The 230,686-nt window shown below is 33.9% G+C and carries 205 protein-coding genes, 5 tRNA genes, 1 rRNA gene, 1 pseudogene, 1 riboswitch and 3 other annotated features (1 of these 216 cut by a window edge); of the genes and pseudogenes, 26 read left to right on the top strand and 186 right to left on the bottom strand.

All coding sequences use genetic code 11. The annotated features are described in order from the left end of the window. The 7 genes from nspC to F7O84_RS01790 all read right to left on the bottom strand — a co-directional run. Positions 1-677, bottom strand: the 5' portion of a protein-coding gene (gene nspC, locus F7O84_RS01820; RefSeq protein ID WP_151141205.1) for a carboxynorspermidine decarboxylase. Its footprint begins 448 nt before the window's first position; only the first 677 of its 1,125 coding nucleotides appear in the window; the start codon lies at positions 675-677; the stop codon falls past the left edge of the window. A 13-nt stretch (positions 678-690) separates the two neighbouring features. Further along, on the bottom strand, positions 691-1,893 hold the full coding sequence (locus F7O84_RS01815) for a saccharopine dehydrogenase family protein (RefSeq protein ID WP_151141202.1): 1,203 nt from the start codon (positions 1,891-1,893) through the stop codon (positions 691-693). Positions 1,894-1,924: 31 nt separating this feature from the next. Beyond that, on the bottom strand, positions 1,925-2,776 hold the full coding sequence (speE, locus tag F7O84_RS01810) for a polyamine aminopropyltransferase (protein ID WP_151141199.1): 852 nt from the start codon (positions 2,774-2,776) through the stop codon (positions 1,925-1,927). A gap of 13 nt (positions 2,777-2,789) precedes the next feature. Beyond that, the gene (locus tag F7O84_RS01805; RefSeq protein WP_151141196.1) at positions 2,790-4,235 is read right to left on the bottom strand and encodes an aminotransferase class I/II-fold pyridoxal phosphate-dependent enzyme; all 1,446 of its coding nucleotides are present in this window, start codon (positions 4,233-4,235) and stop codon (positions 2,790-2,792) included. A 580-nt stretch (positions 4,236-4,815) separates the two neighbouring features. Continuing rightward, entirely contained in the window at positions 4,816-5,565 is a 750-nt protein-coding gene (gene truA, locus F7O84_RS01800; protein ID WP_151141193.1) for a tRNA pseudouridine(38-40) synthase TruA, read from the bottom strand. Between the two features lie 17 nt (positions 5,566-5,582). Continuing rightward, entirely contained in the window at positions 5,583-6,035 is a 453-nt protein-coding gene (nrdR, locus tag F7O84_RS01795; protein WP_151141190.1) for a transcriptional regulator NrdR, read from the bottom strand. A 124-nt stretch (positions 6,036-6,159) separates the two neighbouring features. Then, positions 6,160-7,860, bottom strand: a complete 1,701-nt coding sequence (locus F7O84_RS01790; protein ID WP_151141188.1) for a methyl-accepting chemotaxis protein — start codon at positions 7,858-7,860, stop codon at positions 6,160-6,162. 261 nt (positions 7,861-8,121) lie between these two features. Here F7O84_RS01790 and F7O84_RS01785 point away from each other — a divergent pair, with 261 nt between their 5' ends. The 3 genes from F7O84_RS01785 to F7O84_RS01775 are packed head-to-tail and all read left to right on the top strand — an operon-like array spanning position 8,122 to position 9,969. After that, complete coding sequence (locus F7O84_RS01785; protein WP_151141185.1) at positions 8,122-8,496, top strand: GntR family transcriptional regulator; 375 nt, start codon at positions 8,122-8,124, stop codon at positions 8,494-8,496. Next, positions 8,489-9,187, top strand: a complete 699-nt coding sequence (locus F7O84_RS01780) for an ABC transporter ATP-binding protein (RefSeq protein ID WP_151141183.1) — start codon at positions 8,489-8,491, stop codon at positions 9,185-9,187. The genes F7O84_RS01785 and F7O84_RS01780 overlap by 8 nt, the downstream gene beginning before the upstream one ends. Next, the gene (locus tag F7O84_RS01775) at positions 9,181-9,969 is read left to right on the top strand and encodes a hypothetical protein (protein WP_151141180.1); all 789 of its coding nucleotides are present in this window, start codon (positions 9,181-9,183) and stop codon (positions 9,967-9,969) included. Before F7O84_RS01780 ends, F7O84_RS01775 begins: the two co-directional genes overlap by 7 nt. 57 nt (positions 9,970-10,026) lie before the next feature. On the opposite strand, the gene purH is transcribed toward F7O84_RS01775, so the two are convergent. After that, on the bottom strand, positions 10,027-11,583 hold the full coding sequence (gene purH, locus F7O84_RS01770; RefSeq protein ID WP_151141179.1) for a bifunctional phosphoribosylaminoimidazolecarboxamide formyltransferase/IMP cyclohydrolase: 1,557 nt from the start codon (positions 11,581-11,583) through the stop codon (positions 10,027-10,029). Between the two features lie 117 nt (positions 11,584-11,700). Continuing rightward, positions 11,701-11,780, bottom strand: a riboswitch (ZMP/ZTP riboswitch). 219 nt (positions 11,781-11,999) lie between these two features. On the opposite strand from purH, the gene truA (F7O84_RS01765) reads away from it, so the two are divergent. Next, on the top strand, positions 12,000-12,743 hold the full coding sequence (gene truA, locus F7O84_RS01765; RefSeq protein WP_151141176.1) for a tRNA pseudouridine(38-40) synthase TruA: 744 nt from the start codon (positions 12,000-12,002) through the stop codon (positions 12,741-12,743). 164 nt (positions 12,744-12,907) lie between these two features. Then, positions 12,908-13,513, top strand: coding sequence for a hypothetical protein (locus tag F7O84_RS01760; protein WP_151141173.1), 606 nt, complete (start codon positions 12,908-12,910; stop codon positions 13,511-13,513). 40 nt (positions 13,514-13,553) lie between these two features. On the opposite strand, the gene F7O84_RS01755 is transcribed toward F7O84_RS01760, so the two are convergent. The 4 genes from F7O84_RS01755 to F7O84_RS01740 all read right to left on the bottom strand — a co-directional run bounded on the left by F7O84_RS01755 (position 13,554) and on the right by F7O84_RS01740 (position 17,555). Further along, the gene (locus tag F7O84_RS01755) at positions 13,554-14,273 is read right to left on the bottom strand and encodes a peptidoglycan recognition protein family protein (protein WP_151141170.1); all 720 of its coding nucleotides are present in this window, start codon (positions 14,271-14,273) and stop codon (positions 13,554-13,556) included. A gap of 19 nt (positions 14,274-14,292) precedes the next feature. Next, complete coding sequence (locus tag F7O84_RS01750) at positions 14,293-14,940, bottom strand: peptidoglycan recognition protein family protein (protein WP_151141167.1); 648 nt, start codon at positions 14,938-14,940, stop codon at positions 14,293-14,295. 467 nt (positions 14,941-15,407) lie between these two features. Then, positions 15,408-16,862, bottom strand: coding sequence for an IMP dehydrogenase (gene guaB / locus F7O84_RS01745; RefSeq protein ID WP_151141164.1), 1,455 nt, complete (start codon positions 16,860-16,862; stop codon positions 15,408-15,410). Between the two features lie 201 nt (positions 16,863-17,063). Then, positions 17,064-17,555 (bottom strand): DUF6106 family protein, encoded by a 492-nt coding sequence (locus F7O84_RS01740; RefSeq protein ID WP_151141161.1) that lies wholly within the window; start codon positions 17,553-17,555, stop codon positions 17,064-17,066. Between the two features lie 163 nt (positions 17,556-17,718). Here F7O84_RS01740 and F7O84_RS01735 point away from each other — a divergent pair, with 163 nt between their 5' ends. Next, entirely contained in the window at positions 17,719-18,390 is a 672-nt protein-coding gene (locus F7O84_RS01735) for a hypothetical protein (RefSeq protein ID WP_151141158.1), read from the top strand. A gap of 58 nt (positions 18,391-18,448) precedes the next feature. On the opposite strand, the gene F7O84_RS01730 is transcribed toward F7O84_RS01735, so the two are convergent. From F7O84_RS01730 to F7O84_RS01700, 7 genes are all read right to left on the bottom strand, one after another. Further along, positions 18,449-19,225 carry an ABC transporter permease gene (locus tag F7O84_RS01730; RefSeq protein WP_151141155.1) on the bottom strand — a complete coding sequence of 259 codons (777 nt, stop codon included), beginning with the start codon at positions 19,223-19,225 and terminating at the stop codon, positions 18,449-18,451. 12 nt (positions 19,226-19,237) lie between these two features. Then, entirely contained in the window at positions 19,238-20,041 is an 804-nt protein-coding gene (locus F7O84_RS01725) for an ABC transporter permease (protein ID WP_151141152.1), read from the bottom strand. Positions 20,042-20,053: 12 nt separating this feature from the next. Next, positions 20,054-20,854, bottom strand: coding sequence for an ABC transporter ATP-binding protein (locus tag F7O84_RS01720; RefSeq protein WP_151141149.1), 801 nt, complete (start codon positions 20,852-20,854; stop codon positions 20,054-20,056). A gap of 198 nt (positions 20,855-21,052) precedes the next feature. Next, positions 21,053-21,238: a hypothetical protein gene (locus F7O84_RS01715; RefSeq protein ID WP_151141147.1), complete on the bottom strand. Its 186-nt coding sequence runs from the start codon at positions 21,236-21,238 to the stop codon at positions 21,053-21,055. A 135-nt stretch (positions 21,239-21,373) separates the two neighbouring features. After that, entirely contained in the window at positions 21,374-22,996 is a 1,623-nt protein-coding gene (groL, locus tag F7O84_RS01710; protein ID WP_151141145.1) for a chaperonin GroEL, read from the bottom strand. A 56-nt stretch (positions 22,997-23,052) separates the two neighbouring features. Continuing rightward, on the bottom strand, positions 23,053-23,337 hold the full coding sequence (locus F7O84_RS01705; protein ID WP_151141143.1) for a co-chaperone GroES: 285 nt from the start codon (positions 23,335-23,337) through the stop codon (positions 23,053-23,055). A 264-nt stretch (positions 23,338-23,601) separates the two neighbouring features. Beyond that, positions 23,602-24,507, bottom strand: a complete 906-nt coding sequence (locus tag F7O84_RS01700) for a DNA-3-methyladenine glycosylase family protein (protein ID WP_151141141.1) — start codon at positions 24,505-24,507, stop codon at positions 23,602-23,604. A 371-nt stretch (positions 24,508-24,878) separates the two neighbouring features. Between F7O84_RS01700 and F7O84_RS19325 the strand changes: the two genes are divergently transcribed. Next, positions 24,879-25,013 carry a hypothetical protein gene (locus F7O84_RS19325; RefSeq protein ID WP_279237978.1) on the top strand — a complete coding sequence of 45 codons (135 nt, stop codon included), beginning with the start codon at positions 24,879-24,881 and terminating at the stop codon, positions 25,011-25,013. Between the two features lie 35 nt (positions 25,014-25,048). Here F7O84_RS19325 and F7O84_RS01695 read toward each other — a convergent pair whose 3' ends face one another. From F7O84_RS01695 to F7O84_RS01685, 3 genes are read right to left on the bottom strand one after another with little or no spacing between them, the layout of a single operon-like run. Continuing rightward, entirely contained in the window at positions 25,049-26,053 is a 1,005-nt protein-coding gene (locus F7O84_RS01695) for a DUF4349 domain-containing protein (protein WP_192451629.1), read from the bottom strand. Positions 26,054-26,067: 14 nt separating this feature from the next. Continuing rightward, positions 26,068-26,757, bottom strand: coding sequence for a hypothetical protein (locus F7O84_RS01690; RefSeq protein ID WP_151141137.1), 690 nt, complete (start codon positions 26,755-26,757; stop codon positions 26,068-26,070). After that, positions 26,744-27,295: an RNA polymerase sigma factor gene (locus F7O84_RS01685; protein WP_192451628.1), complete on the bottom strand. Its 552-nt coding sequence runs from the start codon at positions 27,293-27,295 to the stop codon at positions 26,744-26,746. Before F7O84_RS01685 ends, F7O84_RS01690 begins: the two co-directional genes overlap by 14 nt. A 252-nt stretch (positions 27,296-27,547) precedes the next feature. Next, positions 27,548-27,833 (top strand) — a binding site (T-box leader). Between the two features lie 88 nt (positions 27,834-27,921). Between F7O84_RS01685 and F7O84_RS01680 the strand changes: the two genes are divergently transcribed. Continuing rightward, a complete protein-coding gene (locus F7O84_RS01680; protein WP_151141133.1) occupies positions 27,922-29,910 on the top strand; it encodes a 2-isopropylmalate synthase in 1,989 nt (662 codons plus the stop codon). 53 nt (positions 29,911-29,963) lie between these two features. Here the strand turns inward: F7O84_RS01680 and F7O84_RS01675 are convergent, their stop codons facing one another. The 7 genes from F7O84_RS01675 to F7O84_RS01645 form a co-directional block, all read right to left on the bottom strand. Further along, positions 29,964-30,404: a DUF3021 family protein gene (locus F7O84_RS01675; protein WP_192451627.1), complete on the bottom strand. Its 441-nt coding sequence runs from the start codon at positions 30,402-30,404 to the stop codon at positions 29,964-29,966. Between the two features lie 20 nt (positions 30,405-30,424). Next, on the bottom strand, positions 30,425-30,862 hold the full coding sequence (locus F7O84_RS01670) for a LytTR family DNA-binding domain-containing protein (protein WP_151141129.1): 438 nt from the start codon (positions 30,860-30,862) through the stop codon (positions 30,425-30,427). Between the two features lie 53 nt (positions 30,863-30,915). Further along, complete coding sequence (locus tag F7O84_RS01665) at positions 30,916-31,830, bottom strand: ABC transporter permease (protein WP_151141127.1); 915 nt, start codon at positions 31,828-31,830, stop codon at positions 30,916-30,918. A gap of 13 nt (positions 31,831-31,843) precedes the next feature. Beyond that, the gene (locus F7O84_RS01660; RefSeq protein WP_243140782.1) at positions 31,844-32,782 is read right to left on the bottom strand and encodes an ABC transporter ATP-binding protein; all 939 of its coding nucleotides are present in this window, start codon (positions 32,780-32,782) and stop codon (positions 31,844-31,846) included. Positions 32,783-32,948: 166 nt separating this feature from the next. Continuing rightward, entirely contained in the window at positions 32,949-34,433 is a 1,485-nt protein-coding gene (locus tag F7O84_RS01655; RefSeq protein ID WP_151141125.1) for a glutamate synthase subunit beta, read from the bottom strand. Between the two features lie 12 nt (positions 34,434-34,445). Further along, positions 34,446-39,002 (bottom strand): glutamate synthase large subunit, encoded by a 4,557-nt coding sequence (gltB, locus tag F7O84_RS01650; RefSeq protein ID WP_151141123.1) that lies wholly within the window; start codon positions 39,000-39,002, stop codon positions 34,446-34,448. Between the two features lie 416 nt (positions 39,003-39,418). Next, positions 39,419-40,303, bottom strand: coding sequence for a CPBP family intramembrane glutamic endopeptidase (locus F7O84_RS01645; protein WP_151141121.1), 885 nt, complete (start codon positions 40,301-40,303; stop codon positions 39,419-39,421). Between the two features lie 215 nt (positions 40,304-40,518). Between F7O84_RS01645 and F7O84_RS01640 the strand changes: the two genes are divergently transcribed. After that, positions 40,519-41,424 carry a deoxyribonuclease IV gene (locus F7O84_RS01640; RefSeq protein ID WP_151141119.1) on the top strand — a complete coding sequence of 302 codons (906 nt, stop codon included), beginning with the start codon at positions 40,519-40,521 and terminating at the stop codon, positions 41,422-41,424. Between the two features lie 106 nt (positions 41,425-41,530). On the opposite strand, the gene carB is transcribed toward F7O84_RS01640, so the two are convergent. The 7 genes from carB to thyA all read right to left on the bottom strand — a co-directional run bounded on the left by carB (position 41,531) and on the right by thyA (position 50,434). Beyond that, positions 41,531-44,731 carry a carbamoyl-phosphate synthase large subunit gene (carB, locus tag F7O84_RS01635; RefSeq protein ID WP_151141117.1) on the bottom strand — a complete coding sequence of 1,067 codons (3,201 nt, stop codon included), beginning with the start codon at positions 44,729-44,731 and terminating at the stop codon, positions 41,531-41,533. Then, positions 44,724-45,803: a carbamoyl phosphate synthase small subunit gene (locus tag F7O84_RS01630; RefSeq protein WP_151141115.1), complete on the bottom strand. Its 1,080-nt coding sequence runs from the start codon at positions 45,801-45,803 to the stop codon at positions 44,724-44,726. The genes carB and F7O84_RS01630 overlap by 8 nt, the downstream gene beginning before the upstream one ends. A 434-nt stretch (positions 45,804-46,237) precedes the next feature. After that, entirely contained in the window at positions 46,238-47,503 is a 1,266-nt protein-coding gene (locus F7O84_RS01625) for a peptidoglycan-binding domain-containing protein (protein ID WP_151141113.1), read from the bottom strand. 34 nt (positions 47,504-47,537) lie between these two features. After that, positions 47,538-47,732, bottom strand: coding sequence for a hypothetical protein (locus F7O84_RS01620; protein WP_151141111.1), 195 nt, complete (start codon positions 47,730-47,732; stop codon positions 47,538-47,540). A 164-nt stretch (positions 47,733-47,896) separates the two neighbouring features. Next, entirely contained in the window at positions 47,897-48,967 is a 1,071-nt protein-coding gene (locus F7O84_RS01615) for a branched-chain amino acid aminotransferase (protein ID WP_151141109.1), read from the bottom strand. Positions 48,968-49,078: 111 nt separating this feature from the next. Beyond that, a complete protein-coding gene (locus F7O84_RS01610; protein WP_151141107.1) occupies positions 49,079-49,570 on the bottom strand; it encodes a dihydrofolate reductase in 492 nt (163 codons plus the stop codon). 15 nt (positions 49,571-49,585) lie between these two features. Then, positions 49,586-50,434: a thymidylate synthase gene (gene thyA, locus F7O84_RS01605; RefSeq protein WP_151141603.1), complete on the bottom strand. Its 849-nt coding sequence runs from the start codon at positions 50,432-50,434 to the stop codon at positions 49,586-49,588. A gap of 175 nt (positions 50,435-50,609) precedes the next feature. Between thyA and F7O84_RS01600 the strand changes: the two genes are divergently transcribed. Both F7O84_RS01600 and F7O84_RS01595 read left to right on the top strand, forming a co-directional pair. Then, positions 50,610-51,368: an Ig-like domain-containing protein gene (locus F7O84_RS01600; protein WP_151141105.1), complete on the top strand. Its 759-nt coding sequence runs from the start codon at positions 50,610-50,612 to the stop codon at positions 51,366-51,368. 211 nt (positions 51,369-51,579) lie between these two features. Next, on the top strand, positions 51,580-52,332 hold the full coding sequence (locus F7O84_RS01595) for an Ig-like domain-containing protein (protein ID WP_151141103.1): 753 nt from the start codon (positions 51,580-51,582) through the stop codon (positions 52,330-52,332). Positions 52,333-52,410: 78 nt separating this feature from the next. On the opposite strand, the gene F7O84_RS01590 is transcribed toward F7O84_RS01595, so the two are convergent. After that, on the bottom strand, positions 52,411-53,283 hold the full coding sequence (locus F7O84_RS01590; RefSeq protein ID WP_151141101.1) for an ROK family protein: 873 nt from the start codon (positions 53,281-53,283) through the stop codon (positions 52,411-52,413). Positions 53,284-53,498: 215 nt separating this feature from the next. Here F7O84_RS01590 and F7O84_RS01585 point away from each other — a divergent pair. Both F7O84_RS01585 and F7O84_RS01580 read left to right on the top strand, forming a co-directional pair. Then, positions 53,499-53,571: transfer RNA gene (locus tag F7O84_RS01585), tRNA-Gly, on the top strand. Between the two features lie 119 nt (positions 53,572-53,690). Next, positions 53,691-54,461 carry a prolipoprotein diacylglyceryl transferase gene (locus F7O84_RS01580; RefSeq protein ID WP_151141099.1) on the top strand — a complete coding sequence of 257 codons (771 nt, stop codon included), beginning with the start codon at positions 53,691-53,693 and terminating at the stop codon, positions 54,459-54,461. 46 nt (positions 54,462-54,507) lie between these two features. Here F7O84_RS01580 and F7O84_RS01575 read toward each other — a convergent pair whose 3' ends face one another. From F7O84_RS01575 to F7O84_RS01415, 35 genes are all read right to left on the bottom strand, one after another. Continuing rightward, positions 54,508-55,185 carry a TIGR00266 family protein gene (locus tag F7O84_RS01575; protein WP_151141097.1) on the bottom strand — a complete coding sequence of 226 codons (678 nt, stop codon included), beginning with the start codon at positions 55,183-55,185 and terminating at the stop codon, positions 54,508-54,510. Positions 55,186-55,250: 65 nt separating this feature from the next. Beyond that, positions 55,251-55,994, bottom strand: coding sequence for an Ig-like domain-containing protein (locus F7O84_RS01570; protein ID WP_151141095.1), 744 nt, complete (start codon positions 55,992-55,994; stop codon positions 55,251-55,253). Between the two features lie 11 nt (positions 55,995-56,005). Continuing rightward, a complete protein-coding gene (locus F7O84_RS01565) occupies positions 56,006-57,382 on the bottom strand; it encodes an ABC transporter permease (RefSeq protein ID WP_151141093.1) in 1,377 nt (458 codons plus the stop codon). Then, on the bottom strand, positions 57,369-59,015 hold the full coding sequence (locus F7O84_RS01560; protein ID WP_151141091.1) for a COG1361 S-layer family protein: 1,647 nt from the start codon (positions 59,013-59,015) through the stop codon (positions 57,369-57,371). Before F7O84_RS01560 ends, F7O84_RS01565 begins: the two co-directional genes overlap by 14 nt. Then, positions 59,012-59,770: an ABC transporter ATP-binding protein gene (locus F7O84_RS01555; protein ID WP_151141089.1), complete on the bottom strand. Its 759-nt coding sequence runs from the start codon at positions 59,768-59,770 to the stop codon at positions 59,012-59,014. Before F7O84_RS01555 ends, F7O84_RS01560 begins: the two co-directional genes overlap by 4 nt. Positions 59,771-59,810: 40 nt before the next feature. Further along, positions 59,811-60,845, bottom strand: coding sequence for a glycosyltransferase family 2 protein (locus tag F7O84_RS01550; protein WP_151141087.1), 1,035 nt, complete (start codon positions 60,843-60,845; stop codon positions 59,811-59,813). 172 nt (positions 60,846-61,017) lie between these two features. After that, entirely contained in the window at positions 61,018-62,256 is a 1,239-nt protein-coding gene (gene glyA, locus F7O84_RS01545) for a serine hydroxymethyltransferase (protein ID WP_151141085.1), read from the bottom strand. Between the two features lie 148 nt (positions 62,257-62,404). Then, positions 62,405-63,607 (bottom strand): MFS transporter, encoded by a 1,203-nt coding sequence (locus F7O84_RS01540; RefSeq protein ID WP_243140781.1) that lies wholly within the window; start codon positions 63,605-63,607, stop codon positions 62,405-62,407. Position 63,608: 1 nt separating this feature from the next. Beyond that, positions 63,609-64,487, bottom strand: coding sequence for a PRD domain-containing protein (locus F7O84_RS01535; RefSeq protein ID WP_151141081.1), 879 nt, complete (start codon positions 64,485-64,487; stop codon positions 63,609-63,611). A gap of 25 nt (positions 64,488-64,512) precedes the next feature. After that, positions 64,513-65,928 carry a glycoside hydrolase family 1 protein gene (locus tag F7O84_RS01530; RefSeq protein WP_151141079.1) on the bottom strand — a complete coding sequence of 472 codons (1,416 nt, stop codon included), beginning with the start codon at positions 65,926-65,928 and terminating at the stop codon, positions 64,513-64,515. Positions 65,929-65,949: 21 nt separating this feature from the next. Continuing rightward, positions 65,950-67,824: a beta-glucoside-specific PTS transporter subunit IIABC gene (locus F7O84_RS01525; RefSeq protein WP_151141077.1), complete on the bottom strand. Its 1,875-nt coding sequence runs from the start codon at positions 67,822-67,824 to the stop codon at positions 65,950-65,952. A 329-nt stretch (positions 67,825-68,153) separates the two neighbouring features. Further along, positions 68,154-69,608 (bottom strand): ISLre2 family transposase, encoded by a 1,455-nt coding sequence (locus tag F7O84_RS01520; protein WP_151141076.1) that lies wholly within the window; start codon positions 69,606-69,608, stop codon positions 68,154-68,156. Between the two features lie 235 nt (positions 69,609-69,843). Further along, complete coding sequence (spoVAD, locus tag F7O84_RS01515; RefSeq protein ID WP_151141073.1) at positions 69,844-70,860, bottom strand: stage V sporulation protein AD; 1,017 nt, start codon at positions 70,858-70,860, stop codon at positions 69,844-69,846. 45 nt (positions 70,861-70,905) lie between these two features. Continuing rightward, positions 70,906-71,361, bottom strand: a complete 456-nt coding sequence (gene spoVAC, locus F7O84_RS01510) for a stage V sporulation protein AC (RefSeq protein WP_151141071.1) — start codon at positions 71,359-71,361, stop codon at positions 70,906-70,908. Between the two features lie 12 nt (positions 71,362-71,373). After that, the gene (locus F7O84_RS01505; protein ID WP_151141069.1) at positions 71,374-71,790 is read right to left on the bottom strand and encodes a stage V sporulation protein AB; all 417 of its coding nucleotides are present in this window, start codon (positions 71,788-71,790) and stop codon (positions 71,374-71,376) included. After that, entirely contained in the window at positions 71,780-72,403 is a 624-nt protein-coding gene (locus F7O84_RS01500; RefSeq protein WP_151141067.1) for a stage V sporulation protein AA, read from the bottom strand. Before F7O84_RS01500 ends, F7O84_RS01505 begins: the two co-directional genes overlap by 11 nt. Then, complete coding sequence (locus F7O84_RS18910; protein ID WP_192451626.1) at positions 72,396-72,557, bottom strand: hypothetical protein; 162 nt, start codon at positions 72,555-72,557, stop codon at positions 72,396-72,398. Before F7O84_RS18910 ends, F7O84_RS01500 begins: the two co-directional genes overlap by 8 nt. Before the next feature lie 83 nt (positions 72,558-72,640). Then, a complete protein-coding gene (gene sigF / locus F7O84_RS01495) occupies positions 72,641-73,360 on the bottom strand; it encodes an RNA polymerase sporulation sigma factor SigF (RefSeq protein WP_151141065.1) in 720 nt (239 codons plus the stop codon). Further along, entirely contained in the window at positions 73,361-73,798 is a 438-nt protein-coding gene (gene spoIIAB / locus F7O84_RS01490; protein WP_151141063.1) for an anti-sigma F factor, read from the bottom strand. A gap of 12 nt (positions 73,799-73,810) precedes the next feature. Beyond that, complete coding sequence (locus F7O84_RS01485) at positions 73,811-74,146, bottom strand: STAS domain-containing protein (protein WP_151141061.1); 336 nt, start codon at positions 74,144-74,146, stop codon at positions 73,811-73,813. Between the two features lie 148 nt (positions 74,147-74,294). Beyond that, entirely contained in the window at positions 74,295-75,668 is a 1,374-nt protein-coding gene (locus F7O84_RS01480) for a tetratricopeptide repeat protein (protein WP_151141059.1), read from the bottom strand. 32 nt (positions 75,669-75,700) lie between these two features. Then, positions 75,701-75,847, bottom strand: a complete 147-nt coding sequence (locus F7O84_RS18905) for a hypothetical protein (RefSeq protein ID WP_192451625.1) — start codon at positions 75,845-75,847, stop codon at positions 75,701-75,703. Continuing rightward, entirely contained in the window at positions 75,834-77,177 is a 1,344-nt protein-coding gene (locus F7O84_RS01475) for a bifunctional folylpolyglutamate synthase/dihydrofolate synthase (RefSeq protein WP_243140780.1), read from the bottom strand. The genes F7O84_RS18905 and F7O84_RS01475 overlap by 14 nt, the downstream gene beginning before the upstream one ends. Positions 77,178-77,379: 202 nt before the next feature. Further along, positions 77,380-78,780 carry a DUF342 domain-containing protein gene (locus F7O84_RS01470; protein ID WP_151141057.1) on the bottom strand — a complete coding sequence of 467 codons (1,401 nt, stop codon included), beginning with the start codon at positions 78,778-78,780 and terminating at the stop codon, positions 77,380-77,382. 96 nt (positions 78,781-78,876) lie between these two features. Further along, positions 78,877-80,895, bottom strand: coding sequence for an LTA synthase family protein (locus tag F7O84_RS01465; RefSeq protein ID WP_151141055.1), 2,019 nt, complete (start codon positions 80,893-80,895; stop codon positions 78,877-78,879). A gap of 95 nt (positions 80,896-80,990) precedes the next feature. After that, positions 80,991-83,633: a valine--tRNA ligase gene (locus F7O84_RS01460; protein WP_151141053.1), complete on the bottom strand. Its 2,643-nt coding sequence runs from the start codon at positions 83,631-83,633 to the stop codon at positions 80,991-80,993. A 101-nt stretch (positions 83,634-83,734) separates the two neighbouring features. Continuing rightward, positions 83,735-83,961, bottom strand: a binding site (T-box leader). A gap of 76 nt (positions 83,962-84,037) precedes the next feature. After that, a complete protein-coding gene (locus F7O84_RS01455; protein WP_151141051.1) occupies positions 84,038-85,204 on the bottom strand; it encodes an ABC transporter permease in 1,167 nt (388 codons plus the stop codon). Beyond that, complete coding sequence (locus tag F7O84_RS01450; protein WP_151141049.1) at positions 85,191-86,330, bottom strand: ABC transporter permease; 1,140 nt, start codon at positions 86,328-86,330, stop codon at positions 85,191-85,193. Before F7O84_RS01450 ends, F7O84_RS01455 begins: the two co-directional genes overlap by 14 nt. A gap of 30 nt (positions 86,331-86,360) precedes the next feature. After that, positions 86,361-87,302 (bottom strand): ABC transporter ATP-binding protein, encoded by a 942-nt coding sequence (locus tag F7O84_RS01445; RefSeq protein ID WP_151141047.1) that lies wholly within the window; start codon positions 87,300-87,302, stop codon positions 86,361-86,363. A gap of 242 nt (positions 87,303-87,544) precedes the next feature. Then, a complete protein-coding gene (locus tag F7O84_RS01440) occupies positions 87,545-88,423 on the bottom strand; it encodes a glycine betaine ABC transporter substrate-binding protein (RefSeq protein WP_243140779.1) in 879 nt (292 codons plus the stop codon). Between the two features lies 1 nt (position 88,424). Beyond that, positions 88,425-89,327, bottom strand: a complete 903-nt coding sequence (locus tag F7O84_RS01435; RefSeq protein WP_192451624.1) for an ABC transporter permease — start codon at positions 89,325-89,327, stop codon at positions 88,425-88,427. Further along, positions 89,317-90,516 (bottom strand): quaternary amine ABC transporter ATP-binding protein, encoded by a 1,200-nt coding sequence (locus F7O84_RS01430; protein ID WP_151141045.1) that lies wholly within the window; start codon positions 90,514-90,516, stop codon positions 89,317-89,319. Before F7O84_RS01430 ends, F7O84_RS01435 begins: the two co-directional genes overlap by 11 nt. A gap of 177 nt (positions 90,517-90,693) precedes the next feature. Next, positions 90,694-91,323, bottom strand: coding sequence for a GntR family transcriptional regulator (locus tag F7O84_RS01425; protein ID WP_151141043.1), 630 nt, complete (start codon positions 91,321-91,323; stop codon positions 90,694-90,696). Positions 91,324-91,425: 102 nt separating this feature from the next. Next, positions 91,426-92,043: a response regulator transcription factor gene (locus F7O84_RS01420; RefSeq protein WP_151141041.1), complete on the bottom strand. Its 618-nt coding sequence runs from the start codon at positions 92,041-92,043 to the stop codon at positions 91,426-91,428. Continuing rightward, positions 92,024-93,124 carry a sensor histidine kinase gene (locus tag F7O84_RS01415; protein WP_192451623.1) on the bottom strand — a complete coding sequence of 367 codons (1,101 nt, stop codon included), beginning with the start codon at positions 93,122-93,124 and terminating at the stop codon, positions 92,024-92,026. Before F7O84_RS01415 ends, F7O84_RS01420 begins: the two co-directional genes overlap by 20 nt. 174 nt (positions 93,125-93,298) lie before the next feature. Between F7O84_RS01415 and F7O84_RS01410 the strand changes: the two genes are divergently transcribed. Next, positions 93,299-93,643 (top strand): hypothetical protein, encoded by a 345-nt coding sequence (locus F7O84_RS01410; RefSeq protein WP_151141037.1) that lies wholly within the window; start codon positions 93,299-93,301, stop codon positions 93,641-93,643. A gap of 75 nt (positions 93,644-93,718) precedes the next feature. On the opposite strand, the gene pdxR is transcribed toward F7O84_RS01410, so the two are convergent. From pdxR to F7O84_RS01385, 5 genes are all read right to left on the bottom strand, one after another. After that, on the bottom strand, positions 93,719-95,134 hold the full coding sequence (gene pdxR / locus F7O84_RS01405; protein ID WP_192451635.1) for a MocR-like pyridoxine biosynthesis transcription factor PdxR: 1,416 nt from the start codon (positions 95,132-95,134) through the stop codon (positions 93,719-93,721). A 103-nt stretch (positions 95,135-95,237) separates the two neighbouring features. Next, positions 95,238-96,077, bottom strand: a complete 840-nt coding sequence (locus tag F7O84_RS01400; protein ID WP_151141035.1) for a DUF2225 domain-containing protein — start codon at positions 96,075-96,077, stop codon at positions 95,238-95,240. Between the two features lie 15 nt (positions 96,078-96,092). Next, positions 96,093-97,754, bottom strand: coding sequence for a glutamine--tRNA ligase/YqeY domain fusion protein (locus F7O84_RS01395; RefSeq protein ID WP_151141033.1), 1,662 nt, complete (start codon positions 97,752-97,754; stop codon positions 96,093-96,095). Positions 97,755-97,893: 139 nt separating this feature from the next. Next, entirely contained in the window at positions 97,894-99,375 is a 1,482-nt protein-coding gene (locus F7O84_RS01390) for a methyltransferase domain-containing protein (RefSeq protein WP_151141031.1), read from the bottom strand. A gap of 121 nt (positions 99,376-99,496) precedes the next feature. Beyond that, the gene (locus F7O84_RS01385) at positions 99,497-100,948 is read right to left on the bottom strand and encodes a methyl-accepting chemotaxis protein (RefSeq protein ID WP_151141029.1); all 1,452 of its coding nucleotides are present in this window, start codon (positions 100,946-100,948) and stop codon (positions 99,497-99,499) included. Positions 100,949-101,149: 201 nt separating this feature from the next. Here F7O84_RS01385 and F7O84_RS01380 point away from each other — a divergent pair, with 201 nt between their 5' ends. After that, a complete protein-coding gene (locus F7O84_RS01380) occupies positions 101,150-101,335 on the top strand; it encodes a DUF6774 domain-containing protein (protein WP_151141027.1) in 186 nt (61 codons plus the stop codon). A 66-nt stretch (positions 101,336-101,401) separates the two neighbouring features. On the opposite strand, the gene F7O84_RS01375 is transcribed toward F7O84_RS01380, so the two are convergent. Next, the gene (locus F7O84_RS01375; protein ID WP_151141025.1) at positions 101,402-101,602 is read right to left on the bottom strand and encodes a hypothetical protein; all 201 of its coding nucleotides are present in this window, start codon (positions 101,600-101,602) and stop codon (positions 101,402-101,404) included. 259 nt (positions 101,603-101,861) lie between these two features. Between F7O84_RS01375 and F7O84_RS01370 the strand changes: the two genes are divergently transcribed. Then, complete coding sequence (locus tag F7O84_RS01370) at positions 101,862-102,278, top strand: helix-turn-helix domain-containing protein (protein ID WP_151141023.1); 417 nt, start codon at positions 101,862-101,864, stop codon at positions 102,276-102,278. Positions 102,279-102,304: 26 nt separating this feature from the next. Then, positions 102,305-103,000 (top strand): FadR/GntR family transcriptional regulator, encoded by a 696-nt coding sequence (locus tag F7O84_RS01365; protein ID WP_151141021.1) that lies wholly within the window; start codon positions 102,305-102,307, stop codon positions 102,998-103,000. Between the two features lie 58 nt (positions 103,001-103,058). Here the strand turns inward: F7O84_RS01365 and nhaC are convergent, their stop codons facing one another. From nhaC to F7O84_RS01125, 48 genes and pseudogenes are all read right to left on the bottom strand, one after another. Continuing rightward, positions 103,059-104,537 (bottom strand): Na+/H+ antiporter NhaC, encoded by a 1,479-nt coding sequence (gene nhaC / locus F7O84_RS01360; RefSeq protein ID WP_151141019.1) that lies wholly within the window; start codon positions 104,535-104,537, stop codon positions 103,059-103,061. A gap of 15 nt (positions 104,538-104,552) precedes the next feature. After that, a complete protein-coding gene (locus F7O84_RS01355; protein ID WP_151141017.1) occupies positions 104,553-105,719 on the bottom strand; it encodes a trans-sulfuration enzyme family protein in 1,167 nt (388 codons plus the stop codon). 335 nt (positions 105,720-106,054) lie between these two features. Further along, the gene (locus F7O84_RS01350; protein ID WP_243140778.1) at positions 106,055-107,119 is read right to left on the bottom strand and encodes a dienelactone hydrolase family protein; all 1,065 of its coding nucleotides are present in this window, start codon (positions 107,117-107,119) and stop codon (positions 106,055-106,057) included. Positions 107,120-107,280: 161 nt separating this feature from the next. Next, positions 107,281-108,891, bottom strand: a complete 1,611-nt coding sequence (locus F7O84_RS01345) for an extracellular solute-binding protein (protein WP_243140777.1) — start codon at positions 108,889-108,891, stop codon at positions 107,281-107,283. A 113-nt stretch (positions 108,892-109,004) separates the two neighbouring features. Next, positions 109,005-109,928 (bottom strand): carbohydrate ABC transporter permease, encoded by a 924-nt coding sequence (locus tag F7O84_RS01340; protein WP_151141015.1) that lies wholly within the window; start codon positions 109,926-109,928, stop codon positions 109,005-109,007. An 11-nt stretch (positions 109,929-109,939) separates the two neighbouring features. Continuing rightward, entirely contained in the window at positions 109,940-110,899 is a 960-nt protein-coding gene (locus F7O84_RS01335) for an ABC transporter permease (RefSeq protein ID WP_151141013.1), read from the bottom strand. Between the two features lie 240 nt (positions 110,900-111,139). Next, positions 111,140-113,320, bottom strand: a complete 2,181-nt coding sequence (locus F7O84_RS01330) for a helix-turn-helix domain-containing protein (RefSeq protein ID WP_192451622.1) — start codon at positions 113,318-113,320, stop codon at positions 111,140-111,142. An 11-nt stretch (positions 113,321-113,331) separates the two neighbouring features. Beyond that, positions 113,332-114,309 carry a pectinesterase family protein gene (locus tag F7O84_RS01325; RefSeq protein WP_151141009.1) on the bottom strand — a complete coding sequence of 326 codons (978 nt, stop codon included), beginning with the start codon at positions 114,307-114,309 and terminating at the stop codon, positions 113,332-113,334. Between the two features lie 2 nt (positions 114,310-114,311). Continuing rightward, positions 114,312-115,865 carry a glycoside hydrolase family 28 protein gene (locus F7O84_RS01320; protein WP_151141007.1) on the bottom strand — a complete coding sequence of 518 codons (1,554 nt, stop codon included), beginning with the start codon at positions 115,863-115,865 and terminating at the stop codon, positions 114,312-114,314. A 34-nt stretch (positions 115,866-115,899) separates the two neighbouring features. Further along, a complete protein-coding gene (locus F7O84_RS01315) occupies positions 115,900-117,000 on the bottom strand; it encodes a glycoside hydrolase family 88/105 protein (protein WP_151141005.1) in 1,101 nt (366 codons plus the stop codon). A gap of 387 nt (positions 117,001-117,387) precedes the next feature. After that, on the bottom strand, positions 117,388-117,771 hold the full coding sequence (locus tag F7O84_RS01310; RefSeq protein ID WP_151141003.1) for a beta-sandwich lipoprotein: 384 nt from the start codon (positions 117,769-117,771) through the stop codon (positions 117,388-117,390). Positions 117,772-117,881: 110 nt separating this feature from the next. Continuing rightward, a tRNA-Thr gene (locus F7O84_RS01305) sits at positions 117,882-117,954 on the bottom strand. Positions 117,955-118,135: 181 nt separating this feature from the next. Next, positions 118,136-118,753: an RNA polymerase sporulation sigma factor SigH gene (gene sigH / locus F7O84_RS01300; protein WP_151141001.1), complete on the bottom strand. Its 618-nt coding sequence runs from the start codon at positions 118,751-118,753 to the stop codon at positions 118,136-118,138. 23 nt (positions 118,754-118,776) lie between these two features. Beyond that, positions 118,777-119,520 carry a 23S rRNA (guanosine(2251)-2'-O)-methyltransferase RlmB gene (gene rlmB, locus F7O84_RS01295; protein WP_151140999.1) on the bottom strand — a complete coding sequence of 248 codons (744 nt, stop codon included), beginning with the start codon at positions 119,518-119,520 and terminating at the stop codon, positions 118,777-118,779. Between the two features lie 35 nt (positions 119,521-119,555). Further along, on the bottom strand, positions 119,556-120,002 hold the full coding sequence (locus F7O84_RS01290; protein ID WP_151140997.1) for a Mini-ribonuclease 3: 447 nt from the start codon (positions 120,000-120,002) through the stop codon (positions 119,556-119,558). After that, on the bottom strand, positions 119,987-121,384 hold the full coding sequence (gene cysS / locus F7O84_RS01285) for a cysteine--tRNA ligase (RefSeq protein ID WP_151140995.1): 1,398 nt from the start codon (positions 121,382-121,384) through the stop codon (positions 119,987-119,989). The genes F7O84_RS01290 and cysS overlap by 16 nt, the downstream gene beginning before the upstream one ends. A 15-nt stretch (positions 121,385-121,399) precedes the next feature. Continuing rightward, positions 121,400-122,068, bottom strand: a complete 669-nt coding sequence (epsC, locus tag F7O84_RS01280) for a serine O-acetyltransferase EpsC (protein ID WP_151140993.1) — start codon at positions 122,066-122,068, stop codon at positions 121,400-121,402. A 96-nt stretch (positions 122,069-122,164) separates the two neighbouring features. Beyond that, positions 122,165-122,383 (bottom strand) — a binding site (T-box leader). 65 nt (positions 122,384-122,448) lie between these two features. Beyond that, entirely contained in the window at positions 122,449-123,609 is a 1,161-nt protein-coding gene (locus F7O84_RS01275) for a GNAT family N-acetyltransferase (RefSeq protein WP_192451621.1), read from the bottom strand. A 42-nt stretch (positions 123,610-123,651) separates the two neighbouring features. Continuing rightward, complete coding sequence (gene ispF / locus F7O84_RS01270; RefSeq protein ID WP_151140989.1) at positions 123,652-124,218, bottom strand: 2-C-methyl-D-erythritol 2,4-cyclodiphosphate synthase; 567 nt, start codon at positions 124,216-124,218, stop codon at positions 123,652-123,654. Positions 124,219-124,405: 187 nt separating this feature from the next. Beyond that, a tRNA-Met gene (locus tag F7O84_RS01265) sits at positions 124,406-124,479 on the bottom strand. A gap of 25 nt (positions 124,480-124,504) precedes the next feature. After that, a tRNA-Val gene (locus tag F7O84_RS01260) sits at positions 124,505-124,577 on the bottom strand. Between the two features lie 127 nt (positions 124,578-124,704). Further along, positions 124,705-124,884, bottom strand: coding sequence for a hypothetical protein (locus F7O84_RS01255; protein WP_151140987.1), 180 nt, complete (start codon positions 124,882-124,884; stop codon positions 124,705-124,707). Between the two features lie 192 nt (positions 124,885-125,076). Continuing rightward, entirely contained in the window at positions 125,077-125,751 is a 675-nt protein-coding gene (locus F7O84_RS01250; protein WP_151140985.1) for a hypothetical protein, read from the bottom strand. A gap of 239 nt (positions 125,752-125,990) precedes the next feature. Further along, entirely contained in the window at positions 125,991-127,706 is a 1,716-nt protein-coding gene (locus F7O84_RS01245; RefSeq protein WP_192451620.1) for an FtsX-like permease family protein, read from the bottom strand. Between the two features lie 2 nt (positions 127,707-127,708). Continuing rightward, the gene (locus tag F7O84_RS01240; protein WP_151140981.1) at positions 127,709-128,413 is read right to left on the bottom strand and encodes an ABC transporter ATP-binding protein; all 705 of its coding nucleotides are present in this window, start codon (positions 128,411-128,413) and stop codon (positions 127,709-127,711) included. A gap of 528 nt (positions 128,414-128,941) precedes the next feature. After that, complete coding sequence (locus tag F7O84_RS01235) at positions 128,942-129,700, bottom strand: ChbG/HpnK family deacetylase (RefSeq protein ID WP_151140979.1); 759 nt, start codon at positions 129,698-129,700, stop codon at positions 128,942-128,944. A gap of 85 nt (positions 129,701-129,785) precedes the next feature. Then, a pseudogene (locus F7O84_RS01230) lies at positions 129,786-130,310 on the bottom strand (PTS transporter subunit EIIC); the annotation flags it as partial. A 167-nt stretch (positions 130,311-130,477) separates the two neighbouring features. After that, a complete protein-coding gene (locus tag F7O84_RS01225) occupies positions 130,478-130,672 on the bottom strand; it encodes a hypothetical protein (protein WP_151140975.1) in 195 nt (64 codons plus the stop codon). 44 nt (positions 130,673-130,716) lie between these two features. After that, positions 130,717-131,046, bottom strand: a complete 330-nt coding sequence (locus tag F7O84_RS01220; RefSeq protein ID WP_192451619.1) for a PTS sugar transporter subunit IIB — start codon at positions 131,044-131,046, stop codon at positions 130,717-130,719. A 143-nt stretch (positions 131,047-131,189) separates the two neighbouring features. Then, complete coding sequence (locus F7O84_RS01215; protein ID WP_279237977.1) at positions 131,190-132,020, bottom strand: PRD domain-containing protein; 831 nt, start codon at positions 132,018-132,020, stop codon at positions 131,190-131,192. A gap of 120 nt (positions 132,021-132,140) precedes the next feature. Continuing rightward, entirely contained in the window at positions 132,141-132,518 is a 378-nt protein-coding gene (locus tag F7O84_RS01210) for a PTS sugar transporter subunit IIA (protein WP_151140969.1), read from the bottom strand. A gap of 177 nt (positions 132,519-132,695) precedes the next feature. Further along, positions 132,696-136,445 carry a phosphoribosylformylglycinamidine synthase gene (locus tag F7O84_RS01205; protein ID WP_151140968.1) on the bottom strand — a complete coding sequence of 1,250 codons (3,750 nt, stop codon included), beginning with the start codon at positions 136,443-136,445 and terminating at the stop codon, positions 132,696-132,698. A gap of 136 nt (positions 136,446-136,581) precedes the next feature. Beyond that, a complete protein-coding gene (locus tag F7O84_RS01200; RefSeq protein ID WP_192451617.1) occupies positions 136,582-137,268 on the bottom strand; it encodes a TIGR01906 family membrane protein in 687 nt (228 codons plus the stop codon). Positions 137,269-137,293: 25 nt separating this feature from the next. Beyond that, complete coding sequence (locus tag F7O84_RS01195; protein ID WP_151140964.1) at positions 137,294-138,229, bottom strand: M14 family metallopeptidase; 936 nt, start codon at positions 138,227-138,229, stop codon at positions 137,294-137,296. Continuing rightward, positions 138,226-139,164 carry a M14 family metallopeptidase gene (locus tag F7O84_RS01190; protein ID WP_151140962.1) on the bottom strand — a complete coding sequence of 313 codons (939 nt, stop codon included), beginning with the start codon at positions 139,162-139,164 and terminating at the stop codon, positions 138,226-138,228. Before F7O84_RS01190 ends, F7O84_RS01195 begins: the two co-directional genes overlap by 4 nt. A 128-nt stretch (positions 139,165-139,292) precedes the next feature. Continuing rightward, entirely contained in the window at positions 139,293-140,087 is a 795-nt protein-coding gene (locus F7O84_RS01185) for an ABC transporter ATP-binding protein (protein ID WP_151140960.1), read from the bottom strand. Next, positions 140,074-141,036 carry an ABC transporter permease gene (locus tag F7O84_RS01180; protein ID WP_151140958.1) on the bottom strand — a complete coding sequence of 321 codons (963 nt, stop codon included), beginning with the start codon at positions 141,034-141,036 and terminating at the stop codon, positions 140,074-140,076. Before F7O84_RS01180 ends, F7O84_RS01185 begins: the two co-directional genes overlap by 14 nt. A 127-nt stretch (positions 141,037-141,163) precedes the next feature. Beyond that, positions 141,164-142,195 carry an ABC transporter substrate-binding protein gene (locus tag F7O84_RS01175; RefSeq protein WP_151140956.1) on the bottom strand — a complete coding sequence of 344 codons (1,032 nt, stop codon included), beginning with the start codon at positions 142,193-142,195 and terminating at the stop codon, positions 141,164-141,166. A 341-nt stretch (positions 142,196-142,536) separates the two neighbouring features. Next, positions 142,537-142,983, bottom strand: coding sequence for a hypothetical protein (locus F7O84_RS01170; RefSeq protein ID WP_151140954.1), 447 nt, complete (start codon positions 142,981-142,983; stop codon positions 142,537-142,539). Between the two features lie 9 nt (positions 142,984-142,992). Continuing rightward, on the bottom strand, positions 142,993-143,616 hold the full coding sequence (locus tag F7O84_RS01165) for a CPBP family intramembrane glutamic endopeptidase (protein WP_151140952.1): 624 nt from the start codon (positions 143,614-143,616) through the stop codon (positions 142,993-142,995). Further along, positions 143,617-144,405, bottom strand: a complete 789-nt coding sequence (locus tag F7O84_RS01160; protein WP_151140950.1) for an ABC transporter permease — start codon at positions 144,403-144,405, stop codon at positions 143,617-143,619. It lies immediately after the preceding gene. Then, positions 144,389-146,095, bottom strand: a complete 1,707-nt coding sequence (locus F7O84_RS01155; RefSeq protein ID WP_151140948.1) for an ABC transporter ATP-binding protein — start codon at positions 146,093-146,095, stop codon at positions 144,389-144,391. The genes F7O84_RS01160 and F7O84_RS01155 overlap by 17 nt, the downstream gene beginning before the upstream one ends. After that, a complete protein-coding gene (locus F7O84_RS01150; protein ID WP_151140946.1) occupies positions 146,085-147,347 on the bottom strand; it encodes a radical SAM/SPASM domain-containing protein in 1,263 nt (420 codons plus the stop codon). The genes F7O84_RS01155 and F7O84_RS01150 overlap by 11 nt, the downstream gene beginning before the upstream one ends. A 13-nt stretch (positions 147,348-147,360) precedes the next feature. Further along, positions 147,361-148,098 carry an ABC-2 transporter permease gene (locus tag F7O84_RS01145; RefSeq protein WP_151140944.1) on the bottom strand — a complete coding sequence of 246 codons (738 nt, stop codon included), beginning with the start codon at positions 148,096-148,098 and terminating at the stop codon, positions 147,361-147,363. 9 nt (positions 148,099-148,107) lie between these two features. Continuing rightward, complete coding sequence (locus tag F7O84_RS01140) at positions 148,108-148,953, bottom strand: ABC transporter ATP-binding protein (protein WP_151140942.1); 846 nt, start codon at positions 148,951-148,953, stop codon at positions 148,108-148,110. 309 nt (positions 148,954-149,262) lie between these two features. Further along, positions 149,263-149,856: a response regulator transcription factor gene (locus F7O84_RS19320; protein ID WP_151140940.1), complete on the bottom strand. Its 594-nt coding sequence runs from the start codon at positions 149,854-149,856 to the stop codon at positions 149,263-149,265. A 4-nt stretch (positions 149,857-149,860) separates the two neighbouring features. Next, positions 149,861-151,498 (bottom strand): sensor histidine kinase, encoded by a 1,638-nt coding sequence (locus F7O84_RS01130; protein ID WP_192451616.1) that lies wholly within the window; start codon positions 151,496-151,498, stop codon positions 149,861-149,863. A gap of 141 nt (positions 151,499-151,639) precedes the next feature. Further along, the gene (locus F7O84_RS01125) at positions 151,640-152,563 is read right to left on the bottom strand and encodes a DMT family transporter (RefSeq protein WP_151140936.1); all 924 of its coding nucleotides are present in this window, start codon (positions 152,561-152,563) and stop codon (positions 151,640-151,642) included. A gap of 85 nt (positions 152,564-152,648) precedes the next feature. Here F7O84_RS01125 and F7O84_RS01120 point away from each other — a divergent pair, with 85 nt between their 5' ends. Further along, positions 152,649-153,524 (top strand): LysR family transcriptional regulator, encoded by an 876-nt coding sequence (locus F7O84_RS01120; RefSeq protein WP_151140934.1) that lies wholly within the window; start codon positions 152,649-152,651, stop codon positions 153,522-153,524. Here the strand turns inward: F7O84_RS01120 and F7O84_RS01115 are convergent. The 39 genes from F7O84_RS01115 to F7O84_RS18900 form a co-directional block, all read right to left on the bottom strand. Then, positions 153,508-155,859, bottom strand: a complete 2,352-nt coding sequence (locus F7O84_RS01115) for an ATP-dependent DNA helicase (RefSeq protein ID WP_151140932.1) — start codon at positions 155,857-155,859, stop codon at positions 153,508-153,510. The two genes, F7O84_RS01120 and F7O84_RS01115, sit on opposite strands and share 17 nt — an antisense overlap. A gap of 136 nt (positions 155,860-155,995) precedes the next feature. Continuing rightward, positions 155,996-156,226 carry an HPr family phosphocarrier protein gene (locus tag F7O84_RS01110; RefSeq protein ID WP_151140930.1) on the bottom strand — a complete coding sequence of 77 codons (231 nt, stop codon included), beginning with the start codon at positions 156,224-156,226 and terminating at the stop codon, positions 155,996-155,998. Positions 156,227-156,614: 388 nt separating this feature from the next. Continuing rightward, positions 156,615-157,385 carry a TIGR03915 family putative DNA repair protein gene (locus F7O84_RS01105; RefSeq protein WP_192451615.1) on the bottom strand — a complete coding sequence of 257 codons (771 nt, stop codon included), beginning with the start codon at positions 157,383-157,385 and terminating at the stop codon, positions 156,615-156,617. 64 nt (positions 157,386-157,449) lie between these two features. Continuing rightward, entirely contained in the window at positions 157,450-158,793 is a 1,344-nt protein-coding gene (locus tag F7O84_RS01100; protein ID WP_151140926.1) for a putative DNA modification/repair radical SAM protein, read from the bottom strand. Positions 158,794-158,878: 85 nt separating this feature from the next. Further along, the gene (locus tag F7O84_RS01095) at positions 158,879-159,064 is read right to left on the bottom strand and encodes a PspC domain-containing protein (RefSeq protein WP_151140924.1); all 186 of its coding nucleotides are present in this window, start codon (positions 159,062-159,064) and stop codon (positions 158,879-158,881) included. Positions 159,065-159,080: 16 nt separating this feature from the next. Continuing rightward, positions 159,081-159,965, bottom strand: coding sequence for a DUF4097 family beta strand repeat-containing protein (locus F7O84_RS01090; RefSeq protein WP_151140922.1), 885 nt, complete (start codon positions 159,963-159,965; stop codon positions 159,081-159,083). Beyond that, entirely contained in the window at positions 159,965-160,681 is a 717-nt protein-coding gene (locus F7O84_RS01085; protein ID WP_151140920.1) for a DUF1700 domain-containing protein, read from the bottom strand. Before F7O84_RS01085 ends, F7O84_RS01090 begins: the two co-directional genes overlap by 1 nt. Next, positions 160,674-161,000, bottom strand: a complete 327-nt coding sequence (locus F7O84_RS01080) for a PadR family transcriptional regulator (protein ID WP_151140918.1) — start codon at positions 160,998-161,000, stop codon at positions 160,674-160,676. Before F7O84_RS01080 ends, F7O84_RS01085 begins: the two co-directional genes overlap by 8 nt. A gap of 359 nt (positions 161,001-161,359) precedes the next feature. Further along, positions 161,360-161,545, bottom strand: a complete 186-nt coding sequence (locus F7O84_RS01075) for a ferredoxin (RefSeq protein ID WP_151140916.1) — start codon at positions 161,543-161,545, stop codon at positions 161,360-161,362. A gap of 25 nt (positions 161,546-161,570) precedes the next feature. Further along, on the bottom strand, positions 161,571-162,920 hold the full coding sequence (locus F7O84_RS01070) for a sn-glycerol-1-phosphate dehydrogenase (protein ID WP_151140914.1): 1,350 nt from the start codon (positions 162,918-162,920) through the stop codon (positions 161,571-161,573). A 244-nt stretch (positions 162,921-163,164) separates the two neighbouring features. Further along, positions 163,165-163,767, bottom strand: a complete 603-nt coding sequence (locus F7O84_RS01065) for a GNAT family N-acetyltransferase (RefSeq protein WP_151140912.1) — start codon at positions 163,765-163,767, stop codon at positions 163,165-163,167. 15 nt (positions 163,768-163,782) lie between these two features. Further along, on the bottom strand, positions 163,783-164,277 hold the full coding sequence (locus F7O84_RS01060) for a EutP/PduV family microcompartment system protein (RefSeq protein ID WP_151140910.1): 495 nt from the start codon (positions 164,275-164,277) through the stop codon (positions 163,783-163,785). A gap of 15 nt (positions 164,278-164,292) precedes the next feature. Further along, complete coding sequence (locus F7O84_RS01055) at positions 164,293-164,673, bottom strand: BMC domain-containing protein (RefSeq protein WP_151140908.1); 381 nt, start codon at positions 164,671-164,673, stop codon at positions 164,293-164,295. A 103-nt stretch (positions 164,674-164,776) separates the two neighbouring features. After that, the gene (addA, locus tag F7O84_RS01050) at positions 164,777-168,478 is read right to left on the bottom strand and encodes a helicase-exonuclease AddAB subunit AddA (RefSeq protein ID WP_151140906.1); all 3,702 of its coding nucleotides are present in this window, start codon (positions 168,476-168,478) and stop codon (positions 164,777-164,779) included. Further along, complete coding sequence (addB, locus tag F7O84_RS01045) at positions 168,456-171,887, bottom strand: helicase-exonuclease AddAB subunit AddB (RefSeq protein WP_151140904.1); 3,432 nt, start codon at positions 171,885-171,887, stop codon at positions 168,456-168,458. Before addB ends, addA begins: the two co-directional genes overlap by 23 nt. Before the next feature lie 228 nt (positions 171,888-172,115). Further along, positions 172,116-173,546: an Asp-tRNA(Asn)/Glu-tRNA(Gln) amidotransferase subunit GatB gene (gatB, locus tag F7O84_RS01040; RefSeq protein ID WP_151140902.1), complete on the bottom strand. Its 1,431-nt coding sequence runs from the start codon at positions 173,544-173,546 to the stop codon at positions 172,116-172,118. Between the two features lies 1 nt (position 173,547). Continuing rightward, positions 173,548-175,020: an Asp-tRNA(Asn)/Glu-tRNA(Gln) amidotransferase subunit GatA gene (gene gatA, locus F7O84_RS01035; protein WP_151140900.1), complete on the bottom strand. Its 1,473-nt coding sequence runs from the start codon at positions 175,018-175,020 to the stop codon at positions 173,548-173,550. 10 nt (positions 175,021-175,030) lie between these two features. Beyond that, positions 175,031-175,324: an Asp-tRNA(Asn)/Glu-tRNA(Gln) amidotransferase subunit GatC gene (gene gatC, locus F7O84_RS01030; protein ID WP_151140898.1), complete on the bottom strand. Its 294-nt coding sequence runs from the start codon at positions 175,322-175,324 to the stop codon at positions 175,031-175,033. Between the two features lie 461 nt (positions 175,325-175,785). Beyond that, positions 175,786-175,980: a DUF4177 domain-containing protein gene (locus tag F7O84_RS01025; protein WP_151140896.1), complete on the bottom strand. Its 195-nt coding sequence runs from the start codon at positions 175,978-175,980 to the stop codon at positions 175,786-175,788. Positions 175,981-176,839: 859 nt separating this feature from the next. Continuing rightward, positions 176,840-178,597, bottom strand: coding sequence for a single-stranded-DNA-specific exonuclease RecJ (gene recJ / locus F7O84_RS01020; protein ID WP_151140894.1), 1,758 nt, complete (start codon positions 178,595-178,597; stop codon positions 176,840-176,842). A 270-nt stretch (positions 178,598-178,867) separates the two neighbouring features. After that, on the bottom strand, positions 178,868-179,752 hold the full coding sequence (locus tag F7O84_RS01015) for an aldose 1-epimerase family protein (protein ID WP_151140892.1): 885 nt from the start codon (positions 179,750-179,752) through the stop codon (positions 178,868-178,870). A gap of 94 nt (positions 179,753-179,846) precedes the next feature. After that, on the bottom strand, positions 179,847-182,024 hold the full coding sequence (locus F7O84_RS01010; RefSeq protein ID WP_151140890.1) for a DNA internalization-related competence protein ComEC/Rec2: 2,178 nt from the start codon (positions 182,022-182,024) through the stop codon (positions 179,847-179,849). Further along, the gene (locus tag F7O84_RS01005) at positions 182,017-182,970 is read right to left on the bottom strand and encodes a GerMN domain-containing protein (RefSeq protein ID WP_192451614.1); all 954 of its coding nucleotides are present in this window, start codon (positions 182,968-182,970) and stop codon (positions 182,017-182,019) included. The genes F7O84_RS01010 and F7O84_RS01005 overlap by 8 nt, the downstream gene beginning before the upstream one ends. Before the next feature lie 25 nt (positions 182,971-182,995). Then, positions 182,996-184,375, bottom strand: coding sequence for a sensor histidine kinase (locus tag F7O84_RS01000; protein ID WP_151140886.1), 1,380 nt, complete (start codon positions 184,373-184,375; stop codon positions 182,996-182,998). Between the two features lie 225 nt (positions 184,376-184,600). Next, complete coding sequence (locus tag F7O84_RS00995) at positions 184,601-185,158, bottom strand: ECF-type riboflavin transporter substrate-binding protein (protein ID WP_151140884.1); 558 nt, start codon at positions 185,156-185,158, stop codon at positions 184,601-184,603. A gap of 33 nt (positions 185,159-185,191) precedes the next feature. Continuing rightward, positions 185,192-186,034: an SAM hydrolase/SAM-dependent halogenase family protein gene (locus F7O84_RS00990; protein ID WP_151140882.1), complete on the bottom strand. Its 843-nt coding sequence runs from the start codon at positions 186,032-186,034 to the stop codon at positions 185,192-185,194. 30 nt (positions 186,035-186,064) lie between these two features. After that, entirely contained in the window at positions 186,065-186,898 is an 834-nt protein-coding gene (locus F7O84_RS00985; protein WP_151140880.1) for an energy-coupling factor transporter transmembrane component T family protein, read from the bottom strand. Then, the gene (locus F7O84_RS00980) at positions 186,888-188,603 is read right to left on the bottom strand and encodes an ABC transporter ATP-binding protein (RefSeq protein ID WP_151140877.1); all 1,716 of its coding nucleotides are present in this window, start codon (positions 188,601-188,603) and stop codon (positions 186,888-186,890) included. Before F7O84_RS00980 ends, F7O84_RS00985 begins: the two co-directional genes overlap by 11 nt. Positions 188,604-188,774: 171 nt before the next feature. Then, positions 188,775-189,659, bottom strand: coding sequence for an alpha/beta fold hydrolase (locus tag F7O84_RS00975; protein WP_151140874.1), 885 nt, complete (start codon positions 189,657-189,659; stop codon positions 188,775-188,777). Between the two features lie 229 nt (positions 189,660-189,888). Beyond that, on the bottom strand, positions 189,889-190,578 hold the full coding sequence (locus tag F7O84_RS00970) for a response regulator transcription factor (RefSeq protein ID WP_151140871.1): 690 nt from the start codon (positions 190,576-190,578) through the stop codon (positions 189,889-189,891). A gap of 10 nt (positions 190,579-190,588) precedes the next feature. After that, positions 190,589-191,194, bottom strand: a complete 606-nt coding sequence (locus tag F7O84_RS00965) for a helix-hairpin-helix domain-containing protein (protein ID WP_151140867.1) — start codon at positions 191,192-191,194, stop codon at positions 190,589-190,591. Between the two features lie 130 nt (positions 191,195-191,324). Next, positions 191,325-191,756: a DMT family transporter gene (locus F7O84_RS00960; protein ID WP_151140865.1), complete on the bottom strand. Its 432-nt coding sequence runs from the start codon at positions 191,754-191,756 to the stop codon at positions 191,325-191,327. A 129-nt stretch (positions 191,757-191,885) separates the two neighbouring features. Next, the gene (locus F7O84_RS00955) at positions 191,886-193,454 is read right to left on the bottom strand and encodes a sugar ABC transporter substrate-binding protein (RefSeq protein WP_151140862.1); all 1,569 of its coding nucleotides are present in this window, start codon (positions 193,452-193,454) and stop codon (positions 191,886-191,888) included. Positions 193,455-193,617: 163 nt separating this feature from the next. Then, positions 193,618-194,799 carry an aspartate aminotransferase family protein gene (locus tag F7O84_RS00950; protein WP_151141587.1) on the bottom strand — a complete coding sequence of 394 codons (1,182 nt, stop codon included), beginning with the start codon at positions 194,797-194,799 and terminating at the stop codon, positions 193,618-193,620. Then, a complete protein-coding gene (gene argB, locus F7O84_RS00945) occupies positions 194,786-195,682 on the bottom strand; it encodes an acetylglutamate kinase (RefSeq protein WP_151140858.1) in 897 nt (298 codons plus the stop codon). Before argB ends, F7O84_RS00950 begins: the two co-directional genes overlap by 14 nt. A 16-nt stretch (positions 195,683-195,698) precedes the next feature. Next, entirely contained in the window at positions 195,699-196,922 is a 1,224-nt protein-coding gene (argJ, locus tag F7O84_RS00940; protein WP_151140856.1) for a bifunctional glutamate N-acetyltransferase/amino-acid acetyltransferase ArgJ, read from the bottom strand. A gap of 15 nt (positions 196,923-196,937) precedes the next feature. Continuing rightward, entirely contained in the window at positions 196,938-197,378 is a 441-nt protein-coding gene (locus F7O84_RS00935; RefSeq protein WP_151140854.1) for a GNAT family N-acetyltransferase, read from the bottom strand. Between the two features lie 10 nt (positions 197,379-197,388). Further along, entirely contained in the window at positions 197,389-198,429 is a 1,041-nt protein-coding gene (argC, locus tag F7O84_RS00930; protein WP_151140850.1) for an N-acetyl-gamma-glutamyl-phosphate reductase, read from the bottom strand. An 87-nt stretch (positions 198,430-198,516) separates the two neighbouring features. Next, the gene (locus F7O84_RS18900; RefSeq protein ID WP_192451613.1) at positions 198,517-198,663 is read right to left on the bottom strand and encodes a hypothetical protein; all 147 of its coding nucleotides are present in this window, start codon (positions 198,661-198,663) and stop codon (positions 198,517-198,519) included. Positions 198,664-198,958: 295 nt separating this feature from the next. Between F7O84_RS18900 and F7O84_RS00925 the strand changes: the two genes are divergently transcribed. Together F7O84_RS00925 and F7O84_RS00920 are read left to right on the top strand one after the other, a co-directional pair. Then, on the top strand, positions 198,959-200,182 hold the full coding sequence (locus F7O84_RS00925) for an argininosuccinate synthase (RefSeq protein WP_151140847.1): 1,224 nt from the start codon (positions 198,959-198,961) through the stop codon (positions 200,180-200,182). 1 nt (position 200,183) lies between these two features. Further along, positions 200,184-200,774 (top strand): GNAT family N-acetyltransferase, encoded by a 591-nt coding sequence (locus F7O84_RS00920; RefSeq protein ID WP_151140844.1) that lies wholly within the window; start codon positions 200,184-200,186, stop codon positions 200,772-200,774. A 61-nt stretch (positions 200,775-200,835) separates the two neighbouring features. Here F7O84_RS00920 and F7O84_RS00915 read toward each other — a convergent pair whose 3' ends face one another. From F7O84_RS00915 to F7O84_RS00895, 5 genes are all read right to left on the bottom strand, one after another. Beyond that, positions 200,836-201,813 (bottom strand): DHH family phosphoesterase, encoded by a 978-nt coding sequence (locus F7O84_RS00915; protein ID WP_151140842.1) that lies wholly within the window; start codon positions 201,811-201,813, stop codon positions 200,836-200,838. A gap of 2 nt (positions 201,814-201,815) precedes the next feature. After that, positions 201,816-202,064, bottom strand: coding sequence for a hypothetical protein (locus F7O84_RS00910; protein WP_151140840.1), 249 nt, complete (start codon positions 202,062-202,064; stop codon positions 201,816-201,818). Positions 202,065-202,480: 416 nt separating this feature from the next. Next, positions 202,481-203,320: a DegV family protein gene (locus F7O84_RS00905; protein WP_151140837.1), complete on the bottom strand. Its 840-nt coding sequence runs from the start codon at positions 203,318-203,320 to the stop codon at positions 202,481-202,483. Positions 203,321-203,575: 255 nt separating this feature from the next. Continuing rightward, a complete protein-coding gene (locus F7O84_RS00900; protein WP_151140834.1) occupies positions 203,576-204,874 on the bottom strand; it encodes a M18 family aminopeptidase in 1,299 nt (432 codons plus the stop codon). A 49-nt stretch (positions 204,875-204,923) separates the two neighbouring features. Next, positions 204,924-205,223 (bottom strand): hypothetical protein, encoded by a 300-nt coding sequence (locus F7O84_RS00895; RefSeq protein ID WP_151140831.1) that lies wholly within the window; start codon positions 205,221-205,223, stop codon positions 204,924-204,926. A gap of 329 nt (positions 205,224-205,552) precedes the next feature. Between F7O84_RS00895 and F7O84_RS00890 the strand changes: the two genes are divergently transcribed. Both F7O84_RS00890 and htpG read left to right on the top strand, forming a co-directional pair. Further along, a complete protein-coding gene (locus F7O84_RS00890; protein WP_151140827.1) occupies positions 205,553-206,056 on the top strand; it encodes a DUF5721 family protein in 504 nt (167 codons plus the stop codon). Positions 206,057-206,167: 111 nt separating this feature from the next. Next, a complete protein-coding gene (gene htpG / locus F7O84_RS00885) occupies positions 206,168-208,231 on the top strand; it encodes a molecular chaperone HtpG (protein WP_151140824.1) in 2,064 nt (687 codons plus the stop codon). 189 nt (positions 208,232-208,420) lie between these two features. On the opposite strand, the gene F7O84_RS00880 is transcribed toward htpG, so the two are convergent. The 5 genes from F7O84_RS00880 to F7O84_RS00860 all read right to left on the bottom strand — a co-directional run bounded on the left by F7O84_RS00880 (position 208,421) and on the right by F7O84_RS00860 (position 214,603). Continuing rightward, positions 208,421-209,257, bottom strand: a complete 837-nt coding sequence (locus F7O84_RS00880; protein WP_243140775.1) for a non-reducing end alpha-L-arabinofuranosidase family hydrolase — start codon at positions 209,255-209,257, stop codon at positions 208,421-208,423. A gap of 122 nt (positions 209,258-209,379) precedes the next feature. Then, the gene (locus tag F7O84_RS00875) at positions 209,380-211,428 is read right to left on the bottom strand and encodes a methyl-accepting chemotaxis protein (RefSeq protein ID WP_151140819.1); all 2,049 of its coding nucleotides are present in this window, start codon (positions 211,426-211,428) and stop codon (positions 209,380-209,382) included. Between the two features lie 213 nt (positions 211,429-211,641). Continuing rightward, positions 211,642-212,022 (bottom strand): response regulator, encoded by a 381-nt coding sequence (locus F7O84_RS00870; protein ID WP_151140816.1) that lies wholly within the window; start codon positions 212,020-212,022, stop codon positions 211,642-211,644. Positions 212,023-212,126: 104 nt separating this feature from the next. Next, entirely contained in the window at positions 212,127-213,191 is a 1,065-nt protein-coding gene (locus F7O84_RS00865) for a peptidylprolyl isomerase (protein ID WP_151140813.1), read from the bottom strand. Then, positions 213,191-214,603, bottom strand: a complete 1,413-nt coding sequence (locus F7O84_RS00860) for an NAD(P)/FAD-dependent oxidoreductase (protein ID WP_151140810.1) — start codon at positions 214,601-214,603, stop codon at positions 213,191-213,193. The genes F7O84_RS00865 and F7O84_RS00860 overlap by 1 nt, the downstream gene beginning before the upstream one ends. A gap of 253 nt (positions 214,604-214,856) precedes the next feature. Between F7O84_RS00860 and udk the strand changes: the two genes are divergently transcribed. Then, complete coding sequence (udk, locus tag F7O84_RS00855; RefSeq protein ID WP_151140807.1) at positions 214,857-215,474, top strand: uridine kinase; 618 nt, start codon at positions 214,857-214,859, stop codon at positions 215,472-215,474. A 99-nt stretch (positions 215,475-215,573) separates the two neighbouring features. Here udk and F7O84_RS00850 read toward each other — a convergent pair whose 3' ends face one another. The 8 genes from F7O84_RS00850 to F7O84_RS00815 all read right to left on the bottom strand — a co-directional run bounded on the left by F7O84_RS00850 (position 215,574) and on the right by F7O84_RS00815 (position 224,709). Beyond that, entirely contained in the window at positions 215,574-216,314 is a 741-nt protein-coding gene (locus F7O84_RS00850) for a LiaF transmembrane domain-containing protein (RefSeq protein ID WP_151140805.1), read from the bottom strand. A gap of 74 nt (positions 216,315-216,388) precedes the next feature. Then, entirely contained in the window at positions 216,389-217,075 is a 687-nt protein-coding gene (locus F7O84_RS00845) for a YjjG family noncanonical pyrimidine nucleotidase (protein WP_151140803.1), read from the bottom strand. A gap of 130 nt (positions 217,076-217,205) precedes the next feature. Continuing rightward, positions 217,206-218,477, bottom strand: coding sequence for a uracil-xanthine permease family protein (locus tag F7O84_RS00840; protein WP_151140801.1), 1,272 nt, complete (start codon positions 218,475-218,477; stop codon positions 217,206-217,208). 174 nt (positions 218,478-218,651) lie between these two features. Further along, a complete protein-coding gene (locus tag F7O84_RS00835) occupies positions 218,652-219,488 on the bottom strand; it encodes an Mrp/NBP35 family ATP-binding protein (RefSeq protein ID WP_151140799.1) in 837 nt (278 codons plus the stop codon). An 11-nt stretch (positions 219,489-219,499) separates the two neighbouring features. After that, a complete protein-coding gene (locus tag F7O84_RS00830) occupies positions 219,500-220,843 on the bottom strand; it encodes an MATE family efflux transporter (RefSeq protein ID WP_151140796.1) in 1,344 nt (447 codons plus the stop codon). Positions 220,844-220,858: 15 nt separating this feature from the next. Beyond that, positions 220,859-221,824, bottom strand: a complete 966-nt coding sequence (locus F7O84_RS00825; RefSeq protein WP_151140794.1) for a L,D-transpeptidase family protein — start codon at positions 221,822-221,824, stop codon at positions 220,859-220,861. Positions 221,825-222,010: 186 nt separating this feature from the next. After that, positions 222,011-223,237, bottom strand: coding sequence for a cell wall hydrolase (locus F7O84_RS00820; protein WP_151140791.1), 1,227 nt, complete (start codon positions 223,235-223,237; stop codon positions 222,011-222,013). Positions 223,238-223,329: 92 nt separating this feature from the next. Next, positions 223,330-224,709: an RsmF rRNA methyltransferase first C-terminal domain-containing protein gene (locus F7O84_RS00815; RefSeq protein ID WP_151140788.1), complete on the bottom strand. Its 1,380-nt coding sequence runs from the start codon at positions 224,707-224,709 to the stop codon at positions 223,330-223,332. Between the two features lie 235 nt (positions 224,710-224,944). On the opposite strand from F7O84_RS00815, the gene F7O84_RS00810 reads away from it, so the two are divergent. The 3 genes from F7O84_RS00810 to F7O84_RS00800 all read left to right on the top strand — a co-directional run bounded on the left by F7O84_RS00810 (position 224,945) and on the right by F7O84_RS00800 (position 227,082). After that, complete coding sequence (locus F7O84_RS00810) at positions 224,945-226,483, top strand: DUF6056 family protein (protein ID WP_151140786.1); 1,539 nt, start codon at positions 224,945-224,947, stop codon at positions 226,481-226,483. Between the two features lie 155 nt (positions 226,484-226,638). Next, the gene (locus F7O84_RS00805) at positions 226,639-226,824 is read left to right on the top strand and encodes a hypothetical protein (protein WP_151140783.1); all 186 of its coding nucleotides are present in this window, start codon (positions 226,639-226,641) and stop codon (positions 226,822-226,824) included. Positions 226,825-226,839: 15 nt separating this feature from the next. After that, positions 226,840-227,082 (top strand): spore coat protein, encoded by a 243-nt coding sequence (locus F7O84_RS00800; RefSeq protein WP_151141584.1) that lies wholly within the window; start codon positions 226,840-226,842, stop codon positions 227,080-227,082. Positions 227,083-227,308: 226 nt separating this feature from the next. On the opposite strand, the gene F7O84_RS00795 is transcribed toward F7O84_RS00800, so the two are convergent. The 3 genes from F7O84_RS00795 to F7O84_RS00785 form a co-directional block, all read right to left on the bottom strand. Continuing rightward, positions 227,309-228,490: an iron-containing alcohol dehydrogenase gene (locus F7O84_RS00795; protein ID WP_151140780.1), complete on the bottom strand. Its 1,182-nt coding sequence runs from the start codon at positions 228,488-228,490 to the stop codon at positions 227,309-227,311. A 383-nt stretch (positions 228,491-228,873) separates the two neighbouring features. Beyond that, a tRNA-Trp gene (locus F7O84_RS00790) sits at positions 228,874-228,944 on the bottom strand. 126 nt (positions 228,945-229,070) lie between these two features. Next, positions 229,071-230,686: ribosomal RNA gene (locus F7O84_RS00785) — 23S ribosomal RNA — on the bottom strand; the annotation flags it as partial.

The raw sequence follows: 230,686 nt of genomic DNA, 5'->3' as shown, positions 1-230,686 counted from the left end.
TTCATATGCTTGATACAATAAATCAACGTCTCTATATCATAATCTTTTCTTGTTATATGATGTCCCCCACCAAAATTTAGCCATTTCATTTGATATAGATAAGAACCAAATTGTTCCTCTACTGCTTTTAATGTAGTGAGTAAATCATCTGAATTCTGCTCGCACAATGTGTGAAAATGTAATCCTGATATGCCTTCTAACAAATCATCTCTAAAATTATCTTTTGTCACTCCCATTCTAGAAAAAGGCGCACAAGGATCGTAAATCGCATGTCCCTCCTGTGTTGAGCAGGAAGGATTGATGCGAATACCACACTCTTTTTTATATTTAATCGCAAGTGGTTTGTATTTTTCCCATTGGGCAAAGGAATTAAATACCACATGGTCACAGATTGTGAAAATTTCTTCTATTTCATCTTCTCGATAAGCAGCTGCATAAATATGGTTTTCTCCATGCATATATTCATGAGCAAGCTTAGCTTCATACAAACCACTTGAAGTCGTTCCATTTAAATACTTGCGTATAAGTGGATACACTGAATACATGGAAAAACACTTCTGTGCAAGCAAGATATGACAGCCTGTTTTATCTATGACATCTTTTAATATTTCCAAGTTTTTTATTAGTTTATCTTCCTCCACTACATAGCAAGGCGTTTGTATATTCTCGTAATTCATGGATTCCTCTTTCTTAATCTACTAATACTGGGTTAAAATCCTCTTCCCATGGAAGCCCCCATTTATTTAATGCTTCCATAAATGGATCTGGATCAAATTCTTCTATATTAAATACACCTTTTCCACTCCATGTTCCATTCATCACAAGCATTGCTCCTATCATAGCTGGAACTCCTGTGGTATAACTAATTGCTTGAGAACCAACTTCTTTATAACATTCTTGATGGTCACAAATATTATATAAATAATATGTTTTGTCTTTACCATCCTTTTTTCCTCTAAAGATACAGCCGATATTGGTCTTACCAACTGTTCTCGGACCAAGACTAGCTGGATCTGGAAGAACTGCTTTTAAAAACTGTAATGGAACAATTTTCATTCCTTCGTATTCAATTGGCTCGATCGATGTCATTCCAACATTTTCAAGACATTTTAAATGTGTGAGGTAACTTTGTCCAAAAGTCATAAAGAATCGAATTCTTTTGATACCTGGAATATTGATTGCAAGAGACTCTAATTCCTCATGGTGGAGTAAATACATATCCTTTTTGCCTACTCCTTTAAAGTCATATTCTCTTTTAATTTCCATTGGCTTTGTCTCTACCCACTTACCATCTTGCCAATAGCTTCCATTGGCAGATACTTCTCGAATGTTAATTTCAGGATTAAAGTTTGTTGCAAATGGATAACCATGGTCTCCTCCATTGCAATCTAAAATATCAATATAGTTGATTTCATCAAACTCATGTTTTAGGGCATAAGCAGAAAATACCCCCGTTACACCAGGATCAAATCCGCTGCCAAGAAGTGCCATAATTCCTGCTTCTTTAAACTTCTCTTTGTATTCCCATTGCCATTTGTATTCAAATTTGGCTGTATCTAACGGTTCATAATTAGCCGTATCAATATAATGCGTCTTTGTCTCAAGACATGCATCCATAATGCTTAAATCTTGATATGGCAATGCTAAATTCAAAACAACGTCTGGTTGAAATAGCTTTATTAATTTAACGAGCTCCTCTACATTATCCGCATCTACTTGTGCGGTATGAATAATAGTTTTCGTCTTTTTTTCTAATTCCTCTTTTAGTTCGTCGCATTTGCTTTTTGTACGGCTCGCTATCATGATTTCCTCAAATACCTCACTGTTTTGACAACATTTATGAATTGCAACTTTTGCAACTCCTCCACAACCAATGATTAACGCTTTTCCCATTGTAATTCCTCCTAGTAATTGTTATTCTATCTTATTCTACATCACGTAGTAATTCTTCAATATAGTTTGGTAAGGCAAATGCCCCCACATGTAACTGTGTATTATAGTATTTTGTATGAAGGCCTCTTGCATTCCATCTGGTACTGCTAAAGTCTTTAATAGGGTGATACTTTTTCGATGCAAATCCAAAGAGCCAATAGCCCGAATGATACGTCGGAATATGTGCCTGATAGACTTTGCTAATTGGAAAACTTTCTACAATCCTTTTATGAATTCGTTGCATCATGATAGCATCATCGTTATAAAAGGCACTCTCATGCTGGTTTACCATAATTCCATCTTCTTTTAATGCCTTTTCACAGCTTCCATAGAATTCTTTTGTAAATAAACCTTCTGCTGGTCCGAAAGGATCTGTTGAATCGACTATAATCAAATCATATTCATTGTGACAATTCCTAACGAATTTAAGTTCATCCTGATAAATGATTTCAACACGTTTATCATCCAAACAACAGGCAGTCACAGGCAGATATTTTTTACAAACCTCTACCACCAACTCATCTTGTTCTACCATGTCTATATGTTCTATGGTTTCATATCTAGCTAATTCACGAATCACTCCGCCATCACCAGCGCCAATTACTAATACTTTCTTAACATTTGGATGAACCGCCATTGGAACATGCACGATCATTTCATGGTAAATAAATTCATCTTTTTCGGTTAACATCATATTTCCATCCATAGCAAGGAAGCGTCCAAAATCCTTGGATTCAAAAATATCAATGCGCTGTATTTCACTTTGAGCACTAAATAATTGCCTATCTACCTTGATTGAAAAATTAACCCCAGGGGTATGATGCTCGGTAAACCAAAATTCCATCTGCTTTCTCCTCCTATTTTAATACGTTTAAATTCTCTATTTTCATATCCTCTGGTCCAGTCATAAAGCAACCTTTTTCCTTCGCATATAAAATGTAATCCAAAATATCCTTTGTAATCCTCTCACCTGGTGCTAAAACGGGTATTCCAGGAGGATAACACATAACAAATTCACTACATACCTTACCAATACTTTCTCCAATCGGCACGGAATATTTCTCTCCATAAAATGCCTGCTGAGGCGTTACTGTAACAATTGGATTAATATATTCATGATCAAGCATACCTGCTCTATCTTTCTTATACCTTCTTCGGATTTCAGCTAATGCACTCACGAGCCTTTCAATGTCACGTTCTCTATCTCCTACTGAGATGTATGCTAATATATTTCCAATATCACCAAACTCAATTTGAATTCCATATTCATCTCTTAACAAATCATATACTTCGATTCCCGCTAATCCAATGTCTAAAGTGTTAATCGATAATTTTGTTACATCATAATCAAAAATGGTATCGTTATTCACAAGTTCTCTGGCATATGCATAGTAATCGCCAATCTGATTGATTTCTTGTCTTGCATAATGAGCCAAGCTTCTTACCTTCTCAAAAATATCTCTTCCATGTAACGCTAGATTTTTTCTTGAAATGTCAAGGCTTGACATGAGCAAGTAGGAACCACTTGTAGTTTGTGTTAAATTAATAATCTGTCTTACATAGCCTTCATTTACATTAGGACCAAGTAATAATAAGGAGCTTTGTGTTAAACTTCCACCTGACTTATGCATACTAATAGCCGCCATGTCTGCACCAGCCTCCATGGCTGAAATAGGCAGGTTTTCATCAAAATAAAAATGTGTTCCGTGTGCTTCATCTGCAAGAACTAGCATACCATGCTTATGCGCAAGCTCTGTAATCCCTTTAATATCAGAGCAAATTCCATAATAAGTAGGATTATTGACAAGAATAGCCTTTGCATCTGGATTCTCTTTTATTACTTTCTCCAATTCTTTTAAAGACATACCAAGGGCTATTCCCAATCGATTATCCACACCTGGATTCACGTAAACAGGAGTCGCTCCACTTAAAATCAATGCATTGATGGCACTTCTATGTACGTTTCTAGGCATAATAATCTTATCTCCTGCTTTGCAGGCAGCTAACACCATACTTTGTACGGCTGAAGTTGTTCCACCAACCATTAAAAAACCATGGGCTGCTCCAAAGGCATCTGCAACCAGCTCTTCAGCTTCACGTATGACTGACATAGGATGACACAAGTTATCTAGTGGCTTCATTGAATTCACATCCACTGCAAGACATTTATCCCCTAAAAAATTAGTAAGCTCTTCGTTACCTTTTCCCCTCTTGTGCCCAGGGACATCAAATGGAACCACACGTTCCTTCTTAAAATTGTTTAAAGCCTCGTAAATCGGCATGCGATTTTGATTTAATTGCATAACTTACCTCCACTATACTTTCAAACTAAACCAAATCACCCTTGCAAATGAAAATTATTGATAAACAAAAAAAATCAAGTACAAAGGCAGTCTACTACTACTTTTACACTTGAATTCGTTCACTAATTTGTATTATTTATATTTGAATTTACATTCTCATTTTATTTATCCAATATTAGCATATAGAGTCTATATAGCAAGAATTACTTTTACCACTCTTATTGATTGTTTCACAAGTGTGATGTGCATGTAGATGCACACGGTTGTGTAGTCACTAACTCAATGTTTCAATTAAAACATCAACTTATAAAATTTGAGTACAATACTCAATCAATAAGGCAACCAAGTTGCCAATTCGGCATTTGACCTGGCTGTCCGTATGGCCTTAATTTCAAATCCACATGAGAAATTTCGTGAATGAGAAATGGTCAAAAAATTCCTGCAAAAACCTACTAAATGCTTTTGCTGTAAGCTGAATTATATACCATTACCCCTTACTAAGTCAACTCTTTTTTTTAATTTTTTTTATTTTTTCACTAAACCATAAGTTTAGTGTTAGTAAACAAAATATCGTCTTGTTTTATTTCCTACTATCATAGTATACTTTCTCTAATACGAGCCCCTTGGAAGGTAGCGTTTCACCTGCAAAGTCTCGTTTTTTTGTTAAAAGTGTCCTTTCTATATCATCTATCGATAATGCACCCTTCCCAATACCTAATAAGGTTCCCGCTAAGATTCTTACCATATTATATAGAAAACCATTTCCAAAAAAGCAAAGGATAAGCTCCTCCTTATCCTCTACAAACGTAATATCATATAATTGTCTTACGCAATCTTTATCTACATCTTTTACGGAAGAAAACCCTCTATAGTCATTTACTCCGATTAAAAGCTTAGAAGCTTTTTTCATTTGTTCTATATCAAGATTTGCCTCACAATGGTAGACATACCTTCGGCGAAAAACATTCGGTTTTTCACCGTAGTAAATATGGTAGCTGTATTTTTTTTTCACAGCACTAAACCGGCTATGAAATGTAAGGTCAACTTCCTCTATTTTAGTTACTAAAATATCCAACGGCAATATATGATTTAGCCTTTCAAGAAATAAGGAGGGATCTATCTTTGACTTTGTTTTAAAATTCGCTGTCTGACCTATCGCATGAACTCCACGATCCGTTCTTCCTGAGCCATTTAACTCAATTTGTTCACTCAAAAGAATACTTAACTTATTTTCCAAGATTCCTTGGATTGTATTTTTTGTATTTTTTTGCTTTTGCCATCCATTATAGGCAGTTCCGTCATACTGAATGGTTAACATATAATTTTTCATAGCTTACTTCACTCTCATCATTGATTTAAAATCTTTGTTAACTCCTCCATAAAGGTATTAACATCCTTAAACTCACGATATACAGAGGCAAATCTTACATATGCAACCGCTTCTAAGTCTTTTAATTTATCCATGACGATTTCGCCAATTTGCTTGCTTTCTATCTCACGCTCTTCCAAATTAAATATTTCATTCTCAACTTCATCAATTAACTGATTGATGGCATTTACAGACACCGGTCTTTTATGGCAAGCTCTTAACACCCCAGCTTCTATTTTAGAACGATCATATTGCTCACGATTGTTATCTTTTTTTATTACAATAAGTGGAATTGTTTCAACCTTTTCATAGGTGGTGAAACGTTTCCCACACTCATCACAAAGACGTCTTCTGCGAATGGAACTATTATCATCTGCTGGTCTTGAGTCTATTACCCTTGTGTTTTCTTTACTACAAAATGGACACTTCATAGATTTCCTCCTACACTTATAACCATTAAGTTAATCCTTTGTTTATATTTGTTTTATTATAAACGTTTCCAATAATCATGTCAAATATCACAAATACTGATTCTAATGATTATAAATCGAGTTATTATAAAGCAAATCTATCTGCAATATTTTCCAACTGTTTCACACTTTTATGACTTTCTTCTGCAAGCCTATTGGTTTCATTTGAGTTTCCTGCCATTTCTTCTGTTCGTTGTGCAATATCAGTTACACCTGCTGAAGCTTCTCCCATCGTTACATTTATTCCTTCCAATGCCTCACTTATTATTGAAACTGATTTCGTCAAACTCTTAATAGAAGTTGATATTTCATTCATATTTTTCTTAAAAACAGTGGCGTCATTTTTATATTTTTCTCCCGTATCAATAAAATTCTCATAATCCTTTAAAACATCATTTCCAAGAAATTCTTCTGTATCCCACAAACAAGTTGCAATATTTTTTACCGCTTTATTTACTTTATCCGCAACTTGATTGATATTACCAACTTCTTTAGAAGTTTGTTCCGCAAGCTTACCAATCTCTGAAGCAACGACAGAAAACCCTCTTCCTGCTTCTCCAGCTCTGGCAGCCTCAATACTTGCATTCAAGGCTAATAGACTCGTTTGAGATGATATTTGCATAACAGCGCTTGTTAATACATTGATTTCTTCAACCGCCTTGGCATCTTCCATTGCTTGATCTGTTTTTATTCTTACTTTACTGTAAATATCTTTTGTTTTCTGGCTTGCTTGTATTGTCGTTTCGCAAAGTAAGTTTGCTCTATCCATAATTTCTCCTGAATAACTTGTTCCTTCTGTAACCAATTCATTGATTGCAAGAACGTTCTTTTTCATGTTCTCTATATCTTCAAATATTGTCTCTGTTGTCGCAGATGTTTCCTCCATACCTGCCGCCAATTCCTGTGTTATTGCTGAATTATCTGTAGACATCTGATATGCAACGTCAAGTACGGTTTGAAGCCCTGTTACGCTTAAGAGCACACCTTCTTTGGCTTTTTCTATTTCTTCTACAATCTTTCTAAGATTCTCACACATGGTCCGAACAGCTCGTGCCATTTCTCCCGTTTCATCTTTACGACTGTATATTTTATTATTTAAATCAATTCTGAAATTAAATTCAGATGCTTTTCTAATAATTGATGTCACGGTATGAATAGGGGCTACTATAATATTTCCCATCAATAAAGCTAACAAAGAAAGCACCGCAACTACAACAATACTGCTTGTAACCGCAATTTTTACTATATTATTGATTGGTTGCATTACTTCATTATAATCAGCTGCCATAACTAAAATCTCGTTTTTAGCAGTAATAGAATAACTAGCATACTTGATATCTCCTCTGTAATCATAAGTAATTACATTATCTTTTGGGATATCTCCTTCCTTTAACCTAGCAACTAAGTCCTTTACAATTTTATTTTCCACGGGTTGTCCTATTTTTTCGGCAGTTGGTGAATACTCCATAATTCCATCTTTATTAACCAAGTAGGCAAAGGACCCCTCCATATTGTGAATTTTAACATCAGATAGCAATGCCTTGTATTCTTCTCTCGTTGCCTCTTTTTCTCCGATTACTCCATTTATTATGGTACGATGCGTCGCTACCATATCAAGCATATAGGATTTCGTTAATTCCGAAATAGCGTTTCGGCTAATTGGAATTACAATTCCTAAAAATAAAGCCGAAGCAATCAAAATAGAGATTATTACCGTTAAAATAAATTTAGTCCTAATAGAATATAATATGTTTGTGTTTTCTTTTTTGGTTTTTGCATTATGCATGTTATTTATTCCTCCCCTATTTTATGATTATTTATATAAACTCTAACATTTTTTGTCAATTTATACCATAATTATCAAATATTCTGCAATTTTTTGCACATTTTAACTTTTTTTAGCATTTTGTAAACACTCTCTACTTCGAATACAGCATTTCTATTATAACTATTGACAATTCTTAATTATACGTGTATCATTGTATTAAGCACTTAGTACAATGTTACAGGCACTGTATCATTAATATTTTGAAATGAGGTGATGTTCTTGACATGGAATCTTAATTCCGATCGACCAATTTATTCGCAATTAATAGATAAATTAAAAATGGATATTATCTCCGGAGTTTATAACCCTGGTGATAAAATACCTTCAGTCAGAGAGCTTGCAGCGGATGCTTCCGTTAATCCAAACACAATGCAAAAAGCTCTAGCAGAACTGGAACGTGACGGTTTGGTATTTTCACAGCGTACCAGTGGCAGATTTATAACGGAGGACAAGAATATGATAAAAAATGTAAAAAATCAACTTGCTATCGAACAGATTACTGAGTTTTTTGAAAGAATGAATCAATTAGGTTATAAAAAAGAAGAAACCATTAAGCTAATTGAATCTGCATTAAGGGGGAAAGAGAATGAGTAATATTTTAGAATGTCAGTCATTGGTAAAAAAATATGGCTTAAAAACTGCTCTTTCAGGTATCGATTTAAAAATAGAGCCTGGGCACATTACAGGTTTGCTTGGACCTAATGGCAGTGGCAAAAGCACTTTAATCAAGCTGATTAACGGGTTGCTAGTTCCTGATAGCGGATCAATTAAAATCAATGGTTTAACACCCGGTATTGAAACAAAAAAAATCGTATCCTATCTGCCTGAACGTACCTATTTAGACAACGCATCAAAAGTAAAAGATATCATTGTTTTCTTTGAAGACTTTTACGATAATTTTAATAAAGAAAAAGCATATGATATGTTAAGTCATTTGAATATTAATCCAAATGATCGTTTAAAAACAATGTCAAAGGGTACAAAGGAAAAAGTTCAACTTATATTAGTTATGAGTCGAGATGCCGAACTATATTGTCTAGATGAACCAATTGCAGGTGTTGATCCTGCTGCTAGAGATTATATATTAAATACCATTATCTCCAATTATAATGAAAATGCCTCCATTATTATCTCAACCCATTTAATATCTGACATCGAAAATATTCTTGATGATATCGTATTTATCGCCGATGGAAAAGTAAAATTAAAATCTACGGTAGATGATATTCGTTTTAAAGAGGGAAAATCAGTAGATGCACTGTTTAGGGAGGTATTTAAATGTTAAGTAAATTAATTAAACATGAATTCAACGCAACTTCTAAAACACTTGGTATCCTTCATATCGCTTTGTTTATTACTACCATAATGGGTATCATTGCGATTAATTTAAGTAAAAATGATAATTATGAATATATAAGCAGCTTGACACTTATTATATATGTTCTTATTTTAATAGCTGTTGCTGTTGCTGTTTTGATTTATCTTGTTGTAAGATTTTATCGAAACTTATTCACCGACGAGGGTTACTTAATGAATACCCTACCTGTAAAGCCATCTTATTTAATTTTTTCAAAATTAATAGTAAGCTTTGTATGGAGCATAATCAATTTCGTTTGTACCATATTTTCTATTTTGCTGCTGGTATTAAGTCAAACTTCCATCGCATCCTTTTTTGATACATGGAATGAAATAACTAAATACGCATGGAATGAAATTGGTGTATCAATTAGCTCATTACTGTTTTTAGGTATCCTTGGTGGATTAGTCTCCATTATTTATATGTTCCTTATGTTTTATACCTCTATTGCCATCGGGCAGACAATGAGAACTCATAAGGTATTATTTTCTATGGGTGCATATGTTGTGCTTTATATTATTTCTCAGATTATATCAACAATGGGGCTAATGCCTTTTGGGTTTTTTGCACTATTACAAACAGATAACCTTAACATCGAAACAATTTTTACGCCACTTATGCTATCCTCTTATGCCATATCAATCGCTCTCATTGTTTTATATTTCTTTATTACTAACTATATTATTTCGAAAAAACTTAATTTGGAATAGTTTAAAAATAGCAGTTCTTCTTCAAAGAAGTAACTGCTATTTTTCTTATCCTTTTATTTAATGCTTAAAATGTCTCATTCCTGTAAATATCATTGCAATTCCATATTCATCGCATTTCTTGATGGAATCTTCATCACGAACAGAACCACCTGGTTGAATAATTGCAGTGATACCAGCCTTGTGGGCTACTTCTACGCAATCATCAAATGGAAAAAATGCATCTGAGGCAAGTACTGCTCCTTTTGTTGCCTCTTCATCTATTAATTCCACTGCATGTTCTACCGCTTGTTGAGTTGCCCATACTCTATTCACCTGTCCTGGTCCAATACCTACTGACTGCTTATTCTTTGCAATTGCAATTCCATTTGACTTTACAAACTTAACCATTTTCCATGCGAACATCAAATCTTGCATCTGTTCCTTTGTTGGTTTTGTTTTCGTAACTACCTCTAACCTAGAATCTTCAGTTAATAATTTACTGTCAATTGTCTGTACAATCAGTCCACCATTTACTTTCTTTAAATCAAATGCCGTCTCTGGCTGTGGTACTGAAATATCTGTAAGTTGTAAAACACGAACATTTTTCTTGGACTGCAATATTTCAATCGCTTCTTTTTCATAAGAAGGTGCAACAATTACTTCTAAAAATATTTGTATCATCTCATGTGCTAATTCTTTGGTTACTTCTCGATTAAGCACGACGATACCACCAAATATGGAAGTTTTATCAGCATGATACGCCTTTATCCAAGCATCCATAATGGTATCTGCACTGCCTACTCCACAAGGATTCCCATGCTTACAAGCAACCACTGTAGGCTCACTGTATTCTTTTAACAACTCAAGTGCACCATTTGTATCATTGATATTATTAAAGGATAGTTCTTTTCCATTTAACTGAATGGCATCCACAATTGATCCCTTTCGCTTGCCTATCTCTCTATAAAACGCAGCAGATTGGTGAGGATTCTCCCCATATCGCATATCCTGTACCTTTTCAAATGTCATAGTCAAGGTTTCTGGAAATGCTGTATCTTGTCTTTCCTTTTTTAAATAATCTGCTATCATGGTATCATAGTTTGATGTATGCATAAATACCTTTTGCATTAGATAAAATTTTGTATCAAGAGATACTGTTTTATCCTTTTTTAATTCTTCTAATACTTTATCATAATCTCTTGGATCGACTACAACTGCAACATCCTGATAATTCTTTGCTGCTGAACGAAGCATAGTTGGCCCACCAATATCAATATTTTCTACTGCCTCTTCTCTTGTAACGTCATCCTTTAGAATTGTAGATTTGAAAGGATATAAGTTAACAATAACAATATCAATTGTTTCAATCTTTAATTCTTCTAATTGTTTCATGTGCTCTTGTTTTTCACGCATTGCCAATAGTCCTGCATGAACAACTGGATGTAATGTTTTAACTCGTCCATCTAAACACTCTGGAAAACCAGTGAGTTCAGATATCTCGATCGCCTTTACTCCTTCTTCCTTTAATTTACTGTAAGTTCCGCCAGTTGAAATGATTTCAATACCCAATTCCACAAATTCTTTCGCTAACTCCACGATACCTGTTTTGTCAGATACACTAATCAATGCTCTCATGTCATTCCTCCATAATTTAAATTCAACAGTTTAAACCCTTTATGTTCTCATGGTTTGATTTTAGGCTCAAAAGCTACTTGACCCTTTGTAAAATAAAAAAACCATCTGAGAAACCATGTAGGTTGCCCAGGCGGTCGGCATTTGTTTGCTGTACTCCCTGTGAGTGCTCTCACTTTCCGCCAGTCATACAGCTTATGTATGTATCATACACTAGAGTCATTTTTTTTACAAGGCATATCTCCTTTATATTTTCTAACACACTTTAATAAGTCAAACTTATAGAAACAGTACAATTCCTCCTTAAGTTTACCTTGTTATCTAATAAAAAATTTACTATAATAAGTAGAACCTTATTAAGTAAGTTATTTTAGATAACTTAATTCAAACAGCACGGATGAAAGGATTAACTGACATTGATGAGAAACATTAAATTAACAATAGAATACGATGGCGGTCGCTACAATGGATGGCAACGTCTTGGGAAGGGAGAATCCACCAATACCATTGAGAATAAGTTAAGCGAAATCATTGAGAAAATGACTGGAAAACCAAGTGAACTATATTGTGGTGCTAGAACCGAAGTAGGGGTGCATGCCTATGCGCAGACTGCAAATTTTAAAACAGAATCTGTATTAAAGTTATACGAAATCAAAAATTATTTTAATCGCTACCTCCCTATGGATATTGCGATTCGTGCGATTGAGGAAGTTCCCGACCGATTCCACAGCAGCCTAAATGCTAAGAGTAAAAAATACCTATATCGTATCTCTAATGGTGAATTTCCTAGTGTTTTTGAGCGTAAATACATGTATCATTCTTTTGCAAAATTAGATAGCAAACTAATGAAAGAAGCTTCTTCTTTTTTAATTGGAAAACATGATTTTAAAACTTTTTCTACTGTCAAAAAAAATAAATCTACGGAAAAAGAAATTTATTCCATTGAAATTCTAAATAACGAAAATGAATTGCAAATCATCCTTCATGCCAATGATTTTCTTCACAATATGGCAAGAATGATCGTTACTATTCTTATGGAAATAGGAGCTGGTCGTAAAAGAACAAGCGAAATAAATGCAATACTTTCAAGTGAAGTTGCGCCTGATTTTCTTACTCCCGCCGAACCCCAAGGATTATTTTTGTTAGAAGTAATGTATGAATAGATAACAAATTAACTCTCCCTCATAATTTAAGTGCAAAACCTTCTACCACTATTAATGAATCATTAAAATATTCCGATATTAATGGTATCAGTAATAAGTGAACGCCAGTTCCTTATCCCTAGTGATAGCTATTTATACAAGGATGTAGATTGGGAGAGATTGTTATGATATTAGATATTGATATACGTGTTTCTAGTGAAAACGGTGTTCAAATTCACCAGTTTACGAAACATTTTGATAGTCGATTTGAGGGTCGAAAAATTGAGAGTGGTAATGTAATAGATAAAAGCTTTGAAGACTTCTTAGCTGAATTTTTGTCGGGAAGCGGGAAGGTGATTCGAAATCAACTCATATCAAAGGAATCAAAGGAAATTACAAATCATTTCAACCAACAAAGTACTGACCTTCATAATATTGAATACACGTTAAAGTTAGGAGATTCACAATTCGTAAGCGGTAAAATTCCTCTGGATAAATTAATACATCTTAGTGAAATGTCTCGCTTATCAAGCACTCCAAAGGAAGACCTATCTTTTGTATCTTCCTCTGACTTTTACGATACGCAAACAAATACTAACACAAGTCCTGATACTACTTTGATGTCTTCGAATGACTCACTGGCATTAAAACGTACTATATTTAAACCTGCTATCAATTTAGAGGAAGTAGATCAGATGTTTCAACAGATTATAACAACTGCTGTTACAAAATACGAAAATAACTTTTTTATTCATGAGCAAGATAACACTGGATTTATAAAAAGTTCTTAAAAAGAGCAATCGGAATATGTAATTTCGATTGCTCTTACTATTAATTTTTTTTCCAGCTATCCGTCTTCATACTTTCTAATACATCTTTTTTTAATTGAAGCCATTTATCTTCGTGTTCAACATAATAAATAGGACATTTTTTACCCGTCACATCATAGTGACGTATGATTTGATCTTCACTTAGTCCAAACTCCTCACATAGATAAGCTGTTAATTTTACAACACTTTCATAACTTGCATCTGTAAAAATACCTGTTTTATCTTTATGACACACTTCAATAGATAGAGTATCAGAGTTTCGATTATTGGATGCATATGCTACCTCGTCAGATGGAACACATTGAACGACTTCTCCTTCAATTCCAACTACAAAGTTACTGCTTACTGAAGCTTCTTTTGTTTTTGCTAATTCACCATAATAATTTCTATGCTGAGCTGCTGTTGTCCCTGGATTGCCAGTATAATGAATAACTACAGCGTTTACTTTTTCTATTTTTTTCCCTGGCCTTGAATATTCATTGATTTCTACATAATCTTCTTTAATCCAATCCGGTTTTTTAATCTCCTCTTTTTTTATATCTTCTTCATTGTTAACAGCTTCAACTTCTTCTTTCACCGTTGTTTGTATTGTTGGTAACTGTTTGATTTCATTCTTTAATATTGCATAATAGCTAATACAAACTAATATGATTGTACTAATTATAGCGATTGCTGAGATTCTTCCCAAGCCGTCATTTCTTCTTCGATACCTTCTACGCATGTTCAAGCCCCTTTTGTATTTATTGAAATACTTCTTTTACGCCATATGTATTAATATATTCCTTTACATCTTCTATAAATTGCTCCCATTCGGCTTCATTCTCTACATAATATAAAGGACATAATTTTCCTGTAATATCATAATGCCTTATGATATCTTTTGGCTTTAAATCAAATTTACCGCATAGCCAAGCTGTTAGATGAACTAATGATTGGTATGTTTTATCATCAAACTTACCAGTTTCATCAGGATGACAACATTCTATGGATATGGTATCGTAGTTTCTATCATTTGAGGCATACGCAACTTCATTGGTTGGTATACATTGAACAATCTCTCCTTCCAATCCTATAATAAAATGGCTGCTTGCTTTTGTTATCTTACTTTCCTTTAATCCCTCAAAATAGCTCCTATTTTGAGATGCACTAGTTCCAGGATTTGCGGTGTAATGAACTACAATCCCCTTTATTTTGTTATTTGCTTCCCCTGATCTGGAATATTCATTTATAGTAAGTAAATCAACTTCAAAATCTGGCGCATTTTTTACAACTTTTGGTTTTAATATCTGTGTTACTAACATCACTATACAAGATACTATAAGCATAAGAACTGCTCCAAAAAAAAGTCTTTTAACAATTCTTCTTTTTCGTTTGTTATTCTTTTTCATTTCTCATGATCCCCGTCTCATACATTCTTTTGCTAACCTATCGGGTAAAAACAAATACTCACTTCGTTCGTGCTTGTTTTTCTTCCGATACTTACACTATCGAAACTTCGTTTCTCTGTGTAACTAGCTCAAGAGCTTTGCTCTTTCGCTAACCTATCGCGTAAAAACAAATACTCACTTCGTTCGTGCTTGTTTTTCTTCCGATACTTACACTATCGAAACTTCGTTTCTCTGTGTAACTAGCTCAAGAGCTTTGCTCTTTCGCTAACCTATCGGGTAAAAACAAATACTCACTTCGTTCGTGCTTGTTTTTCTTCCGATAGGTTACATTATATACTATCTCCTTATGTTAGTTTTTAATATTTTATTAATATTTTTAGAATTTTTTAAGATAAATTGTCTATGCAAAAAAAACCATTACTCTAGCATTAAAACTTTGAGTAACGGTTTCTTTTTTATGATTATATTTATTGGTCTACACTATAGTTTGGTGCTTCTTTTGTGATATGAATATCGTGTGGATGACTTTCTTTTAAGGATGCTGCGGATATTTTAACAAAGGATCCTCTTTCTTTTAATTCCTCTATGGTTGGGGTACCACAATATCCCATTCCTGAACGTAAGCCTCCCATTAGTTGGAATACCGTATCTTCTACTGTACCTTTGTAAGCAACACGGCCTTCTACACCTTCTGGAACTAATTTCTTTGCATCGCTTTGGAAGTAACGATCTTTACTTCCATTTTCCATTGCTGCAATTGATCCCATACCACGATATACTTTATACTTTCTACCTTGGTATAACTCAAAGGTTCCTGGACTTTCGTCACATCCTGCAAAGATACTACCAAGCATACATACATTGGCACCAGCTGCGATAGCCTTTGTCATATCGCCAGAATACTTGATACCTCCATCTGCTATGATTGGAATGCCATATTCTTTTGCAACTTCATAGCAATCCATAACGGCTGTAATCTGTGGTACACCAATACCTGCTACTACACGAGTTGTACAAATGGAACCTGGACCAATTCCAACTTTTACTGCATCTACGCCAGCTTCAATCAATGCCTTTGTTGCCGCACCTGTTGCTACATTTCCAGCAATCACTTGTAAGCTTGGATGTTTTTCTTTGATTTGCTTCACTGCATTGATTATGTTTAAGGAATGTCCGTGAGCAGAATCAATTACAATCACGTCAACTTTCGCATCTACTAAAGCGTCTACACGTTCCAATACGTTGTTCGTGATTCCTACTGCTGCACCACATAGAAGTCTTCCTTGCTCATCTTTTGCAGATAGTGGATACTTGATTTGTTTTTCAATATCTTTAATTGTAATCAAACCTTTTAAATTAAAGTCTTCATCAACAATTGGAAGCTTTTCCTTACGAGCAGTTGCTAAAATTTTCTTTGCTTCCTCAAGTGTAATTCCCTCTTTTGCTGTAATAAGACCTTCTGAAGTCATTGATTCTTTAATTTTTTTTGAAAAATCTTCTTCAAACTTTAAATCACGATTGGTAATAATACCAACTAGCTTTTTGCCCTCTGTAATCGGAACTCCAGATATTCGGAATTTGGCCATTAGATTATTGGCATCTTCTAATGTGTGTTCCGGTGATAAATAGAATGGGTCTGTAATAACACCATTTTCAGAACGTTTTACTTTGTCAACTTCTTCGGCTTGCTTTTCAATTGACATGTTCTTATGGATGATTCCAATTCCTCCCTGTCTTGCCATCGCGATAGCCATTCTATGTTCTGTTACAGTGTCCATTCCCGCGCTCATCAAAGGAATGTTTAATCTAACTGACTTTGTTAAGTAAGTTGATAAATTTACTTGATTCGGAATTAACTCAGAATATGCAGGTACCAACAGCACATCATCAAAAGTAATTCCTTCACCAATAATTTTACCCATCTTTTTATCCTCGCTTTCTTATCTCTTTATAATATTGTAGCTGCAAAGGGTAAAATAAATACCCTCTGCAGCTTCTCATTGTTCTAGTTTCTCTAGTCTAACAAAAATATTAATTTATGTCAATTACAAATTTAAATGATTTTTTTAATGACCGAAATATGAAAACGTAACTACATTCCTTCTTATTTTGTTTCTATTTTACTAAATATTTATTTTTCGAGGATGGGCATCTCTCATTGCGCTAAGCATTTCTGAATTTGGTTCAAATAGAACTTTTTCATAGCCATTATTGCCATGTATAATCATAGCATATACTTTAGCTCCTTCTTCTAATGTAGTATAGTCATATACTTTATTACAGTTTCTAAATGAATCCAATAAGTAAGAATCTGATGGAGCTACAATTTCTAACTTAGATAAATCAAAAGTTGCCGCCTTCTTACGTCTTTCTTTTCCCATAATCTTATCAACACTTAGTTCGCCTCTGATGTAGGTATATTCAAATTCAAGATCAAACATCTTAAACAAATAAACATCCAGTAGTACCATTATAATACCTAATACCAATCCAAATGGTAAAATTAAAGATAAAGCAAATACAATAACAGTAGCAAATATTAAAGCAACCTTTGCTAATATGCTTTTGGACGTTGTTTTTCTTTTAACCAGCTGCTCAATAAATACTTCATTCATTTTCTTTCCTCCTGAAATCGCTTTTATTAAATAATAGAAGTCCTTCTTATTATAGCCGACAATTCAGGATTTTGAAAGAAAAAAATTATTTTTCACAGAATTTATACAAATTTGTGTTACAATATAAAAGATTAAAAATACAGTGAGCCAAACGGAGGAAAAAATGAGCTTCAAGGAACAAATTCAAATTGAAAAAGAAAAATTAAGCAAAATGACTGTAAAAGAAAAAATAGACTATATTTGGGAATATTATAAGTATTGGATTATAGGAATTGCGGCAAGTCTCTTTCTCATATATGGAATTGTAGATGCCCAGATTGAGAATTCAAAGCCAACATATTTATACGTAACGATGGTAAATTCGAATATGGTAAGTTCAGGCGAAACCACCTTAATGGATGATTTTGCAGAATTTGCTCAAATTGACCAAACAAAAACAAAATTAAACCTTGATACATCCATTCAAATGAAAACAGATATGTCTGATGAATATAGCATGAATTCTTCTGCTAAGATGTTTGCTCAATTTGCAGCAAAAACAATTGATGCCACTATTATGAATAAAGATATGATCGATTTTTTTGTTGATAAAGATGCCTTTGCTGATTTAAAAACAATCCTTCCTACTGATTTTTATGAGAAACATAAGGACAGATTTATTACAGGGACAGATTCAGAAGGTAATCCATTTATGTGTGCAATGGATATTAGTGATAGTAAAATATTTCAAGAAACTAATTCATATGCCGAAACTCCTTACTACAGCATTATAGTCAACACACAAAACCAAGAAAACAGCATTCAATTTTTAGAATATCTATATTCCAAAAATTAATTCTACACCCTCATCAACCATAGATTGATGGGGGTGTTCTATTTTACTTGTCTATGTCTTAGGAGCCAGTTGATTTATAATGCCTTACCCCGCTTTGCCATAGAAGATAACATGGAATTAAAAATAAACCTCCAAGTATTGGGTAGAAGGCAAGAAATATTTGATTACTTTTACCTGTTAAATATAAAAACGGATAGTATTGAAAAAGAGCAAATGGTACCAAGTAGGTACAAAACTTCAACACGTTTTTACCATATATATTAACTGGGTACTTTCCATATTCTCTTGCACCGTCTGTAAATATATTCATAAATTCCAAACCTTCTATTGTAAAAAAGCATAGCGAAGCATAAATCACAAATAACCCTGCAAAGACAACTGTTCCTCCAAAAACCATATTTACTAATGTTATAACTTTGCTCGCACTCCAGATAATACCACTTCTAGGAATCGCGTAGCAAAACATAACAATTGCTTGTAGCACCCTGCCAACTCTTGTAAGTTCTATTTTGCTACCAATAACTTGAAAGATAAGTCCGCGAGGCCGAACCAATATTCGATCAAACTCTCCATTTCCTATCATACCTGCAAACATATCGAAACCGCGAAAAAAACATTCTGCAAAAGAAAAAGATAAAAGTACGATAGAATAACACATAAGACATTCACTATAGGTAAATCCTTCTACATTGGAAAATCTCTGAAACATAAAAAGTATACCGAGGAAAACGTTGAAGGATACTAAAAATTGACCAATGCTAGTCAAAAGAAATGATGTTTTATATTGTAATATACTTTTAATATGTATGCTTAAATATTTTAAATATAACTTCATAGTAGTCTCCTCTCAACCTCCTTGTATACAAAGCTTCTTTAATGCACTATGCATAATAATTTTTCCTAATACTACCATAATAACTAACCATATGATTTGTAGTAAGATTGTTTGATATAAGTATTTTCCGCTAATATCTCCACTATAAATTCGAAAAGGGGCATTTTGCATTGCCGCAAAAGGTAAAAGCTCCACTACTTTCTTGATTGAATCGGGCAAAAATGGTAGAGGAATCACTGCGCCGGCTAAAAATTCGGCAAGTGATTGGCTTACCATACGAACTCCCATTGGATTTACGGTATAAAATGTAATTCCATATATAATCATCCCAAATGCAACTACGACCAAAAAACCAAGAAGCATAGAGAATAAAAACCAAGCCAGTAAAACTAAGTCAGAGGGTAAGACAAGTCCGTATGGTTTTGGAAGTAGATAAGCCATTAATAAAATCGGTACACAACGTAGCAAAGCCTTAGATGCCCGATTCGCCATTCCCCTTACAAACCACATCGTATAAATATCCGTTGGTCTGCACAATTCATACGCAATATTTCCAGTTTGTATGGAATCAAACAATTCTTTTTCCCAAAACCAAGTCATAAACAATGCTAGAAATGCCTGCTGCATCCAAATATAGGAAGTAAGTGCCGAAAACTCCATTGGAAATGCATTTTCATTTGTACGATAAAAAGCTTGAAACAAAAGTATCTCCATAGCTCCCCATACAAACTGGGTTACAATTCCAGCCAAGGCTGCTATTTTGTATTGAAAACCATTTATAAAGCGCATGCGAAAAAAAGATATGTATTTAATCATGTCACATACCTCCTATATTTCATATTGCCTATATAACTGTGCCACAATTTCATCAAGAGATGCACTTTGATTCCTAGAGTGCTCTTTTAAATTAGTAAGGCTTCCATCTAAAAGTATCTTTCCTTTTCCAATTAGAAGAATTCTTGATGTAAGCGCTTCGATATCTTGCATATCATGCGTGGTTAAGATTACAGTTGTATTATGTTTTTGATTTAATTGTATGATAAATTCTCTTACCGCTAGCTTAGATACCGCATCTAAGCCAATGGTTGGCTCATCCAAAAAAAGAATTTTGGGACTATGTAGTAGCGAAGCAGCTATTTCACATCGCATTCGTTGTCCTAATGACAATTGCCTTACTGGAGTTTTTATAATTTGTTCCAGTGAAAGTGACACGGTAAGCTCTTCCAAATTACTTTCATATTTCTCTTTGGGAATCATATAGATATCTCGAATCAACTCAAATGAGTCAATGACTGGAACATCCCACCATAATTGAGAACGTTGTCCAAATACAACACCAATCTCTCGCACATGAGATTTCCTGTTTTTCCATGGAATTCTTCCATCAATTACGCATGTTCCAGAATCAGGTGTTAATATTCCACTTAATACCTTTATGGTACTGCTTTTTCCTGCCCCATTTGGACCAATATAGCCTACCATCTCTCCATCCAGGATATCGAAGGTGACCTCATCTAACGCTCTTATTTCTTCGTATTCTTTTTGAAAGAGGGATTGAAACGCTTCTTTTAGCCCCGCATTTCTTCTTAAGACCTGATACGTCTTACTTAGTTTTTCTACCTTAATCATTTTTTACCTCCTGGTAGTAATATTTTGTTAAAATATCTTGCCAAGCGACAGAATATCTTAGGATATTCCTTTTCCTTTGAGATTGACAAAGGAACCCGTGTGGTAGGTATTTTCTTTTTATAAAAACTTTTATAAAAAGGAATTCAATTTTACCACTTATAGGTTCCTTTTACAAGTAAATTAATTTAGACAAATTTACTATTTATTTTCAGACTCATCCTCTAATGGAACTTGAAAATTGTATATTTCTTTATAAGACTCTAATTCTTCTTCTGATGCTGGATTTGATGGAATTAATCCAGTGCTATCCGTTGTAGATGCTGCATTTACATATTTTTCACTTAAATTATCAATACTATTATAAATATCTTTTTTAACTTTCATAGTGGCTCCTTTCCTTTTTTTTAGTATTTGCAGCTATTTTGATATTATGTATCTAGGTTCTGATTTTATAATGTAACAAAAAAAGAATCCGATTATCGTTATTGGATAATCGAATCCTTTTTTGAAATCAAATGATTACATCATTCCCATTCCTGGTGCACCTGCTGGCATAGCTGGAGCGTCTTCTTTAATATTTGCTACAACAGATTCAGTTGTAAGTAAGGTAGATGCTACACTTGTTGCATTTTGTAATGCACTTCTTGTAACCTTAGCTGGGTCAAGAATTCCAGCTTCTACCATGTTTACATATTCGTCTTTTAATGCATCATAACCAATGCCTGGTTCTTGTTCTTTTACTTTACTAATGATTACGGATCCTTCTAATCCAGCGTTAGCTGAGATATGGAATAATGGGGATTCTAATGCTTTTAAGATAACATTAGCACCTGTTCTTTCATCTCCATCTAAAGTATCAACTAATTTAGCAACTTCTTTTGAAGCATGAATATATGCAGATCCACCACCTGCAATGATACCTTCTTCTACTGCAGCTCTTGTTGCTGCTAAAGCATCTTCCATGCGTAATTTCTTTTCTTTCATTTCAGTTTCAGTCGCAGCACCTACGCGAATAACTGCAACACCACCTGATAATTTAGCAAGTCTTTCCTGTAATTTTTCTTTATCAAATTCAGAAGTTGTTTCTTCAATCTGAGCTTTAATCTGATTGATTCTAAAGGAAATATCATCTTTCTTTCCTTCTCCATCAACAATAACTGTGTTTTCTTTTTGAACTTTAACAGATTTTGCACGTCCAAGTTGTTCCATAGTAGTTTCTTTTAAATCAAGTCCCATATCATCTGTAATGACCTGACCACCTGTTAAAATTGCAATATCTTCTAACATTGCTTTTCTTCTGTCGCCGTAACCTGGTGCTTTAACAGCAACTACTTGGAAGGTTCCTCTTAATTTGTTAACGATTAAAGTAGTTAATGCTTCACCTTCTACATCTTCTGCAATAATCAATAATTTTGATCCTGATTGAACAATTTGCTCAAGAATTGGTAAAATATCTTGAATATTTGAAATTTTCTTATCTGTAATTAAAATATATGGATTGTCAAGAACTGCTTCCATTTTTTCCATATCAGTAGACATATATGCTGAGATATATCCTCTGTCAAACTGCATACCTTCTACTAAATCAAGCTCTGTAAGCATTGTCTTTGACTCTTCTATTGTAATAACACCATTGTTTGATACTTTTTCCATTGCATCAGCAACCATGTTACCAACTTCAACATCACCAGCAGAAATTGCAGCTACTTTAGCAATGTGGTCTTTTCCATTTACTTTCTGGCTCATTCCAGCAATTGCTTCTACCGCTACTTCAGTTGCTTTCTTCATACCTTTTCTTAAGATAATTGGATTCGCTCCTGCTGCTAAGTTCTTCATTCCTTCGTTAATCATAGCTTGTGCTAAAACAGTTGCAGTTGTTGTTCCATCTCCTGCCACATCATTTGTCTTAGTAGCAACTTCTTTTACAAGTTGTGCACCCATGTTTTCAAATGCGTCTTCTAATTCCACTTCTTTTGCAATCGTTACACCATCATTTGTAATAAGTGGTGTTCCGTAAGATTTGTCTAATACAACATTTCTACCTTTTGGTCCTAATGTTACTCTTACTGTATTTGCTAACTGATTTACACCTGATTCTAATGCAGCTCTAGCTTCTGCACCAAACTTAATCTCTTTTGCCATGTTTTTATTCCTCCTAGAATGTTTTATAGTTCATTTTCCCAAATATAATGTCTTTTTTATTCAATTACAGCTAAGATATCACTTTGTTTTACAATGATGAACTGTTCATCATCAATTTCAACTTCTGTTCCAGAGTATTTAGAGTATATTACTTTATCTCCTGCTTTTACTTGCATTTCTACTTCTTTACCATCTACTACTCCACCTGGTCCTACTGCTACAACTTCCGCCTGTTGTGGTTTTTCTTTATTTTGTCCTGGTAAAACAATACCTGACTTTGTAGTTTCTTCCGCTACTAATTGTTTAATTACAACTCTGTCTCCTAATGGTACTAATTTCATTTTGACTCCTTTCCTGACGTTTTCTTTCACGTCAATACAGCTATTTTAGTTTTTGATTTATTAGCACTCACTTAACTCGAGTGCTAATCGATAGTCATATATTAGTTAATTTGTTACATTTATGCAACTGTTTTGACACATCGATTTTTTAATACAATCTCAATATAGCTCTTATTTTCTCTTGTTTTCTCATTTTTTCTCACTTTTAAAAAAATTGCATCTATTTCTATTAATCATACTACACAGTTTAGGGATTTATTCTTATTACCTTTCATCTACTTTGATATTGTTTTCCCTCGCGTAGTAGAATAAATACTGCTGGGCATATCCACCAAAAGAACCATATAATTGTTTTGCCAAGGAAGCGATTTCTTCCTTTTTTGTTTCCTTTTCAAAATAGATTTTTTCCATAATTCTCTTAACCCATACATCAATTGGAAATACATTTCTCTGTGACAAAGAAAAAAGAGCAACACAACTTGCCACCTTTATTCCAACACCCTTTATCAGCATCAACTCTTCCATCGTTTGATTCGAATCAGCATGTAACAAACGTGACTCAAGAACAATTTCCTTTAGCAACTTCTCACAAGCATCTACAATATAAGGAGCACGAAAACCTGTCTTACATAATCGAAGTTCATTTTCTGTAACTTTAGCAAGTTGCAAAAGCGTAGGGAAATGATAATAAGATTTGCCACATATCTCTCCTGCAAGATCTCCATATTTTATAGAAATCGTATTAATAATCTGTTTTATATGCGGTATTTGTTTGTTTTGAGATATGATAAAAGATATCAATGTTTCAAAAAAATCTTGGTTTAAAATTCGAATTCCGCCATACTCTGTGATTGCCTTCTCCAATTCTGCACTTCTATTTAAAAGTGTTTTTTCATTTGTAATTAGCCAGCTTTTTATTTCATTATAATTTCTGTCCAAATCAAAATAGGGTCTCCAGACTGTATGAAAGGTCTCCATACTCGTTTGAAAGAAAATGATTTGGTCATTTATTTGCTTTATATGTAATAAATGACGCTTTGCAACAATAACATATTCTTTGACATCAAGTTGCTCAAAATGAAAGCACTGTCCACATTCTAAAATTTGTTCTATATCAAAGGATTCCATTTCTTCTAAAATAATATTATTATCTTTTTCTGTAATTCTCATTTTTACTTCCAATCTACAAGATGTGCATAACAAAAGCACACTACATTATACTTTCCTAACTTATCGGGTGAAATCAAATGTCTGCTTTGCAGCCGCTTGATTTCCTTCCGATTCCTACACTTCGTGTAGTAGCTCTTGAGCTTTGCTCCATCGCTAACTTATCGGGTGAAATCAAATGTCTGCTTTGCAGCCGCTTGATTTCCTTCCGATTCCTACACTTCGTGTAGTAGCTCTTGAGCTTTGCTCCATCGCTAACTTATCGGGTGAAATCAAATGTCTGCTTTGCAGCCGCTTGATTTCCTTCCGATTCCTACACTTCGTGTAGTAGCTCTTGAGCTTTGCTCCATCGCTAACTTATCGGGTGAAATCAAATGTCTGCTTCGCAGCCGCTTGATTTCCTTCCGATTCCTACACTTCGTGTAGTAGCTCTTGAGCTTTGCTCCATCGCTAACTTATCGGGTGAAATCAAATGTCTGCTTCGCAGCCGCTTGATTTCCTTCCGATAAGTTACATTATAATATAGTGCACTTATTTTTGCACGTTATTCTTTTTTATTTTTTTCGTTGTCTTCTTGATTGATTGTTTCCTTATTATTAGTGATTGTCTTACCTTTTACAATCTTATTGATGTGTTTTTTATAGATTTTTTTCCCTCCTATTACAAATGCAAAAATAATTACGCCCCAAAGGATAAGATAAGGTAATGCTGCTATGAATTCAATGAGAAAATTCTTAAATCCTTCTTTAATTGCATATACATTATCGGATAGCTTTGCTTTGATTTGGTTAGCAAATGATTTTGTTTCTACTTGTGTTTCTCTATCTACTTCTGCAAAATCAATTCGTACTGTACTGTAATTTACTAAGTTATCGTAAGTACGTATTTGCGATTCTTTTGACTCGATTTCATATCTTACCTGAGTTAACTGACTTTGTATTGCTATGATGTCTTCCATTTTTGTCGCATTTTCTAAAAGCGTCATTAAAGTTTCTTGCTCAATTTTTAGTGCTTTTAAACGACTTTCTGTATCTACATATTGTAGTGTTACATCCGTGGTCTGTTCATTGGCTCGAATAACATTGCCTCTATCTTTTACTATTTTTACAAATCCATCCAACCGTTCTGCTGGTATTCTTGCAACCAGATAGCCAGAGCGATAATTTTCGTATTCATAACTTCCACCACTTATGTCTAAATTTTCTACGTATCCACCAAAACTTCCGATTTGAGCGGTAAGTTCATTGATAAAATCATCAAATGTCTTTGTCTCAACGGACATACTCACTTCCTTTATTAACTTCTGTCCAGATATTTGACTTGTATCATTCATTATCTCTGTTTGACTTTCAATTCCCACAGCGCCTTCTTGTGGAGTTGCCATATCAGCTTTTGAATCTGACATCTCCACTCCACTGGAACTTTCCATATTAACAGACTGTTCCGTTGTTGTATCTGCACCTTTACTACTTCCACAAGCAGCTAATGCTAAAATATTCGTAGCAATCACTACTCCCGCTAACATTTGTTTCAGTTTTCTTCGTTTCATACTCATATCCTCCTTTATGGAATTTCTAATTCTAATGTTATTTGGTTTTCATTTATATTTCGGTATAAGATATATCTACCACTTACATCCATACTGTAATCAAAGCGATTCAATGTTTCTTCTATATTTGAAGCAGAAGCAAGTGTCTCTTCTTGCAAGTTATCGCTCGTATAAACCACGCTTACTTTGTCCTGATCTATTTTTTCTATACGTGTTATACTCGTATAGTGCCACTCATCTGCTGAAGGATTTGCAAGAATAAGAATTACAGTATCATCACTCGTTGATTTGATGCTCCATTCAAAGTCATTTTCCATTCCAGAACTTGTTATGGATTGTTCGGTTGTAGTATCAGACTTCTCATTATTTTTTGCTTCGTATTGGTCGTTTGATTCAAGTGCACTCTCTGGCCGAGTTGCCATTTCATTTCCTTTTTCCTCAACTGTTATCAATGGCATACTAAGACGTATTCCAAGAATTAGAATAGCCGCTACAGCAACGTAAGAAAGTTTCTTTTTATTCATAACAATAATCTGGAATTTTTCTTTCATCCTAATACGTTTGATTAGCTTTCGCATTTGTTCTTCGAATTTAGGAGAGGGAGTATAGATTTTTTTTATTTCTTTATCATCTGGAACGAAGGATAAATCTTTTTCTAAACTATCCTCTAATGCTTTACGTAACTTTTCATTACTGCTTTGCATATTTATTATCCTCCTTCATAAGTAACTCTTTTAACTTCTTTTTGCCTCGAAACAATCTTACATTGACAACTTTAGGAGTCACCTCCAAAATTTCTGCAATCTCTTTATCTGATAGCTCATGAAGATATTTATATTCGAATACAACACGGTATAACTCCTCCATTTGATGAATGGCATTCACAATCTTGTTGTGTTCTTCTTTTTGTATGTATTCTTCTAAAATATTTTCTTTACTTTCTCCTACTATTTCTTCTTCGTATTCTTCTATTTCATTTTTTTTCTTTCGAATCATATCAATTGATTTACTTTTTACAATTGTGGCGATAAAATTCTTTGTTTTCGTACTCTTAACCTCCTCTACTTTATCCAAATGTCTGGTAAGCGCCAAGAATGCTTCCTGAACTGCATCCTCTGCCAGATATTTGTCGTGTAAAATTTCATTTGCAACATACCACATAAAATATTGATACGTTTCATACACTTGTACAAACTTATGCTTTTCTTCCTCTGTTTCTATCATCGAAAGATATATCAACATCTTTTTTCCTCCACTCATATCCCAAAAATTATTGTTATATTAATAATAACGTTATTTGTTTTACTATTACTACAAAAAATACAAAAAATTTTAATCTGATACGTTTCATTATAATCAATATTGTAGTTCTACAAAAGAAATTAATAATAATAGGATGCTTATATTAAATTTTATCAATCAAATTGATTAAATTTAGTACTAGAAGTATTGTTTCGCCTATGATATTATTATTTCAATGTAAAACTTAAATCATCAAAGGTTATGAAAAGGAGTATTACTTATTGCCTGGCTTTCAGAGAGTTACTGGTTGGTGTGAAGTAACAGACAGAATATAAGGAACTAGCCTTGGAACTGCTATTCGAACTTACAATTATTAGTTGTAAAAGTAGTGTTAGACGTAATCCTTGCGTTAAAGGGAGTCGATATAAGCCAATTGGCTGTATCGATAGAGTGCATGTGCTAATCGTGAAGGATTCATGAAATAGCCGTGAATTAGAGTGGTACCGCGAAGTCGATTATATAGTCCTTCGTCTCTATACTGAGTAATCAGTTTGAGATGAAGGACTTTTTTATTAATAGTAAACGCGGACTTGTCCACTTAATTTTATAGAAAAGAGGAAGAAAGAATGAAAAATTTTACAAAGTATGAAAAGATGTATTTTATGCCTACTAATGTGACTTATGACTGGGTAAAAAAAGACGCAATTGATAAAGCCCCAATATGGTGTAGCGTCGACCTTCGTGATGGCAATCAAGCCTTAATCGAACCAATGAGTCTTGAGGAAAAGTTGGAATTTTTTCAATTACTAGTTAAAATTGGCTTCAAAGAAATTGAAGTTGGATTTCCTGCTGCCTCTGAAACAGAATTTGAATTCGTCAGAGCATTAATTGATCGAAATATGATTCCATCTGATGTTACAATTCAAGTATTAACACAAGCAAGAGAACATATTATCAAGAAAACCTTTGAGGCTTTAAAAGGAGCGCCAAATGCAATTGTGCACGTATATAATTCTGTATCCGTTGCTCAAAGGGAACAAGTATTTAAAAAATCTAAGGAAGAAGTAAAAGAAATTGCCATTCAAGGTGCAAAATTATTAAAAAAACTTGCCATGGAAACAGAAGGTAATTTCCAATTCGAATACAGCCCTGAAAGTTTTCCGGGTGCAGAAGTCGATTATGCCCTTGAGGTGTGTAACGCTGTTTTAAATGTATGGAAACCAACCAGTAATAATAAGGCAATTATTAACATTCCAACAACAGTTGAAAATGCTATGCCTCATGTATTTGCCAGTCAAGTAGAATTCATACATAAGAATCTAGACTATAGAGAAAATGTAATTTTATCTCTTCATCCTCACAATGACAGAGGCTGCGGTATCAGTGACGCTGAATTTGGTTTGCTTGCAGGTGCAGATCGTTTGGAGGGAACATTATTTGGAAATGGTGAAAGAACAGGCAATCTTGATGTTATTACAGTTGCTATGAACATGTTTTCACATGGAGTTGATCCTAATCTTGATTTTAGTAATTTACCTGAGATTGCAGAAGTCTATGAACGTTTGACTCGTATGCATGTTTATGAAAGACAGCCTTACTCGGGCGAATTAGTATTTACTGCATTTTCAGGATCTCATCAGGATGCCATTGCAAAAGGTATGGCTTGCCACGAAGCAAAAGAAAATAATATCTGGAACGTTCCATATCTTCCAATTGATCCTAAAGATATTGGTCGCGCCTATGATTCGGATGTTATACGCTTTAACAGCCAGTCTGGCAAGGGGGGAGTGGGCTATATTCTTAAGAATAATTTTGGTATTATTATGCCAGATAAAATGAAGGAAGAAGTAAGTTACTTGGCAAAGAGTGTTTCAGATCGTGAACACAAAGAATTGACTCCTCAGTGGATTTATGAAATCTTTAAAGAAGAATACGTTGACGTACCTTCTACCTTTGCAGTTGATGAATGTCACTTTAAGCAAAAAAATGGTATTCAAACCGAGCTTACTGTATTTCATAAAGGTAAAAAAGTTATCATAAATGGAATGGGAAATGGGCGTTTGGATGCTGTAAGCAATGCCTTAAAAGAGTATTTTGGTTTTGAATATGATTTAGTTGATTACTCCGAGCATTCTTTGACGCGTGGTTCTTCCTCCAAGGCTATTGCATATGTTGGTATTGTTGAAAATAATAAGACATATTGGGGTGTTGGAATTGATGATGATATAATTAAAGCTTCAATTCAAGCTTTGATTACTGCAATTAACAGACTTGGAGAATTAAACGGGAATAATGGATTACAAGATGAACGTGCAAAAGAAATGCATGCATACATCAAAGAACATTACAACGATATCACATTGACGTCAATGGCAGAGCACTTTCATTTAACAGAACCTTATTTATCAAAATACATTAAGGAAAAGTTAGGCAATACCTTTGGTAATTTAGTGAAAGAATGCCGTCTCAATAAAGCATGTCATATTTTAAAAACTAGCAATATGTTGGTAGAGGATATTTCGAATATGGTAGGATATGAAAACCCAGAACATTTTATCCGCGTATTTAAAACACAGATAGGTTTGACGCCAATTCAATATCGAAAAAATAAATAATACTTTTATAGTTCAAAGGATAGGGTAACAAGATTCCCTATCCTTTTATCGTTCTATTCTTTTTTATAATATTCTTTCAACTTTTCATTAAGCTGTTCTGCAAGTTCTTTATCACGTAAAAAATTGGTAAACCAAATAAGAATAAAAATAAAAAGTATCATAATAAAAATGGAAACCATCATATCGATTCGATCTAAATAAAACCATTCATAAATCAATCCAAATCCAATTACAATACAATTGATATACAAATAATGTACGATGATTCGAATCAAAAATCGTTTCTTTAAACTTTTCTCATCCAACTCTTTATGATTATCAAAATAAAGAACGTTTCCTAAACTACACAACAAAGATACCGATAAAATTTGCCACAGAATATCCACCGTGAGTTGGGTATTTTGCCAAAATACCTTTATATAAATTGCCGTTCCAATTATTACACAAGTAGTAATATAAGAAAACGTGTTTATTATTGATTTTATCTTTCCCAAACACAACACTCCTTTCTATCTTATATTCCAAAGCGTTGCTTTAGATCCGCTACATATTGTCTGGAAATAATAACCCGCTCCTTATTTTTCAAAACAGCTTCAAAGCGTCCGTTAAAAATCGGATTGATACTTTTTACCTTTGATAAATTAATTATACTAGACTTAGATGCACGAAAAAAATCTGTTTCACCATATTCTTTTTCTATTTCATATAGGCGAAGCTTTGTTTCATAAACTTCTTTTTCACAGTAACAATAGACTCTGTTATCAACCGCTTCAAAATAATAGACATGATTTAGTTCAATCATAGTTATTTCTCCATTTTGAGTACCTACAATTTTCTTTTTATCAGTCTTTAACTGATAGATTAGCTTCAAAAGAGATTCGTCTAATTCTTTACATCGAATGAGAATCGTGTCTTCTTCATCTGGTTCTCTCTCTTCAATAATTATCTTCACCCTCTTCTTCCTTTCTAACGCCCTTTCATAAATGTGCTTTTTTGCTTACAAGTTTAACGATTCTTTATTTCCCTTCTCTTTAATAAAATACTCGCTACAATGAGTGCCAAAACACTACATACAATTAAAAAGACAAATTGAGAGCCACTTGATATAATTCGATCCTTTACCTCTACAGTGATTCCCATATACCTTTGATACTCTTTACTCACTTCCTCTGGTAATCCAAGGAAGGTATTTTCTAGCGCTATTTGGGTACTTATTTGTCTCGTTAGAGAGATTCCATGTAGAATCGGTAAGCACTTTAACACGTTTTGTACCGATTCTGGTAACATTCCCATCGGCAAGTAGATTGCCCCTACAAATCCTACCAAAGTCCCAATTAAACTTCCCAATGTTGACCATGCACTTACACTATGTACAAATATAGCAATTAGGAATAACAAGCTGGAGTATACAAATACATTGACGATAATTAGAACCAGTAATTGTACTACTTGTTGTACCGTAAATACAGTTGAATCTGTTAAAAATAAATACGCTTGGCTAATTGCTAACGTAATCATACAAATTAGACTCGCCATTATAATCGATGCACTCACATAGCCTAGTGCTAATCTACTTCGTTTGATTGGCGCCACATAAAAGCTCTCGATTCGGTTTTTCGCTTCATCTTCTACAATCATTCCAATCATCGTAAGACTAACCGTAAGTGAATTTACCACAAGCAATCCTGCGATGGTCCATACCTGAATTAAGTTTGTTGCATTCGCTAAATCAAGAGCCTTATCTCTTTGACCGCCATATTTTTCTAAGATGTAAACTACCTCATCACGATTCATATTTCCTAAGAATAAGACCATAAGTCCGATGACAATTAGCATTGATAGCAAAGAAAAAAATACTGATGTTTTATCTCTTATATAAATTAAAATATTTCTCTTTATGATATAATACAAACCAATCATTCAATTCCCCCCCTTATTTTTCTTCCCTATTCGTATGGTTTTTTCCAGTCACATTTAAGAATACATCATCCATCGACCCTTGAATTACTTCAAAACCATCAATTAATGGTCTTACTTTATTTATAATAGGAAGTGAATCCATTGTATTTGAAAGAAAAATATCAATCCATTCCTCTTTTACCACATAGTGTTGATTATTTTTATGTAGTTCTTTTTCTAATTCTTCTTTTTGTTTTGTAAATAATCTTAAATGATCCTTTACAAACTGCTCTTTTAAGGAAAACGGTGTTCCGTATTGCTTTATCTTACCTTCATCAATGATTGCAATATGGTTTGCTTTTGCCGCTTCTTCCATATAATGAGTCGTTAAAAACACGGTCATATTTTTCTCACTTCTTAACTTCTCAATGATTTTCCATACGTTTTTTCTGGTAGCAGGATCAAGCCCTGTTGTTGGCTCATCCAAAAATAATATTTCAGGTTCATGCATTAACGCTCTTGCAATTTCGCATCTACGTTTTTGTCCCCCTGACAATTTAGCAAACGGGCGGTTTAGTATCTCATCTAACGATAAAAATGAGCTAACCCTCAACAGATTGTCCTTTAGTTTCTTATAATTATTTTCATATAACGAACCCCTTACTAATAAATTTTCTTTTACCGTAAGTTCACCATCCAGACAATTATTTTGATAAACAACACCAATACTCTTTCTTATCTTATCATTTTCTTTTCCTAACGTATATCCGCAAATGTTTGCTCCTCCTGCAGTAGGTGCAAACAAGGTACATAACATATTAATTGTAGTCGATTTTCCAGCTCCATTTACCCCTAAAAACCCAAATAGCTCACCTTTTTGTACCGAAAAACTGATATCATCAACTGCCTTAACCTCACTAAAATGCTTCGATATATGTTTTACCTCAATTATGGTATCTGCCACATGCTCCACCTCTATACCTCCTTTGTTTCCTTATCAAATTCTTTTACATTATATATGTAGTAAACTTATATTACAAGAATCGAATCACTAAGTTACAAGATATGTTAGGTAAGTTACCTAATTTTTACTATAAGAAAGCTCCTATCAACACTTCTGATAGGAGCCTTCTTATCTTTTACAAATTCGTATATCCCATTAAATCACAATCAACTTCACGTGCAACTTCTCTTCCTTCTCTGATTGCCCATACAACCAAGGACTGTCCTCTATGCATATCTCCAGCGGTGAACACATTCTCCACGTTTGTTTTGTATTTACCCGCTTGCGTCGCTACATTACTTCTTTCGTTTAGTTCAACTCCGAACGCTTTTGTTACATAATCTTGACACCCAAGAAATCCTGCTGCAATTAGTACCAAATCAACGTCTATTGTCTGTTCACTTCCTTCTACCTCAACCATATTCATTCGACCAGTTGATGCATCTTTTTGCCAATCAAGGGTAACAATCTTTGCTTGGCATACATTACCTTCTTTATTTGCAACGAACTCTTTTACTGTTGTTTGATAGACTCTTGGATCTTTTCCAAATACTGCAATTGCTTCTTCCTGACCATAGTCTGTTTTACAAACTTTTGGCCACTGTGGCCAAGGATTGTCTTCTGCCCTGGTATCTGGTAATTTTGGCATCATTTCAAGCTGAATCACATTTGCCGCTCCATGACGTATAGAAGTACCTACACAATCATTTCCAGTATCTCCACCACCAATTACGAGTACCTTTTTATCTTTGGCTGATATATAATTTCCATCCGTCAAATCAGAATCCAATAAGCTTTTTGTCGTAGCCTTTAAGAAATCTACTGCAAAATAAATACCTTTTGCATCACGACCAGGCACTAAAATATCTCTAGGATTAGAAGCCCCACAAGCCAATACAACACGGTCAAAGTCTTTTAATATCTTATTTGCCTTATAATTTCCACCTACATCAGCATTGGTAACAAATTCGATACCTTCTTCTTCCATAATGGAAATTTTACGCTCTATAATATGTTTTTCCAATTTCATATTCGGAATTCCATACATGAGGAGTCCACCGATGCGGTCACTTCGTTCAAATACAGTAACCAGATGACCTCGTTTGTTTAATTGATCAGCCGCCGCAAGACCTGCAGGCCCTGAACCAATTACTGCAACTTTTTTCCCTGTTCTTACTTTTGGAGGATTTGCTTTTACATATCCTTCTTGATATGCATTTTCAATAATTAAATACTCATTTTCTTTGATTGAAACAGAATCTGCATTCAACCCACAAGTACATGCCGCTTCACAAGGAGCAGGGCAAACTCTAGCTGTAAATTCTGGAAAATTATTTGTTTTTGCTAAACGATTGTATGCTTGATTCAAATTATCCGTATAAACCAAATCATTCCATTCTGGTATTAAATTATTGATTGGACATCCTGTTGTCATACCCATTAAGTTGATTCCTGACTGGCAAAACGGAACACCACACTCCATACATCTAGCACCTTGAAGTCTTTGTTTTTCCTTGGATAGAGGAATATGGAATTCGTTAAAATTCTTAATTCTTACCTTAGGCTTTACTGTTTCGCTTGTTTCTCTTTTATAGTCCATAAATCCTGTTGGCTTTCCCATTGTTCTCTCCTCCTACTTCCTAGTATTTGCATAAAAAGCTTCAATTTGTGCTTGTTCACTGCTAAGGCCTTTTTCTTCCATCTGAACAATCGTCATCAACATACGATTGTAATCATGTGGAATAATTTTCTTAAACTTTGGTAAGTAAGTTCCAAAATTATCTAGAATTAACTTTCCTTTTTCAGAATTTGTATAAGCAACATGTTCCTTAATCATATCTTTTAATTCTAACACATCGTATTTTGATGTGATTTCCTCAATGGAAACCATTGCTTTATTTAACTTAGTATACAAATCACTGTCTTCATCTAATACATAAGCAATACCGCCACTCATACCAGCTGCAAAGTTTTTACCAGTTTTACCAAGAACGACTACACGTCCTCCTGTCATATACTCGCAACCATGATCACCCACACCTTCTACTACTGCATGTGCTCCTGAGTTACGAACGCAGAAACGTTCTCCTGCAACACCATTGATATACGCTTTGCCACTGGTTGCACCATATAATGCAACGTTACCAATAATGATATTTTCATCTGGTTTGAATTTGATTCCTCTAGGCGGATATACAATTAATTTACCACCTGATAGTCCTTTTCCAAAATAGTCATTACTATCACCTGTTAGTTCTAAGGTAAGTCCGTTTGGAATAAACGCACCAAAACTTTGGCCTCCAGCACCATGACATTTAATCGTATAGGTATCATCCTCAAGTGTATCGTGGTATAACTTTGTTATCTCTGAACCAAATATGGTTCCAAAAGAACGATCTGTATTTTTAACATCAATTTCAATGCTTCTTTTTTGTTTATTTACCAACGCAGGTTTTAATTTCTTAAGAAGAACCTTTTCATCTAATGTTTTTTCCAATTCAAAATCAAATACCTGTTTTGGATCAAAGGTTACTTTTTCGCCTTTCTCAGCAAATGGATTGTTAAGAATCTTTGATAAATCAACTTTTCTTGCTCTTTCATTTGTTACTTTATCATTTACTTTTAGTAAATCCGTTCTACCTACTAATTCATCTACCGTACGAATGCCAAGCTTTGCCATGTACTCTCTTAATTCCTGTGCCACAAACTGCATAAAATGAATGACATATTCTGGCTTTCCTTTAAAACGTTTTCTAAGCTCAGGATTTTGAGTTGCTACGCCGACTGGGCACGTATCTAAGTTACAAACCCTCATCATAACACAGCCCATTGTTACAAGAGGAGCCGTTGCAAATCCAAATTCTTCTGCACCAAGTAAAGCTGCTATGGCAACGTCACGTCCACTCATTAATTTACCATCTGTTTCAATGGTAACTTTATTACGAAGTCCGTTATATAGTAACGTCTGATGTGTTTCTGCCAATCCAAGCTCCCATGGAAGTCCTGCATTATGAATAGAACTTGCAGGTGCCGCTCCTGTTCCGCCATCATATCCAGAAATTAAAATAACCTGTGCTCCCGCTTTTGCTACACCTGCCGCAATGGTTCCTACACCTGCCTCCGATACTAACTTAACGGATATTCTTGCATCGGTATTGGCGTTTTTACAGTCATAAATCAACTGCGCCAAATCCTCGATGGAATAAATATCATGATGAGGCGGTGGTGAAATTAAGCCTACACCAGGTGTTGAATGTCTGGTTTTTGCAACCCAAGGATACACCTTAGCAGACGGTAAGTGTCCACCTTCTCCTGGTTTTGCTCCCTGTGCCATTTTAATTTGAATTTCTTTTGCACTTACTAAATATTTTGAAGTAACACCAAAACGTCCTGATGCTACCTGCTTAATTGCAGAGCATTTGTTTAAGCCGTCCATTCCAATGCTTAGTCTTTCTAGACTCTCTCCACCTTCACCACTGTTTGATTTACCTTGAAGTTTATTCATGGCAATCGCCAATGTTTCATGTGCCTCCTGTGAAATAGAACCGTATGACATAGCTCCTGTTTTAAATCTCTTAACAATAGAAGCAACACTTTCAACTTCCTCGATTGGAATACCACTTTCTGGATAATTAAAATCAATCAGTCCTCTTAAGTTAGCAGGATGAGTCTCTTTATTAATCATTGCTGTATATTCTTTAAATAGATTGTAATCTCCTCGTCTTGTAGCCTCTTGCAGATAATGAATCGTCTGCGGATTATATTGGTGTTCTTCACCTTGACTTCTTAACTTATGATAACCAATACTATCCAAAGTCAAATCAACTTCCAAACCTAATGGATCAAACGCCTTGGAATGTCTATCGTCAATGTCTTGTTCAATATCTTGTAACGTAATTCCACCGATACGGCTTACTGTATCTGTAAAATATTTTTCTACGACTTCACTACTGATACCGATTGCTTCAAATATCTGTGAGCCTTGATAGGATTGTATCGTTGATATACCCATTTTAGAAGCAATTTTAATGATTCCATGTAATACCGCCTGATTATAATCATCAACTGCTGCATAATAATCTTTATCAAGCATTTTATTTTCAATCATTTGTTTAATGGTTTCTTGTGCCAAATATGGATTGATTGCACATGCACCATATCCTAGTAAAGTAGCAAAATGGTGTACTTCTCTTGGTTCACCGCTTTCTAAAATCATTGCTACAGAGGTTCTTTTCTTTGTCTTTACTAAATGCTGTTGGAGTGCTGAAACCGCCAATAAGGAAGGGATTGCAACATGATTTTCATCCACACCACGATCTGATAAGATTAAGATGTTAGCACCTTCTCTATGTGCTCTATCCACTTCAACAAAAAGATGCTCGATTGCTCTTTCCAACTTTGTATTTTTATAATAAGTAATCGGAATTACTTCTACTTTCATTCCTTCCACTTTCATACTTTTAATTTTCAAGAGATCTGTATTGGTAAGAATTGGATTGTTTACCTCTAGCACATGACAATTCGTTGCTTTTTCTTCTAGTAAGTTACCATCCTCACCTACATAAACGGTAGTAGACGTTACAATCTCTTCACGAATCGCATCGATTGGAGGATTGGTAACCTGCGCAAATAACTGTTTAAAATAGTTAAATAGCGGTTGATGCTTCGTAGATAGTACTGGTATTGGGCTATCGATACCCATAGCTGCAATGGCTTCCCCTGCATTTTTTGCCATTGGCATAATGGAATTTTTAAATTCTTCATAAGTATAACCAAATGCCTTTTGCAATCTAGAACGTTCTTCCTTTGTAAATTCTGGAACTCTCTGATTTGGAATTTTTAATGATTTTAAAGAAATCAAATTACGATCCAACCATTCACCATAAGGCTGTTTACTCGCATAATAATTTTTTAAATCATCATCATCGATTACAATTCCTTTTATGGTATCAACTAAAAGCATTTTACCTGGACGAAGTCTTTCCTTTACAACAATCTTGGTTGGATCTATATCTAACACACCAACTTCTGAAGAAAGAATCAAATAATCATCCTCTGTAATAAAATATCTGGATGGTCTTAATCCATTACGATCAAGAACGGCTCCCATAATATCTCCGTCTGAAAACAAGATTGAGGCTGGACCATCCCATGGCTCCATCATCGTTGCATAGTACTGATAAAAATCCTTCTTTTTCTGCGTCATGTTTTTATTATTCGCCCATGGTTCAGGAATGGTTATCGTAACTGCTAATGGTAATTCCATTCCGCTCATTACTAAAAATTCCAACGCGTTATCAAGCATTGCAGAGTCAGATCCACTACGATTAATGACTGGGAGTACTTTGTGTAATTCACCTTTTAAGTAACCCGTTTCCATTGTTTCTTCACGGGCAGTCATCTTATCTACATTGCCAATAATCGTGTTGATTTCTCCATTATGTACAATAAAACGATTCGGATGTGCTCTTTCCCAACTTGGATTCGTATTGGTACTAAAACGGGAATGAACTGTAGCAATTGCCGATTCGTAATCTTTGCTTTGCAAATCTTCAAAAAATAAACGAAGCTGTCCAACTAAAAACATTCCTTTATATACGATGGTACGACTCGATAATGAAACTACATATGTATTGTCATTGCTTTGCTCAAAAATGCGTCGCACAATATAAAGTCTACGATCAAAGTCAAGTCCTTGTGCAATGGTTCTTGGTCTTTTTACAAAGCCTTGCATAATACAAGGCATACATTCAAGTGCCTTATGTCCTAATATTTCTTGTTGAATTGGTACTTCTCTCCAACCTAAAAATTCTAGTCCTTCTTTTTTTACAATAATCTCGAACATTTTCTTAGCCTGGTTTCTCTTTAACTCATCTTGTGGGAAGAAAAACATACCAACCCCATAGTCTCTTTCCTCACCTAATGTGATTCCAAGATTTTTTACAGCTTTTGAAAAAAACTTGTGGGATATCTGTAATAAGATACCTACACCATCACCCGTTTTACCTTCTGCGTCTTTTCCTGCTCTATGCTCTAAATTCTCTACAATTTTTAAAGCATTCTCAACAGTTTCATGAGTTTTTAGTCCTTTAATATTAACAACTGCTCCAATACCACAATTATCATGTTCAAATCTTGAATCATACAATCCAGTATCTTGGCATTTCGGACATACTTTTTGATTATCCATTGTCATACCTCATCTCTTCTTCCAAATATAAACAGCTGATTTTAGTTACATTTTTTGTTCGTTTTAATATACTACATTTTTTTCAACTTGTAAATAAATTTTTTTCGTTAATTGTCAGATAATTTGATAATATAGTATTTTCAATAAATTAGTCCGACTATATGGAATAAATATATTTTATTTTTTCCTTAAAACAAACAAATATTATGAAGTAACTCTAAAACGACTATCTATTTTTTTGTTCTAACTACAAAAAAATAGAGCGTCTGCTTGCAGACGCTCTAAAACTGGTGACAAATGCTCAGAGAGGTTTTATGAACCTTGCTACTATATAAACAATGAGGTATACATTAGCGCATACCTCATCACAAAGATTTCGTTCTATATCAAGCAGAACGATTCATGCTTTGAAACTTTTAATTAATATCATTTATATTTACGATTCGATCCACAGTTTTTACGTCTGGTCTACGAACTAATTTATGAATTAGAACAAGAGACACAATACACAATACAATTACGATTACCGTACTAGTATAAAAGGCTATATCACTTGTATAAAAAACATCAAAAATTCCTATTTCTTTTGAAAGAATTGAAGTTAAGTTTGCTATCACGTGTGCTAAAATAGGTGCAAAAATACTCTTATATCTATCATAAATAAATACAAATAACATACCAACTACAAAAGCATACACGCCTTGCACCATATTACCATGATAGGCCCCAAAAAACACACTTGAGATAAGCATAGCAGGTATTTTTCCAGCATAACGATTCAATCGATTAAACACCAAACCTCGAAATAGTAATTCTTCTATGACTGGAGCTAAAATAACAGCCGCTAACACCTGTATTAGAATGTTACCTCCAAAAATCGCTTGCTCAAATTGTTTGTATCCAGGAAAGATTTCATCCAACCTTATAATTGTAAGCAATTGATTCGCTCCAACGCACGCTGTTATTGCAGACAATACGATAAGTCCATATGACAATACACTTATTTTCTCATATTCAATATATTCTTTTTTTCGATCATTTTGAAACAGCAACCATGCAATTGGAATGGTAATTGCTGCTGCAATAGCAGTTAACATCATGGAATTTTTATACAAAATCAACGTAAGTTCTTCTTGAAAAGCAACCATATCAAATGTATTTTGACTTACTATCATATCCATATTCATAAGCAGAGCAGTAATCAGCAAAAAGACGAAACTAATCACATTACTTATGATAAAATAAATTCCTACAGGATAAATTACTCTCCAAATCTTTATAAAAACATTTTCTTTCTTCATTTCATTCCTCCATTTACTTATTTAAAGAAAACTCTTTTATTATTTTAACATACTAAGGCAAGAAAAGGAAATTCTTCTTCGTTTGGTACATGCTTTATTTTAATTTATAATTAAATCAAATCTGGTAATTATAAAGAATAACATGTATAATCTACTCATTACAGTCAACTTTCATGTTGAGCTTACAAATAATAAATGCAGGAAAGGAAAATCATATGTTAAAAATTGGTTCACACGTAAGTATGAGTGGCAAAGAAATGTTTCTTGCTTCTGCAAAAGAAGCAGTTTCTTATGATGCAAATACTTTTATGATATATACTGGCGCTCCACAAAATACCAGAAGAAAAGAGATTTCTGATTTAAATATTGAAGCAGCAAAAAAATTTATGAAATTGCAAGACCTAACAGATTTTGTTGTTCATTCACCCTATATTATCAATCTGGCAAATAGTGTGAAGCCAGATATTTTTGAATTAGCAGTGCGCTTTCTAATTCTTGAAATGGAACGTAGTGTTGCTCTTGGAAGTAATCTTTTAATCTTACACCCTGGTTCACACGTTGGAGAAGGAATTGATAAGGGAATCAAGCAAGTAATAAAAGGGTTAAATGAAGTATTTTCTAATAATTCAGAGTGCCTCATTGCCTTAGAGACCATGTCTGGAAAGGGTTCTGAACTTGGATGCACCTTTGAAGAATTAGCACGAATTTATGATGGTGTCACACATCCTGAGCGTCTTCGTGTCTGCTTTGACACTTGTCATGTTCATGATGCGGGATATGATATTATTCATGATTTTGATGGTGTTATGGAACAATTTGATCATTTTATCGGGAAAGATCAAATTGCTGTATTTCATATCAACGATAGCAAAAATACAATGGGTGCAAAAAAAGACCGCCATGAAAACATTGGTTTTGGTCAAATCGGTTTTGATGCTTTACTATCCATTGTACATCATAAAGACTTCGTTGAAATACCAAAAATCTTAGAAACACCATATATTCCTCATCCCGAAAATTCAAAGAAGTCTTATCCTCCTTATAAATTCGAAATAGAAATGCTTCGAACAAAGACTTTTCGTCCAAATATGAAAGAAGAAATTATTGCCGCTTATCAATAAAATTAATACTTTACACTAAAAATTGCTATTTATAATATAGTACCAAACAGTACTATTATAAATAGCAATTTTGTTGTATTTTGGCAATACCAAACTATAAATTTAATTAAATTGTGGCAATATCAATTAATGTTAATTCTTGATCATTGGCATGTTCTAAGCTTGTTAAAAGAGCATTGGCAGTATCAAGAGAAGTCAGACAATGTACGCCTGTTTCAATTGCATTTCTTCGTATTAAGAATCCATCGTTACTCTTTGCAGCTCCTTGAGATGGAGTATCGATTACAAGGTCAATCTTATGCTCTAATATCAAATCAAGAAGATTTGGTGATTCTTGCTCTATCTTATTGATTTTGATTGCACGAATACCGTTTTCATTTAAGATTTGGCACGTACTTCTTGTTGCAAATATTTTATAACCTAATGCTTCAAAACGACGTCCCACTTCAATTGCTTCAATCTTATCGGAGTCTTTTACCGTAAGAATAATTTGCTTATGCTTTGGCAGTATAATTCCAGCTCCAATAAACGCTTTGTATAAAGCTTCGTGGAAGGTTTTTGCGATGCCTAGCACTTCACCTGTAGATTTCATTTCTGGTCCAAGACTGATTTCCGCTCCTCTAATTTTTTCAAAAGAAAATACCGGCATTTTGATTGCAAAATACTCTGCTTCTGGCTGTAATCCCGACTGATAGCCTAAACTTTTGATTGTATTACCAACAATTACTTTTGTTGCAAGCTTAACAATTGGAATTCCCGTTACTTTGCTAATATAAGGAACCGTACGGCTAGAACGTGGATTCACTTCGATTACATAAACTTCATCATTGCTTACAATAAACTGTATATTAATCAGACCACGTACATGTAATGATTTTGCTAAACGTCTTGTATATTCCTCGATTACTTTTTTAATCTTAGGACTTAGACTCTGTGCTGGGTATACAGAAATACTATCTCCTGAGTGAATACCAGCTCTTTCAATATGCTCCATGATACCTGGAATAATAATGTCTTCTCCATCACAAACCGCATCTACTTCAATTTCCTTACCAACCAAATATTTGTCTACCAAAACTGGATGTTCTTGAACGGTACGATTAACGATTGCCATGAATTCCTTGATATCCTCGTCGTTAATTGCAATCTGCATTCCCTGCCCGCCTAATACATAGGAAGGTCGAATTAACACTGGGTATCCAAGTTCATGAGCCGCCTTAAGTGCTTCATCAATTGTAAATACCGTCTTTCCTGCTGGTCTTGGAATATGGCATTCTTCTAGTATTTTATCAAACAATTCTCTGTCTTCTGCAGCATCTACGTCCTCTGCTGATGTTCCAAGGATTGGTACTCCCATTTTCATAAGAGCTTCTGTTAATTTAATGGCTGTCTGCCCACCAAACTGAACCACTGCACCGTCTGGTTTTTCCAAGCGAACAATATTTTCTACATCTTCTGGTGTTAGAGGCTCAAAGTATAATTTATCCGCAATGTCAAAGTCTGTACTTACCGTCTCTGGGTTATTATTTACAATGATTGTTTCATAACCTTCCTCTTTAAACGCCCAGGTACAATGAACGGAACAAAAGTCAAACTCAATTCCTTGGCCAATTCGAATTGGTCCAGAGCCAAGTACCAGTACCTTTTTCTTCTTTTCCTTATCTTCTGCCACTTCGTTTTCGCTTCCAAATACCGAATAATAATAAGGTGTGCTCGCTTCAAATTCTGCTGCACAGGTATCAACCATTTTAAATGCGGCTTCAATGTTGTTTGTGTATCTCATTTCTTTGATTTTTGCAGCTTCAATTCCTGTTAACTTGGCAATTACGGTATCAGGAAACTCTAAGCGTTTTGCTTCTTTTAAGGTTTCAACCGTAAGTTCTTCTTGTTGAAGCTTTTGCTCCATTTCAACAAGAATGGCTATTTTATCAATGAACCAGTTATCAAACTTTGTAATCTCATGTATTTGTTCATAGCTAAATCCACGTCTAATCGCTTCTGCAATGACAAAAATTCTTCTATCGTCAACAACTGCTAGCATCTCTTCAATTTTATCATTTGATAACTCTTTATATTCGTCTATGATTAGGCTATCTACATGCTGTTCGAGTGAACGAATCGCTTTCATTAGCGCACCTTCAAAGTTATTACAAATACTCATAACTTCTCCAGTTGCCTTCATCTGCGTCGTTAACGTTCTCTTTGCATGAATGAACTTGTCAAATGGAAGTCTTGGGATTTTAACAACACAATAATCAAGCGTAGGCTCAAAGCTTGCATATGTTTTTCCTGTAATCGCATTCTTAATCTCATCGAGCGTATAGCCCAGTGCTATTTTTGCAGCAACCTTAGCAATTGGATATCCAGTTGCCTTGGATGCAAGCGCAGAGGAACGACTTACACGAGGGTTAACCTCGATAACACAGTATTCAAAAGTATCTGGATGAAGAGCGTATTGTACATTACAACCTCCAGTAATCTTTAATTCATTGATAATATTAAGTGCGGATGTACGAAGCATCTGATATTCTTTATCACCTAATGTTTGAGAAGGTGCTACAACAATACTGTCGCCCGTATGAACGCCTACAGGATCAATATTTTCCATATTACAAACCGTAATGCAATTGCCCATACTATCGCGCATTACTTCGTATTCGATTTCCTTCCAGCCAGAGATACAGCGCTCCACTAAAACCTGTCCTACACGGCTTAAACGAAGACCATTGGACAAAATATCTACCAATTCTTCTTCGTTATGAGCGATTCCTCCACCGCTTCCACCTAGAGTATAGGCTGGACGAAGTACAATCGGGTATCCAATTGTATTCGTAAAAGCAATTCCATCTTCTACATTATTTACAACCATAGAAGCGGCACAAGGCTCTCCAATCTTTTCCATGGTATCTTTAAACTCTTCTCTATCTTCTGCTTTTTTTATAGTTTCTGGAGTTGTTCCTATTAGTTTTACGTTATGCTTTTGTAAAAAACCTGACTCAGCAAGTTCCATAGCGAGATTAAGAGCTGCTTGTCCTCCAAGCGTTGGAAGTACACTATCTGGCTTTTCCTTTAAAATAATACTTTCCACTACCTCTACTGTTAATGGTTCAATATAAACCATATCTGCAATGTCTTTATCCGTCATGATAGTAGCAGGATTTGAATTTACTAATATTACACTAACGCCTTCTTCTCTCAAAGAACGACATGCCTGCGTCCCGGCATAATCAAATTCTGCCGCCTGACCGATGATAATTGGTCCTGAACCGATTACTAGTACTTTCTTAATTTCTAGATTCTTAGGCATCTTTCTTTCCCTCCATCATCTTTATAAACTTATCAAACAAAAACGAAGAATCCTGTGGACCAGGGCATGCTTCTGGATGAAACTGTACTGTAAAAATATTTTTATTAATATAATCAAGCCCTTCTACTGTCTCGTCATTTACATTGATAAAACTTACATTTGCCACACCTTCTGGCATCTTATCTACATCTACTACATATCCATGATTTTGTGACGAAATATAAACTCTTCCAGTACTTAAGTCTTTCACTGGATGATTCCCACCTCTATGTCCATATTTCATTTTATGTGTGTCGCCGCCTGTTGCAAGAGCCATGAGCTGATGTCCTAAACAGATTGCAAAAATTGGAATATCTGTGTGATATAATTCTTTGATTTCATTTATGATACTTTCACAGTCCTTAGGATCCCCTGGTCCATTAGAAAGCATAATACCGTCTGGATTTGCTTTGATAATTTCAGAGGCTTTCGTAAGTGCAGGATATACTGTAACTTCACATCCTCTGCTATTTAAAGATTTGGCAATATTATTTTTCGCCCCTAAATCAAGTAAGGCTATTTTTTTACCTTTACCAGGTAATATATATGTTTCTTCACAACTAACCTTTTCAACTACTTTTCCAGTTTTATATTCTTTTAATTTTTTTACTATGCTATCGATGTCATAGTTTTCATTGGTGGTAATGCAGCCATTCATCGTACCCTTTTCACGAAGAATTTTAGTAAGGGCTCTTGTATCTATCCCTGCAATCCCTGGAATATCTTGTTCCATCAAGAAATTTTGGATACTATCTTCACTTCTAAAATTACTTGGTAATCTGGATAGCTCTCTAACAATATATCCATCTGGCCAAGCCTTTTTGGACTCCATATCCTCACGACAAATTCCATAATTTCCAATCAAAGGATACGTCATAACCACTGCTTGTCCTGCGTAGGATGGGTCTGTTAACACTTCTAAATATCCTGTCATAGATGTGTTGAAAACAATCTCACTAATTACCTCTTTTGTAGCCCCAATAGACTGTCCCTCAAACACGGTTTTGTCTTCTAGTATTAGAAAAGCTTTCATTTATGCCACCTTATTCCTTTCTTTTTGCGAGCATATTTATACATTTTACTGCATATTATGCATTTATACAAAAAAAAAATACCGTATTACTTTACGCATTTCTTTTTTATATTTACGCTGTTTATACTATTACTTTCTTATGGCAAACCAATGCAATTACGCTATGATTCACTGATAATGCAAGGGATTACACCTTAGTAGCGTTATCACTGATTAAATAACGCCAATTCTTGATTTTGCTGAACTTTTCTAGTTTGCAAAAGCTCAAATTTTTAAAAGTTTAACACATTAAGAAACATTTTTCAACCTTTTTTTGAAAATATTTATATTTTATTTTAGTACGCTTTGTAAAAAAGTATTTTCTCTACAAAACGCACTAAAAGAATCCTTATATTATTTGTTTTTGCCAGTTTTAGAATGCAATTTTATACCATTTATACTAGTTCTGCAATTCTTGAAACACCTACATAGATTTCAGATATCTTATACCAGGTTGGATAATCTACAACGCCATTGGCTGGAAGATCAAATACTGACTGGAAGGTCTTAACTGCCGCCTCTGTTCCTGGTCCAAAAATTCCATCCACCGCTACTTTGGGAATCGCTGGGTAATTATTAGATATGGTATTGAGCTGCTCTTGCATTTGTCTGACACTTTCACCACTGGAGCCTACTTGTAGATTAGATCCTGGCCAAGAAGCTGGAACACCTGATACTTCTTCTGCATTGTTAATAAACATATTATCACCATAATAATAGCGTAGTATCTCAATCGGGGTATATCCTTGGTCACCTAATGTCTTAGATCCCCATTGCGAAAGCCATCTAGGACACGTAACACGATTTCCGTCACAATATTGAGTTAGAATCGGCTGTTTAACATTTGGCCTTGATAAGTAGCTGGTAAACAAACTGTCTACTATGGTTGATATTTCCGTAAATATGTTTCTTCCATACATCCATTTATGATCGAAGGCGGTGGAAGAAGTTATTGTAAAATTAAAACCTTTGTTTCGATACCATTCGGTAAAAACACGATTTAATGTAAAAGACATAATTGCCAAAACATTTGCCTGAATAGTGGCGGTTGGCCATGTTGCATAGATTTCACTACTAGCAACATTTTTAATGTAATCCTTATATCTTACGTAGTAATTTTGAGCTGTCGTATCAGTCGGTACTCCGTCATGAACTACAATAAATTCGGGGACTACAACTCTACTTAATACAATCTCTCCGCTTTCACTAACTGGTTTGATTTCTGCCTCTGCAATTTTGGGCGGATATTCTGCATATAGAGTATGTGCTGGAATTACCACATTATCTTCAACCATATTCGGTTCCAATGGCTTTAATTTAATTTCTTGCACTGCATGCACAGCTGGAAGAATTTGTGAACCAGATACTACAATCGGTTCAAACCCTTCTGCCTCTACCTGTAGTGTATATTCTGAATACGGCTGAACCTCTGATGGAGCAAGGCTATATTCAAGCGGAGGAGTTCCTAATGTAATTGTTTCACTTTGACCCGATTCATTTGTTGTTAGCTCTTCGATTGTATCACCCGGTCCGCCCGTATAGGATATCTTAATGCGCGCATCTCTAATTGGTCTTAAACTGTTCTGGGTCGTTACATCAACTCGTAATGTTCCTTGATCCACAGCGTTATCTTGTGCAATTTTTAAAGATTTCGAAAGCATGGTTTCTCCATTGTCAAGATGATATTTAGTACTATTATATGTAACCTTGCTGATTTTGATAATACTCAATTTCAGTTTTATTCACAGCGCTCATTTTTTCTGACTGTTCATTTAACTTAATGGCATAAATAACACCTGTAATAATAACTGCAAAAATCGCAATCACTAGAATTAATACATTTACCTTGTTCTTTGGATTTTCAACTTCTCCAAATTCATTTTTTTTCATAATAACACCTCTAACCTACTAAAACAATTTTTCACATCTCTAGAAGTTTAGCATAGATTTGTGAAAAATATTTTAAAAGCAAACTAGGATTCTATTACGAATTCTTTAAGATTAAAAAAGTTCGTAATAGAAAGGTAATAAACCCCTATTACGAACTTTTTAATCTATTCTACTTCTTCAATCCAGTTTAGTGAATCTTTAATTTTACCAAGTTGAATACCCGTTACAGTATCATATAATTTCTGACTTAATTCTCCGATACCGCCATCATTAATCTGCATGATATGATCTTTCCATCTAAGTTGTCCTACTGGTGAAATTACTGCTGCCGTTCCAGTTCCCCATACTTCTTCTAGTGTACCTTTTTGGGCTGCTTCATAGATTTCGTCAATCGAAATTTTTCGCTCTTCTACTGGTAATCCCCAGTTCTTACAAAGAGCAATACAAGAATCTCTTGTAACACCTGGCAAGATGCTTCCATTTAACATTGGGGTTACAACAGTTCCATCTATTTTAAAGAATATATTCATTGCTCCAACTTCTTCAATGTACTTACGCTCCACTCCATCTAACCAAAGTACTTGTGAATACCCTGCGTCGTGAGCCTTAACCTGAGATGCGAGGCTTGCTACATAATTGCCACCTGTTTTTGCCTCTCCAATTCCGCCCTTCACCGCTCTTACATATTCGTCTTCAATCCAAATTTTAACAGGGTTTAGCCCTTCTGGATAATATGGACCAACTGGTGATAAAATAATAATAAATTTATAAGTATCCGATGGCCTTACTCCAAGATAAGGATCTGTTGCAATCACAAACGGTCTAATATAAAGAGAGGTTCCTGGTTTTGTTGGAATCCAGCCTTTATCAGCAGCAACAACGGCTTTAATAGCCTGCAAAAAATCCTCTTTCGGAATCTGTGGTATGCAAATTCTTTTATTTGTGTTATTGGCTCTTTCAATATTTTTGTCAGGGCGAAACAATAGTATCTTGCCATCCTCTGCTTTATATGCCTTTAACCCTTCAAACATTTCCTGCCCATAATGAAATACCATTGCAGATGGATCAAGTGTAAGAGGTGCATATTCAGTTACCCTTGCATTATGCCAGCCTTTTTTCGTTTCATAATCCATAATGAACATATGGTCAGTAAATATTGTTCCAAATGCCAATGGATTATTTTCATCTGGAATTGGCTTCGGATTTTTTGTTTTTTCAAATTTGATATCCAACATGATGTTACTTCCTTCCGTTATCTAAACTGTAAAGCCACTAAATTAAGCTTTTTCCAAAAATATATATTTAATTATTATACTTTTTCTTTATGATGTCAATCATTGTTTCAATTATCTTTTTCTTTCATATTTCACAAATCTATATTCCAAATCAAAATATGTTAGTTCTTCACTTTCCGCTGTGATTTCCCATTCTTTATCTTCATCTAAATTAGGAAAATATGCATCTGCCTCATATGCATGTTCAATCTTTGTCACGTGCGCTACGTCACAGTAAGGAAGAAGCTCTTTATAAATACTTCCCCCTCCAATGATATAGACATCTTTTGTATTGTACTGTTCTAATTGTACAAGTAGCTCTTCAATTGAATGCACTACAATTGCATCCTTTACTTTATATTCTTTATTTGTCGATAATATTATATTCGTTCGATTTTTTAAAGGAAGCTTGTTGGGAAAGGTCTCCAAAGTCTTTCTTCCTAGTACAACTACTTTTCCTGTTGTTTCTTCTCGAAACATTTTATGGTCATTTGGAATGCGAACCAAGAGCTCTTGCTTGTTCCCGATTGCCCAATTCTTATCCACTGCTACAATTAAGTTCATTGTTTTGCTCCTTTCTTACACTGCAATTGGTATGTTTTTTACTTGTGGACCTGTTATATAGTGATCCAATCTAACATCCTCCACTGTAAAATCATAAAAGTTTTTGATTTCTGGATTGAGCCAAAAGCTTGGTGCCTCATAAACTGGACGTGAAATCAACTCCTTAATAATTGGTATATGTCTGTCATATATATGTGCATCTGCAATAACATGTAAAAGTTCTCCTACCTGCATGTCACATACCTGCGCAAGCATATGTAACAAAACCGCATATTGGCATACATTCCAATTGTTTGCAGCTAAAACATCTTGCGATCTTTGATGCAAAACAGCATTTAGTTTTAGTTTATCACTTCCTGCTTCTTTTGTGGTATTAAAAGTAACACTATAGGCACATGGATATAAATTCATTTCATGTAAATCTTCATGAACATAAATGTTAGTCATAATCCTCCTACTATATGGATTATTTTTCAAATCATAAATCACGCGGTCAACCTGATCCATTAACCCTTCTTTATAGCGATGCTTTACCCCAAGCTGATAACCATATGCCTTACCTATTGAACCATTCTCATCTGCCCAACTATCCCATATATGACTATTTAATTCATTTATATTGTTTGATTTTTTCTGCCAAATCCAAAGCATCTCATCGGTACAACTTTTAATCGCCGTTTTTCTTAAGGTCAATGCTGGAAATTCTTTTGATAAATCGTAACGATTTACTACTCCAAACCTTTTAATGGTATAAGCACTTGTTCCGTCCTCCCATTTTGGACGAACCTTTTCCCCTTCGGTACTAACACCGTTTTCCAATATATCTTTACACATATTTATAAATAAATAATCTGCATGACTCACAACAACGATACCTCCTTTTTCAAATACATCTTTTTCATTATAATTCACCTGTTTTAAAATGTCTAGCGATTAACTTTTATACTCCCTTTGAAATTAGCTTCAAGGTTGTTATTTTTAACAATTTATGGTAGGCTTTTTATTATCAATTATAATTTTAAAAAAGGGGATTTGAGTTATGATTAAAATTTCAATGAAAAAACTAATCACTGCCATGGCATTAAGTTTATCAATTGCCATAGCCATACCATCTACGTTACCTTTAACAAGCGTAAATAACATTGTTACTGTTGAAGCTGCATCTGCAAAGCTTAATAAAAAATCAGCTACCCTGCTTGCAGGCCAAACATTAAAGTTAAGTGTATCAAACAAAGGAAAAAAATCTGTAAAATGGAGTACTAGTAATCCAAAAGTAGCAACGGTTAAAAATGGTTCAATTACTGCCACGGGAAAAGGAAAGGCTACCATTACAGCAACCGTTGGTAATAAGAAATTAAAATGTAAGATCACTGTAAAAAGCAATAATTTTTCTCTGAATATAAAACTACTTTCTAACTATTTCAAACAAGGAAAAGTATATTTTGTTCCATCCAGTGTGTATTACAAAAACGGCAAACTTTACTGTAAGACATCTGTTATCAATTATACGGGATCAACCATTAAATTTTTTGGAGATCAAAGAGGAAATACACCAAAAAAATTAAAAACAACCCTAAAGGCCTATCAGCTTGCCTCTCTTTTTAATCCAAAATTGACTACAGTTACATTAGCTCAGGGGAAAGTAAAAGCTGACTTCCCAACTAATATTAAAAATAAAAAAACAAAAACGTTTACCATTGAGTTTTCGGGTAATCAAATCAAGAAAAAAGGATACGATTTATCCACTTTCGACCTACACGATATCGAATTTGATACAAAAATATTTTATTTTCAATAATAATGAAACACAAAAAAGCCGTAGAACAAAATTCTATGGCTTTTTCTATCTCTTTATGACATATTAATTCTATTTTATAAATTCGTAAGCTTTTACAATATAAAATCGTAAGCTTTTCTATTATAAAAGTACTATTGTCCCATCTGGAATATTATGGTAGACTAATCAAAGGGACTATGTCTCAATTAATTTTAAAAAAGGGGATTGAGTTATGATTAAATTTTCACTCAAAAAAGTGGCTACTGCTTTCGCTCTTAGTATGACCTTAGCATTAACCGTACCAGCAGTTTTACCTCTAGCAACATCTACTAATGTAGTTACCGTTGAAGCTGCAAGTGCAAAGCTTAGCAAGAATTCAGCTACTTTACTAACTGGCCAAACCTTGAAACTTACTGTTTCAAACAAAGGAAAGAATAAGGTTAAATGGTCAACAAGTAAGAGTAAAGTTGCAACTGTTAAAGATGGCAAGGTTACAGCTGTCGGAAAAGGTACCGCTACAATAAGTGCAAAGGTTGGAAAGAAAACTTTAAAATGTAAGGTTTCTGTTATCGCTAATGAACTTAAAGGTGAAAGAGTACAAATTAAAGATGTAAAAAATGGAATTACAGATTTTTACCCATATAGCGTTTATTACAAGAATGGAAAATTATATTGTAAAGCTGACTTTGTAAATAAGTCAAGTAACAAAAAGAAAATAACTAAAATTACTAATCTTAAAAAGAAAGACCAGTTAAAAATGTCTCTAACTGCTCGAGTGTATACTTCACCTGTTGCATATAATGATATACCACTTGCTGAAGGTACAATTAAAAAGGGACTTCCAACAAATATTTCTTATAACAACAAAAAATCTGTAACCATTGAATTCTCAGGTAAACAAATCAAGAAAAAAGGATTTGATTTAACCAAAGCTGACAGTGTTTTATTAAAGACAGATAGTTTTTATTACTGGTTTAAAAGATAATTAAGAAGCGATCTACATATGATACATTATCTATGTAGATCGCTTTATTATAAGTAATTCTAATATTCTTTATATATGTTATCCTTGCAATGCGAGTTTTGCAAGCTGAATACATCCCATAATACCTTGATCGTCATTAAGACTTGCTGGTACAATGTATTGATCAAGATCTTTTATTTCTTTTGTATTGATGTAACCATTCATCAATTCCTTCACTTCTTTTCGAATTAATGGAAACAATTGCTTCTGATGCATAACACCTCCCCCCAAGATAATCCTTCTTGGTGCAAGTGTTAAGATATAATTAACGAGTGCTTGTGCAATGTAGTAAGCTTCTATTTCCCATACCTTATCGACATCTTTCAATTCCACTGCCTTTTTCCCCCATCTTTTTTCAATGGCTGGACCTGCTGCTAAACCTTCAAGACATGTCCCATGATAAGGACAGTTACCTGCAAACGAATCCTGTGGATGTTGTCTTAATAAAATATGCCCTGCTTCTGGATGTAGCATACCATGCAATAATTGTCCATTCACGGCCGCCCCAACTCCTACGCCTGTTCCTATTGTAATATAAACAACATTATCTAATCCTTTTGAGCTGCCAAAAGTAATTTCACCAAGACATGAACCATTTACATCTGTGTCTAGTCCAATCGGAACGTTTAATTCCTTCTCTAAATTGCCAAGTAAATCATAATATTTCCATGCCGTCTTAGGTGTATCTAAAATGTGGCCATACATATCTGAATCTTTATTGACATCAACAGGCCCAAAGGAACCAACTCCCAATGATACAATTTCCTTATCTTTAAAATAATCTATTATAAATGGTATTGTCTCTTCGGGTGTTTTTGTAGGGATTGATATCTGTTCTAATATTGTACCATCTTCCTTACCTAACGCACACACCATTTTCGTTCCACCTGCTTCTAACGCACCAAAAATCATTTTCTTACCTCCATACCTCTTAATTCTTTTGTTATTTTCTTGTCAAATCTGATTCTTATTTTAACTAGTAACACTAAAAATATCAAGCAGAATCTCGAATGTTTTTATTTTTTATACATACTAAAAAGAGATACAAAAGATTTCTATTTTTTTCTTGACAATATTAATAGCTTATAGTATATTAATTCATGTACCGAATTTATAAATATAATCGTGCGATAGTAGTACAGTTGGTAGTACGCCACCTTGCCAAGGTGGAGGTCGCGAGTTCGAGTCTCGTCTGTCGCTCTTCTTAAGACTTTATGTTAAGCATAGAGTCTTATTTGTTATAATCACCCTTAGAAAAATATAATCGATTAAGTTACTTTTGATTTTCTGTAGCAAATCGGTTTGAAAGGATTACACATATGTATAATGATTTATTAAAAATAGGTCCCATTACAATACATGGTTATGGTTTGTTTATTGGACTCGGTTTTATTGCAGCTCTTTTGATTTCTGACTATCGTGCAAAGAAAAGGGGATATGATACGGATTTTATTTTTAATTTAGCTTTTATTTGCATTATTTTTGGTTTATTAGGTGCAAAGCTTCTATATTTTATAACGGAATGGAAAGCTATTTTAGAAGATCCCACCTATATATTTAAGATTATGGATGGTTTTGTCGTGTATGGAGGTATCATTGGAGGAATCATTGCTGCTTACTTATATTGTAGATATAAGAAAAAAGACTTTTTAACGTATTTTGATTTACTTATGCCTGCTGTTGCTATTGCGCAAGGTTTTGGACGAATTGGATGTTTTTTAGCAGGTTGTTGCTATGGTTTGGAAACGGATTCTCCTTTTAGTATTGTTTTTCGTAATTCGTTATACGCTCCTAATCATGTACATCTGGTACCAACACAATTAATCTCTAGTTTGGGTGATTTTGCAATTGGTATTGTACTTATTTTATTTGCTAGGTCAAAACCAAAATCTGGTATTGTTGCAAGCGGTTATCTGATTTTATATGGAATTGGGCGATTTGTTATAGAATTTTATAGAGGAGATTTAATTCGTGGAAATGTTGGCGTATTATCAACCTCTCAATTTATCTCTATTTTCATTGTATTAGCAGGTTTGGTTATGGGATTTATTTGCAGTAAACGTCAAAGCAATGTTATAGATGAAAACTAAAAAAAAGGAATAACTTATTGTAGCTATATAAGTTATTCCTTTTCATTTATTTTGATGGCATCAATTTTAATATTCTTCCAGCAAATTCATTGAAATTCTGTGTTTGTAACAATACCTTTCCAGGACCAGTAAGTTTTGTTAAGAACAATCCTTCACCTCCAAGAAATATGTTTTTAATTCCCTTCACCGTTTCAATCTCATAATTAACAGATTTATCAAATGCAACTACATTTCCAGTGTCTACTTTAATTACTTCTCCAGGTGCCAATTCCTTTTCAATTAAATCTCCATCAATTTCAAGAAAAACAATACCTTGACCTGACATCTCTTGTAAAATAAATCCCTCTCCTCCAAATAATCCAGCAGATAACTTTTTAGTGAATGTAACTGCCACGTTTACATTTGGCTGAGCACAAAGAAATGCACCCTTTTGGCATATAATTCCATTTCTTTGACTTAAATCAATTGGAACAATTTCCCCTGGTACCGTAGATGCAAATGCAATTGTTACGCCTGATCTTTCGGCTGTGTAAGTAGCCATAAACAATGATTCACCAGCGAACATCCTGCCAATTCCCTTCATCAATCCCCCTCTTAGGTTCGTATCCATGGTAATTCCTTCCGTCATCCACGCCATACCACCTGATTGGGTAAACATTGCCTCTCCAGCTTCCATTGTTACCTCAACTGCTGGCATAGTACTTCCTACTATTTCATATTTCATACTCATTTCCTCCATTTATTAATTTATCTCAATCATAATAGGTAAGGTATAACACACCTTTCTTATTAATAATTAAAATCATACTGTGCAACATAATAGATTTTTTTAATAGAAGTCAAATCGAAGTTTTTAACTAAAACATCTTTTCCAGAAAAAACGAAATCATAAGTAATATATTTTCCTGGGTTTAATTTTACTGGATTACCAGAAGAGTCTTTATTAAGAAAGGCTATATCAATCTCTCTTGGAACAGAATCTTCTGCAATCATTAGCCCTTCATCCGAACCGTCTGGTACTGTTATCGCTAACTTAACCTTTGATATCTTACTGATTCGAAATGGTTTTCTATTATAAATACGTGCAACATAATGTAGTTCTCCATTTTTATAATATACCTTCATTGGATAAAAATGAATATAGCCACTTTCCAAACTTTTAATTGTTGGGGCACCTTGTTTAAATTGGTTGGTCTTTACTTTTACACTACATTTATATGTTTTTTTCCCAACCTTAGCACTGATTTTTACGGTTCCACTTTTTAATCCAGTCACTACTCCTTTAGAAGATACTGTAGCAATTTTACTGTTAGAGGACTTCCAAGTCACCTTTTTCTTTGAAGATATCCCCTTTACTTTTAACTTTAGTGTTTTACCTGTTAAAATAGTAGCATTCGTTTTATTTAACTTGACAGCTGCCTCAACCGTCGTGATAGACGTTGACACGGGTAAGAGTGCAGGTGTAACAAGAGCCATTACTAAACTTATGGTCATAACAAGCGTAATTTTTTTCAAACTCCTTATTATTATCATGTTGTTCTCCTTTATTCATTTCTGATTGCTGCCAATGGACTTAATCTCATTGCTCTAAGAGCAGGAAAGAATCCTGCTATCATACCAACCAAAACTGCAAATATCAAGGCGATAAACGGAAGCCACAAAGGTATATAAGACAAAGTTTGCATATCGCCATATCCATAGGCACCTGAGAGAAATCGATTGATTATAAAAGATATAATATAACTTAATATTAATCCAAAAAATCCTCCGATAAAGCCAATGAAAGCAGCTTCAGTTAAAAACATAGTTCTGATATTTCCTAGTCCGCAACCAAGTACCTTAATAATTCCAATTTCTTTTGTACGTTCATATATCGACATCATCATTGTGTTTGCAATTCCAATGGCCGCTACAAAAAGCGAAACTGCCCCAATGCCTCCAAGCACTGCTTGAATGGATTGATACTGTTTTTGCATGGTCTTTAAGTACTCTGCATTACTGGTAGCTTCAAAACCCATTTCTTTAATTGTTTTTTGTACGGTCATTACATGATTCATATCATCTACTTGAATGTATGCTTGATTATATTCAAATTTTCCTAATGATTTACCACTTTTTGTAGATGGCTGTCCTGGAATCGCCTTCCCACGAAATACTTTTTTTAATTGTGTCTTTATGGCATCAATATCTGCATACGTATTCCATGAGAATTCATTATACTCTTCCAAATCTCCCTCTACCATTGCATTATTATTAATTATATATTTTTTAGGAGATGCCCCCTCGCCATTTTGTGCATTGTAATAAGCTTCTGTATCAAAAATGATGAATAAAGGCTTATTTATTAAATCAACGTCTGGTAATTCTCCCGTATCCCAAAAGCCTTCATCCGTTTTTCGATTATAAAATTCTCCTATTACCTGATTACCAAATATAAACTTAAGCGTATCCCCTTGCTCTGGCAACGTGCCTTCTGAAAGTGGTATATTCATTCTTTTTAATGCTTCGATAGACATTGCAGTTATATTAAGATTCCCTTCATAGATGCCTTGTCTTGCTATTGCTGAAACATTTAATATGGGAGATGCTACCTCTACATGCTCTAATTTACCTATCTCCTCAATAGCCTCATCATCTAGCTTAAGAGTATCGCTAGATTTATCTTTACTCGAACCTTCTCCGTTCTCCACAGATTGGTGACTGGAAGACGAAGATTCACCGCTAAAGGATACATATATCGTAGTCAGCCCTCCAGAAGCTTTGATTTGTTCCAGTGTTGATTTATTGAGCCCGAATCCAAGGGACAACATAACAACAATTGATGCGGTACCAATGATTACACCTAGAACTGTAAGAGCTGTTCGAAGTCTTCTTCTCCACAAATTAGTAACGCTCATTTGTAGTAAATCAAGAAATCTCATTGTCGTCCCCCTCTTTCTGAGGTTCTTCTGCGTCTTCTTCTTCATCAATGGTTTCTGTCTGTTCATAAATACTGTCAATATCAGTATCAGTAAAATCTTCGTCAATTTCCTCTAATAATTCATTTTCAAGCATTTGTTCTTTTTTCTTCTTTTTTAATTTAAAAAATACGATAACGCCTGCTAAAGCTGCAATCACTACTATTACAATGATTATAATCACGAGTGGTGAAGAATCTGATTCTTCCATCATTTCATCCTCCAACCCCACACCGATATCATCTGGCACTTCCATTTGTTGTGCAACATTTAGATTCATCGTTTTCTCAACCGTGGTAGGATTTCCAGCCTCATCTTCATATGTGATTAAAATTTTGATGGTTCCATCATCGCTTGTTGCTGCTTGACCAGTCAACATAGCATCCACATTACCTGTCTCACCCGTTTGTATTTTACCTACGTAAGTGTCACCGCCTGTAACCGAATCTGCCTCAAATTTAACAGCAACATTATACATAGTGGTCTTACCAGTGTTATAGATGCTAAACATTACATTTGATTCCGAACCTACCTCTATACTAGCAGGCATTACCTCTGGATCACTAAGTTCAAATCTTGCTTCTTGCAATACTGGAATTGAAACGTTTGCGTCTGAAGTATACTGATTATATAGTTCATCTTCATACTCCATTTTCACTGAAAGGACATAAGGTTTTTGAGTAAGGCTTGCTTTTGCATTCATTTCAATTGAAATATCCTTCGTTTTACCCTTACCAATATGATCTAAAAATATTGTACTAGAACCTTGTTTTGGTAAAAATGCTTCTGTGACTGCATTTTCATCTGTTCCATCTGTTGCGGCTATTAGATCACATTTCATATTGGATATATCGGTAATATCTGAAGTGTTTTTAATATGCAAGGTTAAGGTAAAATCCTCGCCAGCTCGTACATCGGCAGGAGTTGTCTCAAATCCAGTTACAATTACTCTTGGAACAGATGTAGCATTTGCATTACTGCCCGATCCTCTTTTTCCAATTGCTTTTACATAGGTTGTAATGGTTGCTGTTTCTTCAACCCCCTTAGCATTTGTGAATATGACATTAAAATTAACTTCATAATACCCTGTACTGATATCATCTCTTGCTTTAAACGTATAGGTTACTTCTTGACGTCTCTCCAATGGATCACTATTATAGTTTGTTCCTAATAGCTCTGTTAATTGAACCGTATAACCTGTCTTTTCAATCTCAAAAGGAAAGGTGGCTGTATCAGTTGATATAACTGGACTTATCATAACATCAGTTATATCGTATTTATCCATATTAGCTATAGGAAGTACAATGTTAACTTTTTGTCCATAAGTTACTGTTGGAATCACCCAATTATCGCAAAGCATAATTTTAGAATTTATTTCTTTTGTATTTTCTTCTGATTCCTCTTCTGATTCTTCTTCCGATTCCTTCTTGGTATCATCCGTATCATCTTCGTCAACATCTGAAGTTTTTGTACTAGAACCACTATTAATATCTTCCTCAATTGATCCAGATGTATTTGATTCTGTTGCATGAACTGCTATCGGAGATAACAATAAACAACACATTAACATTACAACTATTTTACCAAACCTTCTCATCCCTTTTGTTCCTCCAAACGTTTCGTTTTTTCCTCAATCTTAACTATTTTCCCATCTCGAATATGAAAAATGCGATCTGCAAAGCTTGCTAAATGATTATCATGTGTTACCATAACTAATGTTTTGTTTTGCTCTCTTACTATTTTTTTCATTAGTTGCATAACTTCTGCTGATGTATTTGAATCTAGATTACCCGTAGGCTCATCTGCAAAAATAATTTCTGGTTCTACCACCAACGCTCTTGCTACTCCAACTCTTTGCTGTTGTCCTCCAGACATTTGCATTGGTTTATGTTTTTTGTGCTCCGTAAGACCAACTAAATCAAGCATCTCATTTGCTTTTTTTAATCTGAATTTTTTATCGGTTCCTCTAAAAGTAAGAGGAAGGGCTACATTTTCTTCTGCATTCATAGTAGGTAATAAGTTAAATGACTGAAATATAAATCCAACTCTTTCTCTTCTAAACTTTACCAACTGATTTTCATTTAGATGTTCAATGTGTCTGCCTGCAATTACAACCTGTCCTTTTGTAGGTTTTTCAAGGCCAGCTAACATATTAAGAAGCGTGGATTTACCGGAACCTGATGTTCCAACAATGGAACAAAACTCTCCTCTATAAATATTTAAATCAACCCCGTTTAGGGCAAACACTTTGTTTTGACCAATGGAATAAACCTTATATAAATTTCTAACCTGAATCACTGGCTGCTTTGTCTGATTTTTCTTTTGTGGCTTTTTTTTCTGTTTCGTCTCCAATACTCCTCCTCCTTTGCTTTACCTGATTCCCCCCTGGTTTTTACGCATCTGGACTTTTAGGAAGCTCCCATTTTGAAAAAAGCCTATTATACTCTTCTTCTAATTCTTTGTTACCCAGAAGTTGATATATATTTGCCAACTGTTTTAATGGATAGTCTCCTGCATAATGGATATTTAATTCACACTCTGTTTCAAAAGCAGCATTATAATACCAAATTGCTGCCTCCACATAGTCTTGTTCTTCAAAAAAATATTCTCCTAATTCAAAGCAAACCTCTGCACTTGGCTTATTGTCTGCAAAGTTTTTTAAGCTATTTTTTAATAAAAGATTATGGTCTTTCATTAATCTGGCACATTTGGTCAGAACACATTGTGCAGCTTTTATTTCATCCAAACCTCTTGTTTCGTTTTCAATAGCATTTTGAAAATATTGCTTTGCCTCTAAAAAATCTTTATCTTCGCCTGCAATAAATAATTCCTTTGCATACATAATAAATAATTTTTTTGAAAGTCTAATATTACTTTGTATCACCTTTTGAATCTGCTTAAAATCACGATTCGCATGTGACATAACAGGCATATGAATAATCTCAATATCACTATTATAAATAACTGGTTCTAGGTTCACCGTCTCATGAATTGGATTAATCCACATAAATTCCCTTACTCTTTTAAATAGTTTGGGTCTGTATTCGGTTTCATAGTTATATGTAGTTCCATATTGAAGTTGATTGGTATACTTCATTTGTACTATTTCAACTTCTGGAAGCATTGCTTTCTTTAATTTAACAAAACGTTCTATATTTGTATCATCAATGACTTCATCCGCATCTGCAGTATAAATGTAGTCTTTTGAAGCCTTTGAAAAAGAATAATTTCTGGCATGCGAAAAATCATTCTGCCATTCATAGTTATATACCTTGTCGGTATATTTTAATGCTATTTGCTTTGTTTTGTCACTTGATCCTGTATCAATAATGATGAATTCATCTGCTATTGGCTTTAATGACTTTAAGCATCTTTCCAAAACCTTTTCTTCATTTTTTACGATCATACATACACTGATTGTTATCATTGGTATTCCCCTGTCTTATACTGTGTTTCTTTCTTTAAAACCACACATATTCCACTTCCCATTGTATCAAGCCTGTACAAACAACAACAGAAAGTTCGCAATGCAAACTTTCTATTATCATGACAAGTGAAGCGGCATGCCGCTTCACTTGTTTGTGAGCACTTGTCATGTATTATACTAAAGGATATTTATCCGTCAATCCTTTTATCAACGCTTTTGCTTTTGAAGCATTAGCTTGTCCATCTTCAATCATAAGTGCAATCGCTTCGGCAATCACATCCATATCCTCTGTCTTTAAACCTCTTGAAGTAACCGCAGGTGTTCCTAACCGAATACCGCTAGTTACAAATGGAGACTGTGGGTCGTTTGGAATTGTATTCTTGTTACAAGTTATGTTCGCCAAATCCAGTACCTTTTCAGCTTCTTTTCCTGTTAACTGTGTATTTGTTAAATCTACGAGCATCAAATGATTATCTGTTCCACCAGAAACTATTTTAATTCCTCTTTTCATCAATCCATTTGCCAACGCTTGCGCATTATCAATAATACCTTGCTGATATACTTTAAAGCTATCTTCTAATGCTTCTTTAAAGCACACTGCTTTAGCTGCAATTACATGCATAAGTGGTCCACCCTGGATTCCTGGAAAAATTGCTTTATTAAAGTTAAACTGCTTTGCTGCTTCTTCATTGGCAAGAATCAGACCACCTCTTGGACCTCTTAATGTTTTGTGAGTTGTAGTCGTAACCACATGTGCATATGGAATTGGGCTTGGATGTAAGCCTGCTGCTACCAATCCAGCAATATGAGCCATATCTACCATTAAATAAGCTCCAACTTCATCTGCTACTTCTCTAAATTTCTTAAAATCTATCGTTCTAGCATAAGCACTTGCTCCTGCAATAATCATTTTTGGTTTTGATTCTAATGCAATCTCTCTTAATTTATCATAATCGATGAAACCTTCATCATTTACACCATATGGGATAATGTTATAGTAGCTTCCTGACATATTAACTGGACTTCCATGTGTCAAGTGCCCACCATGATTTAAATTCATTCCCATCACAGTATCACCTGGTTTTAACATTGCAAAAAATACTGCCATATTCGCTTGCGCACCAGAATGTGCCTGCACATTGGCATAGTCGCATCCAAATAATTCTTTCGCCCTTTCTATGGCAAGATTTTCAACCTCATCTACACATTCACAACCACCATAATAACGTTTACCTGGATAACCTTCTGCATATTTATTCGTTAACGGACTTCCCATAGCCGCCATAACTGCCTTACTAACCCAGTTTTCTGATGCAATTAATTCAATATGGCTATTTTGTCTCTCCATCTCTGCATTGATTGCATTTGCTACTTCTGCATCCACATTTTTTATTTCATCGAAAGAATACATTTCTTTACCTCCTAAGATTTAACGTTAAGAATAATTATACTCTATAACTTAGCTCTTGACAACGAAAAGTTCCCCTATCGATTCCAAATAAGGAAAAGCCAAGACCTTATATCCATCATAAATTGGATTTAAGACCTTGGCATTTCATTTATTCATGTGGAATACAATTTTTTTGCCTATTATCTTGCATCGAGAACCTGCCAGCAAGTATATAATAGATTATACTAAGTATGCAACCTAATACTGCAATCAAGGCTAGCATAAGATAACCAGTCTGCATATCATAACGCTCTACCATTTCACCTGTTAAAATCGGAAAAAAAGTCATGCCTAGTGCATAAAAAGCTTGATAAAATCCCATAGCAGTTGACTTTTTATTTTGTGGAACTTCTTTCATCGCTTCTGATGTTGCATAGGAAAAAAGGATACCTGTCGATAATCCTGGTAATATTTGCAAAAGAAGAATCAAAGGAATAGCTGACAATCTTGGAACTAAAATACAATAAATTGTTACACTAATTAAAACAATTGGAATCCAGAAATTTGGTCCTTTCTTTCTACAGCATTTCGTGGAGGCAAATCCTGAGAAACATACTGACGAAATCATATATATAATAGAAGCAACTCCTACTGAAATTGAGGTGGCACCTAACTCCTTTAATATTGTAGAGGTAAATGACATTGTAGTTGTCAATTGAATTCCTTGCTGAATCAATGCAATGAGTGAAAATACTAATATTCTTTTACCTCTACATACCTTGAGCAGACTTTTTAATGGTACTCTAGGAAAATCTGTTTTTTCCTCTTTTATCTGTAGACCAAGGATTCCCGCAACCATGCCTGATAAAAAACTTAATATACAGATAACTCTCATACCAACAAGTTCATATATCAATGTACTCGTGATGAATCCAATCAAAATCCCTGCATTGTTAAACAGAACAATCCTACACGTAGCAGCTTGTTGCTCTTCTTTTATAAAACTTTGTGTATAAAAAACCATAAAGGATATCCACATTGCAGATGCGAAACCAGATAGCAGATTGCCAAATAAAAAGCCGTTGCCACTAGGTAGAAAGATTCGAACTAAGGATGCGCCTCCCGAAGCAAAACATCCTATTATAATGAAGGGCTTATGTATACCTATCTTATCTGCCAGCACTCCTACAGGCAGACGAAATACTAATTGGGATATCCCGTAGGCTCCAATTATAGCACCGACAAAATTACTCGTAATATTAAAAGAAGTTAAGTATGTTGTTTGAAATGGTATGTAAACATATTGTGCAAACCAAAATAGCACAACCATTATCAAAAAACTTAGCTCCTTTGCTTTATTCAATTTTTTCAACCTAACTCCCATCTGTCTCAAACTTTCTTTTTGTTTCTTGCTTATTTTCTTCTAACACCCTGTGTATGTGAATGATAAGATATAATTCCTCTGAGGACGTCAAAGTATTTTTGAACTTCTCAAAAATGTATTTTTCAATTTTCTTAACACAAGCATGTTCCTTCGTACAGTTAGGAACAATTGTTTCATATAAAAAGTCATTTTGCTCCTCTGGTAACTGACAATTGGTAAGCAGTCTTTGCACAAAAAGTCTTAGGTGGGTAGTAAATCTGGAATAAGAGATACTTTCTTCATTATAATTCAAAACAAAGTTATATTTAACGATATCCAAGATATCCTTAACCGTCTCCGTAATAATGCGATTATTTGCATTATACGGATTATTATGTTGTGCATTAATAAAATGAAATGCAATATTTCCTGCCTCATCTACAGGTAATTTAAGACCAAGCCTTTCCTTAATTAATTGCAAGGCAAATACACCCACCTGATATTCATTTGGACTAAATTTTTTCATCTCTGATAAATAAAAATTTTCTAAAACAATCCCTTTTTCTATACGTTTTACTACAAATGCCAAATGATCTGTCAATGAAAGATAAATATGTTCCATTAACTCCATTTGATAATTCTCAACACCATAGTCAATAATTGTTTTTGCTAATTCAAAAAATGTACTGTCTATTTCAGATGCTAGCCGAATCACATTCTTTGAAAGGTCTTTATCCTTCATGACAAAGACCTTCTCAATTTCTTCCTTACGAAATTGATATCCGATTGCTTTATTAAATCCGATTCCCTTTCCCATGAGAATTATCTCATGGCCAGAATCATCTAAAGCTAGAACCAAAGAATTATTTAACACCTTTACAACACGCATTTCAACACCCCAAGCTTTCTATGCTTTATAAAGATTCTCCGTTCGTTTCAATGACTTTTTGATACCAGTAATAGCTATCCTTCTTAATTCTTTCTAACTCTTTTATATCATGATCCTCTCGATTGATATATATAAATCCGTATCGCTTTTTAAAGCCTTGATGAGAACTTAGTAAGTCCATTACAGACCATGGAGAATACCCCATTAATTCAACACCATCCTCTATTGCAAGAGCGCATGCTTCAATATGCCCTTTTAGATATTCAATACGATAATCATCATGCACTTTTTTATCTTCTGTTAATACATCCGCACATCCTAACCCATTCTCCGTTATAATAAGTGGAAGTCGATAGCGTTGGTAATATTCATTTAAAACAATTCGAAGCCCCATAGGATCAATCTGTGCACCATATTCACTTGCATTTAGATATGGATTTTTCTCATCTCTAAAATAACCATATTGATCAAAATCCACTTCATTGCCTCGAAAGGCGCGACTTCCTACCGGATGTTTTTCATCAGCTGGAAGATAGGTTGCGCTAAGAGTTCTATAATAATTTAAAGCAATATAATCCATTTTAGCAGACTTTAGTATGTCTTTGTCTGCCTCTTCCATTACAGGAACGATATTTCTCTCTTTTAGATATCTCATATAATATCCAGGGTATTCTCCTGTAAAATGAATGTCAAGACAATAATTTGTTTTAAACCAATCATTCATCTTTGCTGCCCAAACATCCTCTGGCTTATTGGTATGCGGATACGTACATGTAGATGATACCGCAGGTCCAATTTTACCATCCTCTACCAAATCGTGACAAGCCTTTACTGCCAATGCATGTGCTAAGAACATATGGTAGTCCATTTGCGCTCTTATTTTGTCTGCTTTCCAAGCATCTGATTCATTAATGTTCATACGTTCGTCAACGCGAATCATAAGATTTTGTTCATTATGCACTTGCCAATATTTTACTCGATCTCCATATGCCTCAAAACAGATTTTAGCATATCGTTCAAATGCAAACGCACATTCTCTAGACTCCCAACCATTGTATTTTTCAACCAATGCATAAGGTAAATCAAAATGATATAACGTTATAAATGGTATAATATCATGCTCTAGCAGACAATTAATTACATCATCATAAAATTCGAGTCCTTTTTTATTTATCTTGCCATCACCATCTGGTATAATTCTTGCCCATGAAATAGAGAATCTATATATTTTCAAACCAAGTTCTTTCATTAAAGCAATATCCTCTTTATAACGGTGATAAAAATCGCTAGCCACCTTACTGTCTGCTTGTAAATGTGAGCGTTTAAAGGAATTATAATCTGCTACCGTTTGTCCCTTTCCATCTTCATCCCAAGCACCTTCTATTTGGAAAGCTGACGAAGAAGCTCCCCATAAAAAATTTTCTGGAAATTTCTTGTTCATTTGTAACTCCTTTCTGATCTATTACTTTTTAATCATTATAATCTCTGTATTATTGTCGACAAATGCACCACTTTGGCCAGCAACTTTTGAATAGTCATTTGTATTACTAACAATTACAAGTACAACTGTATCAAAACCTGCTCCTTCTATTTTCTCTTTGTCAAAAGCAAGAAGCTTGGTTCCTTTTTTTACATGAGCTCCTTCTTCTACAAATTTTTCAAAATATTTTCCTTCCAGATTGACGGTATCAATACCTACATGAATAATTAATTCAACGCCACTATCCAACTTTAATCCTAATGCATGAAGAGTTGGGTATACCATTAATACGGTACAATCTTCTGGTGCTACAATTTCACCATTTTTAGGTACGATACCAATCCCTTTTCCAAGTGCTTCTGAAGAAAACACCTCATCCTTTACTAAATCTAAAGGGATTGCATTTCCACCTACTGGAGATGCAACTGTAATATCTGGATCTTTTATTTCTTCATTTTTATGGTTTGATTCTTCTTTATCTTTTACTTTGCTAGCTCCTAGGTCATCAAATCCTACAAAATAAGTTAGAATTGCGGCTCCAAAAAAAGCTACACCAATACCTACTAAATAGAAAATGAATTTTGTCAATCCAAAAGCTGCATAGGTAGCTAACGTAAGAACACCATTATTTGCAAAGGCATCACCGTATACACCGCCTGCCCCCATAATTGCCCCACCAATGGCTCCGCAGATAATGGCACATACCATAGGCTTTTTTAATCTTAAGTTACATCCATAAATTGCTGGTTCTGTTATACCACAAATTGCTGCTGAGATGGTAGAGGATGCCGCCACCGTTTTTAAATTTCTATCACGTGTCTTTAACATCACACCAAGTGCTGCTCCACCTTGTGAAAAGTTAGCTGCTCCTGCAAAAGCGAGAAGATTTTGATGCCCATATTGTGCTACATCATTAATACCAATTGGAAGAAGCGCTCGATGTGCACCAAACACAACAAATACACACCACATACCACCAACAAAAGCACCACAAAGAATTGGACTGATATTCATCATTCCAGTATATAAAAAGTTAATTGCATTACCAATATAAATACCAATTGGTCCAAACACCATAAATGTTGCAGGTACCATAACAAACAGCGAAATACCTGGTACTAATATGATTTTAAGTACTTCTGGGATTACTTTTTCTAAAAACTTCTGAACATATGACAAAATAAATACACCAATTACAATGGGAATAACAGAGGATGCATAGTTTGCTTTTGTTATTGTTACTCCAAACATGCTAACTGCCTCTTCCCCAGTCATTAAGGTTACAATCGCAGGATAGCACATAGTACCTCCAAGTGCCATTGCAATAAATTCATTCGCTTTAAATACTTTAGCACTTGTATAGGCAAGAATTAAAGGCATAAAATAAAAGATTGCATCTGTTGCAGCAAGCAATAGAATGTAGGTTTGATTGGTCGTGATGTCTCCACCATTGTTTGCAACAATAATTTTTGCTATTGTTAAAAAACCTTTCATTAGACCTGAAGCTGCAATTGCAGGTACCATCGGCGTAAACATAGTAGAAATCGCAATCAAGATACGATTCCAAATATTACCCTTTTCTTCTGATTCTGTATTAATTTCCGATCCTTCTAAGTTCACCATCGGAAGTATTGCATCAAAGACTCTCGTTACTTTGCTACCTAAAACTACTTGTAATTGACCCCCACTTTCTACAACGGAGATTACTCCTTCAATTTGTTCTAATACTACCTTATTCACTTTTTTAGAATCTTTTAATACAAAACGCAATCTCGTAAAGCAATGAGTGAGCCCTTTTACATTAGAAGCTCCGCCTACATGATTCAAAATATCTTTTGCTATTTTATTATAATCCATAACTTCATTCCTCTCTTTTATATTTCATTTATTCTAATGGCCAGTTAGAAATAAACACAAAAAAAGATCTAACTAAAACGCTATCTATGTATCGAAAGACATACTTTCTCTACTAACGTTCTAATCCGATCTTGCCTGCATTACCAGTAACACGTCATCTTACTAAGTTGTATTCAACTACTAGTATAATATCACACTGCTTAACAAAAGGCAATATGTATTTTATTATTTGATAGTGTAAATTTACAGTAGGATTTTAATAGACAGACTTGCCCCTGATGTGTTTCCGATTTTTTGACTGTCCTTATTTTATTCTATTTTTCTCTTCTTTACAATCCCCAAATATGATTCTTTAATGCTGCGATTTTCTTTATCTGTGTATAAGGAATACTATAAACGGGTATATCTGCAAGGTTTCCCAGTCGTTTTCGATTTGCACGTTCCATCTGAAACATTTGATTACTGTTGTATATTACCTCTTCACAACCCACTGCCTGCGCAAACTCTTGCTTTTGATATCTCACTAATTCCAATATGTCTGCTTTATTGCTTTTATAAATCCTTAATCTTGACATTTTATCAGCACCAGTTTTGCTCCAGCCCAATGGCCTCGAACTCATCCTATCTGCTAATATATGACTGATATGACCTTCCGCGCTGCATTCTACTTCCTTGTTTTTATCTCTTACCCACTGCATGATTCCAGACCAGTTTCCTAGAATATATTCTCTGGCTGCCATGACTGTCTTTTGTTTTGAGCCTTTTTCTGTAACATTTAAAATCTTTTCAAAGGTTTTTTCTGCAAGCCATTTCTTTTCTCCATAGATTGCTTTATAGATTTCTCTTCGTGCATCCTCTACAGAATCTAAAAGATGAGAAGTTGCTCCTATGATATATTTATGCATATGAAAACGATCAAGGACAAACTTTGCTTTATGAATCAGTTTCTGACCACTTTTAATCCAAGCAGCTCCATCTCCATTAATATAGATTTTTTCCAGATATTCTATATCATACGAGTTTTCGATATATTCATACACTTCACCCCAAAGCCTTGTGATTTCAGCACTTCCTTCATAGATTCCTCCAAAATGAGCCTTTCCTATTAATTCATTTCGACCATTATCGTTTGTAATACCTTCATAAACATAAACAAGCCTTGGCATAATTGTATTACTTCTTGGTTTCTTTATATCTCCTTTTTTATCAAGATACTGCAAGGATACGTGGTCTTCGTCAGCATCAATATATAAATATTTCACTTGTTTTTTCTCTTGTAGTGGCTTTATTTTTGGAAATTCAAGGGAATGTATTTTGTTCATAACAGTTTCTTTGCTGACTTGCGTTTCACTAATGGATACTCTCTCTCCACCTTTTCGATAGCTGCTGTCTACAGCCTCATTGAGCATTTGGGCAACTGCATCTTCTGTTAATCTGGTATGGGGATCCAGCTGCATCACTTTATCCAATAGATAGGCATACGTTTTCTCCTTGGGATGATAAAACAACGTCTTGTGGTAAGTTACTTCTCCAAGAGAAGTAACTAGTGATGTTTGATCTCTTTTCACAATCTGCCAGCCTCGACGAATGTGTTTATTTCTCCTAAGCATTTCATCATAGGATTCCCATTCTTCAGCAATCATTGATAGACCAAGATCAACAACACTTTTTGTAACGCCCTGAACCATTTCCGCTATCTTTTTCATATCTGTTGAATAATCTACAAATATATTTTCTAACTTTTTTACCCCTTCTGACTGAAACTGTTGTATACTTTTAATCATAGAAAGCACCTCTTTCTGAATTAGATTTTTGTTTGGTCACTTAAATCCTAACACAGAATCGTGCTTTCTTTTTATATCTATTTCATTTTCCTACAAAAACTTTACACTAGCTTATTATTTTACTACTATTATATGAACTATAAATCTGCTTATTATTTTAGCCTAATTATTTTATTAAACGTATATGTAATGTTATGGAGTGAAATTACTCCAATCCATAACAACTAGCAATCTATTATTTGTCACAACTTTCAATTACAACTGCGTGCGCGATTCCCGGAACACTTTGTCCTTCGTTAAAACTTACCGTAGACAATAAAGCACCAGTTGGTACAAACAACATTTTTTTAATATTTCCCTTTTCCATTTCCTTTAATAGATATGCACTTAATGTAGTTGCTGAACAACCACAACCACTTCCGCCTGCATGCGTATCTTGTGTATTTTGATCAAATATTACTTTACCACAATCCATGTGTTGGTTTGTAATATCAAAACCCTTTTTCTTTAATAAATCAATTAAAATATCACTACCAACATACCCCAAATCTCCTGTTACAATTTTATCGTAATCCGTTGGTTGTAAGTTAAAATCCATAAAATTTTGGTATATGGTATCACAGGCGGCTGGCGCCATTGCAGCTCCCATATTCATAGAATCTTTTACTCCAAAGTCTACGATTTTACCAGTTGTGATACCAGTTATCCTAAATTGACTTTTTTGATTGCTTACCACAAAGGCAGCACTACCAGTAACTGTCCAAGAAGCGGATAATGGTCTTTGATTTCCATATTCAAGTGGATATCGAAACTGTTTTTCTGCACTTGCAAAGTGACTTGATGTAACGGCCAAAGCATAATCTGCATATCCAGCCGACACAGCCATTGCAGCTAAAGACAGCGATTCTCCTGCAGTTGAGCATGCTCCAAATAAACCAAACAAGGGAATGTCTAAGTCCAATAAACCAAAGGAAGTTGCAATATTTTGTCCTAGTAGATCACCTGCAAAAATATACCGTATTTGCTCCTTTGTCAGCTTCGCATTGTTAATCGCCCAGGTAGCAGCATTTTTTTGCATGGCACTTTCTGCTTCTTCCCACGTTTCTTCACCAAATAAGTCATCATCTCCTACCACATCAAAAAGGGCCCCAAGAGGACCTTCCCCTTCCTTTTTTCCCACAATATTTGCAGTTGCTAATATATAGGGTGGGTTCTCAAATTGAATACTTTGCTTACCAAGAATCCCTGACATAATTCACGATCCTTTCTATCTTTTTCATTTTTTTGATAACATAAATTAGATAAGACCTAGTACTTTTATAATATAATAAATTAACCCAATGAGGGCTGTTGTACTTATTCCATATAAAATGACTGGTCCTGCAATTGTAAATATCTTACAGCCGATTCCAAATACTTGTCCTTCTTTTTTAAATTCAATAGCAGGAGAAGCCACCGAATTGGCAAATCCTGTAATTGGGACTAATGCACCAGCACCTCCAAATTTTGCTATCTTAGGGAATATATTCAATCCAGTAAGTACCACACTTAATAATATTAAAATGAGTGTAGTCCAAGATCCTGCTGTTTTTTCATCTAGTTGATTTGACATGCAAAAATTCATAATAGCTTGACCAATTGTACAGATAATACCACCTGTAACAAAAGCTTTTATCATATTAACGGGTAAGCTATGAGTAGGTGTCACTTGTTTCACATATTCGTTATACTCTTTTTTTTGATCTTCATTCATCTGTTATCTCCTCTACCATCCACTAAAAAATTGAAACCATGATCCAATTATCTTTCCTAATGCAATCGAAATAATAATAAATCTTAGTCCGCTTGTGACTTTGATTCTTCGAGTGAAAATCGGAATAACATTTAGTATCTCGGCAAGTGCCATTACCATGCATCCAACAAAAATCCCTGAAAAAAGTCCAAAAACTATAAGAGCTATAATTCTTCCTGGAATTTTAATCTGATAAAGAAAAATAACATTACCTAAAATACCACCTATTATTGCACAGTTTTCATACCACAAAACATGTTTTGCCGTATGTGTTCGATCTGCAAATCTTGGAACAATACCAATACCTGCAATTGCTGCAAACGTTCCAGCTGAAACTGCAACGCCACTTCCTATTCCTACAATTAGCAAGAACAGTTGTCTAATTAACATCAATACTTTTTTCCTCTCTGGTATAATTCTTGATTAAGGCAGTGTTTACATCCTCCTCATAAATTCTCATTTCTACTTGTATTGGTGTAGGATCTGTCGTTAAACGCTTGCCTCCAATGTGGTTATAAAAAACTAAAATTCCGACTCCAAGACCAATCGAATAGCTCATTTCTAATACGGTAAAGCCAGAGGATTCTTCCTCCATGACCACCTGATACAATTGTCCAAATAACTCTGCAATTCCCACATCGTTATTAAAAGTCATTATAGTAAAAGCGGCACCTATAAACACAATAAAACAAACAAATATTATTTTCATGTACTCAAATACTAGATTTTGTTTTTTGTTCACATATTCTAAAACAAAGTCACATTCTCCAATATTATCGATTTCTAAATCAGGAAACTGTTTATGAATTACTTCAATTACTTTTAGAATTGAAACAACATATTTATATTCTTTTTTCGAATCAAGTTGAAGGATGCATAGTTCATTTACCTTATTTTTAATAGAAGAATTCACACATTCTATCTTGGCGATATCTTTGAGTTTAATGATCCTAGTCTCAACCTTAACACTTTTTTCGACTTTTAAATACAAAATATCACTCATAAGCCATTCCAACTTCCCACGTCTGATTTTTAACTAACGTTCCATCTGTTATCGTTGTCTCGTTATTTAAAAAATATACGTAGTAAACTGAAATTGCTATCAGTGATATTATTAATGTACAAATCAACCACTTTCTTAATTTTTCTCTTTCCATGAAATCACTTCCCTTACTATGTTTACCATTAGTATTTCAACGCAAGGCTAAAATATACATAGTTTTTGAAAATGAAGCGATTTCTAATGCGTTACCAACTCCCTCATACGAAGTAGTATCTTTTTTTCCATTCTACTTACTTGAACCTGACTAATTCCTAATACTTTTGCAACCTCCATCTGAGTCTTATCTTGATAATATCTTAATGTAATTAATAACTTTTCCTTTTCATCTAATATTTCAAATAGTTGTTCTAATAACATACGATCTAGTAATTTTTCTTGTTCATCGGTTTTCTCAACTAGTTTGTCCACTAAGCTAATTTGATTGCCATCACCTTGATAAACGGTTTTATAAATGGATTCTACTTCAACATTGGCATCCATTGCCATAACTATATCTTCTGTTGTTAGTTCTGTCGCTGCTGCAAGCTCTTCAAGCGTTGCTTCTCTTCCCATTTCATGCGCAATTGCCTGTGTTGCCTGTTTGATTTTATAGCCATTTTCTTTTAATGATCTAGATACCTTTACCATTCCATCATCTCTTAAAAATCGTTTTATTTCTCCACTTATCATAGGTACTGCATAAGTTGAAAATTTTACTTCATAGGAAACATCAAACTTATCAATTGCTTTGATTAAGCCGATACTGCCAATTTGAAATAAATCTTCTTGTTCATATCCTCTGCCTGCGAATCGTTTCACAATACTCCATACAAGACCCATATTTTCTTCTACTAGCATATCTCTCGCTTCTTTATCCCCTTGGTGTGATTTTACAATTAGCGCGATTGTATGCTCCATTTATATCTGCTCACATCCTATCCGTTTCTTCATAGTCACAATAGTTCCAACACCAATATTTGATTCTACATTTACTTCGTCCATAAATGCCTGCATAAACATAAACCCCATTCCAGAATGCTCATTCTCAGCTTTAGTCGTAAACAAGGGCTCCATTGCTTTGCTAACATCTTCAATTCCTCTACCTCTATCCGCAATTCGAATTGTAAGCATGTCGTCTTCTAATACACTCGTTATTTCCACCTGACCGCCTTCTTCCTTATCATACCCATGTATGACTGCATTCGTAACTGCCTCTGATACTGCGGTCTTTACATCTGATACTTCTTCTAGTGTGGGATTTAGCTGCGTTAAGAAGGCGGCTACACAAACTCTTGCAAAACCGATATTATTCGTATTGCTGTCGAATTCAATTTTCATTCTGTTTTTACTTTTCATCTTAATATCCCCCTATTTTACTGGCATTTTTAGTCCAGATACTTCATTGATGCGAATTAATTTGTGAATTCCCGAAAGTGTTAGCAGCTTTTCTACTGAAGGATTTACATTGATTGCCGAAACACTCCCACCTACCAGTTTGATGCTTTTGTATCTCCCCATAATAACACCAATTCCAGTGCTATCCATAAAATTGGTTTTTTCAAAATCAAATATAATTGTTCGTATACTCTCCCTTTCCATTATCTTATCTGATTCACTTCTTATAACTGCTGCGTTGTTACAATCAAGATCTTGTGGAAGTTTTACAAACATACAAGTACCTTTTACAATAATAAGATTGTCCATTTTATTTCCCCCTTATATTTAAAAAAAGATATTCCTAAACATATGTTAAGAATATCTTTTTACATTACAACTACAAGCAAAGAGTTACCACTTTCGTAATGTAACAGTATTTCATTTTATCATTTGTATCACTTCATTTTGTTATACACTATTGTCTATTCGACCTAGCATTGGCAGCTGTTTGCGTATTTGGAAATTTTTCGATAACAATATCAAAGTACTTGTTAGCCGATTCCTGATCTCCATTTTTTTGATATGCTCTGCCTAGAATGTAAAGTGCGTTCATATTATTTTCATCAAGTTCTACTGCAATTAATAAGTTTTCAATAGCTGTATCAAAATCATTTGCTTTATAGGCATTATTCCCAATATCAAAAATTTTTTTCACTGCATCAGCAGATGAAATGTTGGTATTTAATGTCTCATAAATGCTCAAACTATCGTTCTTTAATTCTGACGCGTTAATTTGCTTTAAAGCATGATAAGTTGCTACCATATCATTATCGTTATATGCCTTCATGCCCGCTAATAACTTTTCATAACTTTCAACAACACCAGAATCTCCAACATACTGTTCCAATTCTTCTGTTTTTTTCACCAGTTCTTTTTCTTTTGCGTCTAACTGGTTTTGAAGATCCGTAATCATAGCTGTTTTAGCAGATATCTGATTGCTATATTCTACTACTGACTTTTGCGCTTCATTTTGTATCGACTGAATTCTTGCTGGAAGTATCAAAAATGCGGTAAGCGCTGCACCAATTGCAAGACCTATTAATACATTAATAACTGTAGAAATTCCTGTACTTTCTTTAAATACAGTTGGTTGAATGATTGTTTCATTTCCACTTGTATAAGTAATTCGATCCTCTCTTGCCTTGGATTTTTGCGGGCTATTTGCTGCATTTTTTTCTATAATCAAATCAATCTCACGCATATATCGCAGAGTTGTTGTATTGGTTGTATCTATCTTAAGCGCCTTTTTTAATTCTTTTGCCGCCTTTTCGTATTCTTTATTATTGATATATAACAATGCAATTAATTGATGTCCTGCAACAAGATTAGGATTCAACGAAAGAACCTTCTTTAATTGTATAATTGCTAAATCTTCGCTTTGCTGCTTACAATACAAAAGCGCTTGATTGTATTTTTTAATGGTTTGGTTAATGGTCTCTAAACGATTTGGGTTTGATTGTATTGCCTTAATATAATCACCAGCAATGTTTTTATTACTTGATAAATTCTTGCTAATAACCCATTGACTTAAAGCTTTTACTACCTCTCCCATTTCATAATAAACCAAACCAAGTAAGTTTCTGGCTTGTATATTATTTTTATTTAATTTTAAACTTTGGCGCAAGCTAACTACAGCACCTGATAAATCACGTACTTCAGCTTTCGCAAGCCCGTCGTTATAATGCATATTTGAAAATTTAATAATCTTTTTAAATACTCTTACATCTTCGCCGCAGCTTGTACAAAAATCTTTATCTGACAGCTCACAGCCACATTTATAACATTTCATATTTTCGCCACCTAACCTTATTTTAAAATAGTCTATCTGTTACTGTCTTTTACCTCTTCTAACATAACTTTAAGAATATCTGTCATATCGGTTAAATCGTGGTTATATATTGCATCCTCTGCATCCTCTACTTCCAAACTTGGATGAAACTTTTTTAATTCTTCTTCAAAATTTATCATGTTCTATTCTCCTTACTATTTCTGTAATTTCTCCCACCAAATAAAGAGACCCTACGCAAAAAGCGATTCCCTCTTCGGTCTTTAAATGGAGTGTTTTCTCGAAAGCTTCTTTTACATTATCTATCGCATAAACAACACTCTTTGTCCTTGCTTCAAATTCTGCTTGCAATACCTTTAGTGGCACTGCTCTTTTATTCGAAAGTAATGTAACTACAATTTGATCAAATTGTAGTTCATTGCATATTTCCTGAATCATTTTTGTATAACTTTTTTCCATTACTGCTGAAAACAATAGTACTTTTTTATGGTTAGGGAAATGTTTTACTGTTTTAATGAATTCTGCTATTCCATTTTCATTATGTGCGCCATCCAAATATACATTTGGAAGTAACATTTCCATTCTTCCAGGCCATGTTGCCTTTTTCACCCCTTCAAGAATCACTCTTTCGTTAAACTTCTCCTCTTCTAGTAGCTGAACTGCTTTGATTGCAAGGGACGAATTTTTAACTTGATATTCCCCAATCATCCCCAAGGAAACCCTAATACAACCATCATAACCATATTTAAACAAAAAATCAATATTTTTATCATTGAATTCAAGCAATTCGTACCAAAAGTTTGTATCATCAATTCGAGTATAATTTTCTTTATCTATTAATTTATAGCACTTAGCCTCATTTTTTCTGGCTACTTCTTCTATAATTTGATTCACTTCAAGGTTCGTGCCGTCAAAAATAACAGGTACATTTGGCTTAATAATGCCTGCTTTCTCAAAAGCAATTTTTTCAATTGTATCACCAAGTATTTCTGTATGATCCAAATCAACTGTTGTTATAATAGTAAGTATTGGATTTTCAATCATATTCGTAGCATCCAAACGTCCTCCAAGACCTGTTTCTAATATAACAAATTCCACATTTTCTTTTTCAAATATCACCATACTCATTGCGAATAAAAATTCAAAAAAAGTAGGATGAGAATACCCTTTTTTTATAATCTTATCCACAGCCTTAATTACTTGGTCGAAGGCATCGGTAAAATTTTCGTCACTTATAACTACACCATTTATTCTAAATCTTTCATTTATTTTAACTAAGTGTGGAGAGGTAAACATCCCATTTGTCTTTTTTGACTCATTTAGTATACTTTCTATAAAAGCACATACGGAACCTTTTCCATTTGTACCTGCAACATGAATCACTTTTGTGTTTCTTTGTGGATTATTTAGTTCCGTCATTAAGGCTTTGATATTTTCTACTGGATTTTTTTTCGTAAACTTTGGTACATTTAATATATACGTAACGGCTTCTTCATAGTTCAATTTCTTCACGTGTATCTTTTCCTTTTTCTGCTACAAATCTACTAACATTATAATATACTATCCATAATATGCAAGAAATTTATGTCGCATATAACAGCAAAATTCGATATCGGGATATGAGATACCACTTTTTTACTGAAAACTTTTATTGCGCAAAACTAGTTCCATACAAGTTTTGTTTACTTGTATGGAACTAGCATATGAATTAAAACTACACATTATTATGTAAATCAATACATTTGATTTCTCCACTCTCAAAGCGATATTCCATTGCATATTGCTTTTCTCTTATAAAAAGTGGAGTGGAATTGATTTTAATGGTTACACCTGGGTAGACACACTTTCTCACTAAAATACATGCTTTTTTTGCTATCAACCTTTTTTCTTCTAATTCCTTAAGTTCATTTTTAAATTCTGCTTTATCAGAAATGTATTTTATCTTATCCCTTAATAACTCTTTGGTTCTTTCTTTTAATTTTTCTTTTAAAAACTTAGGTGCTGAGTCTAGTTTTGCTTGTATTTCTTTTAACTCTTTTTCTAACTCCTTAAGCTTTTTGTCAATGACATCAAATGCTAGTTTAATATTAACAATTCTTTGCTTTTCTTCTTCGTCCATACCTACAGAAAGTTTGGTCTTAATTTCGGCGTCATTTCCAGCTACAAAGACTTCAATTCTACCTGCTGCACTAATCTCACCACCAATAATAGTAGCTTTTTTACCAGTAATGAGTATATCTTTACCTGCCACAACAGTACAATTCATAATAACATCAGCCTGAACATCTTCCTTTGCTTGTACATTGCTTCCTTCGATAAATTTTGCGTAGATATTTCCGCCAGACTGAATAAGTGCCTTTCCTCCGCCTTGCATTCCCTTTTTTAAAATGATATCTTTCGAAGCAATAATTGTAGAAGCCTCTACATTACCATTAATGGTGACACTTCCACCTGACTTTATGGTGCTAGCGCTTTCAACATCACCATAAATTACGACATCACCTTTAAAATCAATCTTACCATTATTAAAGTCAAGATTTCCTTTGATTTCAAGCATATTCGTAATGAGAATACGATTATTTTGATATTCAATTTTGCCTGTCATTGAGGCTACATAGGTTCTTTTATCCTCTAGGCATTGAAATCCCTTTCCCTTTAGTGGAAGAAGTTCTTTTCCCCTTTTTGGCTCTAATACTTTGCCTGTTACTGTTTTTCCTTGCGTTCCTAAGGTTGCAGGGGTATATATCGCAATGACGTCGTTTTCTGCCACTGTTTGCACTGCAAAAGCACTTTGATAATCCACGGTTCCATCCTGCCGAATTAAGGGCTTTCCGGAAGGATTCGTGTTGAATTTATAGTCATACTTTCCATCTAAACCATCAACTGGCTTAAGGCCTTGTGCAACTAATACTTCCCTATGATACGCTCTTATTTTAACCATATCTTCTATGGTTTGATCCAAAATGCCATAAACGACTTTTTTTTCTTTTAGCAGCAAAAGAAGGTCTTCTATTGTATAATCTTTTCCATCATCCGGGATTGCTAAATACAAGTACGCTTCCATCTCATTACTACTAACTCTAACATAAGTCTTGTCCGTAGTCTTATCAGCCATATAACCACTCCCTCTCGTCGGATTATAAAGATTACTATTTATTTATATTATACCATTTATAGACATTTTTTCCAACTAATTTAATCGAAATTTCTGTTATTTTTCAGAAATATAAATATTTGAAGTACTTAATACGCCATAAGTATTGTTTATTTGTCTTACTTTTAAAACATCTCCCTGCTTTAGGTTATAACTATTCACTTTTAGCGTGCTACTATCAATAAATGTTGTTTCTTGCTCTTCATCATTGATATATACCTTGCTTGCTTTTGTAAAGTTTTTACCCATTATATATACTGTTTCTTTTAAATTTCGTACCACTTTTGTTATGAGTATCTGTTTCACACCCATTTTCAAATCAGTTGGAGTAATCGGAAGTTCTCCCCCGTATATATATTTTTTCCCATAAAGCATATCATATTGCAGCGCATCCAAATCAGCAAGATAATTTGTTGTCCCGACACGCTTTTGATGAAACTTTGTCAATGTACCTTCCTGTATTCCTATTCGCTCTAAAACAGTTGCTGATAACTGATAAGCAGTTACACTTTTATCAATTACTTCTAATCCCATGTTATCCCAAATGACATACTCGGTTTGGAACAAAGAATGATTGACTAATTGTGAGGCTTCTAAACCGAGTGTTGGAAGGTGGTCTCCATACATTACCAAAACAGTTGGCTCTTGCCTTTTGGATAACTCATCCACCAATTCTTGTATGAATTTATCCATATCATGAATCTGATTTACATAGTAAGTAAAGGAATTTTTTTGTTCCACATTTCTACACCCAAAGACTTCAATCTCAGGATTATTAAGTATTGGTTCACTCGGATAGCTTCCATGTCCTTGAACTGATATGGTATATACATAATCCTTTTCCTTTGTAGAGTCTAGGGCATCTGTAATCTGTCCCACAAGATCTTTGTCCTTTGCCCAGCCCATTGGAGTATATTCTTTTATATTCATATACTCTTCAGATGTAAAGGTATCATAACCAAGATTTGCAAAAACTGTTTTTCGATCATAAAAGCTAGCCTCATTGTTATGAATGGCATGTGTTGCATAACCTAATTTTTTTAAACTATATGCAGTACTTTCACATGGAGTCGTTTTTAATATCGTTTTATATGGATATTCCCCTGGACCAAAATAACGCAGACTCATTCCAGTCATAATCTCAAATTCGGTATTGGCAGTCCCTGCTCCAACTGATGGAACCGTTAAAAATCCTGAAGAGTATTGCTCTGATAACTTTCTAAAATTAGGAATTGGATCGTCTGAAAATTTTAAATACTTAATCAATTCTGGATCGCAAAAGGATTCCAATTGTAAGAAAATTATATTTGGCATTTCATCAATATGATTAACTGCTTCTATAGAATCATTAGTTGATGTAAAGCTTTTCTTGATTTTTGTCATAAAAGCTTCTGAATAATCATTTGGACTATTGATTCCAGTGGCAAACACACTCATAGAAAAGCAATAAGGAAATCCATAATCTTTATACGCAAATGCAATGTTTCCAAAATAGGTTGCAAGTATTCTAGTAGAAACATTAACTTTTGTGAAACCGAATAATAAAAGTACACTGATTGCCATAAGTGCTGCACTTTTTCTATAATCTATTTTGGCAGTATGCTTTGGTAATTTAAACCACCCATATATTATAAGTATCAATACGATTGCGGCACCCACTATGATTAATAAAATTTTTTCAATGGATATATAGGTGTCAATTAAGGATATTGCATCTAATATCAATGTCAAGTCAGTACCTGTAAAAGGAGTTACACGATAAGATAAAATAACTCCGTTAGCTGTTCCCATTGCAAGCCATAAAGTCGCAATGACAGCCGTTACAAAAAGACGTCGCTTAAAAAAATAAGCAATCATAAATGTAACAAAAATCATAAAAGCATTGTACACAAATATAATCGGGCTTTTGGTCATAAATAAAAACGCTTCTAATATTGAGTGTCTAGAGAACAACTCAATTAGAAAATAAATTCCGATTGATAAAAGGGCATATGCAACAACTGTAAACTTCCTTAGTATATGAAGTACTTTCTTAAGATAAATATTTTTTCCGATTAACACTCTTATTCGATCCACTTTTTTACCTCTAAAATAAAATATCTCTCTAAAAAAGAGGCACAAAATAGAGGAATCTATTCCATGCCACCTTTTTGATTCACAGTCTTTGTTACTTATCTTTTTAACTGCTCTAAACGTAACTCAACCTGCTCCATCATCTGGGTATATTTTATAAGTTTTTCTTTTTCTTCATTAATTTTTTGTTCTGGAGCTTTGCTAACAAATTTTTCATTATGAAGCATTCCATTTACTCTTGAAAGTTCTTTTTCTAAACGCTCTTTTTCCTTTTGTAAGCGTTCTATTTCTTTTTCTATATCAACCAATTCTGCAAATGGCATATAGATTACTGCATCTGGAATCACTGTAGATACCGCATCTTCACTAATTCCTTCTTTATCTTGTTGTACCACTACTTCACTTGCATAACCTAGGAATGCAAAAAATACTTTTCCTTTTTCAAAGATTGCACGAAGTTTTTCACTTTGCGTTACTACAAAAACTTTTGCTTTCTTACTTGGAGCTACATTCATTTCAGCCCTTACATTTCTTATGCCTCGTACTGCAGTCTTCATAATTTCTACTTCGTCTTCTTCTGTTTCAAAATTCCATTCTTCTTTGTATTCTGGCCAAGTCGAAATCATAATGGATTCTTCTTCCTCTTGGATGGTAGTAAATATTTCTTCTGTAATAAACGGCATATAAGGATGAAGTAGCTTTAATGATTGAATGAGTACAGTCCTTAATGTCCAAAGAGCCGCCTTTTTGGTTTCATCTTCTTCATTATATAACCTTGGCTTCACCATTTCAATATACCAATCACAAAATTCTTCCCAAATAAAATCATATAATTTTTGAACCGCAATTCCAAGTTCAAAACGCTCCATGTTTGTAGTGATTTCAGCAGCTAATTTATTTACCTTGGATAAGATCCATTTATCTGCACCTGTCAATGTCGAAAGATCCACTGCCTCTACCTTAGTACTATCCATATTCATCATAATGAATCTAGAAGCATTCCAAACTTTGTTTGCAAAATTTCTACTTGCCTCTACTCTTTCTAGATGAAAACGCATATCATTCCCTGGAGCATTACCAGTCACCAAAGTAAATCTGAGTGCATCCGCACCATATTTATCAATAATTTCCAATGGATCAATTCCATTTCCAAGTGACTTACTCATTTTACGTCCTAAGGAATCTCTTACTAATCCATGAATAAAAACAGTATGAAACGGTGACTTTCCAGTATGTGCATAACCTGAAAATACCATTCGAATTACCCAGAAGAAAATAATATCATATCCTGTCACTAATACATCCGTTGGATAAAAATAATCAAGTTCTTCTGTATTTTCTGGCCAACCAAGTGTTGAAAATGGCCATAACGCAGAACTAAACCAGGTATCTAGCGTATCTTCATCCTGTGTAAAATGAATCGCACCGCATTTTGGACAAACATCTGGCATTTCTTTTGAAACAATCACTTCATGGCAACTATCGCAATAATATGCTGGTATTCTATGTCCCCACCAAATCTGTCTAGAGATACACCAATCTCTTATATTTTCCAACCAATTCAGGTATGTTTTATCAAAACGCTCTGGAACAAAAGTTAAATCCCCAGTCTTTAATGCCTCAATTGCTGGTTTCGCCAGCTCTTCCATTTTAACAAACCACTGTTGCTTAATCAAAGGTTCTACTATTGTCTTACATCTATCATGGGTTCCTACGTTATGGGAATGATCTTCTATCTTTGCTAGTAAGCCTTGTTCCTTTAATTCACTTACCATTAGTTTTCTTGCTTCATAGCGATCCATTCCTTCGTATTTTCCACCATTTTCATTGATTGTAGCATCGTCAGTTAATACATTGATTTGAGCAAGGTTATGTCTTTTTCCTACTTCAAAGTCATTTGGGTCATGGGCTGGCGTAATCTTAACAACACCAGTTCCAAATTCCATATCTACGTATTCATCTGCAATGACAGGAATTTCTTTGTTTATTAATGGTAGGATAACATTTTTTCCTATGATATTTTGATATCTTTCGTCTTTTGGATTAACGGCTAAAGCGGTATCTCCTAGCATCGTTTCTGGTCTGGTCGTAGCAACAACAACGAATTCATCACTTCCAGCTATTGGATATTTGATGTGCCAAAAGTGTCCTGCTTTTTCTTCATGCTCTACTTCTGCATCGGATATCGTAGTTTTACATACTGGACACCAGTTAATGATTCTTGCTCCCTGATAGATATATCCTTCTTCATAAAGCTTAATAAATACTTCTTCAACCGCTTTTGAGCAACCTTCATCCATGGTAAAGCGTTCTCTGTCCCAATCGCAGGAACTACCAATTTTCTTAAGCTGTGAGGTAATCGTACCACCGTATTCTTCTTTCCATTCCCAAGTTCTCTTTAAAAATCCTTCACGACCTAATTCTTTCTTATCAATGCCTTCTTCCTTTAATTGGTTTGTAACCTTTACTTCTGTTGAAATAGCGGCATGATCTGTTCCAGGAATCCAAAGTGCATTATATCCTTGCATTCTCTTATATCGAATTAGAATATCTTGCAGCGCATTATCAAGTGCATGCCCCATATGAAGCTTTCCTGTAATATTTGGTGGTGGCATTACAATGGTAAATGGTTTTTTGCTTCTATCTACTTCTGCGTGAAAATATTTCTTCTCCATCCAGTTTTGGTATAATTTTTCTTCAATCCCTTGTGGATCATATGTCTTTTCAATATTTCTTTCCATACTAACTAATTTCCTTTCTTTTTTGCATTTTCAACTTTTCCTATTATAGACAAGAGTTCGTTTGCGAACTTTCCTATTATATAAAAACGCCCTTTGCAATTGCAAAGGGCGTAATATCCGCGGTACCACCTTATTTATATACAAATATTAAATGATTGTATATCTCTCTTATCTTATAACGCAGATAACACGTGACAGCTTACTCACTCCTTCAGCCATCCAGTTCAAAAGCTACCTTCAGAAAACTTCTCTTAAAACAACCTTTCAGCCGATGGGTCATTCTCTCTGCTAAGTCCGTTCACTTACTCCTCTTTCTCATTACCTTTTCCTTATCTATTGGAAATTCTATAGACAATATAATAGTTTAGAGTTCCCCTTTTGTCAAGGAATTTATACAATCATTTTTAGCTCACCTGCTTTCTTGCATCGCTTTTATATTTTGTACCCGCTAAAGCTATTGCAAACATCGCAATTGCAAATAATAATTGCACTCCAATATTAATTTGAAACTCTTTCATGATAGAAGGATTGATTTTGACTTCCTGAATTGCTTCCACTGCATTTACATACCAGTATGTGGGAAGAAATTTAGAAAGAGCAATCACTTTTTCCCCTAGCACTTCTCTTGGAACAAAGATACCCCCAAGAAAGCTCATACCAAGTCCACAAACATTTGTAATCATATTCAATATGTTGTGATTAGAGGAAAAAATACTGACTAAATATCCTAATCCTGTTGCAAAGCTTAAAAATGATATGCAATTTATAATATATAAAATTGTCTTTTCAAACTCCATGTTTTTACCGTACAAAAAAAACGCGAACACTAAAAAAAGTACAAAAATACCTAAAACAGTAACTATACTACCAGCAACTAATCCTATGCTCTTTGTTTTTAAAGTCATGGGAGAGCATAAATTTCTTTCATTTATCTCTTTTTTATAAAATGTCATTAAAATAGGAGAAATGCCCATTACTACAACACTGATAAATATATAGGGAAGATATTTAAAATAATAATAATCGTCTGCCTTAGATATACTAATACTCTCATTTAATAACTGAACCGAAACTTCTTTTTCTAAATCGCTTTTTGTATATTCTAATGCCTGTTTATCATCAATACCTGCAATCACATAGGTTATTAACGTAGAAATATATTGATCTACTTGTGAATCCAGATATTTACCTGTATAAGAAGCTGGCACTTTGACATTTTCACATAAGTGCTCTTTTTCATTGTTCTTTATTTTATTCGTAAAATCCTTTGGAATAAACAAAATATATTCAATGTTTCGATAGTATAATTGGTCTTGAAGCATTTCCTTATCATTTTCCGTTGGTACAAGAGTATGAATCTGACTTAAATAGGATTTAAGTCCCTCTCCCAAGCCACCTTCATCTTCATTGATAACAGCAATTTTTACTTTGTTTTTTGTAAACGTAGTCGCAGTACTTTCTTTTCCACTCCCAGATAAAAAAAAGGAAATTGCAATAAATATCACCAAATAAATGAAGAGTCCAGGTATGGAGTCTCTTAATATTTTAAAATAAGCTTTAAATACTTGCATAGCGTTCCCTCCTGATTGCCAAAAAGCTTCCGATACATAAGATAGTTGCAAGAATAAGCATACTTATCATGTTTCTCATATATCTGTCATAAGTATCATAAATATCAAGGCTATACAAGGAATCTACTATCAGTGTCGCTGGATTGATACGATTGATAATCGGTGCATGACGCTCTACAATATCTTTCATATTTCCTACCATCAAGCCACTTAAGAAGCATTCAACCATAGTCCCTGCTAATACAATAGCTGACTTTACATTTTCTGATTGGCGACCTATACTTCCAATAAATAAACCTGTAGTGACTCCAATCAAGCTGCCAACAAAAGCGGTTAGCATCAAGTAATTTATTTTTTGCCCCATATCTACTTTTAGGACAAAGATTATATAACAAACTGTAATTAAAGTACAAATAAATTGCACGAAAACAGCACCAAAGAAATCACCTAAAATAATTTTCATTTTATTGGTTGGCGCCACAAGTCTTCGTGAAGCCAATGTAGACATATTTGCCTTAATATCAATTGCGCTGCTTAGTCCTGCAAAACAACCGTATAAACAGGTCATCGCAATTAAAGCGTAATAATATGAGGTCATTGGGTCAATCGAGGCATTCGTAAAACGAATCTCCTGTAAATAGGATGAATCCTTGAATTCTAATTCTAACACTTCATTGAGCTTATCTGGTGATATTTGTGCTATCTTTGTAAAGGTTTCTCTTTTTTGTATATATTGATTTAAAAAACTATTTAATATACTTTCATTGATTCCTTCCCCATTTACTGTCAAAGTGACCTCTAAGGTATTGTAGATAATTCCTGCTATCTTTTTGTCTAACAGTAACTTTTTGGCCTCTTCTTCCTTTGTAGTTTTAATACGAACGATTTGATCTTTTCCATCTTTGCTTAGTAGCATTAATACCTGATCAAAATCTTCGTCTTTTCCAGTCTCTGTAGTAATATATCCGATATTAATTGCTTGAAATGTCTCTTGTTTGTCTTGGAAGCCTCCAAAACTCATATAAAAAAATGTTCCAAGAATAAGTGGAAATACCAGACACCAAAACAATTCATCTTTGGTACGAAACAAGCGCTTTACTTTATATTGAAACAGTCGAACAAACATAAAATCCTCCTTTTTATATACCTATTACTCCTAGTCTCTTAATTCTTTCCCTGTTATTTCCAAAAATACATCATTTAAAGTTGGAAGTTCGGCATAAACTCTTCCAAATGCAATTTGGTTAGTCTGCATATAATCAAGAACCCGAATCAAATTATGCTTTCCTTTGCTGCATTTGATGTGAAGTTTATTTTCTTTATACTCAACCTGATACACATGTGGAAGTTTTTTGATTTCTTCTAAATTCTTATCTTCTATTTCAAGTACCTCCATATTAATTGTTTCGCCAGTCTTAATCATCATCTTAAGCTCTTCTTTTGTTCCGATTGCAAGATTTTTCCCTTTATCCATGATTGCAATTCTGGTACAGATTTGTTCGACTTCTTCCATATAATGTGAAGTATAGATAATGGTTGCACCCTTTTTATTTAACTCCACAATTCCTTCCAAAATCTTATTACGGCTTTGAGGGTCAACTGCAACCGTTGGTTCATCCATAATAATTAATTTGGGCTTGTGAGCAATGCCACAGGCAATATTTAATCTTCTTAAAAGACCGCCTGAAAGCTTCTTTGGATAAAAACTTTTAAAATCATTTAAACCAACAAATTCCATGGCTTCTTCTACATATTGCTTTCTCGTTTGCTTATTTTTAATATAGAGTCCACAAAAATATTCAATATTTTCATATACCGTCAGTTCATTAAATACTGCCACATTCTGAAATACGATACCAATATCTTGTTTTAAATGATATTTATTTGGTGCCATTTCCTCGCCAAATACTTCTACATTTCCTTTATCAAAACTTAACAAGGCAAGGATACAGTTAATGGTGGTAGTTTTTCCAGAACCATTTGGTCCAAGAAGTCCAAATATTTCACCTTCTTTAATTTCAAGGTTAAAGTGATCTAAAGCGACTAATTCATGATACCGTTTTACCAAATTTTCTATTTTTATCACTGCTGCTGACATCTTTATCCTCCTTATGGCATATTGCCGATTTTTCTTGTATCTTAATAATACTATTTTTTTGTGGGAATCATTAGTGTCTTAAATCATAGTTTTATATGACAAATGTAACATTAAAAGTGTATGCAATAATCAGGACGTTCTTAAAACTTTTTGTTATATGAAAAAAAACTTCGAAATAAATGAAGCTGGTTCATTTACCCGAAGTTTTATCTATTACGTATTACAACTTAGTAGCAAAACATTTATTTACTTGGCAAAAAACTTTGTATTAATTCGTCATGATCCTTCATCCATGCTTTTGCAATTTCAAATGGCTCTCCTCCATCGTCTTCGATTACTCCCATTAAATCGCCAAGTTCTTCATCTGTTAATTTAAAATTCTTTAAAAAGGCTACCACTTCTGGCAAATCCTCCTCTAATCCTTTTCTGGTAACAATATGGATATTTTCAACGTCTCCAAATATTTTTTTTGAATCTTCTAATACCTTCAAATCCCATCTAGCAAACTTCCAATGAGGTGCCCACCCTGTTACAACAATTGGATTACCTACATCAATCGCTTTGGAAAGAGCGGCTGTCATAGTAGTTCCACTTCCAGTTAGGAGATGATAATCAAGCTCATAGGCTTCCATTGCTTTTTGGGTAGCTTCCATAAGACCTGCTCCTGCATCAATTCCTACAATTTCTCCTCCAAATAACTCTTTGTTTTCATTTAATTGCTCAATGCTATCGATATCCACATAAGAAGGAACGACTAAGCCTAGCATTGCATTTTCATATACCGTTCCTAGGTCAACTAAATCCTCTCCGTATTTTTTCATATATTCTTCATGGGTAACTGGAAGCCATACATCTAAAAAGGCATCCGTATTTCCACTTGCAACAGAAGTGAAAACAGGTGCAACATCAGCCATGGTACGTTCCACGGTATACCCCATTTTCTCCTCCAAAATTGCAGCTGCAAGATTTGTCATGGCGATTCCTTCTGCCCAGTTTACATATGCAAGCTTTACTGTCTTCTTTTCTGATTGAAGATTAGAAGCTTCTTCTTTTTTTGAACAACCAGATAGAGCAAATACCATAAATACTGCTATTAATAATGTCGCTATAATTTTCTTCACACTATATTCCTCCTCGTAAACTTTTGTTTTTTTTCTTTGTACGCAAGTTTCTTATAAACATTTTCCCTGTTTTTGGGTTCTCATTTCCAAGGCATTGCGTAATACGATCCAGTATCATTGCAATGATTACTACCGCAAGCCCACCTTCAAATCCTTTTCCAATTTTCATTTGCGTAATTCCCTGCAATACAATATTCCCTAGTCCTTCTGCACCAATCATGGCTGAAATTACCACCATTGATAAGGAAAGCATAATTGTCTGATTCAGTCCTGCAAGTACCGTTGGAATTGCTAATGGTATCTGAACTTTAAACAATAACTGGAATGGGGTTGAACCAAAGGATTTGGATGCTTCTATGATATCTTTTGGCACCTGTCTGATTCCAAGGTTGGTTAATCGAACGATTGGTGGCATAGCAAATATAATCGTTGCTACTGCACCAGGTACCGTACCTAAATCAAAGAAATAAACCGCTGGGATTAAATATACGAATGCAGGCATTGTCTGCATAAAATCAAGTATTGGTCTTATTATTTTATATGTGATATCATTTTGTGACATAAGAATACCAAGTGGTAATCCTATCATAAGTGCAATTAATGTAGATGTACTAACAAGCGCCAAGGTCTGCATCGTTTGCTTCCATAGTAAAAGATTGTGAATCAAAATAAGACCTAGCCCTGTAAAGATTGCGATTCCTTTTCCTGCTACCCACCATGCAAGAAAAACAAATAATAAAATAAAAAGAAAGACTGGAATTGCATTTAATAATGATTGAAAACCAGAAATCAACTGGCTCAATCCCTGTTTCATTCCTTCAAAAAAGCCTGCAAAATTCACTGTCATCCATTGGATTATTTCCTCCATTACATCACCAATTGGTAATTTTGTACTAAGCATCATGCTCTCCACCTCCTTCTCCTGCTATCCCTGATAAGACGGTAGATTTAAATACAATACCTTCTAACTTATTATCGGAATCCACAACCGCAATCGGATATTTTGATTTTAAGAACTCTGTAATTATTAGATCAATGGAGGCATCTGGCTCTACTGTGCAAACATCTTTGTCAATGATTTCTCTTAAATCTCCCTTTTGTTCGCGAAGCATTCTTGATACTTCATCAATCGTAACAGCTCCAAGTAAAACATTTTCTTTGTCTGTTACAAAAAGACTAGAAATTCCCAAATCATTCATTTTTTTAGCAGCTGTTCTTAGACCTGCTTTTTCAAGCGTAATGGATTCTGCAAAGCGCATGATTGATGCTGCACTCACAATTTTGGTTCGATTTACATTTTGTGTAAATTCGCGTACATAATCATTTGCAGGATTGTGTAAGATTTCTTCCGATGTTCCAATTTGGACAATGGTTCCATCTTTCATAATTGCAATACGATCACCAATTCTTAATGCCTCATCTAAATCATGAGTAATAAAAACAATCGTTTTTTTCATTTTACTTTGTAAGGATAATAGTTCATTTTGCATATCTTTACGAATTAATGGATCCAAGGCACTAAATGCTTCATCCATTAGAAGTATTTGGGCATCTGTTGCCAACGCTCTTGCAAGTCCTACTCTTTGCTGCATCCCACCAGAAAGTTCCTTTGGTTTTACGTTCGCATATCCTTTTAATCCAACAAGTTCAAGCATTTTTAATGCTTTATCCATTCTTTCTTCGAACTTAACTCCCTGTATTTCTAATCCAAAAGCGACATTTTCTTGTACCGTTTTATGCGGTAAAAGAGCAAAGTTTTGAAAAACCATAGCTATTTTTTTCCTACGTACTTCTCTTAAATTCACAACATCGATTTTGGTAATATCCTCTCCATCAATATAGACTTCACCACTACTTGGTTCAATTAGTCTGTTCAGGCAGCGAAGTAAAGTTGATTTACCACTTCCTGAAAGCCCCATTACTACGAAAATTTCACCTTTCTCAACTTGGAAAGACGCTTTGTTAACACCAATCCCATGCTTGTATTTTTTTAATATACTGGATTTACTTTCCCCTTTTTCAAGCAAAGGAATGACTTGTTTTGGGGAGGAGCCGAATATTTTGTATAAATTCTTAACTTCTATTATCGGCATAAATTCTCCTTTCTCACAAGTTACAACTTGTTTTTTTTTATGTGTTGCTACTTTATTATAGATGCTATACTCTCATTTGTCAAATTTACTTAAAGTAAGTGTCTATCCGATATACACTTTTGCACCTCTTCAAATTTCCCTATTACAGAAAAAAAGCCTCCGTCTGAAGGCTTTTTTTCATATCGTTTCTTCTATTGAAAATAAAAAATTCTTAACTCGTTCATGGCAATTTTCATCCCCTACATAATAGATGATGTCCCCTAATGTAATAATTGCATAAGGACCAGGGGATATAATAATTTGCTCACTTCTTTGAATCGCAATTATTGTTGCAGAAGTGTTGTGCCAAAACTGTATACTAGAGATACTTTCTCCTATATGTTTTGCATTCTTGGTAATCTCTATTTCAAAAGGAGTAAATGGATAAACGGCTCGAAATCTCTCTGTCTTATACATAAACTCTGAAATTAATTCTTTTAATTGATTGCTCTGCTTTACCTGTTGTTCCAAATTAGAGTAGATTTCTTCTCTTAAATCACTCATTTGATTGATATCATGGAAGCGTTGTACAAACTCTACTGCCTTTTCTTTTGATTTAATTAAAACACCACTGCCTTTTGTTGACTCTACTATTTTTATATCTGCTAGTATAGAAATCGCCCTTCTTGCAGTTTCAAAAGAAACGCCGTATTGACTTGCCAAAGAAGATCTTACATATATTTTTTCTCCTTCTACATAGTGTCCCTGTGCAATCTTCATAGCAACATCCGCAGCAATTTGCTGATATCTTGGTCTTGTAATTTTCATCTTATAATCCTCAAAACTCATCGAGTTCTTTTTATTTTTATACCTATTGTTCTTAGAACGATTATAAATCATACCTAAAAATTATTCAATATAGATACTTCACTAGTTCGTATAATAAAATACTGCAAGCTGTGTTCGATCTCTTAAATCTAACTTATCTAATATCGTACTTAAATAATTTCTCACGGTACCTTCACTTAAAAATAACTCCTCTGCTATTTCCTTATTGCTAAGTCCCTTTGATACAGCCTCGATTATTTCATATTCCTTCTCCGATATTCCATAACAAGAGTAATCTTTTTTTAATGTATGATTCATTAAACTCGGAATTTTACATACAATTTCATTGCCAAATACACTCTGTCCACTATAAACTGCTTTAATGGCAGGTAATATACTTTCAAAATCCTGCTTTAATATATACCCCTTAGCACCAATATTAAGTGCCTGAATTATGTAATCATCATCAGAAAATGTAGTTAGGAATAATATTCTTGCCTCCTTGTATTCTTGCATAATGCCTTTTGCTGCCTCAATTCCTGTCATTCCATCCATCCTGATGTCCATAAGCAGCACGTCTGGTCTATGCTTTTGATACAACGCAACTGCCTCCTGACCATTTTGTCCCAGATCTAACACCGTTACTTCGTTACTTGCCTCTAGTATCGTTTTTAGAGACAAAGCCACTAATTTATCATCATCAACGATTACGATCTTCATATACCCTCTCCTTTTTGACTTTGTTTTTTTTAGGAATAGAGATAAATATTTTAAATCCATTCCTTTGATCAATTGATATGTTTCCATTCAGATTTAACACTCTTGTCTTCATGCTCTCAATTCCTATTCCTGCATCATTTTGACTCTTTTTTGTGCCATTGTCACGGATTAGAAGCTGATAAAATACTGGATGTTCTCTTATGATAATTTCTATTTTATTTGCATTGCTATGTTTTGCTGTATTCGAAAGCGCTTCTTTTATAATCATAATAAAGCAATACTTTACCTCTTTGGAAACGCCCTCTGACATATCATAATCAAACTCTATCTTATAATCTTGAAACTGTTCAATGATTCCTTGTATATTTGCCTTTAAATCAATCGAATCATCATATAATCCATGAATACTTTTTCTAATGCTATTCATCGCTTCATTCAACGTATCCTTTAACATAATTAAACTTTGGGATAATGTATCTTCTTTGCTTAAGGTAAGCAAAGCACCCACTTGTAAAATAGATCTAGAAAGCATATGACCTACATTGTCATGGATTTCTCTGGCAATTCGATTTCTTTCTTGCAGTGTAGCCAAATGAATTTCATAATTTTGATTTTCAATCAACATTTTATTCTTCTTACTTAAATATAAGTTAAGCTCTTGACTGGTATCTCTCAATTTTTTGTACTCCTCTTGAAGTCTTGTATAGCGATTGGTTCTATCTTGCATGATGTAAGATAAAAGAAGGGCAAACAGACTGATTCCTATATGATAGATTGTATTGTCATGCCAATAAGAAAGAAAAAGAAATATGGATAGTATTGCCAAGACCTTTAGCTGTAAAAGTGCCATATCATAAAGCATAAGCGGAAGAAAAATGCAAAACAATGGATTTAGTACGCACAACCCACAATAAAATATTAAAAAAATGGTATTTACTTTTTTTAAACGGAAATAATAACAAAGGGAACTAACAGTGACTGCGATTAATACAATAATTACTGAACTTCTATTTACAGATAAAAATAAAAAAGAAAATAAACATATAAAAAATATGATAATTTTATCTATGATAATAGCCATTATATCTCCTCTATCCATATTATAGTTGAGTAGATTATATAATAAACAAAGGTTCTTTACAAGTCATCCCATCTTAGATTCACTTGGTGAATGTGGAAAAATAGCTTTTCTTTTTTATGAAAATGGATTACAATAAAGAATATGAATTTATGAGCTAATGAAAGGAGAACAGACATGGCAAACAAAAAATTAGGTAAATTTTTAGCTTTTACTGCCATTGCAGGCGCTGCTATAGCTGCTGGAATTGCGTATTTTAAGCACAAGAATGATGCGGAATATTTCGATGAAGATTTAGACGATTTAGATGAAGACTTTGATGACGAGGACTTTGATTTTCCTCTTACCACAGAGGATGAAAATAATGCGGTAAAAAGAGAATATGTATCTTTAAATCTAGATAAAGAAACAGATGATACAGCCGATTCAAGTGAAGTGAAAGAAGAAGATGCAACATCGGTATCGGAAGCGGAAGCGGATACAAACACTGCACAAGAATCAAACGATTCAAATACGCTTTAAATGCTTTATAGCACTGAGGCTGTCGGCAAAGTCGACAGCCTTTAAAATTCATGGATATATTATAAATTTTAGTTTTTAGTTCCAAGCGATTTTTAATCTTCTAACTGCTTCTTTTATATCTTTTTCTGACAGACTTGCATATCCTAATATGATAATGGCTTTCTCTTTTTCTTTTCTTTGATTTTGATTCTTGTCTGTTGTAATAAAGTAATTTGATAATCCATACACTTTAACCTTTTGTTCTTTCGCTTTATGAATGAACATCTCTTCCGAATACTTTTCGGTCATATGCAGTAAAATATGCACTCCAGCATTTTCCCCTGATATTGTTTCAATCGGTTCTAGCCCTTTTAGTTCATTTAGCAACGTATCCTGCTTGTTTTTATATATTGCTCGCATTTTATTTAAATGCCTTTCAAAATATCCTTCATTCATAAAATAATTTATTATCATCTGATCAATTCTTGATACAGTGGAAGCATAAACTCCATGATTATTATACCTTTTCATAAGGGTTTTTGGTAATACCATATAGCTTACACGGATAGCAGGTGCAATGGATTTTGAAAATGTTCCCATATAAATTACTTTTTCGTTTCGATCATAACCTTGAAGACTAGGAATTGGCTTTCCTTTATATCTAAATTCACTATCATAATCATCTTCAATGATATATCTATCCTCTTTCATAGAAGCCCAGTTTAACAATTCCATTCTACGCTTTATAGGCATAACTACCCCCAGAGGAAATTGATGGGAAGGCATAACATATGCTATATTTGAATAGGATGCGTTTAGCGCTTCTACATTCATGCCATTTTGGTCTAATTCAATACAATTTACTTTATAATCTAAATTGCAAAATGTTCTATATGCCTGTTTGTAGGTAGGATTCTCCATTGCAATGGTATAACTTGGACCAAGAATCTGGCGCAGTATCATAAGTAGATAATCATTTCCTGCTCCAAGAATAATTTGACTCGGTACACAATTAACTCCCCTTGCCTGATGTAAGTAGTTCGCGATTGTTTTTCGCAAATCAAGTTCCCCCAGTGGAGAACCTAACTGAAACAAATCTCGATTCTCCTCCAAGAGCGCATTCTTTGATAGTTTCCTCCATGTATTATACGGAAAATTAACTAAATCAATTCCATTTGGAGAAAAGTTATATTCGATATCATCTTTTTTATAATCATGTTCATAATTGAACCCTTCCGTGAGCTGTGTTATTTGATAAAGTCCGTCGATTTGACATACATAATATCCTTTACACGCAATTGCTTGAATATAACCTTCTGAAACCAACTGTTCGTAGGCTAAATCAACCGTACTTCGACTAACCAAAAGATTTTTAGCCAATAATCGAGTAGATGGTAATCTATCATTAAACGGAAGTCTTCCAGTTTGTATTTCCTTTTTTATATATTCATAGATTTGCTCATAAAGAGGTTTCTCGCATTTTGTATCTAGTTCAATCATCAATTCATACACATGAAACACCACCCCATCTATTTTCGTTGTTCTAATATAAGGAATGGAAAGCATAATTGCTTTCCATTCGATACCATAGAGAACTTTATTTCTCTACGAATTATTATTTTCTTTCACTTAAAATGATCTCTTTTAACTCTCTCGCTTTATCTTTTAAGTTATTCCTTGCCACTCTAGATGTGATAACACTTGATACCAATCTAGAGGCCATATCATATTGCTTGCATTTACAAGCCAATGCAGCTAATAGATAATCCATGGTTGGCTCATCCATACCACACATTGGGAACTCCTCCTTAGAAACGGCGCCCATAAAGCCCTCGTAAGCATTTTTTATAAACTCTAATTCTTCTTGCTCTAATTTAGCAACAAGCTCCTTGTAGTTTGGTAAGGAAGAATCCAATTCTTCTCGCTGACCTCTGATTAACCAGCTTATTTTTAGACAAATATAAGCTTTTTCACTTGCTCTACATTTCTTAACAATTGCATTTACTAGGGCAAGCTTATGAGATTCAATTGCAGACTCATAAGATATTGTAGCTTCTTCAACCTGTGAAGGCTTATAATTCCTACTAATTTTCTCTCTTATCAAGCTTGCTTGTGGACTTGTGATTGAGTTAAAATATCTAGTAATTGTAGTATAGCCACATTTTGGACAGGATACAAAATCATACTTTAAAGGATCAATTCCTTGATATCTAGCCCTCAAATCAATATCTGTTCCAACTAACTTTGCTTTACCTGTTCGAACTGTTTTTGATTTGAACTCTTTATCACATACTGGACATTGATATGTTTTATCAAATAGTAAATCCTCTTCTGATGTCTCTTTTGCTTCTTTGATACCACCATTTCCTGTTACCTTTTTTTCTTCTTCAAAGAGCTTTTCCCCTTCAAGATCTCCTAAGCCAAATTTCGCCAAACCTGATAATAAATTTGCCATTTACTTACCCTCCTCTTAATTAATTTTAAATGAACTTTTTAACGACACAATTCTATTAAACACTAAATTTTCAGGAGTTGAATCTTTTGCATCTATACAGAAAAAGCCATTCCTAACAAATTGATAACTGTCATAAGCTTTTGCGCCTTCAAAGCTTGGTTCGATATAACAATTCTTTAATACAGTAAGTGAATTTGGATTCACATTTACTGTTCCATCTTCGTTATATACACCAGCTTCTTCATCCACAATGTTTTCGTACAAACGAACCTCACACTTTATGGACTGCTCTACACTAACCCAGTGAATCGTTCCCTTTACTTTACGTCCATCGTTACTTGTTCCGCCCTTAGTTTCTGGGTCATAAGTACAATGAACCTCAATGATATTTCCCTCATCATCCTTTACAAAGCTTTCGCATTTTACAAAATATGCATTCATCAAACGTACTTCATTTCCTGGAAACATTCTAAAATATTTTTTTGGCGGTATCTCCATAAAGTCTTCTCGTTCAATGTAGAGCTCTCTTGAAAAAGGTACTTTTCGTGATCCTAATTCCTCATTTTCCATGTTGTTTGCAACTTCTAAATATTCCACTTGACCCTCTGGATAATTATCTATGATTAATTTTATCGGGTCTAACACTGCCATCATTCTGGATTTCTTTAATTTTAAATCCTCTCTTACACAATACTCAAGCATTGCATAGTCTACAGAGCTATTTGCTTTTGAAACACCACATAAATCTACAAACATTTTAATGGATTCTGGAGTGAATCCTCTTCTTCTAAGCGCAGCAATGGAAACTAGTCTTGGATCATCCCATCCATCAACAATTCCATCTTCCACTAACTTTTTGATATATCTTTTTCCCGTTATTACATTTGTCAAGTAAAGCTTTGCAAATTCAATCTGCTTAGGTGGTTTTTCATATTCTAACTCTCTTACTACCCAATCATACAAAGGTCTGTGATCCTCAAATTCAAGGGTACAAATAGAATGTGTAATACCTTCTATTGCATCTTCAATTGGATGCGCAAAGTCATACATTGGATAAATACACCACTTATCTCCTGTATTATGATGTGTCATATGAGCAACACGATAAATAACTGGGTCACGCATGTTGATATTTGGTGATGACATGTCAATTTTTGCTCTTAATACCTTTTCGCCATCCTTATATTTATCTTGTTTCATCTCTTCAAATAACTGTAAATTTTCTTCTATTGAGCGATTACGATATGGACTGTCCTTTCCAGGAGTCGTAAGCGTACCTCTATATTCTCTTATTTCTTCCGCAGTCAAATCACAGACATAAGCTTTTCCTTTTTTGATTAATTTTATTGCAGCCTCATACATTTGTTCAAAGTAATCAGAGGCAAAATACAACCTGTCCTCCCAGTCTGCACCCAACCACATAATATCTTCTTTAATAGAATCAACAAATTCCGTTTTTTCTTTCGTTGGGTTTGTATCATCAAATCTCATATTAAACTGTCCATTATACTTTTTAGCTAAACCATAATTTAATAAGATAGATTTCGCATGTCCAATATGAAGATAACCGTTTGGTTCTGGTGGAAAACGAGTGCGAACTGTATCATAATAACCTTCACTTAAATCCTTCTCAATTATCTGTTCAATAAAATTTTTGGAAACGATTGCTTCTTCCATTATAAATCCTCCTAGTACGTGACGAATGAAAATACTTACATAAACAGTATCATAACATATATTATTTAAATATTAAAGCATTTCATCGTGAATTGCAATCAATAAACGTCGAATTCTGTATTATGCAATTACTTTACTACTATTGTAGTTGTAAAATCATGACATAAGTACCTTCTTTTTTTGATATTTCAAAATTTTCTTTGAGCTTGAAACCATTTTTCTTACCCAAACGTTGTACCTCATCTTTATCATGAGTATACAATATGATTACTCCATCCTCTTTGAGATGCTTATTTATTTTTACAAAAAATTTCTCATATAGTACATTTATCTCATCTTGTGTAATTCTACCTATTTGAAATGGCATATTTGTTATTATTTCATCAAACATATACTCATGAGTAAAATCAAAAAAATCTCGATTGATGTAATGTGCTATTTGAAAAGCTTCTTTTGTATTCATCCTAGCTTTGTTGATAGCCTCTTCTAATATATCGATTCCATACATGGTATTGGCTTTTACTTTTTTATGACGCTCAATCAGCATAGTACCAACTCCACAAAAAGGGTCCAAGATGCTAGCATCTGGCTTTAGATAATCCTTTGCAAGCTCCATAACAAGCGCTGCATTTACAGGTTTTATACTCGTGGCAATCACATTTTTCCGATAAGTAAAGCGTTCATCTTGAATGGTAAATAATTTAACCAAAAGATTGTAATTACCTTCTTTGTTCTGAATTGCTCTAATTTCAAATTCATAGTTTGATGTGTGATTACGAAGCTTTCTCTTTGTTTTTAATTCAATCTCTTGTGCTAACTTTTTGGCAAATTCACTTCTTTTATCTAATTCTTGCTTACTCTTTACTTCTATTCTAAAGTAAAAAGGCGCTTGACCTTTGTGTCTTTTGATTAAGAAATCAAGCAATTGTGATTTTGCAATTAAAGTCGCAGCCTCCGTAGCATCGGGCGTACATATCTTCATATCTGGTATTACAAATAACAGTTCTTGAAAGGTTCGAATCTTTAGCACTTCACTCAAGTCTTCAGTTTGTACCATTACTCCTACCTGTAATTCCTTTGCTTTCATACCTTGCAACTGATTCTTCGTCACTTCGATATGATTACGATTTGTCAAAAGAATCACATCGCACAATTCATGATATCCTGTAAATATATGTGGAGTTATCTCTTCGTACTGGTTTAGAATATTTGATAACTCACGTAACTCTTCTAAAATATGCTTTTTATTATCAGCTACAATTTCTTCTTTGATAAGATTTTTCTGTCTTATTCTAAGCTCATCTAGATAATTACTGCAATCAAGTTTAGACATTGCATGTAGATATGCACTTTTTATAAATAATTTATCTTCGTTCTTGTAACTATCATAAAGCGCATCTAACGCTTGTTCAACTTCTAAGTCCCCTAAAAGCAACGCTGCATTTTTTCGTACCTTTGCATCTTCATGCTTTAATAAATGAATGATTATATCGTATTGATTTGCAAGCTTATATTGTAGGGAACGTTTTTTCATATTATCCTTGATTTCACCACGTAATTCACTTAATGTCTGCCTAACTTCTGTTTGATTTTTAATTTTTTCTAATAATTCTTCTATCATTCTTTTCTCCATTGTTCCTAATAATCCTTTTAACAGATCATACTTTTGATGTTGAAAACTTAAGATATCGCTTATTATGAATGGAAGAACTGTTGCTCGTCATTACGGGCAACAGCTCTTATTAGTTTGCATATTTCTTTAAGTCTTTTGCTAATAAATAAATAGAGTTTAATACCTGCGTTACTTTTTTCATTTCTTCTACTGCATCTTTTGAAGTCTTAGCTCCTTCTGTAGAAGATGCCGCTACCTCTTCACTTGTAGAGGACAAGTGTGTAATATTGTCTGCAATCACCCCAGTCGAATTTAGAATTTCTTTGATTATCTTTTCTGTATTATAAATTGTTTTTGTCAATTCATTTACCTCTTGATCGATTAATTCAAATTTATTCTTTGTGGTATCAATCATCTCATTTTGTTTGTGAATAGAGGCAGCTGAAAGATCAATACTATCTGTCGCTTTTTTTACATCATCAATCAATTGCTCAATAATATGCGTGATTTGATTGGAGGCTTCTTTTGTCTGTTCTGATAACTTTCTTATCTCTTCTGCTACAACTGCAAATCCTTTTCCTGCTTCTCCCGCTCTTGCAGCTTCAATAGAAGCATTTAATGCAAGTAGATTTGTTTGATTCGAGATATTTAATATTGCGCCTATAATGTTTTGAACTTCCTCTACTTTTAATGTTAATTGATTGGTTGCGTCAACTGTTACTTTACTAGCTTCTTCGACGTTCCTTGCTTGCTCTTTCAAACCTCTTACAAGTTTCGTACCTTCTGAAACGTTTTCTTTTGTTACATTAGAAGCCTCAATCATTTTTACAGTCTCTCTCTCGGCTGTATCGGTATTGTCTCTAATCTCTGCACACATAACAGCCTGTCTTTGTATGGATTCTGCCGTACTTTCCGTACTCTCTGCTATATTATTCATGGCAAAATGATTGCTGTTAATGCTTTCTTCTAATAAATCAATCATATCTTTTGCTTTCACAAAATGATCGCTAATGTTGTCGGCCACCATAATTAGATTTTTCGTTATATTTTCTTGTTCTTTTGCTGCCTCATTAATATGTTCCATATTTTCTTCGTTAAATTTTTGTAAGAGACTTGATATAACCTGTGAACAATATGCGGCAACAAACAACACGACAAGAATAATCAAGTATTCTGACATCTCTTCTCCTGCTAATGCAGCCCGAATGGTTCGAATAACATTTGCAATTATAACAACTGCATTTCCACCCATTACATATCTTTTATTAAGATATACCATTGACGCAAATAGAAATGGAAATGCATAAATATACTGAATTTTTTCGACACCGATACACATAGCAACTGCATAAGATAATGATACCGATAGCATTAAAGCGGTTGCACAAGTCTTCGTGTCTTTTTTAGTAACATAAAATATCACATTAGTAACTAAAGATAAAAGAATCACTGCAATTTGTATCCATGATACTATCCCAGATACTTTTATTACTGTTATAATTACCATTAACATCATAATTAATCCGATTATAGTTACTGGAAAGACTGCTTTGTTCGCTCTTTCGTATTGTTTTTTTGTCATAATAAATCACCCTTCCGTTTCCCTTTACCATATATTCCTTATTTTTATACATAAATTTACAATCCATGTACATATTATCATAAATATAAAAAATTTTATATCTTTTTCAATATAAATAACATTTTTTTATCAAAATATTATATTTTGCATATCTTTGATATTGGATGCTTTTGATGAATATATTATGAAGAGGTGATAAATATGGATGAATGTGAACTGGTTTTATTTATCAGTGGAATCGCTTGTGGCATATCAAAGTGCTATGATGATGACGAATTAGCATTAATGGCCTCAGTGTTTAGTCAACTTGGAGATACATTAGCTACCATTGCTGCCAAACGGGACTTATGCAGTAAAGATAATGATACCGTGAGTGATGTAGTTTGATTAAAGTACCTTTTCTTACATAAGGAAAATCGAAAGCTCTCATTGACTCTATAATGAGAGCTTATTTCATCTCTTCTTTTTCTTCCTTGCCTTCCTTTTTCCTTGTATTACGCCATATTGATAAACGCATACGACTGCATAAAATTGCCCTTTTGAAGAAAACAAATCGAGAATCAACTTTATCATTTTTATTTCGTTTTCATCTGGTAAGTACTGTTGTTTGATTAAATCAAGCATGTTCTCATGTGCAATGTTGTTCTTTTTCATTTTACTTCCCTATTCTTTTGTTTGAATGAAAGAGTTATAAACAAAATGTCCTTTTACGGTCAATCACAAACGAGTCATAAAAATATAATTCATTAAAACTGAATCTGTGATTTTTTCAAAAGTTCTTTTGTTGTCCATTATCGGTCACATATAGATATTATCACAATAAACTCTTTTCGTCAACCAAAATTGGTCACAAGCTAAGTTTGCTTTTTGTCCTTTTTCGGTATAAAATAAGTATAAGTAAAGGAGATTATCTATGATTGAAAAAGATTTTGAATTATATTATGATCTTGGTGATAAATTAAGAGAAGTTCGTCTCTCCAAAAATTTAAGCCTTGCAGATGTTGCTAAAAAACTTCATGTCGCCGCCAAAACATTACAACGATATGAGTGCGGAGAACGTAAAATAAAACAAGATATTTTACTTAAGTTGACTGAAATTTATGAAATAGATTATTATCAATTTGTTAAAAATATTCGCTTGGAGTCTGTCATTCGAGATTATGATATTCAATTTACTTCAAAGGACGGGACCTTGTTACTAGCCGAAACCAGTCCATATCCTAATACAATGGAACTCTCCTTTGAGAATTTGCGTAATATCATTGCTAAATCCGTTACTACGCTAAGCAACGAACAAAAAATTGAGCTGATAAAATTATTGTCACAATAAATGTACGGATAACAGTGAGGAGATATATGTTAGAAAATAAAGCAACCTTAGAACCAATTGAAAAAAAATCACTTTATCTAAGAATATCTGATTCCATCTATAGTTACATTAAAGTGAACCGTTTACAGCCGGGAGATAAATTGCCTTCTGAACGTGATATGTCTGGTATGCTTCAAACCAGTAGAAACTCTGTAAGAGAGGCTCTTCGTATCCTTGAAGACCGAGGTATCATTGTAGTTAAAACAGGCAGAGGTGTTTTCATTAAAGATTCCTATGGCGAGAAAAACTCTCTTTCCATTCGTTTGAATGAATGTTCGATTGATGAGATTAGAGAGTTACAAAATACACTGGATCACCAAGCAGTACAAAATGCGATTGACCGTGCAACTCTAAGTCAAAAGGAATCCTTAGTTTTTATTGCAACTGAAATGGTAAAACTTGCAAAAGAAAAAGTATATAGTCATACCCTAGATCACAGCTTTCATAGTAAAATGTATGAAAGTGGCAATAACTCAGCTATCCACCAACTAATCAATAAAATTCGTGAGGATCGTTTTATCCGTCAATTAGACTCTGATTCAGGAAATGACTCCATATGGCTTCCTACGGTAGAAGATCATTTAACATTAGCAACTGCAATCATGGATAATAATATTGTTGATGCTTTAACAGCCATTGATGCGATCAATGACTATGGATATAATTTAAAAAACAAACAATAATGGTTTTATTCTTAGCAAAAAGGTTCTTCTTTTGAAACATAAGAAGAACCTTTTTGGTTTACTCTTGGTTTTTTAACTGTAAATATTCTTCATAGTTGTCACTGCCTTCTTTCACTTTTGCAATTCCAAACCCTGTAAATCCCCACAAAATAGCAAAAATAACTCCAGTATAACACAAGCATGACCACGGCGCATAGTCAACGGTTGCAACTCCTAGAGTCGATGTCATGTATACGCCCGCCAAAGACCAAGGTACCAATGGTTCCACAACTGTAATACTATCTTCTAAGGTACGAGAAAGATTTTTAGTCTCTAAACCTCTTTTTACGTATTCTTCTCGGAATAATCCCCCTAACATAAGAAACGTTACAGATGCTTCTCCTATTACTGTTATAATAATGACACCCAATATTGCTGTTACTGTAATAAGCTTACCCGTTCCATTTACATACTTCATGATACGCTCTAGTATCACATCAAGACTTCCTGCCACAGTTAATGCACCAATAAAACCAAATGCACAAAATGCCATTAAAGCCGTATTCATCATGGAGGACATTCCTCCTCTTTGTAATAGATTTGGAACCTCTTTTACTATGTTATCTAAATCAATCCCTGGATTTGTAAACATTTCCATTTTAAATCCACTGACCATACTGGTTGCACAATCTGTAAAAGAAACCCCTTGAACCACCATTGCAATCACGACTGCCACTGCTGATGAAATCATCATGACAGGAATGGTTGGTTTCTTTTTTAACGATCCAATAATAACAATGATTGGAGGAATTAATAGAATAAGCCCCACTGGCATACCCAAATGAAACAATTGCGCTAACGCCTTTACAATTGCATCTACCTGTCCTATTTCTCCGCTGCTTGCAAATGACATTCCTGCTATCACATATACAATCACACTGATGATAAAGCCTGGTACTGTGGTATAAAACATATGACCGATATGTTTATATAAATTCGTATTCGTTGCAATGGCTGACATATTCGTACTATCTGATAATGGTGACATCTTATCACCAAAATAGGCTCCTGCTACAATTGCTCCTGCTACTGCTGGAAGAGGTGCCCCCATACCTGCTGCCACACTCATCAAAGCGGCTCCAACCGTTCCTGCAGCTCCCCAAGAAGTACCTGTACTAACTGATAAAATTACCGTTACAAGAAAGGAGGTAACAATAATATATTTTGGACTTATTATTTGTAATCCTATGTAAACTAAATATGGTATTGTACCGCTGATAACCCACGATCCAATCATTAATCCAACGCATAATAATATCATAATAGCTGGAAATGCTTTTGCTAACTTTTCTACAATTTCATTTTCTATCTCTTTCCAAGTATGACCTAAAAATAAAGCCACGCACACGGTAAACGCTGCACATATGAGTAGTAATATTTTTATATCAATACTAAATAGAATTAACCCGACAAAAAGAACAATAAACATAAATACTAAAGGGAGTACTGCCATTAAAAGATTTGCTTTCTTTGTTGTTTTTTCTGTTACCTTCTCCATGATTCACCTCTGAATTTAGATTTTATCCAACGCCTGTTTTAAATCGTTAATTAAATTTTGTGCTCCTTCTAATCCACAATGCAATCGAACTATATTTGGAGTCAAATTGTGAAAACTTAACTGCTCTTCATTCCAGTTGTAAGTGTATGCAATAGCTAAGCTTTCAAACCCTCCCCAAGAGCATCCAATTTGAAAAAGCTTCAAACTATCCACAAATAACTCCACATCTTTTAAATTACCCTTTACTTCAATACTTAGTAGACCACTCTCACCCTTTTGCTGTTTGCGAGCTAGTTCGTACTGTGGATGAGATTTTAGACCAGTATAAAATACCTTATTGATTTTTGGATGCTTTTCTAAAAAATTAGCTACTTGTAACGTTGTTTCATGGTGCCTTTGCATTCTAACATCCAATGTTCTTAATCCCCTTATTGCAAGCCATGCTTCCATTGGTCCTAGAACCCCTCCAAACCAATCACGTTGCACCATCAATTTCTTCATAAATTCTTCATCTTTTGAAATTAAAACCCCACCAATTAAATCACTGTGACCTCCAATGTATTTTGTCATAGTATGCATTACAATATCAATCCCCATATCAAGAGGTTTTTGAAAGATCGGTGTTGCATAGGTATTATCAATATATGTTTTAATTTTGTGCTTTTTGGCTAGAGATGCCACTCCTTCTAAATCTACGACAGAAAAAACAAGAGTCGTTGGACTTTCCAATATTATCATGTCTGTTTCCGGTCGGATGGCCTCTTCAAATTCTTTTAGTTCCTTTCCTTCTACATATGTAACGGAAATATTCATCTTTTCTTTTAAAAAATCATCCAAAAGATGTTGTACTGGCCCATAAGATTCTCGAATACATATGATATGGCTTCCAGTCTTACAAATGGCTAGAATCGCTGCCGCACATGCTGCCATCCCAGCAGAATATACCACTGCCCTTTCTCCATGCTCCAATGCTGCAAGCTTTTTCTCAAGGATCGTTACCGTCGGATTGGATGCCCGTCCGTAATAATATTCATCCTTAAAAATATCCACAGCAAAATAATCCTCCACACAATCAAACACATGTAAAGAATTTAAAAATACCGGTGGTGTCACCGAACCCATGTATTTGTCTGGAGTTTCACCCAAATGGGTCATTGCAAGTAAGTCTTGATTGTCTGTCATAACAACCTCCTTTTCTAATATTTTGAATACGGTTTAGTGGTTGAGTGGTTCAACCACTAAACTTTGCATTCATCATATGGCATTTTGTTACTCATGTCAATATTTATATTTATTATTCGATATTTTTTGTTATAAATTCACAATAATATAGAGGTGGATTTATCTGTTTGTAACAAAGTAATTGCCACAATAACGACACGAAAATCTAACAACTATAATGATCTAGTCTTAAATCTTTTTTGTTTCCGAATAAAATGAACTCCTTTCGTCAAACAATTTGTTTAACAAAAGGAGTTTAAATTCATTCAAATTAAAATGCTATTTTATTCATTTTATTACAATGACACAAACCTATTTAATATTTCATTGTGAAAGCAATGTCCACCTTCTCTGATATCATGATATAAGCATTCTTCTTTATCAAAAATGTGGTAAGCTTTTTTCATAATGTCTAATTGCTCAAATACATTTTGAAGACCTCTTTTTCCATTCAAGTGGTCCTCTCTTGCCGATTGTATCACTATATTTCTTGGTGCAAGCAGCGCTCCTATATCTCCCATATCGACATATTTCCAAAGATGAGGCACATAGTTACAACTGCAATTACCATTTAATTCTAACAAGGAATCCTGATATCCATAGAAATAACCGCTGATGCATGCTTTATGAATTCTATCATCCAGTGCTGTAAGCCAAAGGGTAATCATTCCACCGCCTGAAAATCCTACACAACCGATTTTCTCAAAATTCCACCCTGCTCTTTCTTTTACATAATCTAACAACCTCATCATATCCCAAACATGCATACCGATAACTGTCTGTCCAAGTGGCTCAGCCATATGAGCCAAATGAAAACAAGTTCCATTGATAAAATCAGACTCTTTATCGGATTGCAATGCCTCTTCTCTTCTTTCCCCAAACCCTCTAATATCTGGACAAATCACCACATGTCCAAGCTTTGCAAGTTGCATGCCATAATCATAATGAAACACTTTTATTTGGTCTGCAACAACTGGAATCTCATCGCACCCAGCAACTGCATACTTACCAGCTCCCATATGCCCTGGTAGTGCCAGATAACAAGTGTTACTATCTTCTGACCTTGGTGGTAATAATATAAAAAAGGGCATGTATACATCTGGTTCTACTTGAATTACTACCTTTTCACGTATCACTCCACCCTCTAGCTCGACTACTTCAAGTGTTCTCGCATCTAGCATGCAAGATTCCATTTGATTGAGGCCAATTAGTTTCTTTAAGGTTTCTCTCGTTTGTTCTTTCCATGCATGATATTCTTCTATTGTATCGCCATTTAATCTACACTTTTTTTCTTTCTCGTAAAGCTTACGAAAGCGATTAATACAATCATAATATTGATTTATTTCAATGGTTCGCTTCACCTTGTTATATTTCCCCTTTCCATTAATCTTGCAATTTCACCAGTAACAAGAATCTGTTACATTGATGGTATAAAGTTTACAGGCTGTCGACTCAGTCGGCAACCTGTATCTTCTAATTTATAACTGTTTTGCAAACAAATAATTAAGAATGAAATCCTATCTTATTTTAAAGCTGCTGCATATCTGTCATACTGTTCTTGTTTGATTTTAATGATATCATCTACATGCATGGTTTTCAAGGTTGATAAATAGCTATCAAAATCATCCATACTCGTATTTCCAGAAATAAATGCAACTGCCATCTGATCTGCATAGGTCTGAATATCTACTAGGTATTGTGATAACACACTAGATTCTTCCTGAGTAGCATAAATCTGTGGCCAAGGAGCAGATGTCATGGTAGCAAGATTGCTATCCACATCAACATGCCATCTTGGTAACAATACATTGGTTGCTTCTACACTGTTGTGGTAAGGTAAGCATGGAGGGTTAATTCCTAATGCCTGTAACCATAAGTTATCTGATAATGCTTTTTCTGTAAAGGATCTTGTATTATCCGCATTTACTGTAAATGACTCGTTTTCAATTCCCCATACATATAAATCCTGACATTCCTCGCTCATTGCATAATCAAGGAATTTTAACGCAAGGCTTTGATTCTTACTATCTGTTGTTACACCAAAGATTCCTTTTACTGCATTCAGTCCAATATAAGAGCCTTCATATTCTCCTGAAAGTGGCGCTCCACCTACAACGATTCCATTTGTTCCATCATATTCTGGGAACTGTGGACTGTATAACTGTGACATCTGCCAGCTGTAATCAAAGGTAACACCTGTTTTGTTTTGAGCAAATCTTTCTGTAATTTGATCACGTGTTAGTGAAGTATATTCCATCTCTAACAAACCTTCTTCATAAAGACCATGAATAAAGTTTAAGTAATTTTTATAATTCTCACTTTCTGCATATGAATAATGTACTGTACCTTTGTCATCTACATAAAATCCATCTTGTAAATTCAAGCCAAAAGCTGGTCCAAACATCATTTGTAAATTCTTTGCTGTTTCACTTGAGGTAACGCTCATTGGAATTTCGTCTGTTGTATCACCATCACCATTCATGTCATTGTCACGAAATGCTTTTAGCATGGTTACAAATTCGTCTAGGTTCTTAGGTTGTTCCATATTTAATTGGTCTAACCATTTTTGATTGTACATAATAACTGGTAAATAATTATCAGTTAGTCCAACAATTGGTACATAATATATGTGACCGTCAGTTGCCGTTAAGGATGCTTTGATGTTTGGATTTGCATCCAAATATGCTTTAAAATTAGGCATCAAGTCAAAGTGTTCATCCAATGGCTCAAATAATGCTGATTTAATGTAAGATGAGTTAGGATCTAAATCTGGTAAAAATACAATATCAGCTAAATCTGATCCTGAAGCTAACATTGGACTTACTGCATCTGTATAAGTGGTTGGATCAATTAAAGTCCAATCAACATTTACCCCTGCTCTTTTTTCTACTTCTTTGATAATTGAGGCGTCATCGCTTGTCAAATCAACTGTAGAGTACCATGAGTTGCTTGCAAGTATGCTTAATGTCGCACCTTCTTGGTCAGTTATAGGTGCAGAACCAGTATAGTTATATGTATCTTCTACAACCTCCCCTTTTGTACTTTCAGCCCCTTTACTTCCACATCCAATCAAAGCGCTAGATGCAATGGAAAGTGTAAGTGTCATAGCAATAAATAATTTTGCCTTTCTCATAAAAAATCCTCCTTTAATCATTTTTTTATTAGTAATCAGAGTGATAAGATTTCAATTCTTAGCCTTCCAATTATAACCAATTCACTTGTTTTTCTAATACTTTTACACAGCAATTATTCTTTTACTGCTCCAAGCATCGTTCCTTTTACCAAGTATTTTTGCAAAAATGGACATATTGCAAGTATTGGCAATGTAGCAATTACAATGCAGACATATCTAATTTTTAAGGTCGACTGTGCTGCTGCTGCCGCACCTGTTGCACCTGCTGATTTTAATATATCAGTTGAGGCTAATATTAGCGTCTTTCGCAAGTACATCTGTAGTGGTTGAAGCTCTGTTTTACCAAGATAGAGCATCGCATTAAAGAAATCATTATATCTTGCAACCGCATAATAAAGAGTCAAAACCGCAAGGGTTGGCTTAATCAGCGGGATTGCTATTTTAACTAAAATTTGAAAATCATTGGCTCCTTCTAAAGAAGCGTTCTCAAATAAATCCTCTGGTATTGCTTCCATCGCAGATCTACAAATCATGACATTATAAGTACTAAGTAAAAACGGAATAATCATGGCTAATCTACTGTTATACAAACCAAGTCCAGTAACAACCATATACCCTGGAATTAATCCACCACTAAAATACATGGTAAATGCAATAAAAAAGTTCAATTTTTTTCTAAGAAAGAATTGCTTTCTTGACAATGGATAAGCTGCAATACAAGTAAATACTACATTCATAAAAGTACCAAATACTGTGTAAATAAATGTATTTCCATAGGATGTCCAAAGCTGTTTGTTTTTCATTACTATTTTATAAGTATCAAGTTCAAAGCCAATCGGCCATAAAAACACTTCACCCTTTGATACTGCTGTACCAGAACTAATCGAAATACTTATTACATATAAAAATGGATATAAGGTCACACAAACTGCAAGAAGTATCAATATCCAAACACAGATATCAAAAATCTTGTCACCAAATACTTCATTACGAAATTCATTCAAAAATCTTTTTTTGCTTTTTATTTGACTTTTCATGGCTTCTCCTTTTACCAAATAGATGTTTCATTAAATTTGCGGCTAAACCAGTTAGAGATACTAACAATCGTAAAACCAACCAAAGAGTTAAATAAGCCAACTGCAGTTGCAAAGCTGAAATTCTTATTTTCAATACCCTGTCGATATACGTAGGTCGAAATAACATCAGCAGTCTCATAAACAGAAGGATTATACATTAAGTACACTTTTTCAAATCCTACGCTTAATAAATTACCAAGAGACATAATCAGCAAAAGAATTATGGTCGACTTAATCATTGGTAATACGAGAAACCATACTTGTTGCCTCTTATTCGCTCCATCAACTCGCATTGCTTCATATAAATCTGGTGATATTCCCATAATGGCAGCAACAAATATAATAGAGTTAAAGCCAAAGGTTTGCCAGGAACCTGATATAACGTATAATCTTCGAAACCAGTCTGGACTATTCATAAAGTTGATTTGCTCACCACCTAGCTTTACAATTACCTGATTTATAATACCTGTTGATGGTGAAAGAAAATTCGTCATCATACCAACTACTACTACCGTAGATATAAAATACGGAAGATATGTAATAAGCTGTGCACTTCTTTGTACGTGCTTATTTTTAATCTGTGTAATACAGACTGCAAAAATAATTGGAATCGGAAATCCAAAAATTAACGAATAAAAGGAAAGTAAAAATGTATTTCGAATCAATTGCCACGCAAATGCTGATTCAAAAAACTGCTGAAACCACTTTAACCCTACCCATTCTCCTGTGTAAATTCCAGCTAGTCCATTTCCTGGCTTAAATTCTTGAAACGACATAATAAGTCCAGTCATAGGAAGATAACAAAATATCAAATAATAGATGGCAACTGGCAAGAACATGAGTATTAAATACTTATCTCTTTTTATATTCTTTTGAAACAATTGCCGCTTTTCTTCTTTTGTAACTTTTATAACATTACTTTTTTTCATCATTCTCTCTTTATCACTCCTTGTCTTGGTTTTTATTGATACTCACTTTTGATTGTGCACTTTATCTACAAAACCGTTCTTGTTTGTAAATTCATTGTACTACTTGTATATTTTTTCTAAAAGATTCATTTTTTTCATGGTTCATAATAGGCAATCTGTACGCAAAAAGTACTAAAAAAGGACAAATGAATGGACAGATGCTATGGTTCAAATTTTTCTGAACCATTTTCACCTGTCCTATTTCTACTTTCGGTAATCGCTTGGGTTCATACCCATAATGGATTTGAAGTTTCTACGAAAGGTTAACATATTACTATATCCACTCATACTAGCTATTTGCTCCAACGACATATCTGATGTTTGAAGCAGACCTCTGGCATATTCAATTCTTTTTTCTTGTATATATTGAAGGTAGGTAACACCAAGACAATTTTTGCACATGAGCGAAATATACTTATTACTTACACCAAATAGTGCTCCTATTTGTGCAAGTGATATATCAGCACTTCTAAAATTCTGATCTAAATAATCAATGATATCTTGATTTAGTTTTTCAATATCTTGATTCGGAGTAACAAATTCTTCTAATTGTATACAAATTGCTTCATAAATGGCAGAATAATAATGAAAAATTTCATCCAAGGTTACATTATGTTCTATTTTATCAATCTGAATCTGCGTCGTATTAAATACATTGTTTGTTTTTAATGCATTGAGTGTGGCAATATGAAGTTCATCTACTAGCAAACGAATGGTTCTAGGTGTTGCATCATATTTATCCATATTCTGCCTATAGATTTCATCCAAAAATTTTCTAAGATCGTCAATATCTCTGTCCTTAAATCCCTTTGCAACACGTCTTGTAGCATCTTTTGGAAAATAATAATCTTTTTTATCTGATGTATAAGAACTTTCATAAAAATAAACTGCATTTCTACCACCAGTGAGCATATTATCTAGTGCATCAATTGTTTCTTGACAAGCTGCTTTTAGACTATTCATGTTATCTTGAATCTTACTAACGCCAAAAGTAATCATAAAATCTGGATCATCCACTTCTTTGATGATATCTTTGTGCAAGGTATATACAGTTTCTTCCAATTGTTCCTCTTCTTCGCTATTTACAATTAAAAATAAATTCTTTGAGTCCTTTAGATAGCACAAAATTTGAGTTTCCTCGGTTGATTTTGTAGCACATATGCTTTGAATAATATCAATAATATCTGCAAAGTAGATTTCGCGTACACTATTTTCTCCCTGATAATCAATATTTGCTAGAATAAGTTCAAAATAAGGCTTTTTTAAATCCAAGAAGTTATTATCTCTTAGTATCTTTAATCTCTCTTGCTCCATATTGCCATTTAGGATACCATGCAGCATCCCTTGTTTGGCATACGGTGAAATGGTTACCATTTTTTCTCGATAACCATTTCTTTCTCCGATTAAGGTTTGTATTCCTTGTATGATATGGTCAAACTCATTCCCCTCTAAGACGGTAGGCTTTATAATGCTAACAATGTTGTCAATTGGAGAATAGTAACGCTTTGACATGGTGTATGCAGAAAAAATAAATATGATACTAGTGATTACAACAAATCCTATACCAATATAAACAGAATAATCCAGTCCAATCTTAAAATCTGCCTTATCGATATACAATTCATATATTAATTTATTGTCTACACCAGAAAATCCTACAAATGGAATTCCTTTTGCATCACCATAACGTATTACTTCATTGTTTTCATATCGAATCGACATACCGTTATAATTTCCAACAATCTTCTTAAGCTTATTTTCCAAACTTTTTTTATTGTACATTACCAAAATTGTACCATTTACAGCTCCATTCGAAGAATATCGGTAGTTATCCCCATACACAATACTTTCTTTGTTAAAAATTATCTCATTCATATCAGTCATTTCTAGTACATGACTTGCGGTATTAATACCATAATACGGAACCTGTTTTAGTACATCATGATACTCTTCTTTCAAAAGTATGGCAGAAGAAACCGTATAAGCTCTGTTATACCGATTAAACAAAACAATAATATTAAATATATCAAGACTATTGCTTAGCTTTTTCATATTAGAAAGCTCTCCTAGCCCTTTGTAAAATAAATAGGGGTCCATACTCTTTTTTTCTACTACAACGCTAGTATACATCTGTTTAATTGTCTCTGAGCTATTTATGCTTGCAATGATATTCTTGGCACTTAATATTTGTAAATCCATGGAATTTGCCAACGCCTCAATCTTAAGATGATACTCTTGATTTTTTTTACTTTGAAACATGGTTACGGCATCATATATGATTAAACTTGAGAAAGCAACCAAAAACAACGTAATAATAATTAAATATGACAGAAACAACTTTATAAACAATTTGCTTTTAAAGTGATTCAGTTTTGCTTTTTTCACCACCATGACTCCTAACTAAATTTTTTCCATTCTCCAAGTACGTTTTCGATTTTATAATTCATTGCTTCTTCATTTGTTAACTGTTTTACCCATGTTGGTCTTTTGCTTGTATTGGCCCCTTCACCGTAATTGTTATATTCTGCAAAAACCACAGTTTCTCTTGCATGCACCTTCCCCCAGTCATGCCAGCCCTCTTCATGGATATGAGCACCTATTTTAGAGTTTAAGATAGCAACTTTTGCATAATCTCTCCATGGACGTCCCAAGTAAACGCTTTTTTCCTTGCAATTACTTGTAAAATTACAACGTTCAAATACATATCCCATCTCTTCCTTAGCAGTCGATGGTGCTGTTACATATCCATTGATCTCTTGCTCTAAATTATTGGAAAAGATTTCACATTCTTCAAAATAAGCTGTTGCTCCACCAAAAATGAAATCTACATCTCCACATATATAGCAATTTTTATAATAGTGTCTGCCGTGCGTCCTAGGCGCAAATTCTTTTGGCCCTCTAAAACCGTTTTTTTCATAAGCTTTCTCTGGTAGGGGAGCCGTAAACAAAGTATCCTGTCCTCCAAGAAATCTACAGTGTTCAAAATACATACGATCTCCATCTACATACAAAGCAAGTGCCTGTCCTACCTTAGTTCCAGGTCCTGCGCTATTTTCAATCGTAAGGTTTCTTGCAGTAAAGTCATTGGCATCAATAAACAAAGTCGGTGTTCGAAACGTCCCTCTTTTTTCTCCATCCTCCATCATTTGAAGAGCATAATCATCAAAGGTTAGAATTGTTTCTTCTATTTCCTCACCCTCAAGTGTAATCTGATCTTGTTGGATGGTCACCTTTTCCTTATAGACTCCCTTATCTAGTTTTATTGTTACTGGCAACCCCTTATATTTTGATGCTTCTTTTACTGCATCAGTCAAGGTTAGACAACTATCGTTTCTTGTTTTAGAAACATAAATTATAATGTTTTCTTGTTTCATATTTACTCCTTTTTATATGTATCCACATTTATGATTTGTAGGGGCTCTTGTAAGGCTCCTGTTATCACAACATCTTTTAAAATTAATTCTTTTATATTATTTGCATAAAGCCCCATCTTTGATACTGGATTAAGTTCCTCCATCATGGCTGGATAGCCTGCTTGGGCATGTTTTGCATAAGTAACCTCAATGTTACTTAACTCCACCTTCTCTATCTTTTTCTCTGGAAGCCCATAAAGAAATAAAGCGGCAAAATGACAATGATATGCTTTAATATTTCGAAATGCCAAGAACTTAATTACAGGTGTTCTTTCGTCTACTGGCAACACTTCTTTTGTTCTTACATATTCGGTATGACCATCTGGATCACAAAAATAAAAGCTATTGATTACAAATGGTGTCTTTACTTCTTCCATGTCAATATCTTCAAATATAATCTGATCCAATATAGCATCTTTGCCACGTCCCCTTCTGGTTTTGATGCGTAGTCCTCTATCCGTATCATAAAACAGACAGTCTTTTACAAGCAGATTCTTTACACCGCCTGCCATTTCACTCCCGATTGTAACTGCACCATGTCCTTTTTCCATATAGCAGTTTCGAATGGTTATGTTTTCACAAGGTATTTTAAACTTTGAACCCATATATATTTTACCAGACTTTACTGCAATGCAATCATCTCCTACTGAAAAATACACTCCAATGATATCAACATTTTTACATGATTCTGGGTCAAGTCCATCGGTATTTGGTGAATGGTCAGGATTTTCTATTTTTAAATCAATAAACTTTAAATCATTAGAAAAATAAGGATGCAAAGTCCAAGAAGGACTATTTTTTATCGTTAATCCTTGCACGACAATCTGATTACAGTGATTTAGAAACAACATTCTAGGTCGAAACGGCATTCCTTTCTCCCTTTTATAACTCCACCAATTATCAAAACTTGCTCCACCATCTAACGTACCTTCGCCAGATATCACTACATTTGAAACGTTAACACCTGTTATTATAGAAGCATAGGCTGGTAATGGATTGCCTTCCCAGCTTCCTAAATTATAGTCTTCCCTCTCATCATATGATTCTATCGTTCCTGGTAAAATCGGATATTTTGACTGATCTGAATCTGCCAACAAGATAGCATCTTTTTCTAGCTCAATCTGTAAGTCACTTTTTAAGAATAAGGTGGTAATCTTATAAATTCCCTTTGGTATGTAGACTCTTGAATTCTTTGGACAGCAGTTAATGGCAGTCTGAATACATAAAGTATCATCATGAATCCCATCTCCCTTTGCCCCAAATTCCGTAATATCTAATGTAACATACTCTTGTTTTGTTTGAAAGTCTATTTTTTCATTTTTTTCACCATCTTTTATTTCAAGAGAATAAAACGTATTTGGTGTTAATTGATTTATGCTCTGAACTACTTTGTCGCTCTCATTTAGAAAGGCACCATTGAGATAAATTTGATATTTATTTTTTGTCTTATATTTTCCAGCTTTGATTCTTTCTATAACGACACTTCTAGAATTAATCCATAGGATACTTGTCTTCATTATTCCACCTGCACAACTTGTATGCGTTCCTCCTTTATTTGTTGATTCGCAGATATTCACTATATAACATCATAAGTGACCCAACTGCCTTTTGATCATCCTCTGTTATCGGTTCAGACAAATAATATGCAACGCTTCCGTCCCTCTCATCTTTTGGCCCCAAACCAGCCACCGCACAGTTCCATGTCAAATAAAGCTTATTATCTCTTTCTATGATTCTATTTTCAATTAAGGAGTCTAATATTTCTAGTCCTCTATATTGATATTTTTCTGGAAGCAAGGCTTTTAGACGACTTCCCTTAAGCAAAGCATAGGCTATCATGATACTTCCAGATGTTTCAAAATAGTTTCCCTCTTGCAATGGTAAATCAATCAATTGATAAAATAATTTACTTTCTTCATCTTGGTATTGTAAAATACCTTGAATGGCCTCTTTTAGTAAATCCTTTAAGACTCTGTAATGTTCATAGATTTGATCGGATGCACTGTCATATGTATCAATTAAAGCCATAAGATACCAACCCATAGAACGTAACCAAAAATTCGGAGAACAGCCTGTTACTTTATCTGCCCACTTTCTGGTTCTACTTTCATCATATGCATGATAATAAAGCTGCTTTTCTTCGTTAAATAGTAGTTTTCTTACATTTTTAAATTGCTTTATAATATCAGAATAATATTCCTGATTATGAAATCTTGTTTCATATTCCATATAAAAAGGTTGTGCCATATATAATCCGTCAAGCCAAACTTGATTTGGATATATCATTTTGTGCCAGAAGTTTCCTTCTTTTGTTCTTGGATGTTCTCTTACTTGATTCATAATTGTTTCAATTGCTTTTTTATATTTTTCTTCCTTTGTACAGTCATACAAAAAGAAAAGAACTTTACCTGCATTTATATTATCGAGGTTGTAAGATTGAAAATCATATCCTTTTATACTTCCATCTTCTGAAATAAATGGATCTACATTCTTTCGAATAAAGTCTAAATAGTACTCCTCTTTTGTCACTTCATATAACGCTTTTACACCAATATATACACAGCCATCTTCATAGCACCATTCTTCTTCACGATAGCGTTTATACGTTGAAAGATATTCCTTTATGTAGCGATTGATTTTATTTGTGTTCATGTCTTTACTCCTTTGATGAGTTATTCTTTTAAGTTATAACATCATAGAGTCAAAATATCTTTTGACTGATATAGATACCCAATTAAATGCCATACTTATATATTACTTTTATTATAAGAAATGACGCATACAAGGAAAAGGTTCATTTTTTTCATAGTTCATTTTATCCTATTTGTAGTATATTTTTTGCATCAATCAAGGCACTTTGTATAATTCACATAAAAAGGAGTTGCTTTGTATTATCATATTATATAAAAAGCATCTCAATGAAAGATTCTCTATCCTCTGTATATTTTTTTGTACAAAAAAACTACCAATGCAAATATTGATAGTTTATTGTTGTTTAACAGATAATATGTACTTTATTTAGTGCGCTATGTTTAGTTTTTAATCAATCGTATCTATTTCGACTGGAACCCACATCTTAGGATTATAATTTATCGTAAACTTATATTTATCCACATAATTCGTATCCAAGTCTTCAATAATGTAGTTGGTATTGTCGCTATATCCAATAAAATTCTTACTGTAAGAACCATCTTCATTCTCTATAATCAAATCAATTTTTCTATCTTCTGAATCTGTGACAAGAGAAAACTTACCTGTCATTTGATACATGATGTCATCTGATATACCATTTATTACTGTGATACGTCTAAGGACATTAAAATTATCCGCTTGCTTTGATAGGTTATTAGAAACCACATCTGCTTGTGAACACCCTGTAAGTAACATAAGAACTAAAACAACAAACAACATTTTTTTCTTCATTATCTTTCTCCTTTAAGATTAAATTTATACTTTTAAGAAACTAAAGGTTATAAAAATAGCTTCAAACATCTAAATATAAACGTTTGAAGCTATTTACACTACTTTCATCAAGCTGCTAACGGGAGTCGGACCCGTGACCTCAACACTACCAATGTTGCGCTCTACCGCCTGAGCTATAACAGCACATATATTATACAGCGACCTTGTATAATATATTATATTTGGAGCAAAAAGTCAACCCCTAATCTGCAATTACTATTGTCTCATGGACATAATTTTTTTCATTTGTTTTACTACGCATGATACTTATATTACCGCAATCTATTTAATACCCTTCTTTCATAACTGATGCTACCTTGGTTATTCAAGATTTTTCAGACAAAATAAAGCTTAATTTACTTCGAATTCTTTGAATTGCATTGTCTACTGACTTGGGTGTACGCTCGAGTATTTCTGCAATTCTCACATAGGACATACCCGTCAAATATAAATTAATCACTTGCATTTCAAAGGTACTTAAATTCTCTTGCATTTGTTCTTCAATGTAACCTTCGTTCTCTTTGTCTATAAACAATTCCTCTGGATTTTTATCGTGAATAGAATAAACACGATTCATAAGTGTATGTTCATCATTTTCTTCTTCTGATATTCCCGCATATAGGGAAATGTATGTATTTAAAGGGATATGCTTTTTTCTTTTGGAGGCATGAATGGCAGTGTACATCTGTCTTGATATGCACAAATCTGCAAAGGTAAAAAAGGATGTATCTTTTTGGCGGTTATAATCTCTAACCGCCTTAAATAATCCTATCATCCCTTCTTGAATCAAGTCATCGTTGTCGCCGCCAATCATGAATAGTTCATATGCTTTTTTTCTTACAAAATTCTTGTATTTTTCCATCAGATAATCTACTACCTGATTGTTTCCATTCTGTGCCAAAGAAATTAATTCTTCATCGCTCATTTTGGTATACTTGTCCACATATTCACCCTCTTTTAAAACATTTATACACTCATTCTTTGTCTAACTATTTCATATGCTAATACACCTGCAGCTACAGAAGCATTCAAGGAATCAATATCACCTTTCATCGGGATGGAAGCAACAAAATCACATTTTTCTTTCACTAATCTGCTTACACCTTCTCCTTCACTTCCTATTACAAGACCTATTGGACCTTTTAAATCAAGCTTGTACATGACTTCACCGCCCATATCTGCACATACAAACCACATTCCTTGTTCCTTTAACTCTTCAATTGTACTACTTAGGTTGGTTACTTTTGCAACTGGTGTATAATTGATTGCCCCTGCTGAGGTTTTCGCAACGGTGGCAGTTAATCCCACTGCACGTCGCTTTGGTATAATGACACCATGTGCACCACAAAGATTAGCAGTACGGATGATTGCTCCAAGATTATGAGGATCTTCGATATTATCGAGTATCAATACAAATGGAGGCTCATTCTTTTCCTTTGCCAGATTTAAGATATCTTCAACTTGAGCATACTCATAAGCAGCCGCATACGCTATGACGCCTTGATGTTTACCCGTTTCAGACATTTGGTCTAGTCTTTCTTTTGCTACATAATTGATTATAGTATCATATTTTCTAGCTTCTCTTGTAATCGTTTTAATCGGTCCATCTTGACATCCATCAAGCACAAATACCTTATCTATTGTTTTTCCTGCACGAAACGCTTCTAGAACGGCATTTCTACCTTCTATTGTTAATTCCTCGTATCTCACTGTTACCTCCGAATTTGCTTTTTATTGTATTTTACTTATTTCTTATTTAATTCACTTTTTTCAAGTCCGATTTTTATTAGGTCTATCAATCTTTTTAACTTCCCTTGTAAATACAAATATCCCATAAGTGCCTCAAAACCAGTTGCGCGTCTATAATCCACCATAGATGCATTCTTTGCCATAGTAGGAGACTTTGCATTTCGTCCTCTTTTATATACCTTAAGTTCTTCTTCTGTCAAATCTTCCTTTATCGCCTCAATCATGGCTGATTGAGCTGCGGCCTTTACAAAAAGACTCGTTTTTTTGTGAAGCTTATTTGGCTGGCTGTTTCCCTCTGAAACCACAATCGTTCTTATAATCACATCATAAATTCCATCACCAATATAAGCTAGCACCAAAGGAGAATAGGTTTTGATATCAACCTCTGGCAATTCAAAGGTCTTCTCTAAATATGGGATTAACTCTTCTATGCCTTTTTCCATTTTACCCCTTCTCTTGTATCTTCTAATATAATTCCTTGTGCAAGTAATTCATCTCTAATTTCATCCGCTCTTGCAAAGTTTTTTGATTTTCTAGCTTCTTGACGTTCTTCAATTAATTTTTCTATCTCTTCAGCTAAAATCTCTTCTTTTTTATCAACCAGTATTCCAAGAATATCACATAAATTCTTGATTTCTTCATATAGCTTATTTAAAAATTCCTTTGAATTTTCTACACTGGTATTGGAATTTGAAAATTTAACCAGCTCAAATATTGCTGATACCGCATCTGCTGTATTAAAGTCATCATCCATCGCTTCTTCAAATTTTAGTTTATACTCATTTGCAAGTTTTAGTTTATCTTCTTCTTCAACACTTAATTTTAAAACTGTAGTTGCCGCTTGTAAATGCTTTAAATTCTCTACCGCTGTTAAAATTCTGTCCAATCCATTCTTTGATGCCTCCATCAAATCTGCACTAAAATTAAGTGGACTTCTGTAATGTGCATTTAACATAAAAAAGCGAAGTACCTGTAAATCATATTTTTCAGCGATTTCTCTTACCGTAAAAAAGTTACCAAGAGACTTTGACATCTTTTTATTTTCAATGTTTAAGAAGCCATTGTGAAGCCAATACTTTGCAAATGGTTTCTCATTGCAGGCCTCACTTTGTGCAATCTCATTTTCATGATGAGGGAAGATTAAGTCCTCTCCACCTGCATGAATGTCAATCTCTTCGCCAAGGTATTTCTTAGCCATTACAGAACATTCAATATGCCATCCAGGTCTTCCATTTCCCCATGGTGATACCCAAAATGGCTCTCCTTCTTTTTTTGGCTTCCATAATACAAAGTCCATTTCATCTTCTTTTTGTTCTTCTACTGCGATTCGTTTACCAGCTTCTAAATCTTCAAGATTTTTCTTAGAAAGCTTACCGTATTCTTCAAATCTTTTTGTTCTAAAGTAAACACTTCCATCTTTAACATAAGCAAAATCTTTATCAATTAAGGTTTGAATCATTTCTAGCATTCCGCCAATTTCTTCGGTTGCTAATGGATGTTTCGTTGCTGGACGGACATTTAAAGCTTCCATATCCTTTTTACATTCAGCAATATAGCGGGTAGATATTTCAGTCGCACTTACCCCTTCTTCAATTGCCTTTTTGATAATTTTGTCGTCAACATCTGTAAAATTAGATACAAAATTCACTTCATATCCTTTGTACTCCATGTATCTTCTAACCGTATCAAAGATAATCATTGGTCTTGCATTACCAATATGAATGTAATTGTAGACAGTTGGTCCACAAACATACATTTTTACTTTACCTTCTTCAATTGGTTGAAATTCTTCTTTTTTCTTCGTTAACGTATTGTACAGTTTCATATCGCTTCTCCTTTATTATTCTAACGATTCTGTTTTCGTAATTAATTTTTTTAGTAAATCTATATCATTTCTCAACTCTTCGTTTTCTTTTCTAAGCTGCATCAAATCTGCTAACACTGGATCTGGCAGATGAATCTGATCCATATCACTTCTTGGTATTTTAATATTATCTTGCTTTACGATTCGCCCTGGAACTCCAACTACGGTACAGTTAGGTGGAACCTCCTTTAACACGACTGATCCTGCTCCTATTTTAGAGTTTTCTCCAATGGTAAAGGAACCGATAACTTTTGCACCTGCACTCACCATGACATTATCTTTTAAGGTCGGATGACGCTTACCTGTTTCTTTTCCTGTCCCTCCAAGAGTCACTCCTTGATACAAGGTAACATTATCACCGATAATCGTCGTCTCTCCTATTATAACACCACTTCCATGATCTATAAACAAACCTTTTCCAATGGTCGCTCCTGGATGTATCTCGATTCCAGTCTTTCTTGTTGCTCTTTGCGATATCCATCTTGCAAGAAAATAGTGTCCATTTTTATATAATTTATGTGCCAATCTATAACTTAGAATTACCTTGAAACTAGGATATAATAAAACTTCCCAAGGTGTCTTAATTGCAGGGTCTCTCTCTTTTATAACATCTATTTCATCCTTTATATAGCGAAATATACCCATATCAAAACCTCCTATTGACAGAATGGATTGCATCAGAGCAATTCAAATAGAAATTGCAAAGCAACTTCCCAGGATATAAAATAAACTCCGTCTCAAATTAGAGACGAAGTTATCCGCGGTTCCACTCTATGTAAAGGTATACTTCTATACCTATCACTCATACACGTAACGGGTGTCACTCGTATTAGACTACTGTATTCGCCTAATCTGCTCCTGGATGCACATTCGTTTCTCAAAATATAAGAACTGCTTTCAGCCCATGACAATTCCTCTCTGGTAATTTTGATGACTACTCTTTCCATTCACTGCATTTTTGATAAAATATATTTTGATTCCTAATATAGTTTATTCAAAAATATTCAATTTGTCAACTTTTATTCCTAAACAAAGTCATTTAGGAAAATAGGAGTAAATTTCTCAATTTTACTTAATTTTTTGACAGTTTGTATTTCAGCTCTTTCCTCTACTGCTTTTGGTATCTTATCAAAAAAGCAAATCGCACATAATTCACTAATAGAAAGCGACAACTCTGGATTTTTCGTTGTTTCATTCATTTGTGTATTATTTAAACCAATGAACAACTCATATACTCCATTGTTTTGTTCAATCAATGGATCTTGTACCTCTATCACTAGTTCAATTGGCTCAGATGCTTTCATATACTTAAAAAACATATCCAAGCATATAATTCGAATCATCGTAACAGGCTTTGTTACGATATTCTTAAAATCATCTTCATTTAAGTAATCAAACGCTGTAACATGAATCTCTTTCTCACTCTCTTTAAATATCTTAGCGATGACACGCGTAAATTCTTCCTTATAGGAATCCAAACAAACTGGTTCAATTACTTCTATGGTATCATGCTCTCCAAAAAAGAAATATCCAATCAATGTGTTTGCATCATATACACATATAATACCACCATGTTCTGCCTCAAACTGAGCCTTTAAGGTTTGGTAATAAGATACCTCTCTATGCACAAAAAGACGATACTTTTTTGAAAGTAATGTTTCGGAAAACTGTGCTAACTCTTCAAAATCTTCATCCAATGCTATTTTATAGGAAAGTTCTGTTTCGTCAGAAGAAGTCAGAAGGACTCCTTTTTTCTGGTAATAAACAGATAAAAAATCAAATCCCGTATAATATTCTTCTTTTGCAGGCATTAAATAGGTGAATGGTTCTTTGTTATCATACAAGTGTTGAAACGAAGCCTGTAAAATATTACGCATCAGGCCCTGCCTTCTGTATTCCTCATGTGTGGCAACTCCAACGATATAGTGGGCTGGAACAATGGCCGTACCTAAGTGAACCTGATATGGATTTAACTGCGCCATTGATAAAATCAATTCATCTTCTTTTGCAACCCATATACTATTATTATTCACCTTATAGTTATAATAAAAATCAATAAATTCCTCACTATCTTCATCAAAAGTCATTTCCCACAAAGGTCTAGTATACTCATGTTCATTGTACGTTAAAGATTCGATTTGAATACCATTCTCTTTTTTTTGTTTGTTATTTCTTTTAAATAACATATTTCCCTCCTTCCCATCCATAAGAATCCAATTTACCGACTACTATTCCTGTGTATTTTTGTGACAACCAGAACAACCGCTACAGCCTCCGCATGCTGGAAATGATCTTGTATCGCTATCTTCGTAACGGTAATCAGCCACAGTACTTAAAGAGCAAATCGCATGTGCAGATATCCCATCACCGCTTCCTGTAAAACCAAGTCCCTCTTCTGTTGTAGCTTTTATATTAACACTACTTACAGGAACCTTTAAAGCAGTCGCGATATTTTCCACCATTTGTGGAATGTAAGTCAAAAGCTTTGGCTTTTGTGCTATGATTGTTGCATCTATATTCTCTATCATATACATTTTTTCTTCAATTAATGTTACAACATGTTCTAAAAGTGCTATGCTAGAAGCACCTTTGTATGCTGGATCTGTATCTGGAAAGTGTTTACCTATATCTCCAAGTGCAGCTGCTCCAAGTATGGAATCCATAATGGCATGTGTGATTACATCTGCATCTGAATGACCCAAAAGCCCTTTTTCAAAAGGTATCTTTACTCCACCAAGTATCAAATCTCTTCCTTCTATTAATTTATGGACATCATATCCCATTCCAACTCTCATGAAACTTCTCCTTATATTCTAAACATATATTCATATGATATAACAACTAGTAACTATCTATTATAATTAAAAATAAGATTTATATGCGCTTGTATGGCATGAAATAGTTATATAGTAGGGAAGTTTGAAAAACTTTCCTACTATAATAAAAAAACCCAACATAACAACGTTATATCAGGTATCTTAGTAGCGGAAATTGGACTTGAACCAACGACACCACGGGTATGAACCGTGTGCTCTAGCCAGCTGAGCTATTCCGCCATATATAGTATTTTTACAATTAATATGGGACCAACAGGGCTCGAACCTGTGACCCTCTGCTTGTAAGGCAGATGCTCTCCCAGCTGAGCTATGATCCCATAATTACCAGGCTTGTTTCACCTGCTTTGCTAGTATACTAATTATAATGAATTTTGTCAATACCTTTTCCATATTTTTTAATCAAATTCATTACGAATTGACCTTTGATTTTACTGAAAAACACTATCATTCTCCGTATTTACCATCAAACCAAAATTCAAGACCACATTTGATACATCTGTGTCTATAATGTTCTTTTTCTTTGATTTGCTTTGTGTCACCTGTGTAACGTAATTCTGCCCCTTCACAAATTGGACACATTCTGACTCTACCTGTTTTAATTGTATATCCTCCGACTGTCTGCATTGTTCTCCCTCTTTTCTCTTTGTGTCAAATTAGCTATATTGTTACATTTTGTTAAACATATGTTACCATAATTTTTGCTTTTGAACAAGACGAATCTATTCTATTGATAAAAAGGGATTATAAAGGTATTCTATGGATTTCAAAATCATGTGTCTCATAGCTTTATGAAACACATGACTAATTGGTATTCCTTTATTTTTTGGTAAAAGTTCCTTGAAAAGAAATTCCTACTGAGCTTGTACCACTTTCATTAATCGTAATACTCTCCTTTTCATTTACAAAGGTAATTGTATAGCCATTCTCCTCGTAATTTGCCTCTTTGCCGCCACCTTGTGCAACGCCTGAAACAGAAGTGTTACTTTCTTTATCGGTTAATGTAAATTCAAAGGAATTATCATCTGCTGGCAACAATTCAAGTGTGGCTGTAGCACTATTATAAGTACCTTCCCAGTTAACCTTTACATCCTTACTTTCATCATATAGGGTAAATTCATTATAGGGTGCAATTGTTTTGTCTTCTTTGTAAGCATACAATTCCCCTGAAACCTTATCAACAGCAACTCCCATCGAAAGAGTGTTACCATTCTCAAGAATTTTAAACACGTAATAACTGTTACTATCGACTGTAATCTCATCTTCTTTTTCAACACTATATTTCGTAGTATCTAGTCTTTCTGATACTAATTGTTGTGCTGACTTTTCGTCAATTTCTAGAATCTTGTCATTACCAGTTTCCGTTTCATTCTTATTATTATCTACTTGAACAGACTCGCTCTTATTTTCGTCTTCATAAGCTTTCTTCGCACTACAGCCCATTGCTAGAACCATGGCTAACCCAATCAATAATATTGTTCTCACTCTTCTCATACTTTACACCTCTTTTTCATGCTTACTGTTTCCATGTTATATGTTAAATGAAAAACCGATATCTTAAGTCAGTTGCAAAATAGCCCCTATTTAACATAGTTTCATTATAACAGTAAAAATATACTTTACAATTGCAAAAAATATACTTTTTTCTTACGACTTCCTATAGTTTAAGCGATATATACAACATCGTATTGTTTAAAATAATATTTCATATCTTATATATCTTCATTGCACAATTACCATTCTTGCAAAAATTCTGCTTGTCGTTCTGCATAAATAATATGTTTAATCTTAATAGCAAATAAAGCTCTCACCAGAAAACACAGCAAGTTTAAAATGAATAGCATATATGCAACTGTTACAATGTTTATTTGAAACGGCATATAATCACCCGTTTGTATGGAGGTCATAATTTGAATTCCTCTCGCCACATAAACACCTATTGGTAATGTTATCCAGAAAAAAATATTAATAAGTATCATATGTGGATTCAATAAAACCTTATTTACTTCTCGATTATTATAACCTAACAAATCAAAAATCAAAATACTCTTCATATTATTGTTCAAACCAATTAATAAAGCTAAATAGATAAGTAGGCATCCTGTAATAACACCAATACTTTGATTAATAACGGCACTTGCTTTATTAGAAGTTAATCCTCGTTGTATGGTAGCTATCTTGTCTTCAAAAGTAGTAACAACACCATCTTCAAGCCTACGATTTGTTAGAACACCATTATAAGACATACTATTTTGACTCAGCATTTTAGCTAATTGCTGCTTTGGTATATAAATGGTTTTTAGGTCCGCATTTACTGCACTCGCAACTACTGGAATTGCATAGGCTTCTCCCGCCACTATTAGATGAATTTCATCCCCAACTTTAAGACCATAATTTTCCTCTAGTTCAGGATTTAGTATAATACCTTCTTCTATATTAATTGCTTTATTATTTTTATCTACTAATTGAAATAAAGAACTCGTATGATCTAAGCCTACGATATTATACTGTAAGGTATCTCCTTCAAGTTCAATCGTACCTTCCTCTTTTAAATAATAAATATCTTCTGTTTCGCTTTGATTATTATTTGTCATATAATTATTGTAGCTCACATCATAAGAATAATCACGATTTGTTGTTTGTGTTTCAATGATTTTTTTCCCACTAAAGAAAAGCGAAACGCTTAACACAAACATGATATTAAATGTAACAACAGCTACCACTATGAATAAGACTGCACTGATGTTTTTCATAGTCAACTTGAATTTGAACTTATCTTTAATTGGAAACCTGGAGACTAAAGCTTCAATAAGACCTGGGTGAGGTTCTTTCTTATCCATATGTTTTATCATTAATGCTACGTCTTTTCTTCCCATACCAATACCTGTAGCATATGTTACAACACAAAAAACAGCCGTAGTTAACAGTGTTCCTATCAATAATGTTTTTATATTTATTCCTTTTACGATACCATTTATCAAATATGTTTCCATATTTGCATTCATCAAAATACTTGAACCAAAGTATCCCAAAACCAAACCAACCAACGATCCAATAATTGAAAAACATGCTGTTGCAAATACAAGTGCAATAATCACATCATGTTCCAAAAAACCCATAGACAAAATATGTCCTATATTTGTTTCGTTCTTATGAATAAAATTTTTCATAAACATAAAAAGAATGATAGAAAATATGCTCATCATAGCCACAGTAATATTTCTTATCAATATTTGGTTGTTTTGTAATGCAGTATAATATTTGGCTTCGTCTGCAGATAAATTTCCGTTTTGCTCAAGTATTTCGTTGAGGATAAGCCAATTTTTATCAATAGAAAAATGGACAAAAAAATACATGAAGGAAATGAATACTGTGAATAGGAAGAGTACTGATATCATGCTCTTTTTTTTAATTAAATCTCTTGATAAATATTTAAAAAGTAATATCATAATTAAATCTCCCATTTCATATGTTCTGGTGACAAAATCTGCTGGTTCATATAATCTTCAATAATCTGACCATCTTCCAATTGCAAGATACGATCTGCTGTTTTTGCTATCTCTTTGTTATGGGTAGTGAAAATTATGGTCGTTCCATATTCTTTTTTAATATTATGAAGCATACATATAATATTCTTGCTATTATCACTATCAAGAGCTCCTGTAGCCTCATCACAAAATAAGATGGCTGGGTTTTTAATTAGTGCTCTTGCTATACAAACCCTTTGTTGCTCACCACCTGACAATTGATATGGATATCTTTCTAATAACTGATTGATACCTAATAAATCACATAATTTCTCCAAGTCAATATCATTATTCTCTTTTTGGTTTCCAATCTGAATATTTTCACGTACAGTCAAATTAGGCAGCATTAAATAATGTTGAAACACAAAGCCAATGTCATCTCTTCTAAGGGAGGCAATATCTCGTTTGCTTAACCTTGTGATATCCTTACCTTTGTAAAAAACTTGACCAGATGTAGGTTTCAAAATCGTAGATAATACATTAAGCATGGTAGATTTTCCGGAACCGCTATGGCCTAATATAGCAATAAACTGACCACCTTCAATAACCAAATCAACCTCTTTAAGAACATATCTAGTATCATCATATTTCTTTGTAATTGATTTTGCCTCTAATAATACATTATTCATTCTTGTTTCTCCTTATTAATATTATAGTATGAATGGATAAACTTTATTTCACTGAGTGTGTATTTCCCTTCAATAAAATTACTTAGAATTTTGACTCATACGTTTTTTTCTCAAGTCAACAGTTTTCCTTCTCCCTCTTACCATATTTTACCATAGTCGATAAGTTCAAATCAAATAAATGATAAAATGCCTTTCAATGTATTTAATACTACACTTAAGATAAGTCCTTGCAAAAAGACCTCATATAAAGGATAATTCACTCTAAATAAGGTCTGTAAAATTTGTTTTACTCTTTTCTATCTAGGCGGAATCTAATTTCTCTGTGTAAGGTTTGGGTGTCTTTCTAGCGAAATCGGAAGTGCCTTGGGATAATTTTCTATTAAAGGAGCAATCCCTTCAGTCTCAAAATCCCTATTTCTCAAGGTTTCTCTCACTTTTCTCCAAATAAAAATTTACCCAGAATTTAAGTCGATTCCTTACTATTCTGGGTAATAATTTTAACTTTCATGCTTAATTTCACTCATAAACTCAACATTCTTCTTTTTTAAATTCATTGAAGTCAACTAATTTAACATTATTATTTACAAGCCATTCTTTTGAACTGCTATTACTAATATATTCTAAATCAATTGCTCTTTGCATATTTAATGATGAAACTTTCATAATTTTTGAATCAATATAACCAGGATGAAAAACAGCTATTGCTAATGGATTGTTTAAAATGTATTTCTTATTCTTCTCAAAGAAATCAACCGGTTTTACGTCAAATGGTTCATTTTCAGATATGTCACAATAAATCACTTCTTTTCCTTTTATATTTCCGTTTGGAAATGGAATATATAATAGCTTCTTCTTATTACACACATCACTTATTGCTTTTACAAATGTTTGGGTGCAAACAGCATGATAATCAATATACTCTGGTAAAAAACCAGTAATTTTTTCAAATTGTTTGATTTGATTTTCTATTTCAATCACAACTTCTTCATACACAATCGTGTCGTTTTCATTGCTTCGATAATAACAACTATTTTTAAAATTTCCTGATTCATCCAAAAGACTCTTCACTTCATTTTCATTAGAGACTGGTTTGCCTAAGACAATGTTTACATGCAGTCCCATATTCAAACGGAAATCTTTGATTAATTCATATCCGTGTACTGCATCTTCCATATTACTCATTAAGCCACATGCCTTCGCAAGTCCATATTGGGCTGCTGTATAAATACCATAATTAACGCCTTTGCTAATACCTAAATCATCCATTCTTACTATCAATTTATTCATTTTGTTCCCTCTATCCTATCCAAAATATGACTAGTCACATTTTACATTTCTTGTAACTAGTCATATTTCTATTGTATATAAATTTCTATTTCTTTTTCACTCTAATTTTTTTGTCGCTATCTTCGATACCAAAAATAAGAAGAAATACGCATGCAATAATTGCTGCTACGATACTAGCAATAAATCCCATGATTACGCTATTTGGATCTTCTCCTGCGTATGATAAAAATGATAAGAAATTGGTAGCTCCAAAGAAGTAAACTTTAGCTCCTAAGATTTTTGACAAGAAGCCACCTGTAAACCCTGCAAGTAAAGTAGCTACCATTGCTTTTTTATATCGAATCATAATACCAAATAATGTTGGTTCTCCGATACCACCAAGTACTTGGGTACAAAAAGCGGAAAAAGCCATACTTTTATCTTCTTTATTCTTGAATCTGATTAAAGCACCTAATCCCAAACCAATATAAGTATAACATGAAATATATCCGCCAAGTAAAATTGTGTTATCAAATCCTTTAATCGCAATCATTGAAACACCATATGCAATAATTGCTTGATGCATACCTGTCATAACTAAGAGTGGCCATAAAGCAGCTATAATCGCGGTTGCAAATGGTCCAGCAACAGAGCTTCAAGGGCTATTGCTAATCCTTGTCCTACAAACGTTCCAACTGGCCCTAATGCACATAATGAGATTGGCAACATAATAATATTGTAATTAACGGAACCAACATATTCTTAAGCATATCAGGAATGATTTTTTTAACATACTTTTCAACATAAGACATTATCCAGGTAATCATGATCATGGAAATAACTAGCACCTGAATATCCAATTAATATTGGAAAGAAATAAAAAGCTGCATCTCCAGCAAAATTAAACAGTCGATAGATATCACTTGTATCACCAACTATCCCTAACATGCTTGGTCCAATCAACGCTGCAATGAGCTTTAATAAACCAGCCAACGTAATTGCAGGTAGAATAGGATTGATACATCCTGAGATACCATCTAATATTGCACTTGTAACCCCTTCACTCCCTTTGGTTTTTTATTTTCAATTAATTCATCGTTTGCAGCTTCTGCCTGAATACCTGCTTCTTCGCAAAATGCCATATAAACTTCTGGAACATTCTGTCCAATTATAAATTGTTGTTGTGCTCCTACTTTTTGAACTCCTAATACTCCTTGTATTTTTTTTGCTTCATCAGCATTTAAAATTGATTCATCTTTCAAATTCAATCTTAATCTTGTCATACAATGTGCAACCTGTGCAATATTGTCTTTTCCACCAACAGCTTCTAAAATGCTAATAGCGATTTTCTGGTTATTGTTAGCCATTTTATCTCCTCCTAAACATAAGTATAAATTCATGTATGCATATGCAGTAACTTGCGCGCCTTATTACTGTTATTGCCTAAAATAAAACCCCAGCAAAAGAAAGCGCATATCCATCATGTCTTTCATTCGCTGAGGTAAAGCCCTTATCGGTCACAATCCTCTCGATATATCACTCTATTTACGTGCAACATCAAATATAATAATTCTTCTTTGCACAATCTAATTCCAAACTCTTTATTAAATCTTCTCTTTATCTTTTCAACGCATTGATAGACTTCTGGATAAGCTTCCACTAATGATTGGTACATTTTGGCATTTTCACTTGATATCTCTGTTTGATTTTCTACCCTTTTTAACAAATACTCAACATGTGTTACAAACCTTGAATAACTAAAGCTATTCATGTCAACTTTAATGTTCATATAATCTTCAATAACATCAGTCATCATTTTTACAACCTCTTGATTCTTTGCTGTTCCTTTTCTTCCTTTTAGTTTTTCAGCATTAATCAAGTGTATTGCAATCCCTGCTATTTCTTCCTTTGGAAGATTCACATTTAATTGTTTATTTATTAGCTTAACTGCATAATCTCCGATTGCATATTCCTTATCATATAAGTGTTCTATATCCTTCATAATAGGTAGGCTAATATTTAATTGTTCTTCATACTTTGTGATTGCAAACTTAATATGGTCAGCAAGAGTAAATACAATGTTACTGTTTAATGTTGTATCCAACATCGTTGTTGCATAATCAACTACTTTTGCCGATATATCAAAATAGATAATTTCAATATCATTGATTGATTCATATAAAATCTTATCAATGTCATAGAAAGTTTTCTCGATTTGTGACAATTCAATTTCATAAGGTGGTTTTTTAAATCCAATCCCTTTACCGAAAGCCACTAATTCTTTACCTTTTGAATCAATACATACTGTCACGTTATTATTGATATTTTTAATAACTTGCAATGTCAATCCCTCATTACTATTTCTTCTTTGTTGTAATTGTTAAAGTATCTGTCGAAACCTCTCCATAAACATTATGAATTTCTAAATCATAATTATCGCTGCTTGTTATAATCATTGGTGTTACACATTTAAATTTTGTGATTTGATATAGTTAATATCAACCTTTAAAACCTTCTGCCCTTTTTTTACAGTATCACCCTGAGACACATAGGTTTCAAATCCTTTTCCCATTAATCCAGTTGTCTCAAATCCAACATGCACTAAAATTTCAGTTCCGTTTGAGCTATTAATCCCAAAAGCATGTTTTGTGTCTGCGATTACTGACACTTCACCATCACATGGCGCATATATAACATCATCCTTCAGTTCAAAAGCAACTCCATCACCTAATATTTTTTGTGCAAACATCTGATCACCACACTCTTCAATTGGAAAACATATTCCATTTACAGGTGAATAAATCGAACACTCTGCATTTTTCTTTAAAAACCCAAACATATTGCATATCTCCTTTTACAAAACAAAAAACTCTTCGAAAAACATCCCTTTCAAATAAATAAAATATTATGAAAGGGGAAGCCTCCCGAAGAGTAACAATCCTTAAGTAATTAAATTTTTATCAAAGTTATATGCGAGCGTCAATACGTAATAATTCACAAATAACACATTCAATTTTTATTTAAAATACGCAACTCCAGATTCAAACAACTTCATATCTTGTTCCCCATAAATATTCATTGCCACCGCATCTCCTATTCGTTCTGCATGTGCCATTTTTCCAAATACTCTTCCATCTGGGCTTGTAATGCCTTCAACCGCCATATAAGACCCATTTGGATTCCATTCTTCATTCATGGTTGGATTGCCTAATTCATCAACATATTGAGTCGCAACCTGTCCGTTATCAAATAGCTTTTTCATCCATTCCTCATTGGCTACAAATCGTCCTTCTCCGTGAGAGGCTGGATTGCAATATGTCTTACCAAGTTCTGCCTTTAAAAGCCAAGGTGATTGATTTGTCACAACTTTTGTATAAACCATTTTGGATATATGACGTCCAATGGTATTCATCGTTAGTGTAGGAGAATCTACACTTTGTTCTACTATCTTACCATATGGTACCAAGCCTAGTTTAATCAAAGCCTGAAAACCATTACAGATACCAAGAACAAGACCATCTCTTTCATCGATTAATTTTGTAACTGCTTCTTTTAATTTCTCATTGCGAAATGCAGTTGCGAAGAATTTAGCTGAACCATCTGGTTCATCACCTGCACTAAAGCCTCCTGGAAACATAATAATTTGAGATTTTTGAATGCTTTCCTCAAATTCGTTCACCGAATCTCTGATATCATTGGCACTTAAATTCTTAAATACCTTCGTAATGACATTTGCACCTGCTTTTTCAAAGGCTTTTGTGCTGTCATACTCACAGTTTGTTCCTGGGAATACAGGAATAAATACGGTTGGTTTGGCTACTTTATTTTTTGCAACATAAATCTCTTTACTTTGATACAAACCTGTTTTTATTTCACTCTTCTTTTCATGTGATGATGTAGGAAATACCTTTTCTAATGTATTGGTCCAAGCATGTAATGCTTCTTCCATCTGAATAACCGTATCTTTATAGGTAAAAGTCGCATCTTTTGTTACTTCACCAATCACTGTGAAATTACCATTTAGCTTATCTAGCTGGTCTTTTGAAACCTCTGCAATTATATTACCAAACTCAACAGCAAATAGCTCTTCTTCCTTTATGCTATCTTCTAATTTTACGCCTAATTTGTTACCAAATGCCATTTTACTAATCGAAGACGCAATACCATACGCATCTGGCACATAAGCAGATACAATTACCTTGTTTTGAATTGCGGTATGAATCTCTTCATACAATTTCATAACCTTCTCATAAACAGGTAACTCATACTCATCTTTTTCTATCGTAAAACGAACCAGCTTATTTCCCGCTTGCTTTAATTCAGGCGTAATGATGTCTTTGTAACTGGCAACATTTACCGCAAAGGAAGTAAGTGTTGGTGGTACATCAATGTCATGGAAGCTGCCAGACATACTATCTTTTCCTCCAATTGATGGTAATCCTAATCCCATTTGTGCTTCATATGCTCCTAGCAAAGCGACAAATGGCTCACCCCATCTTTTTGGATCTTCTGTCATTCGTTTAAAATACTCTTGAAATGTAAATCGTATCTTTTTATAATCTCCACCTGCTGCTACAATCTTAGCAACTGATTGAAGAATTGCATACACAGACCCATGATATGGACTCCAACTTGATAAATATGGATCATAGCCATAGCTCATCATTGTTACGGTATCTGTCACTCCCTTTAAAACAGGTAGCTTAGCAACCATGCACTGTGTTTCTGTTAACTGGTATTTTCCCCCATATGGCATAAGCACAGATCCCGCTCCTATGGATGAATCAAACATTTCAACCAGACCTTTTTGAGAGCAAACATTCAGATTTTTTAAGGTAGTAAGCCATTTCTCCTTAACATTATCTACTTTTCCTACTTTAAAAAAGCTCTCTTCCTGCTTTGGAATGGTTACTTCTACTGTTGTCTCTTGATGCGCTCCATTGGTATCTAAAAAGGCTCTTGAAATATTTACAATCTCCTTATCTCTCCAAAGCATAACAAGTCTTGGTTCTTTTGTAACCGTTGCAACTTCAACTGCCTCTAAATTTTCTTCTTTTGCATACGATAAAAATTCTTTTACATCCTTTGGATCTATTACAACTGCCATTCTTTCTTGTGATTCCGAAATCGCTATTTCCGTTCCATCCAAACCAGCATATTTTTTTGGTACTTTATCTAGATAGATATGAAGTCCGTCTGCTAGTTCTCCAATTGCTACGGAAACACCGCCTGCACCAAAATCATTACATTTTTTAATTAATTTACTTACTTCTTCTCTACGAAACAGTCTTTGTATTTTTCTCTCTGTTGGTGCATTACCTTTTTGTACTTCTGCACCACAAGTTTCAATGGATTCCTCTGTATGGACTTTTGAGGAACCTGTTGCACCACCACATCCATCTCTTCCTGTTCTTCCTCCAAGTAAAATAATGATATCCCCTGGATCTGAGCTTTCTCTCATTACATTTTTTCTAGGAGCTGCTCCCATAACAGCACCAATTTCCATTCTTTTTGCTACAAAATTAGGATGATATACCTCTTTTACATATCCAGTAGCCAGTCCGATTTGATTTCCATAAGAACTGTAACCACTTGCTGCTCCAGTTACAATCTTTCTTTGCGGAAGTTTTCCCTTTAATGTTTCATCAAGTGGTATTGTAGGATCAGCCGCACCTGTAATACGCATTGCTTGATATACGTAAGATCGACCAGACAATGGATCTCTAATTGCTCCTCCTAGACATGTTGCTGCTCCACCAAACGGCTCAATTTCAGTTGGATGATTATGTGTTTCATTTTTAAAACTCACTAACCATTCTTCCTCTTTACCATCAATTTCAACTGGAACAACGATACTACATGCGTTTATCTCGTCTGACTCTTCCAAATCGTTAAGTTTTCCATCCGCTTTTAATTTACGCATTGCCATTAAAGCCAAATCCATAAGGCATACAAATTTATCGTCTCTACCTTTGAATATCTCTTCTCGATCTGCAAGGTATTTTTCATAGGTTTTAACAATTGGAGTCTTGTAATATCCTTCTTCAAAGGATACCTCTTTTAATTCGGTAGAAAAAGTCGTATGACGACAATGGTCTGACCAATAGGTATCAAGTACTCTAATTTCAGTCATAGAAGGATCTCTTTTTTCTTCTGACTGAAAATAAGTTTGAATATGGAGAAAGTCTTTGAACGTCATAGCCAAATTCAAAGATTGATATAGTTCTTCTAGTTTTGTTTGATTCATCTTAATAAAATCAGAAAAAATAATGACATCTGCTGGCTCTTCAAATTCTGTCACTAAAGTCGTTGGTTTAGCCAAATCTGTTTCTCTAGAATCCACTGGATTGATACAATAGCTCTTAATCTGTTCCAGCTCTTCTTGTGAAATATCGCCTTGAATTACGTAAGTAACCGCAGTTTTTATCTCTGGTTCTTCTTCTTCACTTAGCATCTTTACACACTGTACGGCTGAATCTGCTCGTTGGTCAAATTGCCCTGGTAAAAATTCTACGCTAAATACATTGGCATTCTTTCCAATATCAAACGTTTCTTCATATAGATTATCCACAGGTGGCTCTGAAAACACCGTATTACATGCCTTTTTGTAAATTTCTTCTGATAAGTTTTCTATATCATAACGTATTAACACACGTACCGATGCAACGTTTTGAATCCCAAGATAACTTTCAATCTCTTCCTTTAACTCCTTTGCCTTTACCGCATAAGGTTCTTTTTTTTCAACAAATATTCGTTTTACGCTCATACATTTACCTCCAAAGATTCTCCATTTATCCCAAGTTCAAATTCCTATACAATATAATACCACAAGATATATCATTAATAAAATTAATATATCTTATGGTATTTATAATATTTTCTAATCTATAATATTTTTAACCTTATTTATCTTTATTTCTTTTTACAATGATTCCCGATGCAACTAATAAAACTCCTAGCAACACTCCAAACGTTGCACCAATTGCTTTTACTGTATCAAAGAAAAAACCTTCTGGCAAGATATTAATCATTAAATCCGTTTCGGGATTCAATAACCACAAATCATTATCAAAGAAAATCAAATGAAATTGTACAAATACCTCTGCAAAATGATTCGCTACATAAAATGCAAAGATAGTTGATAGAATACCAACTACAATAGTTGCAATAATAAATGCTTTTGGTAACACTTTTTTTAAATCAGTTTTTAATAAAACCAATCCAATGATTGCTAGAATGGTTAAGATACCTGCGATGTTTCGTAATAAAAGACCTTGTAAAAATAGTCTCTTCACGTCTTCCATATGAAGCTTTTCTCTTTCATTAAAAAATTCGCGTGCTTGTCCATCTACCTTTGTTTCTATTACTAAATCACTTCTTTTGTCAATGAGATAATCCATCATTTCATCTGTCACATATAAAACATCTTCCATCTCCATTTTTACATCATCAAGCACATTGTATTTACTATATTCGCGTTCATAAAATCCTGGTATTCCATATAGTACAATCTGAAAGCTAGTAAAAAATAGAGCTACTATAAATAGAATGGAACCTATGATTGCAATGCTGTTTCTTACTTTGTTCATATTTTCTCCCTTTTTTATCCTTTGCTCATTCATGTAACCTTCTTATTATTTTATAAACGATTTCGTTCTCATTTACAAGGGGAGATTTATGTGAAAAGAAAATAATTCCATCGGTGGGCGCTATTACTTGTGATATAACCTCACCTTCGTAAGGATTCATTATTTCTGCTAAGATGTCACCTCTGTGTACTTCTTCTCCTGGTAATTTAATCCTGCGGTAAATTCCTGCGTCTTTGTTACGAACCAAGGTAAGATCGTTTTCATTAATTATATTTGCAATATATCCTCCGTGGCTATTATATCGTATAATACCCATTCTAGTCAAAAATCTAAGCACTGCTGAAACAGCCTGCCTCGCTGACACTTCATCAATTACATCTGTTTCGTTCGTATAAATGGAAAAAGCATTGGTTTTCCATTGCTGCCAGTTATAGTTTAGTGTCGACATATCAAAGGGTGTTGGTTTTCTTACTACTACATAAGGAAGTCCAAATAAGTTCGCAAGACTCGCACTTTGGTAACCCGTCTCCATCATCCTGACATGTGGCACAAAGTCACCTGGCATATAGAAGCTTGCAAATTGTATACCATAGCTATATCCTTGTACTTTCTCAAACACTCCTGCTGCAATCCTTTGTGTTGTCTCTCCCTCCATATTACCTGGAAACATTCGATTAATATCGGTATTATCTAAGGCCCAGAATCGCTTTCCTATGTTCATAGAATAATGATTCACAGAAGGTATCACAAGAATTTCATTGTTATTTACAATTGCTCCTTTCTTTTCTAATTCAGTGAGAGCTTTGATTAACTGGGAGCAGATATATAGTTGTTGTATTTCATTTCCACGAATTGCTCCAACTATACACGCAGCCTTATCACCTTTTCCAAAGCGATATCCGCTTACTCTTAACGCATCACGATAAGGTGCCTTTAATGAATAAATCGTTTCCTTTCTCATTTTGTCGCACCTCCTACGATTCTGGCAATTAAAGAGCCTGTATACACAATCGGGTATTCACGTAATGTAAATACAATACCATCACTTGGGGCAGTGATAACCTCTTCTATTTCACCTGTTAAGCCATTTATAATATTACCGATTATCTCTCCTTCGCGAATCCAGTCATTGTGTTCAATTTCTTTTACAAACACGCCCGCATGTTGTGCATGAATAACTTTGACCTCGTCTTTTGTAGCAATGATAGGGGCTTTAATTGGAATGGACTCCTCTTCCCATATCCCAAGTTCAACCATAAGGCGGAAAATCCCATCAACCAGATGGTCTCCATATTCTTTCGTAATTCTCATCCCCACTCCCATTTCAACTACAAGTGTAGGTACTCTCATGGAATTTAAACTATGTCCCAATGTTGCTTCTAAAACAGTGACGGATTCATGTATCCAGATAAGATTGGTATTTAATAATTTTGCGTATGGGAGAAGTTTTTTCTCATTTTCATTGCTAATTCTTACTTGCAAAGTTTCTTTTAAAAATACATTACTAGAATGTATATCAACACACAAATCAGACCCCATGATATCTTCAATAATATCTGCAGCAACATTTTCTGTCATCGCGGCATCTCGAGATCCAGGGAAAATTCGGTTCATATCCAACTCAAACATCGGAATTCCTCTTGAAACAGAATCAATTCCAAGTGGATTCAGTGCCGGATAGACGTCTACAATACCCTTTAATTTTCCTTGATTCTGATTTATTTTATTTATCAATTGATAGCATACATATTGACCATCTAATTCATCGCCATGTGTTCCTGTAACAATTGTAATCCTCTTTTCTTTCCCAGTTACAGACTCTGGCGCAAGCCTATTTTTTTGAATGAATAATTTTTCATCTATTGGCAGTCCAACACAGACTACTGTTTTAACCATGGTCAACCCTCCAATTTATATATAATAAAAGGCACTCAATTTCCTGAGCGCCTTTACTTTAATCATTATCGTACTATAAAATGATTGCTATGTCAATTTATCCATTCGTAAATTTTCCTCTATAATTCTTAAGCTAGCATCATTCTATCATTAGCAAACTCTCCACCACTCGCCTGCTCAAATTTAGCGAGCAAATCAGATACCTGAAGATTCTTCTTTTCTTCTCCAGCAACATCATATACAACACGTCCTTCATGCATCATGATTAGACGATTTCCATACTTTATCGCGTCCTTCATATTATGTGTAATCATAATTGCTGTTAGTTTATCAGCCTGAATGATTTCATTTGTCAAACTAAGTACATTTCTTGCTGTTTTTGGATCAAGTGCCGCAGTATGCTCATCTAGTAAAAGTAATTTAGGCTTTTGAAGTGTTGCCATTAAAAGTGTGAGTGCCTGTCGTTGACCACCAGATAGCAATCCTACCTTTGATGTCATTCGATCTTCTAAGCCAAGTCCCAATACTTTTAGTTCTTCATGAAACTTTTCTTTCTCTGCCTTAGTAATTCCCCAGCTAAGTCCTCTTTTCTTACCTCTACGGTACGCAATAGCAAGGTTTTCTTGAATCTCCATATTTGATGCAGTTCCCTTCATCGGATCTTGAAATACTCTTCCTAGATAATGAGCTCTTTTATGTTCTGGTAAATAAGTAATATCAATCCCATCTAAAATAATTGATCCTCTGTCAATTGGGTATACTCCTGCAATCATGTTAAGAATGGTGGATTTTCCAGCACCATTTCCTCCAATAACTGTAACAAAATCTTCTGAATTTAGATTTAGATTCACTCCATTTAACGCTTTTTTCTCATTAATCGTTCCTGGGTTAAAAGTTTTATATACTTCATTAATGTTTAGCATTGCTATCGCCTCCTTTCATAGATATAGTAGCCTTACTGGCAGCTGTTGCCCCTAGCATTTTAGGAATTGTAAGAGCGATTGCAACCACAAGGGCGGTTAAAAGCTTAAGATCTGTTGCTTTTAATCCCATTTGAAGTACCCAAGCAATGATAACACGATAAATCACTGCCCCTAATAAAATTGATATCAAGCGAAATTTAAAGGTTCTTGCTCGGCTCATGATTACTTCACCAATTACAATAGATGCCAGACCAATTACAATGGTTCCTACTCCCATACCAACGTCTGCATAGCCTTGACTTTGAGCCACCAAGGCTCCTGAAAGTGCTACCAAGCTATTACCAATAACCAAGCCAAGCATCTTCATCTTGTCCGTATCTTCTCCCAGCGCACGAACCATATCTCCATTATTTCCAGTTGCACGAATGGCGCAACCAATTTCGGTCCCAAAAAACCAGTACATAAACATTGTAACCAATGTTACAAATATACATCCAAGAACTATAACGACCCAATTTGTGAAATTAGCAATTCCTTGTATTGATTCTGGTAAAATGTCTTTTACCATGCTAACAACTGTATCTACACCCAATAATGTTGTATTCGCTTGTCCCATTACTCGAATATTTATCGAGTAAAGCGCTGTCATCGTTAATATTCCTGAAAGAATCGCTGGTATTTTACACTTATTATGTAAAAAAGCTGTAATTGCTCCTGAAGCTCCTCCTGCTAAAACAGCAACGATAAGTGTAACATAAGGATTCCATCCTGCTTTTACAATTAAAACTGCACTCACACAGCCGCCAAGTACAAAACTACCATCACATGTCATATCGGGAAAGTCTAATACACGAAATGTAATATATACACCTAGTGCCATAACTCCAAATAAAATTCCTTGCGCGGTTGCTGCATGAGTCGCCCATAATAATGAAATCAAAAAACTCATTTAATTATCCTCCTAAATACTTTGTCATCTAACGTGTATTAGGACAGACGGGTGTCTGTCCTAACTGCAATCTTTCCCTTCCTTATCTTATTAAATTTTCAAAGAAAGGTAAAATTTTTCTCAAATTCTATTTCGTTAAATCTGCTGGAATTTCAATTTCAAGCTGTTTTGCTACTTCTTCATTCACAGTCACTTGAAGTTTGGATGCATCTAAATATTCAATCGGCATGCTAGCTGGTGTTGCTTCGCCTTCTAAAATCTTTGCTGCTTGCGCACCAGATAATTTACCTAATTCATAATAATTAATTCCATAAGTGGCAAGTCCACCTGCCTCTACCATACCTGCTTCACCACAGATTACTGGTAGATTATTTTCATTTGCAACCATGGCTACAGTTGCCATACCAGCTGCTATCATATTGTCTGTAGGTGCATAAACGGCTTCTACCTTACCAACTAAGGACTGAACTACCTGTTGAATCTCGTTTGAACTAGATACCGTCGCATCAATCACTTCCAAACCAAGCTTTTCACCTGCTTCTTTTGCCATCTCTGCTTGAATCTTTGAATTTGATTCACTGGAATTGTATAAAACAGCGATTTTTTTTGCTCCTGGCACTAATTTTACCAAGAGATCCATTTGTTCTGTAATTGGATTTAAGTCAGATGTTCCAGTAACATTTTTCCCTGGTGCTTCATTGCTCTCCACCAAACCTGACTCCGCTGGGTCTGTTACCGCAGTCACTACAATTGGTATATCTGATGTTGCATTTGCACAAGCCTGTGCGGCTGGAGTTGCTATTGCAAGAATCAAATCATCTTGATCGTTTACCAGTTTTGATGCAATCGTAGCACAGTTAGCCTGTTCTCCTTGTGCATTTTGATAATCAATCTTTAGATTCTTACCTTCTTCAAAACCAGCTTCTTTTAACCCATCTATAAATCCATCATACGCTGCATCCAAAGCATCATGCTGAACTAGCTGACATACTCCAATTTTATAAATTGTATCGTCTGATGCTGTATCTGTTGATTCTGTATTCTCTACTACAGTCTCATTTGTTGAAGGCTGTTCTTTTGTTCCCGTGCTTGATCCGCATGCAGCAAGCGATGCAGCAAGTGATAATGCTAACGTAATCGATAAAATTTTCTTTTTCATACAGTATCTTCTCCTCGAATCTTTTTTTGAACCTGTGAGCTGCTTGGATAAATAAATAATCAAATTTTATTTTGTTATCAAGCTAAAGTGCAACACTTTAATTCACTAAACTGTTCAATAAAAATATACTACAAAATGCTCTCTGCGTCAAGAAAAGAATGTCCGTAATATTCAATTCGTGTAACATTTCAAGTTGTATCCAGTCGAATCTGCTTCTTACTGTGACAAATAACCAAATACTATAAATTCAGGGCAGATTCTGTCACGAAACTTACAGAATCTGCCCTGAATGATGTATGGATAACTTCTATCGTTGTTTTATAAAACTTTTCAAGTTGAGTCTAAATCATTTTTCTATTTTTAATTCCTAATTTCCCACCAAGGAAAGCAATTACAAAATAAAATCCGTAATTAATTACTTGGCTAGAAGTGTCCGCATCATAGAAAGATACTTCCAAATTATTATTAGCATTATCAACTTCTTCATCGATAACAGCATTTTCATTTAATGTTTCATTTAATCTTACCCCATATGATGTCTTTTCATATGCTCCATTTATTGCGATATAAAGGACTACTAAAACAATGGCATTTATAATACATTTTTTTGTTGTACTTCCCTTATTTAAAAGAAAATTGGTAATAAAAAGAATAAGGATGATTAATAATAAATCCAATAGTATGTATACAACGGTACCTATTTTTTCAATAAATAGATTAAGAATTATAATCTCTGCAATTATTAATATTGCTGCTATCAAATCTCCAATAATAAATTTTTTTAACATTTAATCCTCCTAAACTAATATATCGTATATCGCATGTAATAAAATAGGGATTGATAACGACTTTGTTTTCCTGTATATTAAAGAAAATATAATACTCAAAGGCATTCTTATTAGAAGTAATGCCCAAATCCCTCCGTCCGAATGAAATAAATACCCAAAAATAACGGCAACAATTAGGATGGCTGTAATTTCAGATCTACACACTCGTTTTAATTGATTATATAATATTGCTCTAAAAAAAATTTCTTCACCTATGCCAACAAAAATAAATTGTAAAACATATCCTCCTTCTAACTTATCTAAGCTATTTTCATAAAAATATATTATAATTAAAATAAGAGTTCCAATGCAAACTATAATATTTTGATATACTTTACTGTTAAAACAAATTCCTATTTGTGAAAAAGAACTAGAAGTTAATTTGATTGGTATAAGACATAAACTAATAATGATTGGTATTCCGTACATAAATATTATTTGACAATATATATTTTTCACTATTCCTATTTTAAAAATAATTATATAATTTATTAGTATAAAAAATAACAATGCCATTGCGGGAACACAAACCAGAATAACAATATCAATTATATCTTTTAGAAATTCTTGAGCTTTATCTCTTAGAATAATCATCTATTTTATCTCACTTCTTTTAAACTTCTTCATTGCTAATAATATTAATATATAGGCAAAACATAAGTATATACTTCCATATATTACTATACCTAATGTTGATATTTTAGAAGAATTAAATAATTCAGCAATATATATTGGATCCGCAAATTTAATAATAGGAACATACTGTAAAACTATAAATATCATGGATATTATAACGCCAAGTAATAAACTTACAGAACTTTTATAATACATACAGATAAGTATTTCAATACTTGCTATCATAATAAGTTGTATCAAATACAAAAAATCAGTTGAAAAAGACAGTATAATGTCATCCATTCCATCAATAAAAATTGAACCATGTACTGAACCAGCCATACATGTGTAATACACAATAATAGAAGCTATATATAATAAAATATAGGAAAAGAAAATTAAGGAAAAGACAGCAGTAACCTTCGCCCACAATACTTTTTTTCGATTAGCAATCTCTAATAAAATAAATTTCAATTGTCCATCTTCTTTTTCTTTTCCAAAGTGATTTGATATCAAAATGATAAACAGTATATTTGCTAAACCTGTCATTCCAAGCATACCCCAGCATGCGGAACCAAACGCTAATGCTGAAAAACTCCCCTCAATTGTAACTGCCTGCGACCCCTTAATATTACTAATTCCGTAAAATAATGGAAGCGCAACATATATTAGTAATAATTTAGTTGACGATCTCCTTATCACTTTATAGAACTCCATTTTTAACGCAGATAAAAAAATCATAATGTCATATTTACGTTTTAAATTCATATTTAATAACTCCTTGATAGTAATTATTTGTTTTCATTAATTCTTCGTGATTTCCCTCTCCAACTAATTTTCCGTTTTTTAAAACAAGAATCCTATCTGCATCCATAACTGTATGTAACTTATGTGCAATAATTAAAGTTATTCTTCCAATATAGAGGTTATTAAGTGATTTAGAAATTTGTTGCTCTGATTCTGCATCGAGACTTGCTGTAATTTCATCTAGCAATAAAACGGCAGGATTTTTTAGAAACATTCTTGCTATAGCGAGCTTTTGCTTTTGTCCACCTGAAAGTAATTCCCCCTTTTCTCCTATGTATGTGTCAAAACCATATTTTAGTGTCATAATTGTTTCATAAATGTTTGCTTTTTTAGCAGCTTGAATTAATTCCTTTTCGCAAACTTCCCTTTCTATGCCATACAATAAATTCTCCTTTACTGTTCCAGATATTATTATTTTATCCTGAAACACATAGCCAATATTATTTCTCCACTCATTTAATTGGATATCATTAATACTGTTATTACCCCATACTATTTTCCCCTCTTTTACATTATAGAATCTTTCTATAAGAGAAAAGATTGTTGTCTTTCCTGCCCCACTTTCTCCTACAATTGCTATTTTTTCATTTTGATTTGCAACAAAAGTTATTCCATTTAAAACTTTCTCTCTATTATAACTAAATTTAACATCATAAAATGATAATTTTTTTATTTTGTTATTTAAAGGAATACCATCTGTTTTTTCGGATTCAACATCAAATATCTCACTAACTTTATACAATGCTCCTTGCAATTCTTTATATTCCATTATAATATTTCCAATTATTTCTACTGGCTCAACTGCATTTACTAAATATAAAGCAAAGATTATAATAGTCCCCGTGGTTACGAAACCCATTTGCACCCTGTATGCACCTATTCCACAAACTACAAATAAACCAAGAGTAGTTATTCCCCCCATTAGTGGAGATAATATAGCTTGTATCATATTATATTTTTGAGAATTTAAAAACCATTCATCCATTTTTTTTAATACTTTTTTTTCTTCGCTTCTTTCAGCATTATACGCTTTAACAAACCTAATATGTTCCAAAGTTTCAGTTAATATCTCATTTAACTTTGCATAGATTCCTTGTTGAATAATAGCCAAATCACTGATTTTATTAGCTAATGGAATCATTATTAAAATAATAATAGGAAAAATAATACAAAATATTCCTCCAAGCCATTTATCATAAGAAATTAAAATTGAAATCATTAAAATTAGTGTTAATATACTAGAATATAAATCTGGTAAAGAGGCCGTTAAAAATTCAGATAAAGATGAAGTATCATGTATAATTCTACTGCTTAACTCTCCAGAATGTATTTTGTCATAATATTGCACATCTAAACTGAGAATTTTATGACAAAGTTTATTTCTAACATGAATTGAAGCTTTTTTTCCCAGTAAAGTAAATTGATACGTTACTATACTTTCAATAACTAAAGAAACAAAAGATAATATTATAAGTAATGCAATTTTAAATATACTTATTTTATCTATATTATCAATAACATCCCCTACTAAAAATGGAACAAAAATACCTAATCCAACTGAACATGTTTTAAATATCATTAACAGTAAAATCAAAATTTTTCTATTAATTAAACATTCTGTTGCTATTTTTAATATATTTTCATTTTTCATTTATTAAACCCTGCTGAATTGTTTGCATTTCAAACTCATGAAATTTATAAAACAATTTACAATAACTGTCTTTTTCCAACAAATTTTTTTTTTGAAGATAAGCTCTTCCCCTGCAACCTCCACCACATATATATTTATATTCACATATTTTACATCCTTTTATATTGTCAACATTCGCCTGTCTACACATATTCAACACAGTTTGATTAAAATTTTCAGCTTTTAATGGATTATCAAATATATTACCTAACAAAAGATTTTCATCATGTAGAATGTGACATGGATATATATTTCCTTTTGAATCAATACTTATCATATCTTGACCAAGCCCACAAGATTTCATGGCACAAATCCCTTCCCCAGCAGTTGTTATATCCTCAACTTCAGCATTTAAGGTAACAATATCTTGAGCCATTTTACACAGTGCTACATCATCTAATATATATTCCCTAAAAACTTCATTATTAGGAACAGAAAATATGCTAAAACTAATTGCAACCTGAAGTTCTTCTGCAAGTTTGTCATATAATTTCATTGTATTATAATTCTTCTTATGCAATGTAGGAACAATACATACCTCTATGCCTATATCTCTTATCAAGGAAACTGTTTTAATAATTTTCTCAAATATTCCCTCATCTCTTATAAAAGTAGGACTCATTTTACTATACCCATCTACAGAGACTGCAATTGCATCAACATATCCTTTCAATTTTTCAAAAGGAAAATCAACTGTCCCATTTGTAATTAATGATAAATTTTCAATCTTTGCTACAGTTTTTGCGTATTGTAATATTTCAATGATATCTTTTCTTAATAATGGTTCTCCCCCGGAAATCACAACACTTTTGACACCGGCTAAGGCCAATCTTTCGAATGCCAATTTCCATTTATCCGCTGATGCATCCGATTCTATATTTCGTTCATCATTCATAGAGTAACATCCTACACAGTTCAGATTGCATCGATTTAGTAAATGAACATATGCTGAAGTTATCCTTAATTCTCTTTTATTTATATTACTCTTATTTTGAGTCAAAAAGCCTAGTTCGAATAAAGCATTATATAATTCTTCGTTATTATCAATGTCTTTTTTATTCACGTTGCCATTTTCTAGCTGCTTCCAAAAAGTTACTCCTTGTTCATCAAGTCCAATGACAGATTGGTTATCAAAATTTGATAATATCCAAATAGAATGAATTTTTAATAATTTTATATTCTCACTTAAATAGTAGTTCTTTTTCTTTTGCATTTCAAATATTCTCCTAAATAATATTTTTATTATGAAACATACGTATTAAAATTAATAGAATTATAAAGAAAAAAAGTATACTCCATAGATACCCTGATATTTGATAAGTTGTATTGCCTGATATTTCAGTTAAATAGTCTGCCATGAATTCTGGAAATATGTTCTTCATGCTTGCTATTTGATCAGCATATCGGCAAACGAACCATATAAAATACACAACTACTAAAGTATAGATTTTCTTCATAAATAGTCCGATAAAAAAAGAGATTATACTACATACATAAAAAGACACTAAATATCCTCCAAATATTCCTATATATATTTCAATATTTTTACTAGAAAATACAATAGGAATATTATTTTTCAAATTCCCTAAACAGTACATGCTAAAATTAAATAACCAAAACAATATATGCAAAACCAATATAAATAGACAAATAGCGCTTAACTTCTGTAGTACTATTTTCGTCCTTGAAATCACATGTATAGTGACAAGTCTTAATTGACCACCTTCAAGTTCTCCTGAAAAAGCATCCGTTGATAAATAGATAATTACTAAAAAATAGGCGTACTTTATAAGCATTTGCATTTCAGCACAATAATCAAGCGCACTAGTTGACAAATTATTTTCCTCCACCATATATGGTAGATTCAAAAAACAACCAATAGCAAATAACATAGGCATAAATAGAAGGAGAATCAATGAAAAATAATATTTTTTATAAATTATTTTATACAATTCTTTAAGCATTGATTCCTCCTAAATAAATAGTTGATATAGTGCATTTTCAATAACCTCAATTTTTGATATTTCAATTCCTTTTTTTAAATGTTCGTGAATTGTTCTTTGCAAAATTTCAGAATTATAAGGTATCTCTATTTTCATTTCTTTTCCAACAAACCAAATATTATATTTTTTATTTGTATTTTGTAATTCCTGTAATGTGCCGCAATATTTTATTGTCCCATCTGAAATAGCAACAATTTCATCTGCCAAATCACTAACTTCCTCCAATTGATGGCTTGAAAAGATTATAGTAGCATCTTTCTCCCTTTGGATCTGTTTTAACATGCTTTTCATAAACTCTATTCCTACAGGATCCAATCCTACAAAAGGTTCATCCAATATAATCAGTTCTGCATCATGTAAAAAAACCTGTGCTAAGGCCAATCTTTGTTTCATACCAAAGGAAAATGATTTTACTTTTGAAGAACTATTATTCTCCAATCCTACCAATGTCAATAGTTCATCAATTTTTTTCCGTCTATTACTTTTACTGATTTTTACATCAGCCATTAGTAAATAATTTAAATTTTCATATGCAGACATATCCTCATAAAACCTTACATCCACCAGAGAGCTAATCTTTCTCATAATTTTAGGGTCACCGTGATTTATTGATTTTCCTTTAAATTTTATCTCCCCATCATATTGACACAGCAACCCAAGAATAGTTTTCATTAGTGTTGTTTTTCCAGCACCATTTTTTCCTAATAAACCAATAATTGTTCCCTTTTCTATAGAAAATGAAATATTGTTTAAAGCAATAAAATCACCATAATGTTGTGTAAGATTATGGATTTCCAATAACTTCTGCTTTTTCATTTAGAATAACTCCTTTGTGCAAGGCAATGGAGCAATAATCCATTGCCTTACAAAATTTAGATTTTAACACCCTTTTTGTTCTTATATCCAACCCCTACACATTTTTTTGTTCCAGCGACGATACAAGCACGTCTTGCTACTTTCGATTTAAACAACATATTCCTCACCTCCATAGCCTTATGTATTATCAAATATTTAGTCAACTATTATTCGACAATTGAATTATCTCAATAAAAACGCAGAATAACAATAGGACCTTTGAGCAAAAAATTTACTCAAAAGTCCTATTGACATGATTTATTCTCACCTTTATTTAGCACCAATGATGCCTAGTTCAACGCCTTTCATAATAGCACCAATTCGAGATCTAACATGTAATTTGCTTAAGATGGAAGAAATATGATTTGTAACCGTTTTTTCAGAGATATAAAGCTCTGCTGCAATTTCTTTTCGTGTTTTATCTAGACTGATAAGTTCTAATACTTTTACTTCTGCATTAGTTAACACCATATTCTCTTCACACATTGGAAATACATTAGCTTGATCAATACACACTTTTTTAATTGTTTGAACCAAAGATGAAATATTTTCTTCTTTCGAAGCAAATGCATCAGCTCCATTATCCTTAGCCATATGACTTATATGATAACCCGACATTAATATTATCTTGATTTCTGCATTCTCTTCTTTTATTTTTTTTGAAAGCTCTAGTCCGTTAAATTCACCCATCCGAACATCCATTAATAAAGCATCAGGTTGTTTTTCTTTCAGGCTTTTGATTAAATGAGTTGGGTCTGTAATCGTTTCAATTACAGCAATTCCTTCCTCTTTATTCAATTGAGCTGCTAGAGCTGAAGCTAACATCTTATGGTCATCTACAATTATTATTTTTATCTCTTTCATATAACTACCTCAACGGAATATAAAATTGGAATTCACTTCCCTCTTTATCTGAGGAAATCCTCATATTTCCACTTAAATTAGCAATTTGTTTTCTAATTGTATAAAGTCCAATATTGGAGTTTTTTAATAACTTTTCATTTTCTGGTACTTGAAAACCGATTCCATTATCAGATACAACACACACAATACCTTCTGCCCCTTTGGATATTCCTATTGTAATCTGAGTACACCTTGCATGCTTTATTGCATTTGTAATTAACTCTTTTACCGTTCTGTATATAATAAGTGAAACTTTCTTAGGAAGAACTCCCTTCGGATATTCATATCGAAATATCAGCTCAATGTTATGATCAATTTCTACTTCTTCTATAAATATCTTCAAAGCTTGCTCGACTCCTAAATCTTCCACAATAGTCGGGTAAATATCTTGACCCTTTGTACGAATTAATCCAATTATAGATGTGAGTCGCTGCTTTGCTTCTTCTGGTCTAATTGAGTGTGATAATGCAATTAAGTCTTGAAGTATTTCATCATGAAGAAAAATTGATAACTTTTCTCGTTCTTCTTCAATCAATTCTAATGTACAATTACCATAAATAGTATCCTTATTTTTACTTATCTGATAACTATAGCTTAAGAGTGGTAATATTAATAAAAGATTAAATAAAATAAATTCTAAAGTATTCTCCGAAAGAATAATAAAAAAATATGTATTAGCCAGAATCAAATATACAACACTTAACAAATATCGTTTTAATCCTTTATTATTAATCCCCAGATATTCCCGTTTAATTAATAAATATATCATTGTTATTACAGTGCCTGAAAAAATCATAATCTGATAAATGTTATGATGTCCTTCTAGATTTTCCATGTGAATAATAGAGTACAAGTCTTCCTTTCCATCTGTCTCTACAGTTTTATCTATTTCATATGAATCCCCCATACTATCTGGAACCTTTACAACAGCAATCATTGGGATAAACTGTAAAAGAATAAATACTATTATACCCATAATAAAACCACTTGACAGGAATTTTATTTGTTTTTTTGAATAAACATTTGATTCTTTATAACCATGTAACATACTTAGAAGAATTAGAATCATCGTAATAAAATAATCTGTTGTGATAATTAAATTTCTGGTTTTTATAGAAAATACAGTAGTGTTTGCACTAACCAAATATAATAGAATTAGAATTAGTGTGATAATTATTAATATTCTAGCCATAAATATGCAAAAATTTTTTTTAGCAATAAGTGTCAAATATCCTATTGAATAGTACAGAACAATATTGCTAAAAAAAACTAATATGACAATTAGTATGTTTACCACGCTATTTTGATTATTCGTAGTTACTAATAAACATACAGCAATACTGATACATGTTAGATAATAAAAAAATAACTTCCCTGCCATATAGGCTGTTAAATTCATATATAAATAAACAGTAAAAGCCACTAACAATAATCCAACTGTCAAATATATATATTGACCGAGTGATAATAAAAATATATTTGTTTTATCTTGTTCATGGCTTAAAATTACCTCCTCAAATGCAACATGAAATGTATGATAGATAAGAAAAATACTAAAAAATAATATGATAGAATAAGCAATTTCTCCCTTATATGTTTTCATAAAATCCCCCATTAAATATGAATTACGTTTTTACATTTACTCCCTCTTTCATATATTATACATCTAGTTATATCAACAATCAACGACACAAAATAATGCTTTTAACACTTATATCTGTAATATTTTATCATTAACAAACATTTAAACTTTATTTACAACATAAATTCCCATACATACACAAAATAATGCAAGAAGGTTTTGAATACTTACGATAGGATCACCTAAGAATATTACTGAAAGAATTGCTCCAAAGATTGGTATGGCAAAATTAAAGATAGCAATTTTACTTGGTTGATTATATTTTAATAGCGTTGTCCAAATAGAGAAAGCTATAGCAGATACCAATGCAAGATAAACGAGCAATCCATATCCTTTTACAGAGGCACTATTAAGTCTTGCCCCGTTTAAAAATCCAACTATGATAAGTAGCGTTCCTCCAAGCGTCATCTGATATCCTGTTAACATGACAGGATTCATCTTTTTAGCTACTACTTTACTTATCATAGCACCTAGTGCTGCACTAAAAGTAGATAGAAGCATCAATCCATCGCCTAGCAAAGTAAATTTACCTAGATTTCCTCCACTCTTTATATTAATAATAAGGATACCTATAAACCCAATGATACATCCTGTAACTTTTCTAAGATTTAACTGATCCTCCTCATGAAACATAAAATGAGAAATAAAAACACTAAAAAATGTTATTGTTGTAGCAAGTATTGCTCCTTTTGCTCCTGTAATATTTGATAGCCCAATGTAAAAAAATAAATATTGCATACAGGTTTGTACGACTCCCGTTATAACAATACCCTTCATTTGCTGCCTTTCTGGTAAAAACACTCTTTTCGACACTATAAAATATACTATTAATGTAACGATTCCAGCCATGGAAAATCGAAACCCCGCAAGCAACATGGTTTGATTGATTTTATCATTTGTAATCCCAAAATATTGATAACTGATTTTTACTCCTGGAAATGCACTTCCCCAAAGCAGCGTGCATAAAAGTGCAAGTAAAATCACATATCGTTTCTTTTCAAATACATTCTTCTTTACTTTTGTCATAGTCAAACCTCTTTGTTATTGTTTTGATGGTAAAATAATTTTACTTATGTTATAATGAAACAAGTATTTATAAGGAGGACTTATCATGGATATTAATTATGAATTATACAAGGTGTTTTATTTTGTCGCAATTTCTTTAAGCTTTTCTGAAGCTTCCAAGCAATTATATATTTCTCAATCCGCTGTAAGCCAGTCAATCAAGGTATTAGAAAAAAAGCTAAACCAAACTTTGTTTGTTCGAAGCACAAAGCGTGTTCAGCTCACGCCAGAAGGCGAAATCTTGCTTCGCCATATTGAGCCAGCTATGAATCTGATCAAAAGAGGAGAAGCGCAGATTCTAGAATCAAATACCTTGGGGGGTGGGCAATTAAGAATTGGAGCAAGTGATACGATTTGCCGCTACTTTTTGGTTCCCTTCTTAAACCGTTTTCATAAAGAATACCCAAATGTACATATAAAGGTTACGAATCAAACCTCGATTAAGTGTGTAGATTTATTAGAAAGCGGACAAGTTGATTTAATCGTAACCAACTACCCTAATTCTCAGCTTAATAACACAAATCAAATTAAAGTTATCAAAGACTTTTCTGATGTTTTTATCGCAAGTCGAACTTATTTTAACTTAGATAAGAAAAAAGTAACCTTACATGAACTTCAGACGCATCCTATTTTAATGCTTGATCGTAATAGTACAACTAGTGAATTCGTTCACCATATCTTTCAACAACATCAATTGGATTTAGTTCCAGAAATCGAACTTAGTAGCAATGATTTGTTGATTGATTTGGCTAGAATCGGTCTTGGCATTGCTTTTATACCTGATTATTGTGTACCAGTTGATTCTCCTGACTTATATGTAGTAGATTTGGCAGAAGAGCTACCAAAACGACAATTGGTTATCGTTCATAATCAACACCTACCCGTATCACAGGCTGCCGAAAAATTTATTGGCTACTTTTAAAGCGAGTCCAAAACATATCTAACTGACTTTTTACTGTTGTAATTGTACAAGCTGGGGGCTGATTCCATTCTCGCGGAAACAGCTCCTTATATTGTCTACTGTGAAAGCGTTCATCTAACAAAAGAATCACACCTCTATCGTTTGTGGTTCGAATCACACGCCCTGCCGCCTGAAGTACTTTATTCATTCCTGGGAAACGATAAGCATAATCAAATCCGTTTTCTCCTTTGGCATCAAAGTAATTCTTTAGAATTTCTTTTTCATTCGAGATCTGAGGTAACCCTGTCCCGATAATGAGCGCTCCTATCAAGTGGTCTCTTTTTAAGTCTATTCCCTCACTAAATATTCCTCCCATAACACAAAAACCTATAATTTCCTTTTGGTTATTCGTAAAAAGCTCAAGGAATTCTTCTCTTTCTTGCTCATTCATTCCTTGTTTTTGACAAACACATGGCATCGTTTCATCCATATATTCGTATACCGCTCTCATATATTGATAAGATGGGAAAAAAACCATGTAATTACCCTTTTGAACTGCATAAACTTGTTTTATATAATCAGCTGTTCTTTGATATTCCATAGCGTTACGTCTAGTGTATTTGCTACTTACATCATTTCCTATCAAAATCATTCGGTTTTCTTCTTGAAAAGGTGAGTTTGCATAAATAGCATAGTCTTTTGGTTCACCACTTAATAACTCTTTATAATACATAATTGGTAAAAGTGTTGCCGAAAAAAACACGGTGCTGTTTCCTTTATTTAAACACTCCAGTAAGTTCTTGGAAGGATTAATACAAAACAACTTAATCTTAAATCTTCCATCTTCTTCATGCTCTGAATAAATTGCATAGTTATCATCGATTCTTTCATACATATTTAAAAAATGTCTGACTTGAAAATATAACTCTAAAACTTTTTCCACCACATCATGCTCTTTATTTTCTTCTAGAAACTTTTCCATTTCAGCTGCTAATGTCATCAAATCAAGTATAAAAGCTCCAATACTTTCAATCATCAAGTACCGTTCACATTCTCTTTTCCATTCCAGTAAACTTTTATTGCATTTTTCTAAATACTTTTCAAGTTTCCTGCTATAATATTTTACTTCCCTTTTTAATTCCAGTATATCTTCTTTATAGAGGGATGCACTATACATTTCTCTTGCTCGATCTACCAAGTTATGGGCTTCATCAACCAAAAAAAGATATTCACCCTTAACTCCATCAGCAAAAAAACGTTTTAGAGAAACCTTTGGATCAAAAACATAATTATAGTCACATATAATCACATCACACCATAAAGACACATCCAAACTCATTTCAAAAGGACAAACAGTATATTTTATGGCATACTCTTCAATTACTTCTCGTGAAAACGTATCTTGCTCTGACAACATACAAAAAACAGCTTCGTTCACTCTATCATAATGTCCCTTTGCGTATGTACAGTTTACTGGATTGCAATCCATTTCCTCACATAAACACAACTTCTCTTTCGCCGTCAGCGTAACCACTTTCCCCTTTAACCCTTTATCTTTTAATATAGAAAAGGCTTCCTCTGCAACCGTTCGTGTGATTGTTTTAGCTGTTAGATAAAATATTTTTTCGCCTAATCCTTCTTTGACTGCCTTTATAGTAGGAAAAATGGTAGACATTGTCTTACCTACTCCAGTAGGGGCTTGTATAAACAAACGCTTTTTTCGATTGATTGTTTTATAAACCGAGGTCGCTAAATCTTTTTGTCCCTCTCGATAAGGGAATGGAAATTCCAACGGTGCAATGGAGTTATTTCGAATTTGATTCCATTCATATTGAAACCTTGCCCACTTTTGATATTCGTCCATAAGTGCTAGAAACCATTCTTCTAACTCACAAAACTCTATGGTTTCCGTAAAATATTTCTTAATTTCTGTATCTAAGTTGCAATAAGTTAGTTGAATGTCTATTTGGGAAAGGCCTGCTTCTTTTCCATAAATATAACCATAACATTTTGCCTGCGCTTTATGTACTTCAATTGGAGCTTGAAGATAATCCAAATCCAAATAGACTCCCTTTATTTCATCTATCGTAACTTTATTCTCTTCAATTATAATTCCGTCTGCACGACCTTCAACTGTAACCATAAATTCATTAAAATCCAATTCAATCTTTAATGGATATTCTGCATGATACTCTAATCCCATCTGCTTTTGAATCTTACGGTGCATTTTACTGCCAGCTTGCATGGCCTCTTTATCATTTTTACTTCCCTGTCGATTATCGATGTCTCCACTTCTTAGAATAAACTCAACTAAATTTCGAACCGATATCTTTATATTTATCTTATCCTCATTCATGCTATTCTCCCTAGTCATAACCATTTTGACATATTGAGTGTTGGGGTAAAACATTTCTAATGTATAAAAAAGCTGTTACAAAATAACTACTCTCGTCATTTTGAACAGCTTTCCATCTATGCTTGTTCTCTCAGCTTTACGCTACTACATATTTCTTTAGAACATTCTCAAATTCAGTATTTTGTCCACCAAACTGAACAGTCAATACATTATTTAAATCCAAACTCAATACTCCTAATATTGACTTTGCATCTATGATTACTCGATTATAAAATACATCAATATCAAAATCACATTTTTCCGCTGCTGACACAAAATCCTGAACCTCTGAAGTTGCCTTTAATCTAATTTGATACTTCTTTTCCATCCTAACAAAATCCTTTCTAAAACAACTTATAGTTTCACTATAAGCTTTAGCAACATAATTATAATCACTACAAGGCATTGCCAAGGACCTACTTATAATTATGTATACTATATTCAAGTTTAGTCATTATGACATTATTTTATACATTTGTCAATCGGGAAATTTGACTCAAATAAACGTATTTTTCAACAATAAAAGATATTATATTATTTTTAATATCTTTTACTTGTAATTTTATACAAAAATCATTTTTAGTAGCAATTTAATATCATCATTATTTTTTTATTATGAAAAGTTTACTTTCATTTTTTTACTTGTTTCACAAAAATAGTTGTTAATAATTTATCAGAATGTAAAACCTAAAGATTGACCTCTCTTTTCTTAATCATTATCGTTGAAATTCAACCATATCTTTTTGAAATCGAAGTGGCAAATTCTGTCGTTGTAGCTTTAGATTCTCACGTTCTTTTATTGAAATGCTATCGCAAAATCCTCTCCACAAATTTTCAAATTCCTTTTCTTTTTCTGATACTGTTTCAAAAAAATCAATATTGAATTCATTGCTCTTAATAATTCCCCACTGTCCTCCGCCTTGATGAATTACCGCAAGACGTCTTCCTTTGTCATAAATCATCCAATTTTCATTTGGTAGCCTATCTGAAAAATGTGGTGCTATTAATGCCACAACGTCATTCTTTGGTTCTATAACAGCACACAAAATTTTGTTCGTTAATTCTTTAAATCGAACAAATCCTAGCAGATGATGACTTTCATTCCCCACTGCTCTGCTTAATTCAAATACTCGACAGATATTATCATCCTTTAAATGCTCCATTAGTCTTCTAGGTGTTTTACTAGTTAAACCATACTGAATAGTTCTAAAAATGGCATTTGCCTTATCTTTTTCATAGGAACAAGCTGCTTGATATATATTTGTATAATTAAGTTCTCCAAAACGCTGCTCGATTGTTCTAGCTACTTTATCTGCTTTTATCATATCAGTGTTAACATTAATATATTCAGAAAATAATTCGTAGTTTCCTTCCTGCTCACAAGATAACTTAATACTATCCTTTGGATATCGACTCTCCCAAATATTATATACTCCAGTAAATATTCCCTCTATACTATTCTCACATAAAAATATCTTCTGATTCATGGTTACCTCATTTCCTACAATCTCTGATAAATATTTATTCCATGATAACATGAATGAATATTTATTATATTTGACCATATATACTTTGCATATGATCTACTATTTCAGGATGTGGATTAAAGCGAATGTCATCGAATAAGGATATTTGTTTATATCCCGCTTCTTTTACATCAATTGGAATTCTCTCCTTTAAATTCAATAGGTTCCTGGTAATGTAATCTTCTTCTATTTTTGTTTTATACATCATCTTTCCGTTACAAGTAATAAAGTATAGTGCTCGTTTTAATACAACACCCATCCTTTTAACATCATCAAAATCAAGAACGGCTTGTCTTCTTGCTTTCACAATTCTTAGTGCAGACTTAGTTCCTATTCCTGGTACACGAAGAAGTGTGTAGTAATCTGCACGATTTATTTCTACTGGAAAATTCTCTAAATGTCTTAACGCCCAATCACATTTTGGATCAAGCATAATATTAAAATTAGGCCTATCTGCAGATAACAATTCATTCGCTTTAAATCCATAAAATCGCAATAACCAATCTGCCTGATAAAGTCGGTGCTCCCTTAAAAGAGGTGGTCCACCTGGTAATGCAGGCAATGCTGAATCTTCATTTACATGTATAAATGCAGAATAAAACACTCTTTTTAAATTAAATTTATCATATAAATTCTCTGCTACTGATACAATCTGATAATCATTTTCTGGTGTTGCACCAATAATCATCTGTGTACTTTGGCCAGCTGGTACAAAGGAAGGAGCATTTTTATATATCATAAGCTCATTTTTACTTTGCGTTATCTGAGACTGAATTTGTCGCATCGGTTTTAAAATGTTTTTTCGATTCTTATGCGGTGCTAAAGTCTTTAATCCTTCTGCAGTTGGCAATTCCAAGTTAACACTCATACGATCTACAATAAAACCAAGTCTTTGAATCAACTCACTATCTGCACCAGGTATGGCTTTAACATGAATATAACCGTTGAAATGATACTCTGTTCGAAGTTTTAAAATCGTTTGATAAATTAAATCCATTGTAAAATTAGGACTTTGAAGAATACCAGAACTTAGAAAAAGCCCTTCAATATAATTACGCCTATAAAACTCCATTGTTAATTCACACACTTCATCCGGGGTAAAAGATGCTCGCTTTACATCATTCGAGGAACGGTTGATACAATACTTGCAATCAAAGATACATTCATTGGTGAAAAGTATCTTAAGTAAGGAAATGCATCTTCCATCTGCTGAAAAGCTGTGACAGATTCCACTTGCTACTGCATTTCCCATACTTTTGCCATTTCCTTTTCTATCTACTCCACTGGAAGTACATGCAACATCGTACTTCGCCGCATCTGATAATATTTCAAGTTTTTCCATTACTGACATTTTCTCTTGGATAAGCATAAAAACACCCCTTGCTCTTCGAACGTTTGTTTGTTTTAATATAACATATGTTCGATTCTTGTGCAAGGGGCATTTTAACTATTTTTTAATATTCATCTGGAATAATAATTGCGGCAATAAAATATGCTAAAATTCCAGCTCCTGTAAAGGCTATTAATACCAACAATAATCGGATTATCGTAGGATCAATATTCATATACTCACCTAATCCTCCACATACGCCGCATATCATTCGATTGGTTCTTGATCTGTATAATTTTTTTGGTTCCATAGTCAATTACCTCCTATTATAATGTTTCATTAAAATATAATTCAATGCTTCCAACACCACACTCTATGTCTACGTTTTTTTTGGCATGATTATCAATTGTTCGTTTTGTTGGTAAACCACCAATTGATTGATTACCAATTATGACATTACCAACACCACAATCGATATCATAATTAAAGTCGGTCTCTTGATTGGTTAATGATAGTGTAATATTACCTAAACCACATTCCAAATCAGCATCTCCATTTATACTTCCATTTAACTCTAATCTGCCAACTCCACAATCCATTTTAATTTTATCGGTTATAAACTGATCAATAACGAGGCTTCCTGCCCCAACACTAATTTCTGACTCCTTGCTTGTGATTTTATCACCCTCTAATTTGCCAGCACCTAGTTCAACTGAAAGCTTATCCGTATTGATGTTTGATGCAATAACTTCACCTGCGCCAATATCAATTTTTACTTTGTTAAAGCTTGCACTTTTTGGTATAGAAAGATAGATGGTTGGATGATAATTATTCCTTAATTTAATGCGCCATCTTTCCGTTATATTATCTTTTATGACTAGCTTACCATTTTCATTTACGCATGTATATCCTTCTAAAATATTCTCTGCATTCACAAGAATAGAATCCCCATCCGTTGTGTCAATTTGTAACTCAGCGTATTTTAAATCAATACTTAATTCATCAACCTCTTTAAATTCATCGTTAAAGGATGTAAAACTTTTATTACTTATCGAATAACCATTTCCAAAACCAAAAGAAAAACTGCCATTTCTGACCATATCTGCAAAAGTAGTACCAGCACCTAACACTCCCCCAATTATCGTTAATACAAGTCCTATCGATATTACAACTCCACTAAATATTAAGCATGCTCTTGTAAAAGATTTCATTATATTGTTCCCCTCCTTCTTAATGGCACTCTGCAAAGATTAACGAAACTTCTCACCAACCACGGAATAAAACGACAGCAAATCTGTGCAGATAATAATACAAATAAAATTCCAATTCCTACCAACATTAATCCAACTCCACAACTAAAAATGCCTGTAAGCGGAGTAGTGAATAATGCAACAATTCCAACTCCAAACACCACAACTCCACCAACACAAAGCGAAACAGCCAGTGCTATAATCGTTACAAACAATGCAATCGATACACCAATAATCCCCATCGCCAAACCGAATAAACTTCCAAGTATAGGCAAACCGACTGGTATGGCTAGCAAACAAAGGATTACAATTAATGCTATTTTACCTCCTGAAGCTTCTTTTCCTGCTTTTCTTTCTCTTGTATAAGTTCTATGACTGTTTTCTTCCTTATTTTCTGAATCAAAATTGTCAATCACCTCATAATTAATGGTAAATCTAGGATCCGAATATCCTCGCTCCGTAAACTCTCCTGATACATTTTCATTTTCTTGAAGACTGGTTCTTATGATTGCAGCAACCTTTGCAGGTGTTCCTAATTCTCTTATTACTTCACCTTCATTCTCCACACCAGCCTCATCAAAATAATCATTATAATACTGTAAAGCTTCTTCTCGTTCGCTATCTTGAATGTTTCCAAGCAAGTTTTCTAATTCTTCCATAAACTCTTTTCTATTCATTGCTTCTGCCCTCCTCAAACATCATTGTTATTCTCTTTGAATAACTTTTCCATTCCGAAATATATAAATTCAACTGAATCCTGCCCTTTTCTGTTACTTTATAATATCTTCTATTACGGCCCCCAAATTCCATATCGTATACTTCCAGGCAGTCATCTTTTTGCAATCGCCTAAGTACAGGGTATAAGGTAGATTCTGAAATTTCAATTACTTCTCTAACATCTTGTGTTATTTTGTAACCGTAAGTTCCATCTACTTCTTTGGATACAACCGCAAGGACTATCGCATCAAGTAACGCCGCACCCGTATTAAATACCATGGTATCCTCTCCTTTTCAATTTAATTTACTACTTTTCCTATTCAAATATGTTATGTTTTAATTAATATTATTTATTTTTCAATATTATTATTTTATTAATATTAATCTATATACAATACTATATGTCATATAATATTATATGTCAATATTTTTTTTGTTTTTTTCTTAAAAATATCTGATACACAAGAAACAATTCATTTTGTAAAGCAATTTATTCCTTATCCACACCTCTTTGATTTCCCGAAAGGTTGTATATAAAAGGGAAGTTCAAAGAACTTTTTTATACAAAAAAAACCACTTACCTACGGTAAATGGTTCATTGTTCTATCCATAATGTTTAAATTGGTTATAAAATCTAATTACGCTTCACTAATTGCCTCAACTGGGCAACTTTCCATTGCATCAATCGCACTTTCTTCATTGTCTGCTGTTGATTCCTGATAAGCTTCTGCTTTTCCCTCATCATTCATGCGAAACACATCTCCTTCTTTTTCAGGACATAATCCGCAGCTAATACAGACATCTGGATCTACATAAAATTTCATTTTGCTCACTCCTTTTTATTTTGAATTATAACCACATTTCTATAAATTCATTCATACTCTGAGCTCGAAACTTTTCTAATTCATCCAAATCAAATAGCAATTGTAACAGTCCATATCGATTTCTTAATTCTTTTGCATAAACAATGCTGTTTTTAAGAAGCTGCATACTAATATCCACCTGTTCTGGTAGATATGGCGCATCCAAAGATTTCAAAATAAGACCAATCTCATCCGCACTTGGCAGTTTTTGAATCAAACTTATTATTTCTTCTTTTCTTTCTATTATTCTCTCTCTTCTTTTGTATACTATTTCATTACTATTTTTATGTACTTGTTCTTCTAATGCAATTACCTCTTGTGCTGCGTAACCATATACTTGTCTAATAGCTTCTTCCCAAATAGCTTCATCGAAATTAGGGGCTTTTAATTGTTCTAAATTCTCTAAACTAAGTTCTGCTTGTTTGTATAACTTTAGCGCAACAACGGTTCCTATTCCTACCTTGGTTCCATGCAATGCACACAGAATATTTTCTTGTAAAAAAGTTAATTCCCAAAAATGTGATAAATGATGTTCGCTTCCTGAAGCTGGCCTTGAATTACCAATATAACTCATTGCAATTCCCGATAAAATCAAAGCTTCCATAAGTGATGCGATTGCATCTTTATTTCTTTCTTTTAACAAAGAAGACACCTGAACAACCAATTCCAATGAATCTCGAATCAAAGCTTCAACAAAATCACAATAGTATTCCCCTGTAACAATACTTGATAACTTCCAATCTGTTAGGCATACATATTTCCCTAATATATCGCCAACTCCAGCGGCTATCATTTCCATAGGAGCATCCATTAGTATATTTATATCGGCAAAAATAGCTTTTGCACGTCCAACTTCATACGTACATTTTAAATGATTGGTTATCAAAGCAGATACATTCGATGCATAACCATCCATCGACGGCGCAGTAGGCACGATAATAAAATCAATTCCCATTTTATAGCTAATGAATTTGCACACATCATTAATTGTACCTGAACCCACTCCTATAATCAGGTCGCATTTTGGTGCAATATGCACCATAACTTCTCCAATTGTTCTTTCATCCGCCAAGGGATTCTTCTCTTTTAATACAATAGGCTCAAACTGGATTAAATTATTTCTAAGTTCCTGATATACTATTTTACCAGCAATTTCTTCTGTATTACTATCACATACAACACATGTATTATGATAAAACCCCGCCATTATAAATTCAGAAAGTTTTCCAATTGCCCCTTCTTCCACAATAATCTTATCTATATCACATCTGTGCTTTTCTCCACAGTTACAATCAATTTCGGTATTTAAATAGTCATCCCAGTTTCTTTTTTCCATTCTAAGCTCCTATCAATAAGATTTTAGTCTATATCAAAATTTATATATTATATGCACTTATCTTCAATGTTTTTCTGCTTCGCTATCTCGCTAACCTATCGAGAAAAACAAATGTCTGCTTCGCAGCCGCTTGTTTTTCTTTCGATAGGTTATATTATAGCATAGCAAATTATGGCTGTCTAGGTAACTGTTTCCTTACAGTTTTTACTGGTGGAAGCTTGCATTTTGTGTGTCATACACGTTTTTATTGATAGAGCAATTTCATTGTTGATTCATCCCATATTGATTCCAGTATCTTTACTGCCTCTTGGTAATCTTTGTCATGGTACCCTAGCGAATCGTCTTTAATTAACTGAAATCCCATCTTTAGATACATTTTAATTGCTTTATAGCTCCAGGTTTGGGTATGTAGATAAATATCTTCACCTGGTTCATATATGGGAAAAAGGGAAAGTGCCTCTTTGAATACTGCTTTGCCTATACCAAGTCCTTGGTATTCTGGACGTACGGCAACATAATGTACTTGGGCTTGATGCATTCCTTTGTAATTAATATACCAAGCACAGGCATTGGCTACTGCAATGTTGTCTTCCTTCATTACGAATACCATTCTTTTTTTAAGTTGTTCTTTATATGGAATCAAATCTTTTTTAAAATAGGACAATGCCTTTTCCTCATTTTCAAACTCTAAGACTTTTGTTTCCGTCTTGGCCCATTCTTTTTCTAGTCCTTCCTCATACATTTTAAAAAAATACCCTTGTGGAAGGGTATTTTTATCATAGGAGAGGTTCTTTTCATAATCAAGTTTCATAATAATACGTTTATATGGTATTGACTTATCTAACATTACAACCTCCAATTGTTAATTTTTAGTGGATAGAACATTCCGTGGCTGCTGCGCTGTTTTCTCATCCCATGGTAAGAGTTCCCCATCTTCTCTTAAATAATCAAGGATCTGCCAGATTCCTTCCCCTGTATAGGAACTGACATGAAAAACAATATCGCATCCAGCTAAGCGAAGCCATTCTTCTGCCTGAGCAGGCTTTCCATTTTTATGATCAATTTGTGTTACAATCCCAATGACAGGTCTCGTAGACATTGCAGTAACACAAGGTGGATACAAGGAATAACTTTCTGTTGCACTGATTAATAGTCCTACTACATCTGCTTCATATGAATAGAGTGCCAAAGCGCGAGAAAGTGTATGATTTTCGGCATATTCACCTGGTGTATCAATTACAACATCGTAATGATTCACATACTGTGTCTTATGATAATGAATGGTATCTCCTTTTAATGCCTGTCTTAATGTTGTCTTGCCACATTCGCTTCTACCCATTAATATAATCTTTTTCATTTCACTATCCTATCATCAAGTTCTTGTTATATCACAAATGGTAAAGCCAAGATTTTCCTTGAGATATTTACAAATTGCCTCAATCGCTGCTTCAACTTCTGCTACTCTACCAGTAAATATTAAAGTCCCGCTAAAACGGTCAATAAATCCTAAATCAACATTAGCAGACTTAATTGCTAAGTCACCAGCAATTACGGAAATCTCTGCTGGACTCATACTTAATATTCCAATTGCTGCCTTCGCATAATCCTCACTTGGATTAAGTCCTAGTTTTTTATATATGATTGCATCTGGACTGGCAATTACATGAGCCAGCGTAACTTGCTTTCCTGGTACCAACTCCTGAACAATTCTAAGTTTACCTGAATCACTATTGATTAATTTATCAAATTCCACGTTATTTGCTCCTTTCAAAGGACAATCTCAATCTTTTACATATTCCTTTGCTCACTTTCCTATATAATACAACAAAAACCCACACAATACAATATTTAATATTCTAAAAGACAATTTCTTTCCCTAACGTAATCGCGTACAAAATGCGTTCTTTCACCTTCTTACCTGTAATCATTTCTAACGCCTGCGTATAATAATCCATTTGCATCCGATAACGATTCCTCAACTCTTTTTCAGATTTTACATAATCTGTTTTATAATCTACTAAGATGATTTCTCCCTCTTCCTCAAAGAAAGCATCCATGATTCCTTGAACCAATACCATTTCTTCACTATCAAAAGATTCCTTAATTTGCTTTGCTTTCACTCCTATGACAAAAGGTCTTTCACGGTATAGTCTTCCTTCTTTGTGAGCATGTATCATCCTTTTGCCTATACCTGATTGTAAGAATTTCTCAATTAAAACAAGTCGTATACTTTCTTTTGCTTCTTTTGAAAGCTTTTGTTCTTCTACCATTTTCTCTAACTGTAATTCAATGTCTTCTTTCTTACTGATGTGTTTTAAATCAAGTAATTGAAGCACTTTATGATAGGCAACACCAAGTTCACTTCCCCTAAGTTCCTCTTCACCTGCTAAGAAACGTGGTAATAGTGGGACAGGAACTTCTTCCTGTATTAGTGCAACTCCTTGATTTTCTTCCTCTTGATTTTGACCCATTTTCTTTATTTCAGACACCGTCATCTTAGTATGAATATTTTGAAGTTCTTGATAAGGATAAGAAAAGTTTAACCTTTCCTCAAAGCTTTTCAACAATTCTTCATCATCTTGTTTACTGCAAAATCCTTGCTTTAACTCTTCTTTTGCATCCTCTTCAAGTACTTGTTTTACAACTTCTTCTTTGACCAAATCGTCAAAACCAATGAATCGCAAGAAATATTTTGCTTCCCTAGAAAATGGAAGGTCAGCATAGTCAACACCTATCTCAAACACCTCTAGAAACTCTTTGCTATCTGGATGCCTTATCAATGCAGGTAACACCCATTCTAAGTAACTTCCCGCTTCACTGATTGCACGATAACCTAGTTTTTCTTTTGTATTTAGATTTTGACTCCAATTTATTATCTTACTCTCAAGCTTACTAATCGCACCCGTTAGAATTAATTTTTCTTTGGCTCTTGTAAGTGCAACATATAGTACCCTTAATTCCTCTGCTAGATTTTCCATTTGTATTTGCTTTTGAATCGCCTTCTTAATTAAGGTAGGAGCTTTGATGCGTAACTCATAATCTACATAATCTGCACCAATTCCAAGATCAGGGTGCATAATTAATTTTGCTCTGGCATCTTGATTATTAAATGTTTTACCCATTCCACTGACAAATACCACGGGAAACTCTAGTCCCTTACTTTTGTGTATACTTAATATTCGAACCGTATCATCCGTTTCATTCGCAATTTCTGCCTCACCAAAGTCTACATCATATTTTTGTAAATTCTCAATATAACGAACAAAATTAAACAACCCTTTATAGCTCGTACTCTCAAACACAATGGCTTTTTCTATTAACATATCCAAATTTGCTTTCCTTTGTTCTCCTGCTGGCATAGCCGCTACAAATCTTGCATAATTTGTCTCATCTAATATAATCCAAATCAATTCGTGAATCGGAGTGTATACTGCTAATTTACGAAATCGCTTTATTTGTTCAAAAAAAGACTTTAACTTATCCCTAAGCTTTGGCATACTTCCTTCTATCGCATATTGTCTACATCCCTCAAAAAGACTTTGCTTTTGATACGAGCCTTTTATGAGTGCAAGCTCTTCACCTGTTACGGATACAATTGGCGAAGATAAGACTGCAGCAAACGCAATATCTTGAAGTGGATTGTCTATGATACGAAGAAGATTTAATAAAGTCATAACTTCAATGGTGGAAAAATATCCCGTCTGAGAACCTGTATGAGTCGCAATCCCTTCCGCCATTAAAATCGAGGTAAAAGTCTCCGCCCAGCCAGCCATTGTACGTAGTAATATCACAATATCTCGATACTGAACGCTACGATACTCCTTCGTCTTTTTGTCAATAACCTTTAAGCCATTTTCTTCATTAATTAGCTCTTTGATTCTCATCGCAATTGCCTTTGCTTCTAATTCTCTTGCGGAATAATCTTTGTTCTCTAACAATGAACTTTTTTTATTTTCCTCATCTAAGGTATTCGAAGAATCCAAATCAATGACCATTACTTCTGCTTCATAATCTCGTTCTTTGATTGGCTCTTCGTAGCTTCCTCCAAGATAAAGAGCACATTCTTTGTTGTATTCAATTCCGCCAATGGAAGACATCATAATCTGATTGAATATAAAATTCGTACCACTTAACACCTCGCCTCTACTTCGAAAATTTCTATCCAGGTCAATTCGTTGTAACAAGCTATCCTCTAGAGAATAGGAGTTATATTTTTCCATAAATAGCTCTGGCCTTGCAAGTCGGAATTTATAAATGCTTTGTTTTACGTCTCCTACCATAAAAATATTATATTTTTGCTGGCTTACTCTAGACACTGATTGTAGAAGCATCTCCTGCACCAGATTGCTGTCTTGGTACTCATCAATCATAATTTCTACAAAAATGTCCTGAAACTCTTTCGCCGCTTCACTTGGTTTCCAATCATTTCCCTCTTTTTCTACCAGAATTTGCAAGGCATAATGTTCTAAGTCATTATAATCCACTAAGTTTTTTTCCTGCTTTACTTTTTGATATTCCTCAATAAATTCCGCTGTTAAAGTCGTCAACACTTCTACGCTTTCTCTACATTTTTGCATATCCTCTAATATCTGCAAGTAAGGTGCATAAAAATATCTCTCAGATATCGCACTTACTGTCTTTTTGATACCATCTCTTTGCTTTTTGACTATCTCACGTAGCTCAACCGATACATTCTCATCCTTTTTAGAAGATAATCTGCCAAAGGATAAATGTTCAAAGCATTCAGAAAGGGCAACGTAATCTTGAACAGCAATCATCCTTTCTAGCATTGCCTTTTCTTCCCTCAGCGTTGCTTCGTACATGTAAGGGCCGTCAACTCTCATACAAATATCAAGTAACTGCTCCATTTGTTCTACCATTTCTTGCAACGTAAATATAATGGTATTTACCATATTGATGTACCAAGGCGCTTTTTGTAACTCATCTATGTCTTTTACATCATAACCAGTCACACATTGCTTTAACCAGTCTTTTGGCCAAGGATAGCTCATGGCAAACTGATAAAGCTGTAATATCATTTGTTCTAAGTCTTTATCTGTCTTTCCAGTGGAGTAACTCTCTACAAAACGAAAGAACTCTTCTTCTTTTCCTTCGTAATGTTTCTCTAGAATTCGTTCTAATACATCTGCTCTTAGAAGCTTTAATTCCCCTTCATCTCCAATTCGAAACGAAGGATCTAAATCAATTCGATTAAAATGATTGCGGATTACACGAAGGCAGAAGCTATGAATAGTTGTAATATACGCATTATGAACAAGAATCGCTTGCTTTTGCAAATGAACGTTTTCTGGCTCTTTGCTAAGCTTTTCTTCGATTGCCTCACTGATTCTTTCTCTCATTTGAGATGCCGCTGCATTCGTAAACGTTACAATGAGTAATTGATCAATATCAATAGGTGTTTCCTCATCCGTAATCATTGTTATAATTCTTTCTACTAATACAGCTGTTTTTCCAGAACCTGCTGCTGCCGACACTAATATATTTCGCTCTCGCAAATCAATGACTTTTCTTTGTTCACTGGTCCATGCTACTTCCATCTTCCTCCTCCTCTCTTACAATCCTTTCCCATATTTCATCATCTGAGAATTGCTTTAATCTACGATATTCAAAACCTGGACTTTTTAAATCAAAGCCACAAATCCCTCTATACGTACAATAATCACAAGCCGTTTTATTTCCAGCCTCATAAGGCGCAATCTCAATGTTTCCATCCAAAATCTTTGAGCCAAGTTCCTTAATTTTTTTATCTACAAACCTACCAAGTGCCTGAAAATGCTTCGTAGATGCCGCAGAAGAATACCTTGACAAACTACCATCTTTATTAAAAGCAACGGGTAGTACACTGGACTTATTCTCCATTTGTGTATCCATCAGCCTTATTACACTGTTATCACTATTAACAAGTCCATTCATCTTTAACTTTTCTAGAATTCTTTGTCTTATTTGATCTTCGCTTTCATTTTCCTCTCGGTCAATAACTGGGTCGTTGATGTTGTAATAAAGAATTCCCGCTGGCACAATCTCTTTGTTTGGATTTTTGCTTTTCTCCATCTCAACAGCTGCGTTTAAATAGACCACCAATTGCAGTTGAAGTCCATAATACAGGGCAACCATATCAAAGGAAGTACTGCCTGATTTGTAATCAATAATCTTTACATAAATGTGTTCCTCATCCTCGTACACATCCATTCGGTCAATTCGACCTTTCAGCTTTATCTTTTCCTCTTCTGATAAAGCAATATTAATACTTTCCAGTTGATCTGCCAGTGAAAAAGATACCTCATATTTACTTGGATTAAACTTTCCTTTTTTCATCTGTTCTTGTAGTGCCCACAAGGTTCTTTTCATAATTCGTTTGATCCTTGCAATCATGTACTCATTTCTTGCCGTACTATAAAGAACCGTATTGCCATAATCAATGATACATTCTTCTACACACACATCTGCCAGTTGATCTCTTTCTTCATTTGAAATACTTGTCCAATCATGTCCATGTTGTAGCATTTTTTTTGCAAAAAGCTCCAGAACCTGATGAAAAATATTTCCCATATCCATAGCCTGAAAATGATATTCTCTTCGTTCTTTTAACTCTAATCCATAGGTCAAAAAATGAGAAAAGGCACATGCCGCATAACGCTCCAATCTAGTTACACTATTTTCTAATATGCTTCCATATAAAGCTTTGGCAACTGCCTTGCTTATCTTACTCTCATGATTTTGATAATAGGCAGCATCAATTAAAGTTGTTACAATCGATTGGTATTCCTCTTTTTGGTAGTACCAATGGTAAAGCTCTCCAAATCCCACAGGCTCATTGCCAAGTCGAAAACTTCGCAGGCAATAAGTAAGGTAATCAAGTCCATTGCTTTCACACACCACCCCATTTTGCGTTTGCAAAATCTCATCCATATCTGTAATTGTAATGTTTGGAAACATTTTTTGTATCGTACCAATTAAATAGGATGGACGAAGTGTTCCTCCCTGTGCATCTGTTTTACTAAACGACAAATAAAGCCTTTGACTTGGCTTTGTCATATTTAAGTACAGATAAAATTTTTGGGTATAAGCATCCTGTCTGGTGGTTGGAGCAAGTTCAATTGGATAGTCTTTTAATATTTCTCGCTCAAGTTGAGATATGATTCCTCCCTTATTTAAGCTCTTTGGGATAATCCCTTCGTTAACTCCTGCAAAAAATAAGATTTTAATATTATCTAATCTAGTTCGTTCTATATCTCCAAATACGACGCGGTCAATGCTTGGAGGTATGATTCCTACCTTCGCCTCTTCAAAACCTGCATCTAATATTTCGCAAAACTCTTTTAATGTTAAGGGTTCATCTCCAAGTAATTCTACTACAAGGTCTAACAACTCTATGACAATCTTATATATTTGAGAATATTCTTTTGCTAAAGAAAGTTCGCCCATACGTTCAAATTCTTTTTCCATCTGAACAAGCCTTTCTTGCAGATTTAATGCTACAATAAAGTCATAGAGTCCCTTCACCATATCTTTTGCAAAAAGTTGGCGATTCTTTAATATCTTAGCTAATGGCCAAACCACATCAACTAGATTTTGTCTTAGCAGATTTATTTTATCTAATTGTTCGGTATCAACAAAGTCATAGGTACGCACCCATTTTTTACTCCACTTGGACTTTCCACGTATTCCAAAAGCAAGGCAATAGTTTTCAAGCAAATCAATCTCTTCTTTTGCCATTGGATGCATATCACATCTTAAGTAACGAAAAACGCTCTCGTAACTAAAGTTGTCTTCTACCATCTTTAAAGTTGCACGAATAAACTCTACAAACGAGTTCATTAAAATACTTCTCTTATCGTCTAAAAAAGCAGGAATATGATATTGCTTTAATATCTTTGAAGCATAATTTGCATATGTATTAATATCTCCTGAAACCACTGCAATTTCTTTATATTGAAATCCTTCTTCTCTTACCAAACGAAGGATTTCAGCCGCAATGGCACGCACTTCCATCAAGGGGTTTTTAGCATTAAAAATACGAATTTCCTCCTGTTTTTCCATATAACTTTTTACAGGATAACGAAAAATATTTTGTTCCAACGCAGATAACGCTTTTGCAAATTTGTGACGATATGGAATTTGCTCTTTTATTACCATAGGCTCTTTTATGGGAACATTCACTTCTTTTGCTATGTTTTCAAGCGAAGCAATCATTTTTTTACTCATATAGAAAAGCTCATGCTCACTCATTATTTTAAGAGGTATTTTCGAATCTATTGTTACCGTTACAATTAGCTTATGGCAAACTTGTATTAACTCCTTGATTAACACAAATTGAACAGGTGTAAATCCAGTAAATCCATCAATTGCAATTACACTGTCTTTTAGAAGCTCTGATTTTGGCACTACCTTAGACAACACCAATAATAACTCTTCTGCTGTAATAAATTTATCTTCTAAATATTCTTTAAACCCTTGATATAGCAAATGAATATCTTGCAATTTATAATTAAGAGATGGCTTATTTTGTGTTTGCTCTATGATTTGCTCTAATTGATTTGGTTTCACATTATATTGGGTAAGCTCTGATATAACCGATTTGATTTCACTAATGTAACCAAGCTTTTTAAGGTTTGCGCCAAGAACTTTTAAATCACCTTGTTTATTTGATGCAACCTTTCGAATAATTAGGTTTTTTCCCGTATCATTTAAGGAGGTTAGATGATTGCCCCCTACCTCATCAAAGATTCGGTAGGCCAGTCTTTGAAAGCTTACAATATCAATATTCATAACACCATGCCTTGGATGCATGGAAACAATATCCTTTTGCGTCTGCAAGGTAAACTGCTCTGGTACAATAATAATATAATTTTTATCTGGATTTGCCATAGCTTGTTCGATAAGATAGCGATTTAATTGATAAGATTTTCCTGCACCTGAATTCCCAAGCAATAATTGTAATGACATAGTAGCCTCCTTGTTATTTCTTAAGTCTAATGATATCAAAATTTAAGCCTAACTTCAATGTTATCCTTTATATGGAACCTTTCTTCCATGTTATTTCGAATCCAAAAAGTGAGTAATTACTTTTTAAAATCAACAAAGCTCTACAGTTATTCTACTGTAGAGCCTTGCAAATATAATATAATATAATATAATATAATTATTGTTTGCTGTTATATTAGTTCACTTTTATTATAATAATTCTTTCAATATCTTATTGATCATTCCTGGATCTGCTTTTCCTTGCATTGCTTTCATTGTCTGACCTACTAAGAATCCAATTGCTTTTTGCTTTCCATTTTTATAATCCTCCACAGATTGTGGATTGGCAGCAATAATTTCTTCTATTGTAGCTTTTAGAGCCCCTTCATCATTTACTGATTTTAGCCCCTTCTCTTCTACATACTGATTTGGATCAATATCTTCCTTAAAAATCACTTCAAATACTTCTTTTGCAACACTACTATTGATGGTACCGTCTTCTGCTAACTGAATCAACTTTGCCAAGTTTTTAGGTGAAAAAGAGATATCTTGTGGTTCCATGTTGTGTTCTTTTAATAAGCGCATCGTCTCCACCATCAGCCAATTGGAAACTTTTTTCGGATTATTGCATATCGCTATGGTTTCTTCAAATAAATCAGCCATTTTTTTCGAACTTGTAATCAAATCGATATCGTAATCTGGAATATCAAATTCTTTTTTATATCTAGCTTTCTTCTCATCACGTAGTTCAGGTTGTTTCTCTTTGATTTCTCTTAACCATTCATCACTAATTACGATTGGAACCAAATCTGGTTCAGGAAAATACCTGTAATCTTGTGCATCTTCTTTGGAACGCATTGCATAAGAACAGCTGTTGGCATCATCCCAACGTCTGGTCTCTTGAATAACTTGTTTTCCTTCTTCTATTAGGTCGATTTGGCGCTCTCTTTCGCCTTCAATGGCTCTTGCAATGGCTTTAAAAGAGTTAAGATTCTTCATCTCTGTTCGAGTGCCAAACTCGGTTGCTCCAATTTCACGAACAGAAAGGTTGACATCGGCTCTCATAGAACCCTCCTGTAACTTACAATCCGATGCGCCAAGATATTGTATGATTAATCTTAATTTATCCAAATATGCAATTACTTCTTCTGCACTTCTCATATCTGGTTCGGATACGATTTCAATCAATGGTACACCACTTCGGTTAAAATCAACCAATGAACAATCATCCCATTCATCATGAATTAATTTTCCCGCATCCTCTTCCATATGAATTTCATGAATGCGAACCGTCTTTTTCCCTGCTTCTGTTTCAATCTCAACAGCACCATCACGACAGATTGGATAGTATAGCTGAGAGATTTGGTAGTTTTGTGGATTATCTGGATAAAAGTAATTCTTTCTATCAAATTTACAGTTTTGTGTAATCTTACAATTGGTAGCAAGTCCTACTGCTGCTGCATACTCCACTACTTGTTTGTTCAAAACAGGAAGTGAGCCTGGCATACCTGTACAAACTGGGCATGTATGTGTATTAGGCTCTCCACCAAAAGCTGTACTGCAGGAGCAAAAGATTTTCGTTTTTGTTGCCAGTTCAACATGAACTTCAAGACCAATGACTGTTTCGTATTGTTTACTCATCTTATTTGTCTCCTTTCTTTGCTAAGTCACATCTATCATACTCTCTCGTGCATTCATATGCATATGCTGCCTGAATGATTTTCTTTTCCTGAAAACAGTCTCCTATTAACTGTAGACCAATTGGTAGTCCCTTAGAATCACGTCCACAAGGAACACTGATTCCTGGAAGTCCTGCAAGATTCACCGAGATAGTATAAATGTCACCTAGATACATTTTTATTGGATCACTTAAACTATCATCAAGCTTTGGAGCTGTCGTTGGAGCCGCTGGTCCTAAAATAACATCATATTTTTCAAAGGCCTTATCAAATGCTTTCTTAATGAGTGCTTTTGTTTTTAATGCTTTTATATAGTATGCATCATAGTAACCACTACTTAATACAAAAGAACCTAACATAATTCTTCTTTTTACTTCTGCCCCAAATCCTTCACTTCTTGATTTTTTATACATGCTATGAAGTCCCTCAAAGTCATTGGTACGGTATCCGTATTTAACACCGTCGAATCTAGCTAAATTAGAGCTTGCCTCAGCTGATGCAATGATATAATAAGCAGGTATTGCATATTCTACTAGACTTAAATCAAATTCTTCTACAATCGCACCCTTTTTCTTTAATTCCTCTGCTGCATTTAAAACCGCTTCCTTAACTTCTGGATCTAAGCCTTCTCCCAAATAATCTATTGGAATACCAATCTTTAAGCCCTTTACATCGTCTACCAAAGCAGAAGTAAAATCATAATCATCACGCTTAATGGATGTACTATCCTTTGTATCATGTGATGCAATTACTTCTAAAATAGTTGCACAGTCTGTTACATCTTTTGCAACTGGTCCAATTTGATCTAAAGAAGACCCATATGCAATTAAACCATATCTTGAAATAGTTCCATAGGTTGGTTTAATTCCAGTTACACCACAAAAAGAACTAGGTTGTCTAATTGATCCACCCGTATCAGACCCTAATGCAAACGAACATTCTTCTGCCGCTACTGCAGAACAAGAGCCTCCTGAAGAACCGCCTGGTACATGCCCTAAATTCCAAGGATTCTTTGTTGCTCCAAACGCAGAGGTTTCTGTAGTACTTCCCATTGCAAATTCATCCATGTTCGTCTTTCCAATGATAATAGCACCAGCCTTTTCTAAATGAAGCACTGCTTCCGCTGTATACGTTGGTTTAAAATTCTCTAAAATCTTTGAGCTACATGTAGTTAGCATTCCCTTTGTACACATATTATCTTTAATGGCTACTGGTACCCCAGCTAATGGGCCACTTAATTCACCACTATCAATTTGTTTTTGAACCTCTTTTGCTCTTTTTAAAGCCCCCTCTTCATCAATTGTAACAAAGCTATTTACATCGTTTTCAACTGATTTAATTTGTGCTAAAGCTGCTTTTACAGCATCTTCTACACTTACTTCTTTATCCTTTATTTTCTTGCCAAGCTCTACGGCAGTTAAACTCATCAAATTCATCTGTCTCCTCCTATTCTACTGTTTTTGGAACTTGAAAACTTCCATTTTTTTGTTCTGGGGCATTCAACAATATATTCTCTCTATCATCTTCATTTGTAATAATATCTTCACGAAAAACGTTATTTACTGGAAATACATGTGACAAAGGTTCTACCCCTTCTGTATCCAATTCATTCAGTCTATCAATGTAATCGAGCATGTTTGCCATATCTTTTTTAGCCTGTTCTTTTTCTTCCTCAGAAAGCTCTAATTTTGCCAAGATACCTACATATTCAATTGTTTCATCTGTTATGATATTTGCCATTTTCATTCTCCTTCTCTTCTATTATTTATTATACTAATTTCCTATTACATAAAAAGTCCCAGAATTTAAAAATTCTGGGACGGGATAATTAAGTTTCCCGCGGTACCACCCGCATTGAGATTGAACGAAACATTCTATCTCCACTCATACACTTAACGCGTGCTACGTATTTACCTACTAGAATATAAATAAATCCATATTGGTTCGATAAATCTGCTCCAGAGTGTTCCCTTATATCTGTTTCCCCTTCGAAGCGCTCTCAGTCGGTGACGCTTCCTTCCTGTCGGTTATCACTAGTCTCTAAAAGACTACTGCAACTAATGTTGCACAAATTAGAGTCTCTATCATTGCATTTGCATTTATTAAGAATCTTATCATATCTTATTTTGGTTTGCAACCATTAATTCTTTTTATTTCTCCATTGTTATTTTTTTTGATTTTTCCCATTTTTTACACCCTAATTATTTATTTAATACTTCTTTTTTCAATATTATTTCGATATACTTACTAAATCCTGCAGCAGCCAGAGACGGAGCAAAAATTTGCACCAATTCCCACCCCGCTTTCGCTTCTTCCATTATTATGGTCTGATAATCTTTTTTAGGTTCGTTGTTCCATTTTGAAATATCAATACGAATAAATTTGTACTCAAACATTTGTTACCTCCTTATCTTGATTCATTCATTTATAACAGTTTAAAATTTATAGAAAACAGGGTTACAAAATTGCTTCTTTGGGCAGAGTCTTATTATTGATAAAATTTATTATTATTATATTTTAAAGGCTTTATTAATTTTCACATTTTTATATAAATGTGCTAAAAAATCAAGATTTTGAGATTCTTTTTCTTTTTGTTCTCTATTAATTTCTTTTACTTTATTAGAAAACTTTTGTGAAATAAATAATTGCAAACTTCCAAATAAAAGAGCAAATAGGGCTAGTTTTTTTATTAATATAAAACATAATAAATCCCCTTTTTTTGTATTGTTATTAAAATCTCATAATTGTGTTTTAATTCCACTAATATGTATCATTTATACTTACTTTTCTATAAATAATATTTTATCATAATTTATTTTACTGTCAATTTTTCTTATTGTCATATTATTGCATTCTTCGACGCTTTAAGAATATGGAGTTAATATTTCCTACGTTCATATTATTTCAAAGATAGTAACATTGTAATTTGTGCTCTGAATAGCCACATTTTATTGACCTTCTGGTCAACCTCATAACTTTAAGTAAAAAAAGCTAAAAGAGAGATGCTAAACTTAGATATAAAATAAAACTAGAGATAACTGATTTTCGATACTTTATTATCCACACAATATGATATTTATATCATACGTGCAATGTTCTAGCTTTCTAATATATGATACAATTCTAGAAAGAACAGACGGAATAAACCAAAAATCAGGACATGGTAGAAAAAATGAAATCCAATAACTTTAATATTAGACAGCTTTAGACCACTTTTTCACTAAAATAAACCTACCGGCTAAAGCCGGTAGGGGTTCAGTTATAATTTTTTATAATCACCTGAATACTTTTATTTCCATTATACTCATTAATAGAAGGATAGTATGTAATCGATAGTCGTATTTGATTTTCTTTGCCTGCATACATTTTATTTAACTCTGCCTCACCATATTTTAGTGTCAGAAACGAATTAAACTGTTCGATGTTTCCAAAAAACATGGCATCCATCTTGCATCCCACTTCATTTTGTATCAATAGTTTTAATACATTTTGATTTTTACCTAATATCCTTGCTGTGATTATTTTTAGATTCTTTTCAGCAAAGGTGGGTTTTTCATTTGCTTTTCCAAATGGCTCTAATATCTCTAACTGTTTTACTAGTTGTTCGGTAATATAGTGTATTGGCATTGGAACATCAATTAAAATCTTAGCAACAAAATCCTCTTTTGTTAGTGTAGTTTCTTGATTTAACTTTTCTCTTAATAAATCAATGTTTTCTTTTGGTAGGGAAAGTCCCGCAGCCATAGGATGGCCTCCAAATTTTAGAAACAAATCCTTAAATTTAGAAAGTTCTTCAAACATATTGTAAGCCTCTATGGAGCGACCTGATCCCTTGGCACATTCATGAGCATCTGTGAAGACGATTACAGGCTTATTGTAGTTTTCTCTGATTCTTCCTGCTATAATACCCGCAAGACTTTCGTGACAATCTGGTAAATAAACAATTAACACTTTATCATTTTTTAAATTTGTCGTTTCAATGATATGTAGCGCCTCTTCGAGGCCTTTTAAGGTTAGCTCTTTTCGACTATCATTTAAACTCTTCAAATCCCCTGCAAGCCTTCCAGCTTCTTCTATTGATTCACTGCTTAAAAGCTCCAATGCTCTTTTTGCTGTATCAAGCCTTCCTCCCGCATTGATACATGGTCCAATGACAAAGCCAATATGATAAGAACTAATATCTCCTTCTAATCCATTTAAAGAAAGCAAAGAGGAAAGCCCTTTATTGCTTGTTTTGCTGATTCTCTTTAAGCCTTCTTTTACTATAATTCTATTTTCATTCACCAAATCCATGACATCACCAACTGTTGCCATAGCTGCATTTTCAATGAGAGGATGCCATTCCTTTTCAGGTATCTGATAGACTTCAAACAAGGCTTGTACTAGCTTCAAGGCAACCACTGCTCCGCAGATTCGATCAAAAGGATAGTGACATTCACTTTGTTTTGGATTAATGATAGCATCAGCCATAGGATAAATTTCCTTCCTTATCCCTTCAATTTCTTCGTAAGGAATATCATGATGATCTGTAATAATTACAGTAATCCCTTTTTGTTTTGCATATGCAATCTGGTTAATCGCTGCTATTCCATTATCACAGGTAATAATTAAATCAATTTGCGCTTCGATAGCAGAATCTATCAAACTTTCATTAATCCCATATCCATCCTTCATTCTATCTGGAATATCGGTATCAACGATTGCACCACATCGGCTCAATCCTTTCAGCAATATATAAGTTGCATTAACCCCATCTATATCGTAATCTCCGATGACTCGAATTTTTTTATTTTGTTCAATCTTTTCACTAATTATTTTAACGGCTTTTTCCATATCCTTCATAAGCCAAGGACTATGTAGATTATTTAATGTTCCATTTAGAAACATATCAATTTCATCCTCATGAACGATATCTCTATTGCGAATAATCCTAGCAATGACAGGATCAATGCCATATTTTTTTCCTAATTGATGGAAATCAGCCTTCTTCGTTTGTATAAACCACTTTTCCACTTTAATTCTCCTAACTAATCTTTCTTTGTAACAAATCGTTACAATTATATGAAATGACACCTTATAAGTGTCCTATGTTGATTTATTAAAAATATTTTAAAAAACGTAATAAAATATTAGGAATACTTCGTTTTTTTTAAGAATTTAAACACAAAATGAACATATTTAACCCTTATAATAAGGTCAGATAGTTGAAAACAAACTCACTATCTCCCCCCTCATAAGTAATAGCCCGTATGCAAATACGGGCTATTCCCTTGTCAAACGTTTCTAACCGACTATGATTTCGTATTCTACATTAAATTCTTCGTTAGAACCTAGTTTTTGTACTCCAGTCTTATCTTTTAATTCTCCTGTAAATCCATAATTATCACAACGTCCATACCATGGTTCTAAGCAGATAAATGGTGCATTTGGTTTCGTCCAAACACCTACATAAGGAAAATCTTCGCATTTAATGGTCACATATTGTGTTTTATCAGGGAATGCGATTCCCACTTCCAAAAGCTGATGATTTTCAAAAATTAATACTCCGTCATCAAATAGATGCTCTCCTACTTGATAGCTTCCATCCTTTAACTTAAGCTTGTGAACTTCGTCAAATAACGCTGTTCCTCCATCTTTAGCAATACGAATATAATCTAACTCTTTTTGATTGCCAAAGGTTAAAAAATAATCTTTTTGTAGCTCACCTGCCATTGCTGGTACATTGAAAGCTGGATGAGCTCCTATGCTAAATAACATTTCGCTCTTTCCTTTGTTAACCACCTTCCATGCTACAATCACTTTATTCTCTTCTATCCTGTGACTTACTTCTAATTTAAAGTCAAATGGATAGATTTTCTTTGTTTCATCATTGCTTTCTAAAATATGTGTTATCTGATTGTCATTTATATCTTTAAATAAGAATTCACTATCCCTTGCAAAACCATGTGCGGTCATAGGATATGTAACGCCGTTATAGTAATATTCTTTCTGAAATAATTCGCCAACAAAAGGAAATAAAATTGGCGCATGTCGATTCCATACCTGCGGATTCGCATCCCAAATGAGTTCTCTATTATTTAACTTATCATAAATTCCTGCTAATTCTCCTCCATGATCATTGACTTTTATAAGAAGTCTTTCGTTTTCTATTTGTCTGGTTTTTTGCATTTCTTATCCCTCCATATTAATAAGTACTAATTCTATAATTTCAATCACTGTTTGTAAATTTTTATTTATATTATATCATACCACAACTTACATACTATTTTCCATATAAGGAGTAGCTGATTGTTTTATTTTTTACCTCAATTGTAATTGCGCCATCCTCTTTTGTTGTCATAATATGCATGTCATTATCGTTTAATCGTTCGAGCAATTCTTCATGAGGATGTCCATATCGATTGTTCTCTCCACATGAAATAATCGCATACTCGGCTTGTAGCTTTCTTAAAAATGCACTTGATGTGGAATTTTTTGATCCGTGATGTGCAACTTTTAGAATATCATAATCTTCCTTTAATAATTTCATTACTTCGTTTTCTCCTTTTGTTTCCAAATCACCTGTTAGTAACATATTAAGGCTTTCATATCGTAAACTTAATACAATAGAATAGTCATTTTGTGATTTTGGCAGATACTCTTTATAGGGATGTAGGCACTCCATTTGTAATTGACCGTCTTTTATTATACTTCCTTTATGTAAATACAATAATTGAATTCCAGCATCAACTGCTAATTGTTCCAACTCCATATAGGCTTCATCTTTTATCCCGATTTCTGGTAAAACTAAGGTGTCAATGGGGTAACCCGACTTGATAAGTTCAATGATACCAGAGGTATGATCTCCATCTGGATGCGTTAAGATACTATAGTCTAGCTTTCTTATTCCTTTCGCCTTTAAAAATGGAAGAATTCTATATTTTCCCACTTCATTTACATTACTACTTCCTCCATCTACCATGTATGTCGTATGATTCGTTGTATGTATTACAATGCCTTCTCCTTGTCCCACATCTAAAAAGGTAACCCAAAATCCTTGTGGCAAACGAATTGTAACAACTGCAATCATGATAAGAAAGAGAACGGTTAGATATTTTTGCTTCCATTTCTTTAGACCATATAATACTCCAAAAAGAATTCCATAATAAATGAGAATTTGAATGACACTTGGCTTTCCAATAATCATACTTGAATATGGTAGTTTTAAGCTGACTTTACATAATAATTCATATAGCTTTAAAATATAGCTACCAATTCCAAGCATAAAAGTACCAAGGGATATACTAAATTCTGCACAAAATAAACCTAGTATTCCAGAAGCCAACACAATACTTGAGATTGGAATCACAATTAAATTTAATAAAATAGAATAAATGGGAAATTCATAATAGAAATATAACAAGATTGGTAACGTTACAAAGGTTACACTAACACTGGTAAGAAAATCACCTGCAATTTTTGACTTTACATCAAATCCCTTACTTATGACAGGAGAAACGACTCCAATTCCAAGAATTGCTCCAAAGGATAACAAGAAGCCAAGATTTAAAATATAATAGGGATTCTCAATTAAGATTAAGATAGCGGCTAAAGCTAACGCCGATAGCAAATCATACGTTCTTCCGAGAACTTTTGCTAACATACCAATGGCAAACATAATCACTGCCCGATAAGCAGAAACCCCAAAGCCAGTCATAATACCATATAGAATCACGACTACAATACAAAGCAAACAAGACAGCCTAAAATCAACGCCACATTTTCTAAGTAATGCAAATAAGAACATACCAACAATACCAATATGAGTTCCACTGATACAGACAATGTGAAGTATTCCTCCCTTTTGATATAAATCTTTGAGGTCTCCTGTAAATTCCGATGCATCTCCAAGTAACATTGCCTTAAAGGTAGCACTCTGCGTATCCTCTTTGGTTATTAAATCGAAATTGTTTGCTAAGGAATTTCTTAGTTGATAAAGCGTGTTTGTTACAAAGTTATCTTGGTTTTCAAGTATTGATATCGTTTCTGTCACCACAATAAAATCGATATTTAAACTTTTATAATACAAATAGGAATTAAACTGCCCTAAGTTAGATGCTTTTTGAAACTTTTTTACTTTTCCTTTTACTAAAACTTTATATCCGTTTGGGATTTGTGTCATTTGATTGGTATATACAATGATGTGATTTGCCTTAATGTGGCTAGAATTTTGATAAAGAATTGTTTCATTAAGATAGAGTAATAATTTGTCATTTTTGCTTTCTTGTTTATAAACTTTGCCGGATATGCTTACCATCTCTTTGTCTTTCACCAAACCTGCCGCCACTGACTCATTAAGCGTCAGTGGCATATTGGCAATTTGAAGCGTATCAATAAGAAGGGTCATACCTATCACAATGATATAAACAAGAGCCGCAATACACAATGGGCGTCTATTCATTGATTATATCTTCCTTTCCTTCTGTTACAACTGAATCGTTTTCTATAATATCAAGATTTCTCTCAAATAGCGTGTTAAAATTAATGACTTCTCTGTACGTAACATCTGTCTCACCATTTATTAAAATCTGGACTTTATTGATATTGCCAAGCTCTAATAACGAGTTCACTACGGAAAAAACTGGGACTGATTCTGTCAACTCATAAGTTTGACTTAAGAAGCCTTCATCAAAATTAACATAACAAACACCATCTTTTATTGAAACACTTAAAAGCTTAGTTTCTGGCGGAACCGTAGGAAATACTTTATCTGAGGTTGGCCCTTTAATCAATTGCTCTATGATTAGCTTTTCAGTCGAAATATTGGTACTATATACTACATCAACCGATGTCTCTACTAATTTATTCCCTGCTGCATTGGCATAATATAGTGTCAACTTCGTTCTTTCATAGGAATTGATTTCATCCCCTGTATTCTCAATAAAATTTTGCGCTGTCATAACCCCAACTACATTTTCATTTGAATCCAAAAGTGGCTTGTCATTAATATAAAAAGAAACAAATTCAATTCCTGGAATCTGTGTTAACATACGTACCATGGATGTTCGAAATAGTATCTCAGAAATATTTGACATATTGTAATAACTTTCATCAAAGGTTAAATATACTTGTTTTGAATCAATCGAATGGTTTAGTAAGTGAACTTCATCAGGTTTTGCTTTTTTATAATTTGTATTTTGCGGATTTTCATCTAACTTTTGTAAAAACTCTTCCACCAGTTCATCCGTTGTTGTGGCAGTTGGTGTATATGCTTCCGATACGATTTTTGTTTCTTCCTTGTTAATGTAGTACATGTTGTACCTAGAAGTAGCTGTCTGTTTATTGCCACATCCAATCAAAGTAAGGAAAAGGACGATATAGATGACTCCATGCATTAACTTTTTCATACTTTCCTCCATTCCTACGCTAATCCTATTGGGATATATAATTAAGTGGAACACGCACTGTAAATGTGGTTCCTTCACTTTCCTTACTGTATACTTTTATTGCACCACGATGCATCAAGATTGCATTTCTAGTAATGGATAATCCAAGTCCTGTTCCGCCAATTTCTCTGGAATGTGACTTGTCCACGCGGTAGAATCTCTCATAAATATGTTCGAGGGATTCTTCTGGAATACCAATACCAGAATCCGCTACTTTTATATAAAAATACTTGTGATCTGCATTTAATGAAACATGAACCCATCCATTTTCTGTGTTATATTTAATTGCGTTTTCCACAAGATTTGATATCGCAAGTGTAATCTTTACTTCATCAATTTCTGCGGTTACAGGACGAAAGCTTTCAAATAATAATTCAATGTTTTGTTTTGCCGCAATAGGCCTTAATCTCTTTAGAATTAGTTCCAAAAGTCCATTGATGTTTACTGTTGTAATGTTTAAATCTGCTGCTGTTTTATCAAGCTTTACAAGCGCTAATAAGTCATTAATAATTTTATTTTCTCGATCGATTTCTTCTGCAATATCAACCATAAATTCTTTATAAAGCTCTGTTGGTACATCCTCTTGAGCAATTAAGGAATCGGCTAATACTTTCATCGATGTAAGTGGTGTCTTTAATTCATGAGATACATTGGAAACAAACTCTTGTCTTGAATCGTCAAGCACTTTCATTCTTCCCATCATTTTGTTAAAGGCATCAGATATCAGTTCCGTTTCCGTATAATCTGAAACAGAAATCTTTTCATTGATGTATCCTTCATTTAGCGCCTCAATCGCATTGCTTACTCTTGCAAAAGGTTTTACTAAGATTCTTGCAAGATAAAATGCCAGTGTAAGTATAACGATTCCCATACCAAGCTGAAGTACCGTTGCCTTTTGTTGAAGGATTACTATGCTATCCTTTATATTGTCAGTTGACATGCTTACTAAGATAACTCCAATGGTTTCTTTTGTTATCGTATCTGTGATTGGAACGGTTAACGAAATATAGTTATCTTTCTTCATATATTTGGATGTATTGGTGCCCTTAAAACATTTAATTACCTCTTCCGATACAATTGTCTTTCCCTGCTCTAAAACATAAGTATCTTTTACTATTTTAAAGGTATTATCAATAACCATGATTCTTCCATCAAGCATTCCTGCTAATTGTTCAACTTCAGCATTGATTACTTCAGAATAGGAATCTGTCAAATAACCATATGTATATATTTGGTTGGATAGAATTTTACATTGATTGGATACATCAATGCTTCGTTGTAAAACAGCTCTATCTTCGTAGCTATCAATTATCCCATTTTTTAGAAGAACGCCAGGAACAATACCAACAAAAGATAATACTAGCATAAGTCGAAACTTTAGACTTCGTATAAATTTTCCTTTTTTTATAAATCGTAATTTAATAATAAACACCCACTTTTCATCTCATCGCTACAACAATATTAGCATCTTCATGCATTTAATTCAACTAATTTATCATACTGTTAACTAGAAAAATAAAACAGTATCGCAAAAAAAGAATCTAATAACCATTTATTGTTAGTAGATTCCTTTGCTTGCTTTTCTTTGGTGTTACTCCTTAGTCAGACTTCCCTTTTTCGAGCGCGTCTTACTATATAATGTAAGTAGTAGCGTTCCAATAATACCAACGGAAACTGCATTAGATATTGCGGCTACTACCCCTTGTGTAAACACAAGGTTAGCAGGTTCTGCATAAATTACAATATCAAGGATTGGTGCTATGATAATCCATGATATTGCATTCGCAATAATTTGATATACGTTAAAAAATATTGCAGACTTAACACTAAACTCGCCTTCCTCAACTTTAAGCTTTGGATATATAAGGCCAGTTAAAAAACAAGTTAAGCCACTTGCAATTACCCAGCTCCACCAAGCAGATCCATACTGTATGGAGTCAGATAGTGCATGACCAATAAAAGCAATGAGCCCCCCTGCAATTGGTCCAAACAATGCTGCAAAGAACCCTCCGATTCCATACGCTGTTTGAATATCCGTCCCCGGGATTCCAGTCGGTACTTTTACGTACATGAATAACAGCGTAAATAATGCTGCACCAAGGCCTGTCGCAACAATTGTCTTGGTCTTAAATTCAAAAAGTTTCTTCATTGATAGTTCCTCCTCTTTTTATTTATATTTACGTTATTTCGTAAATTCAACTTTCCAATCTGGGCCAAAGTCCAGACCGTATTTCTTACAAAAATTCCCTAGACTTACAGCCATTGCTACCTTCATTAGTTCATTATTATAAATCATTACATCACCCTTTTTTGCAAATCCAAAGCTTTGATGAAATAATACTCTTTCGGAATAGACCTCTTTTTCTTCATGCCAAATCGTCACATTAACATAATCGCCATAGGTAAAGCCTGCTTCTTGAAACGCCTGTAACGGAATATTTGTCCACAAATTTCCAAAGTTTGGATCGTTAATTTCAAATATTCCCTGTACTTTTCCTTGTGTAACATTTGGTTTTAATATTTCATGCGTTACAATTTCATCAACGCTATATTCTGGTCCAACACCTTCAAAATCAATGATTCCACTTGCAAGCCTTGCAGCAGTATAACCAAATAAGTCTCTGCCATGAAAGATTGCAACACCTTCTGTTCCTTTTCCTCTTAATCGATTTTTTGTTTCATCAATCTCTCTCACTGATTCAATACCAATAAAATGTTTTACGTGAGTCAATGCTCCATTATCCGGCGTCACAATATAATATCCATCTATTGTCTTTGCTACACAGGCACGGCGAGATGTTCCAACCCCTGGGTCTACCACAGAAACATAAATCGTTCCTTCTGGCCAAAATTGTAGGCTTTGATATAGTCTATAACTTGCACTCCATGTATCGTATTGAGGTAACTGATGTGTCCCATCAAATATCTCTAATTCTCTATCTACTGTTTTTACGACTCCATACATGGAACTTACTGCGCCTTCTGCATAAGTAAAGTCTGTTTGAAAAACTAAAATAGGTTTCATTTTTCTTTCTCCTTTTCTCTTCAAGCTCTTTTAAATAAAAGGATTATAAAATCTTGAACGATTGATAAATACACTAATACAAATCGAGCCAACCAAAACAAATACTGCAATTAAAATAGCTATATAATCTTGTCGCTTCAATCTCTTTGAAGCATACCAAGTTCGCTTTTTATGCTTACCAAATCCTCTTAAATCCATGGCATTACTTATTAATTCAATACGATCTAAGGTAGAAAATATAAGTGGTACACAAATATTCATGATATTTTTAATCCGCACTCCAAGCTTTTCTTTTTTTGATAAATCAAGCCCTCTACTTTGCTGCGCCAAAGAAATATCCTGATAATTTCTTATCAAATCTGGAAAATAACGAAGCGTTAAGGAAAGTGCGTAGGCAGCTTTATAATTCAAACCAATGCGATTCATCGATGCTGCAAGCTCACTTGGATTTGTCGTTAGCAAAAAAATCAACCCCAAAGGCACGACAGAAGCATATTTAGTTAATTTTGTGATTTGATACAAAAGTTGCTCTAGCGTAATTGTATAACGGCTATTGAAACGATATATTTCATGTTTTGTTCCATATATCTCAACTCCATATTGTGGACTAAATATAAAAGTTAGTACAAAGTTTATCAGTAAAAAAACAATTACATATATCACCATAAGTTTTATTTGTTTCCATTCAAGTCCAGATACCTTAAAAAATATAAGTGATAATATCATTACCGAAAGAATTACTCGAATATCATAAGAAAACATGACTGAAAAGGTGAGACAAATAAAGCAAATCAACTTCGTAACCCCACTTAAATGAAAGACTAGATTGTCTCTTTCTACATAATCAAATAATTTACTTTTCATATGCTAGCTCCTTTCGATCATGCTGAATAAATTTTGAGACAAAGGAGGTCGCATCATAAATACCAGCCATTTTAGCTATTTCGTATAAGGAAGTGATTTTTAAATTTGCTTGTCTGGCTATCTCTTCGTTTGTTAATATATCAACAGCACTAGAATCCCCAACCTTTACTCCATTTGCAAGAACAATAGCATGCGGTGTATATTCAAGCATCAAATGCATATCGTGGGTAATTAAGAGTATGGTAACTCCTTTTTTATTAAGTTCCTTTAAGAATTCCATTATTTCTGTATAATGATGAAAGTCTTGTCCTGCTGTAGGCTCGTCTAATATAATAATCTTTGGATCTAAGACCAAAACGCTAGCAATCGTAACTCGTTTCTTTTGTCCGTAACTAAGCGCTGAAATAGGCCATTTTTTAAAGGGTGATAAACCACATATTTTTAATACTTTATCGACACGCTCTTCGATCTCCTTTTCCAAAACTCCTCGTATCCTTAATCCCAATGCAATCTCATCGTATATCATAGACTTACTAATCATCTGATTAGGATTTTGCATTACAAAGCCAATTAGCTTGGAACGCTCTTTAATTGTCTTATCACTGAAAATCTCACCTTGAAAATAAATTTTACCCTCATCTTCCTTAAGGAAGCCACAAATAAGTTTTGCCAAAGTACTTTTGCCCGCTCCATTCGTTCCAACGATACTTACCATTTCACCTTCTTTGATACGAAAGTTAATATTCTGTAAAATCCTTCTTCTTTTATTGTATTGAAAGCATAGATTCTCACATGTTAATATATCTGGTCTGGTATCAATCGATTCTTCTACTAACTGCTTTTCATTCCAGTTCACTAAGTTATGGGCCACTTTATCTACTAGTAATGAGCTTAACATTCCTGGTTTCATATCTGGTTGTAATTTTACCCCAGCATATTTGAGTGCCGTCGCATAGAGAGGTTCACGAATTCCATATCCAGTCAAGATGTCAGAGGAAATCAATTCGTCTGGAGTCATATCCGCCACTATTCTTCCTTCGTTTACTACAATTACGCGGTCTACCCTTTTATGCAGCACATCTTCTAGGCGGTGTTCAATAATAACAACTGTTTTATTTGTCTCTTTTTGAATTTCATCGATTAGTTCTATGGCTTTTTTCCCCGTCACAGGATCTAGATTTGCCAAAGGTTCATCAAAGAGTAGAATCTCCACATCGTCTACCATAATCCCTGCTAAAGATACTCGTTGCTTTTGTCCACCTGACAATTCAAATGGCGATGCATTTAAAAGATGATTCATGTCAACCATTGCAGATACTTTGGCTACTTTATCTTTCATATCATTTAAAGACACGCAATCATTCTCGAGTGCAAAGGCAATATCTTCTCCTACTGTCAGTCCTATAAACTGACCATCCGAATCCTGTAAAACAGTTCCAACCTTTTTGGATAATTCAAATATATTCATTTGCTGTGTATTTACACCAGCAACTTCAAGACTTCCTTTTATTTCTCCCTTATAAGCAAAAGGAATCAATCCATTGATACAGTTACCTAGTGTACTTTTGCCGCTTCCACTCGGTCCTACAATTAATATCTTCTCCCCTTCATATATGGTCAGATTAATATCTTCTAATGTGGGTTCTGCCTGACTAAAATATTGAAAGCCAAATGATTTAAATTCAATAATTGGTCTTTTCTCCATTATTTTCTCCTCTAAAAGTAAAAATTTGTGCTTTTACTATAATAAAAAGGAGGTAGAAAATGAACCGATAATAATTATCAATTCACATCTACCTCCTTTACCTCTTCAATCAGTTCAATATTTTGAGTATAGTATACACACTAGTCTTTGTCAATTACCTATTTCCTATATTTACCTTTCAATTAAATATTCAATTAATATCTGATTGATTTGCTCACTACGCTCATGGTTAATACCATGTCCCGTATCAGGAAAAAATTGATATTGCATCTCATATTTCAATAATTCTTTCTTTCCTCCAAGCTTTACAAATGGATCCTCCTCTCCAATCAAAAACAATGCTTTTTCACGAATTAATGTTAACTCTTCCTCTGAAAAACCTTTGATTTTGTGATATCTCATTGCCATATTGTTGAATCCCTTCAACAACTGGTGATAATGTTCTAATACAATTTCATTTTCCGTAAATACTTTATCGTTTGTTCCAGTTAATTTGCGTAATAACTTAACTGTATTGTTACGTGAAGGAAATAATGCCTCGGGTAAAAATATCTTTAGCATTGTCTTAAGTGTATTGGAACCACCAGTTGCTACGCAACCAGCCATACATACTATTTTTCGAACCCTTTCTGGTCTATGTATTGCATAATACTGGGCTAAATAAGCTCCATTTGACACTCCTGCTATAGAAATTTGCATAAGTTCTAGTTTTTCTATTACCTCATCTAACCAAATACCATCATCAAAATCTTTATTGTAATTTTGATTTGGACAACTTTTACCTGGTCCACCTATCGTATCAATTGCATAGATTCGAAAATGCTTTGCTAAGGCCTTTGCATTATAGATCCACATAAGTGCAGAATTATCCCCTACCCCATGAAATAATACCAAGGGCGGGGCATCTTGCCTACCTGCTGTTATGACATGAGTACTTCCATAAAATGTATGAATATCAAATTCGCTTATTTCAACCTCCCATTGCTTTAATAATTGTTGATATGTATCCATAACCTTTTCTTTTGCTTTTTTATTTTTATAGATCTTTACTGCCATATTTTACTCCCTCTCCTTTAGTACTTGATTCATACAATGATACCAATGCTCTAATTTATCCCAAGTCCTTGAAAACAAAATCTTATTACCTCTTCAAATAATTCGAACAAGCTATCCTCTTTCTTTTCCTTTCCTTCAATTGTCAATCTTGTTGAAATAATTCATTAACCTTAAAAAAAGAAATGTAGCAATTCTAGCTACATTTCCCGATAATTTATATTCTACTGTTTTACTCCTGAAAGTAATATCCAACGCCCCACTTTGTATGAACATATTTTGGCTCACTTGGATTCGATTCAATCTTTTCTCTAAGTCTTCGAATGTGCACATCAACTGTTCTTACATCGCCTGGATATTCATATCCCCAAACAATATTTAAAAGATTTTCTCTACTATAAACCTTATTCGGGTTAAACACCAATAACTCTAAAACATCAAATTCCTTTGCAGTTAAGTTAATCTCTTTCCCAGCAATATACACTCTTCGTCCTTCGCAGTCTAATTTTAAATCTCCAACAACAACAATCTTCTTATTTTCTACCTGCTCTGCCTTTTTACTGGTACGGCGCATAATTGCCTTGATTCTTGCTTTGACTTCCAATATATTAAATGGCTTTGTTATGTAATCGTCTGCACCGTATTCTAATCCTAGAATTTTATCCATGTCATCCCCCTTTGCAGTAAGCATAACAATAGGCATACTTGAAAATTCTCTTATTTGCTGACATACTTCAAATCCATTGAGCTTTGGAAGCATGATATCAAGAAGTACAATGTCATATTCCTTTTCCTTTGCAAAGTTTAATGCTTCTTCCCCATCATAGGCGCAATCTACTTCCATCCCATCTTGTTCTAGGCTAAAACGAATTCCTTTTACAATTAACTTCTCATCATCTACTACGAGTACCTTTTTCGCCATAACATTCACCTCATTTTACTGTAATCATATCCTTAACCTTTTGAAAGACTCCTTCTTTTATCCCGTCAATCTCCATTAGCTCTTCAATTGTTTGAAAGCCTCCCTTGGATTCTCTATATTTGATAATATTTTTTGCTTTTGAAGCTCCTATTCCTGGTAGCGTTGTAAGAGTCTCTTCATTTGCTGTATTAATATTAACAAGACCGTCTGCACTTTCGCTTTCAACAATTGCCATTTCATTTGCTTCATCAATAGTTGGGACTACAATCTTTTGTCCATCTGTAACGCTCTCAGCTAAATTAAGATAATTGGGTGCCGCTGTTTCGAGCAATCCACCTGCCATCTCAACTACCTGATACAACCTTGCTCCCTCTTCTACTTGATACACGCCAGGTGACATTACTTCTCCACAAATATAAACATAACTTAATGTATCTTCTTTTGTTTGTGCTTGTGTATCGCTAGGAACGTCAACTTTTTCTATTTCATTTGACGCAGCAGACTGCTCTTCAATCATAACTTTAGTTTTTTGACCATCACTACAGCTATACAAGAATCCACAAACAACAATTGTAATAAATAAAATACCGATTTTAATCACTTTGTCTTTCTGCATAATTCCTCCATAATAATTTATGGATTTCCCTCTATACCAGACTTCTTTATTGTAACTAAAATATTCCTTTATTACAAGTTACTTTTTTCCTAAATTTATTACAAAACTCTTTATTTACCTATTATATGGACTATTCCCATTTAAATATTACCACACCTGCAATGGCTAAAATCATTCCAAAAAGTTTTTTCCAATCAAATCCAACTTTTTCTACTCCAAATATTCCAAGCACTTCAATCAAATAAGCTACAAGTAGTTGAGAAATCACTATGATCATAACCGCTTTTGCTGGTCCTAGACTCCCCATACTTTTTATCACCGTGTAAGTAATAAATGCACCAATTGCCCCTCCAAGCAGCATATACTTAGGCTGCGTCTGCAACAATCCTTCTATACTTTCTCGACCAGTAAAAAACCATGCAACAATGCAGACAACAAACGCACTGATTTGCACCCAACCTGTTGAAACCCAAATACTCGTATTTTTCGTTACCTCTGTATTAAATACTCCCTGAATACTCATTAGAGCGCCAGAAATTAGTGCAAGAATTATTCCAATCATTATTAAATAACCTCCATATCATGTATATGTAAATTATCTCCATATAATTGGAATGTATGCAAATTTTCTTTTTATAGAAAACAAGTAAGGATACTAAATTAACACTCGTAAATTTAGTATCCTTTTAAACTAGCGAATCATTTCATCAATTATTTGTTCTACAGGTGTGGCATTCCATATATTCGAAAAATAGATTTCTAATTTTAACCAATAATCTCCATTTTCCATGATTTTAGGCACACACACAGATTTTTCATACTGTCTTAAGACTGCTTCTATATTTTCATTCTCATATATCAAATGATTCCTTGATGAAAGTTTACCTGCTTCTTTATATAAATTTTGGGCATTTTCATACGCTAAAAATTTTGCAAAAGCCTTTGATTCTTCCATTTCCTTAGTGTATCCGCTTACAGCCACACCATAATTAATCGAAATTCCAGCACTTTCTAAATTATTTGTTAAATTTGGAAGTACTGCAATTTTAAATTTGTCATTCTCACTTTTAACTGGTAAATTCTGCTCTGATTCATCTTGTTCGAGCTCATTTTCCTCTTCAATTTGCTCTGGCTGTTCTATTTTTGTCTCTTCTTTTGGTATTTTTCTTAAAACCTTTTCAATACCTGCATAATAACTTTCCTCTAAGCCGTAAGAGCTTTTCGCAGTTTTGACTGATTCTTTTGAAGAACCTTCATTGTCTGTCTCATCGTTCTTGGAAGTCTCTTTAACACTTTTGTTAACATTCTCCTCATTTTGCGCCTTTTCATCCGCATTTTCTTCTGCTTCATTAGATCCGTTTTTAATTGTGTTACTATTCCCATTATCTTTTGCATCCGAGTCTGCTTGAACTTCTTCATTTACATCACCTTCTATCATTTCTATTTCTGGTAGTTTGTCCGTTTTTGCAATAGTAAATACGCTTTTTCCATCTATAAAATTCTGGAATGCCATTTCATAATCTATGCTACTTGAATCAATCGCAAAATATTGATTTAAATTTTGATAATATGCGAATGCTTCTGTTAATTTTTCTTTATCAACAATATAATTTTCATTATTAATTTCATCATTATTTAAATATTTTCCAATAAAAAAATAATTACATAGTATATCTGTTACATCCCAGTTAAGAATGGATTCTACGCCTTCTGGAGCGTCAAACTCATCTGCAAATAAAAGAATATCTTCTATCGATTCTGGAGGCTGTTGTACATAATCTTGATTATATAACAAGTAACTTGTTTCAAAATACATTGGATAAGCAAGTATTTTATCTTTGAACGTAAAGGCGTTTAAAGCTGTTTTATAGTAATTGTTCTCATTCAAAACTTCATCTGTAATATCCGTTGAAAGTCCCGCAAGATATATTTTTTCTAGATTGCTATTTTCAGCTATAAATAAATCAGGTGCTTGATCTTCCGATAAAACTGCCTGATTCATATTTTCGATATAATCAATACCTGAAACCAACTTTGTTGTTATTGAAACATGATTTGTTGCTTCGTATTCTGATACAGTTTTTTCAATATATTCACTTAGTTCTTCATTGGTGTACCAAAGTACCAATTCTTTTGGTTCTTTCGATAAAGTTGTAGTTTCAACTGCTTCATTTCCAAAATAAGTGCCACATCCAGTAAGCGTTGATAGCAGACAAGCACACATACCTATACTTATTAATCTTTTTTTAATATATTTCATTTTTATCTCCTATAGTAATACAAGTATAAATAAGTATATACTTATTTCCACTATTTTTTCAACTATATTTTCAATATCTTGCTGTTTTAATATCTTGAAAGATTCAATAAAAGCCTCTCATTTATCATGAGAGACTCTTACTTTACTTTTTCTTATATGACTATTATACTAAACTTTTTTCTAATTTTCCAATCATTTCATCCACATGTTTTTTTGTAATAACCAATGGTGGAACGATACGAATTACATTCTCGCCTGCCGTGATAAGAATCAATCCATTTTCTAATGCCTTTAATATTACAGGATTCGCCGCTTTATTAAGGATTAATCCTTGCATTAAACCTGCACCACGTCTTTGTGTTATACACTCATACTTTTCTACCAGCATATCTAGCTTTTGAACGAGATATTCACTTACTTCTTTTACATGGTCTAGAATTCCTTCTTTGTCATAAATGTCAAAAACTTTACTTACAGCAGTGCAAACCAATGGATTCCCACCATATGTGGTTCCATGATCTCCTGGTACTAGGGAAGCTGATTTGTTATTCATAACAAAGGCTCCAACTGGTACACCACAACCTAGTGCCTTAGCACAAGTCATTATGTCAGGTTTTACACCGTATCCTTGCCATGCAAACATAGTTCCCGTTCTACCCATACCACACTGAATCTCATCAAAAATCAGTAGGATATCGTTATCATCACATAATTTTCTTACGCCTTCTAAGAATTCTTGTGTTGCTGGATAAATGCCGCCTTCTCCTTGAATTGGCTCTAAAATGATAGCGCAAGTCTTATCATTTATTAATGCTTTCACACTTTCCAAATCATTAAAATCAGCAAACGAGATTCCTCCAATTAGTGGTTTGAAAGCTTCTTGATAATGGGGATTACCCGTTACTGATAAAGCACCCAAACTTCTTCCATGAAACGAATGGTTCATAGCAATTATTTCATGATCCGTCTTTTTATCTTTATCATAAGCATACTTTCTAGCTGCCTTAATTGCACCTTCAATTGCCTCTGTTCCACTGTTTGTAAAAAACACTTTATCAAGTCCTGAAGCTTTGATTAACTTTTCCCCTGCTTCTGCCAATGGTTGATTGTAATACAAATTTGATACATGCATTAATCGATCAATCTGTTCTTTTAATGCGTCTTTGTATTCCTGATTGCTGTATCCAAGTGAGTTAACCGCAATCCCTGCTGCAAAGTCTAGATACTTATTGCCGTTAGTATCAAACAGGTACACATCTTCTCCCTTTTCTAATACGATTTGATAACGGTTATAAGTATGCAACAGGTTTGCTTCTGCCTGTTCCATATAATTATTCGTGCTCATGATAATACCTACTTTCTGATTCACTTAAGATTGCTGTACCAATTCCCTTATTGGTAAAGAACTCAAGCAATAGACAATGTTCAATTCGACCATCCAAAATATGTACTCTGGATACACCACTTTCAATGGCATCAATACAATTTTGAAGTTTTGGAAGCATACCGCCTCCCACGTTTCCACTCTTTAAGAATTCCTTCGCTTCTGGTATGGTTAACTCAGAAATTAATGTTTCAGCCTTTAGTGGATCTCTATAAACACCTTCAATGTCTGTTAAAAAGGCAAGCTTTTCTGCTTTTACACTTTTTGCGATGGCGCAAGCCGCATCATCCGCATTGATGTTGTAAGTCTGATAATTTTCATCAATTCCAATTGGGCAAATAACTGGAATAAAATCATTTTCTAATAAGGTATTAATAAGGTCTGCTTTTACTTCCTTTACTTCCCCTACAAAACCAATATCTTTGCCACCAGATAATTTTTTATCTACAATGATGGTAGATCCATCCTTTCCACTCATACCAACTGCTTTCACTCCAAGACTTTCCATCATTTGAACCAGACTCTTATTGACTTTATTTAACACCATTTCAGCGATTTCCATCGTAGGTTCATCGGTTACTCGAAGTCCATTGATAAAATTTGGTTCCATTCCAACCTTCTTTATCCAGCGACTAATTTCTTTTCCACCGCCATGAACAATAATAGGCTTAAAACCAACTAGTTTTAGTAGTGCCACATCTTTGATTACATTCTTTTGTAATTCCTCATCTACCATAGCACTTCCACCGTATTTTACAACAATTGTCTTTCCATTAAATCTTTGTATATAAGGTAGTGCTTCGATTAATACCTGCGCTTTTTGAAGCCATAATTCCATTTCCATTTTATTTCCTCTTTTCTTAAGAACGATAGTCCGCATTTATTTTAACGTAGTCATAAGTCAAATCACAGCCCCATGCAGTTGCAGTGGCTTCTCCCATTTTCACATCAGCAATGGCTGTTACTTCTGGCTCTGATAAAATTTTAGTTGCCACTTCCTCACTATAATTAAGTGCAACACCATTTTCGATAATCTGAAGTTTTCCAGCCTTACTTTCAAAAAATAAATCCACTTTATCTGGATCAAACTGTGCACCAGAATAACCCATTGCACAAAGGATTCGTCCCCAGTTCGCGTCATGCCCAAAAATGGCTGCTTTTGTTAGACTTGAGGTAATAACCGATTTACTAAGTGTTACTGCCTGCTCTTTTGACTTGGCGCCAATTACTTTTACTTCAAAAAGAGCGGTTGCACCTTCTCCGTCTCCTGCAATTTTCTTAGCTAAGTAGGTATTTACGTAGTTAAGAGCGTTCAAAAAGGTATTATAATCATCATTCTTCTCAGTAATTTCTTCATTCTCTGCTAATCCATTTGCCATAAGCAATACGGTATCATTTGTAGAGGTATCTCCATCTACTGATATCATATTATAAGTATCTTTTACGTCTTCACGCAATGCTTCTTGCAAAAGCTCTTTTGAAATGGCAACGTCCGTTGTAATAAAAGAAAGCATGGTACACATATTTGGATGAATCATACCAGAACCTTTACACATGCCTCCAATGGTCACTGTCTTGCCGCTTAATGTGATTTCAACTGCGATTTCCTTTGGACAGGTATCTGTCGTCATAATTGCTTGTGCCGCCATATGTCCATCTTCTACCGTTTTTCCAAGCGTTGGTGCCATTGCTTTAATTCCTGCTTCAATTTTATCCATTGGAAGCTGTTTTCCAATTACACCAGTTGAGGCAACAAGCACACTGTTTTCAGGTATATTTAACGCCATCGATGCTGTAGCTGCCGTGTCTTTGCAATATTGATATCCTTCTTTTCCCGTACAAGCATTTGCAATCCCTGCATTGATTACAACTGCCTGTGTAAATGGTGCATGCTCAGTTAACTCTTTATCCCATAATACAGGTGCCGCTTTTACGACATTGGTCGTATAGGTTCCTGCTGAGACACACGCAGACTCGCTATAGATGAGTGCCATATCTTTTCTGTCTTTATATTTAATGCCTGCTGCTGTAGCTGTGGCTAAAAATCCTTTTGCTGATGTAACTCCGCCTTCTATTACTTTCATTGGTTTACGTCCTTTCTAAACAAATTTCGTGGTATTACTCTCATTTAATGTAAACTCATAATAGTTCAAATCTTCTCTTAAATCCCAGCCTAATTCTTTCCAAAACGTATTGCCTACTGCATTTTTCTTAAAAGCAACCAAAGAAACTTTATTTATCTTTTCCTCTTTTAAAGCTTCTATGGCAGCCAAGGCCATTTGATTACCAATTCCTTGCTTTCTGTAGCCTTCATCGACACATACATGGTAAAAGCAACCTCGTCTTCCATCATGCCCACAAAGAATACTTCCAATTATTTTTCCGTCTTCTTCTGCCACAATGCTTGTCGTTGGATTTCTTTTTAGGAATCGTTTTACTCCGTCATAAGAATCATCTATGCTTCGAATTCCAAAGCCTTTTATACTGTCCCACAAAGCACGAACTTTATCATAATCTTCTATTGTCATCGTTCTAATCATATATTTTCCTTTATGGGAACATTGGAATTAACTCAAGTCCCATCCCTTCATCAAGTCCAAACATCAAATTCATATTTTGAACTGCCTGGCCAGCTGCGCCTTTCACAAGATTATCCATCGCGCCCATCATAACAATTCGTTTCGTTCTAGTATCAATTTTAAAATTAACATCTACATAATTACTGCCTTCTACCCACTTGGTTTCTGGCGTTAAATCCTTCTCCAATACTCGAACAAATACTTCATCATTATAATATTTGTCATAAATTTCTTTTACCTCTTCATACGATACTTCTCTTTTTAAAGAAGCATATGCAGTAATTAAAATTCCTCGATTCATCGGTACTAGATGCGGGGTAAAGATAATATTTACATCCTCACATGCAGCGTAAGATAACTGCTCTTCAATCTCTGGTGTATGTCTATGTGTGGTTACTCCATAAGCTTTTATATTCTCGTTTACCTCACAAAACAGGTTGTCAACTTTTGCGCCTCTTCCTGCACCTGAGGTTCCTGATTTGGCATCAATGATAATGGTATTGGCATCAATGATACCTTCTTTTACAAGCGGATAAATGGAAAGTGTAGAACAAGTAGGGTAACAACCTGGATTCGCTACCAGTCTTGCTTTCTTTACATCCTCTCGATTGATCTCACATAGACCATACACGGCTTCTTTTATAAATTCTGGTGATTTGTGTTCTATTTTATACCATTCTTCATAGGTCTTAACATCTTTTATTCGATAGTCGGCACTTAAGTCAATGATTTTAACCCTTGATAAGATTTCTTCATTGATTAGAGATGAGCATAATCCTTGTGGGGTTGCCGTAAATATTACATCAACCTGACTCGCCAACTCTTCCATATTATCATCCATACAAGAAGCATCCACAATCTGAAACATATTGCGATACACTCTAGCATATTTTTGATCAATGTAGCTTCTGGATCCATACCATATAATGTCTGCTTCTTTATGTCTTGCAAGAATTCTAACTAATTCCCCACCTGCATATCCAGTTGATCCAACAATACCTACTTTAACCATAATAACATCTCCTTTTATAATCATTGCATAATTATACACCCATCTCGTATAATATGCAACCCATATTTTATCAAATTTCTTTAAAATTTATAAACTATTTTTACCGTAGTTCTCTTTATCCATGTTGATTTTATTATGTAAGATAAAATACGTTACCTCACTTCTTATAAATAAAAACAAAAATCTGCTTCCTTTTTCATAGATTACCCTTATATTTTGGAATCGCTTCTCCATAATTTTGTTCCATGATAAATATATATACCCTCTTATTTCATAAAAGATTAGAAATATTATAAGGGTAATTATTCGGAATTGCAATGCTGGAAACGAATTTACATGCGAGATTGATACTGCGTATCGTATCCCTTAACTCATTCCTAAACACGGACCTGCCTTCTTTTATTCATTTATCGAAAATATACAAGACAATGCATAATTTTTACATATGACTGTATAAATTTACACTTGCATTTCTAATTCTGTTGTTGTATATTAAGTAACAGATAATAAACAATAGGAGGCATTTTATATGAAGGAAAAAGTTATTTTAGCCTATTCTGGCGGACTTGACACAACCGCTATTATACCTTGGTTAAAAGAAAATTATGATTACGATGTTGTATGTGTGTGTATAGATGTAGGACAAGGAAATGAATTAGATGGCCTTGAAGAAAGAGCGAAATTATCTGGGGCTACTAAGCTGTATATTGAAGATGTCGTGGATGAATTTGTAGATGATTATGTAATCCCTTGCGTACAGGCAAATGCCATTTATGAGAATAAATATCTTCTTGGAACTTCGATGGCAAGACCGGTAATAGCAAAAAGACTTGTTGAAATTGCAAGATTAGAAGGTGCGGTTGCTATCTGCCACGGTGCCACAGGGAAAGGAAACGATCAAGTTCGTTTTGAGTTAGGAATTAAAGCACTTGCTCCAGATTTAAAGATAATCGCTCCTTGGAGATGCAATGATACTTGGAACATGCAGTCTCGTGAAGACGAAATCGAATATTGTAAAAAGCATGGTATCGATTTACCATTTTCAGCGGACTCAAGCTACAGCCGTGACAGAAATCTGTGGCATATCAGCCATGAAGGTCTTGAGTTAGAAGACCCAGCAAGCGAACCAAACTATGAGCACTTATTAGTACTTGGAGTAACTCCTGAAAAAGCACCTGACGAAGCAGAATACGTTACTATGACGTTTGAGAAAGGTATTCCTGTAAGCCTTAATGGCGAAACCTTAAAAGCCTCCAAAATCATTGAGAAATTAAATGAATTAGGCGGTAAACATGGTATTGGTATCATCGATATTGTAGAGAACCGAGTAGTTGGTATGAAGTCTCGTGGTGTATATGAAACACCAGGCGGAACCATTCTTATGGAAGCTCATACACAGTTAGAAGAATTAATTTTAGACCGTGCCACTCTTTCTCTTAAGAAAGAAATGGCGAATCGTTATGCAGACATTGTGTACGAAGGTAAATGGTTTACTCCACTTCGTGAGGCAATTCAGGCATTTATTACATCAACACAACAATATGTGACAGGTGAAGTAAAATTCAAGCTTTACAAAGGAAATATCATAAAAGCAGGAACAACTTCTCCATACTCCTTATATAGTGAGTCTTTAGCAAGTTTTACCACTGGTGAGTTATATGATCACCATGATGCAGAAGGTTTCATTAACTTATTCGGCCTATCTCTAAAGGTTCGTGCAATGAAAATGGCTGAGTTAAATAAGGACAAATAAGATGAGCGTTCATATTAGAGTGGCACTTGATTCTGATATTCCTGCACTTCTTAGTATTTATAAGCCATATGTGGAAGGAACGGCATTTACTTTCGAGTATGCCGTTCCTTCCTTGAATGAATTTACAAGCCGTTTTCATACTATCGCAAAAAAATATCCATGGTTAGTATGTGAAATAGATGGTAAAATTGCAGGTTATGCTTATGCAGGGCCTGTTTTTGAGCGTATGGCATATCAATGGAATGCAGAACTTTCTATTTATCTGGCGCCAGAATATCACAAAAGAAAAATTGGAACTGCTCTTTATTATTGTTTATTTGATTTGCTGTATTTACAAGGTTATTACAAGATTATTAGTATCATTACCTCTGCAAATACAGTTAGTATAAAGCTGCATGAGGCTTTGGGATTTACTGAATTTGCATGTTTTAAAAATATTGGTTATAAGTTCAATCAGTGGCACGATGTGACCTGGCTTGAAAAAGATCTTCGTGACTATCAAGAGAACGTAAATACTCCTATTTCCATTCATGAGCTTCCAGCTTATAAAATCACTAAAATTTGTGCCAAATACGAGTCTCTTATTGTTTGATAAAAAGCACCTTTTTTACAGGATGAATCCATAAAAAAGGTGCTATATATTTTTAATCCTATTACGAACTCATTTTTTCAGCGTAAAACAAAAAGCGCTCTTGAATCTTTTGAATTAGTTGTTCTTCCTCTAATTTATTGCCGTTAAAAGGAATAAATCCTCCTGCCATGTGAGCATGTCCTCCGCCATTGCCATAATGCTCTAATGCAATTTTACATAACTCTCCTGCATCACAGGTGCTATATTTACTTCTAACCGACAACTTAAATCCTTCTGCTTTTCTAGCATATACAACCGATAAATATACATTTGCAATCGACATCATAAAATCTGAGATATTAGCAATTAAAGCTTCTGGGCAGTCAACACCAGTGTTTGCAAAACTGATTCCATCCTTTATCTCAATACTATTGATGGCATTTGCATAAGCATGTAAATCCTCGATTTGTAATACACTATGTTCTAGTTTTTGAACAATATCCATATCACATTTTGGATACAAATAATAGAACATATCTAAATCAGTCTTGGAAACCCCTCTGCTTAAGTTTGCCGTATCAATCTTTAGTCCATAAATTAATGCGGTTGCAGTCAATGTATCCATCTCAATCTCGTTTTCAACGAAATATTCTCCCACAATAGACGCACAAGCACCAATCTCTTTACGAATATCCGTAAATTTATAATTATTCACGTGATTGGATGGATGATGATCAATACATATGATAATCTGACCATTCATGTCTCCCACATTTATATTGCCCTTTTGCGAATCAACAAGTATGATTTCATCTTCTTTTGTCATATGGGAAAGTTCATGCACATTGTATAAATTGATTTTTAGTTCCTCAATCATTCGAATTGTGCTAACTCTGTCAATTCTTCCATTATAACAAATAGTCGATTGTATCCCTTTTACCTCTAGCAATCTTTGTAGGCCATACGCACTCGCAATCGCATCTGGATCAGGGAAATTATGAGTCTGAATATATACATGGGTAGATGTAATATTTGCTAAAATCTCTTCTAGTTTATTCATTATTATTGAGAGGAATCGGTTGACAGTTCTGCTAAATATCCATTAACAGAATCTAAATTTACATCAACTACTTTTACAGGCTTATTGGATTGAATCACTCCATAAGCAGAATAACCAATCCAACCAATGGTAGCCACCAATACTAGACTAACAGCAGTCTTAGCAATTAGTGCATTTCTTTTTTCTTTTTTTATTGTTTCTTTACGATTGGCTTTTTCTTTTTTATATCGTTCTACTTTTTCCTGACTCATTTCATCTTCTCCTTTTAATAGCATGGCTATGAATACTAAAAAGTGTAATCCTCTCTTAGTACTCATGCACTCAAGAACTTCGTTCTTTCGTTAACTTATCAAGAAAAACAAATGTCTGCTTCGCAGCCGCTTGTTTTTCTTTTGATAAGTATGGGATAAGAAGCAAAAGCACTTCTTATCCACTCAAGAACTTTGTTCCTTCGTTAACTTATCAAGAAAAACAAATGTCTGCTTCGCAGCCGCTTGTTTTTCTTTTGATAAGTATGGGATAAGAAGCAAAAGCACTTCTTATCCACTCAAGAACTTTGTTCCTTCGTTAACTTATCAAGAAAAACAAATGTCTGCTTCGCAGCCGCTTGTTTTTCTTTTGATAAGTTACATTATACAATAAATTTTGGATAAAATAAATGCGTTTTTTAAACTACTACTATAATTCCACCATCGTTTGCATATAAACTGCTGACTCCTGCGGTGTCGCATAGGATTACATCTTTAAATTTGCATTTTTTTAGTAGTTCATCTTTCACCATCAATGCTCTTTCACGGCAATTGCAGTGAGAAATTGCAAGAATCTTATTTTCTGAGTCTTTCACCTGTTCTACAATTAAGTTAATCATTTTATCGAGTGCTTTATTAATCCCTCTCGCCTGACCTAATTGACAGATCGTACCTTCTTTTGTTGCACCCATGACTGGCTTAATGTTTAGTGCTCCTGCAACAAATGCTTTTAGATTACTAAGTCTTCCGTTTTTTCTTAAGGTTTCAAGAGATTCTAAGACAAAGTACGTATTTAGACCTTCAATATATTCTTCTACCACTTTAATAATTTCTGAAAATTTCATTCCAGACTTTTCACACTCTTCAGTTTTTAAGGCAATTAATGTTTCACCAATAGAGGCGGATCTTGAATCAAATACATGGATATTTTTATCACCTTTTTCTTCATGATAAAGGTTTTTACCTAATACAGCACTGTTATAAGAACCGCTCAACTGACTTGATAATGTGACAGCATAAATATTTTCAGCTTCATTCGTATATTCTTGCATATATTTTTCTGGCGATGGGCAAGAAGATTTTGGGCAGTTTGGACTTTCTGCCACAAGTCTAAGAAATTCTGCCTGATTAAAAGTATCATCGTCTACAATAATATGATCATCTACCTGTAACTGCAACGGTACACTCACAAAATGTTCATCTTTCTTTAATCTTTCAGTAAATTCTCCACAACTATCTACAATTATTTTATAGCTCATAGTTACCTCCTAATTTATGAGAAAACCACCAATATGTATTCTTATAGTAGCTTTATTATTCAAATTTTATATTAACTACATAATATAGTTTTCATTACTACTAATAATAGCATACATATAAAATAATTTAAAGCTTTTTATGTATTTTTATATTACAATTATTGCAAAAAGTTTAAACAAAAAGCTTACTTACTACAAATAGTATTCGCCGTAACGCAAAAAAAATACTTGGTCGTGAAACCAAGTATTTTTTCTCTACCTATCATAGCTAAAAAATGTTTTTAATAAAAGAGTTAAAGAATCATAGTCCTTCGCTCCCATAGTCTCTCTCGCTGAATGCATTGCTAAAATAGGAATTCCAACGTCTACAATATTCATTGGCAGATGCATGGATGCGATTGCACCGATTGTACTGCCTCCAGGAATATCTGATCGATTGATATATTTTTGATAAGGAACATTTCCATAAATACTTAACTGTTCAACAATACCGATTGCTTCACTATCTGTGGCATAACTTTGTGAACAAGCCTCTTTTATACAAAATCCACTTCCCAAAACAGGCTGATTTGTTACATCATGCTTACTTATTTTATTCGGGTGCAATCCATGTGCAACGTCTACTGAAAGCATAAAACTATCCGTAAGTGCGGATAAAAATTTTGCACGGTCTCTACCAAAGCTAAGAAGAATTTTTTCTAAGATTAGTGCTAATATACTAGAGCCTGCCCCTTGTTTTGTTCTACTTCCAACCTCTTCATGGTCAAACAATGCAATCACATTAATTCCATTATTTGTATTTCCTTCAATGATTCCTGTCAAGGCTGCTTGCACGCTTGATACATTGTCTATCCTTGGTGCAGATATAAATTCTTCATTTAATCCAAAAAAGCTAGGTTTATCTAGATTGTATAAATTTAATTCATAATCTAGAATATCTTCTTCTTTTACCGAAAGTTCGTTTGCAAGATAGGAAATAAATTTTCCACCTCCAAGTTCTTCATTCACGATAGCCGCCAAAGGAAGGAGATCTGTTTGTTTATTTAATTCAATCCCTTTATTGACATCACGATTCAAATGGATTGCTACATTCGGTATGGTAAACAAAGGTTTTTTCAAATCAATTATTCTTATTTCGGGTTTAAATACATGTTTACTTTTTAGAGTTACTCGACCTGCTGCCGATAATGGCCTATCAAGCCATGTATTTAAAATTGGTCCTCCATAAACTTCAACATTTATTTGTCTATATTGATTTGTTGTAATGTCAGGATTTGGTTTGATGCGAAATCCTGGAAAATCAGTATGTGCTGTTGCTATTTTAAATCCCTGTCGAAATGCAAATTTATCTCCAATTGTAAATGCAAATAGACTGGAGCCATGATGTTCAATGTAATATTTTCCTCCACTGTTAAGTCCAAAGTCTTGATTTAATGATAGCTTTTGAAACCCTGCTTCTTTTAATTGCAAGATACTTTCTTCTACAACCATATACGGTGATGTAGCATGTTCTAATAGATGCATTAATTTTTCAATGTTACTTTTCTTACTCATTGTCTTCCTCCAAACTGTCACTTTCTCTTTCGCAATTTGAGCTAAAAAACTAGCCACACTTTCTTATGCTATTGACATAATTTAATTTGTTTTTCTTATTTCCTACAAGCTCCAAAATCTTGGCTCTATATTCTTCATCATCTGTGATTCGGGATAAACTGATTAACCGATAGCGGTCCAAATGATACGGAACACTCCTATGAACAGCTAAGTCAATAAGATATTTGGCAGACTTAAAACTATTGAGATGGGTATGACCCTTTTGAAAGTCCTTCACAGTATTGTGAACGATATAACCATCAGAAACCTTATAAATGTTGTACGAATGCTTACTATAAACTTGATTCATGCAAGACCACATCCTTTTCATTTTATATAGATACTTGGTATAAAACAAAAATTAAACGCAACATATGCTATCTCTATATCTTTACTATAACGTTATTTTTAATTAATTTCAATAAAATTATTGTAAAATCAGACAATAGTTAAAATCTTCCTTGTTTTTTCTTATGGTTATTCTATGCCACCAATTCGCTTTTTAATATACAAACTGTTTTATTTTTATTGCTTATTAAAAACATTTCTGTATAATGGTAGTATACAAAATATAAAAACGCTTTAAATAGTTACAGTATACGATACTATATTATTTTAGTAAAGACTTGGGGGATAACTTTGATTGCATTAAAAATCATTGACGTAAAAGATTTTATGTCAAAATTATTAATTTCAGATACTTTTCATCGTTTTATGCTATCGGAAGCAACGATAAATACCTATAATTCCTTCACAATAGATGGACATATCAACAAAGAATATTACAGCAAAGAAGAATTAGAAGAAAAAAATCTTTTAGAACAATCTATGTCTTATTGGGAAACCATACAACCATACTGCTTTGGACTTATAAAGGGAAAGAAAACGCCTCTCGGGTTTAAAATTGTATTTCTTTTATCGCCTTCCAATGTAGAAAAGCTTCTAAATCAAACTAACATTGGATTGGGTGTCAACGACATCAACGGCCTGTTCTTAAATATAAAATACAATAACAATGAAGTACATTGTACGACTGGAACTTCATTAAAATTGTTTACACTTGATAAGTCATTAGAAAACGAATGGGATATGATGGTTCAAAAATTCTTAAAATCAAATGAAATCGCATTTGAAGTCATTTAACTCTTGTTAGCACTCAATCTAATTGAGTGCTAATTTTGTCTTGACATTTGAAATAATGGGTATTATGATATAAGAAATGGTAAAAATGAATGACAAAAGGAGTGTACAAAAATGAGTAAACAACACGGTAGTTTATCAATTGATAGCGAAAATATTTTTCCTATTATTAAAAAGTGGTTATATTCCGATCATGATATTTTCTTTCGTGAATTAATATCAAATAGCTGCGATGCAATTACAAAGTTAAAAAAATTAGAAATCATGGGCGAATATACCATACCTGAAAATCATGAATTTAAGGTGAAAGTAATTATTAATCCTACAAATAAAACACTTAAATTTATTGACAATGGACTTGGTATGACAGCCGAGGAAGTGAATGAATACATTAATCAAATCGCTTTTTCAGGCGCAACTGACTTTTTAGAAAAATATAAAGATAAAACAAATGAAGACCAAATCATTGGACATTTTGGACTAGGCTTCTACTCTGCTTTCATGGTTGCAGATGAAGTACACATTGATACACTTTCTTTCAAGGAAGGGGCAACACCAGTTCATTGGGAGTGCGATGGCGGAACTGAATTTGATATGGAAGAAGGCTCTAAGACTAGCGTTGGAACAGAGATAACCTTATTCTTAAATGAAGATTGTCTTGAGTTTGCAAATGAATATCGTGCAAAAGAAATTATTCAAAAATACTGTTCTTTTATGCCTACAGAAATCTACTTAATTAATGAAACGGCAGAACCAGAGTACGAAACAATATTACCAGAAGAAAAGACAGATAAAGATACTGTAATCGAAACCATTATCGAGGAAGCAAAAACCGAAGAAAAAGAAAATGGAAATGGAGAAAAAGAAATTGTTGAAATTTCTCCTAGAACAGAAAAACTAAAAATATTAAAACGTCCAGTTCCATTAAATGATACACATCCACTTTGGACAAAGCATCCAAATGATTGTACGCAAGAAGACTATAAGTCCTTTTATCGTAAAGTATTTATGGACTATAAAGAACCACTTTTTTGGATTCATTTAAATATGGATTATCCATTTAATTTAAAGGGAATCTTATATTTCCCTAAGATTAATACCGAGTACGATTCTATGGAAGGTACTATAAAATTATATAACAATCAGGTATTCATTGCTGATAATATCAAAGAAGTGATTCCAGAATTTCTTTTATTGTTAAAAGGTGTAATTGACTGTCCTGATTTACCACTAAATGTATCAAGAAGTGCTCTACAAAATGATGGATTTGTGAAAAAGATATCTGATTATATCTCTAAGAAGGTTGCTGACAAGCTTTCTGGAATGTGTAAGACCGACCGTGAATCCTATGAAAAATACTGGGATGACATCAGTCCATTTATTAAATTTGGTTGCTTAAAAGATGAAAAATTCTGTGAAAAAATGACAGACTTCATTCTTTTTAAGGATTTAAATGCTAAGTACTTAACCTTAAACGAATACAAGGAATCCAATCTTCCTAAAACAGACGAAGATATCATTGTTGAAAATGCAGATGAAGCGAAAGATAATTCTGCAGATGAAACAAAGGAAAAAGAAAAGAAGACAATTTACTATGTAACAGATGAGCAACAGCAAAGTCAGTACATTCATATGTTCAAACAAGAAAACTTAAATGCGGTATTATTAACGCATAACATAGATTCTCCATTTGTAACTCAGTTAGAACAAAAGAATGATGATTTAAAATTCCAAAGAATTGATGCTGATTTAACAGAAACCTTTAAAGAAGAAATTGATGTTGAAGCAATGAAGGCAGAAATCGATACTTTAACTGAAACATTTAGGAAAGCATTAAAAAATGATAAACTTGATGTGAAAGTAGAAAAGTTAAAGAATGAGTCAATTTCATCCATGATAACACTTTCTGAAGAAAGCAGACGTATGCAGGATATGATGAAAATGTACAATATGTATGGTATGGATCCTAATATGTTTGGTTCAAATGAAACCTTAGTCTTAAATGCAAATCATGCGCTTGTTAAATATATCTTAGAGCATAAAGATTCTGAACAAGTACCTATGATATGTGAACAGCTTTATGATTTAGCTATGATTAGTCATAAGCCACTTGCCTCTGAAGCAATGACTAAATTTATTGCTCGAAGCAATGAAATTATGATGCTTCTTACAAAATAAATCATAAAAGAAGTGATGCCTATTAATGTAGCATCACTTCTTTTCTATATCCAACTGCTTTGCCATATAGGTATCATTCTATTTTTTATTTTGTCTTTTACTTTCTTTGAATTCTATTGACTGGTATACCTCTTATTTCTTATGATTTTGATTCATCATTATTTTACACCCCTACAACATTCATCAAATTTACTTGTAATTTCGAATCATACCAAGGTCCCATCTCAGCTTTTGATATTCTCCTGATAAGCTTAATGTTCCTTGAATTAGAAAATCAACTTTATTGATATCATTGATTTCTAATTTCTGATTGTAACCAGAGCGTATTAATTCTCCATGAGATACATTTGTTGTCCACTTGGTTGAATTGTAAGATAGATTACCTCTGTGAGCCCACTTTTCAGCAACTTGTGTCCAAGGTCCACCTGCACTTGTTGACGTCCACAATTCATAATACCGTCCATCCTTTGAATCTTCTACAATGAGATAATATTTACCATCTGCTTTTGCCTTATATACATGCGCTCCTTCGAATGTATTTTTAATTGAAACAGATGGTTTGCTCCATCCTCTTGGGAAATTAGATAGAGATGTTTTTCTAATATAAAGGTTACCTGAGCCATCACTTGGTGTGTTATACATATATGCATTTGTATCATCACAAACAATATAGTAATCCCAGCCCATATTTCCAGAAATTCCAAATGATTTTGGTCCTGACCAAGATGTTGGATCCGCAATATTTTTAGTCGTTGCATATGCTGCTCCATACGTTCCATCTTGATATACCAGGTACCACAATCCATGTGGCTCATAATAAAATACTTGTGGAGCACAAAAATAGCTTTCTCCTATTTTACTCAAATATGTACGCTTTGCTGTTTTTAATCCTGATATAGTACTTGCAGAAGTATAAAGCATTTGCCACCCACCACTTTGATTCGCACCAGTGTAAAATACATGGTATTTTCCGCCATAGTAAACGATTGTCGGATCCTTGGCTCCATAAAAATCATATATTTTCAAAGAGCTATTGTACACAATCCATCTACTGTTACTACTATTATATTCGACCTATTAACATTTTAGAACTAAAATAAAACAGAGTGTAATATCTGCTCACACTCTGTTCTTATTCCTACTTCTATCTAAAGCTTAAATTGTCTTACCATTTCATCCAATTCAATGGCAGTATTTTCTTGTTCTACTGAACGATCTGCTACGTTTCCTACTACATCTGAAACCAGTTGGATTGCCTGACTTACCTCTGCTCCATTTTGTGCCGTATTTTGTGCTGATTCAGTGATGTTTTGAATTGCACTCGTAATTTCTGTTACAGTTAACTCAATATTAGAAGACATCTCTGAAACTTTTTGAGATAGTGCTTTAAATTTCTTTGCATCTTCTCCATATTGCTCAGCCACACCTACAAAATTATTGTAATCAGGTGTCACCGTCTGGGTTAAAAATACTAGTATTTCTTTCATATTAATGGTCAATCCATTGAAGGCATTCGTTACTTGATCAATTGTATTCTTAATTTCTTCCACCGCTTTTGTTGTTTCTGTAGCTAGCTTACCAATTTCACCTGCCACAACTGCAAAACCTTTTCCTTGCTCTCCTGCTCTTGCCGCTTCTATTGTAGCATTTAACGATAACAAATTGATTTGTTCTGCAATGCTAGAAATTACATTTGCAAGCGTTGCTATATTTGCAACTACATTTGCATTTTCAATACTTGCGCTTAATTTTTCTTCGTAAACATCCACCAACTTCTCAGCTTGTTCAAAGGAATTTCGACTACTATTTTGAATCTCGATTGCCTTATTTTCTATCTCCACCGCCATTTCAGCGCTGCTTTCTGTCTCGACAGCCAATACATTAACAGATGCATTCACCTCTTCTACCGAAGCATTTAGCTCCTCTGTCGCAGCGCTTGTAGACATCATATCTCCGTTCACATTTTGCATAATTGAATTAATCTGATCAAATTGAGAAGATAATTCTCCTACTGCCTTGTTTAACTGCATACTGCTTTCATTCATCACGGTTGTGCTACTAGTAATATTCTTTATGATATTTTTATTGTTCTCATACATTATCGCTAAAGCCTTACTCATTTTACCTAACTCATCCTTTGATGTTATCTTAACAGGCTCTTTTGAAAAATCACCCGCAGCTAATAATGTAATCGATTTATTGATTTTAATAATACCACTAACAATAGAAGAAATCACAAGAGAAATTATCACAATACATATTAAAATAGATAATGTTGATATGATTGTTAGGCTTGTTGACATACGATTAACCGAAGAAAATAGTTCTTTTTGTGGAATCGTAATACCTAGTTTCCAATTATAACCTTCTAAGGTATCATAAAATAGAGTATATTTTTCTTTGTCAATACTATATTCACCATTTCCACTTTTCTTAGATAATAATTCGTTTCCAATCTTCGCCAGATAAGGATTCTCCTCATCCTTCATATTTACAGTCATAATTTTTGTTTCATCATTGCTAGCCAAATAAACGCCTTCACTATTTAGTAAAAAGGCAGTACCACCCTCACCAATTTTGATATTGTTGACAATCTCTTGAATTGCAGTCAATTCTATATCTACAGTGATGATTCCTATTACAGTTCCATCACTTGTAATAATAGGAGTGGAACAAGAGGACATGGTCAAATTACTTACCTCATCAAAATAAGGTTCTGTTATTTTTGTTTCTTTTGTAGTGATTGATTGCGTATACCAATCGTATTGAAAATAGTCGTATTCAGAATTACTATAATCATATGTAATTTTCGCCTTTCCCCCTTCTTTGAAGATATAAGGACCAATATACTTTTGAGATTGGTCATAGATGTATGGCTCGAACCAAATACCACTTCCTAAAATCATATCATTGTTATATATCAAATTACTTAAAAAAGATTCATATTCTGTCAAGCTTGAATTTTGATAGGTTGCTGCTATCGCATCTGCAATACTTTCAGAGATTTGAGAAATCTCCTCCAGTTCTTTTTTTATAATGGCTATTTGTCCACCAAGCTCACTTTCCATAGTAGATTGAATTTGTTTCCTCACAATATCTTTACTTGTTTGAATACTATAAATACTTAAACATGTAAAAGATATCAGAATAACTGGGATTACAAATCCTAATAACTTAAACTTAATTGATTTAAACATATCAATTCCTCCTAATTTCAAATATAATTACTCTAATCATAGCACTATTTTTAAAAAACTTTGCGATTTCATTCTTTTTTAACCCTTTTTTACAATATCTTTATATATTTAGTTAAATAGTATCATAAGTACATTTCAATTACCTTCTCTCTTATATTCAACATGAAACAAGCGCTCTACCATTAACAGAGCGCTTTCGTTATAAACCTTAGATTAGACTTTTTCTTCTTTTTTCTTTAGCCTGGCAGCAATTACCTTTAATACCATTTCGGGCATAAATGGCTTAAGAATAAAATCTGTTGCTCCAAGTTGAAATCCTCTCATTCTACTATCAATATCCTCTTGCGACGTCAAAAATAAGACCGGTATATTTCTATCATCCGGATTTTCCTTTAATCTTTGAATCGTTTCAAAACCATCCATTCCCGGCATTTGGATATCTAGTAAAATTAAATCTGGCCTATTCTTTTCCATAAATTTTAGTGCCTGTTCACCTGATTTAACAAGTGAAACTTTATAATACGGCTTTAAAAAGCTTTCTACAATTTTTAGGTTGGTCAACATATCATCAATTACTAATATGTGCTCTTGCATCTACAGTTCCCCCTCTTTATACTTCAAAGTCGATTTTAGCACGCATAATTTCATGTTCTTGTACCTATGAAACCACAGTGTTAGAGCGAAGAAGATATTGATTACTACTCTTCAAAATATTGATTGTAAACATCAAAAAAATTGACTGTTTTAACATCACCATCGTCTCCTAGCGTAACAGTATCCCATAGTTCTTCATTAAACTCAGATACAAGTCCATTTAAAAAAACTTCATAAACTTCATCAAAAGCTTTTGCTTTTCTTTGTTCAATGATAACCTCTTTATTGGCATCTGTTGCTTCTATATCATAACTGTTTATGCATTTCATTATGTAAAAACTATCTTCTGTCTCTATTATATCACTTAATTCATCATTTTCCATATTAAAAACAACTTTTTCTACAGAATTCTCCAATTTTCCTCTACCAAACGATAATTCGCAAGTATCATTATCACTATAGTTTTCTGCTAAATTAGCAAAATCTTCACCATTCTTAGCTTTTTCATAAATTGTATTCGCTTTACTATAGGCTTCTTTTGCTTCTTCCTCTGTAGATGGAACTATACTTCCTGACTGGTCTAGTGAATGCTTGTTAATTACTATTTGCTGCACTGTAACTACTCGTGCTTCATCATCACTTACTTCTGTATTCGTTTCTGTCGTAAGTGATGAGTAAACCTTACTTGCAAGCAGGTAATCGGAATATGCCTTTGCAACATCCTCTACTGTAATATCCATATCCTTTACTTGTTCATCACTCAAACCACTAAAATATTCTTTTGCAGCTTGACTTAAAGTGTTTTTTTCTTCTTGTGTCAATTCTATATTATACTGCTTTGAGAATAGTGCCATACTTTTTATTTGTGCTAGCTGTGCAATCACTGTCTTTTTTACATAATCTTCAATGGTCAAATCTCCACACTTTGTTTTCCACATATCACAGCCATATACACTTTCGTATTGATCTTGTAGATTAGTCAGATAAATTTTAGCTTCTGATAAGGTACATACACTATCGTTAACGCGAAATACATCTTTTGCACCAAGCTTATCAACAAAAATAATTGATGTACTTTTAGAGGTACATCCTATTACAATTACTCCAATTAATAAACAAGCAATTAATATAAATCCAAATTTAGTCTTTCTTCTTTTTCTAGTGTTCATCAATACTTAACCTCAGTTTTCTTATTTAAAATACTTCTTGCCACACTGATACCATTTGCAGATGCTTGCTGTAATCCTCTAGTCACAGAAGCTCCATCACCGATTGCTCTAAGGCACTCTATACTTGTTTCAAAATCCTTGTTTACTACTACTTTATTAGAATAAAACTTTACTTCCACGCCATAAAGAAGGGTTTCATCACTTGCAATACCAGGTGTTACTTTATCTAGTGCAAGAATCATCTCTTCAATGTCCACCATAATTCTATGCGGGAATACCAAAGATAAATCTCCAGGAACAGCATCTTTTAAGGTTGGAATTAAATTATTTCTGCAAAGTCTTTCTTCCGTTGTACGTCTACCTCTTTGAAAGTCACCAAAGGTCTGTACTAATATTTTTCCGTCACAAAGCATATTACTTAACTGCGCAATCTGCTTTCCATATTCAATTGGAGTGCGGAATGGCTCAGTAAAATTCTTCGAAACAAGCAAAGCAAAATTTGTATTATTCGTTTTATATTCTTTTGATTTGTATGCATGCCCATTTACTACAGCTAAACCATTCTCATAATATTCTGTCGCAACTTCTCCAGATGGATTGGTACAAAAAGTTCTTACTTTATCATCAAAGGTTGGAGTATAATAAACAAGTTTTGCCTCATAAAGGTTTTTATTGAGAAACTCCATTACCTCATCTCTGACTTCTACTCGAACACCAATATCTACCGTGCCTACTTGTGTTGCAATGTTATATTTTTCACAAATATGGCTAAACCACTCGGATCCTTCTCGACCGATAGCCGATACAATTTCTCCTGCATAAATGGTCTCTCCTTTGTCTGTTAGGACACCCTTAGCCTTATTATCTTCGATAATCAGATCGTTTACCATTGTATTAAACATCATTTCAACCCCTTGTTCTAGAAGGTGATTTTGAAGTTTGTTATAGATCTTGTATCCTTCTTCGGTTCCTAAGTGTCTGATTGGACATTCAATTAATTTTAAGTTTGCGTTTATTGCTTTTCTTCTGATTTCCTGTATTTCTTTGGCTTTATCCACTCCATATATATTGGTATCCGCTCCAAATTTCAAATAAATGCTATCCGATTCATTAATTAATTCCAATGCCTTGTCATAACCTAACATTTCTGGCAAATGTCCCCCTACGTCTGGTGATAAGGAAAGCTTTCCATCGGAAAAAGCACCTGCGCCAGCAAAGCCAGTTGTAATGGAACATGGCTTGCATCCTACACAGACTTTCGTTTGTCTTTTTGGACACTTTCTATTTTCTATTCTTCTGCCTTTTTCTATCATTAATATACTTATATCTTTTTGTTTTTCCTTTAATTCATATGCACAAAAAATTCCTGAAGGCCCCGCTCCTATTATAATAACATCATATTGTTTCTGCATAACATACCCCCAATTATTTAATAAATGTATCAACGTATTGAACTTGTTTACTTTATTTGACAAAATATTTACTTTTACCATAGAAATTATATCACAAACGATCATAAGTGTCCATCGCTAGCAGCATGTAAAACATCTCTGTATCTAATTATTCAAGTTTTGACACAATTATATAAAACTCCATTCTTTTCTACTTGCAGTCTGGTTTTTTATATTCTATAATAACACATGAATAAAAAATCGGAGGATTACCATGAATCAAATATACGTAATTGGCGTAGCTGGAGGCTCTGCTTCTGGAAAAACAACCATTGTAAATAATTTAAAGGACTTTTTTAAAAATGATATAGAACTGATTAGCCATGACTGTTACTATAAAGCGCACTATGACATGCCTTTTGAAGAAAGAGAAAAATTAAACTATGACCATCCCAATTCATTTGATACTGATTTATTAATTTCTGATTTATTGAAGTTAAAAAATGGTGAGGTTGTTCATCGCCCTGTTTATTCCTATACAATACATAACAGAACAAAAGAAACAATCCCACTCTATCCCAAAAAGGTTATTATTGTAGAAGGCATACTCATTTTAGAAAATGAAGAGCTTCGTAATTTAATGGATACCAAAATCTATGTGGATACCGATGCAGATGAGCGTTTGATGAGAAGAATTCTACGTGATATGAAAGAACGAGGAAGAACGATTGATTCGGTCATGGAACAATATTCTAATACAGTAAAGCCAATGCATGAGCAATTTATTGAACCTTCTAAAAAATATGCAGATATCATTATCCCTAGAGGAGGCGAGAATTTGACTGCACTTAATATTTTAAAGGAGCATCTTAAACTTGTTTTAAACCAATAAGTTTATGTAAAGTTATTGGCTTTTTTTAAGTAAATTATTCATAAAAAATAAAACACTCTTGAGCCAATTACAAAAGCCCAAGGGTGTTTACTTTATACTTTATTTAATGCTAACACCACCAAGAATACATGTGGCATTCAAATAAATAACGCTTGTATAATTACCTGTATATGGTTTATTTGACACTCCGCCAAGAATAGGAACTTGTTCTACCCTTACTTCAACATCAGCTGGAACAAAAATATCTACACCACCAAGAACAGTTGCGACATCAATATAGGAATGATCCTTAATCTCTGCATTTCTTAAATCAAGAGTAATTGCACCCAATACAGAATTCAGAGTAATACCTTCGAATAATTGGTCTGCATAATCAACTACCTTAGAGTTTAACACACAAGTTGCTTGATTCCCTTTTAGATTCGAACGTTTAAAAGTATCTCCTTTATAATATGTATGATTGTTTTGCTCATTATCTATTTCTTTTATATGCTTTTTCTGTTCATAATAATCTTTATTTTTATGATAGTACCCACTGTTTTTCAAAATAATATGTAAACCTATGATAATAAATATAGTTGGTAAAATTAACCTTGAGAATTGATAGCTATCATATATTTCTGATAAAAGAAGTAATATTCCAATGCTAATTCCGACTAAATTACCAACCCCTGCTCCTCTTTGAATGATGCTAATTCCGCAAGGAACAATGATAAATAACGTCCACCATCCATCAAAAAACAATTCAAAATTCCATCCCCATAAAATATTTCCTAAAAACCCGATTCCGATTATTATAAAAACTAGCCCCCATAACACATTACCGATTCTGTTTCTCATTCAAACCTCCACTCGCTTTTTGCTTTATAACATTCATTCGTAATTATTATAGTTGTTACATTCTTTTTTTGCAACTAATTTACTATGTGAAGCAGTTCTGATAATTTTTTAATTTCGTAGTTTATTTTAACATCTAAATCACATGATAAATGAAAAGGATTAAACCAGCAAGTGTCAATACCAGCATTATTCCCTCCTAAAATATCTGACGATAGCGAATCACCAACAATTAATGTCCTTTCTTGACAAATATCAGGAATTCTGGCAAAACAATAATCAAAATATTCCCTCATCGGCTTTTGAAATCCTGTTTCCTCCGAAATAAACACATCTTTCATATATTGATCAATTCCTGAAGCTTTCAAACGACTTCTTTGTGTTTTAGTAACCCCATTTGTCACGATATATAAATCATGTGTCTTTGAGAGAGTATCAATAATTTCCATTGCACCATCTATCAAATCATGACCTTGTCCAAGTAGCTCTTGATATTCATCTTCAAATGCAACACCATCTCCCTCTAAGCCAAGTCGAGCAAATAATGTAACAAAACGCGTATAAATAACCTCTTCTTTAGTGATTTTCCCCTGTTCATATTGATTCCAAAGACTATGGTTGATTTCATCATAAATTGTTTTTACATTATCATTTAATTCATAATTATGTTTTTCAAAAGCCATTTTTAACGCATTCTCCTGCGCCGCATGAAAATCCAGTAAAGTTCCATCTACATCAAATAAAATAATATCATATTTCTTCATCACAATTCACCTTTCTTCTTGTACAAATATCTGCTTTCTTACTAAGTGCATCAAGCAGGCTGTATCCTATGCAAAAACAGATTGTAGTATATAAATTATACCACAATCTGCTTTTATTTGGCTTCTATATCTACTCCAATATACTATCTTTACCTTCTGGTAAAATCGCTGCTAAGAACATACCCACAATTGCTGCTAGTGCAAGTCCAGAAATGGTTACAGTACCTACCACTGGGACACTGTCACAACCAATACCTAGTACAAGGATAAGTGCAGCAATCATTAGATTTCTACTATTACCAAAATTAAGTCTGGCATTGATTAAGATACGTACACCAACAGAAGAAATCATACCATATAAAACAATACTAATACCACCACTTACAGGTCCAGGTATACTTGTAATCAAACCACCAATCTTTCCAAATATTCCTAAAATAATTGCGAATACTGCTGCAATACGAATAATAGAAGGATCATAATTCTTTGTTACTGCTAACACACCAGTATTTTCACCATAAGTAGTATTTGCTGGCCCTCCAAGCAAACCTGCAAACGCAGTAGCCAAGCCATCTCCTAAGATTGTCCTGTGTACACCTGGATCAATCATAAAGTTCTTACCTACCACTGCACTATTTGTTGTAATATCACCCACATGTTCAATTAAAGTTACAAGTGCAATAGGTGCAATCGCTAAAATGGCATCTACTTTAAAAACAGGCATAAGGAATAATTGAGTTGTGATATTGGAGTCCATGAAAGAGAAGAATTCTGCATTTCTTACAGGATCAAGATTAACAAATCCCATAGGAATACTAACAATATATCCAATGATAATAGCAAAAAGAATTGGCATTAGATTATAAATACCTTTTGCAAAAACCGAAATACAAATAACCGTTGTTAAAACAATTACTGTAACAAAAACTGCCTTTAGGCTAAACTCATTGTTATAATAGAATGCTGAACTTATAGCTGAGCTACTAAGTCTTAAACCAATTACTATGATAATCGGTCCAGTTACGATAGGTGGTAACAATTTATTTACTTTATCATATCCAACTAATTTTATCAAAGCTGCAAATAAAACGTAAATCAATCCCGCTACAATCAATGCCCCTTTAACTGTTGCAAGTTTCTCAAGAAAATCTGGGTCTCCCATTCTTGAAGAACCTATAACAGAAATAATTCCTCCCATAAATGCAAAACTTGAACCTAAAAAAACAGGTACTTTTTTCTTACTAACTAAATGAAAAATTAAAGTTCCACATCCTGCGCAAAATAGTGTGATTGAAGTATTCAAACCGGTTAAAGCAGGTACTAATACAGTAGCACCAAACATCGCTAATACGTGTTGAATACCAAGTATAATCTTTTGATTATAACTTTTTTTGTTATCCATGCTTGCCTCCTCATAAGTAAAGCGGATATTAATTATCCGCTTTCAAACTTTTCAACTTTATTGCCTTAAACACTATACTACACATTCCAAGATATTTCAACAAGCAATTTAATTTTTTTATGAAATTGTGAGACTAAAAAAACAAGGTGTATTTAAACTGTTTTGGCTGGTCTGTTATAGCTTTGTTAATATCTGCGAAGCCTTTTGTATATAATCATTTTTAATACGATAAAACTCTCCCGCATCTGCTGCACTAGCATAATCTGGCTCAATTGGAACCTTACCTAATACCTCAAGTCCTAGCGTGCCAGCTATCTCATCAATATGACTTTCTCCAAATACTTTTATCTTCTTATCGCAATCTGGGCATTTGATAAAGCTATAATTTTCAACAATTCCTATAATTGGTATATTCATTGTTTTTGCCATATGGTATGCCTTTTTCACTATCATACTTACCAAATCTTGAGGAGAGGTTACTACAACAATTCCGTCAACTGGAAGTGATTGGAAAACGGTAAGAGGTACATCTCCTGTTCCTGGTGGCATATCAACGAATAAAAAGTCTAATTCTCCCCACATTACATCGCTCCAAAACTGCTTCACCATATTAGAAATGACAGGCCCTCTCCATATAACAGGAGCCTCTTCATCCTCCATTAACAGATTGACAGACATAACTTTAGTTCCATTTTTTGCTTCCTCAGGATAAATTCCTTCTTCTGTTCCTTGTGCAGGTCCTTTTAATCCAAACATTTTTGGAATCGATGGACCAGTGATATCCGCATCAAGTATTCCTGTTTGATACCCTTGTTGTTGCATAAGTGTGGCTAAGGAAGCAGTAATCATTGATTTACCCACACCACCTTTGCCACTTACTACTCCAATTACTTTTTTAACATTTGAATGAATGTTAGGTTCAACTAAGAAACTTTGTGTAGCGCCTTTGCTTGGACATCCTTCACAACTTTCCTTTGAACATTCTGAATTATTACAACTTTTCTCTGACATCTTTCATTCTCCTATCTTGTTATATTTTTTAACCATTTATAGCTTCGAAACCTTATTGTTGTAAATGGCAATTTAAGTATTTCATCACTCATTAATAAAATGTAAACAATCGGTACACTAAATTTAAATACAAAAGCAGCAAGTGCTCCTAAAAGAATCGATCCACCCCACATACTTAATATATCTAATATAAGGCCAAAACGGGTATCTCCTCCCGAGCGAAAAATTCCTACTACCATGGTTGTATTATAAGCCTGACATAAAGTAAAATATGCCATTACCAAAAGCATAAATCCAAGATAACTTTTAGCAGCATCTGTCAGACTAAGACTGCTTATAATAAATGGTCTGATTAAAATAATTAATGTTGCGCCAAATCCACCAAATAAAATACTTAGTTTCACAAATCTTTTTGAATAGATTTTTGCTTCTTCATATTTTTCCTCACCGATTGTCTTACCTAGCATAATCGCAGCAGCAGACGCAATTCCAAATGATATTACAGTAGCTAGCTGCCTCGTAACTTGTGCAACAGAATTAGCTGCCACTGCCGCACTACCCATATGGCCCATTACCGCCGTATTAGCAGAGGAACCAGCTCCCCACATCAATTCATTCAATAATACTGGAAAGGATAATATTAAAAAATCTCTAAATAATGTCTTGTCCATTTTAAAGATATGAGAAAAACGCAAATGAACTTCATGTTTACCTTTGATTTCATATCCAATAACAATGCACAATTCAACTGCTCTTGCAATCAACGTAGCAAGAGCCGCTCCTTCTATCCCCATGGCTGTAAATCCGAATAGCCCAAAGATAAAAATAGCATTTAATATAATATTGACAAGTAAAGAAATGGAATAAACAACCGTGGAAATAATAACCTTTTCTATACTCCTCATAATATTTAAGTATATCATAGTGATAGCATTTAATGTATATGCAATGGAAATAATTCTTAAATATTTTATTCCTTCTTTAATAAGTACTTGATCAGCTGTGTAAACTCTCATTAATTTTTCGGGAATTAAAATAGCTGCAAACGAAAATACAAGTGCAACCATGATACCGATTCGAAGTGTTATTCCCATTACTTTTTCGATTGCATCAATGTCCTTTTTCCCCCAATATTGTGAAGTAAGCACCGCTGCACCTGATGTAAGACCAAATAATATAAGTGTCATAATAAATTGAACCTGACCAGCTAGTGATGAAGCAGAAAGTGACGTTTCCCCAACCTTACCAAGCATCACTACATCAGCCGTTGTTACACCAACATTGATTAAATTTTGCAATGCTAGCGGTATTACTAAAGAAAATACATTTTTATAGAAATTTGTTTGAATCTTCATTTTTTATCTCTCGTTCTAATCTTTCTCGTTTTCATAAAATATGATAACTGGTGTCCCTATCTCAATGTTATCAAATATCATTTTAACATTGTCATAAGGAGTATTGATGCAACCATGTGACCCATTTGTCGTATATATATTACCCCCAAATTTACTTCTCCATGATGCATCATGAATTCCAATGGAGCCATAAACCTTCATCCAGTAATTTACAAATGCAACATACCCTGTCCCGACAAGTTTTGTATTTCTCACTTTATTATAAATATAACCAACTACTGTTGGAGTCCCATGCCCTTTCGCTAGATTCCCTGTAACTATATTCGTTGAGACGATTAGTTCACCATCTTTATAAAACCACATTTTTTGTTCACTCATGTTAACTTCAACATAAGTATTCCCAATGTCATTCATTCCTCTAGCAAAAGCTTTTTGCTTATAGACTGGCTCTCTATCTTTAATCGATTTTCCCTCATTAATAAGGGCAAGCAATTCTTTTGTCTCTTCTTCCTGATCAATTTCCCAGCCATAAGGCCCTCCTGATACAGTAACTACATCACCATGAGAATCGACAAACGGCCGTTCAATCCCCACCGTGTCATATTTCTTTGCCAGACCTTTTACATACTCTTTTACATTTTCTTCTCTTAATAGAACTTGTTTCTCGTCAACTGTAATCCATTTTTTAATCAGCTCACTATCTACTACTTCTGTGTCCTCACCAAATTTATATTGAATATTTGCGACTGCAAAATCATTTATCATTTTCTCCTCTAGCTTTAATTGAGGAGTAATATTATCGAATTCCTGATTTTCACTTACAATAATATTGGAACTAAAGACTGTAATCTTTTTTTCTGCTTCAAATTTTGGTTGTGACTCTTTTTGTATTTTAAGCTTTACGACCCATATTCCTCCTACAATAGCGACAATTCCTATTCCAGCCATTAAAGTAAGTAAAATCCTTTTACTCTTACTCATGCCTTTTGATTCCTTTCTGCTTCGCCTCCCAAACAGAGCAAGCCTAACTTATTCTCTACTCAACCATATTCATTACAATTTATAGTTAGAACTTGCAATAAGCGAGCGGATTGTATATTTAATAGAATTATCCTAGATACAAAAAGGTGTCGACTCCGTCGGCACCTTGTAAACAGTCGTAATGAATCAAAAAAACACATGATTACCAATTACCGTTCCATCAATCATAGAATTGGCAGTTCTAAATTGTAGCCAACTACCAGAGGAATGTCCATCCAATACACGTTGCGCTGCCGATACACAGCTGCTGTTCGCACCTTGCGCCAAAACCAGTGCAAATCTCCCACTTGCTACTGGAGAGAATTGGCCACTTTGATATATCACTCCTACTATTGTATTTGGATAGGAAGAACTTCTAACTCGATTCATGACAACGGATCCAACGGCGAGTTTGCCTTCCGTACTTTCGCCACCAGCCTCACATTGGATGATTGCTGCAAGCATTGCCAAATCACCTGCGGAACTTGAAGAGGCTCCTCCTGCATTATTTTCAGAATCTGTAGATGCACTTTGTTGACCTTTTGTAGTGGCTTCTTTTTCTGCTTTTTCTTTCGCAGCCTTTTCCTTTGCTGCTTTTTCTGCTGCTGCCTTTTGCTGAGCCTGTAGCTGTTTTAGATTTTCTAACTTGTCGTTTTGCTCTGCTAGCTTTGCTTCATACTCTTTTGCTTTCTTTTCAGTTGCTTCGATTTCACTAGAGTAAGAAGATATCTTGGTAGAAGTGGAAGCAACTACCTCTGCAACCTGTTGTTGCTTTACCTCAACTTCATTTTGTAATGCAAGCAATTCTTCTTGCTCTTTTACAAGCAACGCCTCTTTCTCTGCAATTTCTTCTTTTGTTTCTTTAAACTTCGTTAGCATATCACGGTCGTAATCATATATCTGCATAATGTATTCTGCTCTATTTAAGGCTTCTGATATACTTTCTGCTTCAAGAAAGAGCTGAAGATATGTAGTGTCACCATTCTCATACATAAATTTAATACGAGTCTTCATATCTATGTATTGTTTTTCTTCTTTGGCTTTTGCATCATCTAATTCCTGCTGCGTCGTTGTAATCTCTTCTTCTTTTGTTGTAATCTGATTTCCTAAATCCTCTAGTTGTTCACTTAATTCCATAAGCTTAGCATTTAATTCACTCAAATAAGTCTCTAACTTATTCTTTGCCGATTCTAAATTATTGACTTTATTTTTTGCATCATTAATATTTGCTTCTGTGTTTTTTTTCTGCTTATTAATGTCAGTTATTTGATTTGATATACTTGTTTTAGAAGATGCTTGTGCCGGTAATGTAAGAATAAACGATAATAAAATTGCAATGGTAACTTTCATAAAACTACTGCCGTATATTTTCATAAAACAATCCCCTTTAAATTTGTATCCATAAACAACACTACTAGTAATATTACTATATTTTAACTATTATTACAACTAGTCCACTTGAGCAATTATTGCCAGCGCCATGAAGAACTATATTTATTCTTCAAAATTCCATTGTTTAATTTTCCCCATCCAAGCGGAAAATGGTCTACGCATATGAGTTGCCAACCTGATTCCCCCTTCTCTACAATGTCACTAACATCAAGTGTTTCTCCCTTTAGATATTTAATCACTCTATTATCTTCGACTGAAAAATTAATAGTAAAATCAAACTCCTCTTCTCTTAAAGCCAAGGCAAGAGCCTGACTTGGTTCAAATCTATTTTTCTTAATTTCTCCAAGCAACAAACCGGAACGAAGGAATCGCACCCCTTTTAAATTCTTCATGTACTTGGATACATAAAATACTCGTTCCCCTTTTATATCAATATATTTACGTTCCATATCCATATGAACATTTTTAAGGAACGCTTCTAATATATCCGACTCTGTCTTTGTAATCTGATATGACTCATCAGTAGTTATATCGGATGTTTTTTCTCCTTTTTTATGAAGTAATGCGAGAAAATGTCCCTCGGCTTCCATTTTATGTGGCCATATACGAACCGTTTTAGTTAATTCTTCACTTCCATTTACAAGTTCTGGTCTTCCTTTTGAAAATCCCTCAAACCCTTCTATCTCTCTTAATTCAAAATCCTTATACGCATCTAGAAGAAATTGGATGGTCCCCTCATTTTCTACTGGAGAAAAAGTACACGTAGAGTACAACATGAGCCCACCTGGTTTTAACATTTTTGCAGCTTGTACTATAATATCCCTTTGAATCTTTGCATAAAACTCAGGTCCATTTTTCTCCCAACTGCTAATAATAGCTGGGTCTTTGCGAAACATTCCTTCACCAGAACATGGAGCGTCAATTAAAATTTTATCAAAATACTCTTCATAATAATTAAGAAGTTTATCTGGGGTCTCATTTACTACAAATACATTTGATATTCCAAAAAGTTCAATGTTTTTAAGAAGTGCTTTTGCTCTGGAATTACTGATATCATTAGCAACTAAAAGCCCCTCTCCCTTAAGTTTTGAACCTAATTCTGTAGCTTTCCCTCCTGGTGCCGCACACATATCAAGTACCACATCACCAGGATTTATCTCTAGACGTGATGCAGGGGTCATTGCACTTGGTTCTTGTAGATAATATAAACCAGCATAATAATAAGGGTGCTTTGCAGGATGTTCCTTGCTTCCATCATAATAATATCCATTTGGAATCCATGGTATCTTATCTATTTTAAAAGGACATATTTTTTCAAATTCTTGCGTTGATATTTTATTTGTATTCACTCGTAGTCCATACATTCGTTTATAGTTGTAACTTTTTAAATAATCATCAAATTCATCACTAAGAATCTCTCTCATTTTATTCTCAAATAATTCAGGTAACCGCATGATTTATTCCTCTAACTTTCTATGCTTACTTTAGATTGTTGCTCCTATCAACACTCCTAAAAACAACCTATACTATTATATCATAATTTAATATCAATAAAAGATTACAATTCATTTAATTATTGTACAAACGCTTGCCATATTTTATAAATATTGCTACAATCAAAGTTAGCTTTGCAGCTTGGTTTTAAAAAACAGTTTTAAATAAATTAAATGTTCTTAAGGAGGCATTTTTGTGACTTGGTTATTTGATATGTGTAAGTTTTTTTGGGAAAAATACATTCATAAAATAGTATTTTCAAGAAAATTTTTTGCTTTTATTTCAGTTATCGTATTGATTGTTTCAACTCTTCCGCTTTTTATCATTGGTTTTTATAATCATCCAAGTGCAGATGATTTTAACTATACCATTTTAACGGGCGCTGCTTTAAGGAATAATACTGGTATATCAGCATTTTTTGCAGTGATTGCTGCTGCAATTGAAAGAGCGACCAGCTATTGGGGCATTTGGCAAGGGACTTATGCTATGAGTTTTTTTGCAGCGCTTCGTCCGTCACTGTTTTCTGAACAGTTAACATTTTTACATTCTGTTATACTAATTGGAATTTTAATCGTATCTATTTTCTACCTATATTATGTATTACTATATAAAATGTTAGGTACCGACAAATATATTTATATTATTTTGTCATCTGCCACTGCCTTTTTATCAATTCAATATCTTCCTAATCCAGTAGAAGGATTCTTTTGGTATACCGGTGGTGTCGGATACACATTTTTCTTGTATTTAGCCTTTATATTACTTGGAAAATCATTATTAGCTTTTCATACACAAACATTAAGTACAGCTAATTGCATTGCACTTTGTATCTTATCGTTCGTTGTCGCAGGAGGACATTTTGCTATTACATTGCTTGGTTTTGTCTGTACAATTATTTTATTTATTGAATCTATCTTGAAAAAAAATCTATCTAAATCCTTTAAGATAAAATATGGGATTAATACTATTGTTTATCTGATTGGATTTGCATTATGCGTTGGTGCTCCAGGTAATATGAGACGCCAAGAGTCATTTACTGAGAAACAAACCGTTATTGAAACAATTATAAAATCATATTTGCATGGACTTGGATATGCTAAATTATATACCAATACAGTTGTATTCATGGGAATACTTTTTATAGGTATCATCGCCTTTATAGGTCTTAAAAAAGTAAACTATAAATTTAAATATCCAGTAATTTTTACTTTAGTTACCTTTAGTATGTATGCAGTTTTATTAATGCCTGGTTATTATTCAACAAACGGAATTCCTGCACCTCGTTATCTGGATATTATTTATTTTGGAGCAATATTATTTTTCTCAACTAATATTATTTACTATGCTGGATGGTTAAGAACTAAAATAAATGAATTAGAGCAGAGTAACTGGTTGGGTGAGCATTATGTGAATGTAAAGCCTATCATTGGTAATTTGATTTTATTTACATTTGTATTATATGGTATTGTTCACTTAACAACACTTGAAATTAGTTTGTCCACTGGTGTGCGAGCTGTGAAATCAATTGTTAGCGGAGAGGCAAAAGAATTTGACAAACAAATGGATGAACGTGAGGCTCTCTATCATGATGATTCCCTAAAAGAAGTTTATATCTCACCTTTAACAGTGTACCCTGAATTAATTTATTTTGATGATATTACAACTGATAAAGAAAATTATGCGAATTATAAAATAGCTGAATTTTATAATAAGGATTTTATCGTAATCAAATAATAATTTATAAAAGACGAAAAAATAAAGATGTTCTTTTGAATATCTTTATTTTTTTATTTTATTAATTTTTTTATTTTTCTTGGGCATACTAATTTTGTCTAAGTAACTGATAAAGTTATCTAAATCAACTTATTTTATTTAAAGGAGGCAAAACAATGCAAGAGATTTCAGAACTTGATTTACAGAATTTAAGACATTTGATCGGAGGACATGATACCGCTCATTGTAAATTTTCTGCTTATGCAGAACAGGCAAACGATTCACAGGTAAAACAATTTTTTCAAAAATCAGCTCAATCCGCTGAACAAACAAAACAACAATTAATCCAGTTTTTACAATAGGAGGTGTTAGTTATGATGATGGAAAAAACAATGGTAAGTGATGCTTTAGTTGGAATCAATGGTGAACTTACACGTTATGCAGAAATGATTACCCAAACTGAAAATCCTCAGTTAAAACAAACTTTAAAGCAGCTTCGTAATCAATGTGAAGCTTCTCAGGAAGAATTATACCAAATCGCAAGAAGTAAATCATACTATGTTCCTGCTTCTAAAGCTTCTCAGGAAGAAATTGCTCACGTTAGATCTCTTTTTAAGTAAATTTAAACTTATGCATGATACGAAATAAGATAAGCGGCTTATTTTCTCATGTATGATTAGAAATTAACTAAGTAGGCATAAAATCTAAAAAAGGGCAATATGCCCTTTTTTAGATTTTATTATAGAAACAGTAATCCTATACTTTTAAAATACACCCCTCTAAAAGAAAATTACTATAAAATCATCTAAGTATTTAATTTGCAAAGCAATCCCTTCTATGTATAATTTAGAAATTAACTTCTGTTCCATAATAGATACAATTAAATAATTTTTCCATTAAGTCTGGAGTAATCTGTCTTGGATTTGATCCTGTACAGGCATCGCCTACTGCAAGCTCTGCAATTTTAGCTACTTTAGTTTTGAACTCTTCTTCGTTAATTCCAAACTCTTTTAACGTTTTTGGAATTCCTAATTTTACATTATAATCATCAATCTTTGCACACAGTTTATGAATCAAGTCTTCTTCGGAATCTCCTGTAATGCCAATAAATTTAGCTATGTATGCATAACGGCTTTTTGCTTCTTCATTTTTAGAATTAAATTGGATAACATATGGTAAATAAATTGCATTTGCACATCCATGAGGAATATGTCCTGTGGAAAACGCTGCACCTGTTTTATGAGCCATAGAATGTACAATTCCAAGTAATGCATTACTAAATGCCATACCTGCAAGACACTGTGCATAATGCATCTGCTCTCTTGCTTTGCTATCTCCTTTATAAGAATCAATTAATTCTTCAAATACCATTTGAATCGCTTTTAATGCAAGTGGATCTGTAAATGGTGAATTTAAAGTTGATACATATGCTTCAATTGCATGTGTTAGTGCATCCATTCCTGTATGTGCAGTCAATGTAGGAGGCATTGTCTCTGCTAATTCTGGATCAACAACAGCTACATCTGGTGTGATATTAAAATCAGCCAATGGATATTTCACTCCAGAAGAATAATCTGTTATTACTGAAAAAGCTGTAACTTCTGTTGCAGTACCAGATGTTGAAGGAATTGCAAGGAATTTCGCTTTTTGTCTTAATTCTGGAAAATTAAAAGGTGTAATTAAATCTTCAAAAGTTGTTTCTGGGTATTCATAAAATGCCCACATTGCCTTTGCAGCATCGATTGGAGAACCACCGCCAATCGAAATAATCCAATCTGGCTCAAATTTTCTCATAGCTTCTGCGCCTCTCATAACCGTTTCTACAGAAGGATCTGGTTCTACATTCTCAAATAATTGTGTTTCGATTCCAGCTTCTTTTAGATAATCTAATACTTTATCTAAGAATCCAAAGCGTTTCATTGAGCCACCGCCAACTACAATAATCGCTTTCTTCCCTTTTAGTGTTTTAAGCACTTCTAGGCTGCCTTTTCCATAGTATAAGTCTCTTGGTAATGTAAATCTTGCCATAATGAAATACCTCCTAATGATTGATTTATGTTATTTTAATTGTTTTTACTTATTCAGTATATCACACAACTATCATTTATACAATTGTGTTTGTGAATTTTTAGACAAATTTTTCATTTTAAATATATTAACTATTTTATATATTTTGTATAAGGAACTAGTAAATTGACTCAATAATATATACTTATATTATAATTATTTAAAAAAATATATTTCTTAAACTCTTAATTTCTTTTATTCTTCGTCAATTATTGACTTTCCTTTAACATACCTGTATTGTCATTTAACAATCTATTGATCCTTCTTTTATATTAATTTATGCGAAGCAATAACTTCCTTATTGTACAAAAAAAGAGCTAATAAATAATTTTATTAGCTCTAAGCAGGGGAAGAGGGATTCGAACCCCCGTGAACAGTTTTGGAGACTGTCATCCTACCACTGGATGATTCCCCTCTGCACATATACTATGATACAAGACAAGTGACTATTACTAGTCACTATACTATACCTTCAAAACTGCACATGAAATTCGAATAATGTATGACGACTCTCTTAGCAAGCTCTCACCTGCTAAGCTCTTTGGTCATGCCCTCGACCGATTAGTAACAGTCAGCTACATGCATTACTGCACTTCTACCTCTGTCCTATCTACCTTGTAGTCTTCAAGGGGTCTTACTAGCCTGCGCTATGGGATATCTCATCTTGAGGGGGGCTTCACGCTTAGATGCCTTCAGCGTTTATCCCTTCCGAACTTGGCTACTCTGCCATGCCTTTGGTAGACAACAGATACACCAGCGGTTCGTCCAACCCGGTCCTCTCGTACTAAGGTCAGCTCCTCTCAAATATCCTGCGCCCGTGCCGGATAGGGACCGAACTGTCTCACGACGTTCTGAACCCAGCTCGCGTACCGCTTTAATGGGCGAACAGCCCAACCCTTGGGACCTACTTCAGCCCCAGGATGCGATGAGCCGACATCGAGGTGCCAAACCACTCCGTCGATGTGAACTCTTGGGAGTGATAAGCCTGTTATCCCCAGGGTAGCTTTTATCCGTTGAGCGATGGCAATCCCACTTTATACCACCGGATCACTAAGTCCTAGTTTCCTACCTGCTCCACCCGTCGGTGTCACAGTCAAGCTCCCTTATGCCTTTGCACTCTGCGAATGGTTTCCAACCATTCTGAGGGAACCTTTGAGCGCCTCCGATACTCTTTCGGAGGCGACCGCCCCAGTCAAACTCCCCGCCTGACATTGTCCTCCCACCAGTTTATGGTGGCTAGTTAGAAATCCAATACTGCAAGGGCGGTATCCCAACAACGACTCTGGTATGACTGGCGTCATACCTTCCTAGTCTCCCGCCTATCCTGTACATGCAGTACCGAATCCCAGTATCAAACTGGAGTAAAGCTCCATGGGGTCTTTCCGTCCTGGCACGGGTAACCAGCATCTTCACTGGTACTTCAATTTCACCGGGTGCATTGTCGAGACAGTGCCCAAATCATTACGCCTTTCGTGCGGGTCGGAACTTACCCGACAAGGAATTTCGCTACCTTAGGACCGTTATAGTTACGGCCGCCGTTTACTGGGGCTTAAGTTCAAAGCTTCGCTTGCGCTAACCTCTCCCCTTAACCTTCCAGCACCGGGCAGGCGTCAGCCCATATACCTCACCTTTCGGTTTTGCATAGACCTGTGTTTTTGCTAAACAGTTGCTTGGGCCAATTCTCTGCGGCCTGGCTTTCACCAGGCACCCCTTCTCCCGAAGTTACGGGGTCATTTTGCCGAGTTCCTTAACAATGCTTCTCCCGTCGGCCTTAGGATTCTCTCCTCATCCACCTGTGTCGGTTTACGGTACGGGTACAATAAAAACAATAGCGGCTTTTCTTGGCAGCTAGCTCACACACTTCCCTACTTTAATTTCGGTCCACGTAACGCCTTCTCATTGATGTACGGATTTGCCTATACACCAGATACCTCGCTTGTACCGGTCTTTCCATTCCCGGCTTGTGCTTTCTCTCTGCGTCCCCACAGTTCTGTTTTATTGCAGTACAGGAATTTCTACCTGTTGTCCATCGACTACGTCTTTCGACCTCGCCTTAGGCCCCGACTTACCCAGGGCAGATCAGCTTTACCCTGGAAACCTTGGATATTCGGCCTAGAAGATTCTCACTTCTATCTCGCTACTCATTCCGGCATTCTC

It is taken from the genome of Candidatus Galacturonatibacter soehngenii, assembly GCF_008830185.1.
GTDB lineage: Bacteria > Bacillota > Clostridia > Lachnospirales > Lachnospiraceae > Lachnotalea > Lachnotalea soehngenii.
Note: the sequence above shows the minus strand (reverse complement) of the source record. Positions and strands in the feature narration are given on the sequence as shown.

Coding starts and splice junctions, on each gene's coding strand:
- F7O84_RS01165 (WP_151140952.1), bottom strand. CDS start 143,616: ATGATTATTCTAAGAGATAAAGCTCAAGAATTTCTAAAAGATATAATT.
- F7O84_RS00955 (WP_151140862.1), bottom strand. CDS start 193,454: ATGAAATATATTAAAAAAAGATTAATAAGTATAGGTATGTGTGCTTGT.
- carB (WP_151141117.1), bottom strand. CDS start 44,731: ATGCCTAAGAATCTAGAAATTAAGAAAGTACTAGTAATCGGTTCAGGA.
- F7O84_RS01775 (WP_151141180.1), top strand. CDS start 9,181: ATGTTAAGTAAATTAATTAAACATGAATTCAACGCAACTTCTAAAACA.
- speE (WP_151141199.1), bottom strand. CDS start 2,776: ATGGAATTTTGGTTTACCGAGCATCATACCCCTGGGGTTAATTTTTCA.
- F7O84_RS00830 (WP_151140796.1), bottom strand. CDS start 220,843: ATGAAGATTCAAACAAATTTCTATAAAAATGTATTTTCTTTAGTAATA.
- F7O84_RS01460 (WP_151141053.1), bottom strand. CDS start 83,633: ATGGAAAGAAATATTGAAAAGACATATGATCCACAAGGGATTGAAGAA.
- F7O84_RS01085 (WP_151140920.1), bottom strand. CDS start 160,681: ATGAATAGAAAAGAGTTTATGGAAGAATTAGAAAACTTGCTTGGAAAC.
- purH (WP_151141179.1), bottom strand. CDS start 11,583: ATGAGAGCATTGATTAGTGTATCTGACAAAACAGGTATCGTGGAGTTA.
- F7O84_RS00960 (WP_151140865.1), bottom strand. CDS start 191,756: ATGATTGGAATAATTCTTGCACTAATTTCTGGCGCTCTAATGAGTATT.
- F7O84_RS01005 (WP_192451614.1), bottom strand. CDS start 182,970: ATGAAAAAGTTAATGCATGGAGTCATCTATATCGTCCTTTTCCTTACT.
- F7O84_RS01255 (WP_151140987.1), bottom strand. CDS start 124,884: ATGCAGACAGTCGGAGGATATACAATTAAAACAGGTAGAGTCAGAATG.
- F7O84_RS01275 (WP_192451621.1), bottom strand. CDS start 123,609: ATGTTATTTAAAAGAAATAACAAACAAAAAAAAGAGAATGGTATTCAA.
- F7O84_RS01025 (WP_151140896.1), bottom strand. CDS start 175,980: ATGTTTGAGTACAAATTTATTCGTATTGATATTTCAAAATGGAACAAC.
- F7O84_RS18910 (WP_192451626.1), bottom strand. CDS start 72,557: ATGGAAAGAGAAAAATTAAGAAAGTGGTTGATTTGTACATTAATAATA.
- F7O84_RS01725 (WP_151141152.1), bottom strand. CDS start 20,041: ATGATTAAATACATATCTTTTTTTCGCATGCGCTTTATAAATGGTTTT.
- F7O84_RS00895 (WP_151140831.1), bottom strand. CDS start 205,223: ATGAATCAAGTTTATAGTAAGCATTCGTACAACATTTATAAGGTTTCT.
- F7O84_RS01680 (WP_151141133.1), top strand. CDS start 27,922: ATGAAAAATTTTACAAAGTATGAAAAGATGTATTTTATGCCTACTAAT.
- F7O84_RS01310 (WP_151141003.1), bottom strand. CDS start 117,771: ATGAAGAAAAAAATGTTGTTTGTTGTTTTAGTTCTTATGTTACTTACA.
- argB (WP_151140858.1), bottom strand. CDS start 195,682: ATGGAAATGGAATTATGGCTTCAAAAAGCGCAGGTATTAATCGAAGCA.
- F7O84_RS01430 (WP_151141045.1), bottom strand. CDS start 90,516: ATGCCGATAATAGAAGTTAAGAATTTATACAAAATATTCGGCTCCTCC.
- F7O84_RS01315 (WP_151141005.1), bottom strand. CDS start 117,000: ATGAACACAAATAAAATCAATCGCTACATAAAGGAATATCTTTCAACG.
- F7O84_RS00975 (WP_151140874.1), bottom strand. CDS start 189,659: ATGGCAGTAAAGATCTATAAAAATAAAAAAGCAAAAGAAAAGGTTATG.
- F7O84_RS01395 (WP_151141033.1), bottom strand. CDS start 97,754: ATGGAAGAAGCAATCGTTTCCAAAAATTTTATTGAACAGATAATTGAG.
- spoIIAB (WP_151141063.1), bottom strand. CDS start 73,798: ATGAAAAGTAAAAACAGAATGAAAATTGAATTCGACAGCAATACGAAT.
- gatA (WP_151140900.1), bottom strand. CDS start 175,020: ATGAATTTGATGAGTTTAACTGCCGTAGAGCTTGGCAAGAAAATAAAG.
- F7O84_RS01220 (WP_192451619.1), bottom strand. CDS start 131,046: ATGGCTAACAATAACCAGAAAATCGCTATTAGCATTTTAGAAGCTGTT.
- F7O84_RS01015 (WP_151140892.1), bottom strand. CDS start 179,752: ATGCAAAAAACCAGACAAATAGAAAACGAAAGACTTCTTATAAAAGTC.
- F7O84_RS00815 (WP_151140788.1), bottom strand. CDS start 224,709: ATGCGGTTACCTGAATTATTTGAGAATAAAATGAGAGAGATTCTTAGT.
- F7O84_RS01690 (WP_151141137.1), bottom strand. CDS start 26,757: ATGCAAAGCAGTAATGAAAAGTTACGTAAAGCATTAGAGGATAGTTTA.
- F7O84_RS01070 (WP_151140914.1), bottom strand. CDS start 162,920: ATGGAAAAAAGAAACTGGGATGACTATTTAAATACCGAAATTGATTGT.
- addB (WP_151140904.1), bottom strand. CDS start 171,887: ATGTCATTACAATTATTGCTTGGGAATTCAGGTGCAGGAAAATCTTAT.
- F7O84_RS01570 (WP_151141095.1), bottom strand. CDS start 55,994: ATGATAATAATAAGGAGTTTGAAAAAAATTACGCTTGTTATGACCATA.
- F7O84_RS01185 (WP_151140960.1), bottom strand. CDS start 140,087: ATGCTAAACATTAATGAAGTATATAAAACTTTTAACCCAGGAACGATT.
- F7O84_RS19325 (WP_279237978.1), top strand. CDS start 24,879: ATGTCTGCTTCGCAGCCGCTTGATTTCCTTCCGATTCCTACACTTCGT.
- F7O84_RS01065 (WP_151140912.1), bottom strand. CDS start 163,767: ATGTTAGATAAGTCAATACCATATAAACGTATTATTATGAAACTTGAT.
- F7O84_RS01740 (WP_151141161.1), bottom strand. CDS start 17,555: ATGAATGAAGTATTTATTGAGCAGCTGGTTAAAAGAAAAACAACGTCC.
- F7O84_RS00795 (WP_151140780.1), bottom strand. CDS start 228,490: ATGGCAAGATTTACATTACCAAGAGACTTATACTATGGAAAAGGCAGC.
- F7O84_RS01715 (WP_151141147.1), bottom strand. CDS start 21,238: ATGAAAGTTAAAAAAGATATTTATAATAGTATTGATAATTTAAGTGAA.
- argJ (WP_151140856.1), bottom strand. CDS start 196,922: ATGAAAGTAATAGAAGGCGGAGTTACATCAGCAAAAGGATTTTTAGCC.
- F7O84_RS00965 (WP_151140867.1), bottom strand. CDS start 191,194: ATGCAGAAAGACAAAGTGATTAAAATCGGTATTTTATTTATTACAATT.
- F7O84_RS00845 (WP_151140803.1), bottom strand. CDS start 217,075: ATGAAGAAATATGATATTATTTTATTTGATGTAGATGGAACTTTACTG.
- F7O84_RS01450 (WP_151141049.1), bottom strand. CDS start 86,330: ATGTTTGTTCGACTGTTTCAATATAAAGTAAAGCGCTTGTTTCGTACC.
- gatC (WP_151140898.1), bottom strand. CDS start 175,324: ATGGCAAATATCATAACAGATGAAACAATTGAATATGTAGGTATCTTG.
- F7O84_RS01095 (WP_151140924.1), bottom strand. CDS start 159,064: ATGGAACCAAAAAAATTATACAGATCAAGAACCAATCGAATGATATGC.
- F7O84_RS01115 (WP_151140932.1), bottom strand. CDS start 155,859: ATGAATGAGGATAAGATAAATATAAAGATATCGGTTCGAAATTTAGTT.
- F7O84_RS01735 (WP_151141158.1), top strand. CDS start 17,719: ATGAGCTTCAAGGAACAAATTCAAATTGAAAAAGAAAAATTAAGCAAA.
- F7O84_RS01580 (WP_151141099.1), top strand. CDS start 53,691: ATGTATAATGATTTATTAAAAATAGGTCCCATTACAATACATGGTTAT.
- F7O84_RS01700 (WP_151141141.1), bottom strand. CDS start 24,507: ATGAGAATTACAGAAAAAGATAATAATATTATTTTAGAAGAAATGGAA.
- F7O84_RS00950 (WP_151141587.1), bottom strand. CDS start 194,799: ATGAGCACGAATAATTATATGGAACAGGCAGAAGCAAACCTGTTGCAT.
- F7O84_RS01520 (WP_151141076.1), bottom strand. CDS start 69,608: ATGATTAAAAGTATACAACAGTTTCAGTCAGAAGGGGTAAAAAAGTTA.
- F7O84_RS01155 (WP_151140948.1), bottom strand. CDS start 146,095: ATGAAAAATGAAAATATATTAAAAATAGCAACAGAATGTTTAATTAAT.
- F7O84_RS01565 (WP_151141093.1), bottom strand. CDS start 57,382: ATGAGATTTCTTGATTTACTACAAATGAGCGTTACTAATTTGTGGAGA.
- F7O84_RS01750 (WP_151141167.1), bottom strand. CDS start 14,940: ATGAAAAAGAATAACAAACGAAAAAGAAGAATTGTTAAAAGACTTTTT.
- F7O84_RS01620 (WP_151141111.1), bottom strand. CDS start 47,732: ATGAAAAAAAATGAATTTGGAGAAGTTGAAAATCCAAAGAACAAGGTA.
- spoVAD (WP_151141073.1), bottom strand. CDS start 70,860: ATGTCAGGGATTCTTGGTAAGCAAAGTATTCAATTTGAGAACCCACCC.
- nrdR (WP_151141190.1), bottom strand. CDS start 6,035: ATGAAGTGTCCATTTTGTAGTAAAGAAAACACAAGGGTAATAGACTCA.
- F7O84_RS01000 (WP_151140886.1), bottom strand. CDS start 184,375: ATGCTAGTATTATCTTTTGTTGGTATTGTTCCTGGCGTTCTTCTAAAA.
- epsC (WP_151140993.1), bottom strand. CDS start 122,068: ATGGGTATATTTCGCTATATAAAGGATGAAATAGATGTTATAAAAGAG.
- F7O84_RS01455 (WP_151141051.1), bottom strand. CDS start 85,204: ATGCAAGTATTTAAAGCTTATTTTAAAATATTAAGAGACTCCATACCT.
- F7O84_RS01595 (WP_151141103.1), top strand. CDS start 51,580: ATGATTAAATTTTCACTCAAAAAAGTGGCTACTGCTTTCGCTCTTAGT.
- F7O84_RS01480 (WP_151141059.1), bottom strand. CDS start 75,668: ATGAAATGTTATAAATGTGGCTGTGAGCTGTCAGATAAAGATTTTTGT.
- F7O84_RS01615 (WP_151141109.1), bottom strand. CDS start 48,967: ATGTTGGATATCAAATTTGAAAAAACAAAAAATCCGAAGCCAATTCCA.
- argC (WP_151140850.1), bottom strand. CDS start 198,429: ATGGTTAAAGTAGGTATTGTTGGATCAACTGGATATGCAGGTGGGGAA.
- F7O84_RS01625 (WP_151141113.1), bottom strand. CDS start 47,503: ATGCTTTCGAAATCTTTAAAAATTGCACAAGATAACGCTGTGGATCAA.
- truA (WP_151141176.1), top strand. CDS start 12,000: ATGAGAAACATTAAATTAACAATAGAATACGATGGCGGTCGCTACAAT.
- F7O84_RS01180 (WP_151140958.1), bottom strand. CDS start 141,036: ATGAGTTTTTTGATTTCATTATTATGGGCGACTCATGCAGCAACCGCG.
- F7O84_RS01370 (WP_151141023.1), top strand. CDS start 101,862: ATGATTGAAAAAGATTTTGAATTATATTATGATCTTGGTGATAAATTA.
- F7O84_RS00850 (WP_151140805.1), bottom strand. CDS start 216,314: ATGAGAAACAGAATCGGTAATGTGTTATGGGGGCTAGTTTTTATAATA.
- F7O84_RS01105 (WP_192451615.1), bottom strand. CDS start 157,385: ATGAATCAGAAGATATTTTTATGTGAGAATAGTATAGAGGGAATATTT.
- gltB (WP_151141123.1), bottom strand. CDS start 39,002: ATGGATAATCAAAAAGTATGTCCGAAATGCCAAGATACTGGATTGTAT.
- F7O84_RS01400 (WP_151141035.1), bottom strand. CDS start 96,077: ATGGCAAATTTATTATCAGGTTTGGCGAAATTTGGCTTAGGAGATCTT.
- F7O84_RS01560 (WP_151141091.1), bottom strand. CDS start 59,015: ATGAGAAGGTTTGGTAAAATAGTTGTAATGTTAATGTGTTGTTTATTG.
- F7O84_RS01100 (WP_151140926.1), bottom strand. CDS start 158,793: ATGCTTATCCAAGAGAAAATGTCAGTAATGGAAAAACTTGAAATATTA.
- F7O84_RS01190 (WP_151140962.1), bottom strand. CDS start 139,164: ATGGTTAAAACAGTAGTCTGTGTTGGACTGCCAATAGATGAAAAATTA.
- F7O84_RS01145 (WP_151140944.1), bottom strand. CDS start 148,098: ATGCTTAAAGAATTGTATAAAATAATTTATAAAAAATATTATTTTTCA.
- F7O84_RS01705 (WP_151141143.1), bottom strand. CDS start 23,337: ATGAAATTAGTACCATTAGGAGACAGAGTTGTAATTAAACAATTAGTA.
- F7O84_RS01760 (WP_151141173.1), top strand. CDS start 12,908: ATGATATTAGATATTGATATACGTGTTTCTAGTGAAAACGGTGTTCAA.
- F7O84_RS01080 (WP_151140918.1), bottom strand. CDS start 161,000: ATGGTATTTAATACGGGTGCGGCGTTACTTGATGCGATAGTCCTTGCG.
- F7O84_RS01240 (WP_151140981.1), bottom strand. CDS start 128,413: ATGAATAATGTATTATTAGAGGCAAAATCAATTACAAAGAAATATGAT.
- F7O84_RS01435 (WP_192451624.1), bottom strand. CDS start 89,327: ATGATGCTTAGTACAAAATTACCAATTGGTGATGTAATGGAGGAAATA.
- F7O84_RS01640 (WP_151141119.1), top strand. CDS start 40,519: ATGTTAAAAATTGGTTCACACGTAAGTATGAGTGGCAAAGAAATGTTT.
- F7O84_RS01415 (WP_192451623.1), bottom strand. CDS start 93,124: ATGGCTATTATCATAGATAAAATTATCATATTTTTTATATGTTTATTT.
- F7O84_RS00865 (WP_151140813.1), bottom strand. CDS start 213,191: ATGAACACTAGAAAAAGAAGAAAGACTAAATTTGGATTTATATTAATT.
- F7O84_RS00870 (WP_151140816.1), bottom strand. CDS start 212,022: ATGCAAGAGCACATATTAGTAATTGATGATATGTTGACCAACCTAAAA.
- F7O84_RS01365 (WP_151141021.1), top strand. CDS start 102,305: ATGTTAGAAAATAAAGCAACCTTAGAACCAATTGAAAAAAAATCACTT.
- udk (WP_151140807.1), top strand. CDS start 214,857: ATGAATCAAATATACGTAATTGGCGTAGCTGGAGGCTCTGCTTCTGGA.
- F7O84_RS01150 (WP_151140946.1), bottom strand. CDS start 147,347: ATGCAAAAGAAAAAGAACTACTATTTAAGTGAGAATATAAAATTATTA.
- F7O84_RS01470 (WP_151141057.1), bottom strand. CDS start 78,780: ATGGCTGATAAGACTACGGACAAGACTTATGTTAGAGTTAGTAGTAAT.
- F7O84_RS01685 (WP_192451628.1), bottom strand. CDS start 27,295: ATGTTGATATATCTTTCGATGATAGAAACAGAGGAAGAAAAGCATAAG.
- addA (WP_151140906.1), bottom strand. CDS start 168,478: ATGGAAGTAGCATGGACCAGTGAACAAAGAAAAGTCATTGATTTGCGA.
- F7O84_RS01380 (WP_151141027.1), top strand. CDS start 101,150: ATGGATGAATGTGAACTGGTTTTATTTATCAGTGGAATCGCTTGTGGC.
- truA (WP_151141193.1), bottom strand. CDS start 5,565: ATGAAAAATTATATGTTAACCATTCAGTATGACGGAACTGCCTATAAT.
- F7O84_RS18905 (WP_192451625.1), bottom strand. CDS start 75,847: ATGATAAATTTTGAAGAAGAATTAAAAAAGTTTCATCCAAGTTTGGAA.
- ispF (WP_151140989.1), bottom strand. CDS start 124,218: ATGAGAGTTGGAATGGGATATGATGTCCATAAATTAATAGAAGGAAGA.
- guaB (WP_151141164.1), bottom strand. CDS start 16,862: ATGGGTAAAATTATTGGTGAAGGAATTACTTTTGATGATGTGCTGTTG.
- F7O84_RS00935 (WP_151140854.1), bottom strand. CDS start 197,378: ATGATTAGAACGATGACAATAGAAGATTATGATAAAGTTCGTGCTTTG.
- F7O84_RS01610 (WP_151141107.1), bottom strand. CDS start 49,570: ATGAACTTAATTGTAGCAGTGGATAAGAATTGGGCAATCGGGAACAAG.
- F7O84_RS01375 (WP_151141025.1), bottom strand. CDS start 101,602: ATGAAAAAGAACAACATTGCACATGAGAACATGCTTGATTTAATCAAA.
- F7O84_RS00920 (WP_151140844.1), top strand. CDS start 200,184: ATGAGCGTTCATATTAGAGTGGCACTTGATTCTGATATTCCTGCACTT.
- F7O84_RS01805 (WP_151141196.1), bottom strand. CDS start 4,235: ATGCAATTAAATCAAAATCGCATGCCGATTTACGAGGCTTTAAACAAT.
- F7O84_RS00995 (WP_151140884.1), bottom strand. CDS start 185,158: ATGAAGAAACTTTTTGAATTTAAGACCAAGACAATTGTTGCGACAGGC.
- F7O84_RS01425 (WP_151141043.1), bottom strand. CDS start 91,323: ATGAAAATTACAAGACCAAGATATCAGCAAATTGCTGCGGATGTTGCT.
- F7O84_RS00800 (WP_151141584.1), top strand. CDS start 226,840: ATGATGGAAAAAACAATGGTAAGTGATGCTTTAGTTGGAATCAATGGT.
- F7O84_RS00985 (WP_151140880.1), bottom strand. CDS start 186,898: ATGAAAAGTAAATTATTTGATTATGTAGAAAGAGACAATCTAGTCTTT.
- F7O84_RS01345 (WP_243140777.1), bottom strand. CDS start 108,891: ATGAGAAAGGCAAAATTATTTATTGCTATGACACTTACACTTTCCATT.
- F7O84_RS01170 (WP_151140954.1), bottom strand. CDS start 142,983: ATGTTAAAAAAATTTATTATTGGAGATTTGATAGCAGCAATATTAATA.
- F7O84_RS01355 (WP_151141017.1), bottom strand. CDS start 105,719: ATGACAGACAATCAAGACTTACTTGCAATGACCCATTTGGGTGAAACT.
- F7O84_RS01140 (WP_151140942.1), bottom strand. CDS start 148,953: ATGAAAAAGCAGAAGTTATTGGAAATCCATAATCTTACACAACATTAT.
- F7O84_RS01575 (WP_151141097.1), bottom strand. CDS start 55,185: ATGAAATATGAAATAGTAGGAAGTACTATGCCAGCAGTTGAGGTAACA.
- nhaC (WP_151141019.1), bottom strand. CDS start 104,537: ATGGAGAAGGTAACAGAAAAAACAACAAAGAAAGCAAATCTTTTAATG.
- cysS (WP_151140995.1), bottom strand. CDS start 121,384: ATGAAACTGTACAATACGTTAACGAAGAAAAAAGAAGAATTTCAACCA.
- F7O84_RS01780 (WP_151141183.1), top strand. CDS start 8,489: ATGAGTAATATTTTAGAATGTCAGTCATTGGTAAAAAAATATGGCTTA.
- F7O84_RS01500 (WP_151141067.1), bottom strand. CDS start 72,403: ATGAGTGATATTTTGTATTTAAAAGTCGAAAAAAGTGTTAAGGTTGAG.
- F7O84_RS01420 (WP_151141041.1), bottom strand. CDS start 92,043: ATGAAGATCGTAATCGTTGATGATGATAAATTAGTGGCTTTGTCTCTA.
- F7O84_RS01815 (WP_151141202.1), bottom strand. CDS start 1,893: ATGGGAAAAGCGTTAATCATTGGTTGTGGAGGAGTTGCAAAAGTTGCA.
- F7O84_RS01325 (WP_151141009.1), bottom strand. CDS start 114,309: ATGAAACAAGAAAACATTATAATTTATGTTTCTAAAACAAGAAACGAT.
- F7O84_RS01695 (WP_192451629.1), bottom strand. CDS start 26,053: ATGAAACGAAGAAAACTGAAACAAATGTTAGCGGGAGTAGTGATTGCT.
- F7O84_RS01120 (WP_151140934.1), top strand. CDS start 152,649: ATGGATATTAATTATGAATTATACAAGGTGTTTTATTTTGTCGCAATT.
- F7O84_RS01010 (WP_151140890.1), bottom strand. CDS start 182,024: ATGAATAGACGCCCATTGTGTATTGCGGCTCTTGTTTATATCATTGTG.
- glyA (WP_151141085.1), bottom strand. CDS start 62,256: ATGTATTCTTTCGATGAAATAAAAAATGTGGATGCAGAAGTAGCAAAT.
- F7O84_RS01485 (WP_151141061.1), bottom strand. CDS start 74,146: ATGGACAATCTTATTATTGTAAAAGGTACTTGTATGTTTGTAAAACTT.
- F7O84_RS01340 (WP_151141015.1), bottom strand. CDS start 109,928: ATGAAAAGTCAAATAAAAAGCAAAAAAAGATTTTTGAATGAATTTCGT.
- F7O84_RS00805 (WP_151140783.1), top strand. CDS start 226,639: ATGCAAGAGATTTCAGAACTTGATTTACAGAATTTAAGACATTTGATC.
- F7O84_RS01720 (WP_151141149.1), bottom strand. CDS start 20,854: ATGATTAAGGTAGAAAAACTAAGTAAGACGTATCAGGTCTTAAGAAGA.
- F7O84_RS01755 (WP_151141170.1), bottom strand. CDS start 14,273: ATGCGTAGAAGGTATCGAAGAAGAAATGACGGCTTGGGAAGAATCTCA.
- htpG (WP_151140824.1), top strand. CDS start 206,168: ATGAGTAAACAACACGGTAGTTTATCAATTGATAGCGAAAATATTTTT.
- F7O84_RS00990 (WP_151140882.1), bottom strand. CDS start 186,034: ATGAAACCTATTTTAGTTTTTCAAACAGACTTTACTTATGCAGAAGGC.
- F7O84_RS01125 (WP_151140936.1), bottom strand. CDS start 152,563: ATGACAAAAGTAAAGAAGAATGTATTTGAAAAGAAACGATATGTGATT.
- F7O84_RS01175 (WP_151140956.1), bottom strand. CDS start 142,195: ATGAAAAAGAAAATTTTATCGATTACGTTAGCATTATCACTTGCTGCA.
- sigF (WP_151141065.1), bottom strand. CDS start 73,360: ATGGAGCATACAATCGCGCTAATTGTAAAATCACACCAAGGGGATAAA.
- F7O84_RS01410 (WP_151141037.1), top strand. CDS start 93,299: ATGGCAAACAAAAAATTAGGTAAATTTTTAGCTTTTACTGCCATTGCA.
- gatB (WP_151140902.1), bottom strand. CDS start 173,546: ATGAGTAAACAATACGAAACAGTCATTGGTCTTGAAGTTCATGTTGAA.
- F7O84_RS01655 (WP_151141125.1), bottom strand. CDS start 34,433: ATGGGAAAGCCAACAGGATTTATGGACTATAAAAGAGAAACAAGCGAA.
- F7O84_RS00905 (WP_151140837.1), bottom strand. CDS start 203,320: ATGAGCTATAAAATAATTGTAGATAGTTGTGGAGAATTTACTGAAAGA.
- F7O84_RS01160 (WP_151140950.1), bottom strand. CDS start 144,405: ATGAATTTAAAACGTAAATATGACATTATGATTTTTTTATCTGCGTTA.
- F7O84_RS01090 (WP_151140922.1), bottom strand. CDS start 159,965: ATGAAATCTTTTACAAGAGCATGCTTAATATTTAGTGGAGTTGTAATA.
- F7O84_RS01335 (WP_151141013.1), bottom strand. CDS start 110,899: ATGATGAAAAAAAGTAATGTTATAAAAGTTACAAAAGAAGAAAAGCGG.
- F7O84_RS01235 (WP_151140979.1), bottom strand. CDS start 129,700: ATGAATAAATTGATAGTAAGAATGGATGATTTAGGTATTAGCAAAGGC.
- F7O84_RS01250 (WP_151140985.1), bottom strand. CDS start 125,751: ATGAGAAGAGTGAGAACAATATTATTGATTGGGTTAGCCATGGTTCTA.
- F7O84_RS00900 (WP_151140834.1), bottom strand. CDS start 204,874: ATGAGTAAGAAAAGTAACATTGAAAAATTAATGCATCTATTAGAACAT.
- F7O84_RS00925 (WP_151140847.1), top strand. CDS start 198,959: ATGAAGGAAAAAGTTATTTTAGCCTATTCTGGCGGACTTGACACAACC.
- F7O84_RS01645 (WP_151141121.1), bottom strand. CDS start 40,303: ATGAAGAAAGAAAATGTTTTTATAAAGATTTGGAGAGTAATTTATCCT.
- F7O84_RS01535 (WP_151141081.1), bottom strand. CDS start 64,487: ATGCGTGTTGTAAAGGTGTTAAATAATTCTTTGGTTCTAGCTTTAGAT.
- F7O84_RS01075 (WP_151140916.1), bottom strand. CDS start 161,545: ATGAAATTTTATGTAGATCCAGATGTCTGTATTAGCTGCGGATTATGT.
- F7O84_RS01110 (WP_151140930.1), bottom strand. CDS start 156,226: ATGGAAAAGAAGTATCAAATTAGATTAAAGGCAACTTCAGAGGTTCAG.
- F7O84_RS19320 (WP_151140940.1), bottom strand. CDS start 149,856: ATGAAAGAGATAAAAATAATAATTGTAGATGACCATAAGATGTTAGCT.
- F7O84_RS01210 (WP_151140969.1), bottom strand. CDS start 132,518: ATGTTTGGGTTTTTAAAGAAAAATGCAGAGTGTTCGATTTATTCACCT.
- F7O84_RS01630 (WP_151141115.1), bottom strand. CDS start 45,803: ATGAAAGCTTTTCTAATACTAGAAGACAAAACCGTGTTTGAGGGACAG.
- F7O84_RS01600 (WP_151141105.1), top strand. CDS start 50,610: ATGATTAAAATTTCAATGAAAAAACTAATCACTGCCATGGCATTAAGT.
- F7O84_RS01445 (WP_151141047.1), bottom strand. CDS start 87,302: ATGTCAGCAGCAGTGATAAAAATAGAAAATTTGGTAAAACGGTATCAT.
- F7O84_RS00875 (WP_151140819.1), bottom strand. CDS start 211,428: ATGTTTAAATCAATTAAGTTTAAGTTATTAGGATTTGTAATCCCAGTT.
- F7O84_RS01665 (WP_151141127.1), bottom strand. CDS start 31,830: ATGATTGGTTTGTATTATATCATAAAGAGAAATATTTTAATTTATATA.
- F7O84_RS01390 (WP_151141031.1), bottom strand. CDS start 99,375: ATGATAGAAGAATTATTAGAAAAAATTAAAAATCAAACAGAAGTTAGG.
- F7O84_RS01130 (WP_192451616.1), bottom strand. CDS start 151,498: ATGAAAACATATAAGGGAGAAATTGCTTATTCTATCATATTATTTTTT.
- F7O84_RS01205 (WP_151140968.1), bottom strand. CDS start 136,445: ATGAGCGTAAAACGAATATTTGTTGAAAAAAAAGAACCTTATGCGGTA.
- F7O84_RS00820 (WP_151140791.1), bottom strand. CDS start 223,237: ATGAAAATATACGGCAGTAGTTTTATGAAAGTTACCATTGCAATTTTA.
- F7O84_RS01245 (WP_192451620.1), bottom strand. CDS start 127,706: ATGATATTACTTTTTAAATATTTATCAAGAGATTTAATTAAAAAAAAG.
- F7O84_RS01590 (WP_151141101.1), bottom strand. CDS start 53,283: ATGATTTTTGGTGCGTTAGAAGCAGGTGGAACGAAAATGGTGTGTGCG.
- F7O84_RS00825 (WP_151140794.1), bottom strand. CDS start 221,824: ATGAGTAAGAGTAAAAGGATTTTACTTACTTTAATGGCTGGAATAGGA.
- F7O84_RS01550 (WP_151141087.1), bottom strand. CDS start 60,845: ATGATAACAATCAGTGTATGTATGATCGTAAAAAATGAAGAAAAGGTT.
- F7O84_RS00910 (WP_151140840.1), bottom strand. CDS start 202,064: ATGAGTCAGGAAAAAGTAGAACGATATAAAAAAGAAAAAGCCAATCGT.
- spoVAC (WP_151141071.1), bottom strand. CDS start 71,361: ATGAATGAAGATCAAAAAAAAGAGTATAACGAATATGTGAAACAAGTG.
- F7O84_RS01060 (WP_151140910.1), bottom strand. CDS start 164,277: ATGAAAAAGATTATATTAATGGGTAGAAGCGAATGTGGCAAGACAACA.
- F7O84_RS01525 (WP_151141077.1), bottom strand. CDS start 67,824: ATGGATTATAATAAAATAGCAAAAGATATTTTGAATCATGTAGGCGGA.
- F7O84_RS01290 (WP_151140997.1), bottom strand. CDS start 120,002: ATGGAAAAAGGCATAGAAGAGTTAATCCCATATTTAGAGAAGACCTTT.
- F7O84_RS01505 (WP_151141069.1), bottom strand. CDS start 71,790: ATGTTAATTAGACAACTGTTCTTGCTAATTGTAGGAATAGGAAGTGGC.
- F7O84_RS00970 (WP_151140871.1), bottom strand. CDS start 190,578: ATGGCGAAAAAGGTACTCGTAGTAGATGATGAGAAGTTAATTGTAAAA.
- F7O84_RS00915 (WP_151140842.1), bottom strand. CDS start 201,813: ATGAATAAACTAGAAGAGATTTTAGCAAATATTACATCTACCCATGTA.
- F7O84_RS18900 (WP_192451613.1), bottom strand. CDS start 198,663: ATGGAGAAGCGATTCCAAAATATAAGGGTAATCTATGAAAAAGGAAGC.
- F7O84_RS01530 (WP_151141079.1), bottom strand. CDS start 65,928: ATGAACAAGAAATTTCCAGAAAATTTTTTATGGGGAGCTTCTTCGTCA.
- F7O84_RS00980 (WP_151140877.1), bottom strand. CDS start 188,603: ATGGAGAAAAGACCAATTATTGAATTTAAATCATTTGGCTTTCAATAT.
- F7O84_RS01385 (WP_151141029.1), bottom strand. CDS start 100,948: ATGACAAAAAAACAATACGAAAGAGCGAACAAAGCAGTCTTTCCAGTA.
- F7O84_RS01195 (WP_151140964.1), bottom strand. CDS start 138,229: ATGAGAAAGGAAACGATTTATTCATTAAAGGCACCTTATCGTGATGCG.
- F7O84_RS01320 (WP_151141007.1), bottom strand. CDS start 115,865: ATGAAGACAAGTATCCTATGGATTAATTCTAGAAGTGTCGTTATAGAA.
- F7O84_RS01790 (WP_151141188.1), bottom strand. CDS start 7,860: ATGCATAATGCAAAAACCAAAAAAGAAAACACAAACATATTATATTCT.
- F7O84_RS00835 (WP_151140799.1), bottom strand. CDS start 219,488: ATGTCAGAGAAAAGTTGTAATAATTCAGAATGTTCAAAGGAAAGTTGT.
- F7O84_RS00860 (WP_151140810.1), bottom strand. CDS start 214,603: ATGCAGAAACAATATGATGTTATTATAATAGGAGCGGGGCCTTCAGGA.
- F7O84_RS01200 (WP_192451617.1), bottom strand. CDS start 137,268: ATGAACAAAGTAAGAAACAGCATTGCAATCATAGGTTCCATTCTATTT.
- F7O84_RS01730 (WP_151141155.1), bottom strand. CDS start 19,225: ATGAAGTTATATTTAAAATATTTAAGCATACATATTAAAAGTATATTA.
- F7O84_RS00840 (WP_151140801.1), bottom strand. CDS start 218,477: ATGGATAACAAAAAAAGTTATAATCAAAAGATTATACTTGGTATTCAA.
- groL (WP_151141145.1), bottom strand. CDS start 22,996: ATGGCAAAAGAGATTAAGTTTGGTGCAGAAGCTAGAGCTGCATTAGAA.